Below are 230,686 nucleotides of genomic sequence, written 5' to 3'. Positions count from 1 at the left end.
CAGGCATTCCGGTCGTTGCCTGAGGCGAATGCGGTGACTCAGCTGTCGTGGTGGCTGTAGGTCGCGAGGATCTGCGCCTCCGACTCACCGCGGTGGTACACGTGGAAATGCAGGTGCCGGGATTCCTGGTAGAGCCCGACGTTCGTGGTGACACATGCCGCGCCGTGCTCCTCCTCCATCTGCGCAGCGACCTGCTGGACCACCGCCATAACCTTGCCGAGCAGTTTTTCGCCCCCGTCTCCAAGGTCGACCAGCGACGGAACGTGCACCTTCGGGACCACCACGACGTGCACCGGATAGGCGGGGTTGGTGTGCTCGAACGCGAGTACCTCCTCGGTTTCCGCCACCACTGTGACCGGCGTGGTGCCCGGAATGGCCTGGTGGCAGTAGAAGTCGGACTCGGCGCTCGAACCAGACGTCACAGCGTGTAGCATCTCACCCTCCATTCAGGGCCGCTACCGGCACGGTCGCTAACATCGCGGCATGGTCGAGCTGGACGTCGAGGTGGCCGAGGGCCGCACGCTGCACGTGTACGACACCGCCCCCGCGGCGAGCGAGCTGCTGCCGGTTCTGTGGCATCACGGCACCCCCAGCCTGGGGGCCCCTCCCGAGCCGCTCTTCGCCGCGGCCAAAAGGCTGGGGTTGCGCTGGGTGTCCTTCGATCGGCCGGGCTACGGCCGGTCCGACGTCGCGCCGGGGCGCACCGTCGCCTCGGTCGCCGCCGACGCGGCGGCCGTCGCGGACGCGCTCGGCATCGGGCGGTTCGCCGTCGTGGGGTACTCCGGCGGCGGGACGTACGCCCTGGGGTGCGCCGCCGTCCTGGGTGACCGTGTCCGGGCGGTGGTGAGCCTGGCCGGCATCGCCCCGTACGGCGCGGACGGGCTGGACTGGTTCGCCGGGATGGTCCCGTCCGGGGTGGCCGCCCTGGGAACGGCGCGGGCGGGCCGCGAGGTGCGGGCGGCGCTGGAGGAGTCGGGTTTCGACTACGACTGCCAGTTCACCGCGGCCGACCTGGCCTTCTTCGAGGGGCCGTGGGGCTGGCTGGGGAAGGTGAGCGAGCCGGCTCTGGCCGCCGGCCCCTACGGTCAGGTCGACGACGACGTCTCCTACACCCAGGCCTGGGGCTGCGACCCCGGCACCGTCAGCGCCCCCGTCCTGCTCCTGCACGGCGCCGCGGACCGGATCATCCCCGCCTCTCACGGGAGGTGGCTGGCGGCCCACTGCCCCACCGCCGAGCTGCGGCTCCGCGCGGACGCCAGCCACTTCACCATCGCCGGCCACGCCGAAGAGGGCCTGGACTGGCTCCGCCGGCAGATCTGAACAGGGAAGATCAACACCAGGTCCGCCGCACCGCGCTCGGTTCTCCGGGAAGGCCCTGGCTGCCGATCAGTGATCTGGTTTCCGGTCGAGGAAGCTCGACAGGAGTCGCTGGAAGTCGGGCGGGTGCTCCAGCGCCGGCACATGCCCGCAGCGGCCGAGCACGTGCAGACGGACGTCCGCCAGGTGTTCGAGCAGGGGCAGGGCCGCCGTCCCGAGCGGGGTGACGCGGTCCTGGGCGCCGTGGACGAGCAGCACGGGCGCGCGGATGCCCGCCAGCGTCCGCGCCGACAGGGTGAGGTCGTCGGCCCAGCGTGCCCTGGGTGGAGGGAACAACGACGCGTAGGCGGCCTCCCCCTCTCGCATCGCGGCCGCACGGGCGGCGACGGCGGCCTCGGTCACGAGCGCCTGGTCGAGGACGAGGCGGCTCAGCATGTCCCGTGCCCCGAGCGGGTCGGCGGGGGCGGCCCAGATCGCGTCGAGGTCGGGGGACAGCCCCGCCCCGGGGGTGCCCATCGTCGACACCGCCACCACATGGGTGACCTGCCGGGGACGCGCGGCCGCCAGCGCCAGCGCCACGGCGCCGCCCATGGAGTGGCCGACCACGGCGTACTCCTCGACGCCGAGCGTGTCCATCAGGGCCGCAGCCTGCTCCGTCCACAACCGGAGCCCGCCCCTGGAGCCGGACGGGATCGGGGTGCGGCCGAATCCGGCCTGGTCAGGGGCCACCACGTGCCAGGACGGCAGCGCCCGCGCGGTCGCCGCCCAGGCTCCGGATCCGGTCGTGCCGGGTCCGGAGCCGTGGAGCATCAGCACCGCGGGGCCGGTGCCGTGCTCCATGACGTGGACGGGGGAGCCGTCGACGGTGACGGTCCGGAGTTCGGTCACTGAGCGCTGACGGCCTTCGAGAAGAGGTCCATCATCGCCCGGCCGAACTGCGGCATGTCCGGCCAGCCGCGGCAGGAGACCAGGTTTCCGTCGATGACGTCGGGGGCGTCGATGACCGTCGCGCCCGCGTTCTCCATGTCGCCGGTGATGGGCGGGAAGCACGCCACCCGGCGGCCCTTCAGCAGCCCGTACACGGCGGGCACCTGCGCGCCGTGGCAGACGAGCGCGATGGGGAGGTCACGCGCGAAGAAGTGCTCGGTGATGCGCCGGACGTCGGGGTCGACCCGGATCCACTCGGGGGCACGGCCGCCGGGGATGATGAGGGCGTCGTAGCGCTCGACGTCGACCTCGGCCCAGGGCACGTCGACCGGCAGCTTGCGGCCGTTCTTCTCCACGTAGGCGTCGGAGTTGGGGTCGAACTCGTGGATGACGAGCTGAATGTCACGGAGCGTCCGCGACGACACGTCAACGTCCCATCCCCCCTCCTGCACGCGGTAGTAGGGATACATGGTGTCGAGCTCCTCGGCGGCGTCGCCGGCTAGAAGCAGCGCTCTGGGCACCTACTTCTCCTCGCATTTGGGACGGGTGAGGTGGATCAGATCCAATCCGATCCGGTTGGGTTAGCATTCCTCGGCTCGGCCCGCCCGTCAAGCCTTTACGGTCATTCCGTCGGCGTCCTTCGCCTCGTCGAACAGCCGCCGGAACCGGTCGCCCGACCGCAGGATGTGACGGCGCATGGCGTAGGCGGCCGCGTCGGGGTCACGGGCGGCGATCGCGGTCAGGACGTCCTCGTGCTCGGCCATGGCCAGGTGGGTGACCTGGGTGTCGTGGACGAGCCGGAACAGGTGCACGTGGGTGTGCAGGCGGGCGAGCGCCTCGCGGATGACCTCGTTCTCCGCGCTCTGGGCGACGAGATCGTGGAAGGCGGCGTCGCGGAGCCCGAAGGCGCCGTAGGCCACGGGCCCGTCGCCCCCCTCGAGCTCGGCCATCTCCTCCAGCATTCGCCGCAGGCCCGCCACTTGTGCGGAGGACGCGCGCTCGGCGGATCTGCGCGCCGCCGCCGGTTCGAGGAGCAACCGGAGTTCGAGCATGTCCTCGAACCGCTGACGGGTGATCTGGGGGGGTATGCGATAGCCGGCGTGGGGCACCCGCACGACCAGGCCCTCGGCCTCCATGCGGTTCAGGGCGTCGCGGATCGGCGTCTGCGAGACCCCCAGCTCACGTGCCAGGACGTCGATCGTGACGCGGGAGCCGGGCTCGATCCGCAGCGACATCAGCTGGCCGAGCAGCGTGTCGTAAACCTCGTCGGCGAGCCGGCCGCGCGATCGGCGCCGCGCGATCGTCGCTTCGTCGTCCATCGTGACCCGAGGTCCTTTCTTGGGTTTTCTTCATCCTGTTGATATCGGTCCAAACATGGCGGGATGTTGACGCCCCAACCCGGATCGTATAGGAAAGGTGGCGGATGTCACCCATCCTTAACCCAGGCGAAACCGCGCACCCCCGCTCCGATTCGATCAGTCGGAGCACCCCTGAGCATGCTCGACGTCCTCCTCGGTCCGCCACCTGACCGAATGAGGACCGATGAACCTCTCGACTGATTGAAAGCCCCATTTCCGTCGCGGCGTACCCGTGACGCCGGTCTGCGGGTCAGCCCCTGCGGCAGCCGGCAACACGCCTGAACAACCCCCCGACTGCTCGGCGAAGTACGCAGCAAGGCTCCAGTGGTCTCCCCCCAGAAAGCAGGCAAGACATGCGGTATCCACGGCGAATAGGACAACTGGCGGCGGCGGCCCTGTTGGTGGCCACGTCCCTGACGGCCTGCGGCGGGGACGACGGCGGGACCGCGGGCGCCCCCAAGGCGCCGGCGGACATCCCAGAGCTCACCAAGGAGCCGTTGACCCTCAGCTTCATCTGGTTCGACTGGCCCCCCGCCAAGGCGCTGGAGGCCTTCGCGAACGCGGAGTACACCAAAGAGCGGTCGAACGTGACCGTCAAGGTCAACGTCGTGCCGAACGCGAACTGGCACGACGCGATGTTCACCCAGTTCGCGGCGCGCAAGACCGACTTCGACATCCCGATCCTGGACTCCCAGCACATCGGCGAGGCCGTGACGAACGGCAACATCCTCGACATCACCGACTTCGTCAAGAAGAACATCGACGTCAACGCCTACAACCCGTACCTGCTGGCAGCCTACGGCCAGTTCCCTCAGGCGGAGACCGGGCAGCGCGACGAGAACGCCAGCCTGTACGGGCTTCCGCTGCTGGGCGACACCTGGACGATGATCTACCGCAAGGACCTGATCGGCGAGACGCCGCCGGCGACCTGGGACGAGATGATCGCGGCCGCCCAGAAGTGCCAGACCGAGAACCCCGGCGTCAGCGGGCTGGCCTTCCACCAGGCCAACGGCTCCGACGCCGCGGCCGTGACCTACAACACGGTCAACGGCGTCTACGGCGGCAACCTCTGGGACTCCAAGGCGCGCAAGATCGAGGGCGTCATCAACGACGCGGCGGGCCAGGAGGCGATGGACGTCCTGGTCAACAAGATGAAGCCGCTGACCGCTGCGGGCTCCGGCAACTGGTTCATCGACGAGGTGAACGCGGCCGTCGCCCAGGGCAAGGCCTGCATCGCGTTCAACTGGATCGCCGCGAGCGGCGGCCTGCTCGACCCGGAGCAGTCGACGCTCGGCAAGACGCGCGAGGAGATCCTCCAGAAGCTGGGCTTCGCCACCCTGCCGAAGCAGAAGACCGACCTCGTGCCGCTCGGCGGCATGGGCATGCACGTCTCGGCCTACTCCTCCCCGGAGAAGCAGGCGGAGGCGCTGAACTTCATGAAGTGGTTCGAGCAGGCCGACATCCAGAAGAAGTGGGCCGCGGCCGGTGGCGTGCCGGCGCGCACGGACGCCCTGTCGTCGCCCGAGTTCCTCAACGCCGGGCCGTTCAACAAGGTGTACGCCGACTCGGTCTCGCGGATGCGGGACATGTGGAACGTGCCTGAATACGCGCGTCTCATCGACATCGAGAACACCAACGTGAACGCGGCTCTCAACGGCGCGAAGGATCCGAAGACCGCGCTGAACGACATCGCCAAGGAGCAGCAGGCCGTACTCGACTCCGCCGGCAAAAAGGGCGGCGGCGGACTGTGAGTGACCCCGTCTCTCTGACGGACCACCCGGTGCAGGAGGCGTCCTCGACGCCGCCTGCACCGGGGCGGTCCCGCCACCTGAGCGATCGCTGGCTCACGGTGGCCTTCATCTCGCCCGCGTTGCTGCTGTTGCTGGCGATGTCGGTCTTCCCGCTGCTGTGGGCGCTGTACCTGTCGTTCACCGACTACTCGGCCACCCGCGGCGGGCCCGCCACCTTCGTCTGGTTCGAGAACTTCACCGCGATCCTGACGTCGGCGCAGGTCCACCTGAGGGCCTTCACGACGCTGCTGTACGTGGTCGGCGCGGTCACCCTGCAGACCGTGCTGGGCTTCTCCATCGCCTATCTGATCTCACGGCGCGTGCGCGGGCGGGGAGTGCTCACCACGCTGTTCCTGGTTCCGATGATGCTCTCGCCGGTCGTGGTCGGCCTGTTCTGGCGGTTCATGCTCGACGCGCAGTTCGGCGTGATCAACAGCATGCTCGGCTCGATCGGCCTGGGGCAGGTGGAGTGGCTCACCAAGCAGAACACGGCGCTGATCTCCCTGATCGTCGTCGACACCTGGCAGTGGACGCCGTTCATCATGCTCATCGCGCTGGCGGGCCTCACCGCGGTTCCCAAGTACCTGTACGAGGCCGCCTCGATCGACCGGGCGTCGGAGTGGTTCCGGTTCCGCACCATCACCCTTCCGCTGGTGTGGCCGCTGCTCCTCATCGCCGTGTTGTTCAGGGCCATCGAGGCCTTCCGGCTGTTCGACCTCGTCTACATCCTCACCAGCGGAGGTCCGGGGGTCTCCACCGAGACGTTGTCGTTCCACGTCTACAAGGTCGCGTTCCTGGGCTTCAACACCGGGACCGCCTCGGCGTACGGGATCCTCATGGTCCTCATCGTCATCGTCCTCGCGCAGCTCTACATGCGCTACCTGAACAAGCTCAAGGAGGACTGATGGCCGTCTCCGTCGACGAGGCCGTGTCGCCAGGTCCTGTCCGAGATCGCCGCCCCCCGCGTCGCCGCTCCGGCGGCCGGGGCCGCGTCGTGATCGAGGTCGCGGTGCTGGCCGTGCTGGCCGCCGTGATGCTCTTCCCGGTGTTGTGGATGATCGAGACGTCCATCAAGGAGAACCGGGACGTCTACGCCATTCCGGCCAAGTTCTTCGACTTCACCGTCACCTTGGACCACTTCAAGGACGTGTTCGTCGCCTCCGGCGGCGGTCCCACGACGTTGTCCGGCTCGTTCCTCAACTCGGTCATCGTCGCCGGGGTCTCCACGGTGCTGGCCACGGTGCTGGGCGTGCCGGCCGCCTGGGCCTACTCGCGCTTCTCCGTGAAGGCCAAGAAGGACCAGCTGTTCTTCATCCTGTCCACCCGGTTCATGCCGCCCGTGGTGGTGGTGATCCCGATCTTCCTCATGTATCGCCAGGTCGGGCTCTTCGACACCAAGCTCGGCCTGATCCTCATCTACACCGCCTTCAACGTCCCGTTCACGATCTGGATGATGAAGGGGTTCGTCGACGAGGTGCCCGCGGAGTACGAGGACGCCGCCATGCTCGACGGCTACACCCGCCTGCAGGCGTTCTGGAAGTTCACCCTTCCCCTGCTCCTGCCCGGCATCGCCGCGACGGCGGTCTTCGCCCTCATCTTCTCGTGGAACGAGTTCGTGTTCGCCATCTTCCTCACCTCCAGCGACGCCGTGCGCACGGCTCCACCCGCCATCGCCGGCCTCATCGGCGGAACCACCGTGGACTGGGGTCTCGTGGCCGCCGCCTCCATCGTGTTCGCCCTGCCGGTGCTCATCTTCTCCTACCTGGTGCGCAAGCACCTCGTCGCCGGTGTGACGCTCGGGGCGGTGCGACGCTGATGGCGGGCATCGAGGTGACCACCCTGCACAAGCGCTACCCGGACGGGACGGTCGCGGTCGAGCACGTGGACCTGTCCATCGGCGACGGCGAGCTCTTCGTGATGCTCGGCCCTTCGGGGTGCGGCAAGACGACCACGCTGCGGGCCATCGCCGGTCTGGAGCGGCAGACGTCGGGCGACATCCACATCGGCGACACGCTGGTCAACGACCTGCCGCCGGCCGAGCGCGACATCGCCATGGTGTTCCAGTTCTACGCGCTCTACCCGCACCTGAGGACCCGCGACAACCTGGCGTTCCCCCTGCGGGCCGAGGGCCTGCCCAAGGCGGAGGTGGAGGAGCGGGTCGCCGAGGCCGCCCGGCTGATGCGGCTCGATGCGCTCCTGGACCGGCGTCCGCACCGGCTGTCCGGCGGTGAGCAGCAGCGCGTCGCGCTCGCCCGCGCCCTGGTGCGGCGACCGCGCGCCTTCCTCATGGACGAACCCCTCACCAACCTGGACGCGGAACTGCGGGCCGACATGCGCACGGAGATCAAGCACCTCCAGGGGGAACTGGGGACGACGATGGTCTACGTCACCCACGACCAGGTCGAGGCGATGTCGCTCGGGCACCGGATCGCCATCCTCAACAAGGGCCGCGTCGAGCAGATCGGCACGCCGCTGGAGGTCTACGACCGTCCGGCGAGTCTCTTCTGCGCCGCGTTCATCGGCTCCCCGCCGATGAACCTGATCGAGGTGGAGCTGGCCGACGGGAAGCTGCGGAGCAAGAGCGGACTGGCCCTCACGCCGCCGCCGAACCTGCCGCTCGACCGTTCGCTGATCGCGGGCGTCCGGCCCGAGGCGCTGGAGGTCACCGAACCGGGGGCCGACGGCACGGTCCCGGGCCGCGTGGTCTCGGCGGAGTGGCTGGGCGACGAAATCATCTACGTGGTCGACCACGGCGGCCAGCGCGACGTACGGGTTCGGATGCCACCGACCGTGCGTTTCGCCGCCGACGCGCCGGTCGGGCTGCGGCACACCGGCGGGCCCCCGCCCGTCTACGACGCGAGCACGGAAGAACTGGTGGCCTGATGGGAACCGTGGCAGTGCACGGGCTGCGCAAGTCCTTCGGTAAGGTCCAGGCCCTGGACGGGGTGACGATGGACGTGCCGGACGGTTCGTTCTTCGTCGTGCTGGGGCCCTCCGGGGCGGGCAAGACGACGACCCTGCGGGCCATCGCCGGCCTGGAGAAGCTCGACGCCGGGTCGGTGCATCTGGACGGCAGGGACGCGACCGGTGACACCCCGGCCGCACGCGACCTCGCCATGGTCTTCCAGAGCTACGCCCTCTACCCGCGGCTCACGGCGTACGAGAACATCGCCTCCCCGCTGCGGGCCCGCCGCTCGTCCTCCAGCGAGATCGCCGCCGCCGTCGAGCGGATGTCGAGCCTGCTGCACATCGAACGTCTGCTGCAGCGCCGTCCCGCGCAGATGTCGGGCGGTGAGATGCAGCGGGTCGCCCTGGCCCGGGCGCTGGTCCGCCGGCCGCGCGCGTTCCTCATGGACGAGCCGCTCACCAACCTCGACCTCAAGCTCCGCGTCGAGATGCGCACCGAGCTCACCCGCATCCACCGCAGCCTCGGCGGGACCTTCGTCTACGTGACCAACGACCAGGTCGAGGCGCTGTCCATGGCCGACTACGTCGCGGTCCTCAAGGAGGGGAAGGTCCAGCAGGTCGGCACGCCGGCCGAGGTGTACGAGCGGCCGGCCAACCAGTGGGTCGCGGGCTTCGTCGGCAGCCCGGCCATCAGCCTGCTCGCCTGCCACGCCGAGGGAGACCGCCTGGTCGGGGCGGACGGCTGGACGCTGCCGCGGCCCCGCTGGACCACGGCCGAAGACGGCCGCCCGCTGCTGCTGGGCCTGCGCTCGGAGGACCTGTCCGTCGAGCGGCGCGGCGACGCGTCGTTGCCCGGCGAGCTCTACGGCCTCGAACCGCTCGGCGACCGGACGCTGGTCGACGTCCGCGTGGGAACGGTGATCCTCAAGGTCAAGGCCCGGCCCACCGTCACCGGCACGCCGGGCGAACGGCTGCAGGTCACGGTCGACCTCGACCGTGCGCACCTGTTCGACGCGGGCACCGGGCTGGCGCTGTCCCAGGCCGGTCGCTGAGCTCACGTTGAACATCACCGAGAACACCCCCAGGAGGGGACACAGTGAGTGACCCGATGAACGTCCTGGCCCCCGAACACCGGCGGCTCCGGATCGGCGACGCCTGGCGCGAGGCCGCAAGCGGAGCCACCTTCGCCGTCGAGGACCCGGCCACCGGCAAGACCATCGCCGAGGTGGCCGACGCCGGCGTCGCCGACGGGCTCGCCGCTCTGGACGCGGCGAGCGAGGCGATGGCGCAGTGGGCGGCGACCCCGCCGCGGAAACGGTCGGAGTTGCTGACCGCGACGTACCGGGCGCTGACCGAGCGGGCCGAGGAGGTCGCCCGGCTGATCACGCTGGAGATGGGCAAGCCGCTGGCCGAGGCCCGGGCGGAGGTGGCCTACGGCGCCGAGTTCTTCCGCTGGTTCGCCGAGGAGGCGGTGCGCGTCGAGGGCCGCTACAACACCGCTCCCAACGGTGGCTACCGCATCCTCACCGTGCCCAAGCCGGTCGGGCCGTGCGTCTTCGTGACGCCCTGGAACTTCCCGCTGGCCATGGGCGCCCGCAAGATCGCCCCGGCGCTGGCGGCGGGCTGCACGACGATCACCAAGCCGGCCGCCCAGACGCCGCTCACCATGCTGTTCCTGGCCCGCATCATGGAGGAGGCCGGGGTTCCCCCGGGCGTCGTCAACGTCGTGACGACCAAACGCTCCGGCGAGGTGGTCTCGGCGCTGCTGGCCGACCGCCGGACCCGCAAGCTCTCCTTCACCGGGTCGACCGAGGTCGGGCGCGTGCTGCTCCGGCAGGCGGCGGACAACGTGCTGCGCACCTCCATGGAACTGGGCGGCAACGCGGCCCTGATCGTGTGCGCCGACGCGGACCTGGACGTCGCGGTCAACGGCGCCATGGTCGCCAAGATGCGCAACATCGGGGAGTCCTGCATCGCGGCCAACCGCATCTACGTCGAGGAGCCGGTGCGCGAGGAGTTCACCGCCCGCTTCGCCAAGCGCATGGCCGCGCTGTCGGTGGGCCACGGCCTGGACGACGGCGTGGAGGTCGGGGCGCTGATCGACGAGGCCTCGGTCGCCAAGATCGACGAACTCGTCGCCGACGCGGTCGATCGCGGCGCCCGCGTCGTGGTGGGCGGCGAGCGTCCCGACGGGCCGGGCCACTTCTACCCGCCCACGGTCCTCGTCGACGTGCCCGACGACGCGCGGATGCTGGAGGAGGAGATCTTCGGCCCGGTGGCGCCGATCATCTCGTTCACCTCCGACGAGGAGGTGCTGGCGAAGGCCAACGACACCGAGCACGGCCTGGTCGGCTACGTCTTCACCCGCGACCTGCAGCGGGCGCTGCGGTTCACCGAGGGGCTGGAGACGGGCATGGTCGGCGTCAACCGCGGTCTCATCTCCGACCCGTCGGCTCCGTTCGGAGGCGTGAAGCAGTCGGGCATCGGCAAGGAGGGGTCGCACGAGGGCATCCTCGAGTACCTCGACGTCACCTACGCGGCGATCGACCTGCCGTGACCGGCGTCCTCATCGCGACGGCCCCCCGGCCCACCACCGCCGACGTTCCAGAGAGGCACCGACATGCTTGAGACCGTCCGCGGACCACGCCAGCTGATGGTGGGCGAAGGGGTCGCGCAGAACATCCCACGCGTGGTGGCCGAGTGCGGCTCGCGCGTCCTCGTCGTGACCGACCGGGTCCTGCTGGGGCAGCCGGGCGTGGCCGAGATCGTGGCCGCCGTGCGGGAGAAGGTCCACGCCGTCGGCGTGTTCGCCGACGCGACTCCGGACGTGCCGCTCGCCGACGTCGCCCTGGCCGTCTCGGCCGCCGCCGAGGTGGACGCGGACGTGATCCTCGCCATCGGCGGCGGCACGGTGATCGACCTCGCCAAGATCGTCGGCGTCATCCGGGTCCACGGCGGGACGCCGCGCGACTTCTACGGCGAGGCGAAGGTGCCGGGGCCGACGATTCCCCTCGTCGCGGTCCCGACGACGTCGGGCACCGGCTCGGAGCTCACGCCCGTATCCGTGCTGACCGACCCGGACCGCGCGCTGAAGGTGGGCGTCTCCAGCGTCCACATCGTGCCCGACTTCGCCATCGTCGACCCCGAGCTCACCTACTCCTGCCCCGCGAGCGTCACCGCCCACTCCGGCATCGACGCGTTCTGCCACGCGGTGGAGAGCTACACCGCGCGACCCCGCCCCCACGGGCCGCGCGACGCGGTGGAGCAGGTCTTCCTCGGCCGCAACCCGATCACCGACCACTACGCGCTCCTGGCCGCCGAGCGCATCGCCCGCAGCCTGCCCCGCGCCGTCAAGAACGGAGGCGACAAGGAGGCGCGCGCGGACATGTCCTACGGGTCGATGCTGGCCGGCATCGCCTTCTCCCACGCCGGCAACGCCGCTCCGCACGCCCTGCAGTACCCCATCGGCGCGGCCACCCACACCCCGCACGGCCTGGGCGTCGGGCTGCTGCTGCCCTACGCGCTGGACGCGGCCAGGGACGCCATCGGCGACCGGCTGGCCGTCCTGGCCCGGGTGTGCGGGCTCGACGTGACCGACGCCTCGGACGACGAGGCCGCGGAGGTGTTCCTCACCTGGCTCGAAGGGCTCCTGGCCGACATCGGCATCCCCGCCACCCTGGCGGACATCGGCGTGGCACGCGCCGACCTCCCGCGCTTCGCGGAGATGGCCAGCGGTGTCACCCGCCTGATCCAGAACCATCCGGGCCCGACCGACACCGCCAGCCTGACGGCGATCCTGGAAGCGGCCTGGACCGGGGACCGGACCCGGCGCGTCCTGACTCCGGGGCAGAGCTGGTGACGGCCCCGCCACGGCCCGCCGCATAGCATCGGCGGATGGACGGGTTTCCCATCATCGAGGTCGCCGACCTGGACCGGGCTCTGGCCTTCTACCGCGACGGCCTGGGCGGCGTGATCGACTACCGGTTCCCGCCGGACGGCGAGACCCGGTACGTCAGCCTCCGCCTGGGTGAGGCCACGCTCGGCCTGGGCGTGGTGCCCGGTCTGGCGCCCGCTCCGTCCCCGGTGCTGCTGTGGTTCTACGTCGACGCCACCACCGCCGACCTGGCCCAACGCGGTTTCACAGTCGTCGAGGAGCCGGTCGACCAGCCGTGGGGCGAGCGGGTCTCCCTGGTGCTCGACCCGTTCGGCATCAGGGTGCGGCTGGGAACGGCCACCGGCCCTTCCTGAACGGGACCGGTGGAGGGGGCCGGACTCGAGCGGCTGGCCGAGCAGCTGCCGGCGGGCCGGTAGGCGCCCGGGTCACCCGGAGCCGGGCACCTCGGCGGCCAGTTCTGCCTGAACGGCCGCGGCCAGGCCCGTCAACCAGGCCAGCGCGTCGAAGGAACCGGTGGGAGAGCCGTCCCGGTTCCACACGGCCACGTCGAGGTCGGTCGGCACCGGGTCGGGCGCCGGAACGGGGTCGGGGGCCAGCCTTTGCCCGCCGCCCCTGGCCGACAGGCGGCGTACGGCGGCCACGAGTTCGGGCGGGTCCTCCGGCAGCAGGCTTGTCGGCAGGCCGAGGCGGCCGGAGATGAGGGTGCGGCGGAAGGTGACGACGTCGGCCGGGCGGCCGTTGATCAGGCGTTCGTCGAAGACGCTCACGGCCAGGGAGGAGTCGAAGCCGAGGCCGCGGCGCCACAGGTGGGTGCCGCCGGTGAGGGCGAAGGCGTCGTCGACCACCACGCTGGTGGCCTCCAGGTGGAGGGCGCGGCCCGGTCCTGTGGCGGGGGTGAAGACCGCCAGGCGGTCGCCCGCGACGGCGCGCAGGGCGTCGAGCGCCTGGCGTACGCCGTGGTCGCGGACGCGCTGCAGTTTCGCGGGGGTGCCGGGCGGGAGCCGGAGCGGCAGGCAGACGAGCACACGCAGGACCGGGTTGGCGCTCACCCGGTCGACGAGGGTCTGCCAGAGGTTGAGCGGGGCGGGGCCGCCCATCCCGCTGGCGTCCAGGGCGGGGCTTTCGAGGTAGACGAAGTCCTGGGCGCCGGCGAAGGCCGCCGCCAGCGCCGTCGCGGTCTCGCGGTAGCCGGTGTGCGCGCCGAACAGGCGGCGGCTGACCGCGCGCAGGACCGAGGCGGACAGCGCGGCGGGTAGTGGCACGCCGCGGGAGGTCAGCCAGGTGTGGACGTCGTCGGCGGTGCCGTCGAACGGGAAGCCGGCCACGTGCATGGCCTCGGTCAGGGCGGGTTCGGCCTCCACGCCGAAACCCACGGTCCGCAGGGTCGCCGCCCACGCGCCGGGGGACGTGGGCGCGGCCGGGACGGGGAGCGCGGCCTCGGCGGCCGAGGCGAGCGTGGCCGTGGTCCCGGCCACGCGTTCGCGGAGGATCTCGAACAGCCCGGTCACGGCGGGGCCGCGCAGCCGCGCGCCGGTGCCGTGGCGTTCGTCGTCGGCGGGCGCGCCGGGGTGCCCGGTCTGGTGGGCGGGCAGTTCGTGGTGCGCGCCGAGCGGGCGTACCGCCGCCACCACGCCGGTGGCGGTGGCGGAGGTGAGCACGGCCGCCGCGACCTCGTCGCGGGCCTGGGTCGGCAGCGGCGCGCCGACCTGGACGAGCCGGGTGAGGCCGGTGCGCAGGATCCGGGTGCCGATCGCCTCGCCGCCGCGCCATCCCTTCCACGCCGGTTCGGTCAGCTGGACCACGTCGCCGCCGGTCAGCGCTGAGGAGACGGTCGCGCCGTTCCACTGGGCCGCCGGGACGGCCACCAGCGCGGGCGGCGTGGTGAGCGCCACCAGCGTCACCCCGGACGGCAGGGCCCCGGCGGGGACGCCGCCGGTGAAGGTCTGCCCGGTCTCGCAGGCGACGACGGGCCCGGTGACGGCGGCCAGGTCGAGGGGCGTGCCGCCGACCGGGGCCGGCCGCTCCAGCCGCACCTCGGGATAGCGGACGGCTCCGGCCGAGGTGACCAGCATGAGGTCCAGCCCCATCCGGTTGTCCGGCGCGACCACCCCGTCGGGCAGCCGGACCACCGCCCGGACGACCCCGGAGGCGTCTACCAGCCCGCCGCCGCCCGCGCTGCGCCGGTGCACCCCCTCCACCATGTCGAGGTACTGCGGCCACACCCGCAACCAGGCCCCGGCCAGCGCCGGATCGACGGAGGTCTGCACGAGCACCCGCTGCCCGGCGACGGTTCCGCCCTCGTCGCTGCCGCCGCCGGTCAGCGCGGTCATGGTGACCGGATTGGGGAGCGTGGCCGGAGCCGGGCCGGTGGGCAGGGCGGGCGCGGTCAGCGCGCCGGCGGCCCGGTCGAGGACCGGCGCGACGAGGGTCGCCGCCCCGGCGCCCAGCACGGCGACCAGTTCGGCCATGGCCGCTTCGGCGGTGGCGAGCAGCACGCCGGGTTCGGCCCGGTCGACGAGGGTGCGGGTGGAGGCCCGCTTCTGGGCGGCGGCCCGGCGCTGCGCCTCCTCCTCCGCCCCGGCCGGGGCGATCCGGGGTTGCCCGGTCAGGTGCCGTTCGACGTCCAGGAGCGCCACGCGGACGAAGTCGCGGGTGACCCCGCCGACCGGGCCGTCCGGCCACAGGCCGACGGACTGCCCGTAGGTCCCGCCGGGCAGGGCGGCCAGCAGGGGCAGGGGCGCGGCGTCGGCGCTCCCGCCGGTCAGGGTGAACGTGGCGGCGGCGCTTTCGGTGCCGCGTACCCGGACCGGGCCGGTGCCCGTCACGTTGGCCGTGGTCAGCCGGGACAGCACCGCCTCGTCGGCGGGCGCGTCGGCCGGGCCGGTGAGCTGGACGGTGAGCTGCGCGGTGGTGGTGGCGACGCGGGTGGCCGCACCGGGGGCGAACAGGTTGGAGAAGGTCGTGGTCAGCCGGGTCCACCAGGCGGCCACCGCGCCGGCGTCGATCGAGCGGCCCCGGTCGTCGAAGGCGTAGAGGGTCGCGGTCGCGCCGCTGGGGAAGACGAGCAGCTTCTGCGTGTGCCGCTTGAGGTCGGTCATGGGGTCGCCCGCGTTGCCCAGGACGCCGCCGGTGACGCTCAGCCCGACGTGCGCGGCCTCCTCGCCCGGCGAGGACAACACCGGGATCGGCGGGTCGATCAGCGGCTTCAGCGCCGCGAGCGTGGTCACGGTGGCGGGCAGCTGCAGCGCGAACGTGCGGACCGGCGCGCGGGTCGGCGACCCGGGCGCCGCCGTGGAGCCGTCGGCGGCGGGGAGGTCGGTGAGCAGGGCGGTCAGGCGCTGCTCGACCTCCGGCAGCAGGCGCAGCACGGCGACGACCCGTCCGGTGGTGAAGGGCGGCGTCCCGGCCGGTCCCCGCAGCGCGGCCAGGATCGGCGGCAGCGGGCCGGTGGCCACGGCCAGCGACAGCAGCCCGGTCGCGGGGGCCAGCCAGTCGGTCCCGGCCGGGATCGTCACCGGCACGCCCAGGTCGAATGGCCAACGGGCTGACCTCCAGTTTCGGCGGCGGCTTCACCTACGTCACCTCCACGGCCTACTCCCCGACCGCTCTCCTCACCGAACGCCAATACGGTTCGGCCGGGAAGGTCCGCCGCAACTACACCTGGAACACCGCCACCGGCTGGCTCGACCGGGTCACGACCACCAACAAGGCCGACACCGCCACACCGCAGAACGTCCACGACGACCAGTTCTTCTACAACACCGGCGGGGACATCACCCGCGTGCTGGACGCGGCCTCAGCGGTGCCCGGCCAGACCAGCGGCCAGTCCGAATGCTTCGGCTACGACGGCCTCCACCGGCTCACCAGCGCCTACACCACCACCGGCGCCACCTGCAGCACGACCTTCGACGGGCTGGGCGTCGACCCCTACAACCAGGCCTGGACCTACGACCCGGTCGGCAACATCACCAGCGTCACCAACCAGGGTCAGAACTCCACCTACACCTACCCCGGCGCCGGGCCGACCGCCACCCGGCCCAACGCCCTGACCAGCCTCACCACACCGCAAGGCCCCAACACCTACGTCTACGACAACGCCGGGCAGCTGACCGCCCGCACCGTCGCTGGGAAGGACGGCACTTTCAGCTGGAACCGGCTCGGTCAGCTGGAGAAGGCCACCATCGACGGCGATGACACCACGATGGTGTACGGCGCCGACGGGGAACGTCTCATCCGCCGCGACCCTGACGGCACCGCGACTCTGTACATCGGATCGATGGAACTGTCCGTCAGCGGTGGCACCGTCACCGGCAAGCGCTACTACGCCACCTCCGATGGCGAAATGGTCGCGATACGCACCACAGGCACCGGCCTCACCTGGATGCTGTCTGGCCTGCACGGCTCTTCGCAGCTCGCCATCAACGACGCCACTAGCCAGGTCTCCCGTCAGCGCTACCTTCCCTACGGACAGCGCCGCGGAGCAGACAACCTCCCCGGCACCGACCGCGGCTTCCTGGGAAAGATCGAAGACGACTCCACCGGCCTGGACTATCTCTCCGCCCGCTACTACGACCCCACCATCGGCAAGTTCATCTCCACCGATCCTCTCCTCGGATCGACGACCGCACCGCAGAGCTTTAACCCCTACAGCTACGCGGTCAACAACCCCATCGGTAACGCAGACCCGACTGGCCTCTGCTCCCCGGACTACTGCCCGCAGCGGGCCGGGAACCTGGACCGGCTCGCCGACAAGACCAAAGACAAAAAGCTCAAAAAGAAAGCCGCAGCGGTCAATAAGCGGGACTCGAAGAGATACCAGCAGCACTACCAGCAAAGAGACAACAACTGGGTTAAACGAGGCAAGGATCCTGCCGCCAAAAGGCCGATAAAGAGACTCTCGACGAATACAAGAAAAAGAATGAGAGCGCAGATAAATGTAAGCACTGCGACCGTGGGCATGTTGTCGAAAACGATGACCTTTTGGAATTAGCTAGCTTCCTGCCTCCCGTGCGGGGGATCAAATTAGCAGTGGGCGCAGCCACAGGTCTCAAAGTTGGCGGGAGCCTGATCGGGAAGGACGCCGCCGAGCACATTCTTAAGGGTCACGCTTATCCAGGACTTCCTGGGAAGACGGTGTTTCCCAAGGAATGGAGCAACGACGACATCCTTGATGCTGTAGCAGACGTAGCCACAAGCCCGAAGAGCAGTCGGGTGTGGAAGACGGGCTCTCCCAACTATGCTGATAAGACTCACAAGACGTGCAAGGGCGAGCCCGCCGTTCAAGCGATCACTGGCGAGGTCCGCGGGGTTACCATCGAGGTTCGCTATCAGCCGCTGGACGATAAAATCCTCACGGCCTTCCCGAAGTAGAGGAGCTGGGCAAGTGGAGCGGTATCAGTACCTGCGAGCCCTTATAACACAACTTCTCGATGAATCTCCACTCACTTCGGAAGAAGTCATCGCCGATGTGCGCCATCTCATGAACGTAGGTGAAGAGGAGCTGGCCTTCGACACGATGTGCTCATGGATCTACGAGGATGAACTTTCCATTTCCTCGAATTACTACGAGCGCCTGGTGTCTGCCGCTCAAGAATTGGGCACGCCAAAATCGGTAGAAAAATTGGATGAACTTATCGAGACATAGCAGCCCAGTCGAACTCGGCAATCATAGACCGATGAGGCCAATAGGTTAAATGGCCACCGCGGTAATCATATGCGCTTTGCAAGCCAGGTGAATACCGCGGTGGCCCTGCCGGTGGGAGTACCGGCAATTGCGACTCCTGTACTTACCCAACAAAGTGCCTAGCACGTAAGGCCCTGATAAAGCTAAACGAACTCCCGTAGCGAACTCATGCGCCCATCCCCCAGCCGGCTGCGCCCCATCCAGGTCGACCTCGCCGACGCGCCCCCGAGGGGCCCAAGCGTCTACGCAGTTCAGGGACGGGCTCGTTGGATTCTCGGCGATTGCTACCCGGACTCTCTGGAGCTCGTCACCGTCGAAGCGCCTCCATACCGCGAGCCGAAACCTCATTATGTTGGCACGATTTCTTCCATAATGACCGAATTGCGAGAGTGCTCTCACGAACCGGCCGCAGGCCCGGACGCGGGCCCGTCGTCCGCCACCAGATGCGCCGCCTCCTTCTCGGTAACTTCCAACCGCCACCCCGCCGGCCACTCCGGGGGCCGGCCAAAACTCGCCCCATCGAACCGGGCGGCCTGGTGAAAGTCACCCCGGCGAACCGGGCGTTCCCGGTGAAGGTCGCCCCGTCGAACCGAGCCTCCCCGGTGAGGGTCGCCCCGTCGAACCAGGCGTCTCCGGTGAAGGTCGCCTCGCGGAAGTAGGCGTCTCGGGTGAAGGTCGCCCTGTAGAACGAGGCGTCTCCAGTGAAGGTCGCTTCGTCGAACCGGGCTCCGCTACCGGCTGGCCGAATGGTTCGACGAGCACGGCTTGCGCGAGGGACTCCAGCTCCCCAGCGCGGCCGCCGCGACCCGGACCGTGACGCTGCGGGCCGAACAGGACGGGGTCCCCGTAGCTTCGGCCGAAAATCCAACAGATACGCCTCTGACCTGCATTGATTCGCAGAGCTCAGGTCTGGCCCACCAGCCCGAGGCCTCTGCATAAGGGCAGGTCAGAGGCGTATCGTTTGGATCCTGTGCCATTACTACCGGGACCCCTCTTCGTCTCCGTGCCTATGTGCAGACGCGCGCGAGACGAAGACGAAGACAACCGCTGAGACGATCACCAAGCGTCACCAAATGAAGGAAGCGACTCAGCCACCAGGAGAACGATTCCCTGAGAATCACTGACAGCTCAAGATCATTTAGAGTGCTAAGGTATCGTCACTTCGTCGCGATACGTATCCGGATGAACACCCGTTGCGGGTGTCCCGTCCGGGCGAACCTTGCACCTTCCGGACTTACCTTGCACCTGATCTTGCGACGTACGGATGCACCTTGCATTCGCCAGAGGCGACCGGAGTACTGGCGGCTCCCAGGGGGCGCCCATTGGCCGCAGACGATCTGTCTGCAAAATAGGGCCATGCCGATCCGTCCGGAGGATGCCGCCGTCGCCTTGCGCCTCTCCGCTGATGATGGCCGCCCGCTCTGGCTCTGCTTCGAGCCGTGGGGCAACGAGTACACGATCGAGCCAGGCATCAACGCGGTGGTCTGTTTCCCCACCGCCGAGATCGAGATGACGCATGTCGGGAGCGGCATTGTCTTCTTCACCATGGGCATCCACCCGGATGTCTGGGGCGCGAACGGCGAGGAACTCCTGATCTGGAGTGACGATATGCCGCCTACTCCCGATACTCCGAACGCGGAGGCGATCGCACGACTCGCGATGTCTTCAGTGCCGTCCCATCCGCCGAAGCCGGTCAGCCGATGGTGGCACCGGGGCCGATAGAGCCCCCGCTCTTGCCTCCGGAAGATGCAAGTTAAGTCCGAACGAGATCGGCGGTCGGCGTATTGACCTACTTTGCAACTCGCAGCTCAGCGCGATGGACGGTTGCAGGGTTCGGCCGGACGGGACAGCGGGTGCGGTTCAATACGGTCGACGGGCAACGCCAGCACCGGCTCACGGCGCTTCAGACGCGACCTGGCGGACGGGCTGAGCGACGGCCAGGCGCGGTCCCCCGGGGTTCCCAACGGTCTCCAGCGCGCACGTCGGACAGTAAGTCCGCCTTACCCACTATCTTGCTCCGGCCCTCGAGACCGTCTGGTATTCGCATCGGATGCGAACACGACACCCTTGATGTGCGCCCCCTACCTGGGCATATGGAACGCGGGTCCGGCGCAGGGCGGACGCACCGAAGGACGCGCGGGAGCCTGACCAGGCTGCTTCGTTGGATTCGCGTCCGATGCGAATTTCTCGCGTCAGGCGGGAACCTGTCCTGCGTCATCGGCCGACACGAGAGCCACCCACGGGAGCATGCCAGCCGGGCCCGCCTGATCCGGCCGGCCCCCAAGCACGTCGTTGACCAACTCCAGAACGACACCAATCCGCGCGGACTCCAGACGCGCACCCCGCACGGTGATCATGAGCAGCGGAAACATCGTCTGCCGAAAGGTCGCCGTCATGCGTTCACTGATCACGGCCGGGGTGTTCGCCCTCGCCGCCGGACTGTCCGCCACCCCCGCCGCCCCTGCCACCGCCGAAGCTGAGGCCACCATCACCTGCCACGGCGGAAGCTTCAACGCGAGCCTGAACCCCGGCGTCACCTTCAAGAGGGCGACCTCTCAGATCACGGGCAACGGCGACCTGGGCGTCTGCTCCTCCGAGCCGAACAAGAAGATCACCGGCGGCGTGTTCCGGATCGTGGCCTCCGGCACGGGTAACTGCCCCAGCCCGCTGACCGCAGGTTACGGAAGACTCCAGATCGCCTGGAACGACGGCACCACGACCGAGGCACCCCAGGCCTCCATCCGCCTTGAGGCCACCAGGTTCTCCATCGAAGCCGGCAACATGCGCCTGTCAGGACGGGCGACCACTTCGCCGATCGAACTCGCCACGAAGTGCGTCACCTCCGGTCTCACCTCCTACACCGGCGCCGTCGACATCTTCACGCTCGGGGCAAACTGACCCCTCATGCTGGCGGGTAGGCGGGCCTTGCCCGCCTGGAGCCCAGATCTGGCGCCGATGATTTCGCGGAAATCGCCGAACGCAGCAGGCCCCCGCACCCGGGGGGACCTGCTGGCGAGGAAAGCGAATACGACACAGTCGAATACGTCACGTTGCCAGTCATGCCTTTCGTCGTACACCGCGGCGGCCGCCGGCGCGCGACGAATCGCCCCGACGCGAAGAGGTCGCCGACGGCGGGGGACGGTGCTACTCGCCCTCGCGCCGGTGGCGGTGGGCGTCTTGGTACGTGAGTAAGCGCGTACTGATTGACGTACGTTCACGTACAAGATCACCAGTACCGGGGCGGTTCCGGGCAGGATGGGCGCGGGCCCACGGGGCCTCATTTCCGGGCCCATTTCTGTAAGCGGCCCACCGACCGTGAACGGGAGCGCGTCATGATCTGTCTGCTAATCGAGGTCGACGGCCGCTCGCGCGAGATCGACCTCCCGGCCGACCCGGCCGAACGCGCCGCGATGCTCAGCGCGCTGACCGGTGCTGAGCGGGCGATGCGGTGGCCATCGACCGGGGTCTGGATCTGTGGGCGGGCACCGGGTCGGCCGGCCCGCCCGGGTCGATCTCCCGGGCGGTCAACGCGGCGGCCTCGGCGCTGGCCGCTGACCTGAGCGGGGATCCGTGGCAGACCTTCCACGGGCCGGTGGTGATCTGCGGGGTGGAACTGGGCGAGTCGGGCGAGGAACACGCCGTGGGCCTGGCCGGTGAGCGGCTGGTGGCACTGCGCCGGCGGATCGGGCGCCACCGCGCGGAATGACCCTCGGGCCTAGGGGTGTCGGTAAGAGTCGTGCAACCAGGTACAGGGGATTGAGTTCGCCTGCTGATCCGCGACGCACACTCACACTCCTTCAGACGCACGCGCGTCGGAGATCGGTCACCGGTGACACACTCCGCCAACGAGCGCGGCGCGGCCAGCGCCATGTGGTGACCGCCTTCCACGCTCGCCGTCACTAACGGGAGCACCGCCCGTAGATGACTCAGTCGCGCAGTCGTTGAGACAAGGATCTTCATTTAGCCTCCCGAAATCCGCCCATCACAAAGTCATGACGGACGTCGGCGGAAAAGGTTCATGCCTCGACCGCGCCACGTTCCGATTCACGCATTGGGAGATCAATCTGGCGGTGTTCGACACTGGCGCTGGGTGCTTTGCCCAGGATGATCGGCAGCCGGACTACCGACGAATGAGTTCGGGAGCTTCCGAGCCCTCCGCGCCCAGCAGCTCGCGGGCGTCGGCCCGGGCGGCGTCGCTCCACGGGGCGGGGCGCATCGTCGCAGGGTCGATCCGGACGTTCGTGCGCGTGCCCTCGGCGAACACCGTTGTACCGTCGCCGTCGACAAACCGGAAGCCGTACTGAACGCTCGTGGTTCCCAGGTGACGCACCCAGAGCCAGAGGAAGATCTCCCCCACCTCGGTGACGGGATGGTGGTAGGTAAGGGTCAGGGCACGCACCACGTTCAGCCCGTCGCCCACGTCGGCGGAGGCGCTGACGGCGTACCCCTTGGACCGCCAGTAAGCGTCGATACCACGGTCAAGGAGGGTCGCGAAGCGCGCGTGGTGCAACATCCCGAGCGCGTCGGGTCATCGAAATAGACCTGCACCGGGGCGACGTGACCAAAAGTCACCGCCCTCTTGTCGAACGTCATGTCTCTCCTCAACAAACAAGATCAAGATTAGTTCTGGACGCACCTGACGCGTCTAAAACAGCAGTGACAGCGCGCCGCCTCGAGCACGACGCCCGCGAGCAGCATCAGCGACCTGAAATCGCTCGGCAGGTTCTTCATCGCGGCGGCCTGTGGGACGCCTCGACGAGGCCCGCATGCCCTGCACCTCCTGCGTCGGCGGATGGACGCCCGGCTTCCCGTCGAAGAGAGTGACGCGGGCATCGTCCGTGAAGATGTGTGCCTGCTGGACAAGGTCCCGACGGTGCGCGTCAGGCGCGTAGGCGTCGACGAGGTCGCGCAGCATCTGCCGATCGCCTGCCGGACTCACGCCGGCTTTTCCGACCCCGGTGCCGGGTCGAGCATCGTGTACAGGTGGGTGATCCGGCCGTTCTCCACGATCGAGATGTCCGCGCCGGTCGCCACCGGCGGCACGCCCTCCGGGCCGAAGGCCCAGGCCAGGTACGTGAGGTTGTCGACGATCCGGACTTCACCGACCGGACGGAACACGAACCCGGGTGCTTCATCCAGCAGGCGTTGGGCCTTGCTGTCGAGCGCGTCCCAGCCGACGACGACCTCCTCCGGATCGGCGAAGGTCACATTCTCGGCGTAGACCTCCCGAATCACCGTGGCACGCGTTTCGGGATCGCGTTCGCCGAAGACGTTCAGCAGATTCTTGTGAGCGAGGTCAGCGGCGTGGTGCGCCATAGTGAAGGCTCCTTGATTCATGGTGAGGCTTTCTCATGGCCGGCGGCGGTGGCGGATTTGGCCGCCGCCTGTTCGGCGCTGATCGTCCGGCAGCGCTATGAGCGAAGCCGCGTCGACCAGACGTTATTCGGCGTACGCGCCGGGGTGAAAGAAGTAGCCCGCCCCGTCGCTGGCCGCGAAGCCGAGCACCGCCACGGCGGGAATCCGACGTCGCCGCGGCGGACGATGGCGTCGAAAAGTTGACGCTGATGGCCTGCTGCCGTAGCAGCACCTGGCGCCGCGTCCGGGCTCGCCCACCTCGGCCTATTCGACGCGCAGGACCGACGGGCCGCCGTGCTCGTGGATGCGGATGACGACGGTCAGGCGGACTGGCCCCCATCCACGTTGAGGGTGGCCCCGGTGAGGTAGGACCGTCCGGTCCGACCAGAAACGCGACGGCGCCGGCGATCTCCTCGGGCCGCCCGTAGCGGCCGAGCGAGGTCAAGCTCGTCATCGCCTCGGCCGCCGGTCCCGATTCCGGGTTCATCTCGGTGTCGATGGCGCCGGGCTGCACGACGTTGACAGTGATGTTGCGGGCGCCCAGATCCCGGGACCAGCCACGGGTGTAGGCCGCCACCGCCGCCTTGGACGCCACATAGTCCGCCCCACCGGCAAAGCGCATGGACGTGGCCCCGGTGCTACCGATCGACACGATCCGGCCGCCGTCGGCCATGTCCGCTGGCGTCAGCGTGAAGAACCGGAATAGCTCCTCCCGGCCGATTTCGGGGAATCTCCGCAGGGCTTCCAGTTCCAGTTCCACGAACACTTGCGTCGCCAACCGGCCACCTCCTGCCAGAGGACGAAGATCGTCAGCTCAGGAGCCTATCGGGCTATATCCGCCCGATTTTCGGCGAGTTCTACGGCGACCCCAGGACCAGGCCCGCCAGGAGCGCCAAGCCGCCGCCTCGCGGCGGGTGGATACCACCGGCCCGGCCATGCGCGCCCGCACGATGCTGGCCGCCAGCAGCCCCGAGGCCGCCCGAGCGATGGCCCGCCGACAGCTGGCGGCGGGCCGCCCCGCCGTCATTGGCCCCGGCTCGGACACCGCCCCGACTGCTGGCCTGCATGGTGGCCAGGTCGGATCGCGTTCCGTCGCGTCGGCTGATGCCGAGGCCCTCGCGACGAAACCCACCCTGCGGCTGGTCGAGAGCGAGGACGTCTTCCGCCGCCAGGTCGTCGACCGCCACGCGCTGCCGACCACCCGCTGGGCCAGCGAGCCGGAACGGGACTACGCCCCCGACGACCCGGACACCGTGGCCGCAGAGCTGGCCTGGCTCATCTCCGTGACCCGCCCGACCACCCCCGACGACGCTCCGGACGGTGCCTGATGACCACTCCGACCACCCCGGCCGCCCCCGTCAACGGCGGGTGCCACCGGAATACAGCAGAAATGGGCCGCTGGTTGAGACCAGGCTAGGACGGGCTCATGTTGTCCACGCGGGTGCTCGGCGTCATGCTGTCTGACATGAGGAGGCGGGCGCCTGCGCCCCGGACGGTGTCCCGGGTGACATGGGCCACGGCGCCCATCGTCGTCGGACTGGTGGCGAATCTGGCGACCGGTACCGTCGAGGTGACGGCCTGGTGGTGGGCGCCGTTGATGTGGACGCTGACCGTCCTCCTCGGTGCGGTCACGGTTGTGAGCCAGCTCCGCCACTCACCGGTACAGCTGGTCGATCGTGCCGCCCTGATCACGTCCGCGGCAGCGGGACTCGCGAGCAAGGTGCGGCCCCAATGGGAGCACGAGGTGGCGCTGCGCCGGGTCCGCCGTCAGGTGCCGCTACGGGTGTGGTGGTCGTCGACCGGGCGGCCGATTGCGACCGCGCGCGAGTTCGTGCTGGACGAGCCCGGGACGACCTGGCAGGACATGCCGCTGGAAGGCGATGTGGAAGGCATCGTCGCCAGGTTCCTGGAACTGCCGCACCGGCAGCTCGTGGTCATCGGTGCAGCGGGTGCGGGCAAGAGCGTGCTGGCCATACTGCTGACGCTGGGGCTGATCGAGCATCGTGCAACCAGTGAGCCAGTCCCCGTCCTACTGCAGATCGGAGGCTGGAATCCGGAACGTGAACATATAGCGGCGTTTCTCGCACGACGGCTGGCTGGCGAATACCCCCACTTGGCCGAGCCCGCAGGCGAGAACCGGAACCTGGCTCAGGCACTGATAGCCGAGCGCCTGGTGCTAGCCGTCCTGGACGGCCTGGACGAGTTACCCGCCGAACACCGCGCGGCGGCGGTGGAAATGCTGCACGACTACGCCTCGGCCGGAAACCCTCTGGTGGTGACCTGCCGGATCGTGGAATACGAAAACGCCGTGTCTGCCAGTGACACGTTCCTGGCCCGTGCCGCCGTGGTGGAGATCGAACCGGTCGGCGTGGACCAGGTGATCGCCTTCCTGTCACAGTCGCCTCCCGCTCCCGAACGCTGGGAGCCGGTATTCATGCACCTGCGCCGCCACCGTGACGGGCCTCTCGCCTCCGTGCTGTCCACCCCGTTGATGGTGTCGCTGGCCCGCACCGCCTACGGCACGACGGCGGCGCAACCCGCCGATCTGCTCGGCCACGTCGATCGTGACGCCATCGCCTCCATCCTCATCGGCACCTACCTCACCAGCGTCTACGAAACCGGCCGACCGACGCCGCCCGACGGCAGAAAGCGCCGCGCGTACGCGCCGGTGCAGGCCACGCGCTGGTTGACTTGCTTGGCGCATCACCTCCACGAGAGCTACGCACCCAACCTGAGGTGGTGGCATCTTCCCGTCGAGCTGATGGCGGCTCGCCCCCAGCGCACGCGTTCCCTCGCAGCACTCGGCATCACCGCGACCGGCGCCGCCATTCTCGGCATGACGGCCGGTCTGCTCGTCGGCCCCCTTCCGGGCTTGGCAGCCGCGGCCCTGGCTGCGGTGATCCTCACCATCGCCAGACGAGATCCTTTCGGTGAAGAGTTGTTCATCCCTACTTCGGCGCTGGATCGGGAGCTGCCGCCCTGCCAGGCGCTTACCCCCCGGATCGCGTTCACTGTTGGCGTGGGCGTCGGTCTTGTCAGCGTGGACCTGCTTGCCGGGATCGCCGGGGGTGCCGTCGCCTGGCTCGCCACCCGGATGATGCCGCTGCCGATCGTCGCCCGCCCCCGCGAGCCCACTCCCGAGGCCGCCTTTCGGGCCAACCACCGCACCGCGCTGATCGCCGCCCTTCGGTACAGCCCGGTCAACGCGCTCACCTTCGCCGCTGCGGCCTTTCTCCTGCCCGGTGGCCCCGACCCCGCTACCACGGCCGCCTGCGCCATGGTCGCCTACGGAGCCGCGGCCGCCGTCCTGGCCGGCGGGTGGGCCTGGATCTGGTTCCGCACCGCCCATCTCCTCCTCGCCGTCCAGGGCTGGCTACCCCTGCGTCTCGGGGTCTTCTTGCGTGATGCCCACCAACGCGATGTCCTGCGCCAAACCGGAACCGCCTGGCAGTTCCGCCACCTGCTCCTGCAAGACCATCTCGCCCGGGCCCCGTACGACGACCTCCTGCGAGCCCGCGCCGCTCATGGAGATCCCGGCGCCGTCTCGCAACTCGCCGGTGTTCTTGCCGACCAGGGCCGGACGGAGGCGGCGATCACGCTGCTTGCCGCCCACGCCGGCGACTCCAACCTCGCCCAGCAACTGACCAACCTGCTGGCCAAGGACGGACGGATCGATCGGATACGCGCCGCCGCCGACAGCGGCGACCGACACGCATCCTGGCATCTGGCCCGGATGCTCGCCGCCCAAGGGCAGATGGAAGAGCTGCGCGCCCGTACCGATGACGGAGACCCACTCGCCGCACAAGGACTGGCCCGCGTGCTTGCCGAACGGGGACGGATCGAAGAGGCCGTCACCGTCATCAACAGCCTCCCTAACAGCGGCGAAGACCATCCGGCCTACGGACTGGCACACGTGCTCGCCGAGAATGGCCACATGGATGCAGCGCTCGCTATCCTGCGCGGCCGCGGTAATCACCGGGAGCAGGCCGACCTGCTCGCTCGTCACGGCCGTTCCGACGAGGCCATCTCCCTCCTGCGCGCCCACGCGGACTCCGGCGATGGGCACGCGTCGCGACAACTTGCGGAGCTGCTGGCGGAACAGGGAAAGGTCCAGGAGCTACGCGCTCGAGCCGAGCAAGGAGACCCCCACGCCGCTCGACGTCTCGACCGGCCGTGAGCAACGACCGGACAATGAATCTTCGGGACGTCGGCGAGCTTCGGGAAGTACCCATCGCTGGTGGGTCTTCAAACACACCAGAAACGCCAGCAGATGCTGGTCATCCTGCATCTTGCCGCGCGCCACTCCACCTCACCGGTCGAGGGAATGAACACCTCCGCCAGCTCCAGGCCCAACACCGCGCGGGTGAATCTCAGCTACGCCATCCGATCGACGCCACCCAGACCCCCGAAACCGCCACCAACCAGCGCGAACCCAACGAGTCTAACCACCGATGATCAACGGCGCGGCCCGTTTCTGCCGTATTCCGGTGGCGCCCCAACGGGGCCCGCCGGTGCCCGGTGTGCCGAGTCTCGGCCTTCGAGGAGTCTGAGTGCAGAAATTGGCGGGAGAGGTCCGCGTCTTGGGGTGTCGGTAAGAAAGGTGTCATGAGCCCCAAACGGGCGTTGCTGAGAGAGCGCAGCAGCTCGACGGCCGCTTACGCGCGGCCTTCCTGCATCAGGCTCAGGCCTGCGTTGAGCGCCGGCACCACGGCGACGACGACGGCCTCCAGCCGCTTGCCCAACGCCACTTCCAGCGTGATCGTGACCTCCGGCATCCACGGCACCGGCGCCCACAGCTTCGCGGCCATACGGGGGCCAGTCCAGGCCGCTGCTCCGGCACCGCGTTCGGGCCGACCTGCGCGAGCAGATCCCGGGCTGCGGCCGAGGACAGACCCTTGGGCGCGAAGCTGAGTCGCCCACGATGCCCCCGTCGCTCTCCCGTCAGCGGCCGGGGCGACTGTTCACTGGATGAGCTACCGCGAGCTGGCGCACCGGTCCCGCAGGGCATTCGCCGCGAGCACTCTCTGCAAGGCCCTGAAGGGCAGGAACCTGCCGCCGGGTCCGCTGGTGGAGAACTGCATCTGGGCCTGCTCAGGCTCGAAGGAAGACGTGCAGGTGTGGATGACGGCCTGGCGTTGTCTTCGGATGAAGCATTGCTCGGCTTCTCGGGATGTTCTTGCTCCGGTTACCCCGATCGTGGTCAAGCGAACCGGGTAGCGGGCCGTCTCGATCAGCAGCAGGGCCCCGGCGCAGTCAGAGCGCCGGGGCCTTTCCGTTGCTGAGCCAGGCGGGGACTGGCACCGTGACGTATTCGACTGTGTCGTATTCGTCTGCGCACGTTGCGGATGCGGGTTGGTCACGGTTCGTTCCCCTTGCGGGTGCCCTGAGGCCGGATGGCTCAGGATTTGGTCATGGCGAGGCGGGGCGGTTCGTGGCTGTACGCGCTGACCTGGTGGGTTGGCGTGGCAGGCGTGGTCGGGTTCCTGGCGCTGATCGGCTGGGGGTTGAGCGGTGAGGACGGGCTCCAGACCGGGGCGAACCTGGCCCAGTTGGTTGGTGTCGTGTTGGTTGTCCCGACGTTGCTGGTGCCGTTATGGCTGTGGTGGCGGCGATCGTCGGCCCGTCCGGGGGTCACCTCCGAGCAGGTGAGTCACGCCAAGGATGTGCTGGCCGGGTTGGTGGAACAGCAGTGGAAGACCGAAGCGAGGATGCGGTCGCTGGATGACCCTGACCCGATCGCGGTCATCTGGCAGCAGACCGCCGCTGTAGCGGTGATGGACCATCCGGCCAACTTCACCCCCGGGGTTGGGCGGCTGACAGCCTCCAGCGACGACATCGCCGACCTGACAGGCAAGTTCCGCAGCATGCACCGCCGCCGCCTGGTCATCCTCGGGGCCGCCGGAACCGGCAAGACCACTTTGGCGGTCCAGCTGGTCCGCGAACTGCTGGCCACCCGCGCCGAGAATCCAAGCGAACCGGTGCCCGTGCTGATGCCGGTGGCCAGCTGGGACACCGCCGCCTTCCCCCACCTGCACCAGTGGCTGGGTTTCCGGCTCGATCAGGATTACCCCGCGCTGCGCGCACCCGACCTGCCCGCTGGGATGGCGGAGGCGCTGGCCGACCGTGGGCACATCCTGCCGGTGCTGGACGGCCTGGACGAGCTCCCTCCTGCCAGGCAGCAGGCTGTCATCGTGGCGCTGAACCGGTCCCTGGCCGATGCCGATCAGCTGATCGTCACTAGCCGGACCGCCGAGTTCTCCCGCGCCGTCGACGGCGCGGGAGACGTGCTCACCTCAGCTCTGGTCATCGAACCTCAGCCTGTCACCCCGACGACGGCCGCGGCCTACCTGGAGCGCTGCCTGCCGCCAGAATCGCCGGCAGGATGGGAACAGACCTTGTCCGTTCTACGCACGGCACCATCCACCACGGCCGGACGCGATCCCGGCGCGACGCTGGCCGCGGTCGCCGGCACCGCCTTGGGCCTGTGGCTGCTGCGCGTGGTCTACATCGACGGCCGCGCCGACCCTGCACCACTGTTAAACCCCGGCAGGTTCTCCGGCCCTGACCAGCTGCGCGGTCACCTGTTCGACCAGCTCATCCCCACCCTCATCACCACACGCCCCCCCAGCACCGACCCCGCCGACCCCTTCCGGCCCCGACGCCGCCACGACCCCGGCCAAGCTCGCCGATGGCTGGCCTATCTCGCCCGCACCATGACCCACCCCCCATACGGCAGCCCACCCACCCGAGACTTCGCCTGGTGGCGCCTGGCCCAGACAACCGACAGCATCACCACCACAACCAGGCTCGTGGTTGGTCTCGTGGTTGGTCTCGTGGTTGGTCTCGCGGTTGGTCTCGCGGTTGGTCTCGCGGTTGGTCTCGTGGCTGGTCTCGCGGTTGGTCTCGCGGCTGGTCTCGCGGTTGGTCTCTCAAGCGGGGTCGGGTCATGGCCATCGGAGGAACCTGGGTTCGCCAATCTCCGCCTGCAAGGTCGAGGGTCACTGCTGGCCCGCAGGCTCGCGTTCGGGCTCGTGGTTGGGCTCATGTTCGGGCTCGTGGTTGGGCTCGCGACGGGGCTCGCGACCGTACTCGCGTTCGGGCTCGCGGTTGGGCTCGCGACGGGGCTCGCGGTTGGGCTCGCAGTCGGGCTAGTGGAATGGGCTGAGGTCCCGGCCACAACAGAACATGCAACGGCACCAATGGCCAGCTGGCGAGCTGACCGTGCCTTAAATCTCATGCGGACCACCACGTTCGGGCTCGCGGTCGGGCTTGCGTTCGGGCTTGCGGTCGGGCTCACGGTTGGACTCGCGGCCGGGCTCGCGGGTGGGATCGCGGGTGGGCTCGCTGTCGGGCTTGCGTTCGGGCTCACGATCGGTGACCACTGCGCGTGGCTGGCGTATCTGGTTGCCACTTACCGGCTGGCCCGAGCGGGCCATCTGCCTCGTACGTTGATGCCGTTCCTGGATGACGCGCACCGGCTGGGGCTGCTGCGCGCGGTCGGTCCGATCTACCAATTCCGGCACGCTGAGTTCCAGGATCACCTCGCCGCCGATCCGCCACCGCGCTGAATATCAGAGGATTGACTGGCACCGTGACGTATTCGACTCTGTCGTATCCGTCTGCGCACGTTGCGGATGCGGGTTGGTCACGGTTCGTGCCCTTGTGTGTGCGCTGAGGCCGGATGGCTCAGGATTTGGGCATGGCGAGGTGGAACGGTTCGTGGCGGTACGCGCTGATCTGGTGGGTCGGTGTGACAGGCGTGATCGGGCTACTGGCGCTGATCGTTTGGGGCTTGAGCGGTAAGGACGGGCTCCAGACCGGGGCGAACCTGGCCCAGCTGGTCAGTGTCGTGTTGGTGGTCCCGACGTTGCTGGTGCCGTTATGGCTGTGGCGGCGGCGATTGTCTGGCCCCTCGGTGCTCACCTCCGAGCAGGTGAGCCTCGCCAAGGATGCGCTGGCTGGGCTGGTAGAACAGCAGTGGAAGACCGAAGCGACGCGGCGGTCGCTGGATGACCCCGACCCGATCCCGGTCATCTGGCGGCAGACCGCCGCCACGGCGGTTATGGACCATCCGGCCAATCTCACTCCCGGGGTCCAGCGGCTGACCGCCTCCAGCGACGACATTGCCGCCCTGACAGGCAAGTTCCGCAGCATGCGCCGCCGCCGCCTGGTCATCCTCGGGGCCGCCGGAACCGGCAAGACCACTCTGGCGGTTCAACTGGTCCGTGAACTGCTGGCTACTCGCGCCGCCCATCCTGGCGAACCGGTGCCGGTGCTGATGCCGGTGGCTGGCTGGGACACCGAAGTGTTCCCGCGCCTGCACCAGTGGCTGGCTTCCCGGCTCGATCAGGACTATCCCGCGCTGCGCTCCCCCGACCTGCCCGCCAGGATGGGGGAGGAGTTGGCGGTGCGCGGGCACATCCTTCCGGTCTTGGACGGCCTGGACGAGCTCTCTCCTGCCGTGCAGCAGGCCGTCATCGTGGCGCTGAACCGGTCGCTGGCCGATACCGATCAGCTGATCGTGACCAGCCGGACCGCTGAGTTCGCCGAGGCCGTCGACGGTGCGGGAGACGTGCTCACCTCGGCCCTGGTCATCGAACCCCAGCCTGTCACCCCGAAGACGGCAGCGGCCTATCTGAAGCGCTGCTTGTCGCCCCAACCGGCCGCCGGATGGGAGCAGACCCTGTCCGTCCTGCGCACAGCACCCGCCACCACGACCGGACCCGATCCCGGAAAGACGTTGGCCGCAGTCGCCAGCACCGCCTTGGGCTTGTGGCTGCTGCGAGTGATCTACATCGACGGTCGTATCGATCCAGCGCCACTGCTGGACCCCGGCCGGTTCCTCGGCCCCGACCAACTCCGCGGCCACCTGTTCGACCAGCTCATCCCCGCCCTGATCGCCACCCGCCCGCCCAGCACCGACCCCGCCGACCCCTTCCGGCCCCACCGCCACCACGACCCCGACCAAGCCCGCCGATGGCTGGCCTACCTCGCCCGCACCATGACCCACCCCCCAGACGGCAGCCCACCCACCCGCGACCTCGCCTGGTGGCGCCTGGCCCAGACAACCCGCAGCATCACCACCACAACCAGGCTCGCGTTCGGGCTCGCGTTCGGGCTCGTGTTCGGGCTCGTGTTCGGGCTCGCGTTCGGGCTCGCGGGCGGGCTCACGATCGGGTCATGGCCATCTCATGAACCAGGGTTCGCCAACCTCCGTCTGCAAGGTCGAGAGGCACTGCTCACCCGCAGGCTGGTGTTCGGGCTCGTGGTCGGGCTCGTGGGCGGGCTGGTGTTCGGGCTCGTGGGCGGGCTCGTGGGCGGGCTGGTGTTCGGGCTCGTGGTCGGGCTCGTGTTCGGGCTCGTGGTCGGGCTCGTGGTCGGGGACCACCGTGCGTGGCTGGCGTATCTGGTTGCCACTTACCGGCTGGCCTGGGCGGGCCATCTGCCTCGCACGTTGATGCCATTCCTTGATGACGCGCACCGGCTGGGACTATTGCGTGCGATCGGCCCGATCTACCAATTCCGGCACGCCGAGTTCCAGGACCATCTCGCTGCTGATCCACGTGGTGGGAGGCGGGCGTGAGCGTTCGGCGGCGGCGTGTCGAGGGCGGTAGAACGTGGTGAAGGTGCGCTTCACCCGATGAGGAGCTCGACCGGGTCTTGCGCGCGGCACGGGTGGGGTGGGAGGGCTGCTGTGCTGCTCCGATCGAGCGGGAGGTGGGGGTGGCGGGTGGTGGTCGGCGGCGCCGGGTGGCAGGTGGGCGGCAGAACAAGGTGAGCGTCAAGTTCACGGATGAGGAATTCAGGCTCGTCTCGGCCGCGGCGGCACGGGCCGGAGTGGCGGTGTCGAACCTGGTGGCCTCTTCGGCGATGCGGGTGGCCGCGTCTGACAGCTTGCTGGAGGCGGATCGGCGGGCGGTGGTCGAGGAGATCGCGGCGGTGCGCCGGTTCCTGGAGCTGTGCGCTGCTGCTCTGGCAGGGGGGAGCGAGGCTCGGGTGGCGGACTTGGTGGAGGGGGCCGTGACCCGGCTGGCGGGGATTTTGGATGAGACGCAGGTGCTGCTGCCGAGGTCATCTGCGGGGAGCGTAGCGGGACCAGCTACCCCCAGCGGCGATGAAGTGCTTGGTGGCGGTGCTGTGCCGGTAGCCGAGAGCGTCGGCGATGACGGGAGCGGGGGCTTGGAGGACGAGCTGCCGGAACGCTGAGGTGCGAGTGGCAACCGTGGGGAAGCCGAGCGCTTGCAGGTGCTGGCTGAGCGCGGTGACGCTGAGTGGCTGGCCCGCCCGGCCGCCAGGGAACAGCCAGCGGGCCTGCGGATTGGCGGCGGTGTTCATGTTCGCGCGCTGGTCAGCGAGGTCGCGGACTAGGGCGGCGAAAGGTTTGGGGACGGGCGTGGGAGGGGTGCCGAGTCGCAGGAACATTCGCTCGTCCTGGTCGAGGAGGTCGTCGAGGGTGAGGCGCAGCAGGCGCGTGATGGTCTGGGCGAACAGCAGGATCAGGCAGGCCGCGACTCTGGTGCGCAGGTCGATGGTGTCCTCGGTGAGGAACCGGCGCAGCAGGTGGAGCCGCCGGTCCTGGCTGATCGGGGCGACCGGTGCGCGCCGGGCTGTAGGAAGAACCATGCGGGACGCGTGACCGGTGGTCATGGCCCAGCGAAGGAACGCGCGGGTGCGGTGCGGGTCGGGGCCGGCGGCGAACCAGACGTCGAGGTCGGCCTGGCACATGGTCTTCAAGGTGGTGCCGCGGTCGCTGAGCCAGGTCAGCAAGACGGCGGCACTGTTGAGGCTGCCTGCGGCCCAGTTGCGGGAGCCGACGCCCACCGGGCCTCGGCGCGCTTTGGAATGAAGGTGGGGTAATAGGCGCCAGCGGGCGAAGCCGCGGAGGAACTGGGCGTGCTCGGGATCGGTGATCTCGGTGAGGCGATGCAGGCACCAGCGTTCGAACTGCATGATCTGCCGATCGACTGCGGGCAGTGCCCCGGTGGCCATGAGCAGGTCGCGGAGATGAGCGGCGGTCCGCCAGCTGTCCAGGTCGTGCAGGCCCTGGTGGGTAAGGGGGATGGTTCCTCGGGCGAGGCCGCGCAGGTAGTCGCTGACCAGCGGGTTGTTGTCGAGCCAGGCCAGGCCCCGGTAGGGGACCGGCATTGAGGTCAGCTCCCAGGCCAGCCGGGCGAGCGCGGGACGAGTGCGGCCGGTGCCGTCGTCCAAGAGGTGGTGAAGGCGCGGCGCTGTCACCACTGTGCCCTTTGGGCACCGTCTCGGCGGTGGCGACCGCGGACCAGAACAAGGTGGTCACCACTGTCCGCACCACCGAGGTCGTCGCGGACGCCACCAATGTGCTGGCTCTGGAATGCGCGGTACGCCGCCGGGACCTGCTGCGCCGCGACCCGCGCTCACGCCGGCGGGTCCGGCTGGCGGCCGTGCACCGGGTGGTCCGCGCCCAGTCGTACGCCGCGCCTGGCATGGCGGCGCACTTCACGATGCTGGGGCTGTGCACCGCCGGCCGCGACGAGGGCTCGTTCGCCTTCGAGACCACGGCCCTGGCAGAGCAGATCGGCGTCCACCTCGACCTCCTGGACAGCGTCCACACCCTCGGCCATCGGGTCACGGAGGTGCGCGTGTCCGTCACCGACCTGACCGCCGGACGGCATCGCCGAACCCTGCGCGAGAACGTCCTGAACCCGCTTACGCAGGCATACCCCAGCACCGCGTTCGCCTTCGACGACGATCGCACCGGCGGCCGCGGCTACTACCGGGACGCCTGCTTCGAGATCCGCGCCACCACCCCGGCCGGAGACGATCTCAACCTCGGCGACGGCGGCTTCGTCACCTGGAGCGCCGACCTGCTCGGCAACGCCAAGGAACGCCTGCTCATCAGCGGTCTGGGGCTCGAGCGCCTGTGTGAACGCTTCGGCCCGCCCGCCTGCGGCGATCAGACGGCCATCCGGCCGATGTGACCGCTCCCCTACAGTCACGGCGGACGAGACAACCGCCAGACCAGGTCGACGCCGCTCTCGCCCGGAACCGACGGCAACCGGCCGGCTCGGCGCCCGGTCTGACTGAAGCCCGCACGCCGGGCCACCGCGCCACTGGCGGCGTTGGCGACATCATGGACGATCTCGACGTACGCCACACCCGGCAGCGTGAACGCCTGCTCGGCCAAGGCGGTCACGGCCAGCGTCGCCAGACCGCGCCCGGTCACGGCCGGATGCAACCAGTAGCCGATCTGTCGGCCGCTGGGGTCGGCGCCGGCGGACATCCCACAACTGCCGACGACCCTGCCCCGGTGCACGATCGCGTAGTCGTAGACCTCGCCGCGCTCCCACCGAGGCCCGCACCGCGCCAGGAAATCGGCGGTGGCCTGCCTGCTGTGCCCGGCCACCCACGGCATCCATGGGCGCAGATGTTCCAGCGACTCCTCGATCAGCCGAAACAGGAGCGTGACGTCCTTCTCCGGCCGCCAGCATCGCAGCGTGACCTCCCCGTGCTCGATCAACGGTTGCGGCCTCATGCCCTCAATGATCACCGCAATGCGATGGCCGATCGTCATGAGGGGTGCCACTCCCGCGCATGGCTTCCGAGTTCATATGCCGGTTGCCGAGCACGACCATGCCCTCCCAAGACGCACCAGGACGGCCTGCAGGCGCTTTCAAGCAGTCAGCGCATCGCGCCGGGCACCGATCTGGGCTCGGTTGTAGGTGAGGGGTTTGTTTTCGTTGGTCTGTCTTGTTTCCTCGCCCGGCACCTTTACTTTGTAGATCATTAGATCTCAGCGGCGCCGCTCGCTGACTCGGGGCCCTATGGAATAGACCCCTCGAAGCAGCGTGGTCCACCGGAGGACGGGCGGAACACGGCGGCTAGGACCTGTCCCCTGCGCGAAGACCTTCGCGCGCTTCCGCAGCTGAGTGGACTCTCAGCGCCCCTCAGCGAGATCACAGCTCTGGCAGGGCACGCTCGTCGAGTCGTCCAGTCACGGGGGCCGAGGAGTTCGAATGAGAGCCGGGGCATTACGCGGGCCGCGCAGGTGGCCCTACGTTGCGGCGGGGTGGAGTGCGGCCTACGGGGTGGCCCACGTGTGGTGGCTGATGAACCCGGGATCACCCTCGGCTCCTCCCGAGGAGCCGTTCTCGCCCGGCCGGTGGGCGGCGGTGACGCTCGCCTTAACGGCCGCGGCGGTGTGCGCCCTGATCGCCACCGGGACCGCACAGCACTGGGCCGTGCCCGCGCGGTGGACGCTGGTGGCGCTGGCATGGGTGGCCGGGGCCGGGCTGATCGTCTATTCGTACATGCTCCCCATCAGTCTCGTCACCATGCTCTTCGGCCAGATCGACCACTGGGGAAGTCTGCTGACCCGCGCGGCCGGAGCGGCGGCGGGCGTACTGACGCTGGCGTGCGCCGTCGCCGAGCAGCGCAGGGTCCGGCGGGCCTGCGTCCACTGCGGCCGGGTGCACGGCCGTTCGCCGGAGCGGCGCACTGACCCCACACCGCGCTGGGCCTACCTCGCCGCTTACGTCGCGCTCGGCGGGTGCACGGCTCGGGTGACCGCGCTGGTGCTCGACTCCGTCACGGCGCACGAGCCGCTGCCGTTCATGGACGGTTCGCCTTTCGCGGTCTTCGTCATCCTGATGATCCTGGCGGGCACCCTCCTGCCGCTGGCGTTGGTCCACCGGTTCGGCCGCATCTGGCCGCGGTGGGTGGTTCCGCTGGCAGGGCGTGATGTGCCGCGATGGCTGGTGCTCGGACCCGCCTTGTTCGTCGGCGCCGGCCTGGCCGGCTACTTCGGCGTGGCCGGGATGACGGCATGGATTCTTGGCAAGGGCAACCTCGCCCAGGCCCCGGTCTGGAAGGTGTCGATGGAGATGTTCGGCTACACACTGTGGGGCCTGGGCCTGCTCGCCGCCGCCATGTCCTACCACGGTGCGACCAGGCGACCTTGCCCTTTTCCCGCAGGTCGTCATAGTGGCGCTCGGCTCTCATGACAGGCGCGAAGCGAGCAATGAGGGCATTTGAGGTGCGGTTCAGCGCGACGTAAATGATGACGCCGCTGCGGAAGCCGGCGGGCGGGCAGGAGCGCCTTCACCAGCTGGTGAAGGCGCCTCGCGGTCGACCAGCGGGAGGAAACCGCGTTCGTCAGCCAGGTGGCCGCCCCGCCGGACCGCGGCTGATCGCCACACCCGCCATCATCAGCACCCCAGCCCGGTTGACGTTGTTCCAGTCGGATCCGATCCGGCCCCTGTGCTCGGTACGGATGTCCCGGTGAGCTGGGCGTGGAGCCGCTTGCACTCGTGGACGAAGCGGATCGTCCGGCGGCTCTTCGCGAACTCGGCGATGACCGGGATCTCCCCGCGCGCACCCGTCCACCGGGCCACGTCGGTGGCGAAGGCGACCAGTTCGGCCTGGGGGACGGTGATGCGGCGGCCTTCGCCGAGCAACCCGGGCAGCATGGCGCGCAGCATGCGCCACACCTCGTGGTGGCCGCCTGCCTCGGCCAGGTCGGTCAGGGCCGTGACGACGGGCCGGGTCTCCAGCCAGGTGTTGCGGATCAGCAGCGCGAGCTGCCGGCCCATCGTCTCGGCGGGCAGGTCGCCCCGCGCGGCCATGCGCAGGACCAGCGGGATCGTCTGGGACGGCTCCGCGCCGAGCAGATAGGCGACGATCGTCGCCGTCGCCTCGCCCAGGAGGCCGTCGGCGGCGACCATGCGGGAGACCTCGCGCTGGCCCACGCACGGGCTCCAGTAGGTGCGGAGCGTGAAGGGCAGGAAGTTGACCGCCACGACCTCCCGGTGGGAGGGCACCATCGTGGGCCAGGCGCCCATCGCCCCGCCCTTCTCGTCGTCGGTCCACTCGAACGGCTGCCGCAGGGCCACCTCGTCGATGAGCCGGACACCGGTGGGCGTGGCCTTGAGCACGGGCGTCAGCCGGCCCCCGCCGGCCTCGGCCGTCTGCGGCCAGGTGGCGCCGCACTCCGGGTCGGGCATGCCCTCCCCCGCCAGCCAGGCGGCGACCTGCCGGGCGGCGGCCGATCCGATCGCGGCGGCGCGGGCGGCTTCGGCCGGGTGGTCGCCCCTCGGGAGTCGCAGCAGCGCCTGGGCCAGGTCGGCCTCCAGTGGCTCGCGGCCCGCGGCGGCGCAGCTTTCCAGGCGGTCGACCAGCACGGCGGGGTCGAGGTGGCCGCGCAGCCAGGTCGGGGTGGCCAGCAGCACGGGCGGTAGCGTGCCGGCGCGGAGGGCGTCGAGGATCTCGGCGTAACGGTGCAGCAGGAAGTCGTGGAGCGGGGAGATCATGTTCGGGTGGGGCAGCAGGTGCTGCCGCCGCCATTCCTCGGCCTCGGGGAGCGGGTCGGGCTGGAAGGAGCGCTGCCGGGCCGGGAAGTACATCACCGTCACCGCCACGCACGGCTCGTCGTCGCCCGGCGGGGGCACCGGGCCGCCCGCGCGCATCGCCTCGATCCGGGCGGGGTGGACGCCGAGTTCCGCCATCCGTTCGTAGACGCCGTCCAGGGTGAAGTCGGGCATCGCCTCCCCGACGTCGGCGTGCCTCTCTTCGTCGTCGTGGAACCGGTTCCACCGCATTTCGGCGGCCCTGGCGACCGCTTCGTCGACGGGTGCTCCGGTGAGGGAGACCCAGCCGTTCCGGTAGGGAACCTGCTCGCCGTTCTCGCGGGCCTCGGCCGTGGACGGGCCCTCGTCGCTCGTCCAGGTGATGGCGATGGACCGCACGGGGGCGTCGTCGTCGAGATAGTGGCCCCGCTCCGGGTGTCCGAAGCTGATGGTGATCCCCCGGTAGGTCTGTTCCGGCGGCGCGATCTCCGCACCCCGTGTCACGGCGAGCACCTGCGTCGAGTAGCTCTCGCCCTCCCAGAACCGCTCCGGCCCGAGCGGCGGCAGGACCGGCACGCTGCCAGGGGAGACCAGCTCGGCGGCGAGGGTCGTCTGCCATGCGTCGGGGCTGGTGCGCCGGGCGTCGACCTGCCGGTAGTAGGACTGCTGCTCGACGTAGGGCGTGAGCTCTCGGCGCAGTTCCGCCCGGTCGGCGTGGATGCCGGCGACGAAGGCGGCCAGCCAGCGCTCCAGGCGGATCCACTCGTCGAGGCCGGAGGGGACGATCGACGGCTCGGGGAACGGCTCGGGCTCGGGCGGTTCCGGGAGCGGCGGGAACTCCTTGCGCTCCAGCAGGTCCTCGACCGGCACCTCCCCGCCGAACCGTGTCGCCAGCGCGGCGCCGAGCCCGGCGGGCAGTTCGGGGATCGCCCCCAGGAACGCCTCGGCGTGAGCCATGAACAGGCCGGCGTGCTTCAGGGTCAGTTCGGCCGCGCGGTTGCGCACGTCGAAGGACGTGTGGGCGTACGCCATGGTCAGCGCCGTGACGAAATCCCCCGCGTGCTCCGGGGTGGCCCGGATCGTCTGGTCGGTCCAGCGCAGGCCCACAGCGGCGAGCTTGGCCTCGGGGCGGAAGGTCAGCGCCTCCACCGCCTCCACCAGGTCGGCGTGGTCGAGCGGCAGCGCCCGCCGGACCTGCGCGGCGGCCAGTTCGGCGACCGGGCCCGGAGCCGACGGCAGCAGGCGCAGGTAGTCGCGCACGCGGGGCGCCGATTCGGCGGGCGTGGGGTCGAGAATCGTGTGCAGCCGGACGAAGAACCGCAGGTCCTGCGGGTCGCCGCCGCGCAGGAAACGGCTCACGCACCCGTCGAGCGCCTGCTCCCTGGGCAGCTCGCGAACGGCGGTGGCCAGCCAGTGGGTCGGCTCGGGCTCCAGCCGCTCGTCCCGGAGGGCTCGGCCCGCGCCGTCGGCGTCGAAGATCCGGGGCAGCAGAACGGGGGTCAGCGGGTCGTCGGCGACGCCGGGCTCGGACAACCACGCGGCGACCAGCGGATCATGCTCGGGCGGCGCCACGCCGGACGCGCGCAGCAGCGCCACGGCCAGCGGCGCGATGCGGTCACCGGGCCGCCGGATCCGCTGGGCCAGCCGGACGGCGACGTCGCGCCGCCACTCCGGCGGCCGGGTGGCCACGACCCGGCACACCAGGGCGACGTCGATGGGGGCGGCCCAGCGGCGGGTGACGTCGCGGCCGGTCATCCACGTCACGGCGGCGGCCGGGCCGGTGATGACGCCGGCCCCGGTCAGCAGCAGCATGGTGGCGTCGAGCGGCTCGTCCGGGAGGCGCACCTTCTTGACCAGGCCGGGCAGCTGCCCGGTCAACTCGGCGCGCTCCTCCTCGGTGAGGGTGACCAGCCGGTCGGCCAGCCGGGTGATCGACCTGTCGGTGAGCAGGTGGGAGATCTCCGCCAGAAGGCTCATCGGGAGACCTCCACGGCGGCGCGGGCGGCGATGCGGGCGGCGAGCACGTGTTTGCACGGCCCGCGGGAGCCGCGATGATCCCACCACCACTCGCAGGTGCAGGAGCCGTCGGTCAGCGAGACCCGCCGGGTTCCGCCCGAGGTGGTGACGCTGGCCAGCTCGCCTTCGAGCCGCACGGCGCCCGCCTCGACCAGCGTGCGCGCCTTGGCCAGCCGAGGGTTGAGCAGGAGCACGTTGTCCTTGTCGTAGGGCAGCTCGCGGTGGAAGTGGGCGGCCTCCGCCAGGTCGTAGCCGACCCGTCCGGCGACGCCGAGCTGGGTCAGCGCGGCCCGCACCCGGTCGGCGGGGATGCCCGCACGGTCGGCCAGCAGGCCGATCTCGACCTCGGGCTCGAAGTTGAGCAGCATGCCCACCACGTCGGCGTCGTTCTCGGCCTCGTCGGTGGCCAGGTCGTCGAGGACCGCGCCTTCGCCGGAGAAGCCGCGCCAGCGTTCGGGGGACAACACGAGCGTGTAGCGCATTCCGGGCAACTCCAGCTCCCAGGCGCTGGAGGCGGCGTCGCCCGGGCCGTACACACGAAGGGTCTTCGCGAAGCGCAGGAGCGGCAGGAGCGTGCCGAGCCGGTTGGGAGCGGCGAGCCGCACCGAGCCCGGGACCTGACGGTCGGAGACCCTCAGCTCACGCCCCGCCTGGGTCGCCCACAACGTGCCCTTCTTCGGCAGCCCGCGCAGGAACCGCACCGCCGCCAGGCCCGCCAGTTCGCCGCGCTGGTCCATGCCCGAGGCGATGACCTGCACCTCGGCGAAGCCGCGCAACCAGCGTTCGGGCAGCGGCACCTTCTTCTCCACCACCGCGCCGTCCATCGTCGTCACGACCAGCTCGTCGAGCCCGACCCCCAGGTGCAGCGGATCACGCGCGCCGACACGCGCCAGCGCCTCCCGCAACGGCGCGTTCACGTCGACGTTGGTGGTCCCGCGATCGAACACCTCGCCGTCGAGCGCGCCGCCCAGCAGGTCGAGCCGGGCGTAGACCCCGCCGCAGGCCGAGAACGACTCGAACCGCAACCGGTCTCCGTTGCACGTCACCACCGGGTCGCGCACCCAGCTCCGCGCCTGCGGCTGGTGGTAGCGCGCCAGCGCCACATCGGCGACACCGAGCAGCGCCGCCGCGGCGGGCGCCGCCTGGGTCACCACGCCGCTGAAGAACCGGGGCGCCACGGACGGCCCGGTCAGGGCCCGGCCGCCGGAGGTCGCCAATCCGAGGCGGCCGTCGACAAGAGAGGAGGGCGCGGCGTACGTGTACGCCTGCGTCGCTGAAGTCATGGCCGGGACAATAGATCTCCCCACCGACAAACGAGAGACCCTCCGTGCTGATCACCCGATTGAGCGCCCGGCAGCTCCCGGACTCCTGGTGCGCCGCCCTGCCCGCGGTCCGCCACCTCGCCGACCGGGGCCTGCCGCTGACCGCCCCTGTCACCTTCCTCGTCGGCGAGAACGGGTCGGGCAAGTCCACGATCATGGAGGCGATCGCGGACGTTAGCAAGATCAACTCAGAAGGCGGCAAGGCGGGCACGAAATACGCCAGCACCGGCCCCGCCACCCCGCTCGGTGAGGTCCTGGACGCCGAACTCACCGTCGCCGGCGGCCGCCTGCTGCACGGCCCCCGCCTGAAACGGCGCGCGTTCTTCTTCCGGGCCGAAACGCTCTTCAACCTCGCCCGGGGCGTCATCACCAAAGAGGGAAAGGGCTTCTGGGAGGACGACCTCACCACGCAGTCCCACGGCGAGGGATTCTTCACCGTCCTGGCCTACATGGCCGACGGCCCGGGTCTCTATCTCATGGACGAGCCGGAGGCCGCCCTCTCCTTCCACTCCTGCCTGCGTCTGGCCGCGTTGATGCACCGGGTCGCGGGCGAGGGCGGCCAGATCATCTGCGCCACCCACTCGCCGATTCTCACGAGCCTGCCCGGAGCCCAGATCATCGAGCTGGGCGACCACGGCTGCCGCGTGACAGAGTGGGCCGAGCTCCCCCTGGTCGACGACTGGCGGCGCTTCCTCGCGCGACCCGAGCTGTACATGCGGCACATCGTCGATCGGGAGATCTGAGGCCGGCGCTTCGCCGGACCTTTCCGTGCGCGGGCTCTCCCTCGTCCGGGGTGATACCTGACCGCTGTCCACTGAGCTCATCGGGCGCATTGGGCGATCCAGCGGGCGGGCGTCCTCTGGCGCATCTATTCGGGGGTGATTCCCAGCAGCCCCTGCGATGAAAACCAGTCGCGGTCGAGAAACCGCCCACTGACTCTTCCCAGGACACATAGATACTCTTCCAGCTGCCCTTCCAGTGAAGTGATGTCATATGTCAGATCCTCCCAGTGAATGCGATATTCTTCCTCATCGTAGATGGTTCCGCCCCATACACCATCGTGAATGTAGGAGAGTTCATCGATTTCTCCTATGCCGTAGACGCATGAGACATCGAAAACGCGCTGGCCGCCCACGCTGAGGGCCTCCGGAGATGACCTGAATCCATTGAGATAAAGAACCAGGGACCAGCCGGGAGCAAGGCGGGTGATCCAAGCCCGCTGCGACCCCTCGGACTTGGAACCGTAGAATTCCATGGCAGCCTGAAAGTCGCACACGACCGTCGTCTCCGCTTCGATGCCTAACCGCCGGGCCACCTCGCCGACGTCTTCGATGCTGACCCATTGGGCCATGAAGAAGCTGTGCAGTCCATGTTCAAGCAGGAGACTCTGTTGGTTTTCGGCAGGAAGGGCATTCATAGTGATATCCAGATTCTGTACGACGACGGTGAGAGGAAAATGGGCGAGAAGTATGGCAATGCCACTCCTCGCCCACCTCCCAGGATGGACTCTCTGGCGAATCCTAAGATTCGATGAGCACCCAGAATTTAGTGCCTCGTCCTACTCGAAATTGTGTGTAGAACGTTTCGAGCGTCGTCCCGTGCAAGCTGTTCTGCCGGGCATTCACAGCTTTCAGGGAAAAATTCCCTTGAGCATAAGCGGCTCCCTGGAGGGTCGACGCGAACGGGTACTCGTCGCAGGAGTTACCCATTCCCCCGGGTAGCTTGTCCGCCGTGTTCGGTGCGCGATACTTCTCCGGCATATAGTATTTGCAGTAGTTTATGGTCCAGGCGCGGCGCTCACGCTCTTTCTCGCGGATATTGTATTCAAGCTCGGTCGCCGGCGGGACCGATAGGGACGGCGGGAGAAGCCAGTGCATTTCCTGTGTCGTCCCCACATCCATATGCAGTTCTCTCCTGGAGAAATAATTTCTGTTGTAGTCATAGGTCGGGATTGTGCCTTCAGCGTTGGCCTCGGTCTTGGTTATGCCACGGGTTAGCGGCTTCCCTGCCGGGTTGTTGGCGCCAGGCGCTCCCCAGTTGCCGGGGATTTGCTTGTTCTGCCCGCCTACTGGGCCAAATCTGCTGGGCGGATGACTTGGATCACCCCAATTGTGGCCCGGCCGAAGCGGCGGAAAAGTCTGAGAGTTGCTGGGGTTGAGCGCTGCCTCGATATGCTCGATGACCTCGATGAATCTCGCGTCCCTGGACTTCGACATAACGAATACGCGCTTGGATCGAGTGTTGACACAGCCGCCGGTGCGGTCCGGGACATCGTCATTACCGGCACCAAAGGTCTTCCTGTCGCACCGGAAATTCGGCACCCATGTGAAATCATAGGGTTCTTCGCTGCCGTGGCGCCGCACGCCAATCGTCAGGCCGTCCTCGTCCTTGACCTCTTGGCTCCAGAGATTGAGGACCGTTATTCCGTCGTCTGTATGAAGCAGCAGGCTTGGCGTGAATGAACAGATCATTGTGCTGTTGGAGGGGACTGAGGCGCTGATAAGGAACATCGCGTCAGGCGTGGAATGCCATTCCGAAACATCCTTGTGCTTTGTTTCGTCATCAGGGTCACAGTCGCCGTTACTGCCACTCCGGGCGCCGGTCAGCAGCCCCGCCGTGATGGGCAGGCCGCCCATCCTGTTCCCTGAGAACTTAACCTCTCCGCCGTCACTGTCATCGACAACCGCGAAGTCATCGAGGCGGAGAAACATTTTCATGGTGGTTGGCTTCAGGCCGCTTCCCGCGCCGTTGACCACGCTGTTGCCGGTCTTGTCGCCCAGGTAGCTATGAATAACCCATGTGGCGCGGAAGCGAAAGGCGTCGTCGTCATCGAATAGCTCCTCGACTTCCTCCCCCACATGTTCGGCGAACATTGCGAAGACGTGGCTCCTCCTGTTTGCCTTCTTCATCTTGCCTGTCTCAGGATCGTATTCGTAGTCCTGGAGGTAGAGGTAGGCGGACCAGCATGAGCTGTAAGGCAGCTCCTCGATGCGAGCGTCATATTCGGCATAGTCAGTTCCGCGCGGGCTGACCCTGCAGTCCTCCAGGCTGGAGTGCTCATAATCGAAGGTGCCGCCGGCAGCCGCGGCCGCAGTCCGATCCGCGGCCGCTCCGGCCTGGGAGGGCTGGGAGTTTTCGGCCGATGCCCGGGACAATGTCGACGCAGTTGTCCTTTGCTCCGGTTCCGCCTGGGCCTGCAGCCCGGCCGGTGCAGGACCGCCCAGGGTGAGGGTCCAGGAGTCGATTTTTCCGGTGTCGCCGCCGGCGTTGTCGTTGACGCGGAGTTTCCAGGTGCCGTTGATCGGCTCACTGGACAGGTTGACGGTATAGGTCTGATCGATGTTGTCCGTGTCGCTGCCCGTGTGGCTGTGCAGGGGGTAGGTGCTGCCGTCGGGTGCGACCAGGTCGACTTGGAGGTCGCCGATGTAGGTGTGGGCGATATGCACCTCCACGGTGGAGGTGGTCGAGGCGTTACCGGAGTGGCCCGACATCGTGATGGGGGATTCCACCGTGGCATTGTCGGCGATGGGATAGTCAGTCCCATTGGTGCCGATGGGATTGCCGACGGTGGTGAACGACCAGCTGTGCGGGGCCATGGTGTTGCCTGCGGCGTCCTTGGCCGCGCTCACGGCCACCGTGTACTTGGTGGCCGGGGTCCATGCCTGCGCGGGGGTGAAAGTCAGCACCTTGTTCTCGGCGTCCATCACGGCGTTACCCGCAACCGGCGCATCCGCCGGATTTTTCACCGCAGCCTGCGCCGCCGACACCGGTTCGCTGAACGTATCCCTTGGCCTCGAAATCTTTCGCCAGACCTCGGAAGCTCCGGCCCCCGCGCAGCAGCGTGAACAACTCGACGATGAGTTTCCCGGTCGGCTCGTCGTAGACCGGGCGCAACCCCGCCGGGCATACCCCGTGTGGCCGGCCTTCGGCGGCGTCGGCGGCCATGTCCCGCCGGATCCGCTGGGCGATCTTCGCCGACTCATGTTCGGAGTCGTCGGCGTCATCGATCAGCTCCCGACGATCACGCGGCGTCAGCACTGTGGTGGGGAGGGAGCGTAAACGGGCAGGCGCAGCACGAATCGGGCGCCGCGGACGCTGTCTTCGACGGTCAGGGTGCCGCCGTGTGCTTCGGCGAGCTGGCGGGCGATCGGCAGCCCCAGCCCGGTGCCGCCCGGGTCTCTGGCGCGGGAGGCCTCCAGGCGGGTGAACCGCTGGAAGACGGCCTCTCGCTGCTCGATGGCGATGCCCTCGCCGTCGTCGCTCACCTCCAGCACCGCCTGGCCGGCCTCCAGGGTCAGGGTCACCGTTACGGCGGAGGCGGCGTGTCGTTCGGCGTTGTCGATCAGGTTGTTCAGCAGCCGGGACAACTCGATGCGCGACCCCTCCACCGTCACGCCGGGGGTGAGGCGTCGGCGCAGCTCGGCCTTGGCCGCACGGCGATCGAGTTCCCCGGCCACCAGGCCGGTCAGGTCGACCGGCTCGTGCCGGGCGGTGACGCCGGCGTCCAGCCGGGCCACCTGCAGCAGGTCGCCGATCAGGGCCTGCATGCGGTCCACGCTGTCCAGCAGCGCCTCACCCGTCCGCGGCCAGTCGGCCTCGCGCGGCTCGATCAGGGCCTCCTCGATCCGGGTGCGGATGGCGGTCAGGGGGCTGCGCAGGTCGTGGGAGGCGTCGGAGGCGAAGCGGAGTTGCCGTTCCACCGCCGCCTGGGCGCGGTCCAGGGTCCGGTTCGCGGTCTGGGCGAGGTCGCGCAGCTCATCGCGGTACTTCGGGACCGGCACCCGGTGCCGCAGGTCGCTGGAGGTGATCTGCGCGAGGGTGTGGGTGATGGAGCACACCGGCTGGAGGGTCTTGCCGACGATCCGGTGGCTGCCCACCGCGGCCGCCGCGACCAGCAGCACCCAGCTGGTGGCGAGCGGCACGATCAGCTGCGGACTGACGTACCAGGGAACGGCCGGGACGGCCACGTCGAGCTGCCAGAGGCCGTCGGCCCGGTGGACGGGGTAGGCGAGTCCGATCACGCACCGGCCGGCGAACGTGGGGGCGTCACAGGTCGTGGTGGTGGCGTAGGCGTCGGGATCCGGGCGCAGGTTCGTCATCGGCGGCCGGCCTGCCATGCCGGGCGTGGCCGCGACGACGGCTCCGGCCGGGTCGAACACCTGGACCGCCTGTCCCGGATTCTTCTCGTGCAGATCGGGAACGCTCCGGCGCAACTGGGCGCCCAAATTGATGGCGTTGGTGAAGAGTTGTTCGGTCCGGTGGTCGATCGCCGTCTGCCGGACCATGAGCACGATGAACACCGCCATGGCGGTGCACAACAGGGCCATCACGGCAGCGGCCATCACGGCCAGGCGAGTCCGGATCGAGCGCCGATGCCACCAGCTCACGTTGATCACCCCTTCCCAGAAGGGTCCCCTTATCGATCCTTGCCGGTTTCCAGAAGAAAACCACCAAAGAATGACAAATCGGGCACAGCTGGCAGGCCGGGCGGCCGTCTGCGGGAGACATGTAGAAAACGGGCCGCCGGCTCCGACTCATGGGTGAAGCCCGACCAAAGGAGCCCGCTCATGTCCGCGGTACGTGTCCACAACCTCTCGATCTCGCTGGACGGTTTCGCCACCGGCGACGGCCCGACCCCTGACGCGCCGTTCGGGCACGCCGGGGAGCGGCTGCACGAGTGGATGTTCGCCACCCGGTTCTGGCACGAGATGCACGGTGACGCCGGCGGCGCCGCGGGAGCCGATCACGTGTTCGCGGTGCGGCACGGTCAGGGCATCGGCGCCGAGATCATGGGCGCGGGCAAGTTCGGGCCGCCCGGCTGGCAGGACGACCCCTCCTGGCGGGGCTGGTGGGGCGACACCCCGCCGTTCCGGACGCCCGTCCTCGTCCTCACCCACCGGCCGAGGCCGTCGATCGAGATGGGCGGCGGCACCACCTACCACTTCCTGGACGCCTCCCCCGCCGAGGCGCTCGCGCGGGCCCGTGAGGCGGCCGGCGGCCTGGACGTGCGGGTCGGCGGCGGGCCCACGGTGGTGCGCGACTTCCTCGCCGAAGGGCTGGTCGATCACCTGCACCTGGTGCAGGCGCCGATCGTGCTCGGCCGTGGGGTCCGGCTCTGGGACGGGCTGGAGGCGCTGGAGAAGACGTACACGATCGAGGTGGTTTCGACGCCCTCAGGTGTCACGCACCTGACCTTCACCCGGGGTTGAGCCGCTCCGCTGATCGCCTGCCGCATTACCTGCGGCGTAATCGCGGCTCCGCGCGACGGCTGACATCTTTCGAGGTGTCAGCACCGACCCCCACGCCGAAGGAGCCCGCGATGAGCGCCGCGACCGCAACCACCGACCACACCAAGCTACTCCGCTGGGCGCTCATGGCCGACGCCGTGGTCACCGGGGGCAACGGCCTGGTCTACCTCGTCTTCGCCGCCCCGGTGAGCGACCTGCTCGGCCCGGAGGCCGGCCTGCTCCGGGGCATCGGCGCCTTCCTGCTCGTGTACGGCCTCGCCGTCGGCCTGCTGTCCACCCGCCGCCCGATCAGCCCGGCCGCCGCCAAAGCCGTCATCGCCCTGAACCTCGTCTGGTCCCTGGGCAGCGTCGCCGCCGTGGTCGCCGGGGCCCTCTCCTTCACCACGATCGGGGCCGTCTGGGCCGTCGCCCAGGCCGTGGTGGTCGCGGGCTTCGCCGCGATCCAGGTCGCCGGGCTGCGAATGTCGTAGACACCGCCGTTCGAAGAAGAGGGAATTTCGAAACGATATCGATGCCGATCTCGCGCATAACGCCGATTGAGAACGGCGCCGCGGGAGTGGCCTATCCGTGCCAAGCTCCACACGCGATCTTGACGGGTGATCATCACCGAAAGGAGGATCGCTGTCATCAGACCTCATGAACGGAGCTCGAAATGCGAATGAAGGGCACCCGGGTCCTGTCCATCGCGGCCGCGGCGATCACCGTGGTCGGGACGCCCGTCGCGGTCGTCACGCCCAGCGCGGCGGCTGCAAAGGTGCAGGGCACCCAGGTCATGGCGGGATGCACGAACTGGACGCCGCACATCCGGCGAGTCAGGGTCGCCAGCACCAAGGTCCACAGCAGCTACTCCTCGAAATCCAGCGTGAAGGCCACCTGGAAATACCGTCAGCTTTTCCGCGTGAACAAGCGCTGCGTGAACAGCGCCGGAAATCTGTGGTGGCATTCGGACTGCTGCGCCGGTGTCACCGGATATGTATGGAACGACCACACGGAAATCTCCGGGACCGGGTGGACCTGATCGAATTCGCCTGGCGTTTCCGCGGCCGTGTGTAGCAGCCGCGGAATTCGCCGCATATTCGAATGTGAATCGGCTGCCCTCGTCCACGCGAACAGGCTCACCAGCTGTCCTGGTGCCGTCCTCCAGCCGGTGCCGGCGGTCCCAGACGGTTAGGCGTCGCGGCGCAGCGTGAACCAGAAGGTCGGGACCGAGTTGGTGCCCGGTGTGACGTCGATCAGTTCCCAGCCGGGGAACCTGGCGCGGAGCTCGTCGGCCGTGACGCCCGCCGCCCACGACGTGATCTCGGTGGTCGAGCTGCCGAGCGGCTCGGGGCCGTACCCGAACATCAGCAACCGTGCTCCGGGAGCGGCGCGGTGGGTGAGCCCGGCGGCGTAGGCGTCGCGGCGGTGCAGGGGGATCCCGCAGTAACAGCTCAGGTCGAAGAAGAGGTCGAAGGGGCCCGGCACGTCCAGTTCGTCGAGGCGGGTGGCGTCTCCGTGCAACAGCCGGACTGCGACTCCCGCCTTGGCAGCCTTCTGCCTGGCCTGGTCGAGGGCACGGTCGATCAGGTCGACGGCCGCCACTTCCCAGCCGTGTTGTGCGAGGTAGACGGCGTTGGTCCCCGTGCCGCAGCCGAGTTCGAGGGCGCGGCCCGGCGGCAGCGCAGCGTGCCCCTCTACCAGGGCGATCAGCTCGGGCGGCGTCACGCCGGTGTCCCACGGCGCCTTGCCGGCGCGGTAGTAGCCCTCCAGCGCGCGGCGGACGGCCTCCTCCTCCGGGTCTCGCCGCGCTGAGGCCAGGTCGGGTTCCGGCTTCTGAGGCTGGTCCATCGTCTCCTCCAAGAATCTAGAGTCAAACTCTAGTGACGTACTCTAGAGATAGACTCGCAACATGGACGATGTCAAGCGGCCGGACAAGCGAGCCGAGCGCTCACGCCGCACGCGGGAAAAGGTGGTCGAGGCGGCCCGCGAGCTGTTCATCGCGCACGGTTACGGGGCGACGAGCCTGCAGGAGGTCGCGGACCGGGCGGGCGTGGCCGTCCAGACGGTCTACTTCGTCTTCCGCAACAAGCGCACGCTGTTCAAGGACGTCGTCGACACGTCCATCGCCGGCGACACCGAGCCGGTCGCCACCATGGATCGTGAGTGGTTTCGCGCCGCGTGCGCCGAGCCCACCGCAGCCGGGCAACTGCGCGCGCACGTCCACGGCACCCGCGAGATCCTGGGCCGGGTCGCCCCGATCATGCCGCTGATCGCGGCCGCCGCGGCCACCGACCCCGAGATCGCCGCGCAGTGGCCGGACGGCCCCGACCCGCGTTACACCGTGCACCACGCAGCGGCCGAAGCCCTGGCCCGCAAGCCCGACACCCGTCCCGGCCTCTCCGTCGAGATGGCGGCGGACCTGCTGTTCGGCCTGCTCAGCCCACAGCTCTACCTGATCTTCGTCCGCGACCGCGGCTGGTCACCGGACACGTGGGAAGAGTGGGCCCGCACCGCCTTGACCTCTCAACTCTGCGCCGACCCCGGCTGAGCGGACGGACGTCATGACGGTCCTCCAACCCGTCCAGCGTGTCGGCCACGATCGGCTCGCGTTGCGGTTCGGCCGGGACCGCCAGCAGGCCGAACATCGCGCGGCAGGCTGCCGCAACGCATGACGGCACATGACCACGGCCGCCGAAACCGTGACCTCACCATGACCCGCGGCACTTATCCGTAGCAGCCGCCCCTCCTACCGTCGGAATCCCCTCGGTCAAGGAGTCCTTCCCATGCCCTCTCCCCTGCTCCGGTTCGGCGCCGTCTGCGGCGTCGTCATGGCCCTGTCCGTCGGCGTCCCCGGCGCCGTCGAGGCGTTCACCGGCGAGACGACGGTCACCAGCCTCGTCATCGGTCTCGGGGTCGCCTTCGGGCCGCCCGCGCTCACCGCCTTCCACCTGCGGCAGAGCGAGGTCGCCGGCCGGTTCGGCGCGGTCGCCTACGCCGTCAACATGATCGGGCTCACCCTCTTCTCCGGCATCGCCTTCGCGCTCAACCTGGTCGTCTTCTTCCTCGACGGCGCGGTGACGCGGGAGCTGCTCCAGGGGCCCACGAAGGTCGTCCTCCTCGGCGGGACGGCGGTGTTCGTGGTCGGCACTGTCCTGTTCTCGGCGGCGATGTTACGCGCGGGCGTCTTCCCCCGGGTGCCCGCCGCCGGGTACGGCGTCACGCTGACGGCGCTTGCGGTCGGCGCGTCGTTGCCGGACGGCGTGCTGACGAGCCTGCTGCACGTCCTGGTCGCCGTGACGCTCATCTGGTTGTCCCTATCGGTGCGGCGGTATGCGGAGCGACCGTAGTCTTTCGGGCATGGCCCTGTCCCGTCCGGTGCCGTGGGTGTCGCCGGTGCTCTACGGCGCGGTCGTCCTCGCGGGTCTGTACGCCTGGCTGGCCGGGGTGGGCGACACCCGGCCGGTGCCGTTCGTGGCGGGGCTGGCGGCGCTGGCCGTCCTCGACCGGTGGGAGCACCGGATCGGCCCCGTGGTGCTGCTGGCCCTGCGGGTGGGGTTGTGCACGCTGGTCGCGTCCGCCGACGGGGCCGGGTTGTCGCGGGTGTTGTTCGTGCTGGTGCCGTTCACGGCCTACTTCACGTTCGGGCGGACGGTCGCCGTGACGCTCGCCGTGGGGTGCGTCGCCGTCATGGCGGCGGCCGGGCTGGTCGGCGACCCGCACTGGCCCGCCGACGCCGGGCAGGTCTCCGACCTGCTGATGTTCTGCGTCGGGCTGGTCCTCGCGGTGACCATGGCGGCGGTGGCGGCCGAGGAGCGCCGGGCGCGGATGGAGCTGGCCGCTTCGGCGGCGGCGGTCGCCGAACTGTCGGCCACGGCCGAGCGCAACCGGGTGGCCAGGGACATCCACGACGATCTCGGGCACCACCTGACCGCGATCGTGGTGCTGCTGGAGAAGGCCGCCGCGTTCCGTGACCTCGACGCCGAGGCGGCCGACCGGGCGGTCGCCGACGCGCACGGCTCGGCGCGGCGGGCGCTGGAGGACGTGCGGCGCTCGGTGCGCACCCTGCGCGAGTCCTTCAGCCTCGAAGAGGCCCTGTCCGCCCTGGTCGACGGGCAGACGGATGTGGTCCTGGAGTTCTCCGGCGAGGAGGAGGGCCATGATCCGGCGGCGTTGCGGGCCCTCTACCGGGCGGCGCAGGAGGGCATCACGAACGCCCGGCGGCACGCCCGCGCCACGCGCGTGTCGATCGCAGCGTCGCTGGATTCGCGCGGCGCGGAGCTGGTGGTCAGCGACGACGGGCGCGGCTTCGTGCCCGGGAGCGAGGGGTACGGGCTGCTCGGCATGCGGGAACGGGTCGAGCTCGCCGGCGGCCGGGTCGACATCGGCGGCCCGCCCGGCGGGGGCACCCGGCTGACCGTCACCATCCCCCGGAGGAGCGCGCCGTGAGCGACGAGCCGGTGCGGGTGCTGGTCGTCGACGACCAGGGGCTGATCAGGGAGGCCATCGCCTCGCTGCTCGGCGTGCAGCCCGGCGTCACCGTGGTCGGCACGGCGGCCGACGGCCACGAGGCGGTCGAGCAGGCGGTCGCCATGCGGCCCGACGTCGTGCTGATGGACGTCCGGATGCCGCGCATGGACGGCGTGCGCGCGGTCGCCGCGCTCCGCGACCGCGCGCCGGAGGTCCGGGTGGTCATGCTGACGACGTTCGACGACGAGGAGTACGTCCTCGAGGCCCTGCGCGCGGGGGCCACCGGCTACCTGCTGAAAGACCTCCCGGCACGGGAACTGGCGGCGGCCGTGCGGCTCGCGCACGCCGGGGTCGCCCAGCTCGACCCGGGGGTCGCCGCCCGCCTGGTGGCGACCGGCGACGCCCGTGCCCCGCGGGCGCAAGTGCCGCTGACGGCGCGGGAGCTCGACGTGCTGCGGCTGGTGGCCGCCGGGGCGTCGAACCGGGAGATCGCCGACCGGCTCTACCTCAGCGAGGGCACGGTGAAGAACCACATCTCGCGCATCCTCCAGCGGCTCGGCCTGCGCGACCGCACGCAGGCGGCGGTCTACGCCCGCGACCACGGCCTGCTTCCCTAGACCAGGCCCCGCCGGCGGGCCTGGACGCCCGCCTGGAACCGGGTCTCGGCGTTGAGCTCGTCGAAGAGGTGGCGCAGCCGGCGGCGCAGGCTGCGCGGGCTGGTGCCGAACTGGCGGGCGATGGCGTCGTCCTTGAGCCCGGCCGCCAGCAGCGCCAGCAGCCGGCGGTCCTCCAGTTCGAGGTCCATGCGCTCCCCGTCCTCCTCCGGCGCGAGGTCGCCGACCGGCTCGGGCCCAGATACGGGCGGGGTCGCGGGCGGGGCGGCCTGCGGGTACATCGGCACCGCCTCGCGCCACATGCGCTCGAACAGCTCGACCAGGGCCACCACCATGGTGGATCCCCTGATCAGCACGCTGCGGCTCACCGGCTGGTGCAGGTGGAGGTGCAGCGGCATGATCGCCACCCGCTGGTCGGCGAGCAGCATCTTGAACGGCAGGCCGGGCAGCACCCGCGCCTCCTCGCCCACCTGGAGCATGGTGTCCAGCTGGTCGAGCGCGCCCTCGTGCTGGAAGGCCTCCGGCGCGTAGATGGTCCGGTAGCGGACGCCGTCGCGCAGGCGGTCGCTCTGGACGGGGTTGCGGTAGTCCAGCACGTACGGCGGGCGGTCGAAGGTGAGCACCTCGTCCTTGGCCTCCTGCTGCACCTGGCGGTACCACCGGGCGAGCACCTCGGGCCCGGCCAGCACCTCGAACTGGCCGATGTCGTCCGGATCCTGGCCGACGGCGCGGAAGGCGGTCTCCAGTTCGTCGGCCGTGTCGGTGATCCGGTCCAGTTCACCCTGCAGACCCCGGACGAGAGTACGGATCGCGGCCCCCGGGCTGGTCGCCGTCCACCGGGGCGAGCGGCCCCACAACCGGTTGATCAGGCCCTTGGCCTGGAGTCTCGTCAGCGAGGACTGGATGCGGCCCGAGCTCTCGCCGCTCCTGGCGACGAGCTCCTGCGCCGTGATGCCGGGAGAGGCCAGCACCGCCCGGTAGATCCGTTCGTCGAACGCGCTGATGCCCAGCACTTCAAGCATAGGGAGATCATGGCCATTTCCGGCGGCTGCCGCAATCGGTCACACGAGCACCATTGGCATCAGAGTTAACAGACAGTTAGAAATCTCGTCGTGCTACAGCGAACCATCCTCACCGGCGTTCTGATATCAGCGCTGGTAGCGGCCGCCGCCCCTGTCCAGGCGACCCCCGCCGCAGGCCCGGCCTCCCCCGAACCCGGACGGGTCCCCCCGAAGACGATCACCCTCATCACCGGGGACACGGTCACCCTCCGCCCGCTCCCCGACAAGCAGACCCAGCTGGACGTCACGCCCGGCCCCGGCCGGGAGAAGATCACCTTCGTGCACCGGCGCGGCCAGGACGGCCTCAGCGTCGTCCCGGTCGACGCGATGCCCCTGCTGGCCGAAGGCCGGCTCGACCCCCGGCTGTTCAACGTCACCCAGCTCACCGCGTTCGGCTACGACGACGACGCCAGCCCCGCCCTCCCCCTGATCGTCACCTACGGCGGTGACGTCTCCCGCCTGCGCGTCGCCGGCGGACGCCCGCTGACCGCGATCAACGCGATGGCCCAGCACGAGTCCCGCGCCGCCGCGGGCACCCTGTGGAAGTCGCTGACCGCCCAGGCCAGAACCGCCGCCGCGCCCGAGAAGATCTGGCTGGACGGCAAGGCCAAACTGTCGCTGGACGTCAGCGTCCCGCACATCGGCGCGCCCCAGGCGTGGGCGGCCGGGCACACCGGCAAGGACGTCAGCGTGGCCGTGCTCGACAGCGGCTACGACCCCGACCACCCCGACCTCAAGGGCCTGGTCGTGAAAACCGCCAACTTCACCTCCGAGCCCGACGTCCGCGACCTGAACGGGCACGGCACCCACGTCGCCTCCACCATCGCGGGCTCCGGCGCCGCCGCGGGCGGCACCCACAAGGGCGTCGCCCCCGGCGCGAAGCTCATGATCGGCAAGGTCTGCGAGCAGAGCGGCGACTGCCCCGACTCCGGCATCATCGAGGCCATGACCTGGGCGGCCGAGAACGGCGCCCGCGTCGCCAACCTCAGCCTCGGCAGCCCCGACGCGCCCGGCGACGACCCGCTGGAGCAGGCCGTCGACAACCTGACGGACACGTACGGCACGCTGTTCGTCGTCGCCTCCGGCAACTCCGGCCCGCAGTCGCTCGGCTCGCCCAGCAGCGCCGACCGCGCGTTGTCGGTCGGCGCCTCCCACCGCGACGCCGACGTCGTCGCCGACTTCAGCAGCACCGGCCCCCGTGTCGACGACGGCGCGGTCAAGCCCGACCTCATCGCCCCCGGCGTGGGCATCGTGGCGGCCCTGGCCGGAAGCGACTCCTACACCGCGATGAACGGCACCTCCATGGCCACCCCGCACGTCACGGGCGCGGCGGCCATCCTGGCCGGACTGCACCCCGACTGGAAGGCCGACCGCATCAAGGCCGCCCTCATGGCCTCCACCGCGCCCGGCGAGGAACTGGGCGCCTACGTCCAGGGCTCGGGCCGGGTGGACGTCGCCCGCGCCGTGACCCAGCAGGTCACCTCCGACCCCACCGCGCTGACCATGGGCGACTTCGAACTGCCCGCCTCACCCGCCAAGCGCACCCTCACCTACCGCAACGACGGCGACGCCGCCGTACGGCTGAACCTGAGCGTCGTCGCCAAGGACGGCCAGGGCGCCACGGTGACCCCGTTCACGCTCGGCGCCACCGCGGTGGAGGTGCCCGCGCACGGCACCGCGCAGGTCGAGGTGACCTCCGAGGCGTCCGCGATCGGCCGCTACAGCGGCACCGTCATCGCCAGCGGCGACGGGGTGTCGGTGCGTACCGGCATCGGCATGCGGGTCGAACCGGAGAAGCGGCGGGTCAAGCTGTCCTTCACCGGCTCGGACCGCAAGCCCGCCGCCGCCGCGTTCGCCGGCGTGATCGACATCGACGCCCGGGAGCAGACCAACTACGACGTGTCCGGCGGCACCCTGGACCTCAAACTGCAGAAGGGCCACCGCTACACGGTCGTCACGCTCATGCTCGACCACGACGGCACACTCGTGATGGCCGCCGACCCCGAGTTCACCCTCGACGCCGACCGCGTCATCGCCGCCGACGCCCGCGCGGCCCGGCCGGTGGACGTCCGGACCCAGGAGCCGACGGCCCGCCTGGCCATGGGCATGCTCGGCATGCTCCAGCTCGTCGAGGGCAAACAGCCCTTCGGCGTGGACGTCGACCTCGCCCGCGACGCCGACCGCGTCGAGGGCGTCAAGGCCATCCCGTCGGACCGCACGGCGAGCAAGAAGTTCGCCTACTACCGGTGGACCCAGTGGGCCAAGCCGAACGGCGACGGCTACGACGCCAGCCCGTACTGGTACCACCTGATGAAGGCCGAGCCCGGCATCCCCGCCGACCCCGGGTACCGCCCGCGCCGCCAGGACCTCGCCGAGGTCACCTCGACCTACGCCACCCAGCAGGACGGCAAGCACGGCGAACGCTTCGCCCTTCCGGTCCTGTACGGCGAGGAACTGGCGTGGATGCCCTACGGCTCGTTGTCCACGTTCCCGCTGCCGTTCCGCCGCACCGAGTACTACACGCCCGGCGAGACCGGCTGGTACCCCTCGTTCATCCAGTACAAGTCACTGGACGCCTGGGACAACATCGACCAGTTCTTCTTCGGCCAGACGACGACCTTCCGGGCCGGTCAGAAGAGCTCCGACCGCTGGAACACCGGCGTCTTCGCCGCCTCGCTGAACCCCGGGAACGACTCCTGGCGTGAGGACGACCTCATCCAGTTCGCCACCGGCCAGTTCGAGGACGCCGTCCCCGGACGCTACTCCTACGGCGACTACCAGAACCCCCGCGCAACCCTGTACCGCGACGGCAAGGAGATCTTCACCGCCGACTCCTACCTGCCCGGCACCGTCGAGGTGCCCACGGACGCCAAGGAGAGCCACTACCGCATCACCATGACGGCCGACCGCGCCGCGGCCATGACCCGGTTCTCCACCCGAGTCGACGCCGAGTGGACGTTCCGCTCCACGACCCCCGCGCCGGGCACCCGCCAGGTGCTGCCGCTGCTGGCCGTCAAGATCACCCCGCAGTTGGACGACCGCAACCGCGCCCCCGTCGGCCGGATGCGCATCCCGCTGACGCTCCAGCGCCAGGACGCCTCCCCCGGCCTCAAGGTGCACACGCCGACCGTCGAGATGTCCTATGACGACGGCCGCACCTGGCAGCCGACGAAGGTGCACGCCGCGGGCAGGAACGCCTGGGCCGCCGAGACCGACCACCCGGCCACCACACGCGGGCGCTTCGCCTCCCTGAGAGTGAAGGTCGCCGACGCCGGCGGCAACACCTTCGCCGAGACCGTCACCAGGGCCTACGAGATCCGCTGAACCCGGGAACCCCGCCGCCCCGCCCAGGGGCGCGGGGTTCCTCTCATAGGGTGGAGACCGCCCGAGTGGTCCGAGAAAGGAGCGGGATGCCGGACGTTCACCCGCTCCGCCCCGGAGACCCCCAGCGCATCGGCGCCTACCGGCTGGTCGGCGTGCTCGGCTCCGGGGGCCAGGGAGTGGTCTACCAGGGGGTCGACGAGGCCGGGCACCAGGTCGCCGTCAAGCTGCTGCACCCCCACCTCAGCCACGACAAACACGCCACCAGGGGCTTCCTCCGCGAGGTGGAGGCGGCGCGACGGGTCGCCGCGTTCTGCACGGCCGCCGTGCTCGACGTCGGGCTCCTGGACCAGCAGCCGTACATCGTGAGCGAGTACATCGCCGGGGACACCCTGCAGGCGCTCGTCCGCGCCGCCGGTCCCCGGACCGGAGGCGCGCTGGACCGGCTCGCGATCTCCACCCTGACCGCGCTGGCCGCCATCCACGAAGCCGGGATCGTGCACCGCGACTTCAAGCCGGGCAACGTGCTGGTCGGGCCCGAAGGACCCATCGTGATCGACTTCGGCATCGCGAAGGCGCTCGACTCCACCACACTGGCGTCAGGCCCTATCGGCACCCCCGCCTACATGTCACCCGAGCAGTTCAGGGGCGAGCGCGTGACCCCCGCGTCCGACGTCTTCAGCTGGGCGGGCACGATGGTGTTCGCCGCGACCGGCCGCCAGCCGTTCGCGGGGCGGACCGTGCCCGCCATCGTGAACGCCGTCCTCGGCGCGGAGCCCGACCTGTCCGGAGTGCCCGCGCACCTGGTCGATTCCCTCGGGCCGTGCTTCGCCAAGGACCCCGCGCTCCGGCCGTCGGCGGCCGATCTGCTGGTCCGGCTGATCAGGCCGGCAGGGCCGGTCCCGTCTCCGGTGAGCACCGAGCCTGCGCGGGTGCCGTTCACCGACGCGGAGACGCAGCCCCGTCCGGACGGGAAGATGAGCCGCCGGGTGCTGATCGGCGGCGCCGCCGCAGTGGGCGCGGGGGTGATCTCCGCTCTCGCGATCCTCCGGAACAGAGACGGAAACCCCCCACCGAACGTCGGCGAACAGGTCCAACGCTCCACTACGCCATCGGCCACTCCTGAGGTCGCCTCGGCCGAGCCCTTCGGCGCGGCGGTCAAGGAGCCCGTTCCCCTGGCCGAAGGAGACGGTGATCCGACGTCCATCACCGCCGCCGGGGCCACGGTGGTCTGCGGCACGTCCGAGGGCGTCACGCTCGTATGGGACACCGGCACCACCACGCTCACCCGGCTCGGCGACCGCGGCGGCGCGGTCACCTCGGCGGCGATCGGCACCAGCGGCGGCACACCGGTCGTGGCCACCGGGCACACCGACGGCAGGATGCGGTTGTGGAGCCTGACGGGCACGGAGCTCGCCTCACACCTTGCGCGCGACCCCGTCATCGCCGTCTCAGCCGGTCAGCGGGCGGTGGCCGTCTCCCAGAAGTACGACAGCCTGCGCGACCTGCACAGTGTCGTCCGCCTCACCGACATCGCCACCGGCGAGCAGATCGGCGCCCCGATCATCGACCACTTCCAGGGCATCAGCGGCCTGGCGTTCGGCAGGCTCGGCCAAGACGACGTGCTCGTCACCGGTGACGGCGACGAACGCATCCGGGTCTGGAGCCTCGCGACCGGAGAACTCACCCATTCCTTCCGCACCGGGGACGTCGGCGGCATCGAACGGCTCGCCTGCGGCGAGTCCGGCGGCCGGCCCATCCTGGTCTCCACCCACCTGGACGCCACCCTGCGCGTCCACGACCTGGCCACCGGCAAAAGGCGGAAGAAGTGGTCGTTCAGCGACCGCAGCCCCGACGACCGCGGCGTCGCCGCCCTGGCCGCCGGTCGACGCGGCGACGTGCCCATCGCGGTGGTCGCCCACCACCCGGTCGGCGACGAGATCACCGTACGGATCTGGAACCTCGACAACGGCGAGATCATCGGCGAACTCGGCCCAGGCCCCACCGCCACCGTGGCCCTGGCCGAGCTCACCGGCCGATCCGTCGTCGTGGGATCGGCCGAGGACCGCACACTCCGCGCCTGGAGCCTCGGCCCCTGAACCGTTTCCGCGGGTTTGTCACGAGCGACCCCCTTTACAAAGTAAGACCATCGTTGACTGCACGCAGATGACTGGCGTGTAGCGAGATGTTGACACCCTCGCATGCGAGCGTTAACACTCTTCGGAAATACGTCAGACACATGAATGCAACCCGATCGCCCCTTGCTGGTCGGGAATCACTCGCCCCATTGCCAAACCCTCAGCAACGAGGGATACGCACACGTGTTAACGCTAACAGCCCGGCGGGTCCGCCCTGCGTAGTCGTGACGTCGCTTCTCCGCAGGTCAAGGGTCGCCATACACCGTCATGTAGCCGGTGAACTCCAGCCGTCGTGAACCGAACCACCCGGTCGTCACGCCGACCGAGGACTCCCCCAGTGATGCAGGTCTAGTGATTGGAAGTTTCATGGCACTGAGAACGACCCGGCCGCTCCGCCGGTTACTGGTCGCCGCCGTGGTGACGGCGCTCACCGCGGCGGCGAGCCTCGTCGTCTCCACCCCGTCGGCCCATGCCGCCACCAGTCAGTTCCGGGGCATGAACTGGGCCGTGCTGGGTGACAACTTCAGCACCGGCCCGCTCGTCGTGCAGGGCCTGAGTCAGTCCGACAGCAACGCGACGGTTCGCGCCAAGGCCAACTCGATCTACGACAGCATGGAATACCTGATGGGGGTCAACACCGTCCGGCTGCCCATCAACACGCACACCGTGGCCAACACGACCTGGTGGAACTCCTACCGCGGCGCCATCGACGCCGCCACCGAGCGCGGCTTCAAGGTCATCCTGGCCTACTGGGAGGACGGCGCCGCCTCCGGCGGCCGGATCACCAACCTCGCCGCGTGGAACACGATGTGGTCCAGCGTGACCAACACGTACGGGGGCAACAGCAACGTCTACTTCGAGCCGATGAACGAGCCGCACGGCTACAGTTCGGCCGAGTGGCGCAACATCGCGGCCAACTGGCTCAGCTATCACACCTCGGCGGTGCCCGGCCGGGTGCTGATCGGCGGCACCGGCTTCAGCCAGGACCTACGGGACATCTGCAACGACAGCCGCTTCAACGCGACTCTGCTGTCCTTCCACTACTACACCTTCTTCTACAGCGCGATGACCTACGACGAATTCCGGAGCCACATCCAGACGCGTCTGGGCAACTGCGCCTCCCGCGCGGTCGCGACCGAGTTCGGCGCGCCGATGGCCACCGGCCTCAACTACGGCGACCCGAACAGCACCGACAACTTCGTGCGCTATCTCCGCGCCATGGCGCAGGTCATGCGGGACAACCAGATGGGCGGCACCTACTGGCCCGCCCTCGGCGGCAAGGTGACCGCGGGTCTCGGCTACGACCACTACTCGATGTTCGCTCTCGGCGGCAGCGGCACCACCCTCAACCTGACCACCCGCAACGGCTACGGCGCCAACCGGGTCCGGTACGCCTGGGGCGACGCCGTCAACGACTCGCCCCCTCCGTCGGCGTACCGGGTCGAGGCGCGGCACAGCGGCAAGGCCATGGACGTCCAGCAACCGAACACCGCCAACGGAGCGCGTGTCGGCCAGTACACCTACGGCGGCAACGCCTGGCAGCAGTGGCAGTTCCAGGACGCCGGCAGCGGCTACTGGCGTCTCGTCAGCCGCCACAGCGGCAAGTGCCTCGACGTGGTGGGCGCCTCGACCGCCGACGGCGCCGAGCTCATCCAGTACACCTGCGGCACCGGCAACAACCAGCAGTTCCAGATGGTCGCCAACGGCAGCTACTTCCAGCTCCGGGCCCGGCACAGCGGCAAGTGCGTGGACGTGCCGGCCGCCTCGACGGCCGACGGCGTGATCCTCAAGCAGTATGCGTGCAACACCGGCGCCAACCAGCAGTGGTCGCGCGCGGGCGTCTGACGACCCGGACCGGTCTGGGCGTCCCCCTGGGGCGCCCAGACTTTCTCACCCGGGTCCGCGGAAGTGTGAACCTCCTACGAGGTGGAGACTCAAGCGATGACGACATCGCCGCACCTCAGGAGCACGACATGACCGACCCCGTCACCGACGACGACATGCGGCGGGCCCTGGCCGGCACCAAGGCCTACACCCTGGTCATCCTCTCCGCGGGCCCTGAATACGGCAGCGCCGAGGCGCCCGCGCTGGTGTGGGAACACGGCCGCCGCAACTTCGCCCTGCGGGCCGAGGGTGTCCTCAACATCGTCTGCCCGGTCACCGACGACACCACGACCTGCGGCGTCGGCATCCTGGACACCGACCTCGAGACCGCCCACCGGATCATGTCCGAGGACCCGGGCGTGAAAGCGGGCGTCTTCACCTTCGCCCTGCATCCGGTCCGCAGCTTTCCCGGCGACCGGCTCGCATAGCCCGGACGGCATCCTGGCCCGGCGGCTCAGCTCCTGAGTGCCCGCAGGGCCGAGCCCCAGGCCAGGACCTGGTCGAGCACGACGTTCAGCCGGTCCTCGTGGGCGGCGGACGGCGTGAAGCCGTCGGCGAAGTCGGTGTGGATCGACAGCCCCACCTGGTTCGACACGGTGGCCACGCTGAGCAGGCCCAGAACGTGGCGCAGGTGCGCGATCGCGCGGGGCGCGCCGTCCACGCCGTAGCCGACGAACCCGGCCGCCTTGTTGCTCCATTCCGCGTACAGGAAATCGAGAGCGTTCTTGAGCGCGCCGGGATAGGAGTTGTTGTACTCGGGGGTCACGATCACGAACGCGTCCAGGGGCGAGATCGTGGCCGACCAGCGCTTGGTGTGCTCGTGCACGTAGCGGCCCGTGGCGGGGTGTTCGGGTTCGTCGAGGTTGCCCAGGTCGTAGTCCTTCAGGTCGACGAGTTCGTACTCGGCGTCGCCTCGTTTGACCGCCAGGTCGCGGACCCACTGCGCCACCGCCTCGCCGTTGCGGCCGGGACGGGTGCTGCCCAGGATGATGCCCACCTTCAGCATGCGGAATGCCTCCTCAATCGGTTACGGGAACCACCGTAGGGAGGCCGGATGAGATGGTGAATGCGCTGCTGTCCAATATTCATACGCGATCGTCTCAGGCCCTAGACTTCACTCATGGACTTGCTCAGTGACGTGGTGGCCTTCATGCGGTGCGGGCGGCCCGCCTCCGTCCGCGTCTCCTGGAAGGCGCCCTGGGGTGTGTCGTTCCGGGTGGCGCCCGGGTCGGCGGGTTTCCACGTGCTGCTGCGCGGGTCCTGCTGGCTCCTCCCCTCGGAGGGCGGGCCCGTTCCGCTGAGCGTGGGCGACGTGGTGTTCCTGCCGCACAGCGGCCCGTTCGGCCTGGCCGACGACCCCGCGAGAGCGCTGGTCGAGTCGGACTGCGAACCGCACTCGGAGTTGTTCGCCTCGGCCGCGTCCACCGGCTCCGGCGCCGAGACGGTGACGCTGTCGTGCACCTACCGGATCGACGCCGACCGCACCCACCCGATCCTCGACGCGCTGCCCGACGTGATCCACCTGCCCGCGACGCTCGGCAGCCATCCCGAACTCCGGGCCGCCGTCGAGCTGCTGGCCGCCGAGATCGAGAGCCCGCGACCCGGCACCGACACCGTCGTGACGTCCCTGCTCGACATGCTGCAGCTGTACGTCCTGCGGGCCTACTTCGAGACCCAGGACGAACCCTGCACGCTGTCCGGATGGGCCGCCGCTCTCGCCGATCCCTCCATCGGCCGCGCGCTCGACGCCATTCACCGCACCCCCGCCCACCGCTGGACGGTCGAGTCGCTGGGCGTGCAGGCGGGCATGTCGCGGGCCGGTTTCGCACGCCGGTTCACGGGGCTGGTCGGGCAGTCGCCGCTGGCCTACCTGACCTGGTGGCGCCTGGTGAGCGCGGCCCGCATACTGCGCGAGTCCGACGCGTCGGTGGCGGAGGTGGCCGGGCGGGTGGGATACGGGTCGGAGTTCGCCTTCGGCAACGCGTTCAAGCGCGAGTTCGGGGTGGCGCCGGGCCGGTACCGGCAGCGGGTCGGCAGCGGATAAAACTGTTTACGGATTGTATTTCACCGATTACGGAATCCCTGTACAGCCGCCCGCGCCCGCCGGATCCTTGGCAACCATGATGACCAGTCCATTACGGGCAGCGCTCGCGGTCCTCATGGTCATCGCGAGCCTCACCATCCTTCCCGCACCAGCGAGAGCGGCCGGAGACCAGCCGCTCACCGTGCGCATCCTCCTGATCAACTGCGTCGACGCCTGCAACGAACACGGGCTCGAAGCGGTCGGAGAAGGCACACCCGACTTCTACGGCGAGATCATCTTCGCCGGGTTCCCCGCGCACATCACCCCAAGGGCGCCTGACGACCGGTCGCAGTACGCCCCGTTCTGGACGCTCACCCGGGACATCCCCGCCGGCGTCATTCACCAGGACATCGCCATCGGGATCTGGGACCACGACTCGACCGGTGGAAACGACCTGGCCGACACCACACCACGCGCGGGCGACGCGTACACGCACGTCCAGGTGAACATGATCGACGGAGAGGTCACCGGTGATCTGACGTCCTCCACCGGCTGTGTGCACGGCAACGGCGAGCCGGGCGGCGGCATCTTCGGACCCGATCCGAAGCCCGCCGTGGAGGTCTGCTTCGAGATCACCCCGACCCCCACCACCGACACCGACGGCGACGGGTTCACCGACTTCGAGGAGTACCGGGGCCGCGATTTCAACGACGACGACCTCGTCGACGTGACCCTGCCGAACGCGGATCCGCAACGCCAGGACATCTACGTGGAGATCGACTACATGCAGAACCGGAGGCCGCAGAACGGGGTGCTGGCGGCGGTCGAGGGAGCCTTCAACACCGCCACCATCACCAACGCGCACACCGGGGCAGGCGGTCTCGCCCTGCACCTGCTGCTGGACGAGGAGATCCCGTTCGCCACCACCACCTCCTTCGTCACCGTGCCGCCCGGCGCCCCCGCCGACGACTTCGACGTCATCAAGCTGGGCAGCCCGGAGAAGCCGTGCGGCACCTCCGGCACCGGCCATTTCGGCAACGTCGTCGACCGGGCCAGCCCGGTCTGCGCGGACATCATCGCCTTCAAACGCCAGCGGTTCCGGTACGGCCTGTTCGTCAACGGCCTGGCCGGTGCGGGCAGCGGGTCGGGCCGCGCCGAGACGCACGAGCGCGGCGGCGACGACTTCGTGGTCTCGCTCGGCATGTGGACACCCGCCATGCTGGCCGCGGCGGGCGGGCTGAAGGCCGCCGAGGAGGGCACCCTGATGCACGAACTCGGGCACACCCTCGGCCTGGAACACGGCGGCCGGCGTGACGACGGCAGCCTGGACGCGATCAACTGCAAGCCCAACTATCAGAGCGTCATGAACTACGCGTGGCAGGTGCCGAACATCGACCCGAGCCGCCCGCTCACCTACCAGCGCTTCGGCAAGGCGACCCTGGTGGAGAACAACCTCGACGAGACCGCCATACCGGGCCTGTCCGGGGTTTCCCGTCCGGTCATCTACGGAGTGGGCGGCGCCACCCGGCTGGCCGACGGAAGCCTGGCGATCGACTGGACCGGGACCGGTGCGCCGTTCTCGGCCTCCGCGCAGGCCAACATCAACCACCTGCCGGGCATCGACCCAGACTGCGTCAGCACGTCCAGCACCGAGACGCTGATCAGCGAATCCGACTGGGACCGTCTCCAGTACGGCTTCACCAACAGTCCGCACGCGGCGGACGGCAACCACGGCGACATGCCCGAGGAACTGTCCGGCGAGTCGGTGCTCAGGGCGGTCTCGGCCGACCTGACGGTGGAGATGAGCGTCGACAAGGCCGACGCGGCCGGCGGCGACACCGTGACCGCGACCGTCACCATCGGCAACAAAGGCGGCAGCACCTCGACCGCCGGCTCGGTGACCTTCACCCCTCCGGCGGGCGATCCGGTCACCCGTCCGGTCGCCGACCTCGGCACCACCGGGTCCCGGACCGAGACGTTCACGTACACGGTGCCGTGCACGGTCACCGACGGCGCCACGCTGACCGCGACCGCGACGGTGGCCGGCAGGAACACGCAGGGCGTCGCGGAGCCCGCGGAGCTGCTGGCCGACAACACGGCCACGGCCGCCACGGTGGCGCACATCCCGGTCATGGCGGTTACCGCCGCCGCGACCTCGGCCGTGAACGCCGGTGAGAAGATCACCTACACGGTGACCCACCGCAACGACGGCAGCGCCGCCGCCACGGGGGCCACGCTGAGGCACACCCTGCCCGCGGACGTCTACTACAGCACCGCTCTCGACACCGGCGCCGGCCCGGGCCCGGCCGCCGTGACCAGGAACCCCGACGGCACCACGACGCTGACCTGGCACCTCGGCACGGTCGCCACCGCCGGGACCGGAACCGTCGTCTTCACCGCACGGCCGAGCCTGCTCATGGAGGCGGGCGACACGGTGACCGGCTCCGCCACCGTGACCTACGGCGGGACGAACGGGTGCACCTTCACCCCGGTGACCCGCACCGCCCAGACCACGATCACGGAGGTCGAGCCCAGCCGTCATCCGCTCCTCACCACGGTGTGGGCGCTGAGCCCCGACCTGCGCACTCCGGAGGCGCTGGCCCGCGTCCAGGCCACCGACACCCGCTTCGACGGCGGGGACGACTCCCCCGCCGACGGCGTGTTGTCCCAGCCGGAGGCCTCGGCCGCGTTCTTCCTGCCGGTGACCCAGCCGCGCACGCTGCGGGCGGAGCTGCTGGCCACCGTCCTCAACCTGGCGACCCGCAGGATCAACGCGGGCACCGGCGTGCACACCGTCACCCTCCAGCGGCTGGGGCTGGAGACGGTGGGCGACGCCGTCCGGTACGTCCAGGGCACGCTGGCCCAGCCGCCGGCCCTGGGGAACCTCGTCCGCTACGCCGACTCGACGCTGATCCTCACGGAGATCAACTCGAACCTGGCGGAACAGTACTGACCATCGCGGTGCCTCCCCGCGATCAAGAGGCACCCTCAGTCAACGCCCGGCCGGGGGCCGGTCAGGTAGTTCTGCAGGGTGGGGCCGATCCAGGCGACGACCGCGTCCCGGTCCATGGCCGTGACCGGGGGCAGGCGCAGCACGTACCGCGTCAGGGCGAGGCCGAGGACCTGGGTGGCGATCAGACCGGCGCGGGTGGCGGCGTCGTCGGGCGCGATCGCCAGGACCGCCGGGCCGAGCTGGGTGGCGAAGATCTCCAGCATGCGGTCGGCGGCGGCCTGGTGGGTGACGGCGGCGCGCAGCAGCGCCATGAGGGTCTCGTCGCCGTCCCAGCGGTCGAGCACGTGCCCGGCGATGCGCGCGCCGATCTGGTCGAGGGGGGTGCCCGCCAGATCGGGGATGCGCAGGTCGAACTCGGCGGCGGCGGCGAAGAGCTTCTCCTTGTTCTCGAAGTAGCGCATGACCATGGCGGGGTCGATGCCCGCGCTCGCGGCGATGGCCCGGATGGTGGCGCGTTCGTATCCGTCGCTGGCGAACAGTTCGCGCGCGGCGGCGAGGATCGCCTCCTTGGTGGCGTCCGAGCGCCGCCCCTTGATCGTCGACATGTCAACAAGTGTAGGCCAACACTTGTTGACATGTCAGACCGCAGGGGGTTCTACTGATGCCAACAAACGTTGACTAACCAAGGGAGCACGTCATGACCGACGTCATCGTGGTCGGCGCGGGACCCACCGGACTGCTGCTGGCGGGCGACCTGGCCGAGGCCGGGGTCGCCGTCACGATCCTGGAACGCCGCGACGGCACGATCTCCAACCTCTCCCGCGCCTTCGGCGTGCACGCCAGGACGCTGGAGCAGCTCGACGCACGCGGACTGGCCGACCGCCTCGTGTCCACCGGCGCCACGCTCGGCGAGGTGAGGTTGTTCGACCGGGTGACCGTCGACCTCGGCCGCCTGCCCAGCCGCTTCCCCTACCTGCTGATCACCCCGCAGTACAACGTGGAGAACCTGCTCCTGGAGCGGGCGCTCGCGGCGGGCGCCGAGATCGTGCACGCCGCCGAGGTCGTGGACGTGCGGCAGGACGAGACCGAGGTCACCGTCACCACCACCGCGAAGACCTACCGCGCCGCCTACGTCGTGGGGGCCGACGGCTTCCGCAGCGCGGTGCGGCGGGCCGTCGGCCAGCCCTTCCCCGGCCGGTCGGTGCTGAAGTCGATCATGCTCGCCGACGTGAAGGTGGCCGAGCGGCCCGCGGAGATGCTGACCGTCAACGGGGTCGGCGACGCGTTCGCGTTCCTCGCGCCCTTCGGCGACGGCTACTACCGGGTCTTCGCCTGGGACCGCCGCCGCGCCGTGCCCGACGACGAGCCGCTCACCCTGGACGAGGTCCGGGAGGTCACCCGGCGCGCGCTGGGCACCGACTTCGGCATGCACGACCCGCGCTGGTTGTCGCGTTTCCACAGCGACGAACGTCAGGTGCCGGACTACCGCGTGGGCCGTGTCTTCCTGGCCGGGGACGCCGCGCACGCCCACTCCCCCGCCGGCGGCCAGGGCATGAACACCGGCCTGCAGGACGCCGCCAACCTGAGCTGGAAGCTGGCGGCGGTGCTACGCGGCGCACCCGACCGCCTGCTCGACACCTACCAGACCGAACGCCACCCGGTCGGCCGTTCGGTGCTGCGCAGCAGCGGCGCCATCATCAGGGCCGCCATGCTCAGGTCGCCGGTCGCCCGCGCGATCCGCGGCTTCGCGCTACGCCGCGCGTTGTCCGTCCCCAGGATCCGCACGAGGGCCACCGGGCAGATCAGCGGCGTCGGCTACACCTATCCCGCGCCCCACGGCGCCCACCCGCTGGTCGGCACCCGGGCCCCGGACGTCGCCCTCGCCGACGGCGGCCGGCTGTACGAGGCGCTGCGCGGCGGGCACTTCGTTCTCGTCGGCGACGCCGACATCCCCGGATGGCACGACCGGGTCCGCGTGGCGGCGCCGCTGGCGACCGGCGGCCCGTCGCTGCTCGTCCGCCCGGACGGCTACGTGGGCTGGGCCGGCACCGACACCGGCGAACTCGACCGGATCCTGACCGAACTGGCCGGCCGCGACACCCGACGTCCCCGTTGACGGGCCGGGCTCGAGGCCCAGGTCAGGCTCGGGCCAGGAGCAGGTCTTCGACGGCCTTGGGCAGGGTGGTCTCGAAGTCGAGGAGCTTGGCCCACTCGGGCACGACGGTGATGAGGACCATCCGGTCGTAGAGGTCCCGCACCCCCTGCTCCCAGCCCGCGAAGTGCTCGGCCGGGACGAGTTTCCTGCCCGCCTCGATGTACGGATCGGGCACCTCCTCGACCGTTTCGAGCCGGGCCGTGCCCCGGATCAGCAGCACCCGGGGCGGCCACGCCTTCTCGGTGTCGATGGTGACGGCCACCCGGGGATCGCGCCGCAGCGCCCCGACCTTCGCCGAGGCGGGCACGGTGGCCATCACGAGGTGCTCGCCGTCCCACCAGAACCCGATGGGGATCGCGCGGGGCGCACCGTCGAGGCCGTTGTAGGCCAGGCGCGCGGGGATCGACGATCCCAGCAGCTCCCGCGAGATCGGCTGGGCGAGCACCTCGGCGACGTCGTGTCGGTTCATGTCCTTCTCCTTCGTCTCATGAGTTCGTCTCATGAGGAGGACGGAGCCGATCACCGGTTCTCGACATGCCCGCCGCCGGAATTTCTCAGGCGACCTTCGCCGCGGGCGCCGTCCAGGTGTTGCAGGCGCCGGGTCTGCCGGACTGGTAGCCCTTCTTCATCCAGTACACGCGGTTGGCGAGCTTGCCGTTGTGCTTGAGGTAGGAGTACTCCGGCGGCTCCATCCCCGAGATCACCTGCTTGAAGTCGGTGATCTTACGGCCGAGGCTCCTGGCGGACACCGCCGCGAAGCAGTCGCCCTGCAGGAAGTAGCGGTGCATCTGCTCGGCCATGTCCTCGCCGGTCCGGTCGTTGGGCATCCGCTGGTAGGCCGCGCCGATGCCGGTCATGCCGTGGACCACGCCGCTCCACGTGTGGACGAGGGACGCGAAGGCCTTGAGGTCGCTCTTGGCCTTGATCCAGTCGTCGGCCAGCCGCACCTCGATGGTCTGGCCGCAGATCTCGGAGTAGGAACCGGCGATGTCGTTCCCGCTCTGGCAGGCCTGCGTGTCGGTCTTGAACCTGATCGGGACGGGCCGGAAGCCGTCGATCGTGCCCTTCCAGGCGGTGTTCAGGCAGGAGACGACCTTCTTGACGTACTTCTCGGTCGAGGACTTGGTCGTGCCCTTGACCGCCTTGCAGGAGACCTTCTTGAGCGCGGGCTTCTTGTAGATCGTGTTGTGGGTCAGCTGGGGCTGACCCTTGATGGGGGCGGCGTGGGCCGTGCCGGTGAACAGGACGAGCGCCGCCACGGCGGCCCCGGCCAATCTCATGATCATGGCACCGGAGAGTAGCGGGTCCGTCCTTGTTGATCAGGAACTCTCCATTTCCTCTACAGAACCCACGCGGGCACTCCAGCGTTCCGGTGGAGTCAATCGTTCAACCTTGCCGTTCGGTGCTGTGAACCGTCGCAGCAGATGATTGGGCCCGCCTACAACTGAGTCGAACCGTCTGGCGCCCTGATGAAGTGCCGGCGTACCAGAAGCCCACTGGGAAGCCGCCAGGAGCAAGAACCCGTCCGTACGACCTTCGGCAGATCACGACCTGAATCGGGCACCTGGATCTCACCGCCCCTGGAGGTCGCCGCGGACCTGGGTTGACCTGTCCGCATTGGGGAAAATCCCTCCCCGTCATCGATCATGCTTCACGATGGACGTCATGGTGATACGGCGAAGACCCCGGATCGGCAAGCCGCAGGTGGGGCTGGCCTTTGGGACGGGGGCACTGGTCCTGACCTTCGTAACACTCGGTTTGGAGCAGTCCGACCAACTGGCCAGTGTCATAGGCGTGTTCGTCGGCCTGGCCGGCGTGGTCATCGCCGTTCATGGCCGGACGCGTCCCGAGAACCCGCCCGCTGATTCCGACCGGGTCGACACACCCGTGATCGCCCCAGAGGACTGCGCTCCACCTGTGCCTGCCCGACCCGAGGTTACACCTCGTTACGGCGGCGACCACATAGAGTTCCGGGGAAACGTGTTCCAAGGGCCGGTCACCGGGAAGAGTGCGGCAACTGGCCCGCCGGATCGCCATCGCTATGACTCCGTCTGACGATCCCTCGCACCTGCCAGGTGAAATCCGGCGCTACGCCGGGGACCACGTGGAGTTCCACGACAACGTCTTCACAGGCCCCGTAGCCGCGACCGTCGAATATCACGATCATCAACATCACCATCCCGCTCCCGGCAACGCTGAGCCGGCGTGGCCCGACAACCCCTATCGCGGGCTGGCACCGTTCGGCGAGCATGACGCGGAGGTGTTCTACGGCCGTGAGCAGGTCACCGCCCAACTCGCCCACGCGCTCGCCACGCGACTGGACGGCCTTGGAACACTGCTGGTGACCGGACCGTCAGGCGCGGGTAAATCCTCTCTGTTCCGGGCCGGTCTGCTCCCCTATCTGGCCGCAGGCCGGCTGCCCGGTGCGCCGGGCAGTGGGCGGTGGCCTCGCGTGGTCATGTCCCCAACCGCCGATCCGTTGACCGAACTCGCGGTTCACCTGGCCGCCCTCTCGGGAGCGGACCCCGTGGAAATCCGCCGGACCCTTCTCGCGCATCCCGATCAGTCTCCTCTCCTGTTCCGCCAGGCCATAGTGAATCAGCTCGGCTCTCCGGGACCGGAGACGGCGCAGCAACGTCTGGTGCTGGTGGTCGACCAGTTCGAAGAGATCTTCAACCTCGCGGCGGACCCGGCGAACCAGAACCTTCACCCAGGTGACCCTGCTTCCACCTCCGCACAGGCCTTCCTGTCCGTGCTCAGGGCCGCCGCCGAAATCCCGGCCGGTCCCAGCGGCCAACCGGCGGGGCTGATCGTCATCGGCGTGCGCGGCGATTTCTGGGATCGCTGCGCGGCCCTGCCGACGCTTGTCGACATCATGCGTGCCGGGCCGTTCACCGTGGCGGCGATGGGAGAGCCCGAGTTGCGCCGCGCCATCATCGGCCCGGCAGGTCGCGCCGGGCTGAGGGTGGACGACGACCTGGTCGACCTGGTCCTCAGCGACCTGCGCGCCTTGCCCGTCTCGGCAGGCCCCCCGTCGCCTTCGGCGGCGGGGGTTCTGCCACTGCTCTCCCAGGCAATGATGATGACCTGGCAGCACCGGGAAGGCGATCGGCTGACCTTACGTGGCTACGGCACATGCGGCGGCGTCGCCCACGCGGTGCGGACGAGCGCCGAAGCCGTTTACGGAGGTCTCACCCCCGCGCGGCAGGCATTGGCTCGGCAGGTCTTCCGGCAACTGACGATCACCACCCCATCAGGTGAGCTCGTGCGTCGCCGGGTGACCCGCGGAGAGCTCGAGGGCGGGCAGGAAGACGACGAGCTGGCGGCTGTGGTATCAGCCTTCACCGATCAGCGGCTCATGGTCTCCGATGGGGACGGCATCGAACTGGCCCACGACGTCCTTTTGGCTGCTTGGCCGAGGATGGCCGACTGGCTGAACGAGGACCATGAGCATCGAATACTGTACGGGCAGCTCCTGCATGCCTCGGAGGAATGGCGCCGCAACGCCGATGATCCCTCCTTCCTCTACCAAGGCAGCCGCCTGACGGCCGTACGTCGGGCACGTGTGGTCTGGCAGAGCAACCCCTTCCAATTCTCTCCGCTGCCCGCACTCTGCCTCGAATTCCTCGGGGCCTGCGATCAGGCCGCCACACGGGTTGAGCGGATGGCGGTACGAAGCAGGCGGATCGGCAGAGTCGTCATCGCCGTCGTGTGCATCGCGGCGCTGGTCGCATCGGTCGCGGCCCTCCGGGCCTTCGCGTCTGAACGTGCCGCGACCTCTGCGCGCGTCCTTGCCGAGGAAGAAGGCAGAAGGGCCGAGGCCCGGCGGAAAGAGGCTCTCTCACGTCTGCTGACCCTCCACGCCGACAGGTTGGCCGACACCGACCCCATCACGGCAGGTCTGCTGGCTGCTGCGGCCTGGCGTTCGGCTCCCACCCCCGAGGCCCGACATCGCATGCTGGCCACTTTGGCCACTGGAATCCGTACCGTTCTGAATAACCCGTCAGGGGAGATCACCGCCATGGCAACGAGTCCGGATGGCACGACCGTGGCCATCGCCGCGGGCCGGATCGTCCAGCTGTGGCATGTGCAGACACGCCGCCCCGTCGGTCTGCCGCTCACGCACAGCGCGCCGGTCAGCGGGCTGGCCTTCAGCCCGGACGGTACTACGCTGGCCAGCAGTGCCGCCGACGGCGACTTCGGCGATGTCCACGGAACCGTGCAGCTCTGGAGCGTGAAAGCAGGCCGGGTCACCGTCCTGCTGCATGACGGTGACATGGTTCCCGGCGCGGTGGCCTTCAGCCCCGACGGGAAGGTCGTGGCGGCCGTCACCAACAGCTCGTATTCCGACGCGGGTCGCGGAGCCATCCGGTTGTGGAACGCGCGAACGGGCCGACCACTGGGTGAGCCTCTTCGTCATGGAGGCCGGGTCGTAGAGATGGCGTTCAGCCCGGACGGCACCAAACTGATCAGCGGCACCACCACCGACGGCCCGCAACTAAGGAGCGCCGACCCGGTCCAGGTAGCGAGCCATCGGATGTGGGACGTCCGGCGCCGAGTTCCAATCGGTGATCTGATGACCGACCGCGCCGAGGGTGTCGCAGCGGTGGCGTTCAACCCCGACGGCACTACCCTTGTGACCGGAGGAAACGGGGGAAAAGTGCAGCTGTGGAACGCCCTGTCCCTCCAGCCGATCAGCGAACCGATCGAGGCCCATGCCAGAGCCATCGAAACGGTGGCCTTCGGCAAGGACGGACGGGTCTTCGCCACGGGAAGCGCCGACGGAACGATCCGACTGTGGGACAGCACGACCCTGCAGGCGATCGGTGAGCCGCTCCGTGGCCACTCCGGGCCGGTCGAGACGGTGGTTTTCGGCGCCCAGGGCACCGCCTTGGCGAGCAGCGGCGACACGACCGTCCGGATGTGGGATATCAGCGTCCTGCGCCCCACGGATGTCCCGATCAGGGTGGCGACGCCTTTCGCCGAAATGGCTTTAAGCCCGGACGCCACGGTCTTGGCCGTCGCGGGCCCGCCGGCGCCAGGCGACGAGCCCGTCCACTTGTGGGACATGCGGACGAGCCGGCCGATCGGCCGGCTGAAGTCCGGCGCCCAGGTAAGCACGATGGTGTTCGCCTCCGACGGCGAAACCTTGGCCATAGGCGCAGGCGAGAGCACTACTTTGTGGGACACCGGGACCCGTCATCGGATAGGCGACCCGCTCCACGTGGGCGACAGAGTGAAGACGCTGGCGTTCCGCCCGGGCGGCAAGGCCCTGGCCGTGATCAGTGACAGCGTCGACCGCGAGGCGTTGCACATCTGGAACACCGGCCGACGGTCGGCAGGTGTACCGATCAGTCCGGACAGCGCGGCGACGTCGGTGGCGTTCAGCCCTGATGGCGAACTCATGATCACCGGCCACAGCGATGGCACGGTGCGATTCCGGGATCCCCGGACCGGGCAGCCGATCGGCGCCTCGAATCAGGGCCATGACAATGCGGTCTACGCGATCGCGTTCTCCCCGGACGGCACGATGTTCGCCACCGGCAGCTCCGACCGAACTACCACCGGCTCGGGGACGACACGAGTGTGGGACACCCGCACGCGGCAACCGATCGGTGCCGCACTCCCTCAGAATGAGTGGGTCACCGCGTTGGCGTTCAGCCCCGACGGCACGATCCTGGTGACCGGCGGCACCGACGGCGTTATTCAGGTCTGGGATTCCGGCACCGGCCGTCCAATCGGCACGGCGATGAAAGCGCACGAGACCACCATCGAATCAATGGCGTTCAGCCGCGATGGTGCCACCCTGTCTACGGCTGCCGGCGACGGAACCGTCCGGACGATGCGTGTCGCCCTTCCTGCCGAGCCGATCGAGGCGTTGTGCGACGTCGCAGGCCGCTCGCTGAGCATAGAGGAGTGGAAGCGCTATCTACCTGACAGTGAACCCTTTCAGGCGGCCTGCCCGCAGTAGGTGCCTGAGCAGCGCCTATTCGAGGGTCAACGTCAGGGCCTGGTTCTCGTTCATGAACGAATGCGACGCCCGGTCCAGGCGCGCCCCACGGCTTCTGGACGTGGCGAGCCGGAGCCGAGGGTATGGGATGCCACCGCGATGAACGCGGTCTTGCGTTCATGCCTGGACCTCCGGCTTCAGGACCTCCTCACACCATTCGCGGAAGGTCGTCGGGCTCGCGGTCTGAGGGGTGCGCCGCACGCCGTCGTCGAGGCCCTCGTTCTTGGCGCGCATCATGTCGACGTAGCCGTCGACGAAGGCGTCCCCGAAGCCGTGTCCGGTGAGTGCGGCGCGGAAGTCGGCGAGCGACTGCCGCTCGTAGCGGACCGGGTGGCCGAGGACGTCGGACATGATGTGCGTCATGTCGTTCGGTGAAAGGGACTCGGGGCCCAGCACCGGGACCTCGCCCGTCCCCGTCCACGATCGGTCGAGCAGCAGGTGGGCGGCGGCGTCGGCGATGTCCCGGGTGGCGGCCACCGGTGTTCTGTGGTCGGCGGCGGCGGTGCCGGTGAACACGCCGGCGCGGATCGACGCCGCCTGCCGGAGCAGGTTGTCCATGAAGCTCGGGTTCGCGAGCGCCCGGTAGGCCACGCCGGTGCTCGCGATGAGGTCGTCCATGGCCAGCGACGCCGTGACCAGTCCGGCTCGGGCGGCGACGGGGGTGCCGCGGCCGAGCGCCGAGACGCCGACGACGTGCCCCACGCCGTGGGTGGTGAACGCCTTCGCGGCGGCGTGGGTGAAGCCGGAGTAGGCGGCGTCCAGGCTCGGCGCCCGCGGGTTCGGCGGGACCAGCCAGAAGACGGCGTCCGCACCGGCGAAGGCGCGGTCGACGACGCCGGCGTCGCCGTGGGAGCCGGTGACGACGTCGACGCGGGCGCGGACCGGGTCGGGAAGTCTCGCGGGGTCGCGCACGATGACGCGCAGTTCTTCGCCACGGGTGTCGGCGAGCAGGACGTCCAGGAGCCGGCTGCCGATCTGGCCGGTGGGGGTGGTGATGACGATCATATGGAGAGTGTCGCGGTGTCCGATTTGTGGCGTCCAATACCCTTCTCGGGTCATTGATACCCTGACGGCATGGATCTCGATCTCCGCAAGCTCCGCTACTTCGTCGCGGTGGCCGAGCGCCGGAACTTCGGCCGGGCGGCGGAACAGCTCTATATCGCCCAGCCGGTTCTCAGCCGTCAGATCAGGGCCTTCGAGCAGGAGCTGGGGTGCACGCTGCTCGTCCGGACCACCCGCAGCGTGGAGCTGACCGCCGCCGGCAAGCAGCTCTACGAGGAGGCGCAGGGCATCCTCGCGGCCGTCGCCACGGCGGTGCGGCGGGTGCACGACGCCGATCGGGGCGTCCAGCGGCTCACTGTCGCCTTCTCCCCCGGGCTGCACGTCTCGGACGTGATCCGGGCGTTCACCTCGCGCCATCCGGACGTCGAGACCGACGTCGTACCGACGCGCTGGTGGGAGCAGGACGCGCCGCTCCGGGACGGCCGGGCCCAGGTCGGGTACCTGCGGCGGCCGTTCGACGACGCGGGCTTGCGCACCATCTCGATCGGGCACGAGCCCCGGGTCGCCTGCATGCCCGCGGCGCACCCGCTCGCGGGCCGTGACGAGCTCACCTCCGCGGACGTCGCCGGCGAGCGGCTCCTCGACACGCCGACGCGGCGGACGTCCTCCCTTGAGGAGAAGTTCGAGCTCATCGCCTCCGGGCACGGCATCGGGCTCGTCCCGCTGAGCATCGCGCGCTCCTACTCCCGCCCCGACCTCGTCCACCTCCCCGTCACGGACGCGCCGGAGATCGAGACGTGCCTGGCCGTCCTCGCGGACCGGCGCGAGAAGCTGCTGCGCGACTTCCTGGAGATCGCCACCGCGACGCTGCGGCACTGAGTGGCAAGGTCGTGTCAAGGCGGCCTGCCGATGCTCCCGGGTATGAGACACCCCCGGCGGCTGCTCCTCATCGGTGCCACGATCGCCGCCAGTCTGGCCACCCTGTTGACCCCCGCGACCCCCGCGCTGGCCGAGCCGCCCGCGCCCTCCCCGGCCCCGTCGCCGCAGCACTTCGAACCGTCGTCCGTCCAGCCCGAGCAGCGTGACCGCGTGCTGGGCGCGAACTGGCAGAAGTCGGCCGACCTCGCCGTCACCACGGCCGGTGACGCGACCGGGTTCCACGTGTTCACGGCGACGGCCGCCTCGGGTTACCAGTGGCGGACCGTCGCCACGCTCACCGAGCCCGGCATGGACACCGACCAGTGGATCGGCAACGCCTGCCTCACCGGATCGGGCGGCACGATCGTGGCGGTCTACGCGCCGCGCTACTTCACCAACCGCGACTGGCTGTTCAGCCGGGGCGCGTTCGCCGCGATCATCGACGCCAGGACCGGCGCCGTCACCAAGCTCCGCGACCAGGTCACCCTCGCCTACTTCAACCCGGGCTGCGGCGCCGGTGACACGGTCGCGCTCACGCAGGGCGTCAGCGAGCGGCGCCGCACCACCCGCATCCTCACGGTCGACACCGCCGCCAAGCGGGTGACCAGGGCCGTCGTGACCGCCGGCCAGCTCACCTCGGCCGTCCCCGTGGGCGACACCGTGGTGGCGGCCGATGGGGCGCGGCTCGTCGAGGTGCGGGCGGGCGGCGCGCTCACGCAGCTCGCCGCGACCGAATCGGTGCCCTTCGACCTGCGCGCGACCGCCGACGGCGGCGTGGCCTTCGCCACCCGCGACGGCGCGTCGGTCAGGGTCCGGCAGTACCTGCGCGGGCAGACCCGCGAACTGGCGTCCGGCCGCCTGGGCGAGCTGACGGTTCAGTCCGGCACGAACGGCCGCGTCTTCCTCGTCGGACGGGCCGATCGGCAGGCCGCCCTCCCGCAGGGCGTGTCACTCCTGGAGGCCCCGGCGGCGGCCGAGGTCTCCTCGGACGGCGGCCTGGCGGTCACCGGCGCGATGATGCGTGGACTGCGCGCGGGCCCCGGCGCCCCGCCCACGGGACCGCCGGACGCCTCCACCCTGGGCGACGACAGACCCGGCGCCAGCCCCGACGTGCCCGACGCCGAGCCCGTCGACATCACCGCCCAGGTCGTCACGACCAAGACCGACGTCGGCTTCGTGGTGCAACCGGGCGAGGACCTGCTCCCGGCGGCGGCCTCCGGACGCGTCACCAACCCCAGGCTGGCGCTGGCCCTCCGGCCGGTGGGGCCCGCCGTGACCACGGCCGTCACGGGGACCGTCGACACCGGCTACCGGTGCGCCGTCCCGCGTAACGACCCGTCGATCCAGGTCTACCAGCCGCACTGGCGGCAGGTGGAGTGGGCCGTCGACCAGCTCGTCTTCAAGAACCGGCTGAACGTGACCCGCCCGACCGGCTGGAAGGGCTCGGGCCTGCCGGCGTGGAACCCGCAGACCGAGTTCCCCGTGCCCGACCTCCAGGGCGGCGGCCGCATCCCGGTGTCGATCATGTTCGGCATCCTGGCGCAGGAGTCGAACCTGTGGCAGGCGCAGCGCAGCGTGCTGGAGGGCGAGACCGGCAACCCGCTGGTCGGCAACTTCTACGGCGTCAACATCTACGACGACAACGCCGCCAACGACTGGGACGTCGACTTCACCAAGGCCGACTGCGGCTACGGCATCTCCCAGCAGACCGACAACATGCGCGGCGACGTGTCCCAGTGGAGCCCCAACACGCAGAAGCGGGTGGCGCTCGACTACGTCACCAACATCGCGGCGGGCATGTCGACCCTGGCCCAGAAGTGGAACCAGATCTGGACCGACACCGACGGCCAGGCGAAGGTCCACGACGGCGACCCGTCGAAGATCGAGAACTGGTATCTCGCCATCTGGGCGTACAACTCCGGCTGGCACGCCAAGGCCGACGCCTGGAAGATCGACAACAACGGCACCCCGAACAACGGCGCGTGGGGGGTGGGCTGGACGAACAACCCCGCCAACTCGACCTACCGGCCGGACCGCCGCCCGTTCCTCGACAACAACAACTACTCCGACGCGGCGCACCCGCAGGACTGGCCCTACCAGGAGAAGGTGCTGGGCTGGGCGGCGTGGCCGATCACCAAGACCTACTGGGACGCGGCCCAGAACAAGACCGTCGCCGAAGGCGGCTACAACTACGCCTGGTGGACGAATGAGGGCTACCGCACCATGATCGTGCCGACGATCTCCAACACCGGGATCGTCGACAACAACGCCTTCTGCGCTCCGGGCAGCGAATGCCTGCCGCCGTCCACGGGGAACGGGCGCGGCACCTGCCAGCGGTCCGACTTCAAGTGCTGGTGGCACTTCCCCACGGAGTGGAAGGACTGCTCGTCGGCCTGCGGCCATGAGGCGTCGTTGCGGTACGACTCCACCTGGGCCTCGACCGAGCGCGCCGAACCACAGGACCACCTGACGCCCTGTCACACACCCGGGCTGCCGTACATCAGCGGCGACACGACGAAGGTGCTGATCGTCGACGACGGCAAGCAGTACGCCATCCGGAGCAACTGCAACAACAACGGGTGGGACAACCACGGCACGCTGAGCTTCGAGTTCGCCCAGGACTCGGCCGGGCGGGTGCCCGCCAGGGCCGACTTCCAGCAGCTCGGCAACGGGTTCGGCGGCCACGAGTGGTTCGCGTACTCGCGGATGGCCGCGCACAACGGCGACGTGATGAAGGTGACCGGCACCTGGGAGCTCGACCAGCACATCAACGGGTGGGCCCGGGTGCTCGTCCACATCCCGAAACGACGGGCGGAGACCCAGCAGGCCCCCTACACCGTCCACATCGGCGACGGCTCCGCGGAGTACCGCACCCTGAACCAGAGCCGGGAGGTGAACGAGTGGTACAACCTGGGCGTCTTCGAGTTCAAGGGGCCGCAGAGGCCGAAGGTGTCGCTCACCAACCGGAACGACGAAGGCGACGGCTCGGCGGCCGTCTCATGGGACGCGATCGCCTTCCAGGTGCTCGCGAAACGGCCCAAGCACTTCGTGGTCGCCATGGGCGACTCCGTCACCTCGGGTGAGGGCGTCGGGAACTACTACCCGGAGACCGACTTCGAGTACAAGACGCCCCGCTGGAACGCCTGCCGCCGCAGCAGGGACGCCTGGATCCGCCAGACGGTCCTGCCGGGCGAGACCCAGACCATCGGCCAGCTGGCCGACTCCTGGGATCCGAAGCTCGACTTCACGTTCGTCGCCTGCTCCGGCGCCTCCACCCGGGACCTGACCGTGCCGCAGTACGCGTACATGCAGAACCCGATCGGCTCCTGGTCGGACTACCGGGACGGCGCGGAGGGCCGGTTCCGGGAGGCGGCCCAGCTGAACGGCGACTTCCTGACGAAGAACACGACCCTGGTCGCCCTCACACTGGGAGCCAACGACGCGGACTGGGACGGCGTCATCTTCGACTGCCTCCTCGGCATCCGATGTCACCCGGGCGACTTCGAGGACGACCTGCGCGCCAACATCCTGGAGACGCTCAACACCCGGGTGACGCTGGGGGAACAGGCGAACGTCGCGAACATCCTCAAGGAGATCGAGTACGACGCGGACAACAAGAGTTCCTCCAGGGGCAAGAAGGCGAAGATCGTCCTCATGGGCTATCCGGACATCGCCGGCACCTCCCCGCCCCTGACGTTGTGCGGGCAGTTCGGCATCGACGCGGTGGGCGTGCTGGGCCGGGCCAGCGCCTTCTTCGCCGCCGAGGCGCGCAAGACGGTGGAGGGACTGAAGAACAACGGGTTCGAGGTCTCCTTCGCCGACCCCCTGCCCGCCTTCCAGGGGCACGGCACGTGCAGCACCGACCGGTGGGTGAACGGCCTGATGTTCAGCAAGACCGGCCCAGGTGACTTCACCGACGTCTGGACCGGCTGCCTCGGCGACACCGTCCGCTGCGCGAGCCGCAGCTCGTTCCACCCCACGAAGAGAGGGGCGCAGGAGTACGCGACCGTGTTCGGCAACCACCTCCGCAGTCCAGAGGTGAACTACACCGGCTGGTAGCGGGCAGGGGCGGGCCTTTGCGTTGTCCCGCAAAGGCCTTCTCCCAGGTGGCGCGCTGATCGACTCTTACGGCTATGCGACTCACACGATCAATGATCTCGACGGCGATCGCCCTCTTCATCGGCCTCGCCGTCCCGCTGGCCGCCAGCCAGCCCGCCAACGCGGCCTGCGGGACGGTGAACAGCGCCAGCAGCTACTGGGGCTGGAACGGCACCTGGAGCACGCACGTGGTCGGCACCAACTGCTCCACCCGGTATGGACGCTTCGTCTGGGACACCAGCGACCAGTGCTGCAACCCGTGGTGGGTGAAGATCGAGCGACAGCTGTGGGGCAGCTACGGCTGGCTGACCACGCACACGCAGTCCAAGCGGATGGAGTTCGGCAACTTCGGCACGCACAACACCGGAACCGTTCCGTCGCGGCCCTCCGACGGCAGCGAGCGCTTCCACGCCTGCTGGGGCGTCGGCTACCAGTTGACCCCGCCCAGCTCCTGGACGTGCGGCGGCTGGGTCAGTTAGCGGGACGTCGCAGGTCAGGGCCCGGTCGCCGGTCGCGGCCGGGCCTTCTGCTTGCCCGGCTCAGGACGGTGGAGTAAATGTCCCAGTTGCCGCCGACTCTCGGATGCCGGACGACTGACAGTAAGGGTGACCAGCGATGTTGGAGACCGTGTTCCGGAGTGAGGACCTCCCCATGGCCGACCGTTTCGACTGGTGGAGGGAGATGGCCTGCCAGACGCATATTCCGACCGTGGTTCGCAGTGACCGCGAGCAGGATTTCCGGGGCACCTTACGTGTGCTCGATTTCGGCGTGCTGCAGTTGTCCGCGATGACGCACCCGGCATTGCGGGTGCGGCGGAACTGGAAGGAGATCCGGCAGTCCGACCCCGAGACGTACTGCCTGACGCTGCCGTCGCGGGGCACCATCCGGTTCGGTCAATCCGGCAGAGAGGCCGAGCTGGGCCCCCGGGAGCTGATGCTCTACGACAGCTCACGACCTTTCCACGGCTGGATCAGCCCCGACGGCGACGACCACGTCAGCCATATGGTCATGCAGATCCCCGCCGCCGTTCTTCCGCTGCCCGCCGACCGGCTCGGCCGGATCACCGCCACGCGTCTGCCGGGTGGAACCGGGATCGGCGCCCTGCTGGCAGGCCATCTCGGCGAGCTCACGCGCCAGGCGAGCCATCTCACGGCCGCCGACGTCGCCCGGCTGTCCCCTCTCACCATCGACCTGCTCGCGGCGTTCTTCGCGCATCACCTCCAGGCACAGGAGCGGCTGCCGCCCGAGACGCGCCGGCAGGTGCTGCGGGCGCGGGTCCGTGACTTCGTCCAGCGACGACTCGGCGACCCCGGTCTCACGGCCGACACCATCGCCGCCGCTCACCACATCTCGACCCGGTACCTCTACAAGCTCTTCCAGGACGAGGAGATGAGCGTCGCCCGATGGATCCGGCACCTCCGGCTGGAACACTGCCGCCGCGACCTGGCCGATCCCCGGTTGCTCGCGCGGCCGGTCCACGCGGTCGCGGCCCGGTGGGGTTTCCCCGACGCCGCCCACTTCAGCCGCCTCTTCCGCGCGGTCTACGGCGTGCCGCCCCGGGACTACCGGGTTCAGTGTGCGGAAACGGGCAAGCACCGTGCGGAGAACGTCAACGACCATTCGATCGCGAGGTCGGCACACTCCCAGCCGTAGGACGTGATCCATGGCGTCGTTTCGCCGCCGTACCCGCAGGAGTGGACAATGAGCAAAGTCGTCGCGGTCATCTATGTCTCGATGGACGGCGTGGTGGAGGATCCCGCGTGGACCGGCCCCTACTGGACCGACGAGCACGCCAGATTCCAGAGCGGCCAGTTGTTCGCCAGCCGGGCGCTGCTGCTGGGGCGCAGGACCTACGACGGCATGTCGGTCGCCTGGCCGAAGATGGAGGGTGCGCCCGGCGCCGCGGAGATGAACGGCCTCCCCAAATACGTCGCCTCGACCACCCTGCGCGATCCGGAGTGGAACGCCACCGTGATCGAGGGAGACGTCGCCGAGGAGGTCGCCAAGCTCAGGGCCGAGGAGGGCGGAGACCTGCTGATCTACGGCAGCATCGAGCTGCTCAACTACCTCATCGGGCACCGGCTCGTCGACGAGCTCAAGCTGTTCCTGCACCCCGTCGTGGTCGGCACCGGCAAGCGGCTGTTCGCCGAAGGCGTCGAGAGCACCAAGTGGAAACTGGCCGGCACCGCCACCTTCAGCTCCGGCGCCATCGTCCTCGACTACCGCCCCGCCGGCGGCTAGGAGACTCTGACCATCAGGCGGCCCGGCCGGTGCACCAGTCCGCTGGTCCAGGGGATCTGCTCCGGAGGCACGGCCAGGCGCAGGCCGGGCAGCCGGGTCGCCAGCGCCCGGATCGCCTCGGTCAGCTCGACGCGGGCCAGGGCGGCGGCCAGGCAGCGGTGCGGGCCGTACCCGAAGGCGACGTGCGGGTTGGGCGGGTGCGCGGCGAATCGGTGGATGTCGAAGTTCCCGGGATCCGGGAACGCCGCGGGGTCGTGGTTGGCCGCCAGAAGGTCCGGTAGGACCACGGTGCCGGCCGCGACCGGGCAGCCGCTGGGCAGGTCGAGGTCCCGCGTGATCCGTCGCATGAACGCGCTGGCCGGGGGGCCGTCGTAGCGCAGCACCTCTTCGATCGCGGTCGGGGTCAGATCCGGGTCGGCGGCCAGCTCGGCCCAGGCCCGCGGGTGCAGCAGCAGCCGCAGCACCCCCTTGGTGATCATCGAGGCGGTCGTCTCGTGCCCGGCGGTGATGAGGGAGAAGACCGTGTTGACCAGCTCCCCCTCGGTCAGCCGGTCGTCTTCGTCGCGGGCGGCCACCAGCAGGTCGATCAGGTCGTGCCCCGGGTTGGCGCGGTGCTCGGCGACCAGCTCGGCGCAGTACGCCATGAACTCGGTGTAGCCCCGGTAGCGCACCGTCTCGTCGGCCGTCGACGTGGTGAGGAACATGTCGGTCCAGGCGAGGAACTGGTCGTACCTCTCCAGGGGCACGCCGAGCAGCTCGCAGATCACCCGGCCCGGGATCCGCACCGCGAAGGCGCTCACGAGGTCGAACTCATCGCCGGTCTCGTCGATCAGCCGGTTCGCGATGTCGGCGACCCTCGGCCGCCACCGTTCGGTCTGGCGGGGCGTGAAGGCGCCCTGCATGATGCGCCGGTAGCGGGTGTGCCCGGGCGGGTCCTGGTTGACCAGGGCGTCGGGGTCGTCGTCGATGCCGATGCCGGCGACGAACCTCGGCAGCCCCGGCAGCCGCAGGTTGCGGCTGGACGCGGGCGAGGCCAGCAGCATGCGGACGTCCTCGTAACGCACGGCCACGGGCACGTGGTCGCCGCTCGGCATCGGAGCGGCGCCCATCGGATCGTGCTCGCGGCGGCGGGCGTAGTCGGGGGACGGGGTGCCCAGCGGACCCGGGCGGAGCTCTGCGGTCATCACAACCTCCCCACGGAACGTAACACCGTGAGCGCGCCGGGCAACCCCCCTAGCCGACGGCGCATTCGCTCCCGTTGAGCGTGAAGGCGGACGGCTTCGGGTTCGCCCCCGCGTGTGCTCCGGTGAAGCCGAGGTGGACGACCGCTCCCGGCCGGATCTCCGCGTTCCACGGCAGGTTCGCCGCCGTGACCGCCGGGCCGGCCTGGCTCCAGGTCGCGCTGTACCCCTGGGTCACCTCCTGGCCCGCGTCCGGGAAGGTGAAGCGCAGCGTCCAGGCGGCGACGGGGGTGGTGCCGGTGTTCTTCAGGGTCATCCACGAGCTCATGCCGGTGCCCCAGCCGCTCGTGTTGTACGTCACCTCGCACGTCGTCGGCGGCGTGGGCGTCGGGGTCGGGAAGCCGGGCCGGGCCAGGACCGGGGTCACCGCCGACGGCCTGCTGACGTTGCCGGCGGCGTCTCTGGCCACGACCGTGTAGTTGTAGTACTGGCCGGTCACCAGGCCGGTCTCGATGAAGAAGGTCTGGGTGGTGGTCCCGGCCTTGACCCATCCGTACAGCGGGGATTCCCGGTAGACGTCGTAGGCGGTCACGCCGACGTCGTCGGTGGAGGCGTTCCAGCAGAAACCGGCGCCGGGGAAGTCGAACACGCAGTTGTCGCGCACGTTCCCCGGTTGCGACGGCGGCGTCTCGTCCGCGAGCGGCGACGGCGTGGGGGTGGGCGAGGGCTGCATGCCCGTCGTCGCGGTGACCGTGATGAAGTCCGACGGCGCGCTGCGGTTGCCGGACAGGTCGACGGCCATGACGTACAAGGTGTAGCCGCGGCCCCTGACGCCCGTCGTGCCGGCGATGGTGCCCGTCGTCGTGGTGGCCAGCCGGAAGCCCGTGGCCTCCAGGACGTACAGCTCGTACTTGGCGACGGGGCCCGCGTCGTCGGTGGCGGGCTGCCAGCAGATGCTGGCGTAGCCGTACTGCTGACCGGGCGCGCTGGGCGGCGGACACGGGATGAGTCCCGTCGGGCGCGTCGGTGGGGTGGTGTCCGCGGCGTACGCGGGGAGCGAGCCGGTGATCGCGAGCAGGGCTCCAGCGATCAGCGCCAGTCGGGCCTTCATGACCAGGATGCTCCGTGCCGATAGATGACCGGGACAACGGCCGGCGGCGGGGTCGGGTGTTCTCGCAGGTCAGTTGATGGATCGGATGAACTTTTCAGACACCGCCTCCGGTGGGGCGCTCGCGCTGTGGTCGAAGGCGAGCATGACGGCCAGGACGCCGAGCATGCTCCCCATGACGACCCTCTGGGCCTGCAGCCAGAACGGGCGGCGGGCCAGGAAGCCCGCGACGCCGCCGGCGACCAGGACGATCGACAGGTTCACGGAGGTGGCCACCACGATCTGGAATGCTCCGAGGACAAGCCCTTGAAGGAGAACATTGCCCTTCTCCAGGTCGATGAATTGCGGAATGACGGAAATGTAAAGAATGGCGATCTTCGGATTGAGCAGATTGGTCATCAGGCCCATCGCGAAGAGCCGGCGCGGGGGGTCGTGCGGCACCTCCTGCACGGTGAACACCGACACGCCGCCGGGCCTGATGGTCCTCCAGGCCAGCCAGAGCAGGTAGGCGGCCCCGGCCAGGCGGATCACGGTGAGGATCTCGGGGACCGCGGCGAAGAGCACCGCCAGGCCCAGGTTGGTGCCGACCAGGTAGACGAGGAATCCGGCCACCACTCCGGCCAGGGAGATGACGCCGGCCCTGCGTCCCTGGCTGATGCTCCGCGACACCAGGTACATCATGTTCGGCCCTGGGGACAGCACCATGCCGAGGGCGATGGTGACGACGCCCAGCACCGCGCTCTGTTCGACCATCGTCGCCGCCTTCTTGTGTAGGAGAATCGCGATCGGCGCCAGACCCGGAGGGCTTTCTCAGCGTATCCACGACCTCATTTCGAGTGCAATAACCAATATTGCACTCGGTGCAATTCTGTGTTTGTATTATCTGGCGGTTTGATTTGCCGTGCACGGCCTATGGGGAGGCCCTGGAGAGGAGAAGGAGATGGAGAGCTACCGCAGGGTGGCCGACGAGGTGACCGCGGAGATCGCGGCCGGGCGGTTGCGGCCGGGAGACCGGCTGCCGCCGCAGCGGGACTTCGCGCGGCAGCGCGGCATCGCCAACTCCACCGTCGCCCGGGTCTACGCGGAGCTGAACCGCCGCGGCCTGACGGTCGGCGAGGTCGGCCGCGGCACGTTCGTCCGGGCCTCCGTCCGTCATTCCGGGCCCGCCTTCACCGAGCCCGGCGACTCCCGGGTCGACCTCGAACTCAACTATCCCGTCGTGCCCGAGCAGCCCCGGCTGCTCGCCGACGGCATCAGGTCGCTGCTCCGCCCCGACGTCCTGCTCTCGTCGATGCGGCCGGTGGGCGCGGCCGGCACCCCGCAGGCCCGCGACGCCGTCGCGGAGTTGCTGGCCCACAGGGAGTGGCGGCCCGATCCGGCGCGGGTGCTCTTCGCGGGCAACGGCCGCCAGGCGATCGCGGCCGCCGTCGCCGCGCTGGTCCCGCCGGGCGGGCGGCTCGGCGTCGAGGAGCTCACCTATCCGGTGCTCAAGACGATCGCCGGCCGGCTCGGCGTCACCCTCGTCCCGCTGACCGTCGACCAGAACGGGCTGGTCCCCGAGGCCGTGGCGGAGGCCGCCCGCAGGGCCCCGCTGAAGGCGGTCTATCTCCAGCCGACGCTGCACAACCCGTTGTCGGTCAGCATGCCCGCCGGGCGCCGGGCCGAGCTCGCCGAGCTGCTCGGGCGGCTGGGCGTGCGCGCGATCGAGGACACCATCTGGTCGTTCCTCAGCGACGACCTGCCGCCGCTCGCCGCGTTCGCGCCCGAGCACGTGATCGTCATCGACAGCCTCTCCAAGCGCCTGGCGCCCGGCCTGACCATCGGCTTCGCCGTCGTCCCCGAGGCCGCCGTCGCCGGGGTGACGGCGGCGCTCCACTCCGGGGGCTGGACGCCGATGAGGTTCGCGCTGGAGGCGGCGACCAAGTGGACGACCGACGGCGTCGTGCGGGCGGTGACCCGCGGCAAACGGCGGGAGGCCGTGGCCCGGCAGGAGATCGTCGCCCGCCGCCTGGGCGGGTTCACCCTCCGCAGTGACCCTCGGTCGTACTACTGCTGGTGGGAGCTGCCGCCGCCGTGGCGGGCCGACACGTTCGTGGCCGCCGCCGCGCGGCACGGCATCGCCGTCACCCCGGCGGCGGCCTTCGCCGTCGGCAACTACCGGGCCCCCAACGCCGTCCGCCTGGGCCTCGCCTCTCCTCCGGCCGAGACGCTGGAACGCGCGCTCACCACCCTGGCCGGGCTGGCCGCCTCCTCACCCGAGGACCTCCTCGCCGAGTGACCTGAGCAGACGGGCGTGCTCCTGCAACGGGAGCACCCCCATGTCTCCGCAGATGAGCGCGTCGATGCCCTGGATGGCGGCCGCCAGGGCCTGGACGGTGGTCAGGCAGGGCACCCCTCGCGCGACGGCGGCGGTGCGGATCTCGTAGCCGTCCATGCGGCCGTCCGCGCCGTAGGGGGTGTTCACCACCAGGTCGACGTCTCCCTGGTAGATGAGCTGGACGACGGTCGGCTCGCCGTCGGGTCCGGAGCCGTCGTGGTGTTTGCGCACGACGGTCGCCTCGACCCCGTTGCGGCGCAGCACCTCGGCCGTGCCGGCGGTGGCGAGCAGGGTGAAGCCGTGCCCGGCCAGGGCGCCGGCCAGGAAGACCATGGCCCGTTTGTAACGGTCGGCGACCGAGATGAAGACCCGTCCCTTGGTGGGCAGCGCGCCGTAGGCGGCGTTCTGCGACTTGGCATAGGCGACGCCGAAGACCGGGTCGATGCCCATCACCTCGCCGGTGGAGCGCATCTCGGGACCGAGCGCCGTGTCGGTGCCCCGCCCCGAGGCGTCGCGGAACCGGGTCCAGGGCAGCACGGCCTCCTTGACCGAGATCGGCGCCGTCGGCGGCAGGTCGCCGCCGTCGCCGTGCGGGCGCAGCAGCCCCTCGCGGCGCAGGTCGGCGATGGTCGCGCCGAGCGAGATGCGCGCGGCGGCCTTGGCCAGGGGCACGGCGGTCGCCTTGGAGACGAACGGCACCGTGCGCGACGCCCGCGGGTTGGCCTCCAGGACGTACAGGACGGAACCGGCCAGGGCGAACTGGATGTTGATCAGTCCGCGTACGCCGATCTCGCGGGCGATGGCCTCGGTCGACGCGCGGAGCCGTTCGATCTCGCCGCTGATGGTCATCGGCGGCAGGACGCACGCGGAGTCGCCGGAATGGATCCCGGCCTCCTCGATGTGCTCCATCACGCCGCCGAGGTAGAGCTCCGCGCCGTCGTAGAGGGCGTCCACGTCGACCTCGATGGCGTCGTCGAGGAAGCGGTCGACCAGGACCGGGCGGTCGGGGCCGATCTCGGTGGACCCGGCGATGTAGGCGGCGAGCCGCGTCTCGTCGTACACGATCTCCATGCCGCGCCCGCCGAGCACGTAGGAGGGGCGGACCAGGATCGGGTAGCCGACCTCGTCGGCGATCGCCTTGGCCTGCGGGAACGAGGTGGCGGTGCCGTGCTCGGTGCCGGGCAGCCCGGCGCGGGCCAGCACTTGCCCGAACGCGCCGCGGTCCTCGGCGAGGTGGATCGCCTCCGGCGGGGTGCCGACGACCGGCACGCCGTTGTCCTTCAGCGCCTGCGCGAGGCCCAGCGGCGTCTGTCCGCCGAGCTGCACCAGGACGCCCGCGACCGGCCCGGCCCGCTCCTCCGCGTGCACGACCTCCAGCACGTCCTCCAGCGTGAGCGGCTCGAAGTAGAGGCGGTCGGAGGTGTCGTAGTCGGTCGAGACCGTCTCGGGGTTGCAGTTGATCATCACGGTCTCGTAGCCGGCGTCGTGCAGCGCGAAGGAGGCGTGCACGCAGGAGTAGTCGAACTCGACGCCCTGGCCGATGCGGTTGGGGCCCGACCCGAGGATGATGACCGCCGGCCGGCTCCGCGGCGCCACCTCGGTCTCCTCGTCGTAGGAGGAGTAGAAGTACGGGGTCCGGGCGGCGAACTCGGCGGCGCAGGTGTCGACGGTCTTGTAGACGGGCCGGACGCCGAGGTCGTGCCGGAGGCGCCGGACCTCGTGTTCGTCCAGGCCGCGCACGGCGGCGATCTGCGCGTCGGAGAACCCGTGCCGTTTGGCGTGGAAGAGCAGGTCCCGGTCGAGCTCGGGCGCGGCCGCCACCTCGCCGGCGATCTCGTCGACGAGGAAGAGCTGGTCGACGAACCAGGGGTCGATCCCGGTGGCCTCGGCGAGCTCCGCCCGCGTGGCGCCGGCGCGGACGGCCCGCATGAGCGTGGTGATCCGGCCCTCGGTGGGCCGCCGCACGGCGTCGACCAGCGCCTCCTTCCCGGTCTCGGCGGCGAAGGCGAACTGGCCGCCCTTCTTCTCCAGCGAGCGCAGCGCCTTCTGGAGCGCCTCGGGGAAGTTGCGCCCGATCGCCATGGCCTCGCCGACCGACTTCATCGTCGTGGTGAGGACGGGGTCGGCCTCGGGGAACTTCTCGAAGGCGAACCGGGGCACCTTGACCACGACGTAGTCGAGGGCCGGTTCGAACGACGCGGGGGTCTGCCCGGTGATGTCGTTGGGGATCTCGTCCAGCGTGTAGCCGATCGCCAGCCGGGCCGCGATCTTGGCGATCGGGAAGCCGGTGGCCTTGGAGGCCAGCGCGCTCGACCGGGAGACGCGGGGGTTCATCTCGATGACGATGATCCGGCCGGTGCCGGGGTCGACCGCGAACTGGATGTTGCAGCCGCCGGTGTCCACGCCGACCTCGCGGATGACGGCGATCCCGATGTCGCGCAGGATCTGGTACTCGCGGTCGGTCAGCGTCATCGCGGGCGCCACGGTGATGGAGTCGCCGGTGTGCACGCCCATCGGGTCGAGGTTCTCGATCGAGCAGACGACGACCACGTTGTCCTTGCGGTCGCGCATCAGCTCCAGTTCGTACTCCTTCCAGCCGATGATCGACTCCTCCAGCAGCACCTCGGTGGTGGGCGAGAGGGTCAGCGCGACGTCGGCGATGCGCCGCAGGTCCGCCTCGTCGTACGCGATGCCGGAACCCGCGCCCCCCATGGTGAACGACGGGCGGACCACGACCGGGTATCCGCCGAGCCGGTCGGCGCCCGCCAGGACCTCGGCCATGGAGTGGCAGATCACCGAGCGGGCCGACTCGCCGTGGCCGGTCCTGGCGCGGACGGCGTCGACGACCGCCTTGAACCGCTCCCGGTTCTCGCCTCTGCGGATGGCCTCGGCGTCGGCGCCGATCAGTTCGACGCCGTACTTCTCCAGGACGCCCGTCTCGTGCAGGGTGATGGCGGTGTTCAGCCCCGTCTGGCCGCCCATGGTGGGCAGCAGCGCGTCGGGGCGCTCCCTGGCGATGATCTTCTCGACGAACTCGGGGGTCGCCGGTTCCACGTACGTGGCGTCGGCCATCTCGGGGTCGGTCATGATCGTGGCCGGGTTGGAGTTGACCAGGATCACCCGCAGGCCTTCGGCCTTGAGGACCCGGCAGGCCTGCGTACCCGAATAGTCGAACTCTGCGGCCTGGCCGATGACGATCGGCCCGGAGCCGACGACCAGGACCGACCGGATGTCGGTGCGTTTAGGCACGCTGTCTCTCCATCATCGCGACGAAGTGGTCGAACAGGTGACCCGCGTCATGCGGGCCGGCCGCCGCCTCGGGGTGGTACTGGACGCTCAGCGCCGGCCGGTCGAGCAGCACGAGTCCCTCGACGACCCCGTCGTTGAGGCAGACGTGGGAGACCTCGACCCGGCCGTAGGGCGTGACCGTCGCGCCCTCGATCGGGGCGTCCACGGCGAAGCCGTGGTTGTGGGCGGTGATCTCGACCTTGCGGGTGATCCGGTCCTGTACGGGCTGGTTGATCCCGCGATGCCCATACTTGAGCTTGTACGTGGGGAAGCCGAGCGCGCGGCCCAGCAGTTCGTGGCCGAAGCAGATGCCGAACAGCGGCGTGCCCCGTCGCAGTGCCTCGTGCACCACGGCCAGGTCGGCGGTGTCGGGGTCGCCCGGGCCGTTGGACAGGAAGACGCCGTCCGGTTCCAGCGCGTAGACGTCCTCCACGGTCGCGGCCGACGGCAGCACGTGCACCTCGACCCCGCGCTGGGCCATCCGGTGCGGCGTCATCGACTTGACGCCCAGGTCGACGGCGGCCACCCGGAGCCGAGGGTGGCCGAGCGCGGGGACGACATAGGGTTCGCCGGTCGAGACCTCGCGGGCCAGGTCGGCGCCGGTCATCTCCGGCGTGGCGCGGACCCGGCCGAGCATCGCGGCCTCGGTCGTGATCGCCGGACCGGAGAAGACGCCCGCCCGCATCGCGCCGCGCTCACGCAGGTGGCGGGTGAGCGCCCGGGTGTCGACGCCGCTGACGCCGACGACCCCCTGGGCGGTCAGGTCGTCCTCCAGCCCTCGGGTGGCACGCCAGCTCGACGGCGCCCGCGCCGGGTCGCGCACGACGTACCCGGCGACCCAGATCCGGCTCGACTCGGGGTCCTCGTCGTTCATCCCGGTGTTGCCGACGTGCGGCGCGGTCATCACCACGATCTGGCGATGGTAGGAGGGGTCGGTGAGGACCTCCTGGTAGCCGGTCATGCCCGTCGAGAAGACCGCCTCGCCGAAGGTCTCCCCCACGGCCCCGAACGCGCGGCCCCGGAACACCCGGCCGTCCTCCAGCACGAGCACGGCCGCCGTCACCGTACGCACGCCCGGTAGCGGACGGCGGCCGTGGTCAGCGACGCGCACTCCAGGCGGAACCGTTCGGCCGTGCCGACCACGGCCCGCTCGACCTCTCCGCTGGAGTCGCCGCAGAACCGGAAGCGGGCCCCGACGTGCTCGTAGCCGCCGACCCGGGGAATGACGTCGCCCACCGGCGCGATCACCTGGGCGTACGGCCCCTCGCCCGGTGTGGGCGGTTCGGGCAGGTCCCAGTCGAGCACCCGGCACGGAGCGGGCACCGGGGTCGGCACCAGCAACCATCCGCCGGTCCGCCACTCGGCCGGAACCGGCAGGTCCGGCCGCCGCCCGAGCTGGACCTCCACGGCGGCGCGCATCAGGTCGATGCCGTGCACCTCCCTCCACAGGAACGGGATCTCCGCGCCGCCGACCCGGTAGCCGGACTCCAGGAACGTCAGCCGGGGAGCGCCCCCGGGGTCGGTGCCGACGAAAACCTCGTGGTGGAAGACCCACGGCTCGTCGCTGAGCGCGCCCGCCACGGCGGCCGTGAACTCGCCCAGCGCCGCCAGCAGGGCGGCGTCGTCGACCTCGACGGAGCCGAGCGCGTCGCCCTTGGTGAAGCCGACGCAGGTGTTGACGTACCGGGAGGCCCGCCAGGGCCCCAGGCGCTCGCCGGTCCACAACCCGTCGACGTGGTAGACGGGGTCGCCGCAGAACTCCTGGACCAGCCGGGGTTCGGCGGGCAGCCGCCGCAGCGCGGGCAGGTCGGCCGCCGAGCCGAGGCGGACCACGTCCCTGCTGGCCGTGCCCTTCCGGGGTTTGACGATCAGCGGCCAGCCGTGCTCCTCGGCGAAGGTCAGGACGGCGGCCTCGTCGGGGGCGTCCGCGCAGGCGGGCGCCGGGATTCCGGCCGCCGAGATCACGTCGGCCATCACCAGTTTGTCGCGGAACCGGGCCAGCCGCCGGGTGTCCTGCCCGCCGCAGCCCAGCCGTTCCCTGAGCAGCGCGGCGATGTCCAGGTCCCCCTCGTTGAGGGCGACGATCCGGGCCGGGGGGCCGTACAGGGCGGTCAGCTCGCCGACCGCGCCCAGCACGTCGGGCACCTGGTCGGTGGCCGGGACGACCTGGACCGCGGCGGCGCCGGCCGGGACGGAGGTGACGCCGAGCTGCGTGGTGACGTAGCTGACCCGGTGCGCGTCGTGGTCGATGTAGTCCTGGTAGAGCGCCTGCCGGTCGCGCCATCGGTGGATGATCAGGATGTGCTCGCTCATGCGTCCTCCGTCCTGGACAGGTCGTGGATGCGCCGGACGGCGTAGGTGGCGGAGACCACGGCCGCCCGTGCCGATCCGAGTGCCTCGCGAGCCGACTCCAGGTCACCGGCCGGCAACCGGCTGACCACGTCGGCGGCGCAGTCGATCAGATGCAGGGCCGCCTGGGTGAGCGGCTGGTCGGCGGTGGAGCGTTCGGCGACGAGCCGGCGGGCGGTCCGCAGCTGGGTGACGGAGTCGGCCATGTCGGCGGAACTGATCATGGTCACGGGCGTTCCTTTCGTGAGGGCTGCCCCCCGGGCCGGGCGGTCCGGCCCGGGGAGCCGGATCAGCTCGTCCTGAACCGGATCTTGTCGTTGGCCCGGTCGCACCGGGCCACGGCGTCCGCGGCGTCGGCGCCCGACGCGATCACGTAGCCGGAGACGCAGTCGGCGACGGTCAGCAGCGGCGGCACGGAGTCGCCGGGGTTCTTGCCGATCACCGCGGCCACCTCGACGTCGGTGAACTCGTCCAGGTACGGCAGGAAGACCAGCGGGACCTCGCCGGGGGGCACCGTCTTGATCACGTCGGCCGCGTCCTGGTCCGCCTCGACGGCCGTGATCGTGCCGGGCTCCGGGGTGAAGAACCGGACGGCAGCGCCGCCGAGCGGTTCCGGCGAGGTCTCGGGCAGCGGGTCGATGCCGAGCGGGACGGTGAGGAACATGCGGTTCAGGTCGAGCCCGAAGGCGCGGCGGACCAGCTCGGGAGCGCCGCTCCCGGCCAGCCGGGCGTGCGACTCCAGCACCCGCGGGCCCTTCGGGGTCAGCACGAACTCGCTGTGCGAGGGCCCCTCGGTCAGCCCGACCGCGTCCAGCAGCCTGCGGGTCAGCTCGAACAGCTCCTCCCGGTGGGGGGCGGCGACCCTGCTGGGGGTGCTCACCTCCCATTCGACGTACCGGTCGTTCATCCGGTACTCGGAGTAGCCGATCGGCAGGTGCCGCCCGCCGTAGGAGAAGGAGTCCACGCTGACGACGGGGCCCTCCAGGTACTCTTCGGCGATCACCAGGGTGACCCCGGCCTCTTGGAGCGCCCGCCACGCCCGTTCGGCGTCCTCCCGGCCGGCCACCGGGTGGATGTGCAGGCTGGCCACCCCGTCGGCCGGCTTGACGATGACACGGTCGCCGATCTCGGCCTGGAACCGCACGACGTCCTCGACGCCGGTGACGTGCCGGTAGCGGACCGGGCTCAGGCCATGGCGGTCGAGCAGCTCCCGGGTGAGCACCTTGTTCTTCAGGGCGCGGGCCGTCGCCTCGCTCACTCCGGGCAAGCCCAGTGCGTCCACGACGAATCCGGTCGACTCGCCCGCGGGTTCGGTGGTGGTGAGCACCCGGTCGAAGGGGCGCTCCTCGTGCAGCGGCTTCAGCACGTCGAGGATGGCCTGCCCGTCGGTGATGGGCACGTGCACCACCTGCTCGCAGTGCCGCAGGACCGATTCCTCGTACGCGCCTTTCTCGTGGAAGAGCACCACGTCGATGCCCAGCTCCTTGGCGCCCGCCACGGGGGCCGGCCTTCCGCCGATGACGGCCACCCGGTACGTTCCCGGCATCTCTGTCTCCTCAGGTTCGTGGTCGATGGGTTGTCAGGCGACGTAGCAGCGGCGCAGCCAGCGGGCCGCCGAAGCGGGCCCCGGCACGAACTTGCGCCTGCGGTGCAGCACCCGGTAGTTGTCGAACGCCATGAAGACCCCCGACTCCAGCACCAGTTCCTCGGCCGGAATGGTCTGGAGCACCTCGCACCAGCGGTCGAGCGCCTCGACCGCGTTCGCGGTGAGGCCGGTGGTCGAGCCGCGGTCGTAGCGCACCCGGTAGCCGCCACCGGCGTCGAAGCTCAGCACGGAGGTGTTGCGCAGCGGCTGCGTGCGCTCCCCGTCGTTGGAGGCGGGCGCCCTGACCTCGAACTCCGGCGCGGTCAGCCGGTCGACGGTCTCCTGGTCGAGCCGGATGACCACGTCCTCGACCGCCGTGAGCTCCGTCGGCACCCGTTCCTCGTTGCGCATCGCCATGAAGGTCAGGTACTGCGGGATGAAGGGGCGCGGGTCGGAGCCGGGGATGCCGAAGGGCTGGTGCGGGTTGTCGGAGTGCCAGAAGAACTCCGAGTCGGCGCCCCAGGAACTGGTCAGCCCCGCCGCGGCCGGGTTGGGCACCACGTTGCGGATGAGACGCCCGTCGTTCTCGAAGTCGACCGCGAACGGCGTGGTGCGCATCAATCTGATCAGCCCCAGGTGCAGGGCGTTGGTCACCGCGAGTTCGCGTTCGTCGCCGAACCCGTTCACCGGGGTCGCGGGCAGGTTCTCCTGCCGGGGCAGGTTGGCGACCACCAGGGCGTGGCTGCCCGAGTCGGTGAACAGGTCGATCCCGTGCAGGACCTCGCCGGGCAGGTAGCGGCGCAGAGCGTGGGCGCCGATGCCCGCCAGGATGGTGTCGTCGATGTCGGAGTCGAGGGAGCTCTTGGAGACCCGCTCGGCGATCTCCTTGCCGAGGATGTCCCGCGTCCCGTCCTCGATCTGGTAGCGGAGTATCCGCCGGAAGTTGGTCATCGGTGCCTCCCGTCAGAAGGGACCCAGTAGGTCGTCGTGTCCGCGTCCGCGCGGCGGGACAGGGGGTCGCGCACCACCCGGGCGATCAGCCCGGCCGGCGTGACCACCAGGTGGTAGAGCAGGAAGAGCAGGAAGGTTCGCATGGCGTTCCGATCAGTCCAGGGGGATTTCCGTACGCCAGTCGGACTGCTCCGACCAGGCCGGTTGCTCGCTCTTCTCCAGCAGGAACCGGCCGATCGCGAGCATGTCGATGTCGGTCCGCATGAAGCAGACGTAGGCCTCCTCGGGGGTCCGCACGATCGGTTCGCCGCGGACGTTGAACGAGGTGTTGACCAGGACCGGGCAGCCGGTCCGCGCCTTGAACGCGGTGAGCAGGCGGTGGTACGGGGGGTTGCTGCGCCCGTCGACGGTCTGCACCCGCGCCGACTGGTCGACGTGGGTCACCGCCGGGATGGTCGAACGCCGCACCCGGAGCAGGTCCAGGCCGGTGACGCCCGACTCGGGGGTCTCCAGCTGCTGCGCCGCCGCCACCCGAGCCACCACCAGCATGTACGGGCTCTCCTGGCGGAGGTCGAAGTAGTCCTTGGCGTCCTCGGCCAGCACGGCCGGGGCGAAGGGACGGAACGACTCCCGGAACTTGATCTTCAGGTTCATCGCCGACTGCATCCGGGGGTCACGCGGATCGCCCAGGATCGAGCGGGCCCCGAGCGCACGCGGACCGAACTCCATGCGCCCCTGGAACCAGCCGACGATCTTGCCCTCGGCCAGCCCCTCCGCCACCTGCGCGACGAGTTCGTCGTCGGACAACCGCCGGTGCGGGATGCCGTTGGCCGTGAGGTAGGCGCCGATCGTGTCGTCGTCGTAGGCCGGGCCCAGCAGGGAGCCGGACATCGCGTCGTGGCCGGTGCCGACGTGGCCGCGTGCGGCCCCGCGTTCCATGGCGACCGCCTGCGCCGCGCCCAGCGCGCCGCCCGCGTCGCCCGCGGCCGGCTGGACCCAGACCTCGTCGAAGATCCCCGCGTCGATGATCTTGCCGTTGGCGACGCAGTTGAGCGCCACCCCGCCGGCCAGGCAGAGCGTGGACTCCCCGGTCCGGTCGCGCGCCGTGCGGGCCAGCCGGAGCATCACCTCCTCGGTGACCTGTTGCACGGAGGCCGCGAGGTCGAACTCGCGCTCGGTCAGCTCGCCCTCGGGGTGGCGTCGGGGCCCTCCGAAGAGCTTCTCGAAGGCGCTCCCGGTCATCGTCTGGCCGCGCAGGTACTCGAACCGGCGCACGTCCAGGCGGAAGGTGCCGTCGGGCTTGATGTCGATGAGGGTGTCGCGGATCAGGTCGGCGTAGCGCGGTCTGCCGTACGGGGCCAGGCCCATCAGCTTGTACTCGCCCGAGTCGACCTTGAACCCGCAGAAGTAGGTGAACGCGGAGTAGAGCATGCCCAGCGAGTGGGGGAAGCGGAGCTCCGCCAGGGCCGTCAGTTCGGTGCCGCGGCCGTGCCACAGGGTGGTGGTCGCCCACTCCCCCACCCCGTCGACGCACAACACGGCGGCCGACGCGTACGGGCTGGGGAAGAACGCCGAGGCGGCGTGGGATTCGTGGTGGCGGCGGACCGAGACCTCGGGGACCCGCCCCCGTCCGAGCCTCTGGAGCTCCCGGCGGACGGTCCGGTCGGTGTGCCGCTTCCCGTGCCGCGACAACCAGGAGGGGAAGGCGTCGCGGAAGAACGGGAACGCCGTGGGAGCCGCGCCCGCGAAGGTGGCCATCACCCGCCGGAACTTCAGCCGCGGGTCCTCGTAGTAGGCGACCGCGGAGACGTCGTCGAAGCTCACGCCCGCCTCCTCCAGGCAGTACTCCACTGCCCGGGACGGGAACGCGGCGTCGTGCCGCCGCCTGGTGAAACGCTCCTCCTGCGCCGCCGCGACGGGCACGCCGTCGGCCACCAGGGCGGCGGCGCTGTCGTGGTAGAAGGCCGAGATGCCGAGGACGAGATCGGACATGGTGCTGCTCCTCTCCGTACGTGGGTTCGAGGGCGGGACGCGCGTCACCGACGGCCGGCGAACGGGAAGAGCGGCGCGATCCTGCCGCGGCGGGTGGCGCGGCGCGCGGCCCTGCGCGCGCCGAGGCCGCTGGGCGGATTGAGCGACCGGTAGCCCGTGCGGACGCGCTCCCAGGTCTCGGCCCGGGATCCCGGCCCGGGGGCCTCGGGCAGGCCGGCGAGGAGGATGTCGACGGCGTCGGCCGCCCACGCGGAGTGGCCGGTGGCGACGTTGTCGATGGTGTTGTGGATGTCCACGAACCGCGTGTTGAAGCCGTACCGCTTCAGGGCCAGCCGGGCCCTGCGGTAGGTGCCGCCCACCCCCGACAGCTCCATGGCCAGGTTGAGGCCGAGCACCTCGGGCAGGAACGTGCGGGGGAAGCGCCCGACGCAGAGCCAGTAGACCGGCAGTTCGAACGACTCGTCCCGGAAGCCCGGCCAGCGCGCGAACTCGGGCGACGCGGTGGGCGGCAGGTCGATCTCCATCTCCTTGAGCACCGCGCGGTAGATGAGCGGGTGGTTCAGCTTGGCCAGGCCGTTGCCGAGCTCGTCCCAGTAGGTCTGGAAGAGCGCGTGGCCGATGTCCGACGACGCCAACTCGTGGTCGGTGAAACCCTGCAGCCAGCTGCCGTCGATCAGGGTCAGCGGCGCGGTCTGCACGGTGTCGTCGATGACGTCCTCGCGCGAGGGCAGCGGGACCTCGGCGTTCCGCTCGAACTCCGCGCCGTGGCGGTCGTGCTGGGTCTGGAGCCACGGACGCAGTCCCGCGCTTCCCCAGCTCGCGGGCAGCGGCATCGCGCCGCCGTCCATGCCGTAGCGGGAGCGCGCCAGCCAGCCGTGCACGTACTCCAGGCACCAGGAGCGCAGCGCCGGGGTGTCGGTGCGGACCATCAGCAGGTGGTACGCCTCCCGCAGGTCGGCCGGCGCCCTGCCCTCGGACCACGGCCCGGCCCTGAGCGCCCTTGCGACCGCCGCCCCCGGGGCCCGGGCGGGGGCGCCCCCGTCGGCGGCCTTCGGCGGGCCCGCCTCGGGAGAGACGGCCGGGAGGGAGTCGATCCAGCGGCGGATGACCGTGAGGTCGTCCGGCGAGAAGACCCGGAACATCGGCCCGCGCTCGCCGACCAGCCCTCTGACCAGCGCACTCGCCGCCGAGCGGCCGGGCTTGACCAGTCTGCTGCGGGCCAGGGCCGCCAGCAGGCCCGACGGATCGGTCCGGGCGTCGGTCAGCCAGGCCGCCAGCGACCGGCCCTCCAGCTCGAACTCGTGGTGGTAGACCGCGCCTTCTCTCGCGCGCAGCCTCATCAGCTCGGCCATGTCGTACGCGGGGTCGGCCGCCGCCGTCAGCTCCGCGTGGAGCGCGTCGGTGTGTTCCCGCAACGCGGCCAGCGTCCAGGAGAGGCCGAGCAGCACGGCCGCCTCCGCGGCGCGGCCCTCCCGCGCGACCAGGTCCGCCACCACCGCGCGGCACGCCTCGGCGGGCGGGGGGTCCTCCGGCCGCCGGGCCGCCGACGGGTCGAGGACCGGCCAGTCCGCCCCCACCGGCAGCGCCCGCTCGACCAGGGCGAGCGGCGGCGGCAGCCCGACCGTGCGCAGGCACAGGTCGGCGCCGAGCAGCTCGCCCCGGAAGTCGTCGGGCCGTCTGCTCATCACCAGCAGCAGGGACGGGAGGGTGAACGCGCCGTCGGCGATGCGCGGGTCACCCGCCAGCCGCGCGAGCGGCACGGCGTTCTCGGACAGGCGTAAGCGCCGGAGCAGGTCGAGATAGGCGTCGCCCCGCGAGGCGCCGGGGTGCCCGACGCCCACGTCCGACGCGTACAGCGCGAGGACACGCAGCACCAGGTCGTCCTCGGCGTTGCCCGGGGCGCTCAGCCACTGCAACCACGCGCCCGAGGCGAGGGCCAGCGGCGCGCACCCGAGCGCGGCCCGGCGGACCAGCACGCGGCGGCTCTCGTCGTCCGGCGTCCGGTCGCCCAGCTCCCGGAACCTCACCCGCTGGGCGGAGGCCCAGTCGGCCGCCCGCCGCAGCAGGTCGTCGAGCGGCGCCTGGTCGCCGGGAACGTTCCCGCGCAGTTCGGCGCGGACCTCTTCGAGGAGCTCGCCGGCGGGGACGGATGCCTCAGGGTCGGCGGCGCAGGCGTACAGCCAGCGGGTGGCCACGTCGGCGGTCGCCGTGGTCGTCGTGTTGATCTCCATCGTCTCCCTCACCTCCCGGACCGGATCTGGATCGCATGAAGCTCTCCTCCGGTCTCAGAACATGGGGTAGATGGACGCGTCGTTCTTCTTCTTCGCGCGCTTCTTGCGGCGGAACACCCTGTCGACGATCTTGCGCAGGAAGGACATGCCGAATGACTCCTCGAATGGGGGAACTGCGGGGGTCGGGATGGTTCAGGAGAGCCCGAGCGTCTTGGCGAGCAGGCCGGCGACCACGTCGTGGCCCTTGTCGGTGTAGTGCGCCCGGTCGACGAACATCCAGTCGTCGGCGCCCACGGCGCCCGCGACGACGGGGTTGAGGTCGTAGAACCGCACGTCGCGCTTCTCGCAGCCGACGCGGATCGCCTCGGCGAAGTCCCGGGCGACCTGCGGCGTGGAGATGTCGCCGTAGAGCTCCTCCCAGGTGCCGAGCCTGGAGATGCGGTCGATCTCCTCGAACAGCAGCTTCTCCTCCGGCGACCAGGTCTTGCCCATCCAGAGGAACATCGGCTGCAGGACGTAGGAGATCCGGGTGCCGGGCCCGGCCACCCGGCGCCACGTGTCGAGATGGCGCAGCGTGAGCTCGGCCGCCGAGTCGATGACCTGGCCGATGTCATGGCGGACGTCGTCGAAGGTGGCGACGCGCGACTTCCGCTCGGCCCGCCTGCCGAAGACCTTGGAGTGCTTGCGGTTGCGTTCCTTGAGGTCGTCCATGGCCTCGAAGTACTCGCCGCAGAAGAAGAAGGCGCCGTGGTCGCCCTGCTGCCACTCGGGCAGCCGGCCGACGGTCAGGTCGTTGAGCCCGCTGAACAGGACGACCTCGTCGATCTCCGGCAGCAGGTGGCGGTAGAGCGTGAAGAGCAGCACTTCCTGGGTCGAGTTGTAGCAGCGGCCGCTGAAGTTGAGCCAGGGGCGGGACGGCGCGTACCGGCTCCACAACAGGGACGCCAGCGTGTTCTGGTCGCCGGTCGCGCCGATGCCGAGCGCGGTGGAGCCGCCCGTGATCACCCGGACCGGGCCGGGCCCCACGGGCCCGCCGGCCGAGGCCTGCTCGCCGTCCGGGCCGACCGATACGCGGAATCCGCAACGGTCGGTGTTGATGATCGGCGAGGTGAAGTGCGGGTGGTGGAAGTACATCAGGTACGGCTGGTAGTTGAGGTCCGCGGGGTCGAAGAACCTGTCGTACTCCCGCATCTGCGGGGTCAGGGCCTCGCGGTGGAGCTTCACTGGATGCACACTCCTCGGTTTCTCGGGTGCCGGTCAGGACGGGAACAGAGGGCCGCGATGGACCTTGTGCTGGGCGGCCTGGGCCAGGGGTCGCACGACGAGCCGGTCGACGTTGACGTGGAGCGGGAGCCCGACGACCAGGGACACGCACTCGGCCACGTCGTCGGCGCTCAGCGGCCGGTCGACGCCCTCGTACACGGCCGCGGCCCTCGCCGCGTCACCCCGGAGCCGGTTGAGCGCGAACTCGTCGGTCCGCACCATCCCCGGCGCCACCTCGACGACGCGCACCGGCTCGCCGCCCAGTTCGAGGCGCAGCGTCTCGACGAGCGCGTGCTCGGCGTGCTTGGCCGCGCTGTACCCGCCGCCGCCCTCGTAGTTGACGAACGCGGCGGTGGAGGTGACGGTGACGACCGTGCCGCCCGCCCCGGCGCGCAGCAGCGGCAGCAGCGCCTGGGTGACGTGCAGGGTGCCCAGCACGTTGACCTCGTACATGTGCCGCCAGTCGTCCGCACGGGCGAGGGCCACCGGCTCCGCGCCGAGGGCGCCGCCGGCGACGTTGACCAGCACGTCGCAGGTCTCCAGTTCGGCCGCGAAGCGGAGGACGTCGTTCTCGTCGGTGACGTCCAGCGGGCGAACCCGCGCTCCGGTCTCCGCCTCAAGGGCCGCCAGCCGGTCGGCCCGCCTGGCGACTCCGACGACGTCGAACCCGTCTTTCACCAGGCGGCGGACGGTCGCCGCGCCGATGCCACTGCTCGCGCCGGTTACCACGGCCACGCTCGACACATGAATCACCACTCTTAGTAAATGTCGCAGTCAATACGGCGTGCATGAACCCGCCGACAATTTGTGGAATACCGCATACGTTGCTCTTCAAGGCCCGATCATGCTCATGTTCGCGCAATGAAGGATATGAAGCGGGGTGGAATGCACTGAGGTTCTTCGGTGCATTCAATCTTCGTCGGAAAGGTCTGCCCCTGGGGGTCTGGGAGGCCCGTGACAGCGGACCGGCAGGCCGCGACAGGTCTCTTGAGCAAGGTCTTCCCCCGAAGTCGACTGATTGCTTTCCATGCCGTACCGAAGATTAAATTTCAACGTTCAGGCTGGTAGAGGCCACGTCACTGGGGTTGATCTACCTGCTGCGGGCAAGGCGTAGCTGGAGCTCAATTGCCCGCTTTCGTATTAGACTGACCGAGTTTGGCGCTGTCAATAGACGTAGTTGTTTCGGTCTTCTCGCGCTATGAGGGCGGGTGTCACAAATGTCGTCCGCGAGACGGCTTGGAGGATTTTCGTGACCGGAGAACGACAGGCCGGCCTGGCGGCCGGTCCGCCCTGGCGACCGGATTGGCCGGGCGGCCGAATCGGCCGGTGAAATGCGCCTGAGGTTCGGCGGAATCCGCGCGCGAGAGCGGGCGCGCGTCGGTGACGCCGATATTACGGTCCGACGCATTCTTCTCGATCGGACTGCCGGAAGAGAGGCGATTTCAGGCAACCCATATTCCCTGTATGGATAGTGGGTTATTCTGGGACCGTGACGCTGCGGTCGGTCGGGTTACGGCACTCGATGCCGTGCACGGCGAGCGCAACTTCTCACCCTGCGGCACTCCATCCGCGTGTCACCCTTGAGATCACCGCCGCCAACCCATCGGGGGGAGCCGGCCGGGCACGCGAGCCCTCTCCCAGGAGCCACTCCTTGCCCTCGCTCCGGCAACCAGAGCGCCACCACCGGCCTGAGCCGTTCGGCAGCCCGCTTGGGTGATCAAACGTGGCATGCCTCGCCACGAGGCGTGATCACATTCTGATGGGCTGGTCGGCTTCGGAGTCGCCGCGAACCGCCGTGATCGTATTAGGGTTTCCGGGTGATCACTCCGATCGAACTGGTCATCTTCGACTGCGACGGCGTGCTCGTCGACAGCGAACGCTTGGCCGTGCGCCTCCACGTCGCCGTGGGCGCCGATCTCGGCTGGCCGCTGACCGAAGCCGAGGTGATCGACAAGTTCATCGGCCGGTCTCCCCTCTCCAACGGAGAACAGATCGCCGCGCGAGTAGGCCGAGCCGCTGCCGCGCTCTGGCAGGAGAGATTCGAGCGACTGCATCGCACGGCCGTCGATGCCGAACTCACCCCGGTCGACGGCATCCTCGAAGTCCTCGACACCCTCACGATTCCCAGCTGCGTCGCCTCTGGCGGCAGCCACGACACGATGCGCCGCACCCTGGGGCGCACCGGAATCCACCCCTACTTCGAAGGCCGGATTTTCAGCGCGAGCGAAGTCACCCACGGCAAACCGGCGCCCGACCTGTTCCTGCACGCCGCCAAGCGGATGGGCGTCGACCCCTCCGCCTGCATGGTCGTCGAAGACAGCAAATACGGAATCCAGGCAGCCCGCGCGGCCGGCATGCGCGCTCTTGGCTACGCAGGCGGACTCACGCCCGCCCAGTGGCTCCAAGGGCCGAACACCACGGTCTTCCACGACATGCGCGAGCTCCCGGCGCTCCTCGCACAACCCTGACCCATGAACGCACTCGGCCCGACGCCGGGAGAGGACAGGGCTCAGCCATCGTCCACTCCATCATCAGGGGCGGTCGCGTCGAGCCCGTCGCGGACATCGGCCTGCAGCGATCAACTGACCCATCAGCCTGTCCACCTCGACTCCGACGGCACGATCACCGGCCAGGTCCTGGCCTCCCCGCCCCTACAGGGGGACCGTGCTGCAATGACGGCCCAGCGTTGACCAGCGTTCGGGGTCATGACGCGCTTTACCGGCACCCCCACTCGGGGCAGAAGGCGAACGGACACGGCCTCGCGGTGGAGCGCCGCCGGCGAGGAGGACCGATGAGGACGGATGTCTACCAGCCGAATTTCCAGTGCTCGTTCTGGTAGCCGCCGGAGACCGCCGGGTATACGGCGCGGGTCACGTCGGTGAACAGCGCCCACTTTCTGCTGGGGTTGCCGCGCCACTGGTAGAAGACGACGTTGCTCCAACCCGTGCCCTGCGCGTACCACTCGGGATCGAGCGCGGTGGTGGCGCTGTCGCACTCGGAGGTCGTCCTGACCCTGTTGCCGGAGTAGACGAACTCGAGGCACCTCTTCGTCGCCTTGTTCTGGAGGGCGACGATGTCGTAGGTGGGACCGTTGGGCCCGCTGCGCAACTGGAGGAGCGGCCTCCAGATCTGGTGGGCGTTGGTTTCACGGGCGCTGCAGGGCAGGGTGTACACGTCGCCGGCGAAATTGCCGTCCAGGCATTCGTTGGTCAGCCTGCTTCTCAGGATGCTCTCGCCGACGTAGTCGGCTGCCTGGGCGGGCGCGGGCAGCGCCATTCCTACAGTCAGCGCCGCCGCGGCCGCGGCGATAGTTCGGACACGGTTGATGCCTCGCTGTCGGTTCAGAAAGGACGCCCTCTGCGGGCGTCTCGGCTTTCCTGAAGGCGCATGCAAACCGGGCCGGAGTGCAATGTGGTGTACGGCGGATGAACGATTCATTGTCGCGAGATGACGATGAAGCCGAGTGGCAGCATGAGACGCTTTCAGCAATGCGTCGACCTAGCCCACCGATACTCGGCGGCTTCCTCATTGTCAATATGTGGGAGTTTATTGCTTCCTGTCGGATGGGGCCGCCCGCAGCGATGCCCCATTCCCCGCCGGCACGGAATTAATAAAAACTCCGGCCATGAAGCGGAATTTCAATGCACCGGCCGACCGGCATACCGCGTAGCCGTTCCATTCATATTCAGAACCAATCGGCCTGGCTGAGCGGTCACTCTCATGAATGCGGCTGGACCCGACAACGACGCCGATCTGGAGGAGGCCGAACTCGGTAGTCAGAGCCTTCCCGAGGCCCCGCCGGTTGAGGCCGAAGACGAGGACAGCGGTTCCGGCGGCGACGGTCAGCATCCGAGGAGATCCGCACCACCACCGCTACGTCCTGGCCGTCGCTCAGGATCGGTTGCGGTGTGCCCGCCGGCGCTTGGGCCGACGAAGGGATTCTCGGTCAGTCGTCCTCCACGACCAGACTCTTCACGGGGCCCGATAGCCAGGACCCACATTGTTCATCGCCCTGCGGATTTCTCGTGAAGACGAACGGGATATGCGAGCGGAATTCCGGCCGACCTGCGCCGTCTCGTCAAAGGTGGTGGGCGACCACCGATTGGAGGTTTTCGATGTGCGGCCTCACCGGTGCGGTTCCGTCGTGCCGCGACGGCCCAACAGAGGGCAGAACCCACAGGTGAGGAATGCGCAAAGAAGCGGTAAGGCCTTCCGCGTTGACATCTGGAGACCGGTCGAGTAGCACGGGCGCGTTCTCATGGCGCCGCCGAGATATATCTCACGTTGACACACGCTTGAACGGACACTCTTCGTCTCATTACCGAATTCGCTCCGGCGGCCACCCTTCACCATTCGCCTTTCTCGTCATCTCGCCACGGTGAATCGTTCACCTGCCGTACACCGAATCGCATTCTGGTGGAGATTGTATGCGCGATTAGAGGAGACGCCATATGAGCGTCCCGCGCGGGAGCGAGGAAGAATGCCTTCTATCGGCAGCAACGGGGCGATGGACCAGGGAGCGCATCGCCGTCGTGGCGCTGTCCCCGGGCTTGGTGCGTGGCCTACTGCTGGTCGGGCAAGATCGAGACGTCCATCCAGCGCGACGACGAACGGTGGAACTCCGGCGCGTGGGCACATACCGGCGGCGCTCTCACGTGAGACGAGCGGAGTCGCGCGGCACGAAGACCTGATGACTGCGGCCTCGTCGGCCACTGAATCGCCTGCGTCTTTCCAAAGGCCCATGACAACCGGCTGGAACCGGCCGCGTGGTCACCGCCGTTCCTCGCCCCATCCCGGCATCATCCTCCGCCGGTTCAGACAGCCGATGTCCCGATTCCATCGGTGACCGCACCCCGCCGGTACCTGGACAGGCTTTCCCGAGCGGTCCACTGGGCGCATGGCGGCCCGGCTCATCGTGGAGCTGCGACTTTCGTGATGATTTCCCCTTTTCCTCGGCCCGCTGGGGCGGCCCGAGGCGATCGACACGGCTCACGGCAGACCGCCGGTGGGCTTCTCACCCGTACAGCTGGAGGGACAGTGCCCGTCACCGGCGGAAAGATCCGAAGATCGGGCAGGGTCGTGATCGCCCTGCTCGTCATCCTGACTCTGGTCATGAGGCCCGGCCTGGAGCCGCTGGCCCACGCCGCGACCACCGAGGTCACTTTCACCATCACGCTGCCCTCCGGCTTCGATCGGGCCGACACCCAGGCCTACGTGGCGGAGCTCAACGGGCGCAACGATCTGCTCAGCGACACGATCAGACAGGAGCTCACCCGTCACCCGCTGGAGGGCGCGCCGAATCGGAACTGGGGTGACTTCGATGGTCAACTGACCGTGACGGGCACGGGGATCTCCCTGACGATCGAATCCGACCAGGTGCGCACCAACGGCTCGTGGTGGTCGGACGCCCTCATCGCCCTGGCCGCGCTCGCCGCCGCGTTGGTGATCCGGGCCGGGTGCATGTTGGCCATGAACAGCACGGGCGTCGGGCTGGTCATCTCCAAACCGGCCTGCGCCGGGCTCGCCGCCGCCCTGGGCACCTTCTTCATGCAGGCGATCTGGATGTACCGAGACGGGGCACTGGGCGACAAGGACAGATTGAGGAGAGCCGCCTGCCTGGCGGCGGCCGCCGCCATCGTCGCCGCGGCGTGGGAAGCCGGAATCGGCGACTACGTGAACCCCCGGACCCTGGGTCAGTTCGGCGCCGACGTCAAGGCGGTGCTCGACTCGGCCGCGACGGCGATCCGGGGCTGGTGGTCCTCTCTCGCGACGGCGATGACGGACGCCGGCACCTGGATCTCAAGTCAGATGGGTGCGCTCGGCAGGGGCATCCGGGACGCCGCCATCGAACTCGGCCGGTACCACCCGTCGAATCTGCGGGTGATGCCGATGGGCGACTCGATCACCGTGGGCTACGGAGGGATCGGCGACAACACCGAGGAATACGTCGGTTACCGGCGCGAACTGCTCAGCCGGCTCCAGGCGGCCGGCCACTCGGTGGACTTCGTCGGTTCCCAGGACTCGGGCGCGGGCTCCATCCCCGACACCGACCACGAAGGCCACGGCGGCCGGCGCATCGACCACATCGACGACCTCGCCGAATGCGCCATCCGCCGCTACCGGCCCAACGTCGTCCTGCTGCACATCGGGACCAACGACATGAACCGGAACTTCGACGTCGGGAACGCCCACCACCGGCTCGCCGCACTGATCCGCAAGATCACCAATGCCGCTCCCGAGACCACGGTACTGGTCAGCGGGCTCGTGCCGTCGCAGGACGACGCGATCAACGCGCGGATCGCGGCGTACAACTCCCGGATCCCGGACATGGCCAGGACCCTCGCCGCCGAGGGCCGGCGCGTGCGGGCCCTCGGCATGGGCGCCGTCACCGAGGCCGACCTGAGGGACAAGCTCCACCCCGGCCAGGGCGGCTACGACAAGATGGGGAAGACCTTCAACACCGCGATCATCGGGGCGCTCCGCGAGCGCGTCATCGCCGGCCCGGTCGCCGGCAACCCGTCGGCGTGCCAGATGCCGCAGCCCGCCAACCCGGCGGAGGGCTGGAACGCCGTCGAGCAGATCTCCGCAGGCTACGGCTACCCGCGTGACTGGGTGCGCTTCGCCGACATGGACGGCGACGACCGGGACGACTATCTGATCGTCCAGGACCTTGGGCAGGTCCGGGGCTGGCTGAACGGCGGCGACGGCCGGAGCTGGACGTGGCGGGGCGAGCTCAACGCCGGTTACGGCTACCCCCGTGACTGGGTGCGCTTCGCCGACATGGACGGCGACAACCGGGACGACTACGTGATCCTCCAGGACCTGGGGCAGGTCCGGGCCTGGCTGAACAATGGCGTCGGCCAGAGCTGGACGTGGAAGGGCGAACTCGCGGGTTACGGCTATCCGCGCGACTGGGTGCGCCTGGAGGACGTCAACGGCGACGGCCTCGACGACTACGTGGTCATCCAGGACCACGGCGAGCTCCGGGCCTGGATCAACAACGGCCCGGGCAAGGACTTCACGTGGCAGGGCGAGATCAACCCGGGCTACGGCTATCCCCGTGACTGGGTCCGCCTGGAGGACGTCAACGGCGACCGGAAGGTCGACTACCTCGTCGTCCAGGACAACGGACAGGTCCGCGCCTGGCTCAACGACCTCGGCGGCAGGGGGTGGATCTGGCAGGGCCAGCTCATCGGCGACGTCGGCGTCGACCGGAACAACGTGCGACTCGCCGACGTCAACGGCGACCGGAAGACCGACTACCTCGGGATCGGCCCCCTGGGCCAGATCGGCGCCTGGTTCAACGACCGCTACCCCGGTGGCCCCACCCCCGGCAATCCGACGCCGGTCGACCCCGGCCCCCCGCCCGCCAGCCCCGGGGAGGGCTGGAACCACATCGTCCAGATCTCCGCGGGCTACAGCTATCCGCGTGACTGGGTGCGCTTCGCCGACATGAACGGCGACGACCGGGACGACTACCTGATCCTCCAGGACCTGGGGCAGCTCCGCGGCTGGCAGAACGACGGCACCGGCCAGGGCTGGACGTGGAAGGGCGAGCTCAACCCCGGCTACGGCTACCCCCGCGACTGGGTGCGCCTGGCCGACATGAACGGCGACAACCGGGACGACTACGTCGTCCTCCAGGACCTGGGCCAGTTGAGGGCCTGGCAGAACGACGGCGACGGCACCAGGTGGACGTGGAAGGGGGAGCTCAATCCCGGCTACGGCTATCCGCGCGACTGGGTGCGTCTGGAGGACGTCAACGGCGACGGCCTCGACGACTACCTGGTTCTCCAGGACGAGGGTGAGCTCCGCGCCTGGATCAACAACGGCCCGGGCCAGGGCTGGACGTGGAAGGGCGAGATCAACCCGGGTTACGGCTATCCGCGTGACTGGGTGCGCCTGAAGGACGTCAACGGCGACCGGAAGGTCGACTACCTGATCGTCCAGGACAACGGACAGGTCCGCGCCTGGCTCAACGACCTCGGCGACAGAGGGTGGATCTGGCAGGGCCAGATCATCGGCGACGTCGGCGTCGACCGGAACAACGTGCGGCTCCACGACGTGGACGGCGACCGGAAGGTCGACTACCTCGGGATCGGCCCGCTGGGCCAGATCGGCGCCTGGTTCAACACCCGCTACCCCGGCACCCCGGACAACCCTCCGCCCCCCTTCCCGCTCCCGCCCGACTGGCAGCTTCCGCTCTGCGTCGCCAACCGCTGCCCGTGACGCCTGCCTGAACGACGGCCCGTGAGGAGCTACACCTCTTCACGGGCCGGGCCTACGGCCCTTTTTCGTCGCCGTCAGGTGGCGAGCATGGTGTACAGGCCGAGGCCGATCCCGGCGGCGACCGGCACCAGGGCCGATCCGGCCGGCAGCGACGCCACGACGACCTTCCAGAGGGCGTCCACGTCGACGAAGTCGGTCACGCTGATCTCCTTCTCAGGGTCGGGCGGGCGCCAGGCCGCCGGTCCACTCGTCGTTGACGTTGCCCGCGTGGATGGGACGCCGCCGTGCGGCGAGAAAGAGCAGACCCGACAGCAGCAGCATCGCGGCGAAGACCACGCCGACACCGGCGGCGCCGCCGATGAGGTCGGCGGCGGCCCAGGCCAGGGCGCCCACGGCGCCGGCGGCGGGCAGGGTGATCAGCCAGGCCAGGGCCATCCGACCGGCCAGGCCCCAGCGCACCCGGGCGGTCCGCCTGCCGACGCCCGCGCCGACGACCGAGCCGGTGCACACGTGCGTGGTCGACAGCGGGAAGCCGAAGTGGGACGAGACGAAGATGACCGCCGCCGACGAGCTCTCGGCGGCGAAACCCTGCGGTGTCTCGATGTCGGTCAATCCCTTGCCCAGGGTACGGATCACCCGCCAGCCGCCCACGTATGTGCCGAGCGCGATCGCCAGGGCGCTGGACACGATCACCCACAGCGGGGTCCCGGCGTCCTCGGTGAGCGTCCCGGCGGCGATCATGGCCAGGGTGATGACGCCCATGGTCTTCTGGGCGTCGTTCGTGCCGTGCGCCAGGGACACCAGCGAGGCCGACCCGATCTGCCCGAACCGGAAACCGCGCTCGCGCATGCGCTCCGGCACGGACCGCGTGATCCGGTAGACCAGCCAGGTCCCCAGGGCCGCCACCGCGATCGCGGTCAGCGGCGCGAGCACGGCGGGCAGCAGCACCCGGCCGACAATCTCACCGGCCTTGACCGCCGACATTCCGGCCGCGATGAGCGTCGCACCGACCACGCCGCCGATCAGCGCGTGCGACGAACTCGACGGGATGCCGAAGTACCAGGTCACCAGGTTCCAGGCGAGCCCGCCGACCAGCCCGGCGAAGACCACGGTGAGAGTGATGGCGCCGGTCTCGACGATTCCGGTCGCGATCGTGGCCGCCACCTCCAGGGACAGGAAGGCGCCGGCGAAGTTCAGAACGGCCGACAACGTCACGGCCGCTTTCGGCTGCAGGGCGCCGGTGGCGATGGACGTCGCCATCGCGTTGGCCGTGTCATGGAATCCGTTGGTGAAATCGAAGGTCAGCGCAGTGGCGACGACCACCGCGAGCAGCAGGGTGTCCACGTCCATGACGGCCACCTGACCCGGGGGGATGCCGCCAATCCCGCGTTCCCGGATGTTCACCGACCGTACGCCGGGATGTTGCGTTCGAGGCCGCCGGCGAGGCAACGGGCGATGACCGCACCTGATGTGCGGTTCACATGCATGCGGTCAATGCCGACCGTCCTCGACCGGCGGATGCCCGTCTCCGGTATCGCGACCTGCTGCTTCCGCCCCTTCTCGCGCGGGTGTGCATGCTGCGGCCGAACCCGTTTTCCGACCTCCGGCACGGGGCGGTCCCGCGGCCACCCGACCTATGGGAGACAGGTCGCGCTGCTCTGAGCGGATCCGCCGCAGGCGGATCGGGTCGATATCGAAGCGGGCGGCCTCACATGATGGACGCATGAGCGAAGAATCGAAAGCGCCTTTGTTCGACATGCATTTGCGGCGCCGGCTTTACGAACAGCGAACCCTCGTTCTCGACGGTCCTCTCGACGACGACAACGGCACCCTTCTCACCACGCAGCTGATAACCCTCGCCTCGCAGGACCCCTCGGCCGACATCGCATTGTGGATCCATTCTCCGGGCGGTTCCGTTCCGTCGATGCTGGCTATTCGGGACGTCATGCGGCTGATTCCGTGTGACGTGTCGACGCTGGTGCTGGGCATCGCCTACAGCGCCGGCCAGTTCCTGCTCTCCTCGGGCGCCCGGGGCAAACGCCGCGCACTCCCCCATGCGCGGGTGCTGATGCACCAGGGGTCGGCGGGGATCGGCGGCACCGCCGTCGACATCGAGCTGCAGGCCAGCGACCTGCGCCACACCCGCGACACGGTGCTCGGCCTCATCGCCGAAGACACCGGCCAGCCCGTGGAGCGCATCTTCGACGACTCCCTGCACGACCGCTGGTACACGGCGCAGGAGGCGCTCGACTACGGCTTCATCGATTCGATCGTCAGCGATTTCGGCGAGATCGCGCCGCTCGCCCACCACCGGCTCGGTTTCGGCGTCACCGAAGGAGCGGCCCGATGAGCACATACACGATCCCCAACGTCATCGCCCGCAATTCGCGCGGCGAGCGCATTCTCGACGTTTATTCTCACCTGCTCACCGAACGAATCGTCTATCTGGGCACGGCCATCGACGCGGGTGTCGCGAACGCGCTCATCGCGCAGTTGATTTTCCTGGAGTCCGACAATCCCGACGCAGAAATCCAGTTCTACATCAACTGCGAGGGCGGCGACCCGAGCGCGATGCTCGCGATCTACGACACGATGCGCTACATCCGCCCGAAGGTCGCCACGACCTGCATCGGCCAGGCCATCGCGGTGGGCGCGGTGCTCCTCGCGGCGGGCGCCGAGGGCAAACGGGCCGCCCTGCCCCACGCTCGGGTGGTCCTGCACCAGCCGGCCGCCCAGGGGCGCGGCGCGATCCCCGACCTCATCCTGCAGGCCGACGAGGTCGTGCGGGTCCGGGCCGACATCGAGCGCATCCTGTCGCGCCACACGGGCCAGACCGTCGAGACGCTGCGCGCCGACACCGACCGCGACCGGGTGTTCACCGCGACGGCGGCGATGGAATACGGGCTGCTCGACCAGATCATCGACGAGCACTCGCGCGGTTGACCGCCGGACGCTCGCTGCGACGTCCGGGGTCGTCGGGCCACGCTAAGCGGCCAGCAGCGTGGCCCCCGCCGAGGTGCCACTCCGCGCCGCCCGCAGGTTCTCGGTCACGGCGGAAGTCAGATCGACCAAAGCGACCCCGAGCGCCCCGGCGACCGCGGCGATCATCTCGCTCGACGGCTCCTTGACGCCCCGCTCCATCTCGGAGAGGTACTGCGGCGAGACCCCGGCGCGGCGCGCCGTCTCGGCCAGCTTCTCACCACGCTCGTGGCGGATCTCCCGCAGGCACTCGCCGAGCGCCTCCCGCCACAGCGGCTCACCTGCGGGCTCTTGCTCGCTTCGATCGCTCACCCGCCGCAGCGGCGTAACAGAGGAGGCCATGCCTCACCATAAACAGGCACCCTGCCGCCGTCGCGGCCTCTTCGCGCACAGCACAACCGGAACCGCCGCCGGGGTGGCTGTGTGAGGCCACCTCAGGCGAGGCAGGATCGCGGTGACACCGCGGCTTCGTCGCGCCCGCGGTCAAGAAAGAGATGAGAACGAAGGGCGGTCCGCGAGGTCCAGACGGCTTGGCCGACGAAAATGGGAGGCGGCGGTCACCTGCCCATGTCAGCATGGTCGCTTCGTTCCCGATGTCAAAGGACCTGAGTGGCCATGCCCAGCACCATCACTCTGATCCGATGCGCTTCTCTGTCCGACGTCGCTCAGTACGCTTACGCAGCCACGGCGCCTGCCGAGTCACGACTCATCTTCCTCGCCGGAGCGTGCCCCCTGAACGAAGACGGCTCGACGGCGGCGATCGGCGACTACGCAGGCCAGGCGGCGAAGGCCGTCGAGAACATGCAGAAGGCCCTCGCTGCCGCCGGCGCGTCGTTGCAGGACGTCATCAGCACAAGGGTTCTCGTCGCGTCCTCCCGGCGGGAGGATCTTGGGACCGCCTGGAAAGTGGTCCGGGACTCCTTCGGTGACCATGACGTGCCGAGTACCTTGCTGGGAGTCACCGTGCTCGGTTACGACCACCAGCTCGTTGAGATCGAAGCCGTCGCCGCCGTCCTCGACTCCTGAGCCCCGTCCAGCGCGGCGCAAGCGGACACGGTTGAGACCATTCGTCGATGGCGGCGACGAAGATCATGAGTGCGGGCTCCGGATGATCGGATCCACGTCTGCCAGCAGGCTCCAGTTGCGGTACCAATTCATGGTGCCCGTCAGCCCCGTCGATTCTGAGGCGGAGACCACAACCGCCAGTTCGTCGTCGCTCATGATGGGCTCACCGAGCGGCGTCTCGGCGAGATGGTCGCTGTTCTGCGGTCAGCGCCCGGTTGGCATCGTCCAGAAAGAGGAGCCGCCGACACCTCTGAACGTTTCACTCGGCACTTGACACCTTTCGACGACATTTTCAAACTGACTGTCCGAGACGGCTTCCTCATGGCCATGTGTGGTGCGTGGCGAGGATGCCCGTGACGCCCAAGTGGTGTGCGTTCCCCACTCACGGGACGCGGCGTCGATCGCGGGGGGTGACCCCGCATGTCCGCTTTCACGTGATTCCTTCTGGAGCGACCAGCCATGGGCAGTACATCCATACGTCTGAGATGTTCACGGGTTCTGTTGGCAGCCGTCGGCTTCCTCACCGTGCTCTCCGCGATGCCGGCCGATGCGGCGGCGGGCACGCTCGGGGCGGCCGCCGCGCAGAGCGACCGGTATTTCGGCGCCGCCATCAGCGCGGCCCGTCTCGGCGACGAGCAGTACACGACCATCGCGAACCGGGAGTTCACCATGGTCACCCCCGAGAACGAGATGAAACTCGACGCCACCCAGCCCGCCCGCGGCCAGTTCAACTTCACCGCCGGCGACCGGATCTACAACTGGGCCGTGCAGAACGGCAAGCGGGTGCGCGGCCACACGCTGCTCTGGCACGCCGCGCAGCCGAGCTGGTTGCAGGCGCTCTCCGGCGCTGCTCTGCGGCAGGCGATGATCGACCACGTCAACGGTGTCGTGGGCCACTACCGAGGCAAGATCTACGCCTGGGACGTCGTCAACGAGGCCTATGCCGACGGCGATTCCGGTGGGCGGCGCGACTCCAACTTCCAGCGGACCGGTGACGACTGGATCGAGGCGGCCTTCCGCGCCGCGCGGGCCGCCGATCCGGCCGCCAAGCTCTGCTACAACGACTACAACATCGAGAACTGGTCGTGGACGAAGACGCAGGCCGTCTACGCCATGGTGCGCGACTTCAAGCAGCGTGGCGTGCCGATCGACTGCGTCGGCCTCCAGGCGCACTTCACCAGTGGCAGCCCCTACAACGCCAGCCTCCGCACCACGATCTCCAGCTTCGCCGCCCTCGGCGTCGACGTGCAGATCACCGAGCTGGACATCCAGGGCGCTCCCCCGCAGACCTACGCCGCCGTGGTGAACGACTGCCTCGCGGTGGCCCGTTGCACCGGCATCACCGTGTGGGGGGTGCGCGATCAGGACTCCTGGCGGCCGGGTGACAGCCCCCTGCTGTTCAGCGGCGCCGACAAGAAGCCGGCCTACGACGCGGTCCTCGGCGCCCTGAACGCGGTCTCGCCGTCCCCGACTCCCAGCCCGGTCCCGGGCGGGTGCACGGCGACGATGACGACGACGACCAGGTGGCCGGGCGGCTTCCAGTCGGTCGTGACCGTCCGGGCGGGCGGCGCGACGGTCAGCGGGTGGGCCGTGCGGTGGACGTGGCCCGGCGGCCAGACCATCAGCAGGCTGTGGAACGGCCGCCAGAGCGTGTCCGGTTCCACCGTCACCGTGGTCAACGCCCCCTACAACGGCTCCCTCTCCGCCGGCGGCTCCACGGCCTTCTGGTTCACCGCGAACGGCACCGCGGCCACCCCCACCGCCACGTGCACCGGCTCCTGACCTGGAAATGATGGCCACGTAGTTCGGGCGCCCGTCCGGGTGAAGGCGCGGCAGCGCCTGATGGTGTCTCGGCGTGAGATGGCTGACGAAATTATCGGTACAGTTCCGAAAATTACGGCGCGAAGAGTCCCATATGGGGGCGGTTCAGCGGTCGACGCCCACAGCCGTCGACCCCTCGCGATCGCCCCGTTCACCACGAAAGTTTCACGCTACCGGCCCGCACCTTCCCTGGCCAGCGGGTCCCGCGTATCAAGCTGCTTGACATCAGCGACCAGGTCGTATGTGCTCCGCTGCAATCTCAGCGCTCCCACCTCGTTTCCGGTGCCCCTGATGGAGAGGAACGCAGAACATGTCTTTATCGTCGGCCCGGCCGCCACAGCCGGAGGGAATCGCGAATGTCGAAGCCTAGGTTCATTCGCGGGGCGATGGCGGTCGTCGCTTCGCTCGTCCTGCTCGCGGCGCACCTGGCGATGAACAGCGGCAGCGCCGCCGCGGCCGGTACGTCCGGATGCGGGAAGACCCCGACGCTGACCAGCGGAACGCACACCATCCAGTCGAGCGGGAAGAACCGCCAGTTCATTCTGCGGATCCCGGCGAACTACAACAACAACACGCCCTACCGGCTGATGTTCGGCATCCACTGGCTGAACGGCACCATGAACGACGTCGACTCCGGCGGCAGCAGCGGGGCGTCGTGGTCCTACTACGGGCAGCGGCAGCTCGCGAACAACACCGCGATCTTCATCTCGCCGCAGGGCCTCAACAACGGCTGGGCCAACTCCAACGGCGAGGACGTCACCCTCTTCGACGACATCATGCGGCGCGTCGAGGCCGACCTCTGCGTCGACCCGTCGTTGCGGTTCGCCATGGGCTTCAGCTACGGCGGCGGCATGAGCTACTCCCTCGCGTGCAGCCGGGCGAACGTCTTCCGCGCGGTCGCGGTGTTCGCCGGCGCGCAGCTCAGCGGGTGCAGCGGCGGCAGCCAGCCCATCGCCTACATGGGGCTGCACGGCATCACCGACAACGTGCTGAACATCTCGCAGGGACGATCGCTGCGCGACCGGTTCGTCCGCAACAACGGCTGCACCGCGCAGAACCCGCCCGAGCCGGGTTCCGGCAGCCGGAGCCACATCGTCACCGCCTACTCGGGCTGCCAGGCCGGATATCCGGTGGTCTGGGCCGCGTACGACAACGGTCACACGCCCGCGCCGGTGGACGGGACGTACACCGAGAACGGCGCGCAGACCTGGACCAAGAACGAGGTCTGGAAGTTCTTCTCCCAGTTCCAGAGCACCTCCGGCCCCAACCCGTCGCCCAGCCCGTCGCCGTCGCCGAGCGCCAGCCCGTCGCCCACCCCGTCGCCGAGCCCCTCGACCAGCTTCCGCCTGCGCAACGAGGCGGCCGGGCGCTGCATCGACTCGCCCAACAGCGCCAGCGCGAACGGCACCCTCCTGCAGATCTACGACTGCCACACCAACCCGAACCAGATCTTCACCTACGGCTCGGGCAGACTGCAGACGCTCGGCAAGTGCCTCGACTCCCCCACGAACGCCGGGTCGGGCACCCGCGTGCAGCTGTGGGACTGCCACACCAACAGCAACCAGCAGTGGACGTTCAACTCCAACGGCACCGTCACAAGCAACGCCAACAACCTGTGCCTCAACGTCACCGGCACCGGCAACTCCGCCACCGTGACCGTGGCATCGTGCAACGGCCAGGCCACCCAGCGATGGACCCGGGCCTGATCTCCTAGCGGCTATTGATCACGAACGTCGGGTCCAGGCTCGTTCGCCTGGACCCGAGTCGTTTCATGCCCTCACCCATGGGGAGACGCTCGACGCCACAACCGGCTTCTTCCTCGGGCGGGGAGCCTCAGCGGCAACGCTCAGCCGGTGGGTGACCATGCGACGAGTGCCGCCAGGCTCACCGGATCGTGTCGGCGCCGGTGCGGCTGGACTCGGTCCCGGGCCGCACCGGCGCCCTCTCCACCGCATGCCTACCGAGCGGTGCAGGTCACCGCGGTCGGGGTCGTGTTGGCGCCGTTCCAACCGCCGTTGAACCCGAAGGAGGTCGTCCCGTTGGGGGCCAGCGCGCCGTTCCAGGACAGGTTCGTCACGGTGACGGCCGAACCGCTGGTGGCGTGCGTGCCGCCCCACAGCTGCGTGATGGTCTGGCCGTTCGGGAACGTCCAGGCGACGGTCCAGCCGGTCAGCGCGACGGTGCCGGTGTTCTTCACCTCGACGGAGGCTCCGAAGCCGGTGGGCCACTGGTTCACGACGGTGTAGGTCGCGGCGCAGGCTCGCCCGGCGCTGGGAGACGGCGAAGGGCTAGGACTCGGCGAAGGAGAAGGGGAGGGCGAAGGTGAGGGGGAAGGCGAAGGTGAGGGGGAAGGCGACGGTGACGGCGAGGGCGAGGGCGAGGGCGAGGGCGAGGGTGAGGGTGAGGGTGACGGCGAAGGGGACGGGGACGGCGAAGGACCGTTGGGGCCGGACTTCTCCGCCGTCCACGCTCCCACCCAGGCCAGGACCGCGTTCCAGTTGATGGCGACCTCGTTCACCGACCAGGCGTCGATGTCGTCCACGTAGCACTTCTGCGGCCGGCACCCGCTGAGGCGTTGCTGCGCGACGGGGTCCTGCAGGCCGCTGTTGGGGCCGCCGGCCAGGGAACCGGGCGGGGCGATCGGCAGGGACGGGTCGAGCTGGTTGGCCCAGAAGCGGTGGTGGACGTTGCGGGAGGGCTTGTCGCCGTAGCCGGTGACGTAGGAGTAGCCCATCGGGTTGCGGCCGAACTCGTACGCCATGGTCTCGAACACCCCCGTGCGGAAGCGCTCGGTGCCGGTGAAGTCGTGGGCCAGGGCCAGGAGCACGGCGTTGTTGAGGATCAGGTTGTTGGACCCCCAGATGTAGCCGCCTCCCCCGGGCTGGAAGGGCACCGGATAGCCCTGGCCGCGCATCACGTTCAGCAGGCCGTCGGCCGCCGAGACGAAGGAGGCGCGCAGCTGCGAGCCGATGGTGGAGGTCAGGCCGTTGGGGACCAGCGCCAGGGTGATGTCTCCCAGGCTGCCGACCTCCGACCACTGCGCGCCCTCGTTCGTGAAGCTGCGGCCGTAGTACAGCGGGGACGCGGTCAGGTCGTTGCGGTAGGTCTGCTTGCCGGTCGTGGTGTAGAGCTCGGCGGCGGCCCAGTAGAACTCGTCGGTCACCTTGTTGTCGACGTAGGAGCCGCCGCCCACGTCGTCGGAGGTGGGGGCGAACCGGGACGGGTTGGCCTTGGCCGCGGCGTAGGCCTTCTCGGCGGCGGTCAGGCAGCGGGTGGAGAAGGCCGAGTCGATCGAGGCCCACACGCGGGCGCACTGGGCGGCCGCGGCGGCCAGGTTCAGGGTGGCGGCGGTGCTGGGCGCCGACAACACGCGGGGCTGGGGGTCCTGGGCGGGCAGCAGGGGCAGGCCGGTCCAGTTCGTGTCGTGCATCTTGTGGTGGGCCATGCCGGCCAGTGACCGGCCGTCGGGGACCTGCATCTTCAGCAGGAAGTCGATCTCCCAGCGGGCCTCGTCGAGGATGTCGGGCACCCCGTTGCCGCGCTCGGGGATGGACATGGTGCCGTCGCCGAAGGCCGAGGGGTCGGCGCCGGGGACGTTCCTGGCCCGCTCGTAGGTGTTGACGAGCTGCCAGGCCGACATGCCGCCGTTGACGACGTACTTGCCGTGGTCGCCGGCGTCGTACCAGCCGCCGCGCACGTCCAGCCGGTAGCCGCAGTCGTTGCGGCAGGGCACGTTGGCGTCGCCCTGGTTGGGGGCGACGTTCAGGTGGCCGGCGGCGCGGGCGTACTGGGTGCCGCCGGCGTACTGGGCGGTGATCGCGATGCCGCTGCGCTGGTGGTAGAAGAACGCCAGCGCGTCGTAGGGCAGCTTCTTCCAGGCGGTCGTGCCGATGTCGAAGGGGTGGCTGGACTCGTTGTTCACGGTGAGCACGAAATTCGTGCCGGTTCCCGTGTACGACGAGAAATCGATCTTGTGGACGGTGTCTCCCGAGGCCGAGTCGGCGCCGAAGACGGCCGTGGTGCCGGTGGCCACCACCTGGTCCGAGCCGTTCAGCAGGCTCCAGCTCAGCGGCGAGCCCGAACCGCTGATGACGGTCGCGTGTTTGGCGGCGCCGGGCGCGTACGCGACCTGGTTGACCTTGATGTTCTGGCCGAGCGCCGGGCGGGCGACGGCGTGCGCGGTTCCCGCGGCGGTCAGCGCGGTGATCGATGCGGCGGCGAGGGCGACGGCCAGTGCCGCCGCCGATAGCCGCATCCGGCCTGAGGTGTTCACGTGGCGTCCTCTCAACCCGTGAGCATGGGACTCGCATCTTGCGACCGCACCGGCTCCGGACGACAGGCGTCCCGCCGAGAGAAAGCGTTTCGTGCAGCTCAGCGGCCTTTCCCAGGCGAATGATTCTGCAACTTTCACGACACTTTCCGGCCGATTCGTAGAATCTCCGCGTGACCGCTATCCCCCGCGACCCGCAGCCCCGCCAGGAGGTCACGCTCGCGCACATCGCCAAGCTGGCCGGCGTCTCCGCCCCGACCGTCTCCAAGGTGATCAACGGCCATCCCGGGGTGGCCAGCAGCACCCGCCGCCGGATCGAGGACCTGGTCAGGGAGCACGGCTGGCGTCGCCGGCCGGACACCGGCGAGTCGAGCGCGATCGTCGAGGTGGTCTTCGAGTCGCTCGACAGCCTGTGGGCGCTGGAACTGATCCGGGGCATGGACGAGGTCACGCAGGCGTACGGGATGGTGCTGGGGCTGACCGACATGCGCGGGCGGCGCTCGCCGCACGCGGGCTGGATCGACCAGGTGCTCGCCCGCCGGCCGCTCGGCGTCATCGCGGTCTCGGCCGACATCGCCGAACGCCATCACCACCGCCTGGCCAGCCGCAACATCTCGCTGATCGCGCTGGATCCGCGCGGCGAGCCCGAGCACGGCGTGCCCTCCGTGGGGGCGACGAACTGGAACGGGGGCCTCTCGGCCACCCGCCACCTGCTGGAGCTGGGCCACCGCCGCATCGCCATGGTCAACGGCCCCGACACGCTGATGTGCTGCCGGGCCCGTCTGGACGGCTACCGTGCCGCTCTGGACGCGGCCGGCGTGCCCGCCGATCCCGGCCTGGTGCGCACCGCCCCGCTGTATGTGGAGGGCGGGCGGATGCAGGGCACGGCGCTGCTGGAGCTGCCCGAGCCCCCGACGGCCGTCTTCGCCGCCAACGACCTGCAGGCGCTGGGGGTCTACCAGGCGGCCCACCGGGCGGGGCTGCGGGTGCCCGAGGACCTGAGCGTCGTCGGGTTCGACGATCTGCCGCTGGCGCAGTGGGCCGACCCGCCGATGACCACCGTGCGGCAGCCGTTGCAGAAGATGGGCGCGGCCGCCGCGCGGATGGTGCTGACCCTGGCCTCCGGCGCAGAGCCGGGCGAGGACCGGGTGGAGCTGGCGACCCGGCTGGAGGTGCGCTCCAGCACCGCGCCGCCCGCCCGTTTTCACAGAGGATGAAAAAAGACGTGACATTAGTTTCCCGCTAGGTATTGACCTTTGAGAGAGCGCTCTCAAAGATCGGTGGTGCTCCCCCAAGGAAGGAACGAACCATGAGGACCACCCGCCGGCCGTCCCTCGGCAGGCTGTTCGCGTTGGGGCTGTTACTGGCGACCTCCGTCGTGGCGACGGGCCCCGCCGCCACCGCGGCGGCCCCGACGACCGACCTCGGCCCGAACGTCACCGTCTTCGACCCGAGCATGCCGCTGGGCACGATCCAGGCGACCCTGGACGCGGCGCACGCCGCCCAGGTGGACAACGAGATGGGCACCACCCGGCACGCCTACTTCTTCAAGCCGGGCACCTACGGCACCGCCGAGCAGCCGCTGCACTTCAAGGTCGGCTACTACACCGAGATCGCGGGTCTGGGCGCCTCGCCCACCGACGTCGTCATCAACGGCAAGGTCGAGGTCTACAACCGCTGCCTGACCCCGACCAACTGCATCGCGCTGACCAACTTCTGGCGCACCATCTCGAACCTGTCGATCAACATCACCGGCAAGGGCTCCGAGGGCTGCCGTACCGGAACGAACTTCTGGGCCGTCTCCCAGGCGGTGTCCATGCGCAGGCTCAACGTCACCGGCGGCACCCTGTCGCTGATGGACTACTGCACCGCCGGCCCGCAGTACGCCAGCGGCGGCTTCATCGCCGACTCCAAGCTGCCGGCCGTCGTCAACGGCTCGCAGCAGCAGTGGCTGACCCGCGACAGCGAGGTCGCCAGCTGGTCCAACGCCGTGTGGAACCAGGTGTTCGCGGGCACCGTCGGCGCCCCCGACGACGCCACGTTCCCGAGCCCGCCCTACACCACGCTCGACACCAACCCCGTCAGCCGGGAGAAGCCCTACCTGTTCGTGGACGCCGAGGGCGAGTACCAGGTCCGGGTGCCCGCGGTCCAGAAGAACTCCCGCGGCATCACGTGGGCCAATGGCCTGACCCCGGGTTACACCCTGCCGCTCAGCGACTTCTTCGTCGCCACGCCGTCGGACTCGGTGAAGGACATCAACAAGGCGCTGCAGGACGGCAAGCACCTGCTGCTCACCCCCGGCGTGTACGACGTCGAGCGCACCATCGACATCAAGCGCGCCGGCACGGTCGTCCTGGGCATCGGGCACGCCACGCTCACCGCCGTCAACGGCGCGACCCCGGTCGAGATCTCCGACGTGCCCAGTGTGATCTTCGCCGGCGTGACCATCGACGCGGGTCTCAAGAAGTCCCAGGTGCTGCTGAAGGTCGGCAAGAAGGACAAGCGGAGCAACAACCCGGCCGACAACCCGACCACTCTTTCGGACGTGTACTTCCGCGTCGGCGGCCCGCACGTCGGCAGGACCAACACCGCGCTCGAGGTCAACACCGACAACGTGCTCATCGACCACACCTGGGTGTGGCGCGCCGACCACGGTGTCGAGGGCTTCACCGACACCGAGCGGTGGAACACCAACGACGGCCGCAACGGCGCCATCATCAACGGCGACAACGTGACCGCGACCGGCCTGTTCGTCGAGCACTTCCAGCGCTACAACACGATCTGGAACGGTGAGAACGGCACCACGATCCTCTACCAGAACGAGCTGCCCTACGACCCGCCGACCCAGGCCGACTGGATGAACGGCGACGTCGAGGGCTACGCCGGCTACAAGGTCGGCAACGGCGTCCAGAAGCACCAGCTCTACGGCGGCGGCGTCTACGTCTTCAACCAGAACAACCCGTCGATCCACACCGAGAACGGCTTCGAGGTGCCGGACCGTCCGGGCATCAAGCTGCACCACATCATGACCGTCAACCTCAGCGCCGGCATCATCGACCACGTCGTCAACGGCGTGGGCGGCCCGGCCGACCTGACGCGGGTCGGTTCGCCGGTGTACATCACCGACTACCCGGCCCCGTAGTCCACTTCCCTCGGGTGGGCCGGACGGCCCACCCGAGGGTCACCGGTGGATCAGCGTCAGGTCCGCGTCTCGAAGCGGAGTGCGCCGCGAAGCAGCGGGCGGGCCGCCAGGGCGACGAGCACCGCGGCGAGCACTCCGATGCCGGCCATGGCCGTGGCCCTGGCGACGGCCCAGCCCTTCACCATTCACCACAACTCCGAGGACGAAGAGGCCGAGGCCCGCTGTGACCAGGAGCGGGTCGCGCACGCGCGGCCCCCGCACGCGCGCACGGCGGGTCACTCCCAGCGGGGAGGCGACGACGTGCCGACCGGCGCGTGCCCCCCACAGGACCTCGCCGAGCGTCACCACGGCCATGACCACGGACACGATTACCGGCACCTGAGGCAGCGGCCCGGAGAGATAGATGAGCATGTAGAGCACGCCGCCGCCCAGGGATCCGCCCAGTGCCAGCGCGCCTCCTTCCAGGGCGCCCAGCCACCGCACGTCGCCCGGCGTCGCCCCCGCCAGGCGCAGGGCGGCCAGCCTCCGCTCCCTGGTGGCCGAGGCCAGCCGACCCCGGCCAGGCAGTGCAGCACCGTCGACTTGCCCGCGCCGCTCGGGCCCGTGACGGCGACGATCTCGCCCGCGGCGACGGTCAGCGAGACGTCGGTCAGCGCCGTGGTCCGGCCGAACGACTTGCCCAGGTTCCGGGCCTCAAGCATTGTCATGCTCCTTCATCCGCGCGAGAGCGGTCTCGATCCAGCGCAGGTCGGCGTCAAGGTGCTGAAGCGCGTAGTCGGCCGCGAGCACCTGGGCGGGCGCGCCGGTCGCCTTCTCGGCGGTCAGCTCACGCATGCGGGCCAGGTGGGCCTCGCGCTGCCGCACGAGGTAGCCGTCGGCGGCCTTCCCCGCGACGGCGACCCGGGCGAACAAGGGGCTGGCGACATACGGCGCCGACGGCTCGACGGCGTTCAGCCACCGCTCCAGCTCGGCCCTGCCGTTCTCGGTGATCGCGTAGAGGGTGCGTTCGGGGCCGCCCTCCTGCTGCGTCTCGGCCACTTCCGCCAGGCCGTCGCGCTCCAGGCGCTGCAGCGTGGCGTAGACCTGTCCGTACGCCAGCGGCTTGGCGCCGGCGAGCCGGTGATCGTGCTCCTTCTTGAGCTCGTAGCCGTGCTTCGGGCGCTCGACGAGAAAACCAAGTAGCACATGACCAGTTGTCATGGCGGAGACTATACATTCAATGAATAGTCGCCCGGCGACCGCTTGTTCACGATCGGCTAGATCGCCGGTGCGATGAGAGTCCAGGATCGTGTCCGTCTCCAGCGGACCGGCAAGGAACACCAGATCGCCCGCCGGGATGTTTCCCGGCGCCTTTGCCGAAGCCGGATGCCGGGCGCCTCCGGACAGGCGACGTCATCGGCCGAACACGTAGCCGGATACGGGGTTCAGCGCGTCGGAGGGGGTGGCCGTTCGGGGGCAGGTGCCGGCGATCGGGCAGCCGCTAGCCTGGTGACCTGGGGGAACTATGCGCTGCCAATCCTGTGGATATGTGAATTCGGCAGGCTACGGCTACTGCGAACAGTGCCGGGCGGGGCTCACCCGGCCGTGCCCCGGCTGCGGGGAACCGGTGCCGTCGGGGTCGGGCCGCTGTCCGGCCTGCGGCGTACCGGCGGACGCCGCCGGACGCCCACCGCCTGTCGTGCGGTCCGTCGGCACGGCGCCGCAGCCGCCGGTGTGGACGCCTCCTCCGCCCATGCGGACGGCATACGTGCAGCAGGCCGGGCAGGACTCCTGTGTCAGGGGGGTCGTGCGCGATTTCCAGCCACGCCGTGAGCGTTCGATGACGAGCGGCGACATGGAGATGGAGTCGTGGCACTTCCGGATCGAGCGCCATGACGCGAGCGGCAACCGGCTGGCCCCCGTGCCGGTGGAGATGAAGGGCCTGACCTTCGTCGGAGCGCTGAGCAACGGCGACGAGGTCAGCGTGCGGGGCGTCTGGCGTGACGGCACGCTCCGCGTCCAGGAGCTCACCAACCTCACGACCAACGCGTATGTCCGGGCGAAGGACTACCGCGTCGCGCGCACGGCCGTGATGATCGCCGTCCTCGTCGGTTTCGTGGTCGTCGTCACCATCATCCTGAGCGTCGCCGTCTCCATGTGCTCGGCCCCGTGGCCGCCGGAGATGCCATGACCGCCGATCCCGTGAGCACCGCCGCCGTCGACTACCTCCAGCGCGCCCGGCTCGTGCCGCCCCTGTCCGGAGTTCCGGGCGGCACGACGCCGTTCGACGTCCGGCGGGTCGTCCGGGTCGCGGGGGCCGGGGAGCCCCTGCGCGCGCCGGCGGTCTCGTCCGCCGCCTCGGAGGACGGCGGACGGGCCGGCTCAAGCCCGGAACTCCCGATTCTGCCGCTGCTCGTCGGCCTGGCCGGAGCGCGTGCGCCGGTGGCCTTCCTCCTGGACGGCCACGACCAGAACGTGTCGGTACGGCTCGGCACGTGGGCGCGGGACGGTGTGGACGAGGCCGAACTCGACGCGCGGCAGGCGACGTTGCTCGCCGTGCTAGACGGGTGTTACCCCGCCCTGAACCTGGCCGCGGCGGGGGTGGCGGCGTCGCGGCTGCCGTACGGGGCGCTCGGCCTCGGCGTGCCCAGCCCTCCGGCGATCGATCCCCGGGACGGCGCGTTGCCGGTCGACCGGCTGGTGCGCTCGATGAACGGCCTGCGCTGGGCCGCCCTCGTGCTCGCGACGCCCGCCGACGGCGACACGCTCGGCGCCGACCGGAACCTGGTGCTCAACGAGATGCGGTCGGTGGCCTCGGCGGTGGAGGCCCGCGGCATCGCCAGCCCGCTGGCCGAGCACTATCTCGCCATGCTCCGGGCCAGGCTGGAGGCGCTCGCCGACGCGCAGGCCCGAGGCGGCTGGCGTACGGCCGTCTACCTGTTCGGGGAGCGGGCCGGCGACCTGGCGGCGTTGAGCGCCGCGTGGCGGGCGGTGCACTCCGGTGTGAAATCCCTTCCGGAACCGGTGCGCACGATCGCCCACCCGCTCGCCGCCGAACTGGGCACGGGCTGGGCGCTGCCCGACGTCGGCGAGCAGCCGGGCCCGAACCTCTACCGGCACCCCTACGGCGCGCAGACCCTGCTGAGCTCGGCCCAGCTCGCGGCCTACGTGCACCTGCCCAACGTGGAGACCCCGGGCTTCGCGATCAGCCCGGCGCCGCGGTTCGACACGGTCGTCCCCTCCGTCGACGACCGGTCGCCGCACCTGGTCGTCGGGGAGGTGATGCAGCACCTGCGGACCACGGGCGGCGCCTACCGGGCCCCGCTGCGCTCGCTCACCCGTCACGTCTTCGTCCCGGGCACCACCGGCGCGGGCAAGACGAACACCATCATGGGGCTGCTGCTGGAGGCCGCCTCGCACGACGTGCCCTTCATGGTGATCGAGCCGGCCAAGACCGAGTACCGCGCGCTGATCGGCCATCCCGTCCTGGGCCCCGGGATGCAGATCTTCACCGCCGGCAAGGCCATGGTGGCGCCCTTCGTGCTCAACCCGTTCGAGGTGCCGCCCGGCACGACCGTCGGGGAGCACCTCGACCTGTTGCGGGCCGTCTTCATGGCCTCGTTCGGCATGTGGACGCCCCTGCCCCAGATCCTCGAACGCTGCCTGCACGAGATCTACCTCGACCGCGGCTGGGATCTGCGCACGAACGAGAACACCCGGCTGGGCGGATCCGGGCCCGACGCGACGTCCGACGTGTTCCCCACCCTGTCCGACCTGGTGGCCAAGGTCGGCGAGGTCATCCCCGCGCTCGGCTACGACGACCGCATCGCGGGCGACATGCGGGCGTCCCTGCTCACCCGGCTGGAGTCGCTGCGCCGCGGCGCGAAGGGCTCGATGCTGGACGTGGCCAGGTCACTGCCGCCGCAGGTGCTGTTCGAACGGCCGACCGTGGTCGAACTCGACGCTCTCGGCGACGAGGGCGACAAGGCGTTCTTCGCCGGGTTGCTGCTGATCCGCCTGGTCGAGCACCGTCGCGCGCGAGGGCAGTCGCAGGACCTGACGCATCTGCTGGTCGTCGAGGAGGCGCACCGCCTGCTGGCGAACGTGCCCGCCCAGTCGTCCGAGGAGTCGGCGAATCCGCGCGGCCAGGCCGTGGAGACCTTCTCCAACCTGCTGTCCGAGATCCGCGCGTACGGCCAGGGTGTGATCATCGCCGACCAGATCCCGGTACGGCTCGCGCCCGACGTCATCAAGAACACCAACCTGAAGATCGCGCACCGGATCATCTCCGCCGACGACCGCGTCGCGCTGGCCGGAGCGATGGCCATGGACGAACCGCAGGCCAAGGCGCTGACCACCCTGCGGACCGGCCAGGCCGTCGTCTTCAGCGGCGGCGAGGACGCGCCCCTGATGGTCCGGGTCCCGCCGGTCAAGGACGCCCTCGCGCCGCAGCCGCCGCCCGACGCCCACGTGCGCGAGCACATGGCACGCTGGCGCGAGGAGGGTTCCTTCGCGCCGCTCTTCCTGAGCCGTCCCTTCTGTGGCGAGACGTGCGCCGCGCCGCCCGTCTGCGACGCGGCCAGGGCCCTGGCCGCCGACACGTACGCGCAGCGTGTCCTGTCGCGGCTGGTGACCTCCGCCATCGACGATCCCGGGGCGTTCGACCGGCTGTGGGACGACCTGACGGCCGCCGTGCGCGCCCGGCGTCCGTCCGCCGTCCCCGACGAGGAGCTGCTGCGCGCCTTCGCGGGACACGGCGCCGACTGGCTGGCCACCCGGCGAGGGATCCAGGGCGCCTGGACCTACGCCGACACCGCCGAGTTCCGCGACCGGCTCCGCGCCCTGCTCCTCGACAGGCTCGACGCCGCCGACCGGAACACGGCGGCCCTGATCGACGTGTTGCGCCAGACGGTCCATCGCCTGTCCGCCCGCCGGTTCGAGCCGTATCCGGCGTGCCATCTGGTGTGTACGCAGGATCCGCCCCTGTGCCTCTACCGCTCGGCGGTGGCCGATCTGGTGGCGGGACGCCGGTACCGGACGGGATGGCTGGAAGCCGACCACGCGGACGCCTCCTCCGAGGACAAACGGCGACGCCAGACCTGGGAGGTGTGCCAGGACGCCGCGTACGAGATGATCGAATTCCCCGCGGAGGACATGCCGGAGGAGAGCCGGGCCGCTCTCGACGTCGCGGCGCGGCGGGTGTGCCTGTGCTTCGAGCAGCAGATGCTCGCCGACGACGACCGCAAGGCCCCCCGCACGATCCGGCGCATCCTGGCCCGGGTGATGGGCGAGGCGGGTCTGTGATGCCGAAGCTCCGGGGCAGCTCGGGCGACGGCCTGGACGGGCGCACCGCCCTGGACCGATTCGAGGAATCCAGCCGTGAGATGGCGCTGCGGGCGGCGGAGAACATGGAGAGGTCCAACATCCCCGGGGCGTCTCAATGCGCCGACGCGTTGAGGCGGGCCTACGATTCGGCCGGTGCACAACTCTCCGAGGCGCAGTCGTCCTCCTCGCGCGGTTCGAAGGCTTTGGAGGTCGGCATCGGGACGGAGGGCCGGGCCGACCTCTCCGCCACCAAGTCTCTGGGCAACAACATGCTGGACAAGGGAACGGAGAAGACGAAATTCGGCTCGGGCATCAGCCTCGGAGGCGGCTTCCCCGAGCAGAAGGACACCCCGGACTCGCGACTCGAACAGCAGACCACACTGAAGGGCGGCACCGGCGCCTCCACTTCCGCGCCCTCCAACTGGCTGAAAAGCGGAACCCGCCTTTCATAGGAACCCGGCAACCAATGGGACGGAGCGCCATGGGCGAGCGTGACGTGGAGCAGACGAGACAACCGACGGAGAAGTCCGGAGAGACCGACAACGCCAAGAGCTCAGAACGCCCAAGCCTGACTTCGGACGACCGTCAGGAGCGGAACCAGCAGAACGACCGGACGAGCGGCTCCACCCGCGACGGTCAGGATCGGCCCTCGCTGCCGAGCGCGCAGGACCACCGCACGGACGGCGGATCGCCGAACACCCGGAGCGACATCGAAACCGTGCACCGGGACCACGCTCCGTCGAAGGATTCGGCGTCCGCCTCCGATCACCACGCCGCCAAGCACAAGGATGTCGGCGACACCGTACGAACCAGCGTGGACAAGAACGGAAACCAGCACACCATCACCGACCACCACAACTCCAAGGGCGAGAAGACGGGAAGCACCGACACCTGGAAGGAGAAGGCGCGTGACGGAACCATGCACGAGCACACGAAGGAGACGGTCGGAAACAAGACGGTCGCGCATTCGGAGACCTGGCAGGACCGGAACGGCAACACACACGTGAAGACGGACCACTTCGAGAACGGGACCAAGGATCGTTCGACGGAGAGCTGGAAGGAGAAGGGAGCCGACGGAGCGCAACACGAGCGTTCGATCACGCGGGACGCCCACGACAACAAGCTCTACGGCAACGACCGGTGGCGGGACGAGAACGGAAACGAACACAGCCGCATCGACAACTACGACGACAAGGGGAAATTCGCCGGGAGTACAGAGCGGTGGCAGGTGCAGGGGGCCGACGGAAGCACCGACACCTTCTCCGACCACAGGGACGTGAACGGGGAGAGGACGATCACCCACGGCTGGTCGGCCAAGGAAGGTCCGGTCGAGTTCACCAAACACTACGACAAGAACGACAAGCTGACCTCGACCGACATGAAGTGGCAGACCACGAAGCCGGACGGCACGACCACCGCCCATGCGGAGCACTGGGACCGAAACGGCACCACCAAAACGGATGTCACGCGCGCACCGGACGGCCTCAAATCCACGCACGTCGAACAGTTCGACAAGAACAACAATCCGACCCGCACCGAAGACCGCCAGGAGGTCGTCAAGGACGGAAGGATCCAGGAGACCGTCACCACCAAGACGACGACCACCCGTTAGAGGGTGAAGACCACGACGTGGGCGCGGTCACGCAGCCGAGCTCGACCGTCGTCTCGACCGGACGCACCGACGCGGACAAGGCCGACCGGCTACGGCCCCGCACGAAATTCTGGCCACAACGTGGTCGAACGGGCGGTCAACCGGTGCAGACGGTTCCGGACCGCGACCACCCGCTACGACGAACGTGGCTACGTCTTCCCCGGCGCGGCGGCCTGTCCACTGAACGGCTCTGTCGCAGATTCGGTGGTGACCAAACGTCTGGCTGCGTCACAGTGAGTCGTTATTGATCTTGATGAGCTGGTCGGCGTGGTGTTCTCGGGATTGTCGCCACTGGTGGTGAAGAACGTCGTGGACGAGGGCCAGCGGATCCGCGTGCGGGCGCAGACCCCGGACAGGCCGGTCGCCTGCTCGGCGTGCGGAGCTGCGACAACGCAAGTCCACGCCTATCACGACCGGACCGTGGCCGATGTCCCGGTCGACGCACGCCAGGGTGCTGGTGGTGGTGCGGATCCGCCGTCTGGTCTGCCCGACGCGTGGCTGCCGTCGGACCTTCCGTGAACAACTGCCTGGGGTGCTGGAGCGTTACCAGCGGCGCACACCACGTCTGACCTCGCAGATTGGTGCGGTGGTCCGTGAACTGGCAGGACGAGCCGGCGTGCGCGTCTTATCCGCGCTGGCCGTCGCCCAGTCCCGGCACACCGCGCTGCGCCTTCTGCTGCGTCTGCCCACACCCCAGCCCCGGGTGCCGCGGGTGCTCGGCGTGGACGACTTCGCTCTGCGCCGGCGTCACCGATACGCCACCGTGCTCATCGACGCCGAGACACGCCAGCGCGTCGACGTTCTGCCCGGCCGCACCGCCGACGTCCTGGAGGCCTGGCTTCGCGCCCATCCCGGGGTGCAGGTGGCGTCGCTGGCGAGCTCACCTCGCAACTGGTGGCACACCTGCTGCGACGAGCTGCGCTCGGATCTTGAGCGGATCCGGACGGAACGCGAGACCGGCCTGGCGACGGCGCGCGGTTAACGGTTTGTCGACTGGCCCGTGGTCAAGGGCGCGGTGGACTTGCGGTGGTGAGAGGCGCGGGCTTTGGCGCGGTTCCCGCAGATGTCCATGGAGCACCAGGTCCGGCGCCGATTGCGGGAGTGGTCGTAGTAGGCCCATCGGCAGCTCGGCTCGCGGCAGGCCTTCAGCCGTGTCCAGGTGCCTTCCGCCACGGCCTCGGCCACGACGGCGAGGAGCCCGGCCAGCGCCGCCTCCACTGGCGTCCGGGCGCGGGCCGCCAGCCGGGGCGGGGAAACGGTCACGTCGAGCATCAGCGGGAAGTCGCGGGTGAGTTCGGCGAGTTCGGCGCGGGCGGCGGGGTTGAGGCCGTCCGGACGCGGACTCGAGATCGGCTCGGTGTTGTTCTCGGCGATCAGCGCGCGTAGTCCCTCGCGGATCCATTCGGCACGGTCGCGCTGCTCGGCGTTCACCACCGTGTCGACCGGCATGAGGCCGCGGGCGTGCAACCACGTCGCCAGCTGTTGCGGGGTTGCGATCTCGTCGCCGTCCCGGCGGCGGGTGTTGATGAACTCCTCGATCACGCGCAGCGGCATCGGCGCCGTCCCGGTCGCGAGGTTGTCCGGCACAGGCTCGGAGACATGCTCATCCATCACGTCCCGCAGCCTACCCGGCTATCGGCGATGATAGGTTACATAACCGGCGTAAGTGATACGTCAGTTAGATCAGGAGGGATCACTGGTGAGCATCAGCATCGGCAACATCTGCATCGACACCAACGACCTGGGCCGCAGCACCGCCTTCTGGCAAGCGGTCACGGGGTACCAGGTCGCGTCCTCGGACGAAGGCACCACCTACCTGGAGGACGCGAACAAGAGTGGCGTCGGCCTGTCCCTGCAGGCCGTGCCCGAAGGCCGGGAGGGCAAGAACCGGCTGCACCTGGACCTGTTCACTGATGACCTGGCAGGCGAGGCCGACCGGATTCAGGCCCTGGGCGCGAGCGAAGTGCGGCGCTTCGACAGCTGGGTCGTGCTGGCCGACCCCGAGGGAAACCAGTTCTGCGTCGTCGCCGCATAGACACACTCGCCAACGCGCGACACCGGTTCCCGCCACTACAGAAGGACAGATATGGCCTCCGTGCAAAAAGAGATCATTATCGATGCCGACCCCGCGGCCGTGTGGGCGATCATCAGAGACTTCACCGACGGGCCCGTCCGGATGGCGCCGGGCTTCGTTACCGACAGCCGGCTCGACGAACCGGACGTCAGGGTCGTCACGTTCGCCGACGGAACCGTGCTACGGGAGCGGCTCATCGCGCTCGACGATGAGCCGCGCCGGCTCGTCTTCTCGGTCATCGGCGGCACCATGCAGCCCGCACACGACAACGCGTCGATGCAAGTCGTCCCGCACGGGGACGGCCGCAGCCGGTTCGTATGGATCCACGACGTGCGACCGGACGACCTCACCATCCCGATGGGCGCCGGAATGGACCACGGCCTGAACATCTTCAAGCAGACGGTGGAGTCCTCCAGCGAGCATCTCGGCTAGGTCAGTCGCGTCATTGCTGGTCGCGGTCCTCCCCGGTGAGGACCGCGACCAGCTGCGTGACCGGACGGGACTACCCCACCGTTCAGCGGCAGGCCGGTCTTGGCTGGTCCGGCGACCAGCCGCGCCCGTTCACCCGTGGCGGGTTTCCCAGTTATGCGGGCGGCGGGCGCTCACCCGGTTAGATCACCTGGTGGTATGTGGGAGTCGTAAAGGCGCTGCAACAAGTGGTTGAGTCGCTCGCGGTCGGTGGCGTTCAAGGCGTGGAGGAAACGGTCTTGTTCGGTGGCCGCCGCGTCGGCGACGGTCGCGAGTAGGGCGTTTCCCTTGCCGGTGAGGGTGACGGTGCGGCGTCGGCGATCGGTGTCCTCTGGACGCCGTTCAATGAGGCATCCCGCGGCCAGTGTGTCCAGAACGAGCACGATGTTGCGCGCGTCCATCGCGACGAGCTCAGCCAGGCGCCGCTGGCCCACCGGTCCGTGCTGGTAGAGCGCGACCAGCACGGTGTACTGCGCCTGGGTCAGCCGATGCTCGGCCAGGAACGCCGTCCAGGAACGCGCCGTGAGCGAGCCCAGGCGTGCCAGCAGGAAGCCGGTACCGCGTTCGTAGGCGGCCCGTTCGTTGTCACCGCTCATGGACGCCAGCCTATCCAATAGACATGTCGCATGTCGTTTGATAGACATGCCACATGTCTATCAACCAGCGAAACTCCACGGTGACGATCGACGATCTCGCGCTGCACGTAGTCGAGTCCGGGCCGCCCGGGGGACGCCCCTTCCTGTTCCTGCACGGCTGGCCGGAGTCGTGGCGGACGTGGCTGGGCGTGATGGATGCCGCGGACGCCGGGCCACCCGAGGCGCGGATCATCGCCATCGACCTGCCCGGCATCGGCGAATCCACCGGCGTGGCCGGGCGCGGGTCGAAACTCCGGCTGGCCGAGACGGTCCACGCCCTGGTGCGGTACCTGGACCTCACCGGCCTCACGCTGGTCGGCCACGACGCGGGCGGGATGGCCGCCTACGCTTATCTACGTCGATTCGACGACGTCGAACGCGTCGTCATCATGAACACCGTCATTCCCGGCATCGATCCGTGGAACGAGGTCCTGCGCAACCCCTACATCTGGCATTTCGGCCTGCACGCCGTCCCGGACCTGCCGGAGACCCTCGTCCGGGGACGCCAGGCCGAGTACTTCGACTACTTCTACGACGTGCTGTCGGCGGATCCCGGCCGGATCTCCGCCGCCTCACGAGCGGCCCACGCCGCCGCGTACGGCGATGATGCCGCGCTCACCGCGGGATTCGACCTCTACCGGGCGTTCCCGCAGGACGCCTCGGACAATGCCGCGTTCGCCGAAGCCGGTGCCGTCGACATCCCGCTGCTGTACGTGCGAGGCGACCGTGAAGGCGGCGACATCGACGCCTACGCCCGGGGCTTCCGCGACGCCGGGGTGAAGAACCTGACCACCGCGACGGTGCCAGACGCCGGCCACTTCGCCCAGGAGGAACAACCCGCCGACGTCTGGCGGATCATCAGCGACTTCGCTCACAGCACCGCGAACTGACCGGCGCCGGAGGTCACTTGTAACCGCCGAGATCGCCGCCAACACGACGAACCTACGGAGAACACAGACCACTCAATTGTCTGTCACGGGAATCTCAGGGGTCTGTCCACTGAACGGTGTAACTCGATCTTGATTGGTTCTATCGGGGGTTCGGGGACGGCCGCCCGGCGACGGTAACCGTCGTGACGTTGATCATCTGACTCCGCACCTGATCGGGGGTCTAGTCGATGACGACGTAGCGGAACGAGCTGTACTGGTCGTTGTAGACCGCGTTCTGCGGGCGGCTGTGGCCCAGGTTCTCGATCCGGTGCGCGTGGCCGCGCCAGTAGGAGTCGGTGTAGAACATCGCCGCGTTGCGGCTGGCGATCACGCTGATCGAGGAGATGCTGTCGTTGACGCTGGTGCCGTCGAGGTAGCGGTTGTTGGAGAAGTTGTTGTCGGCCGTGGTGAAGCCGGCGACGGTGCCCGTTCCGTTGCTGTTCTTGTATACGCAGACGGCGTCGGTGCAGGCGAAGGCCGAGGCCGGCGAGACGTTCGTCACGACGGTGGCGGCGGCGAGGACGGCCACGGCCGCGAGTGAGCGTGTGACACGGTTCATTCGGTTCGGTGCCTTTCTCTGGAATGAACCGGACAGGAGGACTCCGATCCGGTGACAAATGACGTCATTTCGCGGAAACAACGGTCCGGGCGGCGGAAACAAGGGAGGCGATCGCGTTTCTCCCCTCTTCCAGTTCGGCGCGGTGCTCGAATATCGCGCGTTTCTGATAAGCCGCCTCGACGAGCGCCCAGGTAACGACGACTTTCGTCTGCCGTTTGCACCGGACGTCGGAGACCGCGGTGGTGATTTCCCGAGGGGTCGGTTCTTCGGTCTGGAAAGCGGCGTCGTTGTTGGCCGCGCGCGGATTCGGATAGTGATGACCGAGGCGGGCCATGCACGACGACCACGCCGCGAACACGGCGGCGACCCGGCTGTCGCGCACGGACTGCTCCCAGCTCCGGCTCTTCAGGTCGTCGACCAGCCGCATGGCGGCGGCCGCATCCTTCGTGGGAGCGAGCCCGGTGACCGCCTCTTCCTCGCAGTCACCGGCCCCGGGGTGGCGGGTGGGCGGCCCGCTGATGGCTTGTTGCGCCTCGGACAGGTGGTATCCGCGTGTCTGGGCCGCGTTCTCGTCTTCCAGCAGGTAGCGCTCGTGGTTGAGGGGGACGGCGGGAGCCGCGTCCCGCACGGGGACCGTGAAGCCCGACCGGGCCATGCAGCCCCGGAACAGTTCGGTGCGGGCCCGCGCCACGACGAGCTGGTCCTCCGGCGACACCTGGTAGGCGTCGAGCGGCAGGACCGGCGGCCGCCCGTCGAGGCGGAGAGCCGGGTCGAGTGGCGGTTCCGGTTCCGCCGTCGTGCAGGCGCTCAGGAACAACAGGAATGCCGTCGCCACGACCGGTACGCCGGACATGCGGAAAACACGAATCACCCCCGAAACCCCCGAATCCCCGTTCGGCGAACAATATGCGTTCGCTTATTTCTCCCGTGGACCCATGTTCGCAAGCGTCAAGGGTTCGTTGTTGTCCCTGTGTGCCAGGGCATTGACTTCTCGCGCCAATTGCGGTGATCGAATACCGCAATGCCGGTCTTCGTCAGCGCGATTCCTTGGTGGGAACCACCGCCAGGGTGCGCAGGACGCAGAACTCGTTGCCCTCGGGGTCGGCCATGACCACCCAGCTCCGGTCCGGGCCTTGGCCCAGGTCTCTTCTGACGGCGCCGAGGCCGAGCAGTCTGGTCACCTCGTCGTCGGTGCTGCGGTCGATCGGGCTCACGTCGAGGTGGAGCCGGTTCTTCACGGTCTTGCCCTCGGGCACCCGGATGAACTGCAGCGTGGGTGGCATCTGACGCGCCAGCACCTGCTCGACGGTCGGCTCCCAGGAGCCGATCTCGACCTTGCCTTCGCCGCGGTCGATCACCTTGAAGTCCAGGACCTCGCACCAGAAGGCTGCGAGTCTCTCCGGATCGTGGCAGTCGATGGTCAGCTCGGTGAATCTACTCGTCATGTCTCTTCCCGGTGTTCGAAGGCGTTCCGAACCATGCGGAGAGCGCCTCACGGAGCGAGGCCGTGGCGCTGTCCGCCGTCTCGTCGAGGCCGGCGGCCCAGGCGACGTGGCCGTCCGGGCGGATCAGCAGGGCGTCGGCCGGTCGGTCCTCGGTCTTGGCGGTGTGGACGTCCAGTCGATGCTGCCAGCCCCGGGAGGTCCGGCGGAGCTCGGGGCGGTCGGCCAGGTCGAGCAGGACGGGCCGGGCGGAGTGCATGAGTTCGGCGAGGCCGGTGATGCCCTGGCCGGTGTGCAGGGTGAGGTCGGGAGCGAAGGCGCCGGCCAGCGGGTGAGGTCCGGCGCCGGGCATCGGATAGCGGATGTCGGTACCGGCGACGAGGGCTCCCATGCGGCGCAGCGGCTGCTCGTCGGCGAGCAGTTCGGTGAAGACCTCCCGCAGCGCTTCGGCGGCCGCGTCGTGCCCGCGCCGCAGAGCCACCTGCGCTCGCGTGTGCAGCAGAGTGCGGGCGCCGGCCAGATGGCGTTCGGTGTGGTAGGTGTCCAGCAGGCCGGCCGGGGCCGTGCCGTGGACGTCGGCGGCCAGCTTCCAGGCGAGGTTGACCGCGTCCAGCATGCCGGCGTTGAGCGCCACTCCGGTGGCCGGGAACAGGTGCGCCGCGTCACCGGCCAGCAGGATCCGCCCCTCGCGGTAGCGTTCGGCCTGGCGGGCCTTGAAGGTGAAGCGCGACAGCCGGGTCGATCCGGCCAGGGGCAGGTGGGCGCCGAGCACGCGGTGGACGCTGTCCTGCAGTTCGGTGAGGGTCATCGGGACGTCGTCGTCGTATTCGGTGGTCTCGTCCTCGACGGTGTAGAGGGAGACGGACGGCGTGCCGGGCGATGAGCCGACGCCGAACAGGCCCCGGTCGGTGCGGGTGAATCCGGCACGGACGGCGCCGAAGCCGGGGACGTCGAGATCGCCGTTGCCGAGAACGGTGACCGTGCCGGGCAGGGTGACCTGGCCCAGCCGGTTGACCTCGGGATAGGTGGTGCCGGGGAACGGGATGCCGGCCCAGTCACGGACCCGGCTGCGCGCGCCGTCGCATCCCACGAGGTAGCGGGCGCTCACCTGATAGGGGCCCTCCGGCCCGCGCACGTCGACGGTGACCGCGTCGCCGTCCTGGTTCACCCCCGTCACTTCGTGCCCGCGGCGCAGGTCCACGCCGAGTTCGCCGGCGCGTTCGCCGAGCAGCCGCTCCAGCAGTTGCTGCGGCAGCGGCAGGGCGTGCATCGGGGGATCCTGCATCCGGGTGAAGTCCAGATGCACCCCGCCGAACGGGAACCGGGGAGCGGGCATCGGGCCGGTGCAGGCGGCTTGGAACCGTCGCAGCAGGCCTCGGTGGTGCAGCAGCTCCAGGATCTGGCCGCCCAGTCCGCCGGCCTTGGGGGTGCCGCGGGGCCGCGGCTGCCGTTCCAGCACCAGCGGCCGCACTCCGGCCAGGCGCAGTTCGGCGGCCAGCATGAGACCGGTCGGACCGGCGCCCACGATGATCACGTCGGCATCGTGCTTCATCATCGATGACCTTTCTATCGTGCCGTTCAGCCGGCACTCCGCCAGCGGCACCATCGCCGCGGCGCCGTGACCAGGCGAATCCGTACGTTTTGAGGATCAAGTACGGTGAACGTCCGGAACACGACGAAAACCGGAAGATCACCTTCAGCAGGAGTGAACGGAGCAGGTCCGACTTCCAGCATCCGCACGCCGACACCGGGCCCGGCTACTGGTACGACGCCTACGTCCCGCGCTTCACCCGGCGCGGACGCCAGATCGAGCGCGGCCCCGTGATCCGGGACGCGGAAGAGGCCATGACCCTCGCCAGCATGGACGGGCTCGTCGTGCTCTTCCCCGCCCACGTCGCCCGCTACTGGGCCCGGCCGGACATCGCCTACCTGCCGGTCACCGACATGGAGCCGTTGCCGTACGCCCTGGTGTGGCGGAGCGAGGCGGAGAACGAGCCCATCCGGGCCCTGGCGGGGATCATCCGCGACGTGGGCCCTCTCCCGGCGGCGCCCGCGCCCCTGAGGTGAGGCCCTCGGAGCGGGTGACGGATCGGCCTGATCCCGAACGTGCGGGTCAGCCCCTACGAAGCCCCGGGTCACTACCAGGCGACCTCGTCGTTTCCCAGATCGTCGAGCAGCCGCCGCACATATTCCGCCTCGGCGGCCACCACCGCCCGCTGATACTCCGTCTCCACCAGGAACACCCGGGGCAGGAAGGTCGCCCCGTCGGCGAGTTCGGCGTCGAGGGCCGCCACGCGGGTCTCCAGGGCGGTGAGCCGTTCGGTCAGCGCCTCGGCGGCCTCGGGCACGGTCAGCACCGGCAGAAAGGCGAGGGCCGCCGGGAACTCGGGGAACTCGCGCCTGGGGGCGGCGAGCATGGTGCGCATCCACTCTTTCAGCGTGTCGCGGCCGGCCGCCGTGGGTTCGTAGACGGTGCGTTCGGGGCGGTTCTCGTCGCGGGCCGTCGTCTGGACGGCGATCAGGCCGTCGCGGAGCAGGCGGTCGATCGTCTGGTAGACGCTGTTGCGCTGCGCGACGTTGACGACGTCGTCCTTGTGGCGCTCCTTGATCAGTTGCTGCATGCGGTACGCGTGCATCGGCGTCTCCACGACCAGTGAGAGCACCGCCATCGCCAGAGGAGATCGCCGGGGTGTCATGACGGCCATCGTATTTGTTAGTCATATTATGTATAGTCATAATATGACCAAGGATGCTTTGATCATAGGTGGCGGGATCGCCGGGCCGGTCACGGCCATGGCACTGCGGAAGGCCGGGCTCGGGGTCCGGCTCTTCGAGGCGTACGACCGGGGCTCCGACGGCGTCGGGGCGTTCCTGACCCTGGCGCGCAACGGGCTGGAGGCGCTGAAGGTCCTCGACCTGCACGACCTCGTGGCCCATCTCGGCATGGACACCCCCGAGGGGGTGATGGTCAACGCCAAGGGGCGCGAACTGGCCGTCATCCCGCAACCGAGCCGGACGCTCCGGCGGGGCGACCTCTACCGGGCGCTGCGCGACGAGGCCGTCCGGCGGGGGGTGAGCGTCGAATACGGCAAACGGCTGACGGACGCGGCCTCCGTCGGCGGGGGCGTACAGGCCCGGTTCGAAGACGGGACCACGGCGGACGGCGCGCTGCTCATCGGCGCGGACGGCCTGTGGTCGCGGACGCGGACGATCATCGACCCCGCCGCGCCCCGGCCCCGGCACCTGGGGCTGCTCAACACGGGCGGATTCGCCGAGGGGGTGCGGGTGCCGGGGCGGCCCGGCGTCAGCCACTTCGTCTTCGGCCGGCGCTGCTTCTTCGGCTATCTCGTCCACCCCGACGGCGGGGTCTGGTGGTTCGCCAATCCGGCCAGCCCGAAGGAGCCCACGGCCGCCGACCTGGCCGCCGTCACCCCGTCGGCGCTGATGGAGCTGTTCCGCGACGACGCCGGGCCGATGCGCGACATCATCGCGGCGACGCCCCACGTCATGCCGGCCTGGAACACCTACGACCTGCCGACCGTCCCGAACTGGTCGAACTCCCGCATGGTGATCGTCGGCGACGCCGCCCACGCGACCTCCCCGTCATCGGGGCAGGGCGCGTCGATGGCGATCGAGGACGCCGTCGTGCTGGCCAGGTCCCTGCGCGACCACGACGTGCCCGACGCCTTCGCCGTCTACGAGCGGCTGCGCCGGGCGCGGGTCGAGCGGATCGTCGCGCAGGGCAAACGCAACGGCGACGGGAAGGCGCCGGGGCCGGTCGGCGCCTACCTCCGCGACCTCTTCCTGCCGGTGGTGCTGCGGCAGGTGGCGAAACGGGGCTCCCTTTCCTGGATGTACGACCACCGCATCACCTGGGACGAATCCGTCTAGACCCGGGTCCCGCTCTCATGGCTGTCGGTCCCACCGCCCTGGCGCGCGAATTTCACCCGTTGTTCGGCGGCGTCCCGCCACCGGCGCCATCGCCCGGACCGCGGTCAACGTGCGCTCCGGCGCCACCTCCCGCCTGGCCGCGCTCGCCCACGCCGCGATCCTCGCCCTGATCGTCTACGCCGCGGCCGATCTGGTCGCCCGCACCCCGCTGGCCGCGCTGGCCGGGGTGCTACTGGCCACCGCGGTGCGCATGGTCGAGGCCGGCTCGGTCAGGCGATGGGCCGCGTCACCCGCGGCGACGCGATCGTGCTGGCACTGACGGCACTGGCCACAGTGGCCTTGGATCTGGTCCAGGCGGTCATCCTCGGGCTGATCGTGGCCGGTGTGCCGGCGTCGCGCGCCATCGCGCTGTTCTTCGCCGCCGTTCACCGCTTCCTGCTGGAGTTGTCCGAGGTCCCCGCCGGCCGTGACCACTTGCGCCATCACGGAATGCTGCCAGACCACCCCGGCCATCCCGCCGCGACCGTGCCACCGCGCAACCCGTGACAGGAAGCGGCGCTCCCGTGGAGGGTGACGTATTCCGGCCCCCCGGTCCGCATCGAGTGGGTCTGGCTGATGGCGGGCCGCGCGCGTCCCGGGTTGATCGGATGGCGGCGCTGATGGGCGCGGTGCTTCTTGAGGAAGGGCATGCGTGCCGCTCGCCGCGGTTGGGCTGAGCGGCACGCATGCCGACGGTTCAGCAGGCTACGAAGGAGACCTTTGTGGAGGTCGTCACGACCCCCCACTGGCCGGACGGCTGGTTGCAGCCGGACCAGCGCTGTCCGACGAGTTGCGTACCGCTGTAGTAGCTGGTGACGACGAGGTTGTCGCCGCCCGGCGGGGGCGGAGGAATGGCATGGGCCGGGGTGGAGCCGAGAGCGATGGTACCTACGACCAGCGCCGCGGTAATGATCCCGCGTGTGATTCTCATGAGTCTCCCTTCGGATCGATGGGTTCCTCATTCTTTTCCTGGCCGCTTGGGCAGGGCTTGGGAGGAACTGAGACCACAGGAGACGGACAAGGGGCGCCGAAAGGGCGCGGGCAGTCCGCAGCGCCAGCGTGGCTGCCGCGCTTCCGTGGTCCGGCGGCCGTAGGCGGCACCCGGCGTCGTGTGCTCGGAGGGATCGTCAACGGAGCGGATGCCTGAACCAGGCGTTCGGCCTCAGGTAGACGGCGTGGCCGTGGTCCACGTAGCAGTGCACCCGGAGTGAGGGCGCCCGGCACCTCGATCGAGCCCGCACGGTCGAAGGGCAGCCCGGTCCACGTGCGCCATTCGGCCGGCGTGCCCGCGATGACCATGGAACGTGGCGCCACCTTCAGCAGCTGGCCGCCCGCGCGCACGTGCACCCGCAGCCACGGGCCGGAAGGAAGGCCGTCGTCGCGCGTGCGCCACGCGTACTCGGCCATGGGGGTTCGCGGTTCCAGGTGCTTGCGGCTGGGCCGGACCGGCGCGAGCAGTTCGGTGCAGCCGAGACGCGCGGCATGCTCGCGCAGGGCCGCCAGCATGATCGAGGACAGTCCTGACCTCCGGCCACCTGCAGGTCATGGCCCATACCGCCTGGGCCAGGCCCGGCCGCTCGGCGAGCGTAGTGATCGTGAACGACATGTCGGTCTTCCTCTGTGCGGGGGCAATGGCTCGAACGGGAAGTGGGCCATGGCCAACGATCGCCGACTTCATCGGGGCGGGAAGCGGCGCCCACGCACGCTAGAGATTCGGCTTGAGCGGGGCTTGATCGAGCAGGCCCCACCTGGGGCGGTGAGTGCCGTGCCTGCCCTGCGGCCTTGAGAACCGCTCAAGAGGTCTGCGGCACCCTGTCTCCTCCTCGGCGAAGAAGGAGGAGGAGACACCGATGAGGGCTGCCGCACGCCTGGACGTTCCGCAGATCATGCTCCCTGGCCAGGCGGCCGCCGTACCCGGGCCGATCAATCTGAACGTACGGGGCGCACCATGTGGTCCGCCGCGACCTCGGCCGGCTGCTCACCGCGGCCGGCCAGGTGCGCCGCGGCGACGCACGGTGCATCGCCGCGCTGCACGAGCACCACACCCGGCTCCTGTACGGGCTGCACCAGCACGCCTGCGAGGATGAACTGCTGTGGCCCCGGCTACGCGACCGCGCGCTGGAGGCGAGCGAGACGCTGGCCGCCGTGGAGGCCGGGCACCGGGCGTGCAACCGGTGGATCCAGGAGAGCGCGGACGCCTTCCGTTCCTTCGGCCTCGCCCCGTCCGCGCCGGGCCGGCAGCGGCAGACGACCGCGCTGTGGTCGCTGGCCGACATGGTGGAGCGTGCCAGGTGCCGCCCAAGCCGACCTTCCAGCGTCATTGCGCGGCCGAGCATGTGGAAGGACAGCCGATGAGGCCAGGCGGTGAGGGCGCTCTTGCGGCGAGGGGTGCGTTCTCCACGCATCGTCATGCCTTTTCCGCCTGTTCGGCAGGTTTGCTTGGAAACGCACGTAGGCACGGCCGCCCTGGCCCGGCGCCGCAGCACGCTCAAGATCCGCTCAAGACGGGTCGGCTACGATGCCCGAAAGCGCCGATTGCGAGGTGGGGATGTCAGCCGGAGCGGACACGCGGGCCAGGGGACGACCACGGCTGTACTTATGGATGATCGTGCTGGCCGTGGCGGTTCTCCTGGCCGATCAGGCCACGAAGATCTGGGCGGTGTCGGCGCTGTCCGACGGCGAACGTGTCACCGTGGTGCCGGGGTTCCTCCAGTTCAGGCTCTTGTACAACCCCGGGGCCGCCTTATCCATCGGGACGGAGGCCACCTGGGTGTTCGCCGTGGCGGCGGCCGTCGCGGCGGCCGGCATCCTGTACACCGCGCGACGGCTGCGCTCGCCGGCCTGGACCTGGGGCCTGGGCGGATTGCTGGGCGGCGCCGTCTCGCATCTGCTCGACCGTCTGGCACGCGACCCGGGGTTCGGCCGGGGGCATGTCGTCGACTTCATCGACTACGGCGGGCTGTTCGTCGGCAACGTCGCCGACATCGCCCTCACCACCAGCTGCGCCTTCGTGATGTTCCTCAGTCTGCGCGGGATCGCCCTCACCGGCGAACGCCGCGACGAGCCCAGTGCTCCTCCCACGTTGGAGCCCCGATGAAGGCGGCCTGTCCTCGCGGCTGACGCAGGCCGGCTGGGGAGAGGGCGTCTTGAAGGTAGGGTGCCGCACGATACGGAGACACGGGCCCGCGCTGCCCCTTGTGTATGACCTGGAGGTAGGGCTGTGGACATCCGCGTGCTGGGCCCTACGGAGATCGTCGATGACGACGGCCACGTGCGGGAGATCGGCTCCCTCAAGATCCGCACGTTGCTGGGCGTCCTGCTGCTGGCCGAGGGGCGGCCGGTCTCCCCTGCCACGCTGATCGACCGGTTGTGGGGGGACGAGCCGCCGGCCGAGGCGATGGCGTCGTTGCACTCGTACGTGTCGAACCTGCGCAGGCTGCTGGAGCCCGGACGCCCGGCGAGGGGGCACAGCCGGGTGCTCACCCTGGGACCGGTGGGCTACACGCTGACCGTCGACCGGGAGCGGCTGGACACGATGCGCTTCCTGCGTCTGGTCGGCCAGGCCGAGCAGGCCGCGGATCCGGTGGAGGTGGAGCGGGCGGCGAGCGGGGCGCTGGCGTTGTGGCGCGGGGAGCCGTACGCCGAGCTGGACGGGCAGGAGTACGTCGCGGCGGCCAGGGCGCGGCTCGGCGAGGCCTGGGAGCGGGCCCGGGAGCTGCGGGTCACGGCCGTCATCCGGCAGCAGCGCCATGACGAGGTGCTGGGCGAGCTGGAGGCGCTGACGTACGAACATCCGCTGCGCGAGCGGCTGTGGGGACTGCGGGCGCTGGCCCTCTACCAGTGCGGGCGGCAGGGCGAGGCCCTGGAGACGTTGCGTACGGCCCGCCGCGTCCTGGCCGAGGAACTCGGCGTCGACCCGGGTGAGGAACTCCGAGAGCTGGAACGCGACATCCTCGCCCAATCTCCTCGCCTGCGACCCCAGCGGACCCGCCTCGCCGCGATCGCCCACGACGCCACCACGCACGAGGCCACCGCGCAAGCGGCGCGGACGGACCCGGCGCAGCAGGTTGACCCGGGACGTTCCCCGGACGGGCAGCCCGATGGCGGCGAGGGCCGGCACCGTCCTCCCGAAGACGGTCCCGACCAGCACGGCCCTTCCGGCCGCGAGCTCGCCGAGCGGGCGCTCGCGGGCCGGCGGCAGGAGCTGGCCACGCTGGACGCCCTGCTGGAGTCGGTGGCAGCGGGCACGCCCGGCTTCGCGTTGCTCACCGGGGAGCCGGGGATCGGCAAGACGCGCCTGACCGAGGAGCTGGTGGCCCGGGCCCGCGCGCAGGGGTACCAGGTGGCGGTGGGCCGATGCGCGGCGACCGAGGGCGCGCCCGCGTTCTGGTTGTGGGTGACGGTGCTGGAGCGGCTGGCCGACGCGCTGCCGCCGCTGCCGGCCGAGGTACGCGAGAACATGCCGGGCGCCGGTTCGGGCACCCAGGCGGACCCGGAGGGAGCGCGGTTCCGCACGTACGAGGCCGCCGCCCGGGTGCTGCGGGCCGCGGCCGACAAGGGACCGGTCCTGGTGGTGCTCGACGACCTGCATTGGGCGGACCCGTCCTCGCTGCGCCTGCTGGCCTACCTGGCCGAGACGTTCGCGCACGGCCCCCTATGCGTGGTCGGCACGGCGCGGGACTGGCCCGAGCCGCAGGGCGCGCTGGCGGGCGCGTTCGAGGCGCTGGCGCGCCGCCGGGGGGTGCGGCTCGGACTGGCCGGCCTGTCGGTGGCCGAGCTGAGGGAACTCGCCCCGGCGGGCACGGATCTGCAGGCGTTGCGCGACCGTACCGACGGGAATCCGTTCTTCGTCACCGAGCTGATGCGCTACCTGAGCGTCGGCGCTTCGGAGGGTGGCGCGCTGCCGCTCGGGGTGCGTGACGTCGTGCTGGGCCGGGTAAACCGGTTGCCGGAGCCGTCGGCCGAGCTGCTGCGGGTGGCGGCGGTGGCCGGGCGCGAGTTCGACCTCGCGATCGTCGCCGAGGCCACGAGCCTGATGCTGGAGGACGCGCTGGACCGGCTGGAGCCCGCCATGGCGGCGGCGCTGATCGCCGAAGGGCGGCCGGGCCGGTTCCGTTTCGTGCACGCGCTGGTGCAGGAGGCGCTGACCGAGGTCGTGCCGGCGCTGCGCCGGGCCCGCCTGCACGCCGCGATCGCGGCCGCGATCGAGTCCCGTACCGGAGGCCGGATCTCCGACCGGCTGGCCGCCGCCGCGCACCACTGGCTGGAGGCGGCCTCGGCTGGGCACGCGGCCCGCGCGTGGCGGGCGGCATGGCGGGCGGCGGAGGAGGCCAAGCGGCTGCGCGCCCACGACGCCGCGGCCGAGCTGCTGGAGCGTGCCGTAGACGTGGCGGAGGGCGACCCGGAGCTGACCCCGGGCGAGCGCATGGACCTGCTGTTCGCGCTGGCCGAGGCCCGCCTCGGCGCCGGGGACGCGCAGGGTCAGCTCGCCGAGCTGCGGCGCGTACGGCACCTGGCCAAGCAGGCAGGCGACCGCCGCCGCCTGGCCGCGGCGGCCACCGGCTACGGCGGCCGCATCCTGCAGCCCTGGAAGATCTACGGCGACTACGACGCCGACCTGGTCACCGACCTGCTGCACCTGGCCGCGGACCAGGCGCTGGAGCCAGCCGCCCGCGCCCGGGTCCTGGCCTGCCTGGCCGTGCAGACCTACCACGGGCCGGGCCGCGACCCGGCCGAAGGACGGCGCTGGACCGAGGAGGCGGTGCGGCTGGCCGGGAACGAGAACGACGCCACCCTGCTGGGCTGGGTGTTGTTCGCCCGCTACACCGCGCTGCTCGACCCCGAGACCGTGTCGGAACGCCTGGAGACCAGCGAGCAGATGGTCCGCGTCGGGCGGGAGGCGGGCGACGACGAACTGCTCGCGATCGGGCTCACCTGCCTGGGCGGCACCCTGCTCGAACTGTGCCGGGCGCAAGAGGGCCTGGCCGTGCTGTCCGAGGCCCAGGAGCTGATCGAGCGCTCCCACCTGCCGTACCTGCGCATCATGCTGGGCTGGCTGCGGCTGGGGATCGTGGTCGACAGCGGCGACATGGCCGCCGCCGAGGCGCTGCTCGCGGCCACCACGGCCGAGCACCAGGCCACGTCGATGTGGGGGGTGAAGCCGCTCACGGCGGGCGGGGCCCATCAGGTCGCGCTCATGCACGCCCGGCGGGGAACGATCGATCCGGCCCTGCTCAGCAGGCCCCACGAGATCGCCAACGACAACCTGACGTACATCACCAAGGAAGGGCTGGCCTGCCGGCTCGCGGTCAGCGGGCGGCTGGAGGAGGCGCGGCAGGTCATCGGCCCGTGGGAGGAGCAGCCGCCGCTCCCCCGGACGTTCGTGCGCACGTACTGGCTGGTGCTGCGCATCGAGATCTGGGCGCGGCTGGGCGATCGCCGCGCCTGCGCCGCCCTGTACGAGCAGGCGCTGCCGTACGCCGACCGCATGGCGATGTCCGGGCTCAGCCTGCTCATGTGGCCGGTCAGCCGGTCACTGGCCCTGCTCGCCCGGGTCCTGGGCGACGACGAGGCCGCGCGGCGGCACGCCGATCACGCCATGGCCGTTGCGCGGGAGATGGGAGCTGGCGCCCTGATCGAGATGATCAAGACGGACCTGGCCGGGGATCAGCCCCACAGATAGGCCATGCGCCGCCGGTACCGCCGCTTGACCAGGCCGCTCAGCAGGCGCAGCCGGGCGGGCGAGGTCCGGCGCAGGTGTTCCTCGACGTCGGCGGGCAGGGCGAAGGTGATCCAGCCGAGCAGCTTGAGCACGCCGTGAGGCCCGTAGCGCTTGAGGATCACCTGGTGCATCCGGGCGTCCTCCTCCGGCGTGATGCACGCCATCATGAGCGGGATGCCGTCGATCTCCTCGTGCGCCAGGTGCGCGCCCAGCACGTCGGCCAGCGACCGCAGCGCGGTCATCAGCCGCTCCCGGCCCGGCTCCGACGGGCCCGCGTCGAACGAGCGGAAGGCGTCGGTGCTCTCCTGGATCCACCGGTCGGCCGCCTCGTGCTCGGCCTCCAGCGCGTCGATCACGTCGATCGCCTCGGGCGCGCGCTCACGCAGCCGGGGCCAGATGAACTCGTCCTCGGAGGTGTGGTGGTGGTGCAGCGCGTACAGCACCCAGTCGAAGTGCTCGCGCAGCGCGGAGACCCGCGCGCGGTCCTCGGTGCGCACCCGGCCGACGGCGGTGAGCAGGCGTCCCAGGTCGCGGCGGAAGCCGTAGTGCGCCAAGTACATGTTGCTCATGTCGAGGGGGCCGGGCACCGCGGCTGCCTGCCCGGGCAACCTGATCTGCGGTACGTCCGGATGTGAGGTGACCTGCATCGTCCTTCTCCTTCTCTGGCAAATGGGGTGTCAGCGATGCCCCCATCGTTTTCCGCAGGTCTTGGCTGATTCTGGAAGTACGTGCCCGGGCACGGAAGCAAGCACCTGCCAAGTGCCGCCCAAGCCAGCCCCCTAACTTCGACCTCGACAAGGTTGGTGGACGCAATGGGTGACGTACTGATCGTGGGAGGTACCGGCGGGATCGGGCTGGAGCTGGCGCGGCACTTCGTACGGCGGGGCCGCGCGGTCGTGCTGACCGGCCGCCAGGCCGACGCGGCCGCCAAGGTCACCGCTGGGCTCGACGGGCCGGGCACCGCCCGCGCGATCGACCTGGACCTGGCCGAGCCGGGCACGCTGGCCGCCACGCTCAACGACGTGGGCGAGCTGGACCGGCTGGCCCTGGTGGCCGTGGAACGCGACCGGAACACCGTCGCCGCCTACGACCACGAGCGGGCGAACCGTCTCACGACGCTGAAGCTGGTCGGCTACACCGAGGTGGTGCGCGTGCTGGCGCCGCGCCTGACCGTGGACGCCTCCGTGTTGCTGTTCGGCGGGGCCGCGCGGGAACGGCCGTACCCTGGCTCCACGACGGTGTCAATCGTCAACGCCGGGATCGCCGGCATGGTGGCGGCGCGGGTCAACGCGATCCATCCGGGCGCGGTGGCCGACACCCCGTACTGGGCGGACGGGGGCGCGCTGCTCGACGCGATCGCGCAGCGTACGCTCACCGGCCGCGCCCCCCATCCCGAGACCGGGCGAGAAGCGCTCTACCTCGCCTCGCCCTACGTCACCCATGTCAACGACGTTTCCCGCGCAGAAGGCCGAGCCATTCTTGACCTCCTCTACCGGCACATCGAGACCACCGAGTTCAGCTATCGGCATCAGTGGAGAGTGGGCGATCTCGTGGTCTGGGACAACCGATGCACCCAACACCTGGCAGTGGCCGACTACTTTCCTCAGGAACGCCTCATGCACCGCATGAACATCGCCGGTGACCGGCCCCGGTGACCTCCGTGAACCACCTCTCCCGAAAGGGACAGAAATGACCTCCGCCTTTTCGAGAAAGGCCGCCGCGCCGGCTTTTGCCGCAGCGGGACTGCTCAGCTTCGCACCTGCGGCGCACGCCGCCGAGAAGCAGACGATGACCACATCGAACAACAGCGGCGGCGTCTACCCCACGGTCAGCGGCGCGCCGGCGAAACTGTCTGCGTGCCGGGGAACAGCGGCGCTTTTTCTACGTCAAGTGCCCGGCGAGACACCCCGTGGTGGTGGACCAGGACGAGACCCATTCGCCGGGAATGAGCCACGAGAGTCACCTCGTCGACCCCAGTCCCGCGCCCGCCGCCCTCGCCTCGATCTGGAGCGACAATGTACCGGCGCCAGGATCGGTCACGCTGACGGCGACGTGTAGCCGGCCGCCCCAGGTCTGATTCCAGGATTTGGAGCCTCAGCCCTGGTCGTCCCAGTGACCCACCAGGTCGGCGTAGAGCGCCGACCTGGCCACCAGGTCGGCGTGGGTACCGAGGAGCACGGCGGCGCCGTCCATCAGCAGGACGCGGCCGGCTCTGCGGGCCGAGCTGATCCGGTGCGCGATCACGATGAGGGTGGTCCGCTCCCGGGTGGCGAACGCGGTCTCGGCGCGGTGCTCGGCGGCCGGGTCGAGGTGACAGGTGGCCTCGTCCAGCACGACGACGCGGGCCGGTGAGGCATGGACCCTGGCCAGGACGATGAGCTGGCGTTCCCCTGCCGACAGGCTCGCCGGGACGTCGATGGTCGCGTCCAGGCCGCCCAGCCGTTCGACGAGGCCGTCGGCTCCGACCGCCTGCGCGGCGGCCAGCAGGCAGGCGTCGCCGGCGTCCGTCCCGGACAGGTAGGCGAGGTTCTCGCGGAGGGTGCCGGTGAAGACGTACGCCTCCTGCGGGATGAGGGCGACCAGCGAGCGCAGCTCGGCGGCGGGCAGGTCGTCCAAGGGCACGCCGCCGAGCCGTACGCGGCCCGCGGTGGGCGGGCGCAGGCCGGTCAGCAGCAGCGACAGGGTGGACTTGCCGATGCCGCTGGGCCCTGCCACCACCAGGTGCTCGCCGGGTTCGACGGTGAAGGTCAGATCGCATACGACCGGTGCGGCCCCGGCGGCGTAGGCGAAGCCGAGACCTTCGGCCTGGAGGCGGTAGCCGACGGGGGTGGCGGTCGTCGGCCTGGCCGACGGTGTGACGGCGGGGATGGTCGTCGTCTCGGCGGGGGCGGTGGTCTCGGAGAGCCTGCGCAGGGTGACCGCGAGTGCCACGCCCCAGCCGCCGGCCACACCGGTGAGCGCGCGCATGGCGGGCTCCAGGCCGGTCGCCACATAGGTCATCGCGCCGACGACCTCGCCCGTGGTCAGCCGGCCGTCCTGGACCAGCGAGTGCGCGGTGAGCAGCAGGATCAGCAGCGGGAGATGGGCGCCGAGCGCGACGACGAGGCGGCGGCCGGTCCCGGCCCGGGCCAGGGCCGTGGTCGCGGCCGACTGGGCGGTGACGGCCTCACGCACGGTCGCCCCGGCCTGCTGGTACGCGCCGCAGGCGGCGACGTCGCGCGTACCGGCCAGGATGGGGGTGACCTGGGCCGTCAGCGTCTCGGCCGTCAGCACCAGCGCGCGCTGGCGGGTGACCAGGGCACGCAACAACCGGGCGAACACCAGCAGCGCCACGGCCACGGGAACGGCGACGACGGCGGCGGCGATCGGGGACAGCAGCAGGAGGCCGACCAGGGCGGCGATCAGGGAGATGCCGAGCTGGCGGGTGCTGCGCAGGAGCGCCGAGAGCAGGTCGCGGACGGTCTCGACCTGAGCGGTGAGGCGGGTGACGGCGGCGGTGTCCGGGGGGGTGTGCGCGGTGGCGGCACGGGTGACGGTGGCGGTGACCACCGCGGTGATCAGGTCGTCACGCAGGGGCTCGATCACCGCCGCCAGGTGCGGGAACATGAGCTGGGTGGCGGCGGCCTTGACGATCATCGCCACGCCGAGCAGGCCGAGCCAGCCCAGCCCGGCCGCCGGGTTGGCGGCCAGGAGACCGTGGTCCATGGCCGCGCCGATGAGCAGGCCGGACACCATCGCGGGGAGACCTTCGACGAGCGACCAGACCAGGGCGATGGTCAGGTGGCGGCGGCGCGGGCGCAGCAGTGTCAGCAGCAGCCGGAAGGCCGGGGCGGCAGGGGCCGCGCCTGGGACGGGGCGGGTCAGGGGCGGGGCGGACACGGTTCCTCCTCAAGCGAGGCCGGGACGGTGGCGACGGCCGCGGTGGCCAGGGTGGCTTCGGTGGCCGGGGCGGTCGCGGTGGCGAACAGGGCGCGATAGGCCGGGTCCCGCCACAGGTCGCGGTGGGTGCCCTGGGCGCGGATCCGGCCCCGATCGAGCCAGACCACCAGGTCGGCGCGGGCGGCGGTGGTGGCGCGGTGCGCGACCACGAACCGGGTGCGGCCGCGCATGTCCACCGTCAGCGTGCGCGTCACCTGGGCCTCGGTGACGGCGTCCAGGCCGGAGGTGGCGTCGTCGAGGACGGTGAGGCGGGCGTCGCGCACCAGCGCGCGGGCCAGTCCCAGCCGCTGGAGTTCCCCGCCGGACAGCAGGGCGTCGGCCGCGGGCGTGTCGTATCCCCGGGGCAGGCGGCGTACGACGTCGTCGACGTGGGCGGCGCGGGCCGCGGCCTGGACGTCGTCCCGGCCGGCGGCGGGCAGGCCGTAGGCGATGGCGCCGGCCAGGGTGCCGCCCAGTAGCGCGGGCCGTTCGAAGGCGTAGGCGACGGCGTCGCGCAGCGCGGCGGGATCGGTCTCCCGCAGGCATTGCCCGTCGAGCAGGACGTCGCCGCGGTCGGGGTCGATCAGCCGGCCGCTCAGCAGGGCCAGGGTGCTCTTGCCCGCGCCGGAGCGGCCGACCAGCGCGGTGAGCGTACCGGCCGGGAGGTCGAGGTCGAGGCGGTCCAGGAGCGGTTCGCCCTGGTCGTCCAGGACGGTGACGCCGCGCAACGACAGCGCGCCCGGCCCGTCGGGCAGCGGCCGGGTCCCCGGGGCGGGCACGGGCAGGGCGAACACCTCGCTTACCCGCCGACCGGCCGAGCGGGCGCGGGAGAAGTCCATCAGGGCGTCGACGTGGTCGATGAAGCTCAGGCCCAGCAGGGTGTATCCGGCCACGGCCAGCAGTTGGCCGGGCTCCAGGCGGCCGTCGGCGACCCCGAGCCCGGCCACGGCGAGCACGGCCACCTCCACCAGCGGCCGGATCAGGCTGATCCGCCACACGCCCCGGGCCTGGGCCCGCCACAAGGCGTGCCCGGCGGCGGAGAGGTCGGGCAGCGGGGCGAGCACCCGGGCGATCTCCCGGCCGGCGCTGCCGGAAGCCTGCACGGTACGGATGCCCGCGAGGGTGTCGGTCAGCCGGGCGGCCAGCCGGCCCTGGGCGGCCTGGTAGCGGTCGAACAGGCCGGAGAGCCGGGTGACGAGGCGGCGGATGACGATCATCGCGATCGGCACCCCGATGAGGAAGGCCAGTCCCGCCTGCCAGTCGACCAGAAGCAGCGCGACGACGCCGCCCGCGGAGGTGATCAGTCCGACGGCGGTGCGCAGCAGGCTGACCGGTGTGGAGGCGACGACGCTCGTGTTGCTCACCAGCCGGTTGGCCAGTTCCCCGGCGGGTAGGCGACGGGTCGCGGTGGCACCGAGGGAGAGGATGTGGCCGGTCAGCCGCAGCCGCAGGGACGTGATGGCGGACGCTGTGGAGGCGGCGCCGGCGAGCGTGCCGGTGAGGTCGGCGACGGTGCCGGCGGCCAGGACAAGGCCCAGCTGCCACGCTGCCGCGTGCACTCCTCGGCCGGACAGGGCCGAGGTCACGGCGGCGGCCAGCACGGCGGGCAGCGCCAAGGTGGCGGCGGCCGAGGCGGCGGAGGCGGTCGCGGTCGCCGCCATGGGCATCCATGCGGCGCGCGCGGTGGAGGCCAGCAGGCGGTCGCCGTCTTGGTGCGTCGTCTTCTGCCGGGTCCGGCCCGGCGGGGAATCCGTCATGGGGAGCTCTCTCTGCGGCGCGGCCGGTCGGTGCGTGCCGCGCCTCGGGAAACGTGGGGGCGCGGACGCGCGCGCCGCGCCCCGAGGGGAACGTTGGGGCGCGTCGCGCTGTGCGCCCTGCCGGGCCCGGCCCGGCAGGGCGGCCATCACCGCGAGGCGGGGCTGGATGCCTGCCTGGCCCGCCCCGCCGTGGGGTAGGTGATTACATGTGGCCGTGGGTGGCGCCGGTCTCCGGGTCGGTCTCGACCGCGGAGACGTCGCAGCTCATGGTGCACTTCATGAGCCCGGACTCCCGCTGGGCGGGGAGCAGGTCCAGGGCGTTGACGTCGAGTTCCATCGTGTTGCCTTTCTCTTGTGGTTGGCAGGGCCGTCCGCCGTGGGCGGCAGGCCCGGGAAACGACCGGCGGCGTGGTGCCGCCGGCCGGGCCAATGGGGCCCTTCGCGCTACGAAGGGCAGGTCAGGGACCGGAGGTCAGGAAGGCGGCGAGCTGATCGAGCACGCCGCCGTCCACGTCGTCGGTCACCGGGTCGTGACCGGCGCCGGCCACCTCCCGGTAGACGAAGTCGGCGCCTTCGCGGCGGCCGGCCCGGAGGAGCCGGTCGCGCAGGCGGCGGGAGTGGGTGACCGGGATGATCGGGTCCTGTTCGCCGTGGACGATCAGCAGCGGAAGCCGGATGCGGTCGCCGAGGCGGAGCAGGTCTCGTGGGCCGAGCGCGTCGTAGATCACCTCCCGGCCGCCGAGCCGGTCGATCATGGTACGTACCGTGGGCGGGCCGTCGGCATACAGCGCGGGACCGGACAGGAACGGGGCGACGACGGCCGCGCGTTCCCACAGCTCGGGCCGGGCGGCGCTGGCCAGCAGGGCCAGGTAGGCGCCGTAGCTGGCGCCGTACACCATGGGCCGTGACCCGGCGGGCCCTCGGGCGCCGGCCAGGGCGTGCCCCAGGTGCAGGACGTCGGCCAGGTCGGGGCCGCCCCACGCGCCGCGGATGGCGTCACGGTGGGCGGTACCGTAACCGGTGCTGCCACGCTGGTTGGGCGCGACCACGGCCACGCCGGCACCGGCCAGGCGCTGGAACAGCGGGTCGTAGGCCAGGTGCCAGGCCGCCTCGGGACCGCCGTGCAGGGCGATCACCACCCGGCGGGCGGTGGCGGGGTCGCCGTAGACGATGGCCTCGATGGTTCCGGCGGGTCCGGCGCAGGCGCGTACGGAGGCCGGGACCCCCTGCCTGTCTCCGGGCACGACCTCGGCGATCGGCTCCGGCACGGTGAGCACGGACGGCGGGCGGTCCGGGGCGTTGTGCAGCAGGTGCAGTCCGGCCTCGGTCCAGCGGGCGAGCGCATGGAGCGTGCCGGGCGGGAGGCCGACCTCTCGTGAGGTGTCCTCGATCAGGTCGTGCAGCAGCAGGTGGGAGCGGGCGCCCCGGGTGACCGCCAAGGCCAGCCTGCGTCCGGCCGGGTCCAGCGCCAGGGGTCTCACCTGGCCTTCGATGAGGTTCAGCCGGTCGGGGAAGACCGTGGCGGCCTGCGCGTCGTCGCGATGGCGCAGGCCGAGCCGGTAGGCGCCGTCGCGATGCGCGGCGGTGAGGAGGGTCCCGGCCGGGGCGGCCCACAGCAGGTACTCGTCGTCGGCCGGCCCGGCCAGCGGCATGAGCGTGCCGTCCGTCAGGTCCAGCACCTGCGGGGCGACCTGCGGCTGTTTGGGTCTCAGGGTCAGGCGGCGGCCGGTCGCGTCCAGCCAGAGGCCGCCCACGACGGGGTGCGGCAGCGTGGCCGTCAGCTCGGGGGGCTCGGCCTGCCCGGACAGCCGCCACACCGTGCCGCGACCGGCGGCGTCGCCGGTGAAGGCCCAGGCGGCCGTTCCCGGTGCGGGGCTGGGCGTGAGCGCGACGACGTGCGGTCCGAAGACGGCGAGTTCGTGCTCCTCGCCGGTGGGCGGATCGAGCAGGACGAGACGGACGGCGTCGGCGCGGTCGCGGCGGGCCAGCAGCAGGCGGCCGTCGTGGGTAGGGGTCGGCAGGGTCCACAGGCGTTCGGGGGTGCGTGAGCGCGACATCCGGGAGCGTGGGCGGGGGCCGGTGAGATCCCACAGCTCCGGGATCATCCCGTGGACGCCGCCGCCGTGAGTCAGGCAGGCGGCGTAACGAGCGCGGCCGGAGAAGCGGAAGTTGACCCGTGCCAGGTAAGGACCATGTTCCCGGGCGGCGGCGGTTTCCCCGGTGGCGGGCACGATCCGGGAAGCGTTCATGCCCGGCTCCCGGTGGGCGTGGCGTCGGCCGACCAGGGGCGTGGGCCGACGTGGCGCAGGCGGTGCAGGAAGTCCAGTACGCCGGCCAGCCCCGTGTTCCAGCCGATGGCCGCCTCGCGACCGCCCTCGTCCGGGACCACCAGGAGCCCGTCGCGGACGACCGCGCGTGCCCACAGGACGGCGGCCAGTTCCTCGGCCTGCTCGCGATAGGAGGGATCGTCCAGCGCGTCGGCCAGGTCCAGCAGGAACTGGCCGTCTCCGGCCAGCCCGTGGCAGGCGGCGTTGCCGACGCGCAGGCGCTGGCCGTGGACCGTGACCGCCGCGGTCTCGGCGGCCTGGCGGAAACGTGGCGCGCCGGTGGCGGCGTGCAGGCGGATCAGGAACGTGCCGATCCCGGAGGCACCGTTGCACCAGTGCTGCATCCCGCTCTCCTGGCCAGGGCCGATGGGCCAGCTGGCGGCGCCGTCGCGGAGTTCGGCGGCGGCCACCAGCATCTCTCCCGCCGCCACGGCGATCTCTGTGCAGTCCTGCCTGCCCAGCGCGGTCCCGGCGGCCAGCAGGTACGCGCCGATCCCGGCGGCGCCGTGCCCGAAGCCGTAATGTGTCGCGCCGGCCAGCGAGGAGTCGAAGTCGTCGGGAATGGGCCACAACACGGTGTCCGGGGTTCGGCGGGCAGCACGCAGCAGGGTGTCGGCGCAGGCGTGCGCGTGGTCGCGGAACCGTACGTCGCCGGTGGCGTGCCACAGGTGCAGCGCGGTCAGGCCGACGCCGGCCAGGCCGTGGCACATGTCCGGGTTCGGCCAGTCGGCCGGCAGGCCCAGCGCCAGGTCGAGGCCCGTCTCGCGCAAGGACTGGTCGTCGAGTGCGCGGCCGGCCTCGTACAGGCCCCAGGCGATGCCGGCCCGGCCGAAGAACAGGCCGGGTGAGGGGCGTTCCTCAGCGGCCAGCCGCCGGGCCGTCCAGCGCGCCGCGTCCCGCAGGCACGCCTCCAGCTGGACCGTTCCCCATCCGTCCGTGCCCAGCAGCGAGGCGAGCAGGGTGAGCACTCCGGCGGAGCCGTGCTGCACGGCGCAGGGGTCGGCGGTCGCGCCGAAGCCCGTGACGGGCCACAGCCGGCCGCGCGGGGCGGGGTCGCGGACCTCGGCCTGCGCCATAGTGCTCAGCGTGTACGTCAGCCCGTCGAGCAGCAGCCGTTCCTGCTGGTGCACGCCCAGCCGCAGAGGGCCGGGGGCCGTGGACGGCAGCGGCTCCCGCAGGAAGGCCGTCACCCTGCCCAGGTCCCAGCGCCGCTCAGGGTCCTCCCGCATCAGGCCGAGCACCAGCGGGCTCAGCGCCGTGACGAGCGGGTCCCGCGCGGCGGCCGTCGTGACCAGGGTCTCGATGCGCGCCTCCCACGAGCGTGCCCCGGCGGGCTGGTCGTCGGCCAGCGTCGGATGGCAGCCCGACGCCAGGTAGAACAGGGTCGCCCCCAGCGCGTACAGGTCGGCGGAGACGCCCGGCGCGGGGGTGTGCCAGCGGGCCCGGACCTGCTCGGGCGGGGCGTAGCCGGGGGTGAACGCCGGGCTGACGGGATCGCCGGGGCGCGCGGCCATCTCCAGGTCGATCAGCAGGCAGTCGCCGTCATCGGTGATCATGACGTTGTTGGGTGTCAGGTCGCGCAGCACGTACCCCTGCGCGTGCACGGCGGACACCAGCTCGGTCAGCCGCCGCGCCAGCCGCAGGACCGCCTCGCGCCGCTCCCCCGCCGGGCGCCAATCGGTCAGGACGGTGCCGGCCAGCCGCTCCTGGACCAGGAAGACGTTGTCGTCCTGCTCGAACAGCGCCACCTTGCGCGCGGTGACGCCCAGCGGCTCGAACAGCTCCAGCATGCGTGCCTCGTGACGTAACTGGTCTCTCTCGTCACGACCGTCCAGGAAGATGCCGACGTGCGGGCGCGCCCGCTTGATCACCACCTCGCCGCCCTCGGTACGGTCCTCGGCCAGGAACACGCCGCCCTTGGCACCGTGCCGGATCGCCTCGCGCACCACGTACCGGCCGGCCAGCAGCACCGCTTCCGGCGCCTCCTTGAGCACCGGGGCCTGGCCCGACTCGAACGGGCATCGCGCCCAAGCGGGCGGGGAGTACCAGGCGTTGCGCTCATCGGCCACCGTCGTGCCGTCGGGCGCGGTGAGCCGGTAGGCGTACGTGCCGTCGTTGGACAGCGAGCTGGGGGCGGCGAACCCGCCGAAGCGGTAGTGCACCCGGCTGCCCGGCCGGTAGAGGCGGTCGGACAGGACGGGCGGGCCGGGCAGACCGTAGGTGGCGGTGTGCAGTTCCTCGGCGAGCGTCACGGCGGCTTCGTCGTCGGGCGGATAGACCGTGATGAACTTGCCCACCGACCCCCGATTCGTCTGGCGCGACAGCAGTCCCCGCAGCTCCTCCAGGGTGGAGGCGAACTTGAACGAGCACCGGTGCCGGCCCAGCACCTCCGCCGCCCGCGCCAGCACCACCGGAGCCGACAGCGGCGTCGCCGAGACGTGCAACTTCCAGCCCTGAGCGCGCTTGGCCCAGCCGACCGGAGTCAGGTACGTCCACGGCGTGTCGACGCGTACCCGCCACCCCGCGACGGTCTGCTGTTCCGCCGCCGGGGCGTCCTCCGCGGTGCGTCGCAGGACTGCTTCGGCGATGTCCCTCAGCAGGTGGCGATCCCCGGTGCTCACATCTCCCCATTTCCTACTACTGCAAGTACGGCGAGAGCCCTTGAAGGCTCCGGCCACGCTGGAATCGTGTCGCGATCACTTGGGCGGCGCTTGAGCCGTTCTTGTCCCGGCCGGGCAGGGAGGCGGGGCGGACGAGTCCAAGTCGCTGGTCAGCCCAGCTCAAGCCGCTTGTCTACCGTTGCCGCGGGACGAAGGCCGATGCGCCCACGAGAGGGAGAACCACATGGAACACGCGCCTCAGGACAGACCTACGAGATCGCGTTCCCGGCCGACAGTCCGGGCGTCCGGACGGACCACTGCCACAACCTGCCGCACGCCTCCGAAGGGCTGATCGGTGGAAGGGTGGCGTGTGGACGTCCGCGTACTGGGGCCGATCGAGGTGGTGGTCGCAGGCCGGCCGGCGGTGCTGACCGCCCCGAAGGAGCGCATGCTCCTGGCCCTGCTGGTGCTCGCCGTCGGCGGGCCCGTCGAGCGCGACGTGCTCGTCGACCGCATCTGGGGCGAGAGCGCGGCGCCGGAGGCGATGGCCTCGCTCTACACCTACGTCTCCCATCTGCGCCGTGTCCTGGAGCCCGGCAGGCCACCGCGCACACCGAGCAGCGTCCTCGTGCTCGGGCCCGCGGGCTACGAGCTGCGCGTCGAGCCGGGCCACGTCGATGAGCACCGGTTCCTCGCCCTGGTGGCGGCGGCGGAGCAGGCCATGGCCGGAGGCGACCACGAAGAGGCCGAACGTGCCGCCGCCGCGGCGCTGACGTTGTGGCGCGGGGAGCCGTACGCCGATCTGCGGGATCTGGAGCACGTCGCGGCGGCCCGCGCCCGGCTGCTCGAGGCCCGGGACCGGGCGCGGGAGCTGCGGGTGGACGCGGCCATCGCCCAGGGCAGGCATGCCGAGGTCATCGGCGAGCTGGACGCGTTGACCCGCGACCATCCGATGCGTGAGCGGTTGTGGGCGCTGCGCGCGCTGGCGCTGTACCGTTCGGGCCGCCAGGCCGACGCCCTGGACACGGTCCGGGCCGCGCGGCGGGTCCTGGCCGAAGAACTCGGCCTCGACCCCGGGGACGAGCTGCGTCAGGTCGAACAGGACATCCTCCGTCAATCCCCGTCTCTTCGCCCGCCGGTCGTGCCGCGCGCGAGCGCGGCGCCTCCGGCGCTGGTCGGGCGCGAACGCGAGCTCGCCGCGATCGACGGACTGCTCACGGCCGTGCAAGAGGGCACGCCGGGACTGGCGATGATCATCGGGGAGGCCGGCATCGGCAAGACGAGGCTGGCCGAGGAGGCGGTGGCGCGGGCGCAGGAGCGCGGTTTCGTGGTGGCCGTGGGGCGGTGCGCGGCAGTGGAGGGCTCACCGGCCTTCTGGCCCTGGATCGGGGTGCTCGATCGGCTCCTGGACTCGGCGCCCGGACTGCCGGGCGAGGTGCGGGCCCACCTGCCGGGTACGGAGACGGCGGCGGCCGCCGACCCGGACGGCGCGCGGTTCCGTACCTACCAGGCCGCCGGCCGGGTGTTGTCCGCGGCCGTGGAACGGGGGCCGGTGGCCGTTGTGCTCGACGATCTGCAGTGGGCGGACGTGTCGTCGCTGCGGTTGCTGCGCCACCTCGCCGAGACGTTCCGCGCGGGCCCGCTCGCCATCGTCGCCACCGCTCGTGATCACGGCCACCGGCCCGGCACCGGGGCGCTGGCCGACGTGTTCGAGGCGTTCGCCCGCGTCGGCGCGCTCTGGCTGGAGCCGTCGCGGCTGACCACGGCGGACGTGGCGGCGCTCATGCCGTCGCAGCCCTTCCCCGGCACCGCGCCCGAGCTGGCCGAACGCACCGACGGCAATCCCTTCTTCGTCACCGAGCTGGTACGCCACCTCGCCGCGGGCGGCGATCCCCAGAAGGTGCCCGGAGGCGTCAGGAACGTCGTGCTCGCCGGGATCGAACGCCTGCCAGGGCCCGTCGTCGAGTTGTTGCGCGTCGCGGCCATCGCGGGCCGGCGGTTCGACGCGCCGGTCGTGGCGCGTGCGGCCGGGCTGACACTGGACGCCGCGCTGGACGGGCTGGACGCGGCGGGCACGATCGTCGAGGGCACCGAGCCGCCGGGCAGATTCCGGTTTTCGCACGCCCTGGTCCAGGAGGCGCTGGTCCACTCGATGGCGCCGGCGCGCAGAGCCCGTGTGCACGCCGCCGTCGCCGAGGTGCTGGAGGAGTCCGCCGGCGAGTCCGCCGCGGCGGCGCACCACTGGCTGCTCGGCGCCTCCGCCGGGTATGCCGGGCGAGCCTGGCGCTCGGCCCGCCGCGCCGCCGCCCAGGCGTTCCGGCTGCGCGCCTACGACGTGGCCGCCGGCCTGCTGGACCGGGCGCTGGAGACGGCGCAGGGCGATCCTGAGCTGCGGCCGGCCGACCGGGTGGAGCTGCTGTCGGAGCTGGCCGACGCCCGCTACGGCGCCGGTGACACGGCTGGGCAGAGAGAGGCCCTGGACCAGGTACGACGCCTCGCCAAGCAGGCGGGAGACCGCGCCGGCTGGATCGCCGCGGCCACCCGGTACGGCGGCCGGGTCATGTGCCCGTGGAAGGTCTACGGCCGCTACGACGCGGACCTGGTCGCCGACCTGCGGGAGATCGCCGGGCTTCCCGGCCTGGACGACGCCGTCCGCGGCAAGGTGCTCGGCTGCCTGGCCGTCGAGCTGTACTACCAGCAGGGCGGTGATCCCGCCGAACGTGACGCGCTCAGTGCGCGCGGGGTGGAGTGCGCGCGGCGTACCGGAGATCCAGTCGCGCTGGGCTGGGCACTGAACTTCCGCTACATCGCCTTGCTCAACCGCGACCTGGTCGGCCACCGCGTCAAAACGGCCGAAGAGATCGTACGGCTCGGCGAGCGCGCCGGCGACGACGAGCTGCGCGCCGTGGGACTGATCTACCTGGTCGCCGCCCGGCTGGAGGCGGGCCAGGCGGAGCAGGGACTGGCGCTCGTGGACGAGGCAGGTCTCTTCGTCTCGCGCATGGACGCGCCGTACGTGGAAGTGATCTACGACTGGCTGCGGCTCAGCGTGGTCGTCATGCGGGGAGACCCGGCCGAAGCCGAGCGGATCCACCGGGCGGCCCTGGAGCGGCACCGGGTGACCTCGCTGTGGGGCGCTGAGGAGAACGCCTTCAGCGGCTGGCTGCCGCTGGCCCTGGTCCAGGCCCGCCACGGCACCCTCGCCCCCGCCACGCTGGCGGGCCTGCGCGAGTACGAAGGGCCGCTGGAGGCGTTCGTCCGCGACGTGCACGCGCTGCTGCTGTTGCTCGGAGGGCACGAGGAGGAGGCCAGGGACCTGCTGGGCCCGTGGCACCGCCAGCCGCCCGTACCCGATGACTTCGTCTGGCTCGTCCGCCTGGCGGTGCGCGGCGAGCTGTGGTCCCGGCTCTGCGACCGCCAGGCGTGCGCGGACCTGTACGCGCTGATCCTCCCGTACGCCGACCGCATCGCCATGAGCGGCCTGAGCTCACTGCTGTGGCCGATGAGCCGGACCCTCGGCCTGCTCGCCCGCGTCACCGGCGACCAGGCCGCGGCGGCGCGCCACGAGGAGCACGCGCTGAGGATCTCGACCACCATGGGCGCCGACGCCTGGTGGTGTTGACCAGCGAGGCGCGGCGGGCCGTGACGTGAGCACCATCGTGCTCAGATCACGGCCCTTCAAATCGTCTCAAACCATCCTTGGCACTGCGGCCCAGAGATCACTGAGGATCGTCGACGCAGGTGATGGTGAAGGTCTGCGTGGAGGGCGTGCCCCCGCCCGCGGCCGTCAGGCTCAGGGGAAGGCTGTCGCTGCCGTTGGGCTTGAGTTTCCAGGTGAGCGAGACCGTCTGCCTGCGGGCAGAGGTCGAAGCAGGAAAGGCGATCAGGTAATTGTCCCATTTCTGGCCATCGAGGGTCCACCAATACGTGACCGTCTGGGCGGCTCCAGCGGGAAGCTCGATAGAGCCTTCGGCCTGGTAATCGATGAAATAGGCGCACGGACCTTCGTAGTCCTTTGGAACGAGGCTGGTGATGTGCACCTGCGGTACCAACCACGGTGGCGTCGTGGGCGTCGGCGACGGGGACGGCCCGGTCCCGCAGGTCACCTGGTAGACGGCCCGGCCGGAGTCCTGGCCGCCGGGGTCGAGTATCCGGATCGCCTTCCACCCGCTGGTGGTGCTGCCCACGCCCATCGGCAGCGCGAACTGCTTGACGCGCGGCCCGCCGACAGCGAACACCAGCGACTCGGTACGGCCCTCACCAGTGACGCTGTCGATCCACCGGTAGTTCACCGTCGCCGGCACATAGGAGACCTGGATGGTGGCCGTGAACTTCACGGTGGTGGGGCAGGGCCCCGTGTGGACCGGCGGGGTGACGTCCACGTGAGCGGTGGCGACCAGCGGCTTCCCGGGCGCGGGCGGCAGCGGGTGCGCGAGGTCCCAGACCTGGATCGGGCCCTCGCAGGTGACGTTGAAGGGGGCCTTACCGGACAGCCCCTTCTTCCCGATGATCTCGACGGCCTGCCAGCCGGACGTGTCACGATCGAACGTCTGCCGATCCCTGACGGTCACCATGCGGGTGCCCTTGACGCGGACGCTCTGGACGACTCCCTTGCTGCCGTCGCTGCGTACCCATCGGTACCGCACCGTTCCCCTGCCTCTGGCCGTCACCACGGCAGAGAACCCGACCGTAGTAGGACACTTTCCGGCCGTCTTGGCGGGGCCCGTCTTGACCTGGGTCACCGTCGCCTTCACGGCGGCGCTGGCCGGAGTGGCGGCGGCAGCAGGAGCGACGGCCAGCGACCAGCCGAGCGCTACGCAGCTCAGCAGCAACGCTGTCCTGTTCATGAAATTCCTTTCTCTCTGGCAAGGGCACCAATGATGTGCCTGCCGCTTGGACCGGACTTGGACGGCCGAAAGCGGCCGCTCATCGCCTGGCTGCGATCACCGTCCCACCGCGGGAGGCCGAGGTTCTGCGTTGCGCGGGGATACCGTTGGGCGCGCGGATGGGGCCGGGTGGCGGGGCTTCGCGCTGGAGCAGGTGAGCGTCAGTCTGATCCTGAAACCGGCCTTCTACGGGACCGTGGACGCCTGCTTGCCCGCGAACCGCGCGAGGGCTGAACGGAGGCGGGTTGCCGGCCGTGATGGCGGTGACGTGCGGCATGGCCGCCTTGGGGCAGGAGACCGACAGCCTCGTCTCCGACGGGTGGACGGCACCACTCTCGTTCCACCACGTCATCGTCTGCTCGGTCGCTGCGATGACCGGAGCGGCGGGTCCGGTCAGCACACCGCGGAGGCCGGCGGCCGAGCCGCGGCCCCGCGGGCGAATATCGAGGTCCAGTGCTTCCCCTGGTCCTTGTCCGAAGTGACTTGCCTCGAGGCGAAGAAGCTAGGGAAGCGGTCTTGACGCGGTCTTGAGCGAGTCTTGTGCCGTGGTTCGCCGTACGATCGGGACCGCCTGGCCCCGGCGCTCCGCCTCGGCACGCAACCGCTGCTTCAACTGGCGGCCGTGGCCCAGGAAGGAGCGGGTGCGCTCGCGCCGGTCGGCCGGAAGGCTCCAGTCGGGCAGGGCCCGCTGGACCGTGACCTGGAGCCGATCGTCGGTAACGGTGGCGTCGCCGAGCAGCACGACGTTCTCCTGCCACCGCATGCCCGGACCGTGGCGGTGGAACGTGAGGCAGGCCGGGCCCGGCACACCCTGCACCCCCGCGGGCAGGCGCAGTTCGTAGCCGCCTGGGGTGGCGGTGAAGGAACGCACGGGTACGGTCACGGGCAGCTCGTCGACCAGCATCGAAACCGCGGGTGGTCCCAGTCTGCGGGCGCGCTCGGCGTAAGGACGCCAGTCCTCGGGGGGGGCGGAGCGCCGCGGCAGGCGGCGGCCGGTGGGGGCCGGGTCCGAAGCCGGCCGGTCGCCGCCGGGCGGGGCTGACCAGACCTCGGGGGTACGGGACAGGTCGCCGTCGGGCCACCAGATGAGCCGCTCAGGGGTCACCTCGACGTAGATGCGGGCGAAATACCAGGTGAAACGCTTGACGAGGAACCAGGGCATGCCCGCGAAGGCGTCCGGGATCCTGGCCAGCGACTCGCGGACGTACCGGTCGGTGTTGGCCTGCAGGTCGGCGTCGCGCACCGCTGCGCGCCCCTGAACGAGCACCACCGTATCCCCCGCCGTGTCCCCCGCCGTGTCCCCCGCCGTGTCCCCGGTGTAGAGCAGGGCCACGCGGGGATCCCGGCGGGCGCGTTCGGCCTTGTCGGGGTAGGTCAGCCCGGTGGTGAGGTCCAAGGTGCCGTGCGCGCCGACGTACGGGGTGACGGGCCAGGTGATGGGGCGCCGGTCGCTGGTGAGCGAGGTGTAGGAGCACACCAGGGAGGATCGGAACGTCTTCATGAGTGTGGGCGGCATTGTCAGCAAAGTGCTCTCCGGACATGGTGACCTGGGATCGTTCGGAGAGAGCATGGATGACGTCACTTGGCTGCCACTTGGGTCCCGTACGCGTCGCCAGCGGCCCCTTGGAGATGAGGCCGACGAGCGCGCCGGCGTTCATCTCGCGGGCCGTCCGCCGGCCGAGGGTCGGGCTCCGGGCGCGGATGTCCATAGTGTGCGGTTCTTCCCTCGACCACGGCCGGCGCGCTCACCAGGGCATGGGGGCGCCGTCGCGGAAGAAGCCGCCGGTCGGGCCGTCGGCGTCGAGCGTGGCCAGCCGGACGATCTCGACCGCCCCTTCGGCCGGGCTGCGGAAGCCGGTGTTGCCGTTCATGTCGGTCGCGCAGTGCCCGGGATTGCCCGCGTTGACCTTGATCGCGGTGTCGGCGAGTTCCTTGGCGTAGGCGACGGTGACGGCGTTCAGCGCGCTCTTGCCCGCGTTGTAGGCCAGCATGTTGAAGGGGTACCAAGGGCCGGCCGGGTCGGTGGTCTCGGCGAAGGAGCCCAGCTCGCTGGAGACGTTGACGATGCGGCCCGCCTGGGACTTGCGCAGCAGCGGCAGCATCGCGTTGGTCACCGCGACGACGCCGAAGACGTTGGTCTCGAACATCTCGCGCAGCACCGGCACCGGGGTGGCGCTCGGGCCGGCGTGGTCGGCCGGATGCGCGATGCCGGCGTTGTTGACCAGCACGTCCAGCCGGCCGTACGTTATCTCGATCCACTTGGCGGCGGCGTCGATGTCTGCCTGGTCGGTGACGTCCAGCTGCAGGTGGCGCGCCTCGACGCCCAGGCCGGTGAGCCGGGCGACGGCCTCGGCGCCGCGTTCGGGCGAGCGGGCGCCGACCAGGACGACGGTGCCCGCCTCCCCCAGCAGCCTGGCGACCTCGTACCCGATGCCCTTGTTCGCCCCGGTGACCAGCGCGATCGTGTCCTGCGTCATGATGTCCTCCTGTTGTCAGTGGGAGCACCACGGTGACCCGCGCCTCTGGAGCGGATCTGAAGGGCCGGCCTTGAGAACGGCTCAAGGCGAGAGCTATGACGGGATGCTGGCCGCGGGAAGGGCGATGAGCCTCTGGACGTGAAAGGAAATGCCTCATGCCTCCGATCTTCCGAAGCATGAGGCGAGCTTGGGCGCCTGCCGCAGCTTCTCCAACTTCGACCTGCCGACCGTCCCGAAATGGTCGAACTCCCGCATGGTGATCGTCGGCGACGCCGCCCACGCGACCTCCCCGTCATCGGGGCAGGGCGCGTCGATGGCGATCGAGGACGCCGTCGTGCTGGCCAGGTGCCTGCGCGACCACGACGTGCCCGACGCCTTCGCCGTCTACGAGCGGCTGCGCCGGGCGCGGGTGGAGCGGATCGTCGCGCAGGGCAAGCGCAACGGCGACGGGAAGGCGCCGGGGCCGGTCGGCGCCTACCTCCGCGACCTCTTCCTGCCGGTGGTGCTGCGGCAGGTGGCGAAACGGGGCTCCCTTTCCTGGATGTACGACCACCGCATCGCCTGGGACGAATCCGTCTAGGCCCGGGTCCACTTCTGGTTGGTGCCCCCGTGACAGGACCAGATGTGCACCCGGGAGCCGTTGGCGGTGCCGTAGCCCGACACGTCGAGGCACTTGTTCGCGCCGATCGCGGTGATGCTGCCGTCGGCGTTCAGGCGCCACTTCTGGTTGTTCTGGCCGTTGCAGTCCCAGATGGTCACCGCGGTGCCGTCGGCGGTGCCCGCGCCGGTCACGTCCAGGCACTTGCCGCCGTAGACCCGCAGCTCACCCGCGGCGGTGGCGGTCCACTGCTGGTTCGCGCGGCCGTTGCAGTCCCAGATCTGAATCGGCGCGCCGTTGGCCTGCGAGTTGCCGCTCACGTCGAGGCAGCGTCCCGATCCGACGCCCTTCAGGGCGCCGCCTGTGCCGGGTGTCGGTGAGGCGGAAGGCGAGGGGGACGGCGAGGGGGTGCCGCCACCGTCGAGGCCGAGGAAGGTGATGGCGTAGGCGAGCTGGCCGCTCATGGGCAGCTGGTGGCCGACGCCGCTGATGCTGATGCCCTCCACCGTCGCCTGCGCCGAGGTGGCGCCGTACCTGGTCCGGGTCCAGTTCGACTGGGGCTGGTCGGTGAAGGCGGGGGTCTGGCTCAGGCCGTGGAGGTTGGTCCACTGCTTGATCTCTTCGCCGAAGTTGTTGTAGTGGAGCGTCGTGTCGGTGGTGCCGTGCCAGAGCTGCATGCGGGGGCGGCGGCCGGTGTAGCCGGGGTACATCGCCCGTGCCTGGTCACCCCACTGCTGGGCCGTCTTGATGAGCTGCCCGCCCGAGCACTGACTGTTCCAGAGCGATCCGTTGGTGGTCGCGAAGCATCCCGCGGGGACCCCGGAGAACGCCGAGCCGGCGGCGAACACGTCGGGGTACTGGGCGGCCAGCACGTTGGTCATCATCGCCCCCGAGGAGAACCCGCTGACCACGATCCGCGCCGGATCGACGTTGTGGCGCTGCCGCGCCCAGGCGACCATCGCCATGACCCCGGTGGAGTCGCCGCCGCCGTCGCGCCGCAGCGCGGCGGGAGTGGACACGTCGAAGCACTTCTCCGTACGGGTGACCTCCGGGATCACGATGACGTACCCGTACCTGTCGGCCGCGGTGACGTAGTCGCGCCCGTTGCCGTTGAAGATCGCCCCGGCCGATCCGCCGCAGTAGTGGGTCAGCACCAGGAGGGCGGGCTGCGGCGCGACGGTGTCGGGCACGTAGATGTACATCCTGAGGTTCGTGGGGTTGGCGCCGAAGTTCGTCACCTGGGTCAGCGCCGCGGCGGAGGCCGACGACAAGCCGAAAAGGGTTCCGGCTGAGGTCAGGCACAGAACGAGGGCCGCCAGCACCGCTCGGCTCATGCGTCTCACGTGACTTCCTTCCGTTCCGACCGCGTGGGCCGCAGAGCGGTTGTGACGGGACCTCACGCTAGAAGCCGGTTCCGCCCTGTCAAGGAGCCTGCTCTCGCGGCCGCCGCGACGCGGACTGGTCGGGATGATCACGGCTGGTCGGCGCGGTGAGGCGCCCGCGGGCCAGCACGGCCCTGACGGGTCACGGTGAAAGTTTCATACTCATCAGGCCGTGAACCCGGCAGCTGAATCCGACTCAAACGGCAGAATCACGGCGTCACGCCGCCCGTCGTAGGGATGAGCGGGCTTATCCAGTCAGAGCGGTGATGTCGGGGACCAGGGCGCCGGCCTTCGCGCGGACGTCGTCGAGCGAAGCGGCCTCGGAGAGCACGGCCCGCAGGACGAAGTCGGCCACGTCCAGGGCCCGGGCCGTCGGTGCGGCGGAGGGGGCGGCGCCGCGCTCGCGCACCACCTCCAGCAGGAGGCCGGTGATCGCGTGCTGGACGAAGCCGGTGTCGAAGGCGACCAGTTCGCCGTCGTGGATGCCCGCCTCGATGAGTTCGCGGGTCAGGTCGTGGATCTCGGCCCGCCGCCGCGCCTGTTCGGACAGCTCCGGGGCACGCAGCACGTCGTCGTTGTTCAGGCCCCGGACGTCGTAGGGCAGCGACAGGATCGCGGCGACGTCCACCTGGAGATAGGCGTGCAGCCGGGCCGCCACCGGGCCGGGCAGGTCGAGGGCGGCGCGGATGCGGGCCCGCGCGGGGACCAGGTCGGCGTCGAGCAGCGCGGCCAGGATGAGGTGCTCAGTCGCGAAGTGACTGTAGATCGACGGCTGGCGCATGCCGACCTTGTCGGCGATGTCGCGGGTGGACGTGCCGTGGTAACCGCGCTCGGCGAACAGCCGCGAGGCCATGTGAGTATCATGGCGGTCCTCCGGAGCCCCGCCGGTCCCTGGACGAGATCATCGAGCGGGTCCGGGACAGGCTGCGCGACCGCCCGGTCTACGTCTCGCTCGACATCGACGTCCTGGACCCGGCGTTCGCGCCCGGCACCGGCACGCCGGAGGCGGGCGGCATGAGCAGCAGGGAACTCCTGGAGGTCCTGCGCGGCCTCGACGGCCTCCACGTGGTGGGAGCCGACCTGGTCGAGGTCAGCCCCGCCTACGATCACGCGGAACTCACCGGCATCGCCGCCGCGCACGCCCTCTACGAGCTGATCAGCACAGGTCCTTCATGACCGCGTCGGCCGCGCGCCGCCCCGACACCAGCGCCCCCTGGATCGACCCCGTGTCCCGGTGGTCGCCGCAGACGTAGAGCCCCTCCCCCAGGCGGACGCGGCGGCGCAGGGGCATGGGCGGCGGCATCGACGGCAGCGCCTCGGCGATCGGGTAGGTGGCGAGGTGCCGCCACTTCCGGACCTCCGGACCGTAGATCTCCTCCAGGCGGTCGCGCACGCCCGGCTCGTCGTCGTCACCGGCCGCGCCCAGCACCGACGTGGAGATCAGCGCCTCGTCGGTGGCGCTGTACTCCGGCGCGGCGTCGGTCATGACCAGCGTGTCGGCGATGACGCCGTCTCCGTCGATCACCTGGGTGGCCTCTCCGAGCGGAGACCGGGGCGCGGCGTGGTAGAAGGTGGTCACGGCCCGCATGGCGGGGGCGCGCAGGTCGGGCAGCAAGGCAGCGGCGGCGCTCGGGTCGGCGGCCACCACCACAGCGGCGGCGGGCAGCTCGGCGCCGTCGTCCAGGACCACCCCCGTGCCGGCGGCCTCCCGCACCCGGCGGCGCAGCCGCACGGCCTCCGGGGGCAGCCGGCTCGCCAGCTGCGCCGGGACCTCGCCCATGCCCAGCGCCGGCACGCCGATGGTGCCGCGCGCGAACGACCGCCAGATCAGGTGGAAGACCCTGCTGGAGGTCTCCAGCTCCCGTTCCAGCAGCACGCCGGCCAGGAACGGCCGGATCAGCCGCTCGACCATGACCGGTGACATGCCCCAGTGGCGGAGCTCGTCGAGGACGGTGCGCTCGGCGCCCGCCCGCAACATCCCGGCGGGAAAGGCCAGGTCGCGGGCGGTCATGGCGGCCAGGACCGCCTTGTCGACCGGGGTGCCGAGATGGGCGGTCAGGCCGCTCAGGGCGTGCCGGGGATGTTTCCACGGCAGCATGACCCTCTCCTTGCCGCCGTCCGTCCGGAAGACCAGCATGCCGGAGTTGAAGGCGCGCAGCCGCAGCGCCTCGACGTCCAGCAGGCGGGGCACCTCGGGATATCCGGTGTTCAGCACCTGGAAGCCGCGGTCGAGCCGGAACCCGTCGACCACGTCGGTGCGCATCCGGCCGCCCACCCCGTCGGAGGCCTCCAGCACCGTGACGGGCACGCCCGACCGGCGCAGCCGCACCGCGCAGGCCAGCCCCGCCAGCCCCGCGCCGATCACGATCACCGGTTGCCGGCTCATGAGCTGGTCCTACCCGGGCGGTCGCCGGTAATCCGGTTTGATGTGGCATTGGTCCCGTTTCTGCGGCCTTTTGAACCAACGGACTCGCGTGCTTTATCCGCCGGTCGGGAACTTTGCCTAATCGCGGGAAGTTTTGGCTGGTCATCGGGGTTCCTTGGCCATAGAGGCGACAGCCCGGCGAAAGGAGGCTCCATGGGCAGGCAGCGACCGTCGTTCCGCACCCGAAGAACAATCGCCACCGGCGTCCTCATGGTGCTCATGTGCCTGGGGCTGAGTCTTCTCTTCCTCATGTACGTCGGCGGCAAGGAAGGCGACAAGGCGCTGCAGCAGGGCCTGTCGGCCTGGAACAACGTCGAGCCCCTGATCCCCCAGGGGCGGTTGCCGTCCGTGCTGCCCCACGCCGAGGACGAGGTGGTCCAGGTCGTGGACGCCCACGACAAGGTGGTCGCCTCGAGCAGTCAGCTGGCCGGCCAACCGGCGATGGCCACCTTCCACTCCACCGGCGACAAACTCAGCACCACCCGGGTCCTGTGCCCGCCCGCCGGGCTGGAGGGCTGCCGGACCGTGACGTCGATCAACGTCTACCAGCCGGACGGGATCTGGTCGATCTACGTGGCGACCCCCACGGTCCCCTGGTACGGCAACACCACCGCCGTGCTCCTGGCGATCGGCACGTCCCTGCTGGTGACGACGGCGGTCACCGCCTGGGTGTTCCGCGACATCACCAAGGCCGTGAAGCCGGTCGCCGCGATCCAGCGGCAACTGGCCGACATCACCGCCGCCCAGCTCGAACGCCGGGTCCCGGTGCCCGGCACGTACGACACCTACGAAGAGGTCACGGTCCTGGCCGAGACCGTCAACGGCACCCTCGACCGCCTTGAGGGCGCCTACGAACGCCTGCGCCGCTTCACCTCCGACGCCTCCCACGACCTGCGCAGCCCGATCACCGCCATGCGCCTGCAACTGGACGAGGCGCTGACCTACCCCGACGACGCCGACTGGCCGACGGTCGCCACCACCGTGCTGACGGGCGTCGACCGGCTCCACGCCATCGTGACCGACCTGCTGGCCCTGGCCCGGCTGGACGCGGGCGCGCCCCTCAGCGGCGAGCCGACCGACCTGGGCCGCCTGGCCGGGGACGAGCTCGACCAGCGCCCTCACCGCACGAAGATCGTCAGGCGCCTCCAGCCTGGCGTCTGCGTCGACTGCGACCGGCTGCGCATCTCCCGGGTCCTGGTCAACCTGCTCGACAACGCCGAACGGCACGCGGCGTCCCAGATCACCGTCACCGTCCGCGCCGAGGAGGGGACCGCCGTCCTGGAGGTCCTGGACGACGGCGCGGGCATCGCCGTCGAAGACCGCGAGCGCGTCTTCGAACGGTTCACCCGCCTGGAGGCGGGGCGGGACCGCGACGCCGGGGGCACCGGCCTGGGGCTGGCCATCGCCAGGGAGATCGCCAACGCGCACGGCGGCACCCTGGCCGTGGAGGACAGCGACCGGGGCGCGCGGTTCGTGCTCCGGCTCCCCCACCGCGAGAGCACCTCGTCGGTCGCCCCCGCCCGGCCCCGCCAGGCCGCCGACGACACGGCCGACCGTCCTCCCGGAAGGCCGACTCTGGTCGGCCGCCTGGGCCGCGCGACGGCGATCGTCATCCGGGACCCGCGCCGGGCGATGGCCGGCGGGACGAGCCCGGGACGGCGCGGGGCCAGGAACTAGTCCCGCTTCCCCACCAGGGCGGGCAGGGACAGGACGAGCCGGGCCCCGCGGTCGCTGTCCTCGGCGGTCAGAGTGCCGCCGTGGGCCTGGGCGAGCTGCCGGGCGATGGAGAGCCCGAGGCCGGTGCCGCCGGGGTCCTTGACACGGGAGGCCTCCAGGCGGGTGAAGCGCTGGAAGACGGCCTCCCGCTGGTCGGGGGCGATGCCCTCGCCGTCGTCCCCGACCTCCAGCACCACCTGGCCGTCTTTCCGCGTCAACGAGACGGTGATCTGGGACACCGCGTGCCGTTCGGCGTTGTCGAGCAGGTTGTTCAGCAGCCGGGTCAGCTCGATCCGCGAGCCCTCCACCATCACGCCGGGCGCGAGGCACTGGCGCAGCTCGGTCCTGGTCCGGCGGTGCTTCAGTTCGCCGCTCACCAGCTCGGTCAGGTCGATCGGCGCCTTGCGGCAGCAGACTCCGGCGTCCAGGCGGGCCACCTGCAGCAGGTCGTCGACCAACGCCTGCATGCGGTCGACGCTGTCGAGCAGGGCCTCGCCGGTCCGGGGCCAGTCGGCGTCCTCCGGGTCCATCATGGCCTCTTCCAGCCGGGTCCGGATGGCGGTCAGCGGGCTGCGCAGGTCGTGGGAGGCGTCGGAGGCGAAGCGGAGCTGCTTCTCCACCGCCCTCTCGGTGCGGTCGAGGGTCCGGTTCGCGGTCTCGGCCAGGTCCCGCAGCTCGTCGTGGTACTTCGGCACCGGCACCCGGTGCCGAAGGTCGCTGGAGGTGATCCGGCGGAGGGTGCCGGTGATGCCGCCCACCGGCTGCAGGGTCTTGCCCACGATCCGGTAGCTGCCGACCCCGGCCGCGCCGACCATCAGGACCCAGGTGACGGTGAGCGGGACGATCAGCTGGGGGCTGACGTACCAGGGAAGGGCGGGGACCGCCACGTTGAGCCGCCAGACCCCGTCGTCCCGGTGGACCGGGTAGGCGAGCACGATCATGCACCCGCCGGGGAACACCTGCGCGTCGCAGGTGGTGGTGGTCGCGTAGGTGCCGGGCTCCGGCCGCAGGCCCGTCATCGGCGGGCTGTCGGCCATCTCGGGGGTGGCCGCCACCATGGTCCCGGTGGGGTCGAACACCTGGACCACCTGCCCGGGATTGCTCTCGCTCAGGTCGGGGACGTTCTGGCGGAGCTGGGCGCCGATGTTCATGGCGTTGGCGAAGAGCTGTTCGGTCCGCTGGTCGATGGCCGTCTGCCGGACCATCACCACGATGAACACGGCCATGGCCGTGCACAACAAGGCCATGACGGCGGCCGCCACCACGGCCAGGCGGAAGCGGATCGAGCTGCGATGCCACCAGCTCATGTGGTTGGTCCTTACCGATTTATGGGCCGGAAAACGGACATTTAGGCATGAAATATCACCTCTGGAGTACTCCCATACGAGCGGTCCAGGTTTGACCTGTAGTGCGCTACAGGTGGCACTGTGGACGCATGAGCGAGGTTCTGCTTCCCGAGGTCACCGTGGAGGTGCCGCCCGAGGGCCTGTCGATCACCGAGGTGTCCCGGTTGACCGGGGTCGGGGTCGAGGCCCTGCGCTACTACGAGCGCGAAGGGCTGCTCCTGGACCCCACGCCGCGTGACAGCGGGGGCCGCAGGCGCTACCACGAGGGCGACCTGGCCTGGATCTGCGGCCTGGTCATGCTCCGCGAGACCGGCATGTCGATCGCCGACATGCGGCGCATGGCCGACCTGTGCCGCCGCGACGGCACCGAGAAGGAGCGCCTGGAGCTGCTGACCCGGCACCGGGAACGCGTGCTCGCCGAGGTCCGGCGCACCCAGCGCCACCTGCGCGCCATCGAAGCGAAGATCACCAGATACGAGGCATCCAGCACATGAACGACGTCAGTCTCGGAGCACTCCGCGTCTCCCCCCAGGGCCTCGGCGCCATGGGCATGAGCGCCTTCTACGGCACCCGCGACGAGGCCGAGGCCATCGCCACCCTCAACCGGGCCGTCGACCTCGGGGTCACCCACATCGACACCGCCGAGGCCTACGGCCCCTACGAGAACGAGAAGCTGATCGCCAAGGCGCTGGGGGCGCGCCGCGACGAGATCACCATCGCCACCAAGTTCGCCCTCGACTTCGAGAACGGCGCGGTGATGGACGGCAGCCCCGCCCACGTGCGCCGCGCGGTGGAACGTTCCCTCCGCCACCTGGAAGTCGACGTGATCGACCTCTACTACCTGCACCGGGTCGACCCCGACGTGCCCATCGAGGAGACCGTCGGCGCGATGGCCGAACTGGTCACCGCCGGGAAGGTGCGCCACCTGGGCCTGTCGGAGGCCGCTCCGGCCACCATCCGCCGCGCCCACGCGACCCACCCCATCGCGGCGGTGCAGTCGGAGTTGTCGCTGTTCGTCCCCGACCTGCTCCACAACGGCGTGAAGGACGTGACCGACGAGCTGGGCATCGGCCTGGTCGCCTTCTCCCCCATCGGCCGGGGCCTGCTGGGCGGCGGGATCCGCAAGGTGGACGACCTGGACGCCGACGACGCCCGCCGCACCCTCCCCTGGTTCACCCCGGAGAACATCGCCGCCAACCAGCACCTGGTCGACCGCGTCACCGCCGTGGCGGCCGGACGGGGCGCGACCCCAGCGCAGATCTCGCTGGCCTGGGTCGCCGCCCAGGGCGCGGTCGCCATCCCCGGCACCAAGCGGCGTCGTTACCTGGAGGAGAACGCGGCGGCGATGGACATCACGCTCACCACCGCCGAACTGAAGGCCCTGGACGAGGCCGTCCCGGCCGGAGCGGTCACGGGCGCCCGCGACACCCCCGCCGGCCTGGCCAGGAACCACCTGTAGGCCTGAGACGGCGCCGCGTGCGGCTGCGGTCCGGTCTAGAGCCGGTTGATGCGGCGGCCGGTCACTTGTTGCGGAGTGAGGCGCACGTAGTGGTCACGATCGTCTCCGGCCCAGGAGTCGACGTCCGCCGACGTCGCCCGCAGTTCGGTTTCCGTGACGTGGTGAGCGGGCCCCTGGATGAGCACGCTCCATCCGTCGCGCATTTCCTCGTCTATGTGGTCGACTTGAAAGGCGATTTTTACTTCCAGGTCGTCGATTCCGGATTGCAGACTCTCGTCCATGGTCCCGCCTTTGCGGATTCGGAACACGACCCGGCCGTCGACCAATTTGTAATTCACCGGGAATACGGTCGGCCCGGCCACTCCGCCGAAGGCCACCCGGCCGACCCCACCAGGGCCGACGAGCTGGAGACACTCTTCTTCCGTCAGCTCTTCGAGCGCGTTCGCACCGGTATCACGCCTCGTATTCAACGCGATCCCCCTTTTTCCGGATGACGACGGTCTGCCAGGAAGAAAGAAACCAGCTCACATTCTACCGTCGGCCCCATTCTCGAAAGGGGGCGGTCCTGTGTCGATCAGGGTCGGACAGGTGATGGCCCGCAACGCGGTCGCGACATCACCGAGGTGACGGTCCTCGCCGACGACGACAGGCCGGTGGGTGTGGTCCGCCGGGAGTCGCGCGGCGGCGAACAACCCCAGGTCATCCTGCGCCTGGGTATCCGATCGGCACGAGCCCGGCCGTCCGGCATCCCCTGGTCGAGGTCCTCACCTAGGCTGTCACACTGACAGTCATGATCCAGATGCCGACGGTCATCGCCGACCTGCGGAACTACCGGCGCGAATGGGTGCGCGGCGACGTGCTCGCCGGGCTCACGGTGGCGGGTTATCTGGTGCCCCAGGTCATGGCGTACGCGACCGTGGCCGGGCTGCCGCCGGTGACCGGCCTGTGGGCGGCGCTCCCGGCGCTGGCGCTCTACCCGTTCCTGGGCTCCTCCCGCCAGTTGTCCATCGGGCCCGAGTCGTCGACCGCGCTGATGACCGCCGTGACGATCGGCCCGCTCGCGGCCGGGGATCCCGCCCGGTACGCCCAGCTCGCCGCCGTCCTGGCCATCCTGGTGGGCGCGCTCGCCCTGGGCTGCCGGTTGGTGCGGATGGGGTTCGTCGCCGATCTGCTCTCCCGGCCCGTTCTGGTCGGCTATCTGACCGGCCTTGGCCTGATCATGATCATCGGCCAGGTGGAGCGGATCACCGGCGTGCCCGTCTCGGGCGACACCTTCGCCGAAGAGGTGGTGTCCTTCGCCGCCGGCATGGCGGCGATCGACTGGTGGACGCTGCTGTTCGCGGCGGTCGTGCTGGGTTTCCTCTTCCTGCTCGACCGGCTGCTGCCCGCCTTCCCCGGCCCCCTGCTGGCGGTGCTGCTGGCCACCGGCGCCGTCGCGGTGTTCGGCCTGGACCGGGCCGGGATCGAGGTGATCGGCCCGATCCCCACCGGCCTGCCGGCGCCCGCGCTGCCGGAGCCGTCCGGGTGGAGCGGGCTCGTCCTGCCCGCGGCCGGAGTGCTGCTGGTCGGCTTCAGCGACAACGTGCTCACCGGCCGTTCGTTCGCGGCCCGCGAGAACCAGCGGATCGACGCCGATCGGGAACTGCTCGCGCTCGGGTTCGCCAACATCGGCGCCGGGCTGCTGCGCGGCTTCCCCGTCAGCAGCAGCGGCAGCCGCACCGCCCTCGCCGTGACCGCGGGCGCCCGCACGCAGGTCTACACCCTGGTGACGCTGGCCGCCGTCTTCGTCGTACTGGTCGTCGCGGGGCCGTTGCTGGCCGGATTCCCGGCGGCGGCCCTCGGCGCGATCGTCGTGTTCGCCGCGACCCGCCTGATCGACGTCGGCCAGTTCCGCCGCCTGCTGAGCTTCCGCCGCAGCGAGCTGGTCCTCGCCGTGGCCACCTGCCTGAGCGTGCTGCTCCTCGACATCCTGTACGGGGTGCTGCTCGCCGTCGCCCTGTCGGTCGCCGAGATGCTGGCCCGGGTGGCCCGCCCGCACGACGCCGTCCTGGGCGTGGTCCCCGGCCTGGCCGGCATGCACGACGTCGACGACTACCCGCAGGCCCGCACCGTCCCCGGCCTGGTGATCTACCGGTACGACTCGCCGCTGTTCTTCGCCAACGCCGAGAACTTCCGCCGCCGCGCCCTGGCCTCGGTCGACGACCACGACGGGCCGGTCCGCTGGTTCGTGCTCAACGTCGAGGCCAACGTCGAGGTCGACATCACCGCCCTGGACGCCGTCGAGACGCTGCGCGCCGAACTCGCCGGACGCGGGATCGTCTTCGGCCTCGCCCGGGTCAAACAGGACCTCCGCGACTCCCTGGACGCCTACGGCCTGACCACGTCGATCGGCGAAGACCACCTGTTCCCCACACTGCCCACCGCCGTGGCGGCCTACGAGAGATGGTGCGCACGACGACCGCCAGGAAGGCCGTCAGCGTGAAGGCCACGGCGATCGGCCAGACGCCGACCGTGCCGAGCCAGGCGGTGACCTGGCCCTGGACCTCGGTGACCGCGCCGACGACCGGGTCGGCGGCCGTCCCGCCCGCGTTCACGCGCAGCTCGTACCAGCCGTAATAGGCGACGTACAGGCCCGCGAGCAGCAGGAGGACCCCGCTCGCCCGCGAGACGTGGGGCAGGATCGCGCGGGTCCTGCGGACGGCCGCTTCCCGGGCGAGGGCGACCAGCAGCGCCAGCAGCCCGACGACCAGTCCCATGCCGACGCCGTAGGCGATATACGCCATCAGCCCGCCCACCACGTCACCCGCGCCCGACACCAACCCGGTGACGGCCAGGAACGGCGCGACGGTGCACGACAACGAGGCGACCGCGTAGGAGGCGCCGTACCCGTACAGCGCCAGGAACGAGCCGGACGGACCGCCCACGTTGAGCCGCGGGATCGGCAACGACAACTCCCGGCCGGACGCCAGCCAGCCGCCCAGGACGACCAGCACCCCGCCGGTCACGACGGTGACCCACGGCAGATGCCCCTGGATCGGCGCGGTCGCCACACTGATCACGAAACCGAAGACGCCGAAGACGGTGACGAACCCAGCCGTCATCGCGGCCGACAACCGCAGCGCCCGCACCGTCCCGCCCGGCCCGGACACCAGCAGGGCGAGGAAGGAGGGCAGCATGGCGAAGCCGCACGGGTTGAACGCCGCCACCAGCCCGGCGGCCAGCGCGAGAGCGACGCCGTCCATCTACAGGGCGTGCTCGTCGACGAGGGCGGACAACTCCGCCTCGTCCAGCGGGCCGACCGCGGAGTGGGCGCCGCCCTGGGCGTTCAGGATCAGATAGGACGACTGCGAGGTGACCTCGAAGTTCCGGTACAGCGCGCCCGTGCGGTCGTCGAGGTGGACGATGCCCGAGGTCCCGGTGCGGGCGACGAACCTCTCCATCGCCGCCTTGTCGTCGTCGAGACCGGCCACGCCCACGAAGGCGACCCTGCCTCCGTACTTCTGCGCGGCCTTGGCGACCGCCGGCCCTTCGGCCTGGCATTTGGGACACCACGGCGCCCAGAACCACAACACCGCCGGCTTGCCCGCCAGGCTCCTGCCGTCGAACGCCGTCCCGTCGAGCCCGGTCGCCGTGAAGCCGAGCAGCGCCTCGGCGGAGGCCGACGGCGCCGAGGCGACCGGATCACCGGCGGGGCCTCCGCAGGCCGTCAGGACGAGCGCCGCCGCCGTGAGTAACGAAGTGAGCGACTTCATGACCGTCACCGTAGATCGTCTCGACGAGCGGCGACCCTTACAAGTCGATGACGTCGTCGTGGTGGGCAGGTTCCCGATCGTCTTTCAGGTGAGGCGTCGTTACGAAGGAGACCGAAGGTGAAGTACGTCCTGATGTTCGTGGAGACCGAGGAGTTCGCCGAGGAACTGGAGGCGATGGGCGATCTGGAGCGCGAGGACGCCTACGCGGCGGTCGGCCGCTGGTTCGCCGAACACGCCGGCAAGATCACCCACCACACGTATCTGGCTCCGGCGCACACCGCGACCACCATGCGGCTGCGGCGGGGCGAGGAGCCCGTGGTGACCGACGGGCCGTTCGTGGAGGGGAAGGAGGTGGTGACCGGGTTCGCGGAGATCGAGGTGGCCGATCTCGACGAGGCGTTGAAGACGGCCAGGTCATGGCCCGCGTGCCCGATCGTGGAGATCCGTCCCGTCTCATGACCGGTTCCGGTTCCGAGCGGGTGAGTCGGGAGGCGCTGGCCCGGGTGGTGCGTGACCACGCGGGCCGGCTCGCCGCCTCGCTCGTCTCGCTGCTCGGCGACTTCTCGGCGGCCGAGGATCTCGTCCAGGACGCGGTCGAGATCGCACTGCGGCGCTGGCCGGCCGAGGGGGTGCCCGACCGCCCGGACGCGTGGTTGTTCACCGTCGCCCGCAGGCGCGGGCTCGACGCGCTGCGCCGGGAGGGCAACTACCGCGCCAAGCTCGCGCAGCTCACGGGGGGCGAGCCGGGCGTGAAGGACGATCGGCTGCGGCTGGTCTTCACCTGCTGCCATCCCGCGTTGTCTCTGGAGGCCCGGATCGCGCTGACGCTCCGGGTGGTGTGCGGGCTGAGCACCGCGCAGATCGCGGCGGCGTTCCTCGTCCCGGAGACGACCGTGGCCCAGCGGCTGACGCGTGCCAAACGGAAGATCAGCGAAGCGGGCATCCCCTACCGGATCCCCGCCGACGACGAGCTGCCCGAACGGCTCCAAGGCGTGCTCGCGGTCATCTACCTGCTGTTCAACGAGGGCTATCTGTCCAGCGGCGGGGCCCGGGCGCACGCCCGCGACCTGGTCGACGACGCCGAGTGGCTGGCGAGCCTGCTGGCCGGGCTCATGCCGGCCGAACCCGAGGTGGCCGGGCTGCTGGCGCTGATCCGGCTGCACCGCGCCCGGGGCGCCGCCCGGTTCGACGACCGGGAGCAGCTCGTCCTGCTGGCCGACCAGGATCGCGGCCGGTGGGACCACGAGGCGATCGGCGCGGCGACGGCCTCGCTGGTGCGCTCCGCGCGCGCCCACCGGCGGCCGGGTCCCTACCAGCTCCAGGCGGCGATCGCGGCCTGCCATGCCGAGGCCGAGAGCTTCGAGAGCACCGACTGGCCGCAGATCGTCGTCCTGTACGACATGCTGCTGCACCTGGCGCCCTCGCCGGTCACCCGTCTGCACCGGGCCGTCGCGCTCCGGTACGCCGTCGGCCCGGAGGCGGCGCTGGAGGAACTGGAACACCTCGACCGGGCGCTGGAGAACCATCCGCTGCTCCACGCCACCCGGGCCGACCTCCTGCGCGTGCTGGGCCGGAACGCGGAGGCCCGGGAGTGTGACGAGCGGGCGCTGGAGCTGACCGCCAACCCCGCCCAGCAGGCGCTGCTGGAAAGACGGCTGGCTGGGCACTGACGTCCGCGGCCGGGTGAAAGGTTCATGGCTGACCTGGGGGTTCGCCGGGCCGGGTTGCCGGGGGCGGGCCTCGTGAGGTGACGATCGGGGGTCGGTCGTCGCGTCCTGGGGGTGCCATGAGGCTCCTGCGCGTGCTTGTCGGGATTGTGCTCGTGTTCGTCGTCCTCCCCGGGGTGGCCTGGGCCGCTCCGGGATGTGTGGTGACGTACGGCGCGGATTCGTGGCCGGGCGGGTTCACCGCGGCGGTCACCATCAAGAACACCGGGGATCGGGTCGACGGCTGGACGTTGCGGTTCGACTTCACCGCCGGGCAGACGGTCACCCATGGCTGGTCGGCGCGGTGGAGCCAGTCCGGCGCCCGGGTCCAGGCGGTGAACGAGCCGTACAACCGGGTGCTCGCGCCGGGCGCGACGGTGACCATCGGCTTCAACGGCCGCTGGACCGGCGGCAACCCCTCCCCCGCCGGCTTCACCCTGAACGGCACCACCTGCGGCGGCCAGCCCTCCCCGAGCCCGTCGCCGTCCCCGTCCCCGTCGCCTTCGCCGTCGCCCGAGCGGGTCGACAACCCCTACCTCGGGGCACGGGGATACCTGAACCCCGAATACGTCGCGCACGTCAACGCCGCCGCCACCGCCGCGGGCGGCGAGGTCGGGACCGCGATGCGGAAGGTCGCGTTCCAGCCGACCGGCCTGTGGCTGGACTCCGTGGCGGCGATCGGGTCCATCCGGGGCGGCATGGGGCTGCGGCAGCATCTGGAACGGGCCCTCGTGCAGGCGTCGTCGCAGGGGAACTCCGATCCCGTCGTGGTGACGCTCGTGCTGAACGACCTGCCGGGCAAGGACTGCTCGTCGTGGTATTCCACGACGGAGTTCCCCGTGACGGCCGAGGGGGTGGCGGCGTACCGGAACCAGTTCGTGGAGCCCATCGCGGCGATCCTGGCCGACCCCCGCTACGCCCGGCTCAGGATCGTCACCCTCGTCGAGCCCGAGACGCTGGGCAGCATGGTCTCCTGGCCCCAGGATCCTCCGTGCGTGGAAGCGCGCACGTCAGGGGTGTACGTCCAGGGACTCAGGCACGCCGTCGCGGCCCTCGGAGCGGTTCCCAACGTCTACGTCTACCTCGACGCGGCCCGGTCCTCGGTCGCCGGCTGGACCGAGGTCTCCGGGTCGTTGGTCGACGTGCTGGCGGAGGTCGTCGAAGGCACGCCCGGCGTGCACGGGTTCGTCACCAACGTCGCCAACTACGTCCCGGTGGAGGAGGTGTTCCTCCCGGACGCCGCCAAGATCCACTACGGCTCGCCGCTGTACCTGAGCCGGTGGATCGACTGGAACCCCTACATCGACGAGGACGACTACACCCGGTTCCTGCGCGCCGCCCTCATCGAGGCCGGGTTCCCCGAGGACATCGGCATGCTGATCGACACCTCGCGCAACGGCTGGGGCGGGCCCGCCAGGCCCACCGCCGTCAGCGTCTCCACCGACGTCAACACCTACGTCGACCAGTCGAGGCTCGACCGGCGCGTCAACCGCTACAACTGGTGCAACCAGCTCAACGCGGGCATCGGCGAACGTCCCGCCGCCGCCCCGAGGTCGGGGGTCGACGCCTACATCTGGGCCCGGCCGCCGGGCGAGTCGGACGGCGCGAGCGACGGCCCCAACCGCTGGTGCGATCCCACCTTCGCTCCTCCGATGGGGTCGTACCGGCCGTCGGGCGCGACACCGGGCGCGCCGGGCTACGGGGTCTTCTGGCCGTCCTACTTCGCGACCCTCGTCCAGAACGCCTATCCGCCGCTCTGACGGGCGACGGCCATCACGAAGCCGCTGCGCGGCAGGGTCGGGATGCGGCGCAGCGGGATGCGCAGGTCCTGCGGCGGCACGGAGTAACGCAGCCGCGCCAGCCGGACGGCCAACTCGCGGAGCAGGCCGACGGTGACCGCCTCGCCGGGGCAGCGGTGGCCGGTGTGGGGGTCGCCGCCTCCCTGGGGGATCAGGTCGTCGCGGCCGACGCCGGCGTCGAGGAAACGCTCGGGGCGGAAGGAGTAGGGGCGCTTCCAGCGGGCCTCGTCGTGATGCTGGCCGTACACGTCCAGGAGGATCATCGTGCCCTCGGGGACGGGCTCTCCGCGCCAGGTCAGGTCCTGGACGGCCCGGCCGCCCACATAGGGCGCGAACGGATAGAAACGCCGCACCTCCTGCGCGAACGCCTCGGCGAACGCGGGGTCGCCGTCGCGGAGCCGGGGCCGGTGCTCCGGCCACCGGTGCAGCGCATGGGCGGCGAAGGTGACGTACCAGGCGACCGCGACGGTCGGGCGGATGACGTTGAGCATCTCGACCGCGGCGAGCCTGGGGTTCAGGGGCTCGCCGTCGGCGTCGCGGTGGCGGGTGACGTGCCGGGCCAGCAGCCCGGCCGACGCGCCGTCGTCGTGGGCGAGGAGGTCGGCCAGCCAGGCCTCCCGGCGCAGCCGCGCCCGGCGGCCCCGCCAGTGGCGGGCGCCGGCCGAGCCGAACCCGTCGACCAGGGCGACCATGTCGGCCGCGAGGGCGTCGAGGTCGTCCACGGGCACTCCGGCCCATCGGCACACGCCCGCGGTGATGGCGCGGCTCGCCTCGTCGAACAGCACGACCCTCGGCCGGGACGGCCAGCCGGCGGCTCGTCGTCCCAGCTCTCGCCCACCTCCCGCACCAGGTCGGCGACGTGGCCGGGATCGGCCAGCAGCGCCAGGAACATCGCCTTGCGGGCGCGGTGGGCGGCACCGTCGAGGCCGTGCACGGTGCCCTTGCCGGTCAGCGTGGCCCGGATCGGCTCCGGGAGGGCGCCGGCCCGCGTGACGTGGCGTTCGTCGTAGAAGAACCGGGCGGCCTCCGGGCCGCGCAGGGCGACGGCGGGCCGCCCCATCACCCGGGTGCGGGCCGGCGCGCCGTCCGCGCGGCGGAGCAGGCCCGGCAGCCAGGCGTAGCCCCCGGCCAGCATGTCGAGCGTGTGGTCCACGAGGGGAAAGCGTCGAATCGGCATCCGTCACGCCTGCCCGCCGGCCCGTCGCCGAAACGAGCGGTCAGCGGGGCCGGGTGTCGTACGCCGTCTGGCTGCGTTCGATGTCGGGGTTGTGCTCCACCGCCCACTCGGCGAGGGTGATCGCCGGGACGATGAGGGTCTGGCCCATCGGCGTGAGCTCATACTCCACGCGGGGCGGCACCTCGGCGTGGGCCGTGCGGGAGATGAGCCCGTCGCGTTCCAGGTGGCGCAGGCTCAGCGACAACATGCGCTGCGAGATGCCGGGGATGTGCTGCTGGAGCTCGGTGAAGCGCATCCGGCTCCCGTGGAGGGTCGCGATGATCAGCAGGGTCCACTTGTTGCCGATGCGGTCGAGGATGGCGCGGACCGTCCTGCCGGAGTCTCCCCTGATCAGACAGGTCTTCTCGTTCTGTGACACGGCCACTCCCGTCACCCACGCACACTGATGTTCCTTTTGTACGGCATTCGGCGGTCCCCCATCATGGGCGGGCGCAACCATTGGGAGGAACGCCGTGACCGTCGCCTATTGGATCATCGCCGGACTGCTGGGCCTGTTCTACCTCTACGCCGGCGGCAAGAAGATCGTCCAGAGTAAGGAGCGGCTCCGGCCCATGATGGGCTGGGTCGACACCGTCCCGATGCCGATGGTCCGGCTGATCGGCGTCCTGGAGGTGCTGGGGGCGGCCGGGCTGGTGCTCCCGCCGCTCACCGGGATCCTGCCCGGCCTGGCGCTGGCCGCCGCCATCGGGTTCGCGGTGCTCCAGGTGCTGGCCACGGGGCTGCACCTGTCACGCGGCGAGGTCAGGGAGACCGGGCTGAACGTCACCCTGATCGTGCTGGCGGCGGCCGAGAGCTGGCTCGCGACGATCTGGTTGTGACCGGCTCATCCGAGCCGGGCCCGCCACGGGCCGGGCAGGTCCAGCCGTTGCCAGTCGTCGGTGTAGGCGGGAGGTTCGACACCCCGGTGGGTCATGATGACGTCGTAGCCGCGGTCCCGGAATCCCCGGACGCGCGCGGGCATGGTGGCGTCGAACCGCTGGGCGATGGCTTGGGACTCGCAGCCCAGCAGGTAGCCGAGCTGGGCGCCGCCCTGACCGTAGATCACGCACGGCCCGTCGATCCGGGGCCTGAGCTGCTCGGCGGCGGCGTTCATGACGTCGCGGTCGGCGCGGATGCCCGACGACATGGCGACGGCCACGGCGCCCTGGAGGATCAGGTGGGCCGCCACCCCGACCAGCGCCGGTCTGGGCGAGCTCAGGACGGCGGTCGCGACGGGAAGGGCGAGCAGGGCATATGCCGGAAGCAGGAAGCGCGGGGCGGCGTAGTCGACGTAGAAGAAGTACGGCAGGGCCATCGCCACGGCCGTCGCCGTCGCCAGCGCGAGCGGGCGGAACCACGGGGTGCGCCGGGCCGTCCACAGGCCCGCGCCCGCGGCCAGCGGGATCGCGATCCACCAGATCAGCAGGGCGGGCGGCACGCCGCCGCACTCGACCCCGAAGCGGCACAACGCCGGGCCGTCGAGGGCGCGGGCGTGCTCGCCCAGGGTGCTGGTCAGCCCGGTGTCGTTGTGCTCCCCGGCCGCCCCGAGTCGTTCGGCGACCCCGCCGAACCGGGTGACGGCCTCGGCCGCCCACTGGCCCCAGCCGATCGCCAGCCCGGCGGCCAGCGCCGCCACGTCGCGGAGACTCCGCCGCCACAGGGCGTAGGCGGCCAGCGGCACCGCCAGCACCAGCGCGTCGGTCGGCCGCATGAGCGACACGAGCACCATGGAGGCGCCCAGGCCCAGCGGGTTGCCGATCAGCAGGAAGCCGGTGGCGGCGACCGCGCCCAGCGCGACGTAGAGGTTGGGCATCGCCTGGTTGCCGTAGAAGACCGACAACCAGCATCCGGCCAGCAGCAGGGCGGCCAGCGGCACGACCCGGTGGTTCCTGACCCGCAACCAGACGGCGAACGCGCCGAAGAGGGCGGCGGAGGAGACCACGGACAGCCAGAGCCGCAGGACGACCACCTCGTCGGTGATCGCCACGATGGGCGCGACGAGGAGCGACACCCCCTGGGCGCGCGGGGCGGAGTAGACGGCGGGCGGGGCGTGGGCGGCGTACTGGGAGGCGTAGACGGCCTCGTCCCAGCCGATGCCCATGCCGAGGGTGGGGATGAGGAGCTGCGCGGTGAAGTAGAGCAGCGCGACCCCCGCGAGCAGGACCGTGGGTGTGGTGGTGAGCTCTCGCCTGACGATGACCATGGCGGCTCCCCTGACCTTCCGCCAGGCGGGCACACCTGACCGGCGGGTCAGCCTTCCCTGCGCTCAGGCCGGGAAGAGGGGGCCAGCCGCTCGGCGCCGGGGTCGGGGTCGGGCGCGGCGGCCCGCATCGTCGCCCTGGCCCGCTGCAGGGCGCTGTTCACCGAGGCCACGGTGGCGTCGAGCAGGCCGGCGGTCTCCCTGGCCGTCCAGCACAGGACGTCGCGGTAGAGCCACACGCGCAGCGTGCCGCGCCGTTCGTCGTAACGGTCGTAGGCCCGCCAGGCCCGGACCAGCGTCTCCTGCGCCGCCGGCCGGTTCACCGCGGAACGGTGAGATTCACATGGCCGAGCCGGGTGACAGGGCGCGGACGAGACCAGGCGTGAGCGTGCCGTTGAGCTCCTCCAGGTCCCACTTCCCCTCCTGGTACGCGTGGTTGGTGATCCAGAACACCATCACGCCCTTGTCGGGGAACCGGGCGAACTGACCGTACGACCAGTCGTTGCCGCCGTCGTGTTCGACCACCCGGCCGAACTCGGTGCGCGGGAACACGCCCCAGCCGTAGCCGTAGTGCAGCTTCGCCTTCCGGTCGACGACCACTCGTGGGGCGAACATCTCCGCCTTGGCCCGGCGGGACAGGATCCGGTCCCCCTCCAGCGCCCGGTGCCAGCGGTACATGTCCCGGGCGGTGGAGAGCATGCCGCCGTTGCCCCTCAGGTACCAGTGGGGACCGTCCGCCGCCCAGGGATGCTCGGTGGGCCGTCCCCGCCTCGTGCCCTGCCGGTCGTACTCGATCGCGATCTGGTCCGCCTTCCAGCGGGGCAGCACGTATCCGGTGCTCGTCATGCCGGCGGGCGCGAACAGGTGCTGGGCCAGGAAACGTTCGTACGACATGCCCGACACGCGCTCGATTATGGCGGCCAGCAGGCTGTAGCCCACGTTGGAGTAGTGGAACTCGGCTCCCGGCGCCGACCGCAGCGGCGACGCCAGCGCGCGCCGTGTCATGGTGTCGCGGGAGACGGGGTCGTAGTCGTCGCCGACGTCGCCCAGCCCTGAGGTGTGCGTCAGCAGGTGGCGCACGGTGATCCGGCGTTTGTCGGCCGGCACCGCACCGAGGTGGACGGTGATCCGGTCGGTGGTGCGCAGCCTGCCCGTCATCTGCAGCTTCATGATCCCGGCCGCGGTGAACTGCTTGGTGATCGACATGACGTCGTAGGCCGTGTCGCAGCCGGCCGGCGTCCGGTTCTCCCGATCGGCCAGGCCGAACCCGGCGCAGTGGACGAGCTCGCCGTGGCGGGCCACCGCCACGGTGCCGCCGGGGCCGGGGGGAAGCGTGCGATCGAGGAACGCCTCGATCCGCGGATGGACCTGAGCGGTGGACAACAGGACGCCGGCCAGAGCGGCGTGGAACCAGGTGGAGATCATGTGATCGACGCTGGCCGCTCCCCCGGCCCGTGGGCAAGGAATGTGCCGTTCCGGCTTGTGCGGGTCTGTGCGGCTCCGTTGTACTGCCAGGTTATGACCATCAGCCCTCCCGACCCGGCCGCCGCACGCACCGAGGTCGAATTCGTGGACCTGCTGCGACGGCTCAAGGCCTGGTCCGGACGCAGTTACCGCGACATCCAGCACCACGCGCAGCGGGCCGGCCGCCATCTGCCGTACTCGACCGCGGCCGGGATGCTCAAGCGCGAGACGCTGCCCCGGCGCGAGACGGTCACGGCGTTCGTCCTCGGTTGCGGTCTCGACGAACAGACGGCCGCGGCGTGGGACGCGGCCCGCACACGACTGGACATGGGCCTGCCACCCGAGCCGGAACCGAGGCCGGTGCCCGTGCCGGTGCCGGGACACGCTCCGCGCCGCCGCCGGTGGGTGGCGGCGGTGGCCGCGGTGGCGGCCGTCCTGGTGTTCGCGGCCAACGTCCACCAGACCGAGGACGAGGTCGCCCTGCGGGATGTGCCGGCGCTCAACCGGTGAATCGCTCAGCGCGACAGGTACCGGAGTTGTCCCTCGTGTACGTCGCTCACCCACTCCCAGCCCGGCTTGGCCGACGGGCCGATCCGGGGGTCGTCGGGGACGTGCCCGTTCCGCAGGCCGTGCACGTACGCCCGGTCCAGGTCGATCCGGGCCCGCGCCTGGCCCGATCCGCCGACGGAACCGTGACCCGGGATGACGACGTCGGCGTCACCCGCCGCGCTTTCGAGCAGCCGCAACGCGGCGAGATAGTCGTCGACCGGGTCGGCGGTGTCGTGTTCGAGCATCGGGACCAGGACGTCGGAGAGCATGTCACCGGCGATCAGGACGCCGTGTTCCCCGATCAGCAGCGCCGCGTGGCCGGGGGCGTGCGCCTGGTGCTCGATGACGCGGATCTCGGGGCCGTCCCAGGGGATGCGCGCGGTGCCGGCGGGCAGGCCGGTGACGAGGCCGAGGAGGTCGAGCGGCACCTGCCCGGCGATCTCGGTCTCGAGCAGGTGGTCGGCGATGCGGGTCTTCGCGTCGGGGTCGGACAGCTCCTCGCGGGCGGCGGCCGCGCAGGCCGCCGTGCCGTGCCGGGGCACGTCGCCGAACCCGGCGTGCCAGAGCAGATGGTCCCAGTGGGGATGCGTCGAGAAGCCCGCCACGACCGTGTGCCCCAGCTCCGACAGGTCGCTCACCAGGCAGTCGAGCTCGGCGGCCGTCACTCCGGGGTCGACGAGCAGCACCCCGGCGCGGCCCTCCACCACGACCGTGTTGGTCTGCACGAACACGCTCTCGTGGACCAGCACACCTTCGGCGACCCGCCTCAGCACGGGCCCGCCTCCTTCCCGTCCACGACGGCGTAGTGGTGCATGGTGACGCCCTGCTCGAACGACCGCCGTTCGAGCAGGGCGAGGTCGATCGGGCGGTCGTAGTCGTCGAACAGCGGCCTGCCGAAGCCGAGGATCGTGGGATGGGTGAAGAGCACCAGCTCGTCGAGGAGCCCGGCCCGGAGGAGCTGGGTCGCCAGCGCCGCCCCACCCACGCCGATGCCGCCGTCGGTCTCGGCCCGCAGGGCGGCGAGCCGCTCGATCGCGTCGTCGCCGCCGAAGATCCGGGTGTTGTGTGCGGCGCCGTTCCTGGTGCGGGAGACCAGCACCTTGGGCTTGGCCGTCCAGATCTCGCCGTATTCCCGCATGTAATCGGGCAGTGACGGGTCCTGCGGCGCCTGCGGCCAGTACTCCTCCATGACCTCGTAGTAGACGCGGCCGTGGACCAGGAGCGCGAGCTCCCGCGTCAGCGTGTTGCACGCGCGGTGCAGTTCCTCGTGGAGGCGCAGCCACTCGCCGGCGCCGTCGTCCCCGGGGACCTGCTCGATCCGCAGGTCGAGGGACACCTGCATCGCGTAGACGAAGCGGCCCATCAGCTCCCCTTCCCAAGTGATTGCATTTTGCAACTACTATCGGGAGGGCAAAACGCCTGTCAAGGAGGGAATCGTGGATTCACGGTCGGGCTGTCCGGTCAACGCCGCCGTCGAGGTGCTCGGAGACCGCTGGTCGCTGCTGGTGCTGCGCGACGTCGTCTTCGGCGACCGGCGCCACTTCCGCGCCCTGCTCACCGGGTCGGCCGAGGGCATCGCCTCGAACATCCTCGCCGACCGCCTCGTGCGGCTCGTCGAGGCCGGGCTCCTCACCCGCGGCACCGCCGCGCGGGGCCAGCGTGCCCGCTACAGCCTGACCGAGGCCGGCATCCGGACCCTTCCGATCATCTGCGCCCTGGGCGACTGGGGCCTCGACTGGCGTCCGGGCGGCGACGAACCGCGGGCCCGGCAGCAATTCATCCGCGACCAGGGCCCGGCGTTCGTCGAGGAGCTCATGGACGAGCTCCGGGTCCGGCATCTCGGCGCCCCGCCGAAGGCCCACGACGGTCCGGGCCCGTTCGAACGGCTCGCCGCCGCCCAGGGGTGAGGGCGTGGGACTCCTACACGTCGGCGGGCGCCTCGGCCGGCAGGGCCGCGCCCGCCTCCTGGAGTGCGCTGATCCGGCGCACGATCACGACGGCCAGCACGCCGCACACCACCACCAGCGGATACGTCGCCACGTCGAGCAGCGACCCCACGCGGATCGCCATCGCGTTCTCCTCGTCGGAGTACGCCACCCGCGCGGAGGCGTTGCCGAGGAAGACCGTCACCAGCCAGAGGATCCACCAGATCATCATCAGCACGCCGGGCCGCCTCCCCCGGGGGTCGGAGGCCCGCCAGATGTCGTCCACGATCTGCTTGGGGAACCAGAACGACACGATCGGCACGAACCAGCCGAAGAACAACCAGGGCGTGGCGCGCCGCTGCGGTAGCGTGGACATCTGCTCGGCGTTGTCCCGCACGCGGTAGAGCCAGACCACGAACATGATGCCCGCCAGCACGAACGTCGCGTTCACGCCGAGGTCGGCGAGCATGACCAGGAGCTCGTTGTCGGCGATCGCCTCGAAGTCGATGTCCTCCAGATCGGACAGGTCGTCGAGGGCGACGTCGAACGCGGCGTCGATCAGGGTGATGCGCTGGTAGTGCGCGACCGCCGCCAGCGTCTCGGCCAGCAGGTTGGCGACGAGGAACACGACGGTCGCCTTGGCCAGGCCGCGGACCGGCCAGAGTTGTGTTGAGGGATACATGTGCACCTTCGGAGGGGACGAAGATCCACAAAATACCGTGCCGGCGTGGCCGGGGCCACGCATCGCCGATGCGCGGCCCGACTCGTCCGGGCTACGCGTAGAGGAACCAGTAGCCGTGCTGGGGCACGCACTGGTAGGACGTCCACCAGCCCTCGGTGATGCCGAGGTTGCCCACCCGGTGGCAGTCCCAGTCGTAGTAGTAGACGTTGCGGAGAGTGGCCGCCTGCGCGGGCGCGGCGCCCACGGACAGCACGAAGCCGAATGCGAGCAGTGCGGAGACCATGAGTTTGCGCATGGCGCGAGAGTCGCACCCGGGCGTGCCCCCGGCCAGCGTGCCGATCTCGGGTTCACGATGACCTGGACCGGGCGGCCGTCCTGTGTGAAAGATTCAGCCTGCCGGCCTCACCCGGACTGGAGACGTGATGCGAAGCCTAACCTGCCTGGCACTCCTCGCGACCGTCGTGGCCTGCGGGAGGGAACCGGCCGTCGCTCGCCCGACCGCCACGCCGGCCCCGTCGCCGCGGATCACCGAGGAGACCGATCGGTTCCAGGACGAACTGACACTCGCCGACGGCCGCCGGGTGGCGATGCAGTACAAGGCCGGCCGGGGACTCTTCGAGCAGCACTACGACCCGGGCACCGGGACGTGGTCCCATCCGCGCCTGATCTACGGCACGAAGACCGACCCCTGCCAGAGCATCAAGCTCCAGGCCAAGGGCGGCACGGTCACGGCGATCGCGAACTTCGGCCGCTACTGCGCGGACGGCGAGCCGCCCACCGAGTCGATCGCCGCGGTGGCCGTGGGGAACCTCGACGCGTGGGACCACCACCTGACCCGGAAGTTCGACGGCTGGGCGCGGGCCACCGTCACCGACGAAGGCCGGAAGGTCACCTTCGTCCGCAACGCCACCCACGTCCGGGTGAAGCTGGTCTGGACCTCGGCCGACGGCTTCTCCGACGCCGTCTTCACCTACCCGAAGTGATCGCCGCCGGTCAGCGCTTGAGGTCCTTCTCGTCGATCACCTGGTCGGCCCGGGGCGCCGCAACGGAGACCTTGGCGCCCCAGTTGTAGAGACGGGTGTCGGAGACGTGGTCGACGATGCTGCCGCCGGGGACGGGCATCCGCATCGTGACGCGGAGGCGCGTGACCAGACCCTCCTTGCTGAGGGAGAACGCGTAGGTGATCTTGGAGATTTGCCCGCTCTCGCTCTTGCCGCCGGGGCCGTACTGCTTGCGGAACACCGGTGAGAGCGCGGCCATCTTCGCGCTCGTGGTGGACCCCTTCACCACGCCCCCGCGGACAGAGTCGGCCCTCGCGATCAGGGCCTTGACCGTGCTGGGCTCGAACACGCTGATGATGATCCCCTCGGGCTCGGCGGGGATCGGCCGCTTGCGCACCCAGGACTTGCCCTCCGGCAGCCCCTCACCCGCCCAGCGGCCCTGCATGTACGCCGCCTTCGGCAACGAGATCACCCTGCCGGGGGCCTCCAGGCTCTTCCGCATCTCGCGCTCGTCCTTCTTCGAGTCGTCGAAGAAGCCCTTGTCGTAGCGCACCTTCTTGGTGAGATCCGACGCGACCGCCCCCTTCGCGCCGAACTGGATCACGCCGATCTCCTGGGTGACGCTTCCGTGCCCGCCCTTCACCCGCACCTGCTGCACGGTCTTGAACTTGACGCCCTGCCCGGCGACGAACTGCGCCTGCAGCGCCCTGATCGGATCGGGCTTGGCCGCCGCCGGCTGTGCCTGCACGAGCGAAGCGCTCACGATCACCATGGTTCCGGCCATCACTTTTTTCACGGGCGGAAGTCTCACAATGCCAGGTCACGGCGTGATCACGTGCACCACGCCCCGCAAGTGTTCGATACCATCGAACAAATCCGCGTGAGCCATGGGGAGATCAGGTGGCCAGGAACGACCGGCGTGCCGGCGACGGCGACAACCAGCAGGTGCTGGTCGGCGCCCGGGTGCGGCAGTTCCGCACCGAGCGGGGGCTGACCCTGCGCGGGCTGTCGGCCCAGTCGGGGCTCTCGATCGGGTTCCTGTCCCAGGTCGAGCGGGGTGTCTCGTCGATCGGGCTGACCGCGCTCAACAGCCTCGCCAAGGCGCTCGACCGGCCGGTGCCGGAGTTCTTCAGCGCCGACGACCCCGAGCCGCGCTCCGAGCCGGCCGCCGCGCCCCTCCACTTCACCCTGACCCGCCGCGACGACGGCGCGACGCAGTACGTGTCGGGCCAGACCACCTACCGCATGCTCTCCGACCGGGGGCCTGACCTGGTGCTGGAGCCGATGCTGGTGCACATCGCGCCGGGTGGGAAGCGGGAGGAGTCCTACGGCCACCGGGGCGAGGAGTTCGCCTACGTCGTGCACGGCGAGCTGCTCTACGAGGTCGATGGGGTGGAACACCGGCTGCTGCCGGGCGACAGCGTGCACCTGCGGTCGAGTGTGCCCCACCGGCTTTACAACGACACCGACGAAGTGACCACGGTGGTGTCCGTGGTCACTCCCCGGTTGTTCTGACGCGGCTCTGTTCACTCCTACGTAACATCGCGGACGAGTTCCGCGTGGTGGTGCACGATCGCCCAGCCCGTCGCCGAGCGGCGCAGCACGTCGGTGACCCGGGTGTGCTCCGGCTCGCCGCCCGGCGCGACCGCGACGAGCACGTAACGGGCCACGGCGGTGTCGCCCCACACGTCCACGCGCATCTCGCGGGCGCTCAGCGAGTCGAGCGACGGGCGGGCCCCGGCGGCGTCGCGCCGGGCGCGGTAGGCGTCGAGTTCGGCCCGGGTGCGCAGCGGGCCCGGCAGGTGAGTCTCCCAGGTGGTCACCTCGGGGTGGAGGTGGCTGTCGAACCGGGTGCGGTCGCCCGCGAGGAAGGCGTCGTACATGTCGTCGATGGCGGCCGCCACGTCGGCGGCGGCGGTGCCGCGCGTGAGGTCGAAGGCGGTCACAGGGCGGCCCGGCCGTTCTGGTCGTCGCGCACGACCCGGCCGCCGGACATCACCCAGCGCACGCCCCGGAACGCCGACGCCGACTCCAGCGGGTCGGCGTCCATGGCGATGAGGTCGGCGTACTTGCCGGGCTCGACGGTGCCGAGGTCGGCCTCCGCGCCGAGCCAGCGGATCGGGCCGAGGGTGCCGGCGTAGAGGGCGCGGGCGGGGCCGAGGCCGGCGTCCGCCATGTGCTCAAGTTCGCGGACGGTGGCGTTGGTGCCCTCGAAGTCCCAGAACGGGGGCATGTCGCTGCCGAGCAGCACCTCCACGCCCGCCTCCAGCGCGAGGGCGTAGCTCTCCAGGTGGCGGGGGCCTGCCCCCAGCGAGCGCTGCTGCATCCACTCGGGCACGCCGAGTTCGTCGAAGAACGCCTTGCAGCGGGTGACCAGCAGGGTCGGCACCAGCGCGGTGCCCCGGGCGGCCATCGCGGCGACCACCTCGGCGGTGAGCTGGTAGCCGTGCTCGACGCAGTCGAGACCCAGTGCGACCGCCTCGGCGATGACCGGGGCGGGGCCCGCGTGGGCGGTGACCTTGCGGCCCCAGGCGTGCGCGGTCTCGATGACGGCGGTCAGCTCGTCGGTGAAGAGCTGGCGGGTGTCGATGTCCTCGTGTTCGCCCGCGATGCCGCCGGAGATCATCACCTTGATCAGGTCGGCGCCGGCCTTGACCTGGCTGCGCACCCCCTGGCGGAAGCCGTCGGCGCCGTCGCACTCCAGGGTGTCGGTGCCCTCGTGGCCGTGGCCGCCGGTGGAGACCAGCGCGCGGCCCGCCGTGAAGACGCGCGGGCCGGTCGCGCGGCCGGAGGCGATGGCGCGGCGCAGCGCGAAGTCGGCGTGGTCCTTCTCGGCGACGCAGCGCACGGTGGTGACCCCGCAGAGCAGGGTGCGGCGGGCGCCGTCGGCCATGTAGAAGGCCAGGTCGTGCGGGCTGAGGCCCTTGACCGTGTCGCCGCCCTGGCCGGGCAGCGACAGGGACAGGTGGGTGTGCATGTTCGTCAGGCCGGGCGTCAGGAACGCGCCGCCCAGGTCGACGCGCCGGTGGTCTCGCCCGGCCTCGGCCAGGACGTCGCGGGCGGGGCCGACGGCGGCGATGCGGTCGCCGCGCACCCACACCGCCGCGTCGCGCAGGGGGGCGACGCCGTCGAGGACGCGGGCGTCGACCACCGTGCAGCCGGTCAGCACGGTCGAGTTCATGAAGGGTTCTTCCTTTCGTACAGGTCTCGGGCCGCCTCGGCGGAGACGTAGCCCTCGGCGAGGTCGTCGCGGACGGCCGCCGGGTCGCGGTCGCGGGGGTCGCCGTGGCCGCCGCCCCCGGCCGTGAGCAGGGTGACGCGGTCGCCGGGCGCGACGGCGGTGCGGCGGGTGCTGACGCGGTGTTCGCGGTCGGTGCCGGGGAACACGATCACCTGGGTGGGGTCGGGTTCGTGGCCGCCGTCGAGGGCCCAGGGGCGGGAGCGGGTCTTCTTGACGACCGACAGGAACTCGCCCCCGGTGACGAACCGGATGTCTCGCCGCAGGCCGGGGCCGCCGCGATGCCTGCCCGCGCCGCCCGAGTCGGTGCGGATCTCCAGCCGCTCGACGAACATCCCGGTCCTGGCCTCCAGCACCTCGATCGGGGTGGTGCGGGCCTGGGTCTGGGCCAGGTGGTTGGCCGGGCCGATGCCGTCGTGGTGCGGGGTGCCGCCCCAGCCGACCGGTTCGTTGTTGCTGACCGCGAACAACTTCCCGGTGTCGGGGTGGACGCCGACCATCATGAAGCCCGGCACGTCGCCTCCGGACGAGGCGGGCAGCCGGTCGGGCATGCCCTGCGCGAGCGCCTTGTAGATGAGTTCGAGCGCCACCGTGCCGGTCCACTGGGTGAAGGTCGCCGCCGGGTAGACCGCGTGGAAGAGCGTGCCGGGCTCGGCCCGGACGGTCAGGGCGGTGAAGTGCCCGGCGTTGGCGGCCTCGCCGGGCGTGGTGATCGCCTTGAACGCGACCCGCGCGGTCGCGATGGTCGCCCCCAGGGGCAGGTTCACCGGCCCGGCTACGGCGGGTGAGGAACCGGCGAAGTCGACGACGCAGCTCCCGTCGGCGACGGTGACGGTGACCCGCATCCGCACGGGGTCGTCGGTGACGCCGTCGTCGTCGAGCCAGTCCTCGGCCGTCCACGACCCCTGCGGCAGCGCCGCCAGGGCGTCGGCGGTGGACGCCTCGGCCACCGCGATCACGGTGTCGATCACCTCGGCGACGGCGCCCCGGCCGTACCTCCTGCTCAGTTCGACCAGGCGGCGTTCGCCCGTGCGCAGGGCGGCGATCTGGGCGTGCAGGTCGCCGAGCACCTCGTCGGGCATGCGCGAGTTGAAGCGGATCAACTCATGGACCGCGTGCACCGGCTCGCCCCGGGAGACGACCTTCGTGCCGGGGAAGATGACGCCTTCCTGGTGCATGTCGGTCGAGTCGAGCACGTAACCGGGGTCCTTCGCGCCCAGGTCCATCCAGTGGGCCCGCACGCAGACGAAGCCGATCAGCTCGTCGTCGAAGACCGGGGCGAACAGCGTCGCGTCGTAGGAGTGGGCGGCGTTCCAGTACGGATAGTTCATCAGCACCACGTCGCCCGGGTGCAGGTTCTCGCGGCCGACGTACTCCACGCCCCTGCGGATGGAGTAGTCGTTGGCGCCCAGGAACCGGCTCAGGCCGGTCGACTCGGCGACCAGGCGCAGTCGTGGGTCGTAGAGCGAGATGCCGAAGTCGTGCACCTCGTAGACGACCGGGTTGAACGAGGTGCGCACCAGCGTGGCCCGCATCTCCTCGGCCACCGAGACCAGGTGGCTGCGCACGACCTCGACGGTGGTGCCGTCAGTCATCGACGTCCACTCCGTAGAGGTCGCGGGCCGCCTGCGGGGAGACGTAGCCCTCGGCGACGTCGTCGCGGACGGCCGCCGGGTCGCGGTCGCGGGGGTCGCCGTGGCCGCCGCCGCCCGCGGTGAGCAGGGTGACGCGGTCGCCCGGCGCGACGGCGGTGCGGCGGGTGCTGACCCGCTCCTCCCGGTCGGTGCCCGGAAACACGATCACCTGGTTGGCCTCGGGCTCGTGGCCGCCGTCGAGGGCCCACGGGCGGGACCGGGTCTTCTTGATCACCGACAGGAACTCGCCCCCGGTGACGAACCGGATGTCCCGCCGCAGGCCCGCGCCGCCCCGGTGCCGTCCCGCGCCGCCGGAGTCGGTGCGGATCTCGACCCGCTCGAAGAACATGCCGGTCTTGGCCTCCAGCACCTCGATCGGGGTGGTGCGGCCGGTGCTGCCGGAGACGTGGGTGGCGGCGTGCATGCCGTCGTGGTGCGGGGTCGCGCCCCAGCCGACCGGGTCGTTGTTGCTGACCGCGAACAACTTCCCGGTGTCGGGGTGGACGCCGACCATCATGAAGCCCGGCACGTCGCCGCCCGACGAGGCCGCCAGCCGGTCGGGCATGCCCTGGGCCAGCGCCTTGAGGATCAGCTCCACGGCGACGATGCCGGTCCAGAGGGTGAAGGTGGGCTGCGGATAGACGGCGTGGAACAGCGTGCCCGGCTCGGCCTTCACCACCAGCGGCGCGACGGTGCCCTCGTTGGAGGGCTGGTCGGCCGAGGTGAGCGACTTGAGCACGACCTTGCAGATCGCCTCGGTCGCGCCGTAGGGCATGTTGATCGGCCCGGCCGTCGCCGGGGCGGATCCGGCGAAGTCGACGGTGAACACGCCGTCGGCGATGGTGACCGTGACCTGCATCTTCACCGGGTCGTCGGTGATGCCGTCGTCGTCGACCCAGTCGACCGCCGTCCAGGAGCCCTGCGGCAGCGCGGCCAGCGCCGCGCGGGTGCGCGCCTCGCCGTCGGCGATGATGCGCTCGACGGCGGCCTCGACGGTGGGACGGCCGAACTTGGCGAGGATCTCCAGGAAGCGGCGCTCCCCCGTGCGCAGGGCGGCGATCTGGGCGTGCAGGTCGCCGAGCACCTCGTCGGGCATGCGCGAGTTGAACCGGATCAGCTCGTGGATCTCCCTGACGGGCTCGCCACGGGAGACGACCTTCGTGCCCGGGAAGATGAGGCCTTCCTGGTGCATGTCGGTCGAGTCGAGCACGTAGCCGGGGTCCTTCGCGCCCAGGTCCATCCAGTGCGCTCGCACGCACAGGAAGCCGACCAGGTCCGCGCCCTCGAAGACCGGCGCGAACAGGGTCGCGTCGTAGGCGTGGGCGGAGTTCCAGTACGGATAGTTCATCAGCACCACGTCGCCGGGGTGCAGGTTCTCGCGGCCGACGTACTCCACGCCCCTGCGCAGGGCGAAGTCGTTGGCCCCGAGGAAGAAGGTCAGGCCGGTGGCCTCGGCGATCAGGCGCATCCCGGCGTCGTACATCGACATGCCGAAGTCGTGCACCTCGTAGATGACGGGGTTGAACGAGGTGCGCACCAGCGTGGCGCGCATCTCCTCGGCCGCCGACAGCAGGTAGCTGCGCACGACCTCCACGGTCGCGCCGTCGAGCTCGGTCATCACGCCTCCTCGTCGAGGGTCACCAGCAGGTGGCCGAATTCGTCGACCTCGACGCGCTGGCCGCTGGGCACCACGGTGGTGGAGGTGCCCTCGTCGACCAGGGCCGGACCGGCGAAGGCGTCGCCGGGGGCGAGGTCGGCCCGGTCGTAGACCGCGAAGTCGGACAGCGCGCGCACGCCGAAGTCGTAGGCCCGGCGCAGCCGGGGCACGAGGTCCTTCTCGCGGCGGGGCGGGCGCACGAGTTCCGGCCGGTCGGCCCGGCCGATGCCGCGGACCCGCAGGTTGAGGATTTGGAGCGGGTTGCCCATGGCGTGGCCGTAGCGGGCGCGGTGCAGCTCCTCGAAGGTGACCCTGACGGTCTCGGCGTCGAGGTCGCGGCCGACCGGGACGGTCAGCGTGTGCTCCTGGCCCAGGTAGCGCAGTTCGAGCTGCCGCTCCAGGATCGCCAGGCCGGCGGGCACGCCCTGCTCCTTCAGCGAGGCCACCGCCTCGGCCTCCACCTCGGCGAACCGTTCGTCCAGGCCGGCGAGGTCGATGTCGTCGAGGGTCGCCATCACGGTCCGGGAGAAGTCGCCGACGATGTCGGCCGACAACATGCCCCAGGCGGAGAAGCCCGAGGGCGCGAACGGCACGACCACCTCGCGGATGCCCATCTCCCTGGCCAGCAGCGGGGCCAGCAGCGGCCCGGCCCCGCCGAAGGCGAGCAGCGAGAAGACCCTGGGGTCGTGGCCGCGCTCCACGGTGATCTGCCGGACCGCGCCGACCGTCTTGGCCAGCAGCACGTCGAACACCCCGGCGGCGGCCGACTCCACCGGCAGCCCGAGCGGCCCGGCGATCTGCTCCTCCAGCGCGGCGCGGGCGGCCTCGGCGTGCAGGCCCATCTCGCCGCCGAGGAACCGGTCGGGGTCGACGTAGCCGAGGACGACGGCGGCGTCGGTGACCGTGGGGCGGGCGCCACCCCGGCCGTAGGAGACCGGGCCCGGGTCGGCCCCGGCGCTCTCCGGGCCGACCTTGAGCAGGCCCCGGTCCAGCCAGGCGATCGAGCCGCCGCCCGCGCCGATGGTGCGGATGTCGTACGTCGGGATGAGCAGCGGGAAGTGTTCGAGCTGGGCCTCGTAGGCGGCCACCGCCGAGCCGCGCTCGATGACGCAGGCGTCCAGCGAGGTGCCGCCGATGTCGAAGGTGAGCAGGTAGTCGCGCTTGAGGGCGTCGGCCAGGTAGGCCGCGCCGACGATGCCCCCGGCCGGGCCGGACAACACCGTGTGGGTGGGCGAGGTCTTGGCCACCGAGGAGGTCATCGAGCCGCCGCCCGAGCGCATGATGAGGAACCGGCCGCCGAAGCCGCGCGCCGCCAGCCCGGCCTCCAGCTCGTCGACGTAGCTCTCGAAGATGGGCCGGATGTAGGCCTCCAGCACGGTCGTGCTGGTGCGTTCGTACTCGCGGTACTCGCGCACGATGTCGGTCGACAGCGACAGGCTGACCTGCGGATAGGCTTCGCGGATGATCGCCGCCGCCTGCCGCTCGTGGGCGGGGTTGAGGTAGGAGTGCAGGAAGCAGACGGCGATGCCGTGCACACCGTGCTCCTCGACGAGGGTGCGGGCCGCCGCGCGCACGCTGTCGGGGTCGAGGTCCTCCACCACGCGGCCCCGGTAGTCGAGCCGCCCCCTGACGCCCGCCGTGTGGCGGCGGCGGACCAGGCTCTCGGGGCGTTCGTACTGGAAGTCGTACATGTGGTCGGGCGGCACGTTGCCCCGGCCGATGAGGAAGACGTCGCGGAAGCCCTCGTTGGTGATGATGCCGGTCGGGCCGCCCCGGCGCTCCAGCACGGCGTTCAGGCCGAGGGTGGTGCCGTGGATGAACAGCTCCACCCGGGACAGGTCGGTGCCCAGCGCCTCGATCGCGTTGAGCACGCCCTCCCACGGCCGGGCCGGCGTCGTGGAGGCCTTGCGGAACCGGACCCGGTTGGTGCGCGAGTCCAGCTCCATCGCGTCGACGAAGGTGCCCCCGATGTCGACGGCCAGCCGGATGGTGCGTTCAGACACGGATGTCACTACCTTTCAGCAGATCGGGGATCTCGGGCACCCGCCGGCAGGCCGCCCGGGTGTTCCCGTAGGGCCGGAGCTCCTGCTCCTCGGTGCGGCAGCGGTCGTCCGCGAACGGGCAGCGTGCGGCCAGCGGGCACCCGGGGCCGGCGGCCTCGGTGTCGTCCAGGTCCTCGGTCAGCGTGATCTTCGGGCCGGAGAAGCCGTCGCCGAGGCTGGGCGCGCTCGACAACAACGCCCGGGTGTAGGGGTGGCGGGGATTGCCGAAGACCTCCTCGACCGGGCCCTCCTCGACGATCCGGCCGAGGTAGAGCACGATCACCCGGTCGGCGAAACCGCGCACGGTGGCCAGGTCGTGCGAGATGAAGACCGAACCCCGGGCGGGGTCGCGCACCACGTCGGCGATCACTTCGAGGATCTGCGCCTGCACGGTGACGTCCAGCGCCGAGGTGGGCTCGTCGAAGACCAGCACGTCGGGTTCGCCGGCGAGCGCGCGGGCGATGCAGACCCGCTGCGCCTGCCCGCCGGACAGTTCGTGGGGGTGGCGGGCCAGCATCGAGCGGTCGAGCTTCAGCCGGTCGGCCAGGGCCTCGACCCGCTCGGCCCGCCGCGCCGCGGAGAGGCCGAGGGCCCGGAGCGGTTCGGCGATGGCGTCGGCGACGGTGCGGCGCGGGCTGAGCGAGCCGATCGGGTCCTGGAACACCATCTGGACGCGGGTGCGCAGCCGGCGCAGCTCACGTCCGCGCAGGGCGGACATGCGCGAACCGGCCACCCGGACGTCGCCGCGCGCCGCGGGCACCAGGCCGAGCAGCAGCTTGGCGAGGGTGCTCTTGCCGCAGCCGCTCTCCCCCACCACGCCGAGCGTCTCGCCCGCCGCCACCCGCAGGCTGACCCCGCGCAGCGCGGCGTGGCCGCCCGTGCCGAACCGGCTGCGGTAGACCACGTGGGCGTCGTCGACCTCCAGCACCGGCTCCTTCGCCGCGCCGCCCCGTCCGGAGGACTCGGCGGCCGGTTCCTCGCGGGCGAGCTCGTCGGTACGGGGGTGGAAGCAGGCCAGCGTCCAGTCGCCGGCCGCGCCGGGCACCCAGGAGACGGGCGGGCGCTCCGACGTGCACGCGGCGGTGGCGTGCGCGCAGCGCGGCGCGAACGGGCAGTCGCGCGGGGCGGCCTTGAGCAGGGGCATCGCGCCGGGCGTGGCGACGACCGCGCGGCCGTCGACGTCGGGGACCGACCGCAACAACGCCCGCGTGTACGGGTGGGCGGGCCGCCCCAGCACCCGCGCGGCCGGGCCGCTCTCCACCACGGTGCCCGCGTAGAGCACCACGACGCGGTCGCACACGCCGGCGATCGAGGCGAGGTCATGCGAGATGAGCAGCACGCCCCGGCCGTCGGTGTCGGCGGCGAGCCGGAACCGGCGCAGGATCTCCCTGGTCAGCGTCACGTCGAGGCCGGTGGTCGGCTCGTCGGCGATGAGCAGGCCGGGGGCGCAGCCGGTGGCCAGCGAGATCATCACCCGCTGCGCCATGCCGCCCGACAACTCGTGCGGGTAGGCGTCCAGCCGCCGCCGGGGCGAACGGATGCCGACCGTCGCGAACTGCTCCTCGGCGGCCTTCCTGGCCTCCGCCCCGGTGAGCCGCTGGTGGGTGGTCAGCCGGTCGGTGAGCTGGCGGCCCACGGTCCTGGTCGGGCTCAGCGCGCCGCGCGGGTTCTGGAAGCAGATGGCCGCGCCGTGCCCACGATGGCGGCGCAGCGCGTCGTCGTCCATGCGCAGCACGTCGTCGCCCTCGAAGCGGACCGCGCCACTGGCGAGGGACCCGCCGGGGAGCAGCCCGACGATCGAGCGGGCGACCATGCTCTTGCCGCCGCCGCTCTCCCCCACCAGGCCGACCACCTCGCCGCGGCCGACCCGCAGCGTGACGCCGCTGAGCGCGGCCACCTCGCGGCCGGGACGCCGGATGACGACCGACAGGTCCTCGATCGAGAGAAGGTCGGTATCCACGGGGCTCACCTCCGCTTCGCTTCGGCGCGCTCCTGGAGGCCCTCGCCGAGAAGGCTGAAGCCGAGCACGCAAATGAGCAGGACAAGGCCGGGCGGGACCGAGGTCCACCAGCGTCCGGCCACCACGTCGGGGCTGCCGAGGCTGATCATCGCGCCCCATTCGGCGGCCGGGACGGTCACGCCCAGCCCCAGGAACGAGAGCCCGGCGAGCGTGAGCATCGCCCACCCGGCGTTCAGGGGCGCGATCACCCGGACCGGGGTCAGGCTGTTGGGCAGCACGTGCCGCCAGAGCACCCCGAACGTGGACGCGCCCGAGGTGACCGACGCGGCCACGAACGACGACTCTCGCACCGTGCGCACCTCGGCCCGGACCAGCCGGGCGTACGCGGGCGCGTTCACCGCCGCGATCACCGCGATCAGGTTGCCGGTGCCGTTGCCGACCAGCGCGGCCACCGCCAGGGCCAGGATGAACGTGGGGAAGGCCTGGAAGACGTCGACCACGCGCATCAGCACGTCGTCGACCCAGCCGCCGAGATAGCCGGCCACCAGGCCGAGCGCCGTGCCCGCGACGACGGCCACGGCCACCCCGGCGACCGCGATGCCGAGGTCGAGGCGGCCGGCGTGCAGGAGCCTGCTCCACACGTCCATGCCGTTGGCGTCGGTGCCGAGCGGATGGCCAGGGCCGGGCGGCACGAGCGTGCCGAGGGGGTCGATCTCGGTCGGCCCCCAGCCGGTGAGCAGCGGGGCGAAGACCGCGGCCAGCGCGACGACGGCCAGGATCACCGAGCCGGTGACGATGAGGACGGTGGCGAAGCGGCCCGCGCGGGCCGTGCCGACGACGACGGTTTCTGACATGACGCGGCTCCTAGATCTGCACGCGCGGGTCGAGGACGGCCTGCACCACGTCGGCGACGAGGAACACCACGACGTAGCAGAACGCGATCACCAGCACCGACGCCTGCACGACCGGGTAGTCCCGGTAGAGCAGCCCGCGCAGCGCCCACTGGCCGAAGCCCTGCCACGAGAACACGTACTCGACGAGCACGGTCGAGCCGATCGAGGTGCCGAAGACCAGCGCGGCCAGGGACGGCAGCCGGGCCAGCGTGGCCCGCAGCAGGTAGCCGCGCAGCAGCGTGCGCCCGCTCAGGCCGTGGGCGGTGGCCGCGACGTAGGGCTCGGAGTGCAGCACCTCCAGCGCCGAGGCCCGCACGCTGCGCAGCAGCGGCGCGACGACCACGATCGACAACGTCGCCACCGGCAGGATCAGATGCGCCAGCGCCGACCCGAACGCCGGGCCGTTGAGGGTCAGGGCGGCGTCGAGCAGGTCGGCCCCGGTGAGCGGAGTCAGATTGGCGTCGGGGTCGACCCGGCCGCTGGGCGCGGGGAACCAGCCGAGCACGCTGTAGCCGACAAGGATCAGCACCAGCCCGAGCCAGAACTCCGGCATCGAGTTGCCGACCAGGGCCAGCAGCCGCACCCCGTGGTCGCCGGCCCGGTCGGCGTGCCGCGCCGACCAGACGCCGAGCAGCACCGCGACCACCAGCGCGACGGCGAGCGCCAGCACGACCAGCTCGAAGGTGGGGCCGACGCGCAGCCCGATCTCCGCGCCGACCGAGGTGCCGCTCTGGATGGAGGTGCCGAGGTCGCCGGTGACCAGCCCGCCGAGGTAGTCGAGGAACTGGTGCACGATGGGCTGGTCGAGGCCGTAGCGGGCCCGCGCGGCGGCGGCGTCCTCGGGGGTGGCGTTCGGGCCGAGGATGGTCCGGATCGGGTCCCCGGGCAGCACCCGGACCAGCAGGAAGGTCAAAACGACCACTCCGAGCAGCACCGGGACGAGCTGGAGCAGCCGCCTGACGAGGAAGCGGACGATCCTCATGTCACCCCAGGAACCGCAAACGGGCCAGGCCGTCCATGGGCTGCACCCACCCGGCCACGTTCTCCCGTACGGGCAGGTTGAAGTTGGGCTGGCAGACGACCACCCACGGCACGTCGGCGGCGAGGATCTCCTGCACCTTCGTCCACAACTCGCCGCGCGCGGCGGCGTCGACCGTGGTGTGCGACTCCTCGTAGATCTTCTCGATCTCCGGGTTGGAGTAGTTCGAGTAGTTGAGGTTCGCGCCCTTCACCAGGCTGGTGGCGAGCATGTACTCGACGTCGTTGACCCAGAGCTGGCCCGAGGTGATCTGGAGCGGCACGCTGCGCTTCTGGCGGCGTTCGGCGAGCGTGGCCGGGTCGAGCGGGGCGAGCGTGAGCTCGATGCCGGCCTTGCGGGCCTCGCTCTGCACGAGCACGGCGAGCTGCTGCTGCTCCTCGTTGTCGGCCTCGAAGACCAGCTCGGAGCTGACCGAGGGCTTGCCCGCGGCGGCCAGCGCCGCCTTGGCCTTGTCCAGGTCGTAGGTGTAGGGGTAGCCGCGCTCGTCGTAGCCGGGCATGTCGAGCGGCACCGGGCTCTTGGCCGGGCGCGCGTCGCCGCCGTAGATGTTGGCGATGATCTGCTCGTACGGCACCGCGTACGCCAGCGCCTTACGGACGTTCACGTCGTCGAACGGGGCGGTGGTCACCGACATCTGGAGGGTGACCTGCTGGTTGCTGGGCGCGGAGACGACCTTGACGCCGGGGGCCTTCTTCAGGTCGGCGACGTCGCGCTTGCTCACGCCGAGGGCGATGTCGATGTCGCCGTTCTGGAGCTGGAGCCGCTGGTTGGAGGCGGCGGGCACGACCGAGATCCGGATCGTCGGGGTCTTGGCCGGGTCGGGACCGGGGTAGCCGGTGTTGGCGGCCAGCACGATCTCCTGGCCCTGCGTGGCCTTCTCGACGTTGAAGTAGCCGCCGGTGGGCGGATTCTTGGCGAACCACTCCTTGGCCCACGGGTCGGCGTCGGTGGCGTGCTTCCTGGCTTCGACGGAGTCGAAGACGTACAGGGAGATGGCCTGGATCTGCGGGGTGAGCGCGCTCGGGAAGGCCTGGGTGAACTCGACGGTGTAGTCGTCGACGACCTTGACCTGGTCGGGCTCGGTCAGCCCGATGACGCGGTAGACGCCGGCCACGTTGGCCTGGGCGGCGAAGGCGCGGTCCTTCGACCACTTGACGTCGGCGGCCTTCAGCTCGTTGCCGCTGGCGAACTTCACGCCCTTGCGGAGCTTGAGGGTCCAGACCTTCTGGTCGGCGCTCGGGGTGAAGGACTCGGCGAAGGTCGGCGTGATGTTCGTGGTGTCGAGGATCTGCGCCCCGTTCACGTCGGTCACGCCGTAGTCGATCAGGTAGGGGTAGACGTTCTTGTAGAGCATGAGCGCGGTGAGGTCGAAACCGACGAAGTCCTGGTCCCAGCTGCTGAGGTAGCTGGAGACGGCGATCCGCAGGGACGACGCGGCGGCGGGGGCGGTGCCGGAAGGGGCGTTCGCGCCCTGGGGCTTGGAGCCGGCGGCGCAGCCGGTGGCCAGCAGCAGGGCGACGCCGCCGCCGAGCTGGAGCACCGACCGACGAGAGAAAGCGGGTGAACCAGCCATAGCTCGCCTTCCACGAACAGGGTGTGCGGGCCGGGGTTCGCCCGCACTGCCACCGTTCTACCAAGGCGAAACTTCGGTGAACAAGAGGGAAAGCTGTTTCATCTGGGTAAACATGTCATCGCTGACCTGCGGAAGCGTGTTCACCGTTGTTCAGTTAAAGCGAAATGGCGGGCAGAACCTCGCTGCCGAGCTTCTCCACGGCCTCCCGCAGGTCCGGACCGAGCGGCGGCCCGAACGACAGGTGGGTGGCGCCCGCCGCCCGCAGCGCCCGGCAGCGGGCGACCACGTCGGCCGTGCTTCCGGTGATGCCGAGCGACAACATGCGCTCGTCGACCAGCCGCGCGGCGGCGTCCAGGCCGTCGCGCTCCAGCACGGCCGTGATCGGGGCGAAGTCCTCGACCGCGAGCCCGGCCCGGCCGAGCAGGTACGGCGCGAACGACGGCCCGTAATAGGCGATCTTGGCGGCCATGGCGAGCCGGGCCCGTTCGTCGTCGTCCCCGGTCGACACCCAGAAGCAGGCCGGGATGTCGAGCTCCTCGACCGGCCGTCCGGCCTCCTCGGCCCCCTTCGCCACCTCGGCCCTCGCGGTGGTGAAGTGTTCCGGCGGGTAGAGCAGCGGCAGCACGCCGTCGGCGAGCCGCCCGGCCATCTGGAGCATCTTGGGGCTCATCGCGCCGACGTACACCGGCACCGGATCGCCCGGCGGCAGGCGCAGCTCCGACAGCGGGCCGAACCAGGCGGGCAGCTCGCCCCTGACCTCCTCGGCGCCGAGCAGGGCCCGCAGCACGGTGACCGCCTGGGCGGTTCTGGACAGCGGGCGCGGGCGCTCGATCCCGGCCCAGCCGAGGAACTCGGCCGACCCGGCGGCGACCCCGAGCAGGAACCGGCCGCCGGTCGCCTCCCGCATCGTGGCCGCCATCATGGCGATCTCCGACACGTGCACGGAGTAGGGGTTCATGATGCCGACGCCGAGCGTGATCCGCTCGGTCCTGGCGGCCAGGACGCCGAGCAGCACCGGGGCCGAGCGCAGGAACAGGTCGTTGGAGACCCAGAGCTGGTCGAAGCCGTGCCGTTCGGCCCGTTGTGCCAGGTCGACCAGGGTCGGGATGTCGAGGTCGTTGTTGACCCGCAGGGAGTACGTCACGCGCCGGCCGCCTTCGCGTCGATCTCGACCTCGACCAGGAACCCGTCGCCGATGAGGGCGCCGACGACGTACGTGCTGTTGGCCGGGGCCACGTCGCCGAACACCTCGGCGTGGGCCCGCGCGGCCTGCTCCCAGTCGGCGTCGGGGGTGAGCAGCAGCCGGGTGCGGAACACGGTGGTGCGCGAACCGCCCAGGGCCTCCACCGCCGCCACCCCCCGGCGCAGCGCCTCAAGGGTCTGGGTGTAGGCGTCGGGGCCGTCGGCCGTGGTGCCGCTCACGGCGATGAGGTCGCCCTCGCGGGCGGCGCGCGAGTAGCCCGCCTGCTCCTCCCAGCCCGAGCCGTCCTTGAACCGGCTCACCGACGGGACCGAGCCCTGGGCCGGGTCGGTGTACTCCTCGATCCGGGTGACGCGGCCGTCGCGCACCTCGACGCGCATCATCGCGTCGACCGCCATCTCGGCGCCCTCGTCGCGGTCGCGGCCCCGGTAGACGCAGCGCTGCACGTAGCCGCCGGGCACCGGGTCGACGCGCACGTCGGTGGCGTGGAAGTCCTCGATGCCCGCGTCGATGAGGCGGATCGCGTCGAGGCTCTCGGCCTTGTCCCGGTCGATGCGGTCGTAGTTGTGCCAGACGCGGATGTCGTCGGCGTACAGGCGGTCGAGGCGGGCGACGTCGCCGGAGGTGATGGCGTCGAGCAGCTCGGCCGCGAAGGCGCGCATGTCACCGGCCGTCACGCCGTCCGCCAGGGCGTCCGCCTTGTCCAGTTCGCTCGCGTCGCCCAGCAGTTGCAGGCGCTGCACGGCCAGCGGGATGTTGCCGTCGGACCACAGGGCGTCGTGGAAGGCGCGCAGGTCGAAGCCGTCGCGGTCGCGCCGGGCGGCGTCGGCCAGCAGGCGCGTCACCTGCACCTTCCCGACCTGGTACGACAGGCCCTGGCCCGGGGTGGCCGCGAAGAAGGCGGCCTCCTCACGGGCGGTGTCCAGGTCGACCGGCACGAGTTCGTGCAGCATGCGGGCCGCGCCGTCGATGTCGATCTCGCCGAGCGCCAGGCGCACGTCCACCTCGACCCGGATGGCGCGCAGCCGCATGAAGTTGTAGACGATGGCCCGGGTGAGCGGCGCGTCCGCGAAGAGGCCGGCCTGGAGCGTCATCTCCTCGTTGTAGAAGGCGATGCCCTCGTTGGGCACGGAGTCGTAGAACCTCCGGTGGGCCGGGTCGGGGTGCCGCCAGGTCAGCGCGAGCTGCTGGTAGTGCACGCCCTCGTGGATGATCCCGGCGCGGGGGTCGGCGGCGTTGGCCCGGTAGAAGTAGGGCAGGTCCGGACCCGGGACCGGGACGTAGCTGACGCCGTCCTGGTCGAGCCGGTGCTCGTCGGTGAGGTCGTCGCTGACGCCCAGCCAGCGCAGCGGCTCCAGGTAGTCGGGCCGGGGCAGGTTGCGGTAGTGCCGCAGCTCCGGCGGTTGCGACAGCAGGCCGCGTGCCTCGTAGAAGGCGCGCACCTCCAGCTCGGCGGCGCGTTCGGCCGCGCTCTGCTCCTGCGCGCTCGCCGGGGGCGGCGGCCACTCGGGCGGGCCCGACCGGGCGCGCTCGAACAGCTCGAACGCCTCGGCGCGGTCGCGTTCCTGGGCGGCCAGGGCGAGGATCTCGGCGGTCGACCAGGGCAGCAGGGCGACCCGGTGCAGGAAGAAGCCGAACGCCTCCGGGCCGACCGGCCGGTGCGGGGCGAAGCCGGGCAGTCCCTCGGTCAGCCAGGCCCGCCAGCCGGCGAGCGCGTCGGCCGCCTCCTCCGCGGCCGTGGCGGCGGCGTCGCGCGCGGCCGGGTCCAGGTGCGGCAGCAGCAGCACGACGGCGGTCCTGAGCTGGTCGCACACGTCGGCGCTGTCGGCCAGGGCGAGCTCGGCGAACTCGCGGGTGGCGGTGCCGTCGAGGTTGTCCCTGGCGGTGTCGAGGGTGCCGGGGATCCAGCGCAGCCGTTCGACCAGGTCGGCGCTGCGGGCCGCGTCGAAGGGGCCCGGCGGGAGCAGCGCGTCGTAGACGTGGCCGACGGTCTGGTCGAGGTAGAACCAGGGGTCGCGCCGCCAGCTCCGCACGACCTCCAGCTCCCAGCGCACCCGCGCGGTCGCCGAGGCGAGCAGCCGGCGCGGCACCTCGACCGCCGGGTCCTCCGAGGGCGCGATGTCCGCCAGGGCACTCTCGATCCCGGCCAGGAAGCGCAGGTCCTCCTCGACGGTGAGGGCGTCCCACTCCGGACGCCACCCCGAGGGCCGGACCACCCGGGGAATGTCGTCGCGGCTACGCGGGGTGGTGGCCAGCCGCCAGGCCCAGAACCGCTCGGTCAGCTCCGCGAGCACGGGATGTCCCTTCATTGGTCACTTCGCCAGGACGCAGGCGGCCGACCGGCCGTCCCGCAGGATCGTGAGCGGCGGGTCGTCCTGCGCGCACGACGGCAGGGCCACCGGGCAGCGCGGATGGAACCGGCACCCGCCGGGGGGCCGCGAGGGGTCGGGCACGTCTCCCGGCAGCTCGACCGGCAGCACGCCCGCGCCGTCGGCCCGGGGCACCGCCGAGATGAGCGCCTTCGTGTACGGATGGGCAGGCTCCGACCACACCTGCCGGGTCGGGCCGGCCTCGACGACCCGACCCAGGTACATGACCGCCGTGCGGTCGGCGATCTGCCGCACCACCGACAGGTCGTGCGAGATGAACACCATGCCCATGTCGAGCTCGCGGACCAGCTCCACCAGCAGGTTGGCGACCGACGCCTGCGCCGAGGCGTCGAGCGCGCTGATCGGCTCGTCGGCGATGATGCAGCTCGGTTCGGCGGCGAGGGTCCGGGCGATCGCGATGCGCTGCCGCTGCCCGCCGCTGAACTCGTGCGGGTAACGCCTGACCGCGTCCGCCGGAAGGCCGACGCGTTCGAGCAGTTCCCCGGCCCGGCGGCGGGCCTCCGCCTTGGTCGTGCCGCCGAGCAGGTACCCGTCGCCGACCTGGTCGCCGACCAGGCGGCGGGGGTTGAGGGAGGCGTACGGGTCCTGGAAGACCATCTGCAGCCCGCGCAGGCCGGCCGGGCGGCGGCGCAGCCCCAGCGGCGCGACCGGGCGGCCGTCGAAGCGGATCTCCCCGGCGGCGGTGCGCTGGAGCCCGACGACCGCGCGGCCCAGCGTCGACTTGCCGCAGCCGGACTCGCCGACCAGCCCGAGGATCTCGCCTCGCGACAGGGTCAGGTCGGCGTGGTCGACGGCGCGCAGCGGCGGCGCGCCCGTCCGGTGGTATTCGACGGCGACCCCGGTCGCCTCAAGCAACACGCTCACGCCTCGCCTCCCAGCGGGTCGGGCGGGCAGGCCACCCGGTGGTCGGAACCGACGGGCACCGGCTCCGGCCGTTCCTCCCGGCAGGAGGCGACGGCGAACGCGCACCGCGGGTGGAACGGGCACCCTTCGGGCACCGCGCCGAGCGACGGGGGGCTGCCCGGGATCGGCCGCAGCGTCGCCGCCCCGCCCTCCGGGTGCGGCAGCGCGTCGAGCAGGCCGCGGGTGTAGGGGTGGCGGGGGTGGGTCAGCACGGTCTCGCGCGGGCCGATCTCGGCGGTGCGGCCGCCGTACATGACGCAGATGCGGTCGGCCACGGCCGACATCACGCCCAGGTCGTGGGTGATCACTACGACGGCCAGGTCGCGCTCCTGCCGCAGCCGGTTCAGCAGCCGCAGGATGCCCGCCTGCACGGTGACGTCGAGCGCGGTCGTCGGCTCGTCGGCCAGCAGCAGCCGGGGCTCGCACGCCAGCGCCACGGCGATGGCGATGCGCTGGCGCATGCCGCCGGAGAACTGGGCCGGGTGGGCCCTCAGCGCCCGTTCGGGGTCGGGGATGCGTACCGTCGACAGCAGCTCGACCGCCCGGCCGCGCGCCTCCGACTTCCCGACGCCCAGGTGGTGGCGCATGTGCTCGGTCACCTGGGTCTCGATGCTGAGCATCGGGTGCAGGCTCGTCGACGGGTCCTGCGACACCATCGCGATGCTGCGCCCGCGCACGTCGCGCAGCTCGCGCGGCTTCATGGCCAGCAGGTCGCGGCCCTCGAAGACGGCCCGGCCGCTGGTGCGGGCGGCGTGCGGGAGCAGGCCCAGCAGCGCCATCGCGGTCATCGTCTTGCCGCTGCCGCTCTCCCCCGCGATGCCGAAGACCTCGCCGGAGTCGACCCGGAACGTCAGGCCGTCGACGGCCTTGCGGGGGCCGTTCCTGGTGGCGAGCCACACGGTGAGGTCCTCGACCTCCAGTAGCGTTCCCACGGTCACCCCCTTAGTGCACGCGCGGTGCGCGGATCGAGGGCGTCCCGCAGCGTGTCTCCGACGAAGTTGAAGGCGAGCACGACGGTCAGGATGGACAGGCCGGGATACAGCCACAACCACCACAGGTCGAAGTAGTCCATGCCGGACACCACCATGGAGCCCCATTCGGCCATGGGCGGCTGCGCGCCGAGCCCCAGGAACGACAGGCCCGACAGCAGCAGCACGGCGTTGCCCACGTCGAGCGCCGCCATGACCAGCACCGGCCCGGCGACGTTCGGCCGCAGGTCCACGATCATCGTGCGGACCGACGAGGAGCCGAGCAGCCGCCCGGCGGCCACGTACTCGGAGTTGCGGGCCGACATGACCAGGCCGCGCACCAGCCGCGCGTACGACGGCCACGACACCACGACGACCGCCAGCACGGCGTTGCGCAGCTCGGGGCCGAGCGCGGCGGCGACCGCCATGGCCAGGATGATGCCGGGGAAGGCGAACACCAGGTCGGCCAGCCGCATGAGCGTGCCGTCGACCCAGCCGCCGAAGAACCCGGCCACCGCGCCGACGACCGACCCGATCACCGCCGAGAGGGCGACGAGCAGGAACGCCAGCGGCAGCGAGACCTGCGCGCCGTAGACGACGCGGCTGAGCACGTCGCGGCCGAGCTGGTCGGTGCCGAACAGGTGCTGCGCCGAGGGTTCGAGCAGCTTGTCGGCGATCTGGTCGAGCGGGCCGTAGGGCGCGAGCACGGGGGCGAGCACCGCCACCAGCACCCACAACACGACGAAGGCGGCGCCGACCAGGGCGAGGGGCTGCCGCCACGGGGTGCGGGATCCAGTCGTCATGTCAGCCTGATCCTCGGGTCGATGACCCCGTACAGCAGGTCGACGAGCAGGTTGATGAGGATGTACACGGCGGCCACCACGATGCTGACCCCCATGATGCCGGGCAGGTCGAGGTTGACCGCGCTGCGGTAGGCGTACTGGCCGACGCCGGGCCAGGAGAAGATCTTCTCCACCAGCACGGCGCCCGACAGCAGGCTGCCGAAGGCGACGCCGGCCACGGTGATGATCGCGACCATCGCGGGGCGCAGCACGTGCCGCACGATGACCACCCGCTCGGGCAGGCCCTTGGCCCTGGCCGCGCGCACGTAGTCGTTGCCGAGGATCTCCAGCACCGACGCCCGGCTGAAGCGCATCAGCATGCCGACCGTGTAGACGGCCAGCACGAGCGACGGCAGCACCAGGTGCCCGAGCGCCGACCACATCACGTCCCACTGTCCGGCCAGGGCGGCGTCCACGGAGTAGAAGCCGGTCGTGTACGGCGGCGGGCTCAGCACCGGATCGAGGCGCCCGGTGCCCGGCAGCAGGTCGAACTTGAACGACAGCAGGTAGAACGCGACGAGCGCGACCCAGAAGGTGGGCATGGACACCCCGCCCAGGCTCACCACCCGCAGCACCTGGTCGGGCCAGCGGTCGCGGTTGACCGCGGCCACGACGCCGAGGGCGACCCCGACCAGCAGCGACACCACGATCGCGAACAGCGCCAGCTCGATCGTGGCGGGCACGAACTCGGCCAGGTCCTCGGCCACCGGGCGGTGGCTCTGCTGCGACATGCCCAGGTTCCCCTGGAACACGTTGCCGATGTACGTCAGGTACTGCACCGGGAGAGGCTGGTCGAGCCCGTACTTGGCGCGGAACGCGGCCACCGCGGCCGGGTCGCCGATCGCCTGCTGCCCCAGGTTGGCGGCGGCGGGATCGCCCGGGACCAACTGGGTCAGGGTGAAGGCCACGAGGGTGATGCCCACGCACAGCAGCAGGGCGGCCGCCAGCCGCCGGGCCAGGAACCGCAGCAGCACCCCGCCGGGACGGGCCGCCCTGCGACCCGTCCCGGGGGCACCGCTCTTCGGCTTAGCCGAGCTCACGGACGTTGACCAGCCAGAGGGCGTTCGACTGCAGGTTGGTCACCGACTTGGCGGCGACCAGGATCTGCGCCGGCTGGATCAGCGGCATGATCGGGCCGCCCTCGTTCATCTTGTGCTGGATGTCGACGTACAGCGCCGAGCGGGCGGTGTCGTCGACGGTGGTGCGGGCCTTGGCGCCCAGCTCCTCCAGCTCGGGGGCGGCGCCCTCGGCCCATCCGGCGCGCAGGCCGACGAGCTGGCCCGGCAGGAAGTTGAGGTAGTTGCTGGGGTCGGGGAAGTCGGGGCCCCACTGCCACAGGCCCAGTTCCTCGGTGCCGCCCCGGTAGGACTCCAGCGCGGTCTGCACCGACGCGGGGGCCAGTTCGACGTTGATGCCGACCTCCTTGAGGTTGGCCTGCACGCGGGCGGCGAGGTCGCCGAAGTTGAGCCCGTTGACCTGCACGTCGCTCGGGTAGTTCAGCTTGACGGTCGGGTTCTGCAGGCCCGACTCGGCGAGCGCGGCCTTGGCCTTGGCGACGTCGCGCTTGATCCCGTCGGCGGCCGGGAGGGCGCCGAGGAAGACCGAGGGCACGATGCCGGGCGCCTGCACGGCCCCCTCGCCGGCCAGGTCGACCAGTCCCTGGTAGTCGATGCCGTAGCGCACCGCCTCCTGGAACTTCGGGTTCGAGGAGATCTTGGAGATCTCCGGGTTGTCGTTGGTGAACAGGAAGAACACGTTCGGCGAGGCGCCGTTGACGACCTGGAGGTCGCCCATGCCCTTGGCCTGCTCGGGCGACAGGTCCACCGCGATCTGCGACTCGCCCTTCTGGACGTTGAGCCGCTGCACGTTGGCCTGCGTGTTGCGCACCACGACCCTGGAGTAGGCGGGCTTGGGACCCCAGTACTTCTCGTTCACCTTCAGCACGACCTGCGAGGTGGTGCTGTAGCTCTCCAGGACGTACGGGCCGCTGCCCTGCGACTGCTTGTTGAGGAACGCCTCGGCGGTGTCGCTCTTGCCGGCGCCCTCGGCGTCGCTGGCGCCGTTCTTCTTGGCCACGGCCGAATTGACGATGCCCAGCGCGGGGTTGGGCAGGATGAACGGGATGGCGGTGTTCGGCTCCTCGCTGGCGACCACGACGGTGGCGGGGTCGGGCGCGGTGACCGTGAGGCCGGCCATCAGGAACGACGGGTTGCCCTTCACGTTCTTCACGCGGTTGAGCGAGAACGCGACGTCGGCCGAGGTGACCGGGGTTCCGTCGGAGAACTTCGCGTCGGGGCGCAGCTTGAACGTGAAGGTCTTGGCGTCGTCGGAGGCGGTGAACGACTCCGCGAGTGCCGGGACCGGCTTGGTCACGTCGCCGCCCTTGAAGGTGAGCAGCGTGTCGTAGACCGCCTGGTCGATCAGCAGGCCCGTCGGCTCGAACATGCGGGCCGGGTCGGTGGTCTTGAGCTGGAACGCGGTGTCGATGACGAGGGTCTTCCCGCCCTGCCCGCCGGGCGAGGAGGGGGCGGCGGCGTTGCCACCGCCGCAGGCGGTGAGCAGGCTCAGCGCCACTGCGGCGGTGAGCGCACCGGCAGACCGGCGGATCTTCATGAGGGACTCCAAGGCCGGGCTACGGGGGCCCGCTCAGACATATGGGGCGATGTCATGACTCTCCTGTGCGGCGGCGGCACGAGGCCGCGAGCCGACGTGCAGCCTTACTGCACGTTGACCGGGCACGCTAGGCCGTCGGCGGGGACCCCGTCAAGACCCGTCACCGCTGATCACCTGCCCACGACTGTCTGTTGACGGCGAATGCCGGCACCCCTACGGTGCTGCACACGCGTGTAGTTAACCTGCACGTGACAGTGCGATGGTAGGAAGGACGGCGCGGGTGATCGGAGATCGCTTGCACGAACTGCGCACCGAACGGGGGATGAGCCTGCGCGCCCTCGCCGAGCAGGCCGGGGTCTCCCCGACGTTGCTCAGCCAGATCGAGCGGGGCGTCACCGAGCCCAGCCTGTCGACCCTGCGCCGCCTGGCCGGGGTGTTCGGCGCGTCCATCGCGTCGCTGTTCGAAGACCCCGCCGCGCCCTCGGTGTGGATCAGCCGGCCCGGTGAGCGCTCCACCCTCGGCGCGCCCAACGGCCAGATCCGCTACGAGCGGCTCACCCCCGGCAACGGGCAGCTCGAGGTGCTGCACGCGGTGCTGGCGCCCGGCGAGGTCTCCAGCGACGAGTTGTGGAGCCATCCGTCGCTGGAGTGCGTGTACGTCGTGTCCGGCACGCTGACCGTCCAGGTCGAGCGGTCGTCCTACACCGTGACCGCCGGCGAGAGCCTGACCCTCGACTCCAACCGCCCGCACCGCTACCTGAACACCTCCGACGCCGAGACGGAGATCGTTCTGGCCATAAACCCCCCGACCCCCTGAAAGGAGCCGGCCCGATGGACGAAACAGACATGGAGCTCTACGACCTCCGCGTCACCGTCGAACGCATCGAGGGCCGCTCGGTCTGCGGCATGAACGTCGGCGACCACTTCGACCTGACGAACAGCGCCCACCTGAAGCTGCCCGACGGGCAGCACTTCTGCGTGTACGCCCTGGCCTCCGTGCTCCCCTTCCTCGCGGCCAAACAGCGCGACCTGGCGGCCGGCGACTGGCTGGCGCAGGACACGCAGTTCGCCTGCCCCGACCCCGAGGAGCGCCTGATCATGCAGGTCTCCCGCACCTGCCGTCGCCGCATGAACTCGGCGGACCTGACGTGAACACCGTGCCCACCGTGGAGATCGGGCTCGGCCTGCAGAGCGACAAGGGCGCGGGCGACTACGCGGAGCTGGCCCGCAGCGCCGAGGAGCACGGCTTCGACGTGCTGACCGTCTTCGGCGACCTCATGTACCAGCCGCCGATCTTCCCGCTGCTGGAGATGGCCGCCGCCACCGAGCGGGTGCGCCTGGGCGTGGCCTGCCTCAACCCCTACTCCCTGGCCCCCTACGAGATCGCCGGGCAGATCGCCGCGCTCGACCTGGCCTCGCGCGGCCGGGCCTACCTGGGCCTGGCCCGGGGCACCTGGCTGGGCGCGGTCGGCATCGACCAGCAGCGCCCGCTGACCACCCTGGAGGAGTCGGCGCAGGTCGTCTACCGGCTGCTGCGCGGCGACGGCGGCGGCTACGAGGGCCGGGTGTTCCGGCTGGCCCCGGGCACCACGTTGCGCTACCCGGTGCACCGCCCCGACCCGCCGCTGCTGCTCGGCGCGTGGGGCGCCAAGGGCGCGGCGCTGGCCGGGCGCATCGCCGACGAGATCAAGGTGGGCGGCAGCGCCAACCCGGCGATGGTGAAGGTGATCCGCGAACGGCTGCGGCCGGGCGCGGAGGCCGCCGGGCGTGCCGCCGACGACGTCGGGATCGTGCTCGGCGCGGTCACCGTCGTCGACACCGACGGCAACGCGGCGCGTGCGCGGGCGCGGGCCGAGGTGGCCATGTACCTCGCGGTCGTGGCCGAGCTCGACCCCACCCTGGAGATCCCGGCCGACCTGGTGGCCCGGGTGAAGGAGCTGGTCGACGCGGGCCGGCACGAGGAGGCGGGCCGGCTCATCCCGGGCGACCTGCTCGACCTGTTCGCCTTCGCGGGCACCCCCGACCAGGTCGCCGAGCAGGCGCAGGCGCTCATCGACGCGGGGGTGCGCCGGGTCGAGTTCGGCACCCCCCACGGGCTGAGCGACCGGCGCGGCGTGGAGCTCCTGGGCTCGGCGGTGCTGCCGTCCCTCAGGCGGACGAGGTCCGTGGCGGCGTGACCGAGTGCCACGGGAGCGGGGTCGAGAGCACCATCGTGCTCGACGGCTGGCCGTAGGGCGCGAGGCGGTCGATGACGTGCTCGAAGGCGTCCATCGTCTCGGCGGCCACCTTGAGGATGCAGCAGGCGTCGCCGGTGATGCGGTGGATCTCCAGCACCTCTGGCCACTCGGCCACCGACGGGTCGCGCAACATGCAGCGGGGCCCGTAGCAGGACATCCGGATGATCGCCATCACCGGCCAGCCGGTCCGGGTGAGGTCGACCCGGGCGTGGTAGCCGGAGATGACGCCGGTCTCCTCCAGCCGCCGCACCCGCTCGGCCACGGCGGGGGGCGACAGGTGCACCCGGCGGGACAACTCGCTGAAGGACAGTCGCGCGTCGATCTGCAGCTCGCGTAGGAGCGCCCAATCCATATCGTCCATGGCGACCTTCGGTTCGTTAAGCAGTTGAGCGGTTTGGCCGTGAAACCACAGGCCAAGGGCGCATCGTACCTTTAAGTGCTCCTTCTCGCTATATGACCGTTTGGTGGAGCATGAGGTCTTGTGGAGAGCACCAACAGCACGCGCGCGGCCAGGGCCGCCGCCAACGGCGGGAACCCCACCCTGGAGTTCCCCGACGGCCTGCCGTACGACGTGTACGTGCACGCCGAGACCCTGCACTCGCTCCAGCAGACCATCAGCAAGGACTCCGGCGAGATGTCCTTCCTCATGGTCAGCCAGATCATGGAGCTGTACTTCGGCCTGACCTGCTTCGAACTGCGCGAGGCCCAGCGGCTGCTGCGCGACGACGACGTCTGGGGCGCGCTCGCCCCGCTCAAGCGAGCCGCGCTCGACATCCAGGGGCTCAACGCCGCCTGGCGCGGGCTCGACTGGATGACCCCGGCCGACTTCAACCGCTTCCGCGACCAGCTGGGTGAGGCGTCGGGCTTCCAGTCCGCCATGTACCGCCATCTGGAGTTCCTGCTGGGCCTGCGCAGCGCGACCCTGCTGCGGCCCTTCCACCGCCAGCCCGAGGTGTACGCCGCCCTCCAGGCCACCCTGCGCGCCCCCAGCCTGTGGGACGACGTCATCGCGACGCTCGCCCGCCAGGGCTTCGACATCCCCCACGACCTGCTCGAACGCGACGTGACCGTCGAACACGAAGGTCATCCCGCCGTCGAGGCCGCCTGGGTCGAGATCTACCGGGAGAACACCCCCGGCAACCACCTCTGGTCGCTCGGCGAGGCGCTCACCGAACTGGCCGACGGGTTCGGCGACTGGCGCTGGCAGCACCTCAAGGCGGTGCAGCGGACCATGGGCGAGAAGGTCGGCAGCGGCGGCTCGGCCGGGGCGAACTGGCTGCGCCGCAGCATGGCCCGCGTGGTCTTCCCCGAAATCTGGTCCGCCAGGACCCTCGTCTGAGCCTCGTCCGAGCGGAGAAAGCATGTTCACCGAGGCCGACGCCCTCGAACGCGACCTGGCCGACCCCGGCCACCGCGAGCTCTTCCACGTTCCCCCGGCCGAGGGCGGCCGTTACGCCGAGACCGCCTACCTGGCCGGCAATTCTCTGGGGTTGCAGCCCAGGGCGACCCGAGGCGACCTGCTCGACGACCTGGACGCCTGGGCGCGCCTCGGCGTCGAGGGCCATCTCGACGCGGCCCGCCCGTGGTTGCCCTACCACGAGTTCCTGACCGGCACCGCGGCCCGGCTGGTCGGCGCGCTGCCGCAGGAGACCGTGGTGATGAACTCGCTGACGGTCAACCTGCACCTGCTGATGGTGTCCTTCTACCGGCCCACCGGCACCCGGACGAAGATCGTCATCGAGGACACCGCCTTCCCCTCCGACAGCTACGCGGTCCGCAGTCAGGCCCGCTTCCACGGCCTCGACCCCGACGCGACGGTGGTCAGGCTCGACCCCGCCGACGTGCTGAGCTACCTCGCCCATGAGGGCCACGAGGTCGCTCTGGTGCTGCTCGGCGGGGTCAACTACCTCACCGGCGAGCTCATGGACATCCCGGCGATCACCCGCGCGGGGCACGAGGCCGGCGCGCTGGTCGGCTGGGACCTGGCGCACGCCGCCGGGAACGTCCCGCTGGAGCTGCACGAATGGGGGCCCGACTTCGCGGCCTGGTGCTCCTACAAGTATTTGAACGCGGGGCCGGGCGCGCTCGGCGGCGTGTTCGTCCATGAGCGGCATCTCGGCGACCCGGCCGTGCAGCGGTTCGAGGGCTGGTGGAGCACCGAACCGGCCACCCGGTTCGAGATGACGCCGGTCTCCCGTCCCCCGGCGACGGCCGACGCGTGGCAGATCTCCAACCCGCCGATCTACGCCATGGGCCCGGTCCGCACCTCCCTGGAGATCTTCGACCGCGCCGGCATGGCCGCCCTGCGCGCCCGGAGCACCCGCCTCACCGGCTACCTGGAAACGCTGCTCGACGAGCTCCCGATCACCGTGGTGACCCCGCGCGACCCCGCCCGGAGGGGCAGCCAGCTCTCCCTGCGCGTCGGCGGCGGCAGCGCCCACGAGCTGGCCAGACGGCTGCGTTTCGAGTTCGGCGTGATCACCGACGCCCGGGAGCCCGACATCGTCCGGGCCGCGCCGGTGCCCCTGTACTGCACCTACCACGACTGCTGGCGTCTGGCCGACGCCCTCGCGCACGTCATCGAGGAGGTCCGATGAGCGACCCGGACGAGATAGCGGTGGTCGGCGCCGGCCTGGCCGGTTGCCTGCTCGCCTGCTTCCTGGCCCGGCGCGGCCTCAGGGTCGCCCTGTACGAACGGCGTCCCGACCCCCGGACCGGCGCGGTCGAGCGGGGTCGCTCGATCAACCTGGCCCTGTCGGAGCGCGGCCTCGACGCGCTGCGCCGCATCGGCCTGGACAGGCAGGTCATGGCCGACGCGCTGCCGATGCGCGGCCGTGTCATCCACCCCGTGAAGGGCGAACTCGACTTCCAGCCCTACAGCCACGACGGGCAGCGGGCGATCAACTCGATCAGCCGCTCGGCCCTCAACAACGCCCTGCTCACCGCGGCGGCCGGGCAGCCCGGCGTGCGCATCGCCTTCGACCACCGGCTGACCGGCCTCGACCCGCGCACGGGCGAGATGACGTACGAGACCCCCGACGGCACCACGAAGGCCAGGGCGGCCGTGGTGCTCGGGGCCGACGGCGCCGGTTCGGCGGTGCGGGCCCAGTTGCTCGCGCACGCCGGGCTGACCGAGAGCCTCGACTTCCTCGACTACGGCTACAAGGAGCTGCGCATCCCGCCCCGCGACGGGGAGTTCGCGCTGTCCCCCGACGCGCTGCACATCTGGCCGCGCGGCACCTCCATGATGATCGCGCTGCCCAACCCCGACCGCTCGTTCACCTGCACCCTGTTCTGGCCCACCAGCGGCACCAGCAGCTTCGCCTCGATCGGCAGCCCGGCGGCGATCGAGCGCCACTTCGCCGAGCACTACCCCGACCTGATCGAGCTGGCCCCCACCCTCGTCGAGGACTACCGGCACAACCCCGTCGGCGCACTCGGCACCGTGCGCTGCACCCCCTGGCACGTCGGCGGCACCGCCGCGCTGATCGGCGACGCGGCCCACGCGATCGTGCCGTTCTACGGCCAGGGCGCCAACTGCGCCTTCGAGGACGTCGTCGAGCTCGACCGCTGCCTGGAGGAGACCGGCGGCGACTGGACCCGTGCGCTCCCCCTCTACGAGGAGCGGCGCCGGGACAACACCGAGGCCATCGCCCGGATGGCCCTGGCCAACTTCGTCGAGATGCGCGACAAGGTCGCCTCCCCCGTCTTCCAGCTCCAGAAGAAGGTGGAGCACGCGCTGGAGCGGGCCCTGCCCGGCCGTTACGTCTCCCGCTATGAACTGGTGTCCTTCTCGACCGTGCCCTACGCGCAGGTCTGGCGACGGGTGCGCCGTCAGCACCGGGTGCTCGGCGCGGCCGTCGGCGCGGGAGCGCTGCTCATCGGCGGCGCGATCCTGCGAGGGAGGCGGAGCGCATGACACTGTGGACGCCGGACCTGATGTCCGGACGCCCGGCCGGCGAGCCCGGCCTGCTGCGCAACTTCGTCGACGGCCGGTTCGTGCCGGAGGGGAAGAGGTTCGCCAAGGTCAGCCCGGTCACCGGGGAGACCGTCTTCGAGGTCGCCGAGGCCGGGGCCGACACCGTCGACGCGGCGGTGCGCGCCGCCCGCCGGGCGCTGCGCGGGCCGTGGGGCCGCATGGACGAGCGCGCACGCGCGAAGATCCTGAACGCCGTCGCCGACGAGCTCGACCGGCGCTTCGACGACCTGGTCACGGCCGAGGTCGCCGACACCGGCAAACCGATCTCGCAGGCCAGGACGCTGGACATCCCGCGCGGGGCGGCCAACTTCCGGGCCTTCGCGGAGATCGCCGCGACCGCCCCCACCGAGTCGTTCGTCACCGGCGGCCGGGCGATCAACTACGCGGTCCGCAAGCCCGTCGGCGTGGTGGCGGTCATCGTGCCGTGGAACCTGCCGCTGCTGCTGCTGACCTGGAAGGTCGCGCCCGCGCTGGCCTGCGGGAACGCGGTCGTCGTGAAGCCGTCGGAGGAGACGCCGGCGTCGGCGACGCTGCTGGCCGAGGTGATGGCGGCGGTCGGCGTGCCCGACGGCGTGTTCAACCTGGTGCACGGCTTCGGCCCCGGCTCGGCGGGCGAGTTCCTCACCACGCACCCCGAGGTGGACGCGATCACCTTCACCGGCGAGTCGGCCACCGGCAGCGCGATCATGCGGGCCGCCGCCGACGGCGTGAAGGCGGTCTCGTTCGAGCTGGGCGGCAAGAACGCCGGGCTGGTCTTCGCCGACGCCGACCTCGACGCCGCCGTGGAGGGCTCGGTCCGCTCCAGCTTCACCAACGGCGGCCAGGTCTGCCTGTGCACCGAACGGCTCTACGTGCAGCGGCCGGTCTTCGAGGAGTTCACCGAGCGCCTGGCCCGGCGGGCCGCCGAGCAGGGGTTCGGCTGGCCGTCCGACCCGGCGACCGGCACGATGCCGCTGATCTCCCGCGGCCACCGCGACAAGGTGCTCGGCTACTACGACCTGGCCCGCGCCGAGGGCGCGACCGTGCTCGCGGGGGGTGACGTGCCGGTCTTCGGCGACGCCCGGGACGGCGGGGCGTACGTGCGGCCGACCGTGCTCACCGGCCTCGGGCCGGACGCCAGGACCAACCGGGAGGAGATCTTCGGCCCGATCTGCCACGTCGCCCCGTTCGACGACGAGGAGGAGGCGTTCGCGCTGGCCAACGACAGCGCCTACGGCCTGGCCGCGACCGTCTGGACCCGGGACGTCGGCCGCGCCCACCGGGCCGGCGCCCGCCTCGACGCCGGGATCGTCTGGGTCAACACCTGGTTCCTGCGCGACCTGCGCACCCCGTTCGGCGGGGTCAAGGCCTCGGGGGTCGGCCGCGAGGGCGGCGTCCACTCCCTCGGCTTCTATTCGGAGCTCACCAACGTCTGCGTGGACCTCACATGACCGACATCCAGCGCGCGGCCGACGTCCTGCGGGCCGCCTACGACACCGGCACGCCCTGCCCGCCCCTGCGCGGGGACCTGCTGCCCGAAGGGGACGTGGCCACCGCCTACGCCGTCCAGCGGGCGCAGGTGGAGCAGTGGACCGCCGAAGGGCGGCGGCCGGTCGGCGCGAAGATCGGGCTGACCAACCCCGTCGTCCAGAAGGCCCTCGGGGTGTTCCAGCCCGACTTCGGGGTGCTGTTCGCCGACATGGCGGTGCCCGACGGCGCGGAGGTGGCCCCCGGCCGGGTGCTCCAGCCGCGGGTGGAGGCGGAGATCGCGTTCGTCCTCGGCGCCGACCTGCCGCACGAGCAGGTGACGGTCGTGGACGTGATCCGCGCGACCGACCACCTGCTGCCGGCCATCGAGATCGTCGGCTCGCGGGTGGCGAACTGGGACATCTCGATCGTCGACACCGTGGCCGACAACGCCTCCAGCGGCCTGTTCGTGCTCGGCACGAGCCCGCGCCGGGTCGCCGACGTGGACCTGCGGCTCTGCGGCGCGGTGCTCGAACACGACGGCGAACCGGTCTCGGTCGGCGCGGGCGCGGCCTGCCTGGGCAACCCGGCGCACGCCGTGGCGTGGCTGGCCGAGACGCTCGCGCGGGCGGGCAGCCCGCTGCGGGCCGGGGACGTGGTGCTCTCCGGTGCGCTCGGGCCGATGGTGCCGGTGACGCCGGGCGCGGCCTACGAGGCCCGCATCTCGGGCCTCGGCTCGGTCAGGACCTGTTTCGGAGGTGGGGAATGAGCGCCGGAGTGGCGGTGATCGGGTCGGGCAACATCGGCACCGATCTGATGATCAAGGTGCTGCGCCTGTCGACGACGCTCCGCATGGTCGCGATGGCCGGGATCGACCCCGCCTCCGACGGCCTCGCACGAGCCCGGCGCATGGGCGTGGCCACCACCGACAAGGGCGTCGAGGGCCTGGTCGCGATGCCGGAGTTCGCCGACGTGGACGTGGTCTTCGACGCGACCTCCGCCGGGGCCCACCGGCACAACGACGAGGTGCTGCGCGCCTGCGGCAAGATCGTCGTCGACCTGACCCCGGCCGCGGTCGGCCCCTACGTGGTGCCGCCGGTCAACCTCGGCGAGCACCTGGGCGAGCGCAACGTCAACATGGTCACCTGCGGCGGCCAGGCCACCGTGCCGATCGTGGCCGCCGTCGGCAGGGTCACCCCGGTCGTGTACGGCGAGATCGTCGCCTCCATCGCCTCCCGGTCGGCCGGGCCGGGCACCCGCGCCAACATCGACGAGTTCACCGAGACGACGTCCCGGGCGATCGAGGTGGTCGGCGGCGCCGAACGCGGCAAGGCGATCATCGTGCTGAACCCGGCGGAGCCCCCGCTGCTCATGCGGGACACCGTCTACTGCCTCTGCGCCGACGCCGACCACGAGGCGATCTCCCGCTCGGTGACCGAGATGGTGGCCTCGGTCCAGGAGTACGTGCCCGGCTACCGCCTCAAGCAGGAGGTGCAGTTCGATCCCGTGGACGCCCACGTCCCCGCGCTCGGCCGGCGGTTCGCCGGCCTCCAGGTGTCGGTCTTCCTGGAGGTCTCCGGGGCCGGGCACTACCTGCCCGAGTACGCCGGGAATCTCGACATCATGACCTCGGCGGCGCTGCGCACGGCGGAACGGATGGTGACCCGGTGAACCGCCTCTACGTCCAGGACGTCACCCTGCGCGACGGCATGCACGCCATCGCCCACCGCTACACCCCCGCCCAGGTCGCCGAGATCGCCGCCGCGCTCGACGCGGCCGGGGTCGACGCGATCGAGGTCGCCCACGGCGACGGCCTGGCGGGCTCCAGCGTCAACTACGGCCACGGCGCGGCCGCGGACGCCGAGTGGATCGAGGCCGCCGCGTCGGTCATGACCAGGGCCCGGCTCACCACGCTGCTCCTTCCGGGCATCGGCACCATCGCCGACCTGAAGGCCGCCCGCGACCTCGGCGTCACCAGCGTGCGCGTCGCGACCCACTGCACCGAGGCCGACATCGCCGCCCAGCACATCGCCTGGGCCAGGGACAACGGCATGGACGTCGCGGGCTTCCTGATGATGTCGCACATGGCCGACCCGGCCACCCTGGCCGGGCAGGCCAAGCTCATGGAGTCGTACGGCGCCCACTGCGTCTACGTCACCGACTCGGGCGGCCGGCTGCTCATGCGCGACGTCGCCGAACGGGTCGACGCCTACCGGCAGGTGCTCGACGAGGGCACCGAGATCGGCATCCACGCCCACCACAACCTGTCGCTCGGCGTCGCCAACAGCGTCGTCGCCGTCGAGCACGGCACCACCCGCGTCGACGCGTCGCTGGCCGGGATGGGCGCGGGGGCGGGCAACGCCCCGCTGGAGGTCTTCGCCGCCGTCGCCGAACTGCACGGCTGGCCGCACGGCTGCGACGTGTTCGCGCTGATGGACGCCGCCGACGACCTGGTCCGGCCGCTGCAGGACCGGCCCGTGCGGGTCGACCGCGAGACGCTCTCGCTCGGCTACGCCGGGGTCTACTCCAGCTTCCTGCGGCACGCCGAACGCGCCGCCGACCGCTACGGCGTGGACGTGCGCGCCATCCTGGTCGAACTGGGCCGCCGCCGGATGGTCGGCGGCCAGGAGGACATGATCGTCGACGTGGCGCTGGACCTCGGAGGGAAAGCATGATCAGCGAGCTCGCCGACCGCCTGGACCGGGCGGCGTCGACGGCCACGGCCATCCCGCGCCTCGCGGCGGCGGCCCGTCTGGACCCTTCCGGGGCCTACGACGTGCAGCGCGCGCTGGTCGAACGGCGGCTGGCGCGGGGCGACCGGCTGACCGGCGTGAAGATGGGCCTGACCAGCCGCGCCAAGATGGCGCAGGTCGGCGTGGACGAGGTCATCTGGGGCCACCTCACCGACGGCATGCGGATCGACGACGGCGGCCGGGTCGACCTGACGCGGCTGATCCACCCCCGGGCCGAGCCGGAGGTCGCGTTCCTACTCTCGAACTCGGCCGTCGAGGCCGTCGCTCCGGCGCTGGAGGTGATCGACTCGCGCTTCGAGGGCTTCGACTTCTCGCTGCCGGACGTGATCGCCGACAACACCTCGGCGGCCGGTTACGTCGTCGGCCCGTGGCGGCCGGCGCCCGAGGGGCTGGACAACCTCGGCGTGCTGCTGGAGGTGAACGGCCGGGTCGTCCAGACCGGCTCGACGGCCGCCATCCTCGGCGACCCGCGCAGGGCCTTCGACGCGGCGATCCGCCTGGCAGGCGGGCGCGGCGTGGAACTGCGGGACGGCTGGATCGTCCTGGCCGGGGCCGCGACGGCGGCGGTGCCCCTGAACCCGGGCGACCACGTCCGCACGGTCATCGAGAAGCTCGGCACGGCGTCCTTGAAGGTCGGCTCATGAGCGCGGGCAAGATCGTTCCTGGAAAAGCCACTCCCCGGGGCCGTTTTCCACATGTGAAGATCGCCGGAGGGTTCGCCTTCGTCTCGGGCACCTCCAGCCGTCGTCCCGACAACACCATCGCCGGAGCCACAGCCGACGCGATGGGCACCACCTCGCTCGACATCCGAGCGCAGACCCGGGCGGTGATCGAGAACATCGGCGACATCCTCGCCTCCGCCGGGGCGGGCCTGTCCGACCTGGTGCAGGTGACGACGTACCTGGTGAACATGAACGACTTCGGCGGCTACAACGAGGTCTACGCCGAGTACTTCGACGAGACCGGGCCCGCCCGCACCACCGTGGCGGTGCACCAGCTTCCCCATCCCCATCTGCTGATCGAGATACAGGCCGTGGCGCTACTCCCGGAAGGAGTCGACGAATGACCGACATCACGGAGCCGGTGAACTTCCCCGGCTGGATCGAGGGCAACAGGCACCTGCTCAAGCCGCCGGTCGGCAACAAGGAGATGTTCCCGGGCGGATCGGACTTCATCGTGCAGGTCGTGGGCGGCCCCAACCAGCGCACCGACTTCCACGTCGACCCGTACGAGGAGTTCTTCTACCAGGTCAAGGGCAACATGCACGTCAACCTCATGACGCCCGAAGGGCCGCGGACCGTGCACATCCGCGAGGGCGAGATGTGGATGCTGCCGGGCAACGTGCCGCACTCGCCGCAGCGGCCCGAGGCCGGGTCGATCGGCATGGTGGTCGAGCGGGTGCGCGAGGAGGGCACGCTGGAGAGGTTCCAGTGGTACTGCCCCGACTGCGGCAACCGCGTCCACGAGGTCGAGCTCCAGGTCCGCGACATCGTCACCGACCTGCCGCCGGTCTTCCAGGCCTTCTACGCCGACGAGGCCGCCCGCACCTGCGCCGAGTGCGGCGCGCTCCACCCGGGCAAGGGCTGATGGCCGGGCCCGTCGTCGACGTCCACACCCACCTGGTGCCGAAGGGGTGGCCCGACCTGGCGGCCCGATGCGGCGGCACGGGCTGGCCCTGGCTGCGCGTCGACTCCGAACGCGCCGCCATGATCATGGTCGGCGAGACCGAGTTCCGCCCGATCGGCGCGGCGGCCTGGGATCCGGGCACCCGCCTGGCCGACATGGACGCCGACGGCGTCGACGTGCAGGTCGTCTCGCCCACGCCGGTCTTCTTCTCCTACGACCGCCCGGCCGACCAGGCGGTCAAGGTGGCCCGCGTCTTCAACGACCTCACGCTGGAGATGACCGGGGGCGGCGACCGGTTCGTACCGTTCTGTCAGGTGCCGCTCCAGGATCCGGAGGCGGCGTGCGAGGAGCTCGACCGCTGCCTGGCCAACGGCCACGCGGGCGTCGAGATCGGCAACCACGTCGGCGACCGCGACCTCGACGACGCGGGCATCGTGATGTTCCTGCGGCACTGCGCGGAGGTCGGCGCGCCGGTCTTCGTCCACCCGTGGGACATGCCCGGCGGTCCGCGGCTCGACCGCTGGATGGCGCGCTGGCTGACCGGCATGCCGGCCGAGACCCACCTGTCGGTGCTGGCGCTCATCCTCGGCGGCGTCTTCGACCAGGTGCCGGAGACGCTGCGCCTGTGCTTCGCCCACGGCGGCGGCAGCTTCCCGTTCTGGCTCGGCCGGGCCGACAACGCCTGGCACCGCCGCGGCGACGTGGTGCGCGGCCGGTCGGCCCACCCGCCGAGCCACTACGTCGGCCGGTTCTCCGTCGACAGCGTCGTGTTCGACCCGGCGGCGCTCCGCCTGCTGGTGGACGTGCTGGGCGAGGACCGGGTCATGGTCGGCAGCGACTACCCCTACCCGCTGGGCGAGCGCCCGGCCGGCGGGGTCGTGCGCGACGCGGCGTTCCTGAGCGCGGACCAGCGGGACAAGCTGCTGTCCGGCAACGCCCTGCGCTTCCTCGGGAGGACACGATGATGCTGGTGGCGCTCACCCCCGGCCTGACGGCCGACCCCGATCTGGTCCGGCACATCGCCGAGACGGAGTTCCGGCGGCTGGGGATCGACGGCCGCGTGGTGACCGGCCTCGACGAAACGGAAGAGGCCGTCGTCGCGGTGGGCGCACCGCTCCCGCACCCCGCGCCGGTGGTCTGGTACGACCCCGCCGACACCGGCCCGGCCGAGGTCTCCCCCGGGTCCGTCCACCTCTACGGCCGCGGCCTCTGGGGCCTGACCTGGGCGATCCGGCACGCCTTCCACCGCCTGCGGCACCCCGCCGAGCGCATCGCCTACGGCCCCGCCGACGAGCAGTGGGGCGACCTGCGCCTGCCGCCGCACCACGACGGCGGCCGGTTGCCGGTCGCGGTGCTGATCCACGGCGGCTACTGGCGCTCGATCTGGGCCGCCGACCTGATGGACGCCCTCGCCGTCGACCTGGCCGGACGCGGCTACGCCGCCTGGAACCTCGAATACCGCCGCCCCGACCGGCACGGCTGGCAGGCCACCGTCGCCGACGTCGCGGCCGGCCTCGACCGCCTGACCGGCATCGATTCCCTGGACTTCGACCTGGACCTCGATCGGGTCGTGGTCTTCGGCCACTCGGCCGGCGGCCAGCTCGCCCTGCGCGCCGCCGCCGACGACGGCCGGATCGCCCTGGCCGTCTCCCTGGCCGGGGTGCTCGACCTCACCGAGGGCGAACGCCGCCGCGTCGGCACCGGCGCGGTCCCGCACGCGCTCGGCGGCTCCTCCGCCGAGATCCCGGAGGTGTACGCCGCCGCCGACCCGATGAGCCGCCTGCCCATCGGCGTCCCGCAGCTCGTCGTCATCGGCCACGACGACGACCTCGACCTGATCGACTTCAACCGCCGCTACGCCACCGGGGCCGAGGTGACCGGCGACGACCTCACGTATCTCGAAGGACCGGGCGACCACTTCGCGGTGATCGACCCCACGTCGGAGATCTGGACCTCGGCCATGACGGAGGTTGACCGCAGGGTTCGTTATTGACGTAAGACGTCATACGAATTACGTTCCCCGGTGGATCAAGCGCCCTCACCGGAAGAAAGGAACACTGTGCGTCCGTCCCCTGAAACGCGCAGACGTCCCGCGGCCGCCCTGGCGGCCGCCCTCACCACCGCGCTGCTCACCGGCGTGTTATCCGTGCCCGCCCACGCCGCCCCCACGAGCCACACCATCGTGGTCGCCCCGACGGGCGCGGCCAACGCCGACGACGACGGGAACGGCCGGCGCGACGAGCCGCTCGCCACGCTCGCCGAGGCACAGCGCCGCGTCCGCGCCGCCCTCGCCCAGGGCGACGTCAACGTGACCGTGGAACTCCTCGACGGCGTCCACCGGCTGACCGCGCCGCTGCGCCTGGACGCCGACGACTCCGGCGGCACGGGCACCACCGTCACCTGGACGGCAGCCCGCGACGCCCACCCGGTGATCAGCGGCGCGACGCCCGTCACCGGCTGGGAGCTCGACGACGCCGCGACCGGCGTCTACAAGGCCTCCGTGGGCACCGGCTTCGACACCCGCCAGCTCTACGTCGACGGCAAGCCCGCCCAGCGGGCGCGGCTCCGGATCGCCCGAAGCGACATCACGCTGAACGCGGCCGGCTTCACGATCAACAACCCGGCGCTGGCCTACCTGTCCGGCCTGCCCGACCAGAAGCGCATCGAACTCCAGGCGATGTTGTCGTTCACCAACCGGTTCGCGCCCGTCGAGAGCATCACCGGCTCCACGGTCGTCATGCAGCAGCCGGCCTGGGACAACAACACCTACGGCTACGACACCGTCCAGTCGCCGCTGCGCACGCCCACCTTCACCCTGCTCAACTCCAAGAGGTTCCTCGACGAGGCGGGCGAGTGGTATCTCGACACCACCGCGGGCGTCCTCTACTACAAGCCGCTGCCCGGCCAGGACATCACGAAGGCGCGGGTGGAACTGCCCCGCCTGGAGTCGCTGCTCCAGGTCGGCGGCACCTACGACGCCCCGGCGCGCAACCTGCGCTTCGAGAACCTGACGTTCACCGGGACCACGTGGCTGCACCCCGGCACCTCCGACGGATACGCCAACCAGCAGACCGGCGTCTTCATCAGCGGCGTCCAGCCGCACCGGCCCGCCGACGCGTTCACCTCCTGCGCGTTCGGCTGCAAGGGGTTCGAGGGCTCGCGCAACGGCTGGGCCCAGTCGCCGTCGGCCGTCCAGGTCTCGGCCGCCGAGGACGTCACGTTCACCGGCAGCACCTTCGTCAACCTCGGCTCCGTGGCGCTCGGCATCGGCAACGACGCCAACGCGCACGCCAGCGGCGTCGGCCTGGGCGCGCGCCGGGTGTCGGTCGTCGGCAGCACGTTCACCGCGAGCGCCGGCGGCGGGATCATGGTCGGCGGCGTGCGTCCCGACGCGCACCACCCGTCCGACCCCCGCATGGTCAACAGCGACATCTCGATCCGCGACAACCGCGTCTACTCGACCGCCCTGGAGTTCCTCGACCAGGACGCGATCTTCGCCAGCTACGTCACCCGGTTGTCGATCGAGCACAACTACGTCTCCGACATGCCGTACACGGGCATCGGGCTCGGCTACGGCTGGGGCGCCAACGACCCGGGCGGCAGCCCCGAGTACCTGAACCGGGGTCTGTACGACTTCCAGCCCGTCTACGACACGCCGACGACGTTGAGCGACGTACGCGTGGTGGGCAACCACGTCCGCAACGTCGTGCGGACCATGTTCGACGCGGGCTGCATCTACACCCTGTCGGCCATGCCGCGCAGCGTCATCGACGAGAACTACTGCGAGAACAGCGGGCAGCTCGGCCTCTACTTCGACGAGGGCTCCCGCTACCTGAGCGCGAGTCGTAACGTGTTCGTCCGGACCGCCGGGCAGTGGGCGCACGCCAACAACCAGAACGGCAACCGCACCGGCGACCTCACCCTGATCGACAACCACACCACCAACCCGGCGATCACCGGCATCACGAACGGCAACCGCGGCAACCTCACCCGGGGCAATCTAACCGTGACCGAGACCACCCTGCCCCTGGAGGCGAGCCGGGTGATCTACCAGGCCGGTCCCACCGGCGACCACCGCGGCGCGCCCGACGCGCAGCGGCCTCCCGTCGGCGCCGCCCTGTCTGCCGACCCGGCCGTCCTGCGGGCCGGGGAGTCGGCCGAGGTCACCGTCACCGTGCGGAACTTCAGCCCGCGCCGCGCCTCGGAGCTGGCCGTCGCCCTCACCGTCCCCGACGGGTGGCGGGCCGAACGCGTCGGCAAGCCCGTGCCGTACGGCCTCGACTCCGGCACGTCCGACGCCGAGACGTGGCGGGTCACCGCTCCCGCGTCGGTCCCGGCGCCGGTCAGCCGGGCGGAGGTCAGGGCGGCCGTCACCGGACGCGCCGACCAGGCCGCTTTCAGCCTGACCCGATCGGCCACCCTGACCGCGTTGAACCCCCTCACCTCGATGAAGGGGCACGGCTCGGTGCCCAGCCAGTTCGCCGAGGCCGGATCGGAGTTCGTCATCCTGACCTCGGGCGCCGACATCTGGCAGGACGCCGGCGGCGCCTTCGACGAGTACGGGGCCATCTACCGCGACGACGTGGCCGGTGCCACCGCCACCGTCTCCGCGCAGGTCACCCGCATGGACAACACCAACGCGTGGGCCAAGGCCGGCGTCGTGCTGCGCAACGACGTCACCGGTTCGGCCGCCTCGCCGGGCTACGCGGCCATGGTCGCCACCCCCGGCAACGGCGTGGCCTTCCAATGGGACGCCAACGGCAACGGCTACCTCGACTCCTTCAGCGGGGCCTCGGGGGTCACCGCACCCGTGTGGGTCCGGCTGGTCCGCACCGGCGACCAGGTCAGCGGCTACTACTCCCGCAACGGCACGACCTGGACGAAGGTCGGCCCGACCGTGACCCTGCCCGGCATCGCCGAACGGCAGGACGCCGGGCTCATCGCCACCTCCCACGCGGCGAACGTCACCGGCCAGTTCGCTTTCCGGGACTTCAGCGTGAGCTGACCGCACGACGCGTCCCCCGTGAGAGCTACCCGAAGTGTTCACCTCACGGGGATTCGTGACCCGCGCCCGCATTCGTAGCGTTTCCGGCGTCTCGCCGTACGGATGCGGCGCGGGTCACCGGAGGTTCCATGGACACGACACAACACGCCCGTTCCCCGCTCGTCTGGCTCCCGGTCGGGGTGGTGGCCGTCGGCGGGGTGTCGGCGCCGGCCGGGGGCGGGCCGGTGCTCGCCGTCGTGGCCGCGGTGGCGGCCACCGCCGTCTACTGGGCGGTGATGCGGTGGGTGGCACGGCGTCCGGTGCCCGAGCTGGCCGGGCGGGGGGCCGGGCGGGAGGCGCTGACCGGCGGGGCGATCGGCCTGGGGTTCGTGCTCCTCTCGGTGCTGCTGATCACGCTGTTCGGCGGCTACTCGTTCACCTGGTCCCGGGGACCGGCGGCGCTGGTCCCGGTGGTCGCGGTCGCGATCGGCGCGGCCGTCACCGAGGAGCTGCTCTTCCGGGGGCTCGCGCTGCAGGCGCTGGAGGCGCTGTTCGGCAGCCGGGTCGCGCTGGCGGTCACCGCCTGCCTGTTCGGCGGCCTGCACCTGGCCAACCCGGGCGCCACGTTGTGGAGTTCGGTGGCGATCGCCGTCGAGGCGGGGGTGCTGCTGGGGGCCGCGTTCCTGTGGCGGCGCACCATCTGGTTCGTGGCCGGGCTGCACTTCGCCTGGAACGCCGCCGAAGGACTGCTGGGCATCCCCGTCTCCGGGCACCCGTCCGAGGGGGTGCTGACCGCGCACGTCTCCGGACCGGAGTGGCTGACCGGCGGCGGGTTCGGGCTGGAGGCCTCCGTCGTCCCGGTCGTGGTGAGCCTGCTGATCGCGGCGGCGATGTTGCGCCGCGCCCGCCGCTAGGTGTACTCGGTCATGGACTTGGTGACAGTCGGCTGATGGGTGGTTGGCCGCCGAGGGCTGAGTGTGGGCGTGTGGTGTTGTAGTGCTCCAGCCAGGGGCCGAGGGCTTGGGTTCGGTGCTGGT

202 protein-coding genes and 4 pseudogenes are annotated in these 230,686 nt (G+C 70.7%); 103 read left to right on the top strand and 103 right to left on the bottom strand.

From position 1 onward, the window contains the following. Positions 1-38: 38 nt before the first annotated feature. A complete protein-coding gene (locus GT755_RS29570; protein WP_202610662.1) occupies positions 39-422 on the bottom strand; it encodes an HIT domain-containing protein in 384 nt (127 codons plus the stop codon). A 61-nt stretch (positions 423-483) separates the two neighbouring features. On the opposite strand from GT755_RS29570, the gene GT755_RS29565 reads away from it, so the two are divergent. Continuing rightward, positions 484-1,320 (top strand): alpha/beta fold hydrolase, encoded by an 837-nt coding sequence (locus tag GT755_RS29565; RefSeq protein WP_161482863.1) that lies wholly within the window; start codon positions 484-486, stop codon positions 1,318-1,320. A 66-nt stretch (positions 1,321-1,386) separates the two neighbouring features. Here GT755_RS29565 and GT755_RS29560 read toward each other — a convergent pair whose 3' ends face one another. From GT755_RS29560 to GT755_RS29550, 3 genes are all read right to left on the bottom strand, one after another. Next, positions 1,387-2,205, bottom strand: coding sequence for an alpha/beta fold hydrolase (locus GT755_RS29560; protein WP_161482862.1), 819 nt, complete (start codon positions 2,203-2,205; stop codon positions 1,387-1,389). Beyond that, positions 2,202-2,765: a DJ-1/PfpI family protein gene (locus GT755_RS29555; protein ID WP_161482861.1), complete on the bottom strand. Its 564-nt coding sequence runs from the start codon at positions 2,763-2,765 to the stop codon at positions 2,202-2,204. Before GT755_RS29555 ends, GT755_RS29560 begins: the two co-directional genes overlap by 4 nt. An 87-nt stretch (positions 2,766-2,852) precedes the next feature. Further along, a complete protein-coding gene (locus GT755_RS29550) occupies positions 2,853-3,563 on the bottom strand; it encodes a GntR family transcriptional regulator (RefSeq protein WP_161482860.1) in 711 nt (236 codons plus the stop codon). A gap of 392 nt (positions 3,564-3,955) precedes the next feature. On the opposite strand from GT755_RS29550, the gene GT755_RS29545 reads away from it, so the two are divergent. The 8 genes from GT755_RS29545 (at position 3,956) to GT755_RS29510 (ending at position 12,547) form a co-directional block, all read left to right on the top strand. Further along, positions 3,956-5,353, top strand: coding sequence for an extracellular solute-binding protein (locus tag GT755_RS29545; protein ID WP_161482859.1), 1,398 nt, complete (start codon positions 3,956-3,958; stop codon positions 5,351-5,353). Between the two features lie 29 nt (positions 5,354-5,382). Continuing rightward, on the top strand, positions 5,383-6,297 hold the full coding sequence (locus GT755_RS29540) for a carbohydrate ABC transporter permease (RefSeq protein WP_202610661.1): 915 nt from the start codon (positions 5,383-5,385) through the stop codon (positions 6,295-6,297). Continuing rightward, positions 6,297-7,208 carry a carbohydrate ABC transporter permease gene (locus tag GT755_RS29535; RefSeq protein ID WP_161482858.1) on the top strand — a complete coding sequence of 304 codons (912 nt, stop codon included), beginning with the start codon at positions 6,297-6,299 and terminating at the stop codon, positions 7,206-7,208. Before GT755_RS29540 ends, GT755_RS29535 begins: the two co-directional genes overlap by 1 nt. Further along, positions 7,208-8,275, top strand: a complete 1,068-nt coding sequence (locus GT755_RS29530; protein WP_161482857.1) for an ABC transporter ATP-binding protein — start codon at positions 7,208-7,210, stop codon at positions 8,273-8,275. Before GT755_RS29535 ends, GT755_RS29530 begins: the two co-directional genes overlap by 1 nt. Beyond that, entirely contained in the window at positions 8,275-9,351 is a 1,077-nt protein-coding gene (locus GT755_RS29525; protein ID WP_161482856.1) for an ABC transporter ATP-binding protein, read from the top strand. The genes GT755_RS29530 and GT755_RS29525 overlap by 1 nt, the downstream gene beginning before the upstream one ends. 44 nt (positions 9,352-9,395) lie before the next feature. Next, a complete protein-coding gene (locus tag GT755_RS29520) occupies positions 9,396-10,856 on the top strand; it encodes an NAD-dependent succinate-semialdehyde dehydrogenase (RefSeq protein ID WP_161482855.1) in 1,461 nt (486 codons plus the stop codon). Between the two features lie 63 nt (positions 10,857-10,919). Continuing rightward, positions 10,920-12,158, top strand: coding sequence for an iron-containing alcohol dehydrogenase (locus GT755_RS29515; protein WP_161482854.1), 1,239 nt, complete (start codon positions 10,920-10,922; stop codon positions 12,156-12,158). A 35-nt stretch (positions 12,159-12,193) separates the two neighbouring features. Further along, positions 12,194-12,547 (top strand): VOC family protein, encoded by a 354-nt coding sequence (locus tag GT755_RS29510; protein ID WP_161482853.1) that lies wholly within the window; start codon positions 12,194-12,196, stop codon positions 12,545-12,547. Positions 12,548-12,619: 72 nt separating this feature from the next. Here the strand turns inward: GT755_RS29510 and GT755_RS29505 are convergent, their stop codons facing one another. Next, positions 12,620-15,709, bottom strand: a complete 3,090-nt coding sequence (locus GT755_RS29505; protein ID WP_161482852.1) for a phospholipase D-like domain-containing protein — start codon at positions 15,707-15,709, stop codon at positions 12,620-12,622. Positions 15,710-15,726: 17 nt separating this feature from the next. Here GT755_RS29505 and GT755_RS29500 point away from each other — a divergent pair, with 17 nt between their 5' ends. From GT755_RS29500 to GT755_RS29490, 3 genes are read left to right on the top strand one after another with little or no spacing between them, the layout of a single operon-like run. Continuing rightward, positions 15,727-17,184 (top strand): RHS repeat-associated core domain-containing protein, encoded by a 1,458-nt coding sequence (locus GT755_RS29500; RefSeq protein WP_161482851.1) that lies wholly within the window; start codon positions 15,727-15,729, stop codon positions 17,182-17,184. Positions 17,185-17,222: 38 nt separating this feature from the next. After that, the gene (locus tag GT755_RS29495; protein ID WP_161482850.1) at positions 17,223-17,564 is read left to right on the top strand and encodes an EndoU domain-containing protein; all 342 of its coding nucleotides are present in this window, start codon (positions 17,223-17,225) and stop codon (positions 17,562-17,564) included. Between the two features lie 13 nt (positions 17,565-17,577). Continuing rightward, positions 17,578-17,838 (top strand): MafI family immunity protein, encoded by a 261-nt coding sequence (locus GT755_RS29490; protein ID WP_161482849.1) that lies wholly within the window; start codon positions 17,578-17,580, stop codon positions 17,836-17,838. Positions 17,839-18,184: 346 nt separating this feature from the next. Here GT755_RS29490 and GT755_RS41660 read toward each other — a convergent pair whose 3' ends face one another. Further along, on the bottom strand, positions 18,185-18,814 hold the full coding sequence (locus GT755_RS41660; protein WP_161482848.1) for a pentapeptide repeat-containing protein: 630 nt from the start codon (positions 18,812-18,814) through the stop codon (positions 18,185-18,187). 419 nt (positions 18,815-19,233) lie between these two features. Here GT755_RS41660 and GT755_RS29480 point away from each other — a divergent pair, with 419 nt between their 5' ends. The 3 genes from GT755_RS29480 to GT755_RS29470 all read left to right on the top strand — a co-directional run bounded on the left by GT755_RS29480 (position 19,234) and on the right by GT755_RS29470 (position 21,583). Then, positions 19,234-19,599, top strand: a complete 366-nt coding sequence (locus GT755_RS29480; protein ID WP_161482847.1) for a hypothetical protein — start codon at positions 19,234-19,236, stop codon at positions 19,597-19,599. A gap of 672 nt (positions 19,600-20,271) precedes the next feature. Then, positions 20,272-20,775, top strand: a complete 504-nt coding sequence (locus GT755_RS29475) for a hypothetical protein (RefSeq protein ID WP_161482846.1) — start codon at positions 20,272-20,274, stop codon at positions 20,773-20,775. A gap of 550 nt (positions 20,776-21,325) precedes the next feature. Then, complete coding sequence (locus GT755_RS29470) at positions 21,326-21,583, top strand: hypothetical protein (protein WP_161482845.1); 258 nt, start codon at positions 21,326-21,328, stop codon at positions 21,581-21,583. A 414-nt stretch (positions 21,584-21,997) separates the two neighbouring features. Here the strand turns inward: GT755_RS29470 and GT755_RS29465 are convergent, their stop codons facing one another. From GT755_RS29465 to GT755_RS41655, 4 genes are all read right to left on the bottom strand, one after another. Continuing rightward, the gene (locus GT755_RS29465) at positions 21,998-22,390 is read right to left on the bottom strand and encodes an acyl-CoA thioesterase (RefSeq protein ID WP_161482844.1); all 393 of its coding nucleotides are present in this window, start codon (positions 22,388-22,390) and stop codon (positions 21,998-22,000) included. A gap of 132 nt (positions 22,391-22,522) precedes the next feature. Beyond that, positions 22,523-22,792: a hypothetical protein gene (locus GT755_RS29460; protein ID WP_161482843.1), complete on the bottom strand. Its 270-nt coding sequence runs from the start codon at positions 22,790-22,792 to the stop codon at positions 22,523-22,525. A 20-nt stretch (positions 22,793-22,812) separates the two neighbouring features. Further along, on the bottom strand, positions 22,813-23,193 hold the full coding sequence (locus tag GT755_RS29455) for a nuclear transport factor 2 family protein (RefSeq protein WP_161482842.1): 381 nt from the start codon (positions 23,191-23,193) through the stop codon (positions 22,813-22,815). Beyond that, positions 23,174-23,992: an SDR family oxidoreductase gene (locus GT755_RS41655; protein ID WP_407929435.1), complete on the bottom strand. Its 819-nt coding sequence runs from the start codon at positions 23,990-23,992 to the stop codon at positions 23,174-23,176. Before GT755_RS41655 ends, GT755_RS29455 begins: the two co-directional genes overlap by 20 nt. A 175-nt stretch (positions 23,993-24,167) precedes the next feature. On the opposite strand from GT755_RS41655, the gene GT755_RS29445 reads away from it, so the two are divergent. Both GT755_RS29445 and GT755_RS29440 read left to right on the top strand, forming a co-directional pair. Then, positions 24,168-24,560 carry a hypothetical protein gene (locus GT755_RS29445; protein WP_161482841.1) on the top strand — a complete coding sequence of 131 codons (393 nt, stop codon included), beginning with the start codon at positions 24,168-24,170 and terminating at the stop codon, positions 24,558-24,560. A 176-nt stretch (positions 24,561-24,736) separates the two neighbouring features. Beyond that, complete coding sequence (locus tag GT755_RS29440) at positions 24,737-27,409, top strand: NACHT domain-containing protein (RefSeq protein ID WP_161482840.1); 2,673 nt, start codon at positions 24,737-24,739, stop codon at positions 27,407-27,409. Between the two features lie 478 nt (positions 27,410-27,887). Here GT755_RS29440 and GT755_RS29435 read toward each other — a convergent pair whose 3' ends face one another. Beyond that, the gene (locus GT755_RS29435; protein WP_161482839.1) at positions 27,888-28,040 is read right to left on the bottom strand and encodes a hypothetical protein; all 153 of its coding nucleotides are present in this window, start codon (positions 28,038-28,040) and stop codon (positions 27,888-27,890) included. Between the two features lie 160 nt (positions 28,041-28,200). Between GT755_RS29435 and GT755_RS29430 the strand changes: the two genes are divergently transcribed. From GT755_RS29430 to GT755_RS29420, 3 genes are all read left to right on the top strand, one after another. Further along, positions 28,201-28,449 (top strand): hypothetical protein, encoded by a 249-nt coding sequence (locus GT755_RS29430; RefSeq protein ID WP_161482838.1) that lies wholly within the window; start codon positions 28,201-28,203, stop codon positions 28,447-28,449. A 194-nt stretch (positions 28,450-28,643) separates the two neighbouring features. Next, complete coding sequence (locus GT755_RS40735; protein ID WP_161482837.1) at positions 28,644-30,800, top strand: NACHT domain-containing protein; 2,157 nt, start codon at positions 28,644-28,646, stop codon at positions 30,798-30,800. Between the two features lie 131 nt (positions 30,801-30,931). Continuing rightward, positions 30,932-32,815: an NACHT domain-containing protein gene (locus GT755_RS29420; RefSeq protein ID WP_161482836.1), complete on the top strand. Its 1,884-nt coding sequence runs from the start codon at positions 30,932-30,934 to the stop codon at positions 32,813-32,815. A gap of 488 nt (positions 32,816-33,303) precedes the next feature. Here GT755_RS29420 and GT755_RS29415 read toward each other — a convergent pair whose 3' ends face one another. Beyond that, positions 33,304-34,467, bottom strand: a complete 1,164-nt coding sequence (locus tag GT755_RS29415; RefSeq protein ID WP_161482835.1) for a hypothetical protein — start codon at positions 34,465-34,467, stop codon at positions 33,304-33,306. A 29-nt stretch (positions 34,468-34,496) separates the two neighbouring features. Here GT755_RS29415 and GT755_RS29410 point away from each other — a divergent pair, with 29 nt between their 5' ends. Beyond that, on the top strand, positions 34,497-35,189 hold the full coding sequence (locus GT755_RS29410) for a hypothetical protein (protein WP_161482834.1): 693 nt from the start codon (positions 34,497-34,499) through the stop codon (positions 35,187-35,189). A gap of 14 nt (positions 35,190-35,203) precedes the next feature. Here GT755_RS29410 and GT755_RS29405 read toward each other — a convergent pair whose 3' ends face one another. Beyond that, a complete protein-coding gene (locus tag GT755_RS29405) occupies positions 35,204-35,743 on the bottom strand; it encodes a GNAT family N-acetyltransferase (protein ID WP_161482833.1) in 540 nt (179 codons plus the stop codon). 481 nt (positions 35,744-36,224) lie between these two features. Here GT755_RS29405 and GT755_RS29400 point away from each other — a divergent pair, with 481 nt between their 5' ends. Further along, positions 36,225-37,211: a hypothetical protein gene (locus GT755_RS29400; RefSeq protein ID WP_161482832.1), complete on the top strand. Its 987-nt coding sequence runs from the start codon at positions 36,225-36,227 to the stop codon at positions 37,209-37,211. Positions 37,212-37,415: 204 nt separating this feature from the next. Here the strand turns inward: GT755_RS29400 and GT755_RS29395 are convergent, their stop codons facing one another. Both GT755_RS29395 and GT755_RS29390 read right to left on the bottom strand, forming a co-directional pair. After that, a complete protein-coding gene (locus GT755_RS29395; protein ID WP_161482831.1) occupies positions 37,416-40,529 on the bottom strand; it encodes a DUF7824 domain-containing protein in 3,114 nt (1,037 codons plus the stop codon). Beyond that, on the bottom strand, positions 40,526-41,851 hold the full coding sequence (locus GT755_RS29390) for an SWIM zinc finger family protein (protein ID WP_161482830.1): 1,326 nt from the start codon (positions 41,849-41,851) through the stop codon (positions 40,526-40,528). Before GT755_RS29390 ends, GT755_RS29395 begins: the two co-directional genes overlap by 4 nt. A 44-nt stretch (positions 41,852-41,895) precedes the next feature. Between GT755_RS29390 and GT755_RS29385 the strand changes: the two genes are divergently transcribed. Next, positions 41,896-42,633 (top strand): AAA family ATPase, encoded by a 738-nt coding sequence (locus GT755_RS29385; protein WP_161482829.1) that lies wholly within the window; start codon positions 41,896-41,898, stop codon positions 42,631-42,633. 125 nt (positions 42,634-42,758) lie between these two features. Here GT755_RS29385 and GT755_RS29380 read toward each other — a convergent pair whose 3' ends face one another. The 4 genes from GT755_RS29380 to GT755_RS29370 form a co-directional block, all read right to left on the bottom strand. After that, complete coding sequence (locus tag GT755_RS29380) at positions 42,759-43,307, bottom strand: hypothetical protein (RefSeq protein ID WP_161482828.1); 549 nt, start codon at positions 43,305-43,307, stop codon at positions 42,759-42,761. Between the two features lie 103 nt (positions 43,308-43,410). Continuing rightward, a complete protein-coding gene (locus GT755_RS29375) occupies positions 43,411-45,657 on the bottom strand; it encodes a proprotein convertase P-domain-containing protein (protein ID WP_202610658.1) in 2,247 nt (748 codons plus the stop codon). Further along, complete coding sequence (locus tag GT755_RS41365; RefSeq protein WP_202610657.1) at positions 45,602-45,928, bottom strand: hypothetical protein; 327 nt, start codon at positions 45,926-45,928, stop codon at positions 45,602-45,604. Before GT755_RS41365 ends, GT755_RS29375 begins: the two co-directional genes overlap by 56 nt. Then, a complete protein-coding gene (locus GT755_RS29370) occupies positions 45,922-47,277 on the bottom strand; it encodes a HAMP domain-containing sensor histidine kinase (RefSeq protein ID WP_161482826.1) in 1,356 nt (451 codons plus the stop codon). The genes GT755_RS41365 and GT755_RS29370 overlap by 7 nt, the downstream gene beginning before the upstream one ends. A gap of 180 nt (positions 47,278-47,457) precedes the next feature. Here GT755_RS29370 and GT755_RS29365 point away from each other — a divergent pair, with 180 nt between their 5' ends. The 3 genes from GT755_RS29365 to GT755_RS29355 all read left to right on the top strand — a co-directional run bounded on the left by GT755_RS29365 (position 47,458) and on the right by GT755_RS29355 (position 49,156). Further along, positions 47,458-48,099, top strand: a complete 642-nt coding sequence (locus GT755_RS29365) for a dihydrofolate reductase family protein (protein ID WP_161482825.1) — start codon at positions 47,458-47,460, stop codon at positions 48,097-48,099. Between the two features lie 110 nt (positions 48,100-48,209). Continuing rightward, entirely contained in the window at positions 48,210-48,608 is a 399-nt protein-coding gene (locus tag GT755_RS29360; protein ID WP_161482824.1) for a hypothetical protein, read from the top strand. Between the two features lie 188 nt (positions 48,609-48,796). After that, a complete protein-coding gene (locus GT755_RS29355; RefSeq protein WP_161482823.1) occupies positions 48,797-49,156 on the top strand; it encodes a hypothetical protein in 360 nt (119 codons plus the stop codon). 149 nt (positions 49,157-49,305) lie between these two features. Here the strand turns inward: GT755_RS29355 and GT755_RS29350 are convergent, their stop codons facing one another. Continuing rightward, positions 49,306-49,965, bottom strand: coding sequence for a class I SAM-dependent methyltransferase (locus GT755_RS29350; protein WP_161482822.1), 660 nt, complete (start codon positions 49,963-49,965; stop codon positions 49,306-49,308). A gap of 61 nt (positions 49,966-50,026) precedes the next feature. Here GT755_RS29350 and GT755_RS29345 point away from each other — a divergent pair, with 61 nt between their 5' ends. From GT755_RS29345 to GT755_RS29330, 4 genes are all read left to right on the top strand, one after another. Next, entirely contained in the window at positions 50,027-50,665 is a 639-nt protein-coding gene (locus GT755_RS29345) for a TetR/AcrR family transcriptional regulator (protein ID WP_161482821.1), read from the top strand. A 235-nt stretch (positions 50,666-50,900) separates the two neighbouring features. Further along, positions 50,901-51,464 carry a hypothetical protein gene (locus GT755_RS29340; protein WP_161482820.1) on the top strand — a complete coding sequence of 188 codons (564 nt, stop codon included), beginning with the start codon at positions 50,901-50,903 and terminating at the stop codon, positions 51,462-51,464. A gap of 10 nt (positions 51,465-51,474) precedes the next feature. Further along, on the top strand, positions 51,475-52,563 hold the full coding sequence (locus GT755_RS29335) for a sensor histidine kinase (RefSeq protein WP_202610656.1): 1,089 nt from the start codon (positions 51,475-51,477) through the stop codon (positions 52,561-52,563). Continuing rightward, on the top strand, positions 52,560-53,201 hold the full coding sequence (locus GT755_RS29330) for a response regulator (RefSeq protein ID WP_161482819.1): 642 nt from the start codon (positions 52,560-52,562) through the stop codon (positions 53,199-53,201). Before GT755_RS29335 ends, GT755_RS29330 begins: the two co-directional genes overlap by 4 nt. Here GT755_RS29330 and GT755_RS29325 read toward each other — a convergent pair. Next, the gene (locus GT755_RS29325; protein WP_161482818.1) at positions 53,198-54,220 is read right to left on the bottom strand and encodes a TrmB family transcriptional regulator; all 1,023 of its coding nucleotides are present in this window, start codon (positions 54,218-54,220) and stop codon (positions 53,198-53,200) included. The two genes, GT755_RS29330 and GT755_RS29325, sit on opposite strands and share 4 nt — an antisense overlap. A 90-nt stretch (positions 54,221-54,310) precedes the next feature. Between GT755_RS29325 and GT755_RS29320 the strand changes: the two genes are divergently transcribed. From GT755_RS29320 to GT755_RS29305, 4 genes are all read left to right on the top strand, one after another. After that, positions 54,311-57,583, top strand: coding sequence for a S8 family peptidase (locus tag GT755_RS29320; protein WP_161482817.1), 3,273 nt, complete (start codon positions 54,311-54,313; stop codon positions 57,581-57,583). Positions 57,584-57,669: 86 nt separating this feature from the next. Then, positions 57,670-59,679 (top strand): WD40 repeat domain-containing serine/threonine protein kinase, encoded by a 2,010-nt coding sequence (locus tag GT755_RS29315; protein WP_161482816.1) that lies wholly within the window; start codon positions 57,670-57,672, stop codon positions 59,677-59,679. Between the two features lie 405 nt (positions 59,680-60,084). Further along, positions 60,085-61,563 carry an RICIN domain-containing protein gene (locus tag GT755_RS29310; RefSeq protein ID WP_161482815.1) on the top strand — a complete coding sequence of 493 codons (1,479 nt, stop codon included), beginning with the start codon at positions 60,085-60,087 and terminating at the stop codon, positions 61,561-61,563. Positions 61,564-61,691: 128 nt separating this feature from the next. After that, positions 61,692-62,030 (top strand): YciI family protein, encoded by a 339-nt coding sequence (locus GT755_RS29305; protein WP_161482814.1) that lies wholly within the window; start codon positions 61,692-61,694, stop codon positions 62,028-62,030. 26 nt (positions 62,031-62,056) lie between these two features. Here GT755_RS29305 and GT755_RS29300 read toward each other — a convergent pair whose 3' ends face one another. Next, complete coding sequence (locus tag GT755_RS29300) at positions 62,057-62,608, bottom strand: NADPH-dependent FMN reductase (protein ID WP_161482813.1); 552 nt, start codon at positions 62,606-62,608, stop codon at positions 62,057-62,059. A gap of 114 nt (positions 62,609-62,722) precedes the next feature. Here GT755_RS29300 and GT755_RS29295 point away from each other — a divergent pair, with 114 nt between their 5' ends. Together GT755_RS29295 and GT755_RS29290 are read left to right on the top strand one after the other, a co-directional pair. Continuing rightward, the gene (locus tag GT755_RS29295; protein ID WP_161482812.1) at positions 62,723-63,646 is read left to right on the top strand and encodes an AraC family transcriptional regulator; all 924 of its coding nucleotides are present in this window, start codon (positions 62,723-62,725) and stop codon (positions 63,644-63,646) included. Between the two features lie 79 nt (positions 63,647-63,725). After that, positions 63,726-66,578, top strand: a complete 2,853-nt coding sequence (locus GT755_RS29290; protein WP_161482811.1) for a CARDB domain-containing protein — start codon at positions 63,726-63,728, stop codon at positions 66,576-66,578. Positions 66,579-66,613: 35 nt separating this feature from the next. Here GT755_RS29290 and GT755_RS29285 read toward each other — a convergent pair whose 3' ends face one another. Beyond that, positions 66,614-67,183 carry a TetR/AcrR family transcriptional regulator gene (locus GT755_RS29285; RefSeq protein WP_161482810.1) on the bottom strand — a complete coding sequence of 190 codons (570 nt, stop codon included), beginning with the start codon at positions 67,181-67,183 and terminating at the stop codon, positions 66,614-66,616. A gap of 92 nt (positions 67,184-67,275) precedes the next feature. Between GT755_RS29285 and GT755_RS29280 the strand changes: the two genes are divergently transcribed. Next, positions 67,276-68,694: an FAD-dependent monooxygenase gene (locus GT755_RS29280; protein ID WP_161482809.1), complete on the top strand. Its 1,419-nt coding sequence runs from the start codon at positions 67,276-67,278 to the stop codon at positions 68,692-68,694. A gap of 22 nt (positions 68,695-68,716) precedes the next feature. Here GT755_RS29280 and GT755_RS29275 read toward each other — a convergent pair whose 3' ends face one another. Further along, positions 68,717-69,202, bottom strand: coding sequence for a pyridoxamine 5'-phosphate oxidase family protein (locus tag GT755_RS29275; protein WP_161482808.1), 486 nt, complete (start codon positions 69,200-69,202; stop codon positions 68,717-68,719). Positions 69,203-69,287: 85 nt separating this feature from the next. After that, positions 69,288-70,019, bottom strand: a complete 732-nt coding sequence (locus GT755_RS29270) for a hypothetical protein (protein ID WP_161482807.1) — start codon at positions 70,017-70,019, stop codon at positions 69,288-69,290. Positions 70,020-70,389: 370 nt separating this feature from the next. Between GT755_RS29270 and GT755_RS29265 the strand changes: the two genes are divergently transcribed. Both GT755_RS29265 and GT755_RS29260 read left to right on the top strand, forming a co-directional pair. Continuing rightward, complete coding sequence (locus GT755_RS29265; RefSeq protein ID WP_161482806.1) at positions 70,390-70,788, top strand: hypothetical protein; 399 nt, start codon at positions 70,390-70,392, stop codon at positions 70,786-70,788. Between the two features lie 49 nt (positions 70,789-70,837). Next, positions 70,838-74,704 (top strand): nSTAND1 domain-containing NTPase, encoded by a 3,867-nt coding sequence (locus GT755_RS29260; RefSeq protein WP_161482805.1) that lies wholly within the window; start codon positions 70,838-70,840, stop codon positions 74,702-74,704. Between the two features lie 156 nt (positions 74,705-74,860). On the opposite strand, the gene GT755_RS29255 is transcribed toward GT755_RS29260, so the two are convergent. After that, on the bottom strand, positions 74,861-75,748 hold the full coding sequence (locus GT755_RS29255) for an NAD(P)H-binding protein (protein WP_161482804.1): 888 nt from the start codon (positions 75,746-75,748) through the stop codon (positions 74,861-74,863). A gap of 69 nt (positions 75,749-75,817) precedes the next feature. Here GT755_RS29255 and GT755_RS29250 point away from each other — a divergent pair, with 69 nt between their 5' ends. The 5 genes from GT755_RS29250 (at position 75,818) to GT755_RS29230 (ending at position 83,002) form a co-directional block, all read left to right on the top strand. Then, positions 75,818-76,624: a LysR family transcriptional regulator gene (locus GT755_RS29250; protein ID WP_161482803.1), complete on the top strand. Its 807-nt coding sequence runs from the start codon at positions 75,818-75,820 to the stop codon at positions 76,622-76,624. Positions 76,625-76,666: 42 nt separating this feature from the next. After that, complete coding sequence (locus GT755_RS29245; protein WP_161482802.1) at positions 76,667-80,722, top strand: golvesin C-terminal-like domain-containing protein; 4,056 nt, start codon at positions 76,667-76,669, stop codon at positions 80,720-80,722. A gap of 74 nt (positions 80,723-80,796) precedes the next feature. After that, a complete protein-coding gene (locus GT755_RS29240; RefSeq protein WP_161482801.1) occupies positions 80,797-81,240 on the top strand; it encodes a hypothetical protein in 444 nt (147 codons plus the stop codon). Positions 81,241-81,412: 172 nt separating this feature from the next. Then, positions 81,413-82,414 carry an AraC-like ligand-binding domain-containing protein gene (locus GT755_RS29235; protein WP_202610655.1) on the top strand — a complete coding sequence of 334 codons (1,002 nt, stop codon included), beginning with the start codon at positions 81,413-81,415 and terminating at the stop codon, positions 82,412-82,414. Positions 82,415-82,462: 48 nt separating this feature from the next. Then, complete coding sequence (locus GT755_RS29230) at positions 82,463-83,002, top strand: dihydrofolate reductase family protein (RefSeq protein WP_161482799.1); 540 nt, start codon at positions 82,463-82,465, stop codon at positions 83,000-83,002. Here GT755_RS29230 and GT755_RS29225 read toward each other — a convergent pair. The 3 genes from GT755_RS29225 to GT755_RS29215 all read right to left on the bottom strand — a co-directional run bounded on the left by GT755_RS29225 (position 82,999) and on the right by GT755_RS29215 (position 86,044). Next, complete coding sequence (locus tag GT755_RS29225; protein WP_161482798.1) at positions 82,999-84,186, bottom strand: cytochrome P450; 1,188 nt, start codon at positions 84,184-84,186, stop codon at positions 82,999-83,001. The two genes, GT755_RS29230 and GT755_RS29225, sit on opposite strands and share 4 nt — an antisense overlap. A 49-nt stretch (positions 84,187-84,235) precedes the next feature. Further along, entirely contained in the window at positions 84,236-85,294 is a 1,059-nt protein-coding gene (locus GT755_RS29220) for a cellulose binding domain-containing protein (RefSeq protein WP_161482797.1), read from the bottom strand. Between the two features lie 69 nt (positions 85,295-85,363). Beyond that, complete coding sequence (locus GT755_RS29215; RefSeq protein WP_161482796.1) at positions 85,364-86,044, bottom strand: LysE family translocator; 681 nt, start codon at positions 86,042-86,044, stop codon at positions 85,364-85,366. A 187-nt stretch (positions 86,045-86,231) separates the two neighbouring features. Between GT755_RS29215 and GT755_RS29210 the strand changes: the two genes are divergently transcribed. Then, positions 86,232-87,569: an aminotransferase-like domain-containing protein gene (locus GT755_RS29210; RefSeq protein WP_161482795.1), complete on the top strand. Its 1,338-nt coding sequence runs from the start codon at positions 86,232-86,234 to the stop codon at positions 87,567-87,569. On the opposite strand, the gene carB is transcribed toward GT755_RS29210, so the two are convergent. From carB to GT755_RS29160, 11 genes are all read right to left on the bottom strand, one after another. Further along, on the bottom strand, positions 87,543-90,857 hold the full coding sequence (carB, locus tag GT755_RS29205) for a carbamoyl-phosphate synthase large subunit (RefSeq protein ID WP_161482794.1): 3,315 nt from the start codon (positions 90,855-90,857) through the stop codon (positions 87,543-87,545). The genes GT755_RS29210 and carB overlap by 27 nt on opposite strands. Next, positions 90,850-91,968, bottom strand: a complete 1,119-nt coding sequence (gene carA / locus GT755_RS29200) for a glutamine-hydrolyzing carbamoyl-phosphate synthase small subunit (RefSeq protein ID WP_161482793.1) — start codon at positions 91,966-91,968, stop codon at positions 90,850-90,852. The genes carB and carA overlap by 8 nt, the downstream gene beginning before the upstream one ends. Further along, entirely contained in the window at positions 91,956-93,209 is a 1,254-nt protein-coding gene (locus GT755_RS40025; RefSeq protein ID WP_161482792.1) for an ATP-grasp domain-containing protein, read from the bottom strand. Before GT755_RS40025 ends, carA begins: the two co-directional genes overlap by 13 nt. Continuing rightward, positions 93,206-93,475, bottom strand: coding sequence for a hypothetical protein (locus tag GT755_RS29190; protein ID WP_202610653.1), 270 nt, complete (start codon positions 93,473-93,475; stop codon positions 93,206-93,208). The genes GT755_RS40025 and GT755_RS29190 overlap by 4 nt, the downstream gene beginning before the upstream one ends. 59 nt (positions 93,476-93,534) lie before the next feature. Further along, positions 93,535-94,791, bottom strand: a complete 1,257-nt coding sequence (locus tag GT755_RS29185) for an ATP-grasp domain-containing protein (protein WP_161482791.1) — start codon at positions 94,789-94,791, stop codon at positions 93,535-93,537. Positions 94,792-94,824: 33 nt separating this feature from the next. Beyond that, a complete protein-coding gene (locus GT755_RS29180; protein ID WP_161482790.1) occupies positions 94,825-95,781 on the bottom strand; it encodes a Fe(II)-2OG oxygenase family protein in 957 nt (318 codons plus the stop codon). Continuing rightward, the gene (locus tag GT755_RS38765; protein ID WP_202610652.1) at positions 95,778-95,924 is read right to left on the bottom strand and encodes a hypothetical protein; all 147 of its coding nucleotides are present in this window, start codon (positions 95,922-95,924) and stop codon (positions 95,778-95,780) included. The genes GT755_RS29180 and GT755_RS38765 overlap by 4 nt, the downstream gene beginning before the upstream one ends. A gap of 10 nt (positions 95,925-95,934) precedes the next feature. Next, on the bottom strand, positions 95,935-97,773 hold the full coding sequence (locus GT755_RS29175; RefSeq protein WP_161482789.1) for a carbamoyltransferase family protein: 1,839 nt from the start codon (positions 97,771-97,773) through the stop codon (positions 95,935-95,937). A 44-nt stretch (positions 97,774-97,817) separates the two neighbouring features. Further along, positions 97,818-100,016 (bottom strand): iron-containing redox enzyme family protein, encoded by a 2,199-nt coding sequence (locus tag GT755_RS41360; RefSeq protein WP_202610651.1) that lies wholly within the window; start codon positions 100,014-100,016, stop codon positions 97,818-97,820. A 180-nt stretch (positions 100,017-100,196) separates the two neighbouring features. Continuing rightward, positions 100,197-101,228, bottom strand: coding sequence for an SGNH/GDSL hydrolase family protein (locus tag GT755_RS29165; RefSeq protein WP_161482788.1), 1,032 nt, complete (start codon positions 101,226-101,228; stop codon positions 100,197-100,199). Positions 101,229-101,261: 33 nt separating this feature from the next. Further along, positions 101,262-102,011 (bottom strand): SDR family oxidoreductase, encoded by a 750-nt coding sequence (locus GT755_RS29160; protein WP_161482787.1) that lies wholly within the window; start codon positions 102,009-102,011, stop codon positions 101,262-101,264. A gap of 1,073 nt (positions 102,012-103,084) precedes the next feature. Here GT755_RS29160 and GT755_RS29155 point away from each other — a divergent pair. After that, positions 103,085-103,735 carry an HAD family hydrolase gene (locus GT755_RS29155; protein ID WP_161482786.1) on the top strand — a complete coding sequence of 217 codons (651 nt, stop codon included), beginning with the start codon at positions 103,085-103,087 and terminating at the stop codon, positions 103,733-103,735. A gap of 337 nt (positions 103,736-104,072) precedes the next feature. Here GT755_RS29155 and GT755_RS29150 read toward each other — a convergent pair whose 3' ends face one another. Together GT755_RS29150 and GT755_RS29145 are read right to left on the bottom strand one after the other, a co-directional pair. Then, complete coding sequence (locus GT755_RS29150; protein ID WP_161482785.1) at positions 104,073-104,543, bottom strand: RICIN domain-containing protein; 471 nt, start codon at positions 104,541-104,543, stop codon at positions 104,073-104,075. A gap of 270 nt (positions 104,544-104,813) precedes the next feature. Beyond that, a complete protein-coding gene (locus tag GT755_RS29145; protein WP_161482784.1) occupies positions 104,814-105,116 on the bottom strand; it encodes a hypothetical protein in 303 nt (100 codons plus the stop codon). A gap of 1,188 nt (positions 105,117-106,304) precedes the next feature. On the opposite strand from GT755_RS29145, the gene GT755_RS29140 reads away from it, so the two are divergent. Next, on the top strand, positions 106,305-109,496 hold the full coding sequence (locus tag GT755_RS29140; RefSeq protein WP_161482783.1) for an FG-GAP-like repeat-containing protein: 3,192 nt from the start codon (positions 106,305-106,307) through the stop codon (positions 109,494-109,496). Between the two features lie 74 nt (positions 109,497-109,570). On the opposite strand, the gene GT755_RS40730 is transcribed toward GT755_RS29140, so the two are convergent. Together GT755_RS40730 and GT755_RS29135 are read right to left on the bottom strand one after the other, a co-directional pair. Then, complete coding sequence (locus GT755_RS40730; protein WP_268903563.1) at positions 109,571-109,696, bottom strand: hypothetical protein; 126 nt, start codon at positions 109,694-109,696, stop codon at positions 109,571-109,573. Positions 109,697-109,709: 13 nt separating this feature from the next. Next, the gene (locus GT755_RS29135) at positions 109,710-110,846 is read right to left on the bottom strand and encodes an inorganic phosphate transporter (protein ID WP_161482782.1); all 1,137 of its coding nucleotides are present in this window, start codon (positions 110,844-110,846) and stop codon (positions 109,710-109,712) included. Between the two features lie 373 nt (positions 110,847-111,219). Between GT755_RS29135 and GT755_RS29130 the strand changes: the two genes are divergently transcribed. Then, positions 111,220-111,846, top strand: coding sequence for a ClpP family protease (locus tag GT755_RS29130; RefSeq protein ID WP_161482781.1), 627 nt, complete (start codon positions 111,220-111,222; stop codon positions 111,844-111,846). Beyond that, complete coding sequence (locus GT755_RS29125) at positions 111,843-112,439, top strand: ClpP family protease (protein ID WP_161482780.1); 597 nt, start codon at positions 111,843-111,845, stop codon at positions 112,437-112,439. Before GT755_RS29130 ends, GT755_RS29125 begins: the two co-directional genes overlap by 4 nt. 42 nt (positions 112,440-112,481) lie before the next feature. On the opposite strand, the gene GT755_RS29120 is transcribed toward GT755_RS29125, so the two are convergent. After that, positions 112,482-112,817 carry a helix-turn-helix domain-containing protein gene (locus tag GT755_RS29120; protein WP_161482779.1) on the bottom strand — a complete coding sequence of 112 codons (336 nt, stop codon included), beginning with the start codon at positions 112,815-112,817 and terminating at the stop codon, positions 112,482-112,484. A gap of 273 nt (positions 112,818-113,090) precedes the next feature. Here GT755_RS29120 and GT755_RS29115 point away from each other — a divergent pair, with 273 nt between their 5' ends. After that, on the top strand, positions 113,091-113,501 hold the full coding sequence (locus GT755_RS29115) for a RidA family protein (protein WP_161482778.1): 411 nt from the start codon (positions 113,091-113,093) through the stop codon (positions 113,499-113,501). A gap of 63 nt (positions 113,502-113,564) precedes the next feature. On the opposite strand, the gene GT755_RS40725 is transcribed toward GT755_RS29115, so the two are convergent. Then, complete coding sequence (locus GT755_RS40725) at positions 113,565-113,696, bottom strand: hypothetical protein (protein WP_268903562.1); 132 nt, start codon at positions 113,694-113,696, stop codon at positions 113,565-113,567. A gap of 345 nt (positions 113,697-114,041) precedes the next feature. On the opposite strand from GT755_RS40725, the gene GT755_RS29105 reads away from it, so the two are divergent. Continuing rightward, on the top strand, positions 114,042-115,322 hold the full coding sequence (locus tag GT755_RS29105; RefSeq protein WP_235967606.1) for an endo-1,4-beta-xylanase: 1,281 nt from the start codon (positions 114,042-114,044) through the stop codon (positions 115,320-115,322). 395 nt (positions 115,323-115,717) lie between these two features. Next, a complete protein-coding gene (locus GT755_RS29100) occupies positions 115,718-117,067 on the top strand; it encodes a ricin-type beta-trefoil lectin domain protein (RefSeq protein ID WP_161482776.1) in 1,350 nt (449 codons plus the stop codon). Positions 117,068-117,318: 251 nt separating this feature from the next. On the opposite strand, the gene GT755_RS29095 is transcribed toward GT755_RS29100, so the two are convergent. Next, entirely contained in the window at positions 117,319-119,634 is a 2,316-nt protein-coding gene (locus tag GT755_RS29095; protein WP_202610650.1) for a glycoside hydrolase family 9 protein, read from the bottom strand. Positions 119,635-119,804: 170 nt separating this feature from the next. Between GT755_RS29095 and GT755_RS29090 the strand changes: the two genes are divergently transcribed. Both GT755_RS29090 and GT755_RS29085 read left to right on the top strand, forming a co-directional pair. Next, positions 119,805-120,848 carry a LacI family DNA-binding transcriptional regulator gene (locus GT755_RS29090; RefSeq protein ID WP_328794524.1) on the top strand — a complete coding sequence of 348 codons (1,044 nt, stop codon included), beginning with the start codon at positions 119,805-119,807 and terminating at the stop codon, positions 120,846-120,848. 92 nt (positions 120,849-120,940) lie between these two features. Continuing rightward, a complete protein-coding gene (locus GT755_RS29085; RefSeq protein ID WP_161482775.1) occupies positions 120,941-122,773 on the top strand; it encodes a pectate lyase family protein in 1,833 nt (610 codons plus the stop codon). Positions 122,774-122,829: 56 nt separating this feature from the next. Here GT755_RS29085 and GT755_RS40720 read toward each other — a convergent pair whose 3' ends face one another. The 3 genes from GT755_RS40720 to GT755_RS29075 form a co-directional block, all read right to left on the bottom strand. Continuing rightward, positions 122,830-122,958, bottom strand: a complete 129-nt coding sequence (locus tag GT755_RS40720; protein ID WP_268903561.1) for a hypothetical protein — start codon at positions 122,956-122,958, stop codon at positions 122,830-122,832. A 183-nt stretch (positions 122,959-123,141) separates the two neighbouring features. Next, positions 123,142-123,474, bottom strand: a complete 333-nt coding sequence (locus GT755_RS41650) for an ATP-binding cassette domain-containing protein (protein WP_407929431.1) — start codon at positions 123,472-123,474, stop codon at positions 123,142-123,144. Further along, positions 123,467-123,973 (bottom strand): PadR family transcriptional regulator, encoded by a 507-nt coding sequence (locus tag GT755_RS29075; protein ID WP_161482773.1) that lies wholly within the window; start codon positions 123,971-123,973, stop codon positions 123,467-123,469. Before GT755_RS29075 ends, GT755_RS41650 begins: the two co-directional genes overlap by 8 nt. A gap of 304 nt (positions 123,974-124,277) precedes the next feature. Here GT755_RS29075 and GT755_RS41645 point away from each other — a divergent pair. The 6 genes and pseudogenes from GT755_RS41645 to GT755_RS29050 all read left to right on the top strand — a co-directional run. Then, positions 124,278-124,403, top strand: a pseudogene (locus GT755_RS41645) (double zinc ribbon domain-containing protein); the annotation flags it as partial. Between the two features lie 102 nt (positions 124,404-124,505). Then, positions 124,506-124,943, top strand: coding sequence for a hypothetical protein (locus GT755_RS29070; protein WP_161482772.1), 438 nt, complete (start codon positions 124,506-124,508; stop codon positions 124,941-124,943). Continuing rightward, positions 124,940-128,056: an ATP-binding protein gene (locus tag GT755_RS29065; RefSeq protein WP_161482771.1), complete on the top strand. Its 3,117-nt coding sequence runs from the start codon at positions 124,940-124,942 to the stop codon at positions 128,054-128,056. The genes GT755_RS29070 and GT755_RS29065 overlap by 4 nt, the downstream gene beginning before the upstream one ends. Next, the gene (locus tag GT755_RS29060; RefSeq protein WP_161482770.1) at positions 128,056-128,529 is read left to right on the top strand and encodes a hypothetical protein; all 474 of its coding nucleotides are present in this window, start codon (positions 128,056-128,058) and stop codon (positions 128,527-128,529) included. Before GT755_RS29065 ends, GT755_RS29060 begins: the two co-directional genes overlap by 1 nt. 29 nt (positions 128,530-128,558) lie before the next feature. Further along, positions 128,559-129,689, top strand: a complete 1,131-nt coding sequence (locus GT755_RS29055) for a hypothetical protein (RefSeq protein WP_161482769.1) — start codon at positions 128,559-128,561, stop codon at positions 129,687-129,689. 282 nt (positions 129,690-129,971) lie between these two features. Next, a pseudogene (locus GT755_RS29050) lies at positions 129,972-130,662 on the top strand (transposase family protein); the annotation flags it as partial. Positions 130,663-130,706: 44 nt separating this feature from the next. Here the strand turns inward: GT755_RS29050 and GT755_RS29045 are convergent. Beyond that, positions 130,707-131,339 (bottom strand): CGNR zinc finger domain-containing protein, encoded by a 633-nt coding sequence (locus GT755_RS29045; RefSeq protein ID WP_235967675.1) that lies wholly within the window; start codon positions 131,337-131,339, stop codon positions 130,707-130,709. An 88-nt stretch (positions 131,340-131,427) separates the two neighbouring features. On the opposite strand from GT755_RS29045, the gene GT755_RS29040 reads away from it, so the two are divergent. Together GT755_RS29040 and GT755_RS29035 are read left to right on the top strand one after the other, a co-directional pair. After that, the gene (locus tag GT755_RS29040; RefSeq protein ID WP_161482768.1) at positions 131,428-131,763 is read left to right on the top strand and encodes a VOC family protein; all 336 of its coding nucleotides are present in this window, start codon (positions 131,428-131,430) and stop codon (positions 131,761-131,763) included. Between the two features lie 51 nt (positions 131,764-131,814). Continuing rightward, entirely contained in the window at positions 131,815-132,234 is a 420-nt protein-coding gene (locus tag GT755_RS29035; protein ID WP_161482767.1) for an SRPBCC family protein, read from the top strand. A 170-nt stretch (positions 132,235-132,404) separates the two neighbouring features. Here the strand turns inward: GT755_RS29035 and GT755_RS29030 are convergent, their stop codons facing one another. Beyond that, a complete protein-coding gene (locus GT755_RS29030) occupies positions 132,405-132,866 on the bottom strand; it encodes a MarR family winged helix-turn-helix transcriptional regulator (protein WP_161482766.1) in 462 nt (153 codons plus the stop codon). Between the two features lie 53 nt (positions 132,867-132,919). Here GT755_RS29030 and GT755_RS29025 point away from each other — a divergent pair, with 53 nt between their 5' ends. Continuing rightward, a complete protein-coding gene (locus tag GT755_RS29025) occupies positions 132,920-133,795 on the top strand; it encodes an alpha/beta fold hydrolase (RefSeq protein ID WP_161482765.1) in 876 nt (291 codons plus the stop codon). A gap of 220 nt (positions 133,796-134,015) precedes the next feature. On the opposite strand, the gene GT755_RS29020 is transcribed toward GT755_RS29025, so the two are convergent. The 4 genes from GT755_RS29020 to GT755_RS29005 form a co-directional block, all read right to left on the bottom strand. Then, positions 134,016-134,393 (bottom strand): peptidase inhibitor family I36 protein, encoded by a 378-nt coding sequence (locus GT755_RS29020; RefSeq protein WP_161482764.1) that lies wholly within the window; start codon positions 134,391-134,393, stop codon positions 134,016-134,018. Between the two features lie 64 nt (positions 134,394-134,457). Further along, positions 134,458-135,246, bottom strand: a complete 789-nt coding sequence (locus tag GT755_RS29015) for a hypothetical protein (protein WP_161482763.1) — start codon at positions 135,244-135,246, stop codon at positions 134,458-134,460. Positions 135,247-135,427: 181 nt separating this feature from the next. Beyond that, the gene (locus GT755_RS29010; protein ID WP_161482762.1) at positions 135,428-135,838 is read right to left on the bottom strand and encodes a VOC family protein; all 411 of its coding nucleotides are present in this window, start codon (positions 135,836-135,838) and stop codon (positions 135,428-135,430) included. Next, positions 135,828-137,390, bottom strand: coding sequence for an FAD-dependent monooxygenase (locus tag GT755_RS29005; RefSeq protein ID WP_161482761.1), 1,563 nt, complete (start codon positions 137,388-137,390; stop codon positions 135,828-135,830). The genes GT755_RS29010 and GT755_RS29005 overlap by 11 nt, the downstream gene beginning before the upstream one ends. Before the next feature lie 86 nt (positions 137,391-137,476). Between GT755_RS29005 and GT755_RS29000 the strand changes: the two genes are divergently transcribed. After that, positions 137,477-137,902: a type 2 periplasmic-binding domain-containing protein gene (locus GT755_RS29000; RefSeq protein WP_235967604.1), complete on the top strand. Its 426-nt coding sequence runs from the start codon at positions 137,477-137,479 to the stop codon at positions 137,900-137,902. Between the two features lie 71 nt (positions 137,903-137,973). On the opposite strand, the gene GT755_RS28995 is transcribed toward GT755_RS29000, so the two are convergent. Then, positions 137,974-138,531, bottom strand: a complete 558-nt coding sequence (locus GT755_RS28995) for a PadR family transcriptional regulator (protein ID WP_235967602.1) — start codon at positions 138,529-138,531, stop codon at positions 137,974-137,976. A 43-nt stretch (positions 138,532-138,574) separates the two neighbouring features. On the opposite strand from GT755_RS28995, the gene GT755_RS28990 reads away from it, so the two are divergent. The 3 genes from GT755_RS28990 (at position 138,575) to GT755_RS40005 (ending at position 140,272) form a co-directional block, all read left to right on the top strand. Next, the gene (locus GT755_RS28990) at positions 138,575-139,726 is read left to right on the top strand and encodes an FAD-dependent oxidoreductase (RefSeq protein WP_161482760.1); all 1,152 of its coding nucleotides are present in this window, start codon (positions 138,575-138,577) and stop codon (positions 139,724-139,726) included. Between the two features lie 109 nt (positions 139,727-139,835). Then, positions 139,836-140,045 (top strand): SulP family inorganic anion transporter, encoded by a 210-nt coding sequence (locus GT755_RS40010; protein ID WP_328794523.1) that lies wholly within the window; start codon positions 139,836-139,838, stop codon positions 140,043-140,045. Further along, entirely contained in the window at positions 140,003-140,272 is a 270-nt protein-coding gene (locus tag GT755_RS40005) for a hypothetical protein (protein WP_235967595.1), read from the top strand. The genes GT755_RS40010 and GT755_RS40005 overlap by 43 nt, the downstream gene beginning before the upstream one ends. A 190-nt stretch (positions 140,273-140,462) precedes the next feature. Here GT755_RS40005 and GT755_RS28980 read toward each other — a convergent pair whose 3' ends face one another. Then, complete coding sequence (locus tag GT755_RS28980) at positions 140,463-140,696, bottom strand: hypothetical protein (RefSeq protein ID WP_161482759.1); 234 nt, start codon at positions 140,694-140,696, stop codon at positions 140,463-140,465. A 1,019-nt stretch (positions 140,697-141,715) separates the two neighbouring features. Between GT755_RS28980 and GT755_RS28975 the strand changes: the two genes are divergently transcribed. From GT755_RS28975 to GT755_RS28965, 3 genes are all read left to right on the top strand, one after another. Then, positions 141,716-142,120 carry a hemerythrin domain-containing protein gene (locus GT755_RS28975; RefSeq protein WP_161482758.1) on the top strand — a complete coding sequence of 135 codons (405 nt, stop codon included), beginning with the start codon at positions 141,716-141,718 and terminating at the stop codon, positions 142,118-142,120. A 262-nt stretch (positions 142,121-142,382) separates the two neighbouring features. Then, entirely contained in the window at positions 142,383-142,862 is a 480-nt protein-coding gene (locus tag GT755_RS28970) for a signal peptidase II (RefSeq protein ID WP_202610648.1), read from the top strand. Positions 142,863-142,985: 123 nt separating this feature from the next. Next, positions 142,986-146,447, top strand: a complete 3,462-nt coding sequence (locus tag GT755_RS28965) for a BTAD domain-containing putative transcriptional regulator (RefSeq protein ID WP_161482756.1) — start codon at positions 142,986-142,988, stop codon at positions 146,445-146,447. Here GT755_RS28965 and GT755_RS28960 read toward each other — a convergent pair. Beyond that, positions 146,432-147,133: a hemerythrin domain-containing protein gene (locus tag GT755_RS28960; protein WP_161482755.1), complete on the bottom strand. Its 702-nt coding sequence runs from the start codon at positions 147,131-147,133 to the stop codon at positions 146,432-146,434. The two genes, GT755_RS28965 and GT755_RS28960, sit on opposite strands and share 16 nt — an antisense overlap. A 165-nt stretch (positions 147,134-147,298) precedes the next feature. Here GT755_RS28960 and GT755_RS28955 point away from each other — a divergent pair, with 165 nt between their 5' ends. After that, the gene (locus GT755_RS28955; RefSeq protein ID WP_161482754.1) at positions 147,299-148,141 is read left to right on the top strand and encodes an SDR family oxidoreductase; all 843 of its coding nucleotides are present in this window, start codon (positions 147,299-147,301) and stop codon (positions 148,139-148,141) included. A gap of 439 nt (positions 148,142-148,580) precedes the next feature. Here the strand turns inward: GT755_RS28955 and GT755_RS41355 are convergent, their stop codons facing one another. From GT755_RS41355 to lanL, 5 genes are all read right to left on the bottom strand, one after another. Next, entirely contained in the window at positions 148,581-150,365 is a 1,785-nt protein-coding gene (locus GT755_RS41355; RefSeq protein WP_161482753.1) for an ATP-binding cassette domain-containing protein, read from the bottom strand. Beyond that, on the bottom strand, positions 150,347-152,161 hold the full coding sequence (locus tag GT755_RS28945) for an ABC transporter ATP-binding protein (RefSeq protein WP_235967593.1): 1,815 nt from the start codon (positions 152,159-152,161) through the stop codon (positions 150,347-150,349). The genes GT755_RS41355 and GT755_RS28945 overlap by 19 nt, the downstream gene beginning before the upstream one ends. A 202-nt stretch (positions 152,162-152,363) precedes the next feature. After that, entirely contained in the window at positions 152,364-152,498 is a 135-nt protein-coding gene (locus GT755_RS38760) for an ALQxL family class IV lanthipeptide (RefSeq protein ID WP_202610647.1), read from the bottom strand. A 121-nt stretch (positions 152,499-152,619) separates the two neighbouring features. Then, positions 152,620-154,410: a prolyl oligopeptidase family serine peptidase gene (locus GT755_RS28940; protein ID WP_161482752.1), complete on the bottom strand. Its 1,791-nt coding sequence runs from the start codon at positions 154,408-154,410 to the stop codon at positions 152,620-152,622. Further along, on the bottom strand, positions 154,407-157,109 hold the full coding sequence (gene lanL / locus GT755_RS28935; RefSeq protein ID WP_161482751.1) for a class IV lanthionine synthetase LanL: 2,703 nt from the start codon (positions 157,107-157,109) through the stop codon (positions 154,407-154,409). The genes GT755_RS28940 and lanL overlap by 4 nt, the downstream gene beginning before the upstream one ends. Positions 157,110-157,458: 349 nt before the next feature. Here lanL and GT755_RS28930 point away from each other — a divergent pair, with 349 nt between their 5' ends. After that, positions 157,459-160,710 carry a BREX system ATP-binding domain-containing protein gene (locus tag GT755_RS28930; protein WP_161482750.1) on the top strand — a complete coding sequence of 1,084 codons (3,252 nt, stop codon included), beginning with the start codon at positions 157,459-157,461 and terminating at the stop codon, positions 160,708-160,710. 97 nt (positions 160,711-160,807) lie between these two features. Here GT755_RS28930 and GT755_RS28925 read toward each other — a convergent pair whose 3' ends face one another. The 3 genes from GT755_RS28925 to GT755_RS28915 form a co-directional block, all read right to left on the bottom strand. Continuing rightward, a complete protein-coding gene (locus tag GT755_RS28925) occupies positions 160,808-161,935 on the bottom strand; it encodes a hypothetical protein (protein ID WP_161482749.1) in 1,128 nt (375 codons plus the stop codon). A 541-nt stretch (positions 161,936-162,476) separates the two neighbouring features. Beyond that, positions 162,477-163,475 (bottom strand): hypothetical protein, encoded by a 999-nt coding sequence (locus GT755_RS28920; RefSeq protein WP_202610646.1) that lies wholly within the window; start codon positions 163,473-163,475, stop codon positions 162,477-162,479. A 244-nt stretch (positions 163,476-163,719) separates the two neighbouring features. Then, positions 163,720-164,451 carry an SDR family oxidoreductase gene (locus GT755_RS28915; RefSeq protein ID WP_161482747.1) on the bottom strand — a complete coding sequence of 244 codons (732 nt, stop codon included), beginning with the start codon at positions 164,449-164,451 and terminating at the stop codon, positions 163,720-163,722. 187 nt (positions 164,452-164,638) lie between these two features. Between GT755_RS28915 and GT755_RS40715 the strand changes: the two genes are divergently transcribed. After that, complete coding sequence (locus tag GT755_RS40715) at positions 164,639-165,031, top strand: FAD-dependent oxidoreductase (protein ID WP_268903559.1); 393 nt, start codon at positions 164,639-164,641, stop codon at positions 165,029-165,031. Here GT755_RS40715 and GT755_RS28905 read toward each other — a convergent pair. Both GT755_RS28905 and GT755_RS38750 read right to left on the bottom strand, forming a co-directional pair. Then, complete coding sequence (locus GT755_RS28905) at positions 165,028-166,383, bottom strand: extracellular catalytic domain type 1 short-chain-length polyhydroxyalkanoate depolymerase (RefSeq protein WP_161483037.1); 1,356 nt, start codon at positions 166,381-166,383, stop codon at positions 165,028-165,030. The genes GT755_RS40715 and GT755_RS28905 overlap by 4 nt on opposite strands. A gap of 295 nt (positions 166,384-166,678) precedes the next feature. Continuing rightward, on the bottom strand, positions 166,679-167,284 hold the full coding sequence (locus tag GT755_RS38750; RefSeq protein WP_202610645.1) for a TetR/AcrR family transcriptional regulator: 606 nt from the start codon (positions 167,282-167,284) through the stop codon (positions 166,679-166,681). Between the two features lie 29 nt (positions 167,285-167,313). Between GT755_RS38750 and GT755_RS28895 the strand changes: the two are divergent. Beyond that, positions 167,314-167,607: pseudogene (locus GT755_RS28895) on the top strand (arginase family protein); the annotation flags it as partial. Here GT755_RS28895 and GT755_RS28890 read toward each other — a convergent pair. Continuing rightward, positions 167,588-168,817, bottom strand: coding sequence for an NAD(P)/FAD-dependent oxidoreductase (locus GT755_RS28890; protein WP_161482745.1), 1,230 nt, complete (start codon positions 168,815-168,817; stop codon positions 167,588-167,590). The pseudogene GT755_RS28895 and the gene GT755_RS28890 sit on opposite strands and share 20 nt — an antisense overlap. 192 nt (positions 168,818-169,009) lie before the next feature. Here GT755_RS28890 and GT755_RS28885 point away from each other — a divergent pair, with 192 nt between their 5' ends. Beyond that, positions 169,010-170,533 carry a sensor histidine kinase gene (locus tag GT755_RS28885; RefSeq protein ID WP_161482744.1) on the top strand — a complete coding sequence of 508 codons (1,524 nt, stop codon included), beginning with the start codon at positions 169,010-169,012 and terminating at the stop codon, positions 170,531-170,533. Here the strand turns inward: GT755_RS28885 and GT755_RS28880 are convergent. Then, on the bottom strand, positions 170,530-171,879 hold the full coding sequence (locus GT755_RS28880; RefSeq protein WP_161482743.1) for a sensor histidine kinase: 1,350 nt from the start codon (positions 171,877-171,879) through the stop codon (positions 170,530-170,532). The two genes, GT755_RS28885 and GT755_RS28880, sit on opposite strands and share 4 nt — an antisense overlap. A 128-nt stretch (positions 171,880-172,007) precedes the next feature. Here GT755_RS28880 and GT755_RS28875 point away from each other — a divergent pair, with 128 nt between their 5' ends. Together GT755_RS28875 and GT755_RS28870 are read left to right on the top strand one after the other, a co-directional pair. Further along, positions 172,008-172,412 (top strand): MerR family transcriptional regulator, encoded by a 405-nt coding sequence (locus GT755_RS28875; protein ID WP_161482742.1) that lies wholly within the window; start codon positions 172,008-172,010, stop codon positions 172,410-172,412. After that, positions 172,409-173,377, top strand: coding sequence for an aldo/keto reductase (locus GT755_RS28870; RefSeq protein WP_161482741.1), 969 nt, complete (start codon positions 172,409-172,411; stop codon positions 173,375-173,377). The genes GT755_RS28875 and GT755_RS28870 overlap by 4 nt, the downstream gene beginning before the upstream one ends. A gap of 35 nt (positions 173,378-173,412) precedes the next feature. On the opposite strand, the gene GT755_RS28865 is transcribed toward GT755_RS28870, so the two are convergent. Beyond that, entirely contained in the window at positions 173,413-173,847 is a 435-nt protein-coding gene (locus GT755_RS28865; RefSeq protein WP_161482740.1) for a pyridoxamine 5'-phosphate oxidase family protein, read from the bottom strand. Between the two features lie 320 nt (positions 173,848-174,167). On the opposite strand from GT755_RS28865, the pseudogene GT755_RS28860 reads away from it, so the two are divergent. After that, positions 174,168-175,742 (top strand): annotated as a pseudogene (locus tag GT755_RS28860) (SulP family inorganic anion transporter); the annotation flags it as partial. Here GT755_RS28860 and GT755_RS39990 read toward each other — a convergent pair. Continuing rightward, on the bottom strand, positions 175,714-176,619 hold the full coding sequence (locus GT755_RS39990; RefSeq protein ID WP_407929430.1) for a cytochrome c biogenesis CcdA family protein: 906 nt from the start codon (positions 176,617-176,619) through the stop codon (positions 175,714-175,716). The pseudogene GT755_RS28860 and the gene GT755_RS39990 overlap by 29 nt on opposite strands. Next, positions 176,620-177,129: a TlpA family protein disulfide reductase gene (locus tag GT755_RS28850; RefSeq protein WP_161482738.1), complete on the bottom strand. Its 510-nt coding sequence runs from the start codon at positions 177,127-177,129 to the stop codon at positions 176,620-176,622. It lies immediately after the preceding gene. Positions 177,130-177,246: 117 nt separating this feature from the next. Here GT755_RS28850 and GT755_RS28845 point away from each other — a divergent pair, with 117 nt between their 5' ends. The 3 genes from GT755_RS28845 (at position 177,247) to GT755_RS28835 (ending at position 180,595) form a co-directional block, all read left to right on the top strand. Further along, a complete protein-coding gene (locus tag GT755_RS28845; protein ID WP_328794522.1) occupies positions 177,247-177,588 on the top strand; it encodes a YciI family protein in 342 nt (113 codons plus the stop codon). Continuing rightward, complete coding sequence (locus tag GT755_RS28840) at positions 177,585-178,799, top strand: RNA polymerase sigma factor (protein ID WP_161482737.1); 1,215 nt, start codon at positions 177,585-177,587, stop codon at positions 178,797-178,799. Before GT755_RS28845 ends, GT755_RS28840 begins: the two co-directional genes overlap by 4 nt. A gap of 131 nt (positions 178,800-178,930) precedes the next feature. Beyond that, complete coding sequence (locus GT755_RS28835) at positions 178,931-180,595, top strand: glycoside hydrolase family 6 protein (RefSeq protein ID WP_161482736.1); 1,665 nt, start codon at positions 178,931-178,933, stop codon at positions 180,593-180,595. Here the strand turns inward: GT755_RS28835 and GT755_RS38745 are convergent. The 3 genes from GT755_RS38745 to GT755_RS28825 form a co-directional block, all read right to left on the bottom strand. Next, positions 180,580-181,125, bottom strand: coding sequence for a cytochrome P450 (locus GT755_RS38745; protein WP_235967660.1), 546 nt, complete (start codon positions 181,123-181,125; stop codon positions 180,580-180,582). The genes GT755_RS28835 and GT755_RS38745 overlap by 16 nt on opposite strands. A 23-nt stretch (positions 181,126-181,148) precedes the next feature. Continuing rightward, positions 181,149-181,787, bottom strand: coding sequence for a cytochrome P450 family protein (locus GT755_RS39985; protein ID WP_235967589.1), 639 nt, complete (start codon positions 181,785-181,787; stop codon positions 181,149-181,151). Between the two features lie 64 nt (positions 181,788-181,851). Next, entirely contained in the window at positions 181,852-182,229 is a 378-nt protein-coding gene (locus GT755_RS28825) for a winged helix-turn-helix transcriptional regulator (protein ID WP_161482735.1), read from the bottom strand. A gap of 94 nt (positions 182,230-182,323) precedes the next feature. On the opposite strand from GT755_RS28825, the gene GT755_RS28820 reads away from it, so the two are divergent. Next, entirely contained in the window at positions 182,324-182,689 is a 366-nt protein-coding gene (locus GT755_RS28820; protein ID WP_161482734.1) for a DoxX family protein, read from the top strand. 5 nt (positions 182,690-182,694) lie between these two features. On the opposite strand, the gene GT755_RS28815 is transcribed toward GT755_RS28820, so the two are convergent. Genes GT755_RS28815 through GT755_RS28805 form a run of 3 tightly spaced genes read right to left on the bottom strand, consistent with a single transcriptional unit; the run spans position 182,695 to position 185,475 of the window. Beyond that, positions 182,695-184,053, bottom strand: coding sequence for a hypothetical protein (locus GT755_RS28815; RefSeq protein WP_161482733.1), 1,359 nt, complete (start codon positions 184,051-184,053; stop codon positions 182,695-182,697). Positions 184,054-184,100: 47 nt separating this feature from the next. Further along, positions 184,101-184,373, bottom strand: a complete 273-nt coding sequence (locus GT755_RS28810) for a sigma factor (protein WP_161482732.1) — start codon at positions 184,371-184,373, stop codon at positions 184,101-184,103. Between the two features lie 16 nt (positions 184,374-184,389). Further along, a complete protein-coding gene (locus GT755_RS28805; protein ID WP_161482731.1) occupies positions 184,390-185,475 on the bottom strand; it encodes a serine hydrolase domain-containing protein in 1,086 nt (361 codons plus the stop codon). 93 nt (positions 185,476-185,568) lie between these two features. Between GT755_RS28805 and GT755_RS28800 the strand changes: the two genes are divergently transcribed. Further along, positions 185,569-186,024, top strand: a complete 456-nt coding sequence (locus GT755_RS28800; RefSeq protein WP_161482730.1) for a hypothetical protein — start codon at positions 185,569-185,571, stop codon at positions 186,022-186,024. A gap of 5 nt (positions 186,025-186,029) precedes the next feature. On the opposite strand, the gene GT755_RS28795 is transcribed toward GT755_RS28800, so the two are convergent. Together GT755_RS28795 and GT755_RS28790 are read right to left on the bottom strand one after the other, a co-directional pair. Next, a complete protein-coding gene (locus tag GT755_RS28795) occupies positions 186,030-186,836 on the bottom strand; it encodes an MBL fold metallo-hydrolase (protein ID WP_161482729.1) in 807 nt (268 codons plus the stop codon). After that, complete coding sequence (locus tag GT755_RS28790; protein ID WP_161482728.1) at positions 186,830-187,426, bottom strand: dihydrofolate reductase family protein; 597 nt, start codon at positions 187,424-187,426, stop codon at positions 186,830-186,832. Before GT755_RS28790 ends, GT755_RS28795 begins: the two co-directional genes overlap by 7 nt. A 73-nt stretch (positions 187,427-187,499) precedes the next feature. On the opposite strand from GT755_RS28790, the gene GT755_RS28785 reads away from it, so the two are divergent. After that, positions 187,500-187,970 (top strand): winged helix-turn-helix transcriptional regulator, encoded by a 471-nt coding sequence (locus GT755_RS28785; protein ID WP_161482727.1) that lies wholly within the window; start codon positions 187,500-187,502, stop codon positions 187,968-187,970. Positions 187,971-187,983: 13 nt separating this feature from the next. Here GT755_RS28785 and GT755_RS28780 read toward each other — a convergent pair whose 3' ends face one another. Then, positions 187,984-188,670 carry a DUF4328 domain-containing protein gene (locus GT755_RS28780; protein WP_161482726.1) on the bottom strand — a complete coding sequence of 229 codons (687 nt, stop codon included), beginning with the start codon at positions 188,668-188,670 and terminating at the stop codon, positions 187,984-187,986. A gap of 91 nt (positions 188,671-188,761) precedes the next feature. After that, positions 188,762-188,965: a hypothetical protein gene (locus GT755_RS28775; protein ID WP_030455758.1), complete on the bottom strand. Its 204-nt coding sequence runs from the start codon at positions 188,963-188,965 to the stop codon at positions 188,762-188,764. 127 nt (positions 188,966-189,092) lie between these two features. Here GT755_RS28775 and GT755_RS38740 point away from each other — a divergent pair, with 127 nt between their 5' ends. Then, the gene (locus GT755_RS38740) at positions 189,093-189,653 is read left to right on the top strand and encodes a hypothetical protein (protein WP_202610642.1); all 561 of its coding nucleotides are present in this window, start codon (positions 189,093-189,095) and stop codon (positions 189,651-189,653) included. A gap of 10 nt (positions 189,654-189,663) precedes the next feature. Here the strand turns inward: GT755_RS38740 and GT755_RS28765 are convergent, their stop codons facing one another. Beyond that, positions 189,664-190,434 carry a hypothetical protein gene (locus tag GT755_RS28765; protein WP_161482725.1) on the bottom strand — a complete coding sequence of 257 codons (771 nt, stop codon included), beginning with the start codon at positions 190,432-190,434 and terminating at the stop codon, positions 189,664-189,666. 137 nt (positions 190,435-190,571) lie between these two features. Here GT755_RS28765 and GT755_RS28760 point away from each other — a divergent pair, with 137 nt between their 5' ends. Continuing rightward, a complete protein-coding gene (locus GT755_RS28760) occupies positions 190,572-191,186 on the top strand; it encodes a helix-turn-helix domain-containing protein (RefSeq protein WP_161482724.1) in 615 nt (204 codons plus the stop codon). A gap of 17 nt (positions 191,187-191,203) precedes the next feature. Here GT755_RS28760 and GT755_RS28755 read toward each other — a convergent pair whose 3' ends face one another. The 16 genes from GT755_RS28755 to GT755_RS28680 all read right to left on the bottom strand — a co-directional run bounded on the left by GT755_RS28755 (position 191,204) and on the right by GT755_RS28680 (position 212,624). Continuing rightward, positions 191,204-191,617, bottom strand: coding sequence for a nuclear transport factor 2 family protein (locus GT755_RS28755; RefSeq protein WP_202610641.1), 414 nt, complete (start codon positions 191,615-191,617; stop codon positions 191,204-191,206). Then, entirely contained in the window at positions 191,614-192,852 is a 1,239-nt protein-coding gene (locus tag GT755_RS28750) for an amidohydrolase family protein (protein WP_161482723.1), read from the bottom strand. Before GT755_RS28750 ends, GT755_RS28755 begins: the two co-directional genes overlap by 4 nt. Continuing rightward, positions 192,849-194,504: a hydantoinase B/oxoprolinase family protein gene (locus GT755_RS28745; RefSeq protein ID WP_161482722.1), complete on the bottom strand. Its 1,656-nt coding sequence runs from the start codon at positions 194,502-194,504 to the stop codon at positions 192,849-192,851. The genes GT755_RS28750 and GT755_RS28745 overlap by 4 nt, the downstream gene beginning before the upstream one ends. After that, entirely contained in the window at positions 194,497-196,161 is a 1,665-nt protein-coding gene (locus GT755_RS28740) for a hydantoinase B/oxoprolinase family protein (protein ID WP_161482721.1), read from the bottom strand. The genes GT755_RS28745 and GT755_RS28740 overlap by 8 nt, the downstream gene beginning before the upstream one ends. After that, positions 196,161-198,203, bottom strand: a complete 2,043-nt coding sequence (locus GT755_RS28735; protein ID WP_161482720.1) for a hydantoinase/oxoprolinase family protein — start codon at positions 198,201-198,203, stop codon at positions 196,161-196,163. Before GT755_RS28735 ends, GT755_RS28740 begins: the two co-directional genes overlap by 1 nt. Further along, the gene (locus GT755_RS28730; protein ID WP_161482719.1) at positions 198,196-200,202 is read right to left on the bottom strand and encodes a dipeptide ABC transporter ATP-binding protein; all 2,007 of its coding nucleotides are present in this window, start codon (positions 200,200-200,202) and stop codon (positions 198,196-198,198) included. Before GT755_RS28730 ends, GT755_RS28735 begins: the two co-directional genes overlap by 8 nt. A gap of 5 nt (positions 200,203-200,207) precedes the next feature. After that, positions 200,208-201,056: an ABC transporter permease gene (locus GT755_RS28725; RefSeq protein WP_161482718.1), complete on the bottom strand. Its 849-nt coding sequence runs from the start codon at positions 201,054-201,056 to the stop codon at positions 200,208-200,210. A gap of 10 nt (positions 201,057-201,066) precedes the next feature. Further along, positions 201,067-202,077 carry an ABC transporter permease gene (locus GT755_RS28720; RefSeq protein WP_161482717.1) on the bottom strand — a complete coding sequence of 337 codons (1,011 nt, stop codon included), beginning with the start codon at positions 202,075-202,077 and terminating at the stop codon, positions 201,067-201,069. Position 202,078: 1 nt separating this feature from the next. Next, complete coding sequence (locus GT755_RS28715) at positions 202,079-203,674, bottom strand: ABC transporter substrate-binding protein (RefSeq protein ID WP_202610640.1); 1,596 nt, start codon at positions 203,672-203,674, stop codon at positions 202,079-202,081. A 187-nt stretch (positions 203,675-203,861) separates the two neighbouring features. Beyond that, complete coding sequence (locus tag GT755_RS28710; RefSeq protein WP_161482715.1) at positions 203,862-204,851, bottom strand: LLM class flavin-dependent oxidoreductase; 990 nt, start codon at positions 204,849-204,851, stop codon at positions 203,862-203,864. Further along, entirely contained in the window at positions 204,848-207,217 is a 2,370-nt protein-coding gene (locus GT755_RS28705) for a DUF885 family protein (protein ID WP_161482714.1), read from the bottom strand. Before GT755_RS28705 ends, GT755_RS28710 begins: the two co-directional genes overlap by 4 nt. A 3-nt stretch (positions 207,218-207,220) precedes the next feature. Continuing rightward, a complete protein-coding gene (locus GT755_RS28700) occupies positions 207,221-208,162 on the bottom strand; it encodes an ABC transporter ATP-binding protein (RefSeq protein WP_161482713.1) in 942 nt (313 codons plus the stop codon). Beyond that, positions 208,159-209,133 carry an ABC transporter ATP-binding protein gene (locus tag GT755_RS28695; protein WP_161482712.1) on the bottom strand — a complete coding sequence of 325 codons (975 nt, stop codon included), beginning with the start codon at positions 209,131-209,133 and terminating at the stop codon, positions 208,159-208,161. Before GT755_RS28695 ends, GT755_RS28700 begins: the two co-directional genes overlap by 4 nt. Before the next feature lie 2 nt (positions 209,134-209,135). Continuing rightward, the gene (locus GT755_RS28690; protein ID WP_161482711.1) at positions 209,136-209,972 is read right to left on the bottom strand and encodes an ABC transporter permease; all 837 of its coding nucleotides are present in this window, start codon (positions 209,970-209,972) and stop codon (positions 209,136-209,138) included. Beyond that, the gene (locus GT755_RS28685) at positions 209,969-211,051 is read right to left on the bottom strand and encodes an ABC transporter permease (protein WP_285587542.1); all 1,083 of its coding nucleotides are present in this window, start codon (positions 211,049-211,051) and stop codon (positions 209,969-209,971) included. The genes GT755_RS28690 and GT755_RS28685 overlap by 4 nt, the downstream gene beginning before the upstream one ends. Then, positions 211,038-212,624 carry an ABC transporter substrate-binding protein gene (locus tag GT755_RS28680; protein WP_161482710.1) on the bottom strand — a complete coding sequence of 529 codons (1,587 nt, stop codon included), beginning with the start codon at positions 212,622-212,624 and terminating at the stop codon, positions 211,038-211,040. Before GT755_RS28680 ends, GT755_RS28685 begins: the two co-directional genes overlap by 14 nt. A gap of 280 nt (positions 212,625-212,904) precedes the next feature. On the opposite strand from GT755_RS28680, the gene GT755_RS28675 reads away from it, so the two are divergent. Genes GT755_RS28675 through GT755_RS28665 form a run of 3 tightly spaced genes read left to right on the top strand, consistent with a single transcriptional unit; the run spans position 212,905 to position 214,801 of the window. After that, complete coding sequence (locus GT755_RS28675) at positions 212,905-213,441, top strand: helix-turn-helix domain-containing protein (protein ID WP_161482709.1); 537 nt, start codon at positions 212,905-212,907, stop codon at positions 213,439-213,441. Positions 213,442-213,455: 14 nt separating this feature from the next. Beyond that, a complete protein-coding gene (locus GT755_RS28670; RefSeq protein ID WP_161482708.1) occupies positions 213,456-213,776 on the top strand; it encodes a TIGR04076 family protein in 321 nt (106 codons plus the stop codon). Then, positions 213,773-214,801, top strand: coding sequence for an LLM class flavin-dependent oxidoreductase (locus GT755_RS28665; RefSeq protein WP_202610639.1), 1,029 nt, complete (start codon positions 213,773-213,775; stop codon positions 214,799-214,801). Before GT755_RS28670 ends, GT755_RS28665 begins: the two co-directional genes overlap by 4 nt. Here GT755_RS28665 and GT755_RS28660 read toward each other — a convergent pair. Continuing rightward, complete coding sequence (locus GT755_RS28660) at positions 214,773-215,222, bottom strand: Lrp/AsnC family transcriptional regulator (protein ID WP_161482707.1); 450 nt, start codon at positions 215,220-215,222, stop codon at positions 214,773-214,775. The two genes, GT755_RS28665 and GT755_RS28660, sit on opposite strands and share 29 nt — an antisense overlap. A 120-nt stretch (positions 215,223-215,342) precedes the next feature. On the opposite strand from GT755_RS28660, the gene GT755_RS28655 reads away from it, so the two are divergent. The 14 genes from GT755_RS28655 (at position 215,343) to GT755_RS28590 (ending at position 230,563) form a co-directional block, all read left to right on the top strand. Beyond that, positions 215,343-216,200 carry a tryptophan 2,3-dioxygenase gene (locus GT755_RS28655; RefSeq protein WP_161482706.1) on the top strand — a complete coding sequence of 286 codons (858 nt, stop codon included), beginning with the start codon at positions 215,343-215,345 and terminating at the stop codon, positions 216,198-216,200. 22 nt (positions 216,201-216,222) lie between these two features. Further along, positions 216,223-217,458 (top strand): kynureninase, encoded by a 1,236-nt coding sequence (gene kynU, locus GT755_RS28650; protein WP_161482705.1) that lies wholly within the window; start codon positions 216,223-216,225, stop codon positions 217,456-217,458. Then, complete coding sequence (locus GT755_RS28645; RefSeq protein ID WP_161482704.1) at positions 217,455-218,780, top strand: FAD-dependent oxidoreductase; 1,326 nt, start codon at positions 217,455-217,457, stop codon at positions 218,778-218,780. Before kynU ends, GT755_RS28645 begins: the two co-directional genes overlap by 4 nt. Continuing rightward, positions 218,777-220,270 carry a 2-hydroxymuconic semialdehyde dehydrogenase gene (locus GT755_RS28640; RefSeq protein WP_235967578.1) on the top strand — a complete coding sequence of 498 codons (1,494 nt, stop codon included), beginning with the start codon at positions 218,777-218,779 and terminating at the stop codon, positions 220,268-220,270. Before GT755_RS28645 ends, GT755_RS28640 begins: the two co-directional genes overlap by 4 nt. Next, positions 220,267-221,055, top strand: coding sequence for a 2-keto-4-pentenoate hydratase (locus GT755_RS28635; RefSeq protein WP_161482703.1), 789 nt, complete (start codon positions 220,267-220,269; stop codon positions 221,053-221,055). Before GT755_RS28640 ends, GT755_RS28635 begins: the two co-directional genes overlap by 4 nt. Beyond that, positions 221,052-221,957 carry an acetaldehyde dehydrogenase (acetylating) gene (locus GT755_RS28630; protein WP_161482702.1) on the top strand — a complete coding sequence of 302 codons (906 nt, stop codon included), beginning with the start codon at positions 221,052-221,054 and terminating at the stop codon, positions 221,955-221,957. Before GT755_RS28635 ends, GT755_RS28630 begins: the two co-directional genes overlap by 4 nt. Then, positions 221,954-222,961, top strand: coding sequence for a 4-hydroxy-2-oxovalerate aldolase (gene dmpG, locus GT755_RS28625; RefSeq protein WP_161482701.1), 1,008 nt, complete (start codon positions 221,954-221,956; stop codon positions 222,959-222,961). The genes GT755_RS28630 and dmpG overlap by 4 nt, the downstream gene beginning before the upstream one ends. Continuing rightward, the gene (locus tag GT755_RS28620) at positions 222,958-223,683 is read left to right on the top strand and encodes a 2-keto-4-pentenoate hydratase (RefSeq protein WP_161482700.1); all 726 of its coding nucleotides are present in this window, start codon (positions 222,958-222,960) and stop codon (positions 223,681-223,683) included. Before dmpG ends, GT755_RS28620 begins: the two co-directional genes overlap by 4 nt. After that, complete coding sequence (locus GT755_RS28615; RefSeq protein WP_161482699.1) at positions 223,680-224,105, top strand: RidA family protein; 426 nt, start codon at positions 223,680-223,682, stop codon at positions 224,103-224,105. The genes GT755_RS28620 and GT755_RS28615 overlap by 4 nt, the downstream gene beginning before the upstream one ends. After that, positions 224,102-224,626, top strand: a complete 525-nt coding sequence (locus tag GT755_RS28610) for a 3-hydroxyanthranilate 3,4-dioxygenase (RefSeq protein ID WP_161482698.1) — start codon at positions 224,102-224,104, stop codon at positions 224,624-224,626. Before GT755_RS28615 ends, GT755_RS28610 begins: the two co-directional genes overlap by 4 nt. Beyond that, entirely contained in the window at positions 224,626-225,630 is a 1,005-nt protein-coding gene (locus GT755_RS28605; protein ID WP_161482697.1) for an amidohydrolase family protein, read from the top strand. The genes GT755_RS28610 and GT755_RS28605 overlap by 1 nt, the downstream gene beginning before the upstream one ends. Next, a complete protein-coding gene (locus GT755_RS28600; RefSeq protein WP_161482696.1) occupies positions 225,627-226,658 on the top strand; it encodes an alpha/beta hydrolase family protein in 1,032 nt (343 codons plus the stop codon). The genes GT755_RS28605 and GT755_RS28600 overlap by 4 nt, the downstream gene beginning before the upstream one ends. Positions 226,659-226,724: 66 nt before the next feature. Next, on the top strand, positions 226,725-229,670 hold the full coding sequence (locus tag GT755_RS28595) for an NEW3 domain-containing protein (protein WP_161482695.1): 2,946 nt from the start codon (positions 226,725-226,727) through the stop codon (positions 229,668-229,670). Between the two features lie 128 nt (positions 229,671-229,798). Beyond that, the gene (locus GT755_RS28590; RefSeq protein WP_161482694.1) at positions 229,799-230,563 is read left to right on the top strand and encodes a CPBP family intramembrane glutamic endopeptidase; all 765 of its coding nucleotides are present in this window, start codon (positions 229,799-229,801) and stop codon (positions 230,561-230,563) included. A 10-nt stretch (positions 230,564-230,573) separates the two neighbouring features. Here the strand turns inward: GT755_RS28590 and GT755_RS28585 are convergent. Further along, the coding region (locus GT755_RS28585; protein ID WP_161482693.1) for an integrase core domain-containing protein at positions 230,574-230,686 on the bottom strand (113 nt) is incomplete at its 5' end.

The organism is Herbidospora solisilvae (assembly GCF_009901565.1).
Taxonomy (GTDB): domain Bacteria; phylum Actinomycetota; class Actinomycetes; order Streptosporangiales; family Streptosporangiaceae; genus Herbidospora; species Herbidospora solisilvae.
The sequence above is the reverse complement of the archived record's forward strand: the minus strand, read 5'-3'. Positions and strand labels throughout refer to the sequence as shown.

Coding starts and splice junctions, on each gene's coding strand:
- GT755_RS29380 (WP_161482828.1), bottom strand. CDS start 43,307: ATGAATGCCCTTCCTGCCGAAAACCAACAGAGTCTCCTGCTTGAACAT.
- GT755_RS28805 (WP_161482731.1), bottom strand. CDS start 185,475: ATGATCTCCACCTGGTTCCACGCCGCTCTGGCCGGCGTCCTGTTGTCC.
- GT755_RS28775 (WP_030455758.1), bottom strand. CDS start 188,965: ATGCGCAAACTCATGGTCTCCGCACTGCTCGCATTCGGCTTCGTGCTG.
- GT755_RS28605 (WP_161482697.1), top strand. CDS start 224,626: ATGGCCGGGCCCGTCGTCGACGTCCACACCCACCTGGTGCCGAAGGGG.
- GT755_RS41660 (WP_161482848.1), bottom strand. CDS start 18,814: ATGCAGAGGCCTCGGGCTGGTGGGCCAGACCTGAGCTCTGCGAATCAA.
- GT755_RS29395 (WP_161482831.1), bottom strand. CDS start 40,529: ATGAGCCTTCTGGCGGAGATCTCCCACCTGCTCACCGACAGGTCGATC.
- GT755_RS28620 (WP_161482700.1), top strand. CDS start 222,958: ATGATCAGCGAGCTCGCCGACCGCCTGGACCGGGCGGCGTCGACGGCC.
- GT755_RS28640 (WP_235967578.1), top strand. CDS start 218,777: ATGACACTGTGGACGCCGGACCTGATGTCCGGACGCCCGGCCGGCGAG.
- GT755_RS29365 (WP_161482825.1), top strand. CDS start 47,458: ATGTCCGCGGTACGTGTCCACAACCTCTCGATCTCGCTGGACGGTTTC.
- GT755_RS29405 (WP_161482833.1), bottom strand. CDS start 35,743: ATGAGGCCGCAACCGTTGATCGAGCACGGGGAGGTCACGCTGCGATGC.
- GT755_RS29230 (WP_161482799.1), top strand. CDS start 82,463: ATGAGCAAAGTCGTCGCGGTCATCTATGTCTCGATGGACGGCGTGGTG.
- GT755_RS29030 (WP_161482766.1), bottom strand. CDS start 132,866: ATGAGCGGTGACAACGAACGGGCCGCCTACGAACGCGGTACCGGCTTC.
- GT755_RS29290 (WP_161482811.1), top strand. CDS start 63,726: ATGACCAGTCCATTACGGGCAGCGCTCGCGGTCCTCATGGTCATCGCG.
- GT755_RS29345 (WP_161482821.1), top strand. CDS start 50,027: ATGGACGATGTCAAGCGGCCGGACAAGCGAGCCGAGCGCTCACGCCGC.
- GT755_RS29235 (WP_202610655.1), top strand. CDS start 81,413: ATGGCCGACCGTTTCGACTGGTGGAGGGAGATGGCCTGCCAGACGCAT.
- GT755_RS29275 (WP_161482808.1), bottom strand. CDS start 69,202: ATGAACCGACACGACGTCGCCGAGGTGCTCGCCCAGCCGATCTCGCGG.
- GT755_RS28840 (WP_161482737.1), top strand. CDS start 177,585: ATGACCGGTTCCGGTTCCGAGCGGGTGAGTCGGGAGGCGCTGGCCCGG.
- GT755_RS28615 (WP_161482699.1), top strand. CDS start 223,680: ATGAGCGCGGGCAAGATCGTTCCTGGAAAAGCCACTCCCCGGGGCCGT.
- GT755_RS29035 (WP_161482767.1), top strand. CDS start 131,815: ATGGCCTCCGTGCAAAAAGAGATCATTATCGATGCCGACCCCGCGGCC.
- GT755_RS29025 (WP_161482765.1), top strand. CDS start 132,920: ATGTCTATCAACCAGCGAAACTCCACGGTGACGATCGACGATCTCGCG.
- GT755_RS29125 (WP_161482780.1), top strand. CDS start 111,843: ATGAGCACATACACGATCCCCAACGTCATCGCCCGCAATTCGCGCGGC.
- GT755_RS28725 (WP_161482718.1), bottom strand. CDS start 201,056: ATGTCAGAAACCGTCGTCGTCGGCACGGCCCGCGCGGGCCGCTTCGCC.
- GT755_RS28780 (WP_161482726.1), bottom strand. CDS start 188,670: ATGTATCCCTCAACACAACTCTGGCCGGTCCGCGGCCTGGCCAAGGCG.
- GT755_RS29100 (WP_161482776.1), top strand. CDS start 115,718: ATGTCGAAGCCTAGGTTCATTCGCGGGGCGATGGCGGTCGTCGCTTCG.
- GT755_RS28850 (WP_161482738.1), bottom strand. CDS start 177,129: ATGAAGTCGCTCACTTCGTTACTCACGGCGGCGGCGCTCGTCCTGACG.
- GT755_RS38750 (WP_202610645.1), bottom strand. CDS start 167,284: ATGGCCTCGCGGCTGTTCGCCGAGCGCGGTTACCACGGCACGTCCACC.
- GT755_RS29295 (WP_161482812.1), top strand. CDS start 62,723: ATGGACTTGCTCAGTGACGTGGTGGCCTTCATGCGGTGCGGGCGGCCC.
- GT755_RS28980 (WP_161482759.1), bottom strand. CDS start 140,696: ATGAGAATCACACGCGGGATCATTACCGCGGCGCTGGTCGTAGGTACC.
- GT755_RS40735 (WP_161482837.1), top strand. CDS start 28,644: ATGGCGAGGCGGGGCGGTTCGTGGCTGTACGCGCTGACCTGGTGGGTT.
- GT755_RS29225 (WP_161482798.1), bottom strand. CDS start 84,186: ATGACCGCAGAGCTCCGCCCGGGTCCGCTGGGCACCCCGTCCCCCGAC.
- GT755_RS29310 (WP_161482815.1), top strand. CDS start 60,085: ATGGCACTGAGAACGACCCGGCCGCTCCGCCGGTTACTGGTCGCCGCC.
- GT755_RS29285 (WP_161482810.1), bottom strand. CDS start 67,183: ATGTCGACGATCAAGGGGCGGCGCTCGGACGCCACCAAGGAGGCGATC.
- GT755_RS38760 (WP_202610647.1), bottom strand. CDS start 152,498: ATGGAACTCGACGTCAACGCCCTGGACCTGCTCCCCGCCCAGCGGGAG.
- GT755_RS41650 (WP_407929431.1), bottom strand. CDS start 123,474: ATGCTTGAGGCCCGGAACCTGGGCAAGTCGTTCGGCCGGACCACGGCG.
- GT755_RS29280 (WP_161482809.1), top strand. CDS start 67,276: ATGACCGACGTCATCGTGGTCGGCGCGGGACCCACCGGACTGCTGCTG.
- GT755_RS28600 (WP_161482696.1), top strand. CDS start 225,627: ATGATGCTGGTGGCGCTCACCCCCGGCCTGACGGCCGACCCCGATCTG.
- GT755_RS29460 (WP_161482843.1), bottom strand. CDS start 22,792: ATGCTGCGCGACCTCGTCGACGCCTACGCGCCTGACGCGCACCGTCGG.
- GT755_RS29085 (WP_161482775.1), top strand. CDS start 120,941: ATGAGGACCACCCGCCGGCCGTCCCTCGGCAGGCTGTTCGCGTTGGGG.
- GT755_RS28920 (WP_202610646.1), bottom strand. CDS start 163,475: ATGAAGACGTTCCGATCCTCCCTGGTGTGCTCCTACACCTCGCTCACC.
- GT755_RS29420 (WP_161482836.1), top strand. CDS start 30,932: ATGGCGAGGTGGAACGGTTCGTGGCGGTACGCGCTGATCTGGTGGGTC.
- GT755_RS29020 (WP_161482764.1), bottom strand. CDS start 134,393: ATGAACCGTGTCACACGCTCACTCGCGGCCGTGGCCGTCCTCGCCGCC.
- GT755_RS29325 (WP_161482818.1), bottom strand. CDS start 54,220: ATGCTTGAAGTGCTGGGCATCAGCGCGTTCGACGAACGGATCTACCGG.
- GT755_RS28590 (WP_161482694.1), top strand. CDS start 229,799: ATGGACACGACACAACACGCCCGTTCCCCGCTCGTCTGGCTCCCGGTC.
- GT755_RS29070 (WP_161482772.1), top strand. CDS start 124,506: ATGCGGACGGCATACGTGCAGCAGGCCGGGCAGGACTCCTGTGTCAGG.
- GT755_RS28885 (WP_161482744.1), top strand. CDS start 169,010: ATGGGCAGGCAGCGACCGTCGTTCCGCACCCGAAGAACAATCGCCACC.
- GT755_RS29465 (WP_161482844.1), bottom strand. CDS start 22,390: ATGTTGCACCACGCGCGCTTCGCGACCCTCCTTGACCGTGGTATCGAC.
- GT755_RS29340 (WP_161482820.1), top strand. CDS start 50,901: ATGCCCTCTCCCCTGCTCCGGTTCGGCGCCGTCTGCGGCGTCGTCATG.
- GT755_RS28960 (WP_161482755.1), bottom strand. CDS start 147,133: ATGCAGGTCACCTCACATCCGGACGTACCGCAGATCAGGTTGCCCGGG.
- GT755_RS29525 (WP_161482856.1), top strand. CDS start 8,275: ATGGGAACCGTGGCAGTGCACGGGCTGCGCAAGTCCTTCGGTAAGGTC.
- GT755_RS28635 (WP_161482703.1), top strand. CDS start 220,267: ATGACCGACATCCAGCGCGCGGCCGACGTCCTGCGGGCCGCCTACGAC.
- GT755_RS28610 (WP_161482698.1), top strand. CDS start 224,102: ATGACCGACATCACGGAGCCGGTGAACTTCCCCGGCTGGATCGAGGGC.
- GT755_RS29120 (WP_161482779.1), bottom strand. CDS start 112,817: ATGGCCTCCTCTGTTACGCCGCTGCGGCGGGTGAGCGATCGAAGCGAG.
- GT755_RS29115 (WP_161482778.1), top strand. CDS start 113,091: ATGCCCAGCACCATCACTCTGATCCGATGCGCTTCTCTGTCCGACGTC.
- GT755_RS28750 (WP_161482723.1), bottom strand. CDS start 192,852: ATGAACTCGACCGTGCTGACCGGCTGCACGGTGGTCGACGCCCGCGTC.
- GT755_RS29005 (WP_161482761.1), bottom strand. CDS start 137,390: ATGATGAAGCACGATGCCGACGTGATCATCGTGGGCGCCGGTCCGACC.
- GT755_RS29060 (WP_161482770.1), top strand. CDS start 128,056: ATGCCGAAGCTCCGGGGCAGCTCGGGCGACGGCCTGGACGGGCGCACC.
- GT755_RS29220 (WP_161482797.1), bottom strand. CDS start 85,294: ATGAAGGCCCGACTGGCGCTGATCGCTGGAGCCCTGCTCGCGATCACC.
- GT755_RS29185 (WP_161482791.1), bottom strand. CDS start 94,791: ATGCCGGGAACGTACCGGGTGGCCGTCATCGGCGGAAGGCCGGCCCCC.
- GT755_RS29135 (WP_161482782.1), bottom strand. CDS start 110,846: ATGGACGTGGACACCCTGCTGCTCGCGGTGGTCGTCGCCACTGCGCTG.
- GT755_RS28915 (WP_161482747.1), bottom strand. CDS start 164,451: ATGACGCAGGACACGATCGCGCTGGTCACCGGGGCGAACAAGGGCATC.
- GT755_RS28670 (WP_161482708.1), top strand. CDS start 213,456: ATGGACGAAACAGACATGGAGCTCTACGACCTCCGCGTCACCGTCGAA.
- GT755_RS29315 (WP_161482816.1), top strand. CDS start 57,670: ATGCCGGACGTTCACCCGCTCCGCCCCGGAGACCCCCAGCGCATCGGC.
- GT755_RS29015 (WP_161482763.1), bottom strand. CDS start 135,246: ATGTCCGGCGTACCGGTCGTGGCGACGGCATTCCTGTTGTTCCTGAGC.
- GT755_RS28745 (WP_161482722.1), bottom strand. CDS start 194,504: ATGACTGACGGCACCACCGTCGAGGTCGTGCGCAGCCACCTGGTCTCG.
- GT755_RS29550 (WP_161482860.1), bottom strand. CDS start 3,563: ATGGACGACGAAGCGACGATCGCGCGGCGCCGATCGCGCGGCCGGCTC.
- GT755_RS29360 (WP_161482824.1), top strand. CDS start 48,210: ATGAGCGCCGCGACCGCAACCACCGACCACACCAAGCTACTCCGCTGG.
- GT755_RS29255 (WP_161482804.1), bottom strand. CDS start 75,748: ATGATCGTCATCACCACCCCCACCGGCCAGATCGGCAGCCGGCTCCTG.
- GT755_RS29480 (WP_161482847.1), top strand. CDS start 19,234: ATGCCGATCCGTCCGGAGGATGCCGCCGTCGCCTTGCGCCTCTCCGCT.
- GT755_RS39990 (WP_407929430.1), bottom strand. CDS start 176,619: ATGGACGGCGTCGCTCTCGCGCTGGCCGCCGGGCTGGTGGCGGCGTTC.
- GT755_RS29350 (WP_161482822.1), bottom strand. CDS start 49,965: ATGGACCAGCCTCAGAAGCCGGAACCCGACCTGGCCTCAGCGCGGCGA.
- GT755_RS28955 (WP_161482754.1), top strand. CDS start 147,299: ATGGGTGACGTACTGATCGTGGGAGGTACCGGCGGGATCGGGCTGGAG.
- GT755_RS29210 (WP_161482795.1), top strand. CDS start 86,232: ATGGAGAGCTACCGCAGGGTGGCCGACGAGGTGACCGCGGAGATCGCG.
- GT755_RS38745 (WP_235967660.1), bottom strand. CDS start 181,125: ATGCTCAACGTCATCCGCCCGACCGTCGCGGTCGCCTGGTACGTCACC.
- GT755_RS29510 (WP_161482853.1), top strand. CDS start 12,194: ATGGACGGGTTTCCCATCATCGAGGTCGCCGACCTGGACCGGGCTCTG.
- GT755_RS28705 (WP_161482714.1), bottom strand. CDS start 207,217: ATGAAGGGACATCCCGTGCTCGCGGAGCTGACCGAGCGGTTCTGGGCC.
- GT755_RS29265 (WP_161482806.1), top strand. CDS start 70,390: ATGGACGTCATGGTGATACGGCGAAGACCCCGGATCGGCAAGCCGCAG.
- GT755_RS40005 (WP_235967595.1), top strand. CDS start 140,003: ATGGGCCGCGTCACCCGCGGCGACGCGATCGTGCTGGCACTGACGGCA.
- GT755_RS29475 (WP_161482846.1), top strand. CDS start 20,272: ATGCGTTCACTGATCACGGCCGGGGTGTTCGCCCTCGCCGCCGGACTG.
- GT755_RS28690 (WP_161482711.1), bottom strand. CDS start 209,972: ATGACGACTGGATCCCGCACCCCGTGGCGGCAGCCCCTCGCCCTGGTC.
- GT755_RS40025 (WP_161482792.1), bottom strand. CDS start 93,209: ATGAGCGAGCACATCCTGATCATCCACCGATGGCGCGACCGGCAGGCG.
- GT755_RS28680 (WP_161482710.1), bottom strand. CDS start 212,624: ATGAAGATCCGCCGGTCTGCCGGTGCGCTCACCGCCGCAGTGGCGCTG.
- GT755_RS28880 (WP_161482743.1), bottom strand. CDS start 171,879: ATGAGCTGGTGGCATCGCAGCTCGATCCGCTTCCGCCTGGCCGTGGTG.
- GT755_RS28870 (WP_161482741.1), top strand. CDS start 172,409: ATGAACGACGTCAGTCTCGGAGCACTCCGCGTCTCCCCCCAGGGCCTC.
- GT755_RS29500 (WP_161482851.1), top strand. CDS start 15,727: ATGGCCAACGGGCTGACCTCCAGTTTCGGCGGCGGCTTCACCTACGTC.
- GT755_RS28815 (WP_161482733.1), bottom strand. CDS start 184,053: ATGGTCATCGTCAGGCGAGAGCTCACCACCACACCCACGGTCCTGCTC.
- GT755_RS29065 (WP_161482771.1), top strand. CDS start 124,940: ATGACCGCCGATCCCGTGAGCACCGCCGCCGTCGACTACCTCCAGCGC.
- GT755_RS38765 (WP_202610652.1), bottom strand. CDS start 95,924: ATGCGAACCTTCCTGCTCTTCCTGCTCTACCACCTGGTGGTCACGCCG.
- GT755_RS28990 (WP_161482760.1), top strand. CDS start 138,575: ATGACCAAGGATGCTTTGATCATAGGTGGCGGGATCGCCGGGCCGGTC.
- GT755_RS28905 (WP_161483037.1), bottom strand. CDS start 166,383: ATGAGCCGAGCGGTGCTGGCGGCCCTCGTTCTGTGCCTGACCTCAGCC.
- GT755_RS28740 (WP_161482721.1), bottom strand. CDS start 196,161: ATGACCGAGCTCGACGGCGCGACCGTGGAGGTCGTGCGCAGCTACCTG.
- GT755_RS29250 (WP_161482803.1), top strand. CDS start 75,818: ATGGATCTCGATCTCCGCAAGCTCCGCTACTTCGTCGCGGTGGCCGAG.
- GT755_RS29545 (WP_161482859.1), top strand. CDS start 3,956: ATGCGGTATCCACGGCGAATAGGACAACTGGCGGCGGCGGCCCTGTTG.
- GT755_RS29435 (WP_161482839.1), bottom strand. CDS start 28,040: ATGGCCGCGAAGCTGTGGGCGCCGGTGCCGTGGATGCCGGAGGTCACG.
- GT755_RS28660 (WP_161482707.1), bottom strand. CDS start 215,222: ATGGACGATATGGATTGGGCGCTCCTACGCGAGCTGCAGATCGACGCG.
- GT755_RS29355 (WP_161482823.1), top strand. CDS start 48,797: ATGAAGGGCACCCGGGTCCTGTCCATCGCGGCCGCGGCGATCACCGTG.
- GT755_RS28630 (WP_161482702.1), top strand. CDS start 221,052: ATGAGCGCCGGAGTGGCGGTGATCGGGTCGGGCAACATCGGCACCGAT.
- GT755_RS29245 (WP_161482802.1), top strand. CDS start 76,667: ATGAGACACCCCCGGCGGCTGCTCCTCATCGGTGCCACGATCGCCGCC.
- GT755_RS29535 (WP_161482858.1), top strand. CDS start 6,297: ATGGCCGTCTCCGTCGACGAGGCCGTGTCGCCAGGTCCTGTCCGAGAT.
- GT755_RS28790 (WP_161482728.1), bottom strand. CDS start 187,426: ATGGGCCGCTTCGTCTACGCGATGCAGGTGTCCCTCGACCTGCGGATC.
- GT755_RS29445 (WP_161482841.1), top strand. CDS start 24,168: ATGCGCGCCCGCACGATGCTGGCCGCCAGCAGCCCCGAGGCCGCCCGA.
- GT755_RS29175 (WP_161482789.1), bottom strand. CDS start 97,773: ATGTCCGATCTCGTCCTCGGCATCTCGGCCTTCTACCACGACAGCGCC.
- GT755_RS29145 (WP_161482784.1), bottom strand. CDS start 105,116: ATGCTGACCGTCGCCGCCGGAACCGCTGTCCTCGTCTTCGGCCTCAAC.
- GT755_RS29075 (WP_161482773.1), bottom strand. CDS start 123,973: ATGACAACTGGTCATGTGCTACTTGGTTTTCTCGTCGAGCGCCCGAAG.
- GT755_RS29180 (WP_161482790.1), bottom strand. CDS start 95,781: ATGACCAACTTCCGGCGGATACTCCGCTACCAGATCGAGGACGGGACG.
- kynU (WP_161482705.1), top strand. CDS start 216,223: ATGTTCACCGAGGCCGACGCCCTCGAACGCGACCTGGCCGACCCCGGC.
- GT755_RS40720 (WP_268903561.1), bottom strand. CDS start 122,958: ATGGTGAAGGGCTGGGCCGTCGCCAGGGCCACGGCCATGGCCGGCATC.
- GT755_RS28645 (WP_161482704.1), top strand. CDS start 217,455: ATGAGCGACCCGGACGAGATAGCGGTGGTCGGCGCCGGCCTGGCCGGT.
- GT755_RS29270 (WP_161482807.1), bottom strand. CDS start 70,019: ATGATCATGAGATTGGCCGGGGCCGCCGTGGCGGCGCTCGTCCTGTTC.
- GT755_RS29515 (WP_161482854.1), top strand. CDS start 10,920: ATGCTTGAGACCGTCCGCGGACCACGCCAGCTGATGGTGGGCGAAGGG.
- GT755_RS40725 (WP_268903562.1), bottom strand. CDS start 113,696: ATGAGCGACGACGAACTGGCGGTTGTGGTCTCCGCCTCAGAATCGACG.
- GT755_RS28875 (WP_161482742.1), top strand. CDS start 172,008: ATGAGCGAGGTTCTGCTTCCCGAGGTCACCGTGGAGGTGCCGCCCGAG.
- GT755_RS29565 (WP_161482863.1), top strand. CDS start 484: ATGGTCGAGCTGGACGTCGAGGTGGCCGAGGGCCGCACGCTGCACGTG.
- GT755_RS38740 (WP_202610642.1), top strand. CDS start 189,093: ATGCGAAGCCTAACCTGCCTGGCACTCCTCGCGACCGTCGTGGCCTGC.
- GT755_RS28720 (WP_161482717.1), bottom strand. CDS start 202,077: ATGAGGATCGTCCGCTTCCTCGTCAGGCGGCTGCTCCAGCTCGTCCCG.
- GT755_RS28945 (WP_235967593.1), bottom strand. CDS start 152,161: ATGACGGATTCCCCGCCGGGCCGGACCCGGCAGAAGACGACGCACCAA.
- GT755_RS28890 (WP_161482745.1), bottom strand. CDS start 168,817: ATGAGCCGGCAACCGGTGATCGTGATCGGCGCGGGGCTGGCGGGGCTG.
- GT755_RS29400 (WP_161482832.1), top strand. CDS start 36,225: ATGAGAGCCGGGGCATTACGCGGGCCGCGCAGGTGGCCCTACGTTGCG.
- GT755_RS29240 (WP_161482801.1), top strand. CDS start 80,797: ATGCGACTCACACGATCAATGATCTCGACGGCGATCGCCCTCTTCATC.
- GT755_RS29010 (WP_161482762.1), bottom strand. CDS start 135,838: ATGACGAGTAGATTCACCGAGCTGACCATCGACTGCCACGATCCGGAG.
- GT755_RS28995 (WP_235967602.1), bottom strand. CDS start 138,531: ATGACACCCCGGCGATCTCCTCTGGCGATGGCGGTGCTCTCACTGGTC.
- GT755_RS29455 (WP_161482842.1), bottom strand. CDS start 23,193: ATGGCGCACCACGCCGCTGACCTCGCTCACAAGAATCTGCTGAACGTC.
- GT755_RS29390 (WP_161482830.1), bottom strand. CDS start 41,851: ATGACTTCAGCGACGCAGGCGTACACGTACGCCGCGCCCTCCTCTCTT.
- GT755_RS29300 (WP_161482813.1), bottom strand. CDS start 62,608: ATGCTGAAGGTGGGCATCATCCTGGGCAGCACCCGTCCCGGCCGCAAC.
- GT755_RS29305 (WP_161482814.1), top strand. CDS start 61,692: ATGACCGACCCCGTCACCGACGACGACATGCGGCGGGCCCTGGCCGGC.
- GT755_RS29430 (WP_161482838.1), top strand. CDS start 28,201: ATGAGCTACCGCGAGCTGGCGCACCGGTCCCGCAGGGCATTCGCCGCG.
- GT755_RS29335 (WP_202610656.1), top strand. CDS start 51,475: ATGGCCCTGTCCCGTCCGGTGCCGTGGGTGTCGCCGGTGCTCTACGGC.
- GT755_RS28925 (WP_161482749.1), bottom strand. CDS start 161,935: ATGAACAGGACAGCGTTGCTGCTGAGCTGCGTAGCGCTCGGCTGGTCG.
- GT755_RS29055 (WP_161482769.1), top strand. CDS start 128,559: ATGGGCGAGCGTGACGTGGAGCAGACGAGACAACCGACGGAGAAGTCC.
- GT755_RS28800 (WP_161482730.1), top strand. CDS start 185,569: ATGACCATCAGCCCTCCCGACCCGGCCGCCGCACGCACCGAGGTCGAA.
- GT755_RS28940 (WP_161482752.1), bottom strand. CDS start 154,410: ATGAACGCTTCCCGGATCGTGCCCGCCACCGGGGAAACCGCCGCCGCC.
- GT755_RS29045 (WP_235967675.1), bottom strand. CDS start 131,339: ATGGATGAGCATGTCTCCGAGCCTGTGCCGGACAACCTCGCGACCGGG.
- GT755_RS29130 (WP_161482781.1), top strand. CDS start 111,220: ATGAGCGAAGAATCGAAAGCGCCTTTGTTCGACATGCATTTGCGGCGC.
- GT755_RS29215 (WP_161482796.1), bottom strand. CDS start 86,044: ATGGTCGAACAGAGCGCGGTGCTGGGCGTCGTCACCATCGCCCTCGGC.
- GT755_RS29530 (WP_161482857.1), top strand. CDS start 7,208: ATGGCGGGCATCGAGGTGACCACCCTGCACAAGCGCTACCCGGACGGG.
- GT755_RS29150 (WP_161482785.1), bottom strand. CDS start 104,543: ATGGCGCTGCCCGCGCCCGCCCAGGCAGCCGACTACGTCGGCGAGAGC.